The sequence below is a fragment of the Glutamicibacter sp. NPDC087831 genome (genome assembly GCF_044742845.1).
Taxonomy (GTDB): Bacteria; Actinomycetota; Actinomycetes; order Actinomycetales; family Micrococcaceae; genus Glutamicibacter.
Genome location: NZ_JBIUVH010000005.1, coordinates 1 through 228019, shown reverse-complemented (window position 1 = coordinate 228019; position 228019 = coordinate 1). Strand labels below are relative to the sequence as shown.

The 228019-nt window shown below is 61.8% G+C and carries 208 protein-coding genes, 2 tRNA genes, 1 other RNA gene and 1 pseudogene (1 of these 212 cut by a window edge); 71 read left to right on the top strand and 141 right to left on the bottom strand.

The window, feature by feature from the left end; genetic code table 11:
* Nucleotides 1–1403, top strand: partial view of a dihydroxy-acid dehydratase gene (gene ilvD / locus ACIOJF_RS15805; RefSeq protein WP_105661080.1) — the 3' portion only. The gene continues 517 nt to the left of window position 1, outside the view; only the last 1403 of its 1920 coding nucleotides appear in the window; its start codon lies beyond the left edge, outside the window; it ends in the stop codon at nucleotides 1401–1403.
* A gap of 167 nt (nucleotides 1404–1570) precedes the next feature.
* Here the strand turns inward: ilvD and ACIOJF_RS15800 are convergent, their stop codons facing one another.
* A complete protein-coding gene (locus ACIOJF_RS15800) occupies nucleotides 1571–9466 on the bottom strand; it encodes an LPXTG cell wall anchor domain-containing protein (RefSeq protein ID WP_402741863.1) in 7896 nt (2631 codons plus the stop codon).
* Nucleotides 9467–10301: 835 nt separating this feature from the next.
* On the opposite strand from ACIOJF_RS15800, the gene ACIOJF_RS15795 reads away from it, so the two are divergent.
* Genes ACIOJF_RS15795 through ACIOJF_RS15785 form a run of 3 tightly spaced genes read left to right on the top strand, consistent with a single transcriptional unit; the run spans nucleotide 10302 to nucleotide 13310 of the window.
* Nucleotides 10302–11381: an efflux RND transporter periplasmic adaptor subunit gene (locus tag ACIOJF_RS15795; protein ID WP_332488687.1), complete on the top strand. Its 1080-nt coding sequence runs from the start codon at nucleotides 10302–10304 to the stop codon at nucleotides 11379–11381.
* Nucleotides 11371–12078, top strand: a complete 708-nt coding sequence (locus ACIOJF_RS15790; protein ID WP_105658038.1) for an ABC transporter ATP-binding protein — start codon at nucleotides 11371–11373, stop codon at nucleotides 12076–12078. The genes ACIOJF_RS15795 and ACIOJF_RS15790 overlap by 11 nt, the downstream gene beginning before the upstream one ends.
* Nucleotides 12075–13310: an ABC transporter permease gene (locus ACIOJF_RS15785; RefSeq protein WP_402741862.1), complete on the top strand. Its 1236-nt coding sequence runs from the start codon at nucleotides 12075–12077 to the stop codon at nucleotides 13308–13310. The genes ACIOJF_RS15790 and ACIOJF_RS15785 overlap by 4 nt, the downstream gene beginning before the upstream one ends.
* Nucleotides 13311–13499: 189 nt before the next feature.
* Here the strand turns inward: ACIOJF_RS15785 and ACIOJF_RS15780 are convergent, their stop codons facing one another.
* Nucleotides 13500–15128 carry a hypothetical protein gene (locus ACIOJF_RS15780; RefSeq protein WP_402741861.1) on the bottom strand — a complete coding sequence of 543 codons (1629 nt, stop codon included), beginning with the start codon at nucleotides 15126–15128 and terminating at the stop codon, nucleotides 13500–13502.
* 547 nt (nucleotides 15129–15675) lie between these two features.
* Here ACIOJF_RS15780 and ACIOJF_RS15775 point away from each other — a divergent pair.
* The 4 genes from ACIOJF_RS15775 (at nucleotide 15676) to hpaD (ending at nucleotide 20591) form a co-directional block, all read left to right on the top strand.
* Nucleotides 15676–17199 (top strand): fumarylacetoacetate hydrolase family protein, encoded by a 1524-nt coding sequence (locus ACIOJF_RS15775; RefSeq protein WP_402741860.1) that lies wholly within the window; start codon nucleotides 15676–15678, stop codon nucleotides 17197–17199.
* Complete coding sequence (locus ACIOJF_RS15770; RefSeq protein WP_105658033.1) at nucleotides 17199–17858, top strand: GntR family transcriptional regulator; 660 nt, start codon at nucleotides 17199–17201, stop codon at nucleotides 17856–17858. The genes ACIOJF_RS15775 and ACIOJF_RS15770 overlap by 1 nt, the downstream gene beginning before the upstream one ends.
* Nucleotides 17859–17936: 78 nt before the next feature.
* Nucleotides 17937–19430, top strand: coding sequence for a 5-carboxymethyl-2-hydroxymuconate semialdehyde dehydrogenase (hpaE, locus tag ACIOJF_RS15765; RefSeq protein WP_105658032.1), 1494 nt, complete (start codon nucleotides 17937–17939; stop codon nucleotides 19428–19430).
* Between the two features lie 63 nt (nucleotides 19431–19493).
* Nucleotides 19494–20591, top strand: coding sequence for a 3,4-dihydroxyphenylacetate 2,3-dioxygenase (gene hpaD, locus ACIOJF_RS15760; RefSeq protein ID WP_332488693.1), 1098 nt, complete (start codon nucleotides 19494–19496; stop codon nucleotides 20589–20591).
* A 126-nt stretch (nucleotides 20592–20717) separates the two neighbouring features.
* On the opposite strand, the gene ACIOJF_RS15755 is transcribed toward hpaD, so the two are convergent.
* Nucleotides 20718–21083 (bottom strand): VOC family protein, encoded by a 366-nt coding sequence (locus ACIOJF_RS15755; protein ID WP_105658031.1) that lies wholly within the window; start codon nucleotides 21081–21083, stop codon nucleotides 20718–20720.
* A gap of 94 nt (nucleotides 21084–21177) precedes the next feature.
* On the opposite strand from ACIOJF_RS15755, the gene ACIOJF_RS15750 reads away from it, so the two are divergent.
* Complete coding sequence (locus ACIOJF_RS15750; protein WP_105658030.1) at nucleotides 21178–22173, top strand: YafY family protein; 996 nt, start codon at nucleotides 21178–21180, stop codon at nucleotides 22171–22173.
* 79 nt (nucleotides 22174–22252) lie between these two features.
* On the opposite strand, the gene ACIOJF_RS15745 is transcribed toward ACIOJF_RS15750, so the two are convergent.
* Nucleotides 22253–23566 (bottom strand): MFS transporter, encoded by a 1314-nt coding sequence (locus tag ACIOJF_RS15745; protein WP_402741859.1) that lies wholly within the window; start codon nucleotides 23564–23566, stop codon nucleotides 22253–22255.
* Between the two features lie 9 nt (nucleotides 23567–23575).
* Complete coding sequence (locus ACIOJF_RS15740) at nucleotides 23576–24991, bottom strand: M20 family metallopeptidase (RefSeq protein ID WP_402741858.1); 1416 nt, start codon at nucleotides 24989–24991, stop codon at nucleotides 23576–23578.
* Nucleotides 24992–25117: 126 nt separating this feature from the next.
* Between ACIOJF_RS15740 and ACIOJF_RS15735 the strand changes: the two genes are divergently transcribed.
* On the top strand, nucleotides 25118–26014 hold the full coding sequence (locus tag ACIOJF_RS15735; RefSeq protein WP_105658027.1) for a LysR family transcriptional regulator: 897 nt from the start codon (nucleotides 25118–25120) through the stop codon (nucleotides 26012–26014).
* Nucleotides 26015–26443: 429 nt separating this feature from the next.
* Here ACIOJF_RS15735 and ACIOJF_RS15730 read toward each other — a convergent pair whose 3' ends face one another.
* The 3 genes from ACIOJF_RS15730 to ACIOJF_RS15720 all read right to left on the bottom strand — a co-directional run bounded on the left by ACIOJF_RS15730 (nucleotide 26444) and on the right by ACIOJF_RS15720 (nucleotide 28941).
* Entirely contained in the window at nucleotides 26444–27439 is a 996-nt protein-coding gene (locus ACIOJF_RS15730; protein ID WP_402741857.1) for a permease prefix domain 1-containing protein, read from the bottom strand.
* Between the two features lies 1 nt (nucleotide 27440).
* A complete protein-coding gene (locus ACIOJF_RS15725) occupies nucleotides 27441–27770 on the bottom strand; it encodes a PadR family transcriptional regulator (RefSeq protein WP_105658025.1) in 330 nt (109 codons plus the stop codon).
* A gap of 460 nt (nucleotides 27771–28230) precedes the next feature.
* A complete protein-coding gene (locus ACIOJF_RS15720) occupies nucleotides 28231–28941 on the bottom strand; it encodes an FCD domain-containing protein (RefSeq protein ID WP_332498674.1) in 711 nt (236 codons plus the stop codon).
* 153 nt (nucleotides 28942–29094) lie between these two features.
* Between ACIOJF_RS15720 and ACIOJF_RS15715 the strand changes: the two genes are divergently transcribed.
* The 5 genes from ACIOJF_RS15715 (at nucleotide 29095) to ACIOJF_RS15695 (ending at nucleotide 34736) form a co-directional block, all read left to right on the top strand.
* Nucleotides 29095–30456 (top strand): SLC13 family permease, encoded by a 1362-nt coding sequence (locus tag ACIOJF_RS15715; protein WP_105658024.1) that lies wholly within the window; start codon nucleotides 29095–29097, stop codon nucleotides 30454–30456.
* A gap of 44 nt (nucleotides 30457–30500) precedes the next feature.
* On the top strand, nucleotides 30501–31730 hold the full coding sequence (locus ACIOJF_RS15710) for a CaiB/BaiF CoA transferase family protein (RefSeq protein ID WP_402741856.1): 1230 nt from the start codon (nucleotides 30501–30503) through the stop codon (nucleotides 31728–31730).
* On the top strand, nucleotides 31727–33235 hold the full coding sequence (locus ACIOJF_RS15705) for a carboxyl transferase domain-containing protein (RefSeq protein ID WP_402741855.1): 1509 nt from the start codon (nucleotides 31727–31729) through the stop codon (nucleotides 33233–33235). Before ACIOJF_RS15710 ends, ACIOJF_RS15705 begins: the two co-directional genes overlap by 4 nt.
* Before the next feature lie 201 nt (nucleotides 33236–33436).
* The gene (locus ACIOJF_RS15700; protein ID WP_402741854.1) at nucleotides 33437–33883 is read left to right on the top strand and encodes an HD domain-containing protein; all 447 of its coding nucleotides are present in this window, start codon (nucleotides 33437–33439) and stop codon (nucleotides 33881–33883) included.
* Nucleotides 33884–34073: 190 nt separating this feature from the next.
* Nucleotides 34074–34736, top strand: coding sequence for a phosphoribosyltransferase (locus tag ACIOJF_RS15695; RefSeq protein WP_402741853.1), 663 nt, complete (start codon nucleotides 34074–34076; stop codon nucleotides 34734–34736).
* 68 nt (nucleotides 34737–34804) lie between these two features.
* On the opposite strand, the gene ACIOJF_RS15690 is transcribed toward ACIOJF_RS15695, so the two are convergent.
* The gene (locus ACIOJF_RS15690; protein ID WP_105661068.1) at nucleotides 34805–35797 is read right to left on the bottom strand and encodes a D-isomer specific 2-hydroxyacid dehydrogenase family protein; all 993 of its coding nucleotides are present in this window, start codon (nucleotides 35795–35797) and stop codon (nucleotides 34805–34807) included.
* Between the two features lie 10 nt (nucleotides 35798–35807).
* A complete protein-coding gene (locus ACIOJF_RS15685; protein WP_105661067.1) occupies nucleotides 35808–36902 on the bottom strand; it encodes an isocitrate/isopropylmalate dehydrogenase family protein in 1095 nt (364 codons plus the stop codon).
* Between the two features lie 210 nt (nucleotides 36903–37112).
* Here ACIOJF_RS15685 and ACIOJF_RS15680 point away from each other — a divergent pair, with 210 nt between their 5' ends.
* Nucleotides 37113–37757: an IclR family transcriptional regulator gene (locus tag ACIOJF_RS15680; RefSeq protein ID WP_105661066.1), complete on the top strand. Its 645-nt coding sequence runs from the start codon at nucleotides 37113–37115 to the stop codon at nucleotides 37755–37757.
* An 81-nt stretch (nucleotides 37758–37838) separates the two neighbouring features.
* Here ACIOJF_RS15680 and ACIOJF_RS15675 read toward each other — a convergent pair whose 3' ends face one another.
* The 5 genes from ACIOJF_RS15675 to ACIOJF_RS15655 form a co-directional block, all read right to left on the bottom strand.
* Entirely contained in the window at nucleotides 37839–39242 is a 1404-nt protein-coding gene (locus tag ACIOJF_RS15675; RefSeq protein ID WP_402741852.1) for a 2-hydroxycarboxylate transporter family protein, read from the bottom strand.
* A 93-nt stretch (nucleotides 39243–39335) separates the two neighbouring features.
* A complete protein-coding gene (locus ACIOJF_RS15670; protein WP_286134517.1) occupies nucleotides 39336–40217 on the bottom strand; it encodes a hydroxymethylglutaryl-CoA lyase in 882 nt (293 codons plus the stop codon).
* The gene (locus tag ACIOJF_RS15665; RefSeq protein WP_105661063.1) at nucleotides 40214–41449 is read right to left on the bottom strand and encodes a CaiB/BaiF CoA-transferase family protein; all 1236 of its coding nucleotides are present in this window, start codon (nucleotides 41447–41449) and stop codon (nucleotides 40214–40216) included. The genes ACIOJF_RS15670 and ACIOJF_RS15665 overlap by 4 nt, the downstream gene beginning before the upstream one ends.
* 310 nt (nucleotides 41450–41759) lie before the next feature.
* Nucleotides 41760–43004: an MFS transporter gene (locus ACIOJF_RS15660; protein WP_332727765.1), complete on the bottom strand. Its 1245-nt coding sequence runs from the start codon at nucleotides 43002–43004 to the stop codon at nucleotides 41760–41762.
* Between the two features lie 27 nt (nucleotides 43005–43031).
* Nucleotides 43032–43397 (bottom strand): metalloregulator ArsR/SmtB family transcription factor, encoded by a 366-nt coding sequence (locus ACIOJF_RS15655; RefSeq protein WP_105658020.1) that lies wholly within the window; start codon nucleotides 43395–43397, stop codon nucleotides 43032–43034.
* An 83-nt stretch (nucleotides 43398–43480) separates the two neighbouring features.
* Between ACIOJF_RS15655 and ACIOJF_RS15650 the strand changes: the two genes are divergently transcribed.
* Nucleotides 43481–45121, top strand: coding sequence for an ABC-F family ATP-binding cassette domain-containing protein (locus tag ACIOJF_RS15650; protein WP_402741851.1), 1641 nt, complete (start codon nucleotides 43481–43483; stop codon nucleotides 45119–45121).
* Nucleotides 45122–45248: 127 nt separating this feature from the next.
* Complete coding sequence (locus ACIOJF_RS15645) at nucleotides 45249–46349, top strand: fatty acid desaturase family protein (protein WP_402741850.1); 1101 nt, start codon at nucleotides 45249–45251, stop codon at nucleotides 46347–46349.
* A gap of 22 nt (nucleotides 46350–46371) precedes the next feature.
* Here the strand turns inward: ACIOJF_RS15645 and ACIOJF_RS15640 are convergent, their stop codons facing one another.
* The 7 genes from ACIOJF_RS15640 to ACIOJF_RS15610 form a co-directional block, all read right to left on the bottom strand.
* Entirely contained in the window at nucleotides 46372–46788 is a 417-nt protein-coding gene (locus ACIOJF_RS15640) for an META domain-containing protein (RefSeq protein WP_402741849.1), read from the bottom strand.
* 45 nt (nucleotides 46789–46833) lie between these two features.
* Nucleotides 46834–48390, bottom strand: coding sequence for an MFS transporter (locus tag ACIOJF_RS15635; protein WP_332488224.1), 1557 nt, complete (start codon nucleotides 48388–48390; stop codon nucleotides 46834–46836).
* 98 nt (nucleotides 48391–48488) lie between these two features.
* A complete protein-coding gene (locus ACIOJF_RS15630) occupies nucleotides 48489–49244 on the bottom strand; it encodes a TetR/AcrR family transcriptional regulator (RefSeq protein WP_105662609.1) in 756 nt (251 codons plus the stop codon).
* 63 nt (nucleotides 49245–49307) lie between these two features.
* The gene (locus tag ACIOJF_RS15625; RefSeq protein WP_332595165.1) at nucleotides 49308–50297 is read right to left on the bottom strand and encodes a hypothetical protein; all 990 of its coding nucleotides are present in this window, start codon (nucleotides 50295–50297) and stop codon (nucleotides 49308–49310) included.
* A 101-nt stretch (nucleotides 50298–50398) separates the two neighbouring features.
* On the bottom strand, nucleotides 50399–51313 hold the full coding sequence (locus tag ACIOJF_RS15620; protein ID WP_105658448.1) for a sugar ABC transporter permease: 915 nt from the start codon (nucleotides 51311–51313) through the stop codon (nucleotides 50399–50401).
* On the bottom strand, nucleotides 51313–52908 hold the full coding sequence (locus tag ACIOJF_RS15615) for an ABC transporter permease subunit (protein WP_402741848.1): 1596 nt from the start codon (nucleotides 52906–52908) through the stop codon (nucleotides 51313–51315). Before ACIOJF_RS15615 ends, ACIOJF_RS15620 begins: the two co-directional genes overlap by 1 nt.
* A 116-nt stretch (nucleotides 52909–53024) precedes the next feature.
* Nucleotides 53025–54293 carry a maltose ABC transporter substrate-binding protein gene (locus ACIOJF_RS15610; RefSeq protein ID WP_105658446.1) on the bottom strand — a complete coding sequence of 423 codons (1269 nt, stop codon included), beginning with the start codon at nucleotides 54291–54293 and terminating at the stop codon, nucleotides 53025–53027.
* A gap of 268 nt (nucleotides 54294–54561) precedes the next feature.
* Here ACIOJF_RS15610 and ACIOJF_RS15605 point away from each other — a divergent pair, with 268 nt between their 5' ends.
* Nucleotides 54562–56250, top strand: a complete 1689-nt coding sequence (locus ACIOJF_RS15605) for an alpha-amylase family glycosyl hydrolase (RefSeq protein ID WP_402735739.1) — start codon at nucleotides 54562–54564, stop codon at nucleotides 56248–56250.
* A gap of 112 nt (nucleotides 56251–56362) precedes the next feature.
* On the top strand, nucleotides 56363–57370 hold the full coding sequence (locus ACIOJF_RS15600; RefSeq protein ID WP_105658460.1) for a LacI family DNA-binding transcriptional regulator: 1008 nt from the start codon (nucleotides 56363–56365) through the stop codon (nucleotides 57368–57370).
* A 197-nt stretch (nucleotides 57371–57567) separates the two neighbouring features.
* On the opposite strand, the gene ACIOJF_RS15595 is transcribed toward ACIOJF_RS15600, so the two are convergent.
* The gene (locus ACIOJF_RS15595) at nucleotides 57568–58908 is read right to left on the bottom strand and encodes an MFS transporter (RefSeq protein ID WP_105658444.1); all 1341 of its coding nucleotides are present in this window, start codon (nucleotides 58906–58908) and stop codon (nucleotides 57568–57570) included.
* A 266-nt stretch (nucleotides 58909–59174) separates the two neighbouring features.
* Between ACIOJF_RS15595 and ACIOJF_RS15590 the strand changes: the two genes are divergently transcribed.
* Nucleotides 59175–59870, top strand: a complete 696-nt coding sequence (locus ACIOJF_RS15590; RefSeq protein WP_105658443.1) for an IclR family transcriptional regulator — start codon at nucleotides 59175–59177, stop codon at nucleotides 59868–59870.
* Nucleotides 59871–59985: 115 nt separating this feature from the next.
* Here ACIOJF_RS15590 and ACIOJF_RS15585 read toward each other — a convergent pair whose 3' ends face one another.
* From ACIOJF_RS15585 to ACIOJF_RS15575, 3 genes are all read right to left on the bottom strand, one after another.
* Nucleotides 59986–61260 (bottom strand): MFS transporter, encoded by a 1275-nt coding sequence (locus ACIOJF_RS15585; RefSeq protein ID WP_105662606.1) that lies wholly within the window; start codon nucleotides 61258–61260, stop codon nucleotides 59986–59988.
* Nucleotides 61261–61373: 113 nt separating this feature from the next.
* Nucleotides 61374–64466, bottom strand: a complete 3093-nt coding sequence (locus tag ACIOJF_RS15580) for an AAA family ATPase (protein ID WP_402741847.1) — start codon at nucleotides 64464–64466, stop codon at nucleotides 61374–61376.
* Complete coding sequence (locus tag ACIOJF_RS15575) at nucleotides 64463–65629, bottom strand: exonuclease SbcCD subunit D (protein ID WP_332498733.1); 1167 nt, start codon at nucleotides 65627–65629, stop codon at nucleotides 64463–64465. Before ACIOJF_RS15575 ends, ACIOJF_RS15580 begins: the two co-directional genes overlap by 4 nt.
* A gap of 51 nt (nucleotides 65630–65680) precedes the next feature.
* Here ACIOJF_RS15575 and ACIOJF_RS15570 point away from each other — a divergent pair, with 51 nt between their 5' ends.
* Nucleotides 65681–66619 carry a hypothetical protein gene (locus ACIOJF_RS15570; protein ID WP_105658439.1) on the top strand — a complete coding sequence of 313 codons (939 nt, stop codon included), beginning with the start codon at nucleotides 65681–65683 and terminating at the stop codon, nucleotides 66617–66619.
* Nucleotides 66620–66696: 77 nt separating this feature from the next.
* Here the strand turns inward: ACIOJF_RS15570 and ACIOJF_RS15565 are convergent, their stop codons facing one another.
* The 5 genes from ACIOJF_RS15565 to ACIOJF_RS15545 form a co-directional block, all read right to left on the bottom strand.
* Nucleotides 66697–67698 (bottom strand): exonuclease domain-containing protein, encoded by a 1002-nt coding sequence (locus ACIOJF_RS15565; protein ID WP_105658459.1) that lies wholly within the window; start codon nucleotides 67696–67698, stop codon nucleotides 66697–66699.
* 227 nt (nucleotides 67699–67925) lie between these two features.
* On the bottom strand, nucleotides 67926–68423 hold the full coding sequence (locus ACIOJF_RS15560; RefSeq protein WP_105658438.1) for an SRPBCC domain-containing protein: 498 nt from the start codon (nucleotides 68421–68423) through the stop codon (nucleotides 67926–67928).
* A gap of 189 nt (nucleotides 68424–68612) precedes the next feature.
* The gene (locus tag ACIOJF_RS15555) at nucleotides 68613–69308 is read right to left on the bottom strand and encodes a hypothetical protein (RefSeq protein WP_105658437.1); all 696 of its coding nucleotides are present in this window, start codon (nucleotides 69306–69308) and stop codon (nucleotides 68613–68615) included.
* Entirely contained in the window at nucleotides 69305–70222 is a 918-nt protein-coding gene (locus ACIOJF_RS15550; RefSeq protein WP_105658436.1) for an ABC transporter ATP-binding protein, read from the bottom strand. Before ACIOJF_RS15550 ends, ACIOJF_RS15555 begins: the two co-directional genes overlap by 4 nt.
* 29 nt (nucleotides 70223–70251) lie before the next feature.
* Nucleotides 70252–70611 (bottom strand): GntR family transcriptional regulator, encoded by a 360-nt coding sequence (locus ACIOJF_RS15545; protein WP_181148913.1) that lies wholly within the window; start codon nucleotides 70609–70611, stop codon nucleotides 70252–70254.
* A 383-nt stretch (nucleotides 70612–70994) separates the two neighbouring features.
* Between ACIOJF_RS15545 and ACIOJF_RS15540 the strand changes: the two genes are divergently transcribed.
* Complete coding sequence (locus tag ACIOJF_RS15540) at nucleotides 70995–72122, top strand: HNH endonuclease (RefSeq protein ID WP_402741846.1); 1128 nt, start codon at nucleotides 70995–70997, stop codon at nucleotides 72120–72122.
* 66 nt (nucleotides 72123–72188) lie between these two features.
* On the opposite strand, the gene rdgB is transcribed toward ACIOJF_RS15540, so the two are convergent.
* The 3 genes from rdgB to ACIOJF_RS15525 form a co-directional block, all read right to left on the bottom strand.
* On the bottom strand, nucleotides 72189–72821 hold the full coding sequence (rdgB, locus tag ACIOJF_RS15535) for an RdgB/HAM1 family non-canonical purine NTP pyrophosphatase (RefSeq protein ID WP_105658434.1): 633 nt from the start codon (nucleotides 72819–72821) through the stop codon (nucleotides 72189–72191).
* The gene (rph, locus tag ACIOJF_RS15530; RefSeq protein ID WP_388025335.1) at nucleotides 72818–73552 is read right to left on the bottom strand and encodes a ribonuclease PH; all 735 of its coding nucleotides are present in this window, start codon (nucleotides 73550–73552) and stop codon (nucleotides 72818–72820) included. Before rph ends, rdgB begins: the two co-directional genes overlap by 4 nt.
* Before the next feature lie 89 nt (nucleotides 73553–73641).
* Entirely contained in the window at nucleotides 73642–74298 is a 657-nt protein-coding gene (locus ACIOJF_RS15525) for a helix-turn-helix transcriptional regulator (RefSeq protein WP_402741845.1), read from the bottom strand.
* Between the two features lie 88 nt (nucleotides 74299–74386).
* Here ACIOJF_RS15525 and ACIOJF_RS15520 point away from each other — a divergent pair, with 88 nt between their 5' ends.
* Nucleotides 74387–74851 carry a hypothetical protein gene (locus ACIOJF_RS15520; protein ID WP_332488193.1) on the top strand — a complete coding sequence of 155 codons (465 nt, stop codon included), beginning with the start codon at nucleotides 74387–74389 and terminating at the stop codon, nucleotides 74849–74851.
* 228 nt (nucleotides 74852–75079) lie between these two features.
* Here the strand turns inward: ACIOJF_RS15520 and ACIOJF_RS15515 are convergent.
* The 4 genes and pseudogenes from ACIOJF_RS15515 to clpS all read right to left on the bottom strand — a co-directional run.
* A pseudogene (locus tag ACIOJF_RS15515) lies at nucleotides 75080–75874 on the bottom strand (MBL fold metallo-hydrolase); the annotation flags it as partial.
* Complete coding sequence (gene murI / locus ACIOJF_RS15510) at nucleotides 75871–76794, bottom strand: glutamate racemase (RefSeq protein ID WP_105662596.1); 924 nt, start codon at nucleotides 76792–76794, stop codon at nucleotides 75871–75873. The pseudogene ACIOJF_RS15515 and the gene murI, both read right to left, overlap by 4 nt.
* Before the next feature lie 3 nt (nucleotides 76795–76797).
* The gene (locus tag ACIOJF_RS15505) at nucleotides 76798–77376 is read right to left on the bottom strand and encodes a DUF2017 domain-containing protein (RefSeq protein WP_105662595.1); all 579 of its coding nucleotides are present in this window, start codon (nucleotides 77374–77376) and stop codon (nucleotides 76798–76800) included.
* 2 nt (nucleotides 77377–77378) lie between these two features.
* The gene (clpS, locus tag ACIOJF_RS15500; RefSeq protein WP_105658428.1) at nucleotides 77379–77663 is read right to left on the bottom strand and encodes an ATP-dependent Clp protease adapter ClpS; all 285 of its coding nucleotides are present in this window, start codon (nucleotides 77661–77663) and stop codon (nucleotides 77379–77381) included.
* 142 nt (nucleotides 77664–77805) lie between these two features.
* On the opposite strand from clpS, the gene ACIOJF_RS15495 reads away from it, so the two are divergent.
* Nucleotides 77806–79104: a nicotinate phosphoribosyltransferase gene (locus tag ACIOJF_RS15495; protein WP_105662594.1), complete on the top strand. Its 1299-nt coding sequence runs from the start codon at nucleotides 77806–77808 to the stop codon at nucleotides 79102–79104.
* Between the two features lie 104 nt (nucleotides 79105–79208).
* On the top strand, nucleotides 79209–79802 hold the full coding sequence (locus ACIOJF_RS15490) for an isochorismatase family protein (RefSeq protein WP_105658426.1): 594 nt from the start codon (nucleotides 79209–79211) through the stop codon (nucleotides 79800–79802).
* A gap of 78 nt (nucleotides 79803–79880) precedes the next feature.
* Here ACIOJF_RS15490 and ACIOJF_RS15485 read toward each other — a convergent pair whose 3' ends face one another.
* The 6 genes from ACIOJF_RS15485 to ACIOJF_RS15460 all read right to left on the bottom strand — a co-directional run bounded on the left by ACIOJF_RS15485 (nucleotide 79881) and on the right by ACIOJF_RS15460 (nucleotide 87312).
* A complete protein-coding gene (locus tag ACIOJF_RS15485; RefSeq protein ID WP_402741844.1) occupies nucleotides 79881–81647 on the bottom strand; it encodes a DEAD/DEAH box helicase in 1767 nt (588 codons plus the stop codon).
* 55 nt (nucleotides 81648–81702) lie between these two features.
* Nucleotides 81703–81954, bottom strand: coding sequence for a DUF3039 domain-containing protein (locus tag ACIOJF_RS15480; protein ID WP_105658424.1), 252 nt, complete (start codon nucleotides 81952–81954; stop codon nucleotides 81703–81705).
* A 301-nt stretch (nucleotides 81955–82255) separates the two neighbouring features.
* Nucleotides 82256–83821 carry a transporter gene (locus ACIOJF_RS15475; RefSeq protein ID WP_105658423.1) on the bottom strand — a complete coding sequence of 522 codons (1566 nt, stop codon included), beginning with the start codon at nucleotides 83819–83821 and terminating at the stop codon, nucleotides 82256–82258.
* Complete coding sequence (locus tag ACIOJF_RS15470) at nucleotides 83803–84561, bottom strand: ABC transporter ATP-binding protein (protein WP_105658422.1); 759 nt, start codon at nucleotides 84559–84561, stop codon at nucleotides 83803–83805. The genes ACIOJF_RS15475 and ACIOJF_RS15470 overlap by 19 nt, the downstream gene beginning before the upstream one ends.
* 139 nt (nucleotides 84562–84700) lie before the next feature.
* Nucleotides 84701–85612: a co-chaperone YbbN gene (locus tag ACIOJF_RS15465; RefSeq protein WP_105662593.1), complete on the bottom strand. Its 912-nt coding sequence runs from the start codon at nucleotides 85610–85612 to the stop codon at nucleotides 84701–84703.
* A 5-nt stretch (nucleotides 85613–85617) separates the two neighbouring features.
* Nucleotides 85618–87312 (bottom strand): hypothetical protein, encoded by a 1695-nt coding sequence (locus ACIOJF_RS15460; protein ID WP_402741843.1) that lies wholly within the window; start codon nucleotides 87310–87312, stop codon nucleotides 85618–85620.
* A 161-nt stretch (nucleotides 87313–87473) separates the two neighbouring features.
* Between ACIOJF_RS15460 and ACIOJF_RS15455 the strand changes: the two genes are divergently transcribed.
* Nucleotides 87474–88841, top strand: a complete 1368-nt coding sequence (locus ACIOJF_RS15455) for an AI-2E family transporter (protein ID WP_402741842.1) — start codon at nucleotides 87474–87476, stop codon at nucleotides 88839–88841.
* 24 nt (nucleotides 88842–88865) lie between these two features.
* On the opposite strand, the gene ACIOJF_RS15450 is transcribed toward ACIOJF_RS15455, so the two are convergent.
* Complete coding sequence (locus tag ACIOJF_RS15450) at nucleotides 88866–89237, bottom strand: hypothetical protein (RefSeq protein WP_105658418.1); 372 nt, start codon at nucleotides 89235–89237, stop codon at nucleotides 88866–88868.
* Nucleotides 89238–89296: 59 nt separating this feature from the next.
* Here ACIOJF_RS15450 and nucS point away from each other — a divergent pair, with 59 nt between their 5' ends.
* From nucS to nagA, 3 genes are all read left to right on the top strand, one after another.
* Nucleotides 89297–89992 carry an endonuclease NucS gene (nucS, locus tag ACIOJF_RS15445; RefSeq protein ID WP_105662590.1) on the top strand — a complete coding sequence of 232 codons (696 nt, stop codon included), beginning with the start codon at nucleotides 89297–89299 and terminating at the stop codon, nucleotides 89990–89992.
* A 176-nt stretch (nucleotides 89993–90168) separates the two neighbouring features.
* Nucleotides 90169–90915 carry a DUF4126 domain-containing protein gene (locus ACIOJF_RS15440; RefSeq protein ID WP_402741841.1) on the top strand — a complete coding sequence of 249 codons (747 nt, stop codon included), beginning with the start codon at nucleotides 90169–90171 and terminating at the stop codon, nucleotides 90913–90915.
* 129 nt (nucleotides 90916–91044) lie between these two features.
* Nucleotides 91045–92253 carry an N-acetylglucosamine-6-phosphate deacetylase gene (gene nagA / locus ACIOJF_RS15435; protein ID WP_402741840.1) on the top strand — a complete coding sequence of 403 codons (1209 nt, stop codon included), beginning with the start codon at nucleotides 91045–91047 and terminating at the stop codon, nucleotides 92251–92253.
* A gap of 23 nt (nucleotides 92254–92276) precedes the next feature.
* Here nagA and ACIOJF_RS15430 read toward each other — a convergent pair whose 3' ends face one another.
* Nucleotides 92277–93263, bottom strand: coding sequence for an NAD-dependent epimerase/dehydratase family protein (locus ACIOJF_RS15430; protein WP_402741839.1), 987 nt, complete (start codon nucleotides 93261–93263; stop codon nucleotides 92277–92279).
* Between ACIOJF_RS15430 and ACIOJF_RS15425 the strand changes: the two genes are divergently transcribed.
* The gene (locus ACIOJF_RS15425) at nucleotides 93262–93399 is read left to right on the top strand and encodes a hypothetical protein (protein WP_181148912.1); all 138 of its coding nucleotides are present in this window, start codon (nucleotides 93262–93264) and stop codon (nucleotides 93397–93399) included. The genes ACIOJF_RS15430 and ACIOJF_RS15425 overlap by 2 nt on opposite strands.
* A 130-nt stretch (nucleotides 93400–93529) precedes the next feature.
* Here the strand turns inward: ACIOJF_RS15425 and ACIOJF_RS15420 are convergent, their stop codons facing one another.
* The 20 genes from ACIOJF_RS15420 to argS all read right to left on the bottom strand — a co-directional run bounded on the left by ACIOJF_RS15420 (nucleotide 93530) and on the right by argS (nucleotide 114984).
* Nucleotides 93530–93958 carry a DUF2550 domain-containing protein gene (locus ACIOJF_RS15420; RefSeq protein ID WP_105658413.1) on the bottom strand — a complete coding sequence of 143 codons (429 nt, stop codon included), beginning with the start codon at nucleotides 93956–93958 and terminating at the stop codon, nucleotides 93530–93532.
* A gap of 8 nt (nucleotides 93959–93966) precedes the next feature.
* Nucleotides 93967–94236, bottom strand: coding sequence for a F0F1 ATP synthase subunit epsilon (locus tag ACIOJF_RS15415; RefSeq protein WP_038990466.1), 270 nt, complete (start codon nucleotides 94234–94236; stop codon nucleotides 93967–93969).
* A gap of 2 nt (nucleotides 94237–94238) precedes the next feature.
* Complete coding sequence (atpD, locus tag ACIOJF_RS15410; RefSeq protein WP_105658412.1) at nucleotides 94239–95684, bottom strand: F0F1 ATP synthase subunit beta; 1446 nt, start codon at nucleotides 95682–95684, stop codon at nucleotides 94239–94241.
* A gap of 35 nt (nucleotides 95685–95719) precedes the next feature.
* Nucleotides 95720–96613: a F0F1 ATP synthase subunit gamma gene (locus ACIOJF_RS15405; protein ID WP_013348625.1), complete on the bottom strand. Its 894-nt coding sequence runs from the start codon at nucleotides 96611–96613 to the stop codon at nucleotides 95720–95722.
* A gap of 75 nt (nucleotides 96614–96688) precedes the next feature.
* Nucleotides 96689–98326, bottom strand: a complete 1638-nt coding sequence (atpA, locus tag ACIOJF_RS15400) for a F0F1 ATP synthase subunit alpha (RefSeq protein ID WP_013348624.1) — start codon at nucleotides 98324–98326, stop codon at nucleotides 96689–96691.
* 126 nt (nucleotides 98327–98452) lie between these two features.
* Entirely contained in the window at nucleotides 98453–99265 is an 813-nt protein-coding gene (locus tag ACIOJF_RS15395; protein WP_402741838.1) for a F0F1 ATP synthase subunit delta, read from the bottom strand.
* Nucleotides 99265–99819: a F0F1 ATP synthase subunit B gene (locus ACIOJF_RS15390; protein WP_013348622.1), complete on the bottom strand. Its 555-nt coding sequence runs from the start codon at nucleotides 99817–99819 to the stop codon at nucleotides 99265–99267. Before ACIOJF_RS15390 ends, ACIOJF_RS15395 begins: the two co-directional genes overlap by 1 nt.
* A gap of 80 nt (nucleotides 99820–99899) precedes the next feature.
* A complete protein-coding gene (locus ACIOJF_RS15385) occupies nucleotides 99900–100112 on the bottom strand; it encodes an ATP synthase subunit C (RefSeq protein ID WP_013348621.1) in 213 nt (70 codons plus the stop codon).
* A gap of 107 nt (nucleotides 100113–100219) precedes the next feature.
* Entirely contained in the window at nucleotides 100220–101011 is a 792-nt protein-coding gene (gene atpB, locus ACIOJF_RS15380) for a F0F1 ATP synthase subunit A (protein ID WP_105658410.1), read from the bottom strand.
* A gap of 285 nt (nucleotides 101012–101296) precedes the next feature.
* Nucleotides 101297–101653 (bottom strand): hypothetical protein, encoded by a 357-nt coding sequence (locus ACIOJF_RS15375; protein ID WP_146112315.1) that lies wholly within the window; start codon nucleotides 101651–101653, stop codon nucleotides 101297–101299.
* 247 nt (nucleotides 101654–101900) lie between these two features.
* Nucleotides 101901–103022, bottom strand: coding sequence for an MraY family glycosyltransferase (locus ACIOJF_RS15370; RefSeq protein WP_332488148.1), 1122 nt, complete (start codon nucleotides 103020–103022; stop codon nucleotides 101901–101903).
* Entirely contained in the window at nucleotides 103019–103702 is a 684-nt protein-coding gene (locus tag ACIOJF_RS15365; protein ID WP_402741837.1) for an L-threonylcarbamoyladenylate synthase, read from the bottom strand. Before ACIOJF_RS15365 ends, ACIOJF_RS15370 begins: the two co-directional genes overlap by 4 nt.
* Before the next feature lie 34 nt (nucleotides 103703–103736).
* Nucleotides 103737–104594, bottom strand: coding sequence for a peptide chain release factor N(5)-glutamine methyltransferase (gene prmC / locus ACIOJF_RS15360; RefSeq protein ID WP_105658406.1), 858 nt, complete (start codon nucleotides 104592–104594; stop codon nucleotides 103737–103739).
* A 7-nt stretch (nucleotides 104595–104601) separates the two neighbouring features.
* Complete coding sequence (gene prfA / locus ACIOJF_RS15355) at nucleotides 104602–105675, bottom strand: peptide chain release factor 1 (RefSeq protein ID WP_105658405.1); 1074 nt, start codon at nucleotides 105673–105675, stop codon at nucleotides 104602–104604.
* A gap of 188 nt (nucleotides 105676–105863) precedes the next feature.
* A complete protein-coding gene (rho, locus tag ACIOJF_RS15350; protein WP_402697268.1) occupies nucleotides 105864–108125 on the bottom strand; it encodes a transcription termination factor Rho in 2262 nt (753 codons plus the stop codon).
* 335 nt (nucleotides 108126–108460) lie between these two features.
* Nucleotides 108461–109393: a homoserine kinase gene (gene thrB / locus ACIOJF_RS15345; protein WP_105658403.1), complete on the bottom strand. Its 933-nt coding sequence runs from the start codon at nucleotides 109391–109393 to the stop codon at nucleotides 108461–108463.
* A gap of 130 nt (nucleotides 109394–109523) precedes the next feature.
* A complete protein-coding gene (gene thrC / locus ACIOJF_RS15340; protein WP_105658402.1) occupies nucleotides 109524–110624 on the bottom strand; it encodes a threonine synthase in 1101 nt (366 codons plus the stop codon).
* Between the two features lies 1 nt (nucleotide 110625).
* Nucleotides 110626–111912 (bottom strand): homoserine dehydrogenase, encoded by a 1287-nt coding sequence (locus ACIOJF_RS15335; protein WP_105658401.1) that lies wholly within the window; start codon nucleotides 111910–111912, stop codon nucleotides 110626–110628.
* Nucleotides 111913–113334, bottom strand: coding sequence for a diaminopimelate decarboxylase (lysA, locus tag ACIOJF_RS15330; RefSeq protein ID WP_105658400.1), 1422 nt, complete (start codon nucleotides 113332–113334; stop codon nucleotides 111913–111915).
* 6 nt (nucleotides 113335–113340) lie between these two features.
* The gene (gene argS, locus ACIOJF_RS15325; RefSeq protein ID WP_105658399.1) at nucleotides 113341–114984 is read right to left on the bottom strand and encodes an arginine--tRNA ligase; all 1644 of its coding nucleotides are present in this window, start codon (nucleotides 114982–114984) and stop codon (nucleotides 113341–113343) included.
* 166 nt (nucleotides 114985–115150) lie between these two features.
* Here argS and ACIOJF_RS15320 point away from each other — a divergent pair.
* The 4 genes from ACIOJF_RS15320 to ACIOJF_RS15305 all read left to right on the top strand — a co-directional run bounded on the left by ACIOJF_RS15320 (nucleotide 115151) and on the right by ACIOJF_RS15305 (nucleotide 117955).
* Nucleotides 115151–115226 (top strand) — tRNA-Arg (locus ACIOJF_RS15320).
* Nucleotides 115227–115407: 181 nt separating this feature from the next.
* Entirely contained in the window at nucleotides 115408–116244 is an 837-nt protein-coding gene (locus ACIOJF_RS15315) for an SDR family NAD(P)-dependent oxidoreductase (protein WP_105658398.1), read from the top strand.
* Between the two features lie 276 nt (nucleotides 116245–116520).
* Nucleotides 116521–117003 (top strand): hypothetical protein, encoded by a 483-nt coding sequence (locus ACIOJF_RS15310; RefSeq protein WP_146112314.1) that lies wholly within the window; start codon nucleotides 116521–116523, stop codon nucleotides 117001–117003.
* Between the two features lie 826 nt (nucleotides 117004–117829).
* A complete protein-coding gene (locus ACIOJF_RS15305) occupies nucleotides 117830–117955 on the top strand; it encodes a hypothetical protein (protein ID WP_286134315.1) in 126 nt (41 codons plus the stop codon).
* Between the two features lie 262 nt (nucleotides 117956–118217).
* On the opposite strand, the gene ACIOJF_RS15300 is transcribed toward ACIOJF_RS15305, so the two are convergent.
* The 3 genes from ACIOJF_RS15300 to ACIOJF_RS15290 form a co-directional block, all read right to left on the bottom strand.
* Nucleotides 118218–119009 (bottom strand): ABC transporter ATP-binding protein, encoded by a 792-nt coding sequence (locus tag ACIOJF_RS15300; protein WP_105658397.1) that lies wholly within the window; start codon nucleotides 119007–119009, stop codon nucleotides 118218–118220.
* On the bottom strand, nucleotides 119002–119919 hold the full coding sequence (locus ACIOJF_RS15295; RefSeq protein WP_105658396.1) for an ABC transporter permease: 918 nt from the start codon (nucleotides 119917–119919) through the stop codon (nucleotides 119002–119004). The genes ACIOJF_RS15300 and ACIOJF_RS15295 overlap by 8 nt, the downstream gene beginning before the upstream one ends.
* 99 nt (nucleotides 119920–120018) lie before the next feature.
* The gene (locus ACIOJF_RS15290) at nucleotides 120019–121014 is read right to left on the bottom strand and encodes an ABC transporter substrate-binding protein (protein ID WP_105658395.1); all 996 of its coding nucleotides are present in this window, start codon (nucleotides 121012–121014) and stop codon (nucleotides 120019–120021) included.
* Nucleotides 121015–121412: 398 nt separating this feature from the next.
* Between ACIOJF_RS15290 and hrpA the strand changes: the two genes are divergently transcribed.
* Nucleotides 121413–125372, top strand: coding sequence for an ATP-dependent RNA helicase HrpA (hrpA, locus tag ACIOJF_RS15285; RefSeq protein ID WP_105658394.1), 3960 nt, complete (start codon nucleotides 121413–121415; stop codon nucleotides 125370–125372).
* Here hrpA and ACIOJF_RS15280 read toward each other — a convergent pair.
* Together ACIOJF_RS15280 and ACIOJF_RS15275 are read right to left on the bottom strand one after the other, a co-directional pair.
* Complete coding sequence (locus ACIOJF_RS15280) at nucleotides 125367–125690, bottom strand: branched-chain amino acid transporter permease (RefSeq protein ID WP_105658393.1); 324 nt, start codon at nucleotides 125688–125690, stop codon at nucleotides 125367–125369. The two genes, hrpA and ACIOJF_RS15280, sit on opposite strands and share 6 nt — an antisense overlap.
* Nucleotides 125680–126456: an AzlC family ABC transporter permease gene (locus ACIOJF_RS15275; protein WP_105658392.1), complete on the bottom strand. Its 777-nt coding sequence runs from the start codon at nucleotides 126454–126456 to the stop codon at nucleotides 125680–125682. The genes ACIOJF_RS15280 and ACIOJF_RS15275 overlap by 11 nt, the downstream gene beginning before the upstream one ends.
* Before the next feature lie 81 nt (nucleotides 126457–126537).
* Between ACIOJF_RS15275 and ACIOJF_RS15270 the strand changes: the two genes are divergently transcribed.
* A complete protein-coding gene (locus ACIOJF_RS15270) occupies nucleotides 126538–126972 on the top strand; it encodes an Lrp/AsnC family transcriptional regulator (protein ID WP_105658391.1) in 435 nt (144 codons plus the stop codon).
* On the opposite strand, the gene ACIOJF_RS15265 is transcribed toward ACIOJF_RS15270, so the two are convergent.
* The 4 genes from ACIOJF_RS15265 to ACIOJF_RS15250 are packed head-to-tail and all read right to left on the bottom strand — an operon-like array spanning nucleotide 126969 to nucleotide 129348.
* A complete protein-coding gene (locus ACIOJF_RS15265; protein WP_105658390.1) occupies nucleotides 126969–127349 on the bottom strand; it encodes a hypothetical protein in 381 nt (126 codons plus the stop codon). The two genes, ACIOJF_RS15270 and ACIOJF_RS15265, sit on opposite strands and share 4 nt — an antisense overlap.
* Nucleotides 127350–127352: 3 nt before the next feature.
* Nucleotides 127353–127781, bottom strand: coding sequence for an HIT family protein (locus ACIOJF_RS15260; RefSeq protein ID WP_105658389.1), 429 nt, complete (start codon nucleotides 127779–127781; stop codon nucleotides 127353–127355).
* A 29-nt stretch (nucleotides 127782–127810) separates the two neighbouring features.
* A complete protein-coding gene (locus ACIOJF_RS15255; RefSeq protein WP_105658388.1) occupies nucleotides 127811–128647 on the bottom strand; it encodes a sulfurtransferase in 837 nt (278 codons plus the stop codon).
* Nucleotides 128644–129348 (bottom strand): MBL fold metallo-hydrolase, encoded by a 705-nt coding sequence (locus ACIOJF_RS15250; RefSeq protein ID WP_402741836.1) that lies wholly within the window; start codon nucleotides 129346–129348, stop codon nucleotides 128644–128646. The genes ACIOJF_RS15255 and ACIOJF_RS15250 overlap by 4 nt, the downstream gene beginning before the upstream one ends.
* A gap of 152 nt (nucleotides 129349–129500) precedes the next feature.
* On the opposite strand from ACIOJF_RS15250, the gene ACIOJF_RS15245 reads away from it, so the two are divergent.
* The gene (locus ACIOJF_RS15245) at nucleotides 129501–129926 is read left to right on the top strand and encodes a Fur family transcriptional regulator (protein WP_105658386.1); all 426 of its coding nucleotides are present in this window, start codon (nucleotides 129501–129503) and stop codon (nucleotides 129924–129926) included.
* Nucleotides 129927–130040: 114 nt separating this feature from the next.
* Complete coding sequence (locus tag ACIOJF_RS15240) at nucleotides 130041–131501, top strand: HNH endonuclease (protein WP_402741835.1); 1461 nt, start codon at nucleotides 130041–130043, stop codon at nucleotides 131499–131501.
* Between the two features lie 45 nt (nucleotides 131502–131546).
* Here the strand turns inward: ACIOJF_RS15240 and ACIOJF_RS15235 are convergent, their stop codons facing one another.
* The 5 genes from ACIOJF_RS15235 to ACIOJF_RS15215 all read right to left on the bottom strand — a co-directional run bounded on the left by ACIOJF_RS15235 (nucleotide 131547) and on the right by ACIOJF_RS15215 (nucleotide 136468).
* Nucleotides 131547–132176 carry a maleylpyruvate isomerase family mycothiol-dependent enzyme gene (locus tag ACIOJF_RS15235; protein WP_105658384.1) on the bottom strand — a complete coding sequence of 210 codons (630 nt, stop codon included), beginning with the start codon at nucleotides 132174–132176 and terminating at the stop codon, nucleotides 131547–131549.
* A gap of 78 nt (nucleotides 132177–132254) precedes the next feature.
* Nucleotides 132255–133112 (bottom strand): metal ABC transporter permease, encoded by an 858-nt coding sequence (locus ACIOJF_RS15230; RefSeq protein WP_105658383.1) that lies wholly within the window; start codon nucleotides 133110–133112, stop codon nucleotides 132255–132257.
* 9 nt (nucleotides 133113–133121) lie between these two features.
* Nucleotides 133122–133955: a metal ABC transporter ATP-binding protein gene (locus ACIOJF_RS15225; RefSeq protein ID WP_105662569.1), complete on the bottom strand. Its 834-nt coding sequence runs from the start codon at nucleotides 133953–133955 to the stop codon at nucleotides 133122–133124.
* A 130-nt stretch (nucleotides 133956–134085) separates the two neighbouring features.
* Nucleotides 134086–135159, bottom strand: a complete 1074-nt coding sequence (locus tag ACIOJF_RS15220) for a hemolysin family protein (protein ID WP_166650811.1) — start codon at nucleotides 135157–135159, stop codon at nucleotides 134086–134088.
* Complete coding sequence (locus ACIOJF_RS15215; protein WP_105658381.1) at nucleotides 135152–136468, bottom strand: hemolysin family protein; 1317 nt, start codon at nucleotides 136466–136468, stop codon at nucleotides 135152–135154. The genes ACIOJF_RS15220 and ACIOJF_RS15215 overlap by 8 nt, the downstream gene beginning before the upstream one ends.
* Nucleotides 136469–136897: 429 nt before the next feature.
* On the opposite strand from ACIOJF_RS15215, the gene ACIOJF_RS15210 reads away from it, so the two are divergent.
* From ACIOJF_RS15210 to ACIOJF_RS15200, 3 genes are all read left to right on the top strand, one after another.
* On the top strand, nucleotides 136898–140656 hold the full coding sequence (locus ACIOJF_RS15210) for a multifunctional oxoglutarate decarboxylase/oxoglutarate dehydrogenase thiamine pyrophosphate-binding subunit/dihydrolipoyllysine-residue succinyltransferase subunit (protein WP_105658380.1): 3759 nt from the start codon (nucleotides 136898–136900) through the stop codon (nucleotides 140654–140656).
* Between the two features lie 215 nt (nucleotides 140657–140871).
* Entirely contained in the window at nucleotides 140872–141477 is a 606-nt protein-coding gene (locus ACIOJF_RS15205) for a GDSL-type esterase/lipase family protein (protein WP_105662568.1), read from the top strand.
* Between the two features lie 98 nt (nucleotides 141478–141575).
* Nucleotides 141576–141650: a 50S ribosomal protein bL37 gene (locus tag ACIOJF_RS15200; protein ID WP_369299107.1), complete on the top strand. Its 75-nt coding sequence runs from the start codon at nucleotides 141576–141578 to the stop codon at nucleotides 141648–141650.
* A 73-nt stretch (nucleotides 141651–141723) separates the two neighbouring features.
* Here ACIOJF_RS15200 and rsrA read toward each other — a convergent pair whose 3' ends face one another.
* Nucleotides 141724–141984, bottom strand: a complete 261-nt coding sequence (gene rsrA / locus ACIOJF_RS15195; RefSeq protein WP_105658379.1) for a mycothiol system anti-sigma-R factor — start codon at nucleotides 141982–141984, stop codon at nucleotides 141724–141726.
* 1 nt (nucleotide 141985) lies between these two features.
* Nucleotides 141986–142639 carry a sigma-70 family RNA polymerase sigma factor gene (locus ACIOJF_RS15190; protein WP_166650812.1) on the bottom strand — a complete coding sequence of 218 codons (654 nt, stop codon included), beginning with the start codon at nucleotides 142637–142639 and terminating at the stop codon, nucleotides 141986–141988.
* A gap of 295 nt (nucleotides 142640–142934) precedes the next feature.
* Between ACIOJF_RS15190 and aroA the strand changes: the two genes are divergently transcribed.
* The 7 genes from aroA to crcB all read left to right on the top strand — a co-directional run bounded on the left by aroA (nucleotide 142935) and on the right by crcB (nucleotide 148205).
* Entirely contained in the window at nucleotides 142935–144251 is a 1317-nt protein-coding gene (aroA, locus tag ACIOJF_RS15185; protein WP_105658378.1) for a 3-phosphoshikimate 1-carboxyvinyltransferase, read from the top strand.
* Complete coding sequence (locus tag ACIOJF_RS15180) at nucleotides 144251–145342, top strand: ribosome small subunit-dependent GTPase A (RefSeq protein ID WP_105658377.1); 1092 nt, start codon at nucleotides 144251–144253, stop codon at nucleotides 145340–145342. The genes aroA and ACIOJF_RS15180 overlap by 1 nt, the downstream gene beginning before the upstream one ends.
* Before the next feature lie 14 nt (nucleotides 145343–145356).
* The gene (locus ACIOJF_RS15175; protein WP_105658376.1) at nucleotides 145357–146163 is read left to right on the top strand and encodes an inositol monophosphatase family protein; all 807 of its coding nucleotides are present in this window, start codon (nucleotides 145357–145359) and stop codon (nucleotides 146161–146163) included.
* 14 nt (nucleotides 146164–146177) lie between these two features.
* A complete protein-coding gene (locus tag ACIOJF_RS15170; protein WP_105658375.1) occupies nucleotides 146178–146807 on the top strand; it encodes a metal-dependent transcriptional regulator in 630 nt (209 codons plus the stop codon).
* A 74-nt stretch (nucleotides 146808–146881) separates the two neighbouring features.
* A complete protein-coding gene (locus ACIOJF_RS15165) occupies nucleotides 146882–147367 on the top strand; it encodes a universal stress protein (protein WP_166650813.1) in 486 nt (161 codons plus the stop codon).
* Nucleotides 147364–147825: a CrcB family protein gene (locus ACIOJF_RS15160; RefSeq protein WP_105658373.1), complete on the top strand. Its 462-nt coding sequence runs from the start codon at nucleotides 147364–147366 to the stop codon at nucleotides 147823–147825. The genes ACIOJF_RS15165 and ACIOJF_RS15160 overlap by 4 nt, the downstream gene beginning before the upstream one ends.
* A complete protein-coding gene (gene crcB, locus ACIOJF_RS15155; RefSeq protein WP_105658372.1) occupies nucleotides 147825–148205 on the top strand; it encodes a fluoride efflux transporter CrcB in 381 nt (126 codons plus the stop codon). Before ACIOJF_RS15160 ends, crcB begins: the two co-directional genes overlap by 1 nt.
* Nucleotides 148206–148252: 47 nt before the next feature.
* Here the strand turns inward: crcB and ACIOJF_RS15150 are convergent, their stop codons facing one another.
* The 11 genes from ACIOJF_RS15150 to ACIOJF_RS15100 form a co-directional block, all read right to left on the bottom strand.
* Entirely contained in the window at nucleotides 148253–148726 is a 474-nt protein-coding gene (locus ACIOJF_RS15150) for a DUF2568 domain-containing protein (RefSeq protein WP_166650814.1), read from the bottom strand.
* A 177-nt stretch (nucleotides 148727–148903) separates the two neighbouring features.
* Nucleotides 148904–149272: a transfer-messenger RNA gene (gene ssrA, locus ACIOJF_RS15145) on the bottom strand.
* A 113-nt stretch (nucleotides 149273–149385) separates the two neighbouring features.
* Entirely contained in the window at nucleotides 149386–149865 is a 480-nt protein-coding gene (smpB, locus tag ACIOJF_RS15140; protein WP_105658370.1) for an SsrA-binding protein SmpB, read from the bottom strand.
* A 54-nt stretch (nucleotides 149866–149919) separates the two neighbouring features.
* A complete protein-coding gene (locus ACIOJF_RS15135) occupies nucleotides 149920–151383 on the bottom strand; it encodes a M23 family metallopeptidase (protein ID WP_105658369.1) in 1464 nt (487 codons plus the stop codon).
* Nucleotides 151384–151436: 53 nt separating this feature from the next.
* Nucleotides 151437–152351: a permease-like cell division protein FtsX gene (gene ftsX / locus ACIOJF_RS15130; protein ID WP_105658368.1), complete on the bottom strand. Its 915-nt coding sequence runs from the start codon at nucleotides 152349–152351 to the stop codon at nucleotides 151437–151439.
* Complete coding sequence (gene ftsE / locus ACIOJF_RS15125; RefSeq protein ID WP_105658367.1) at nucleotides 152348–153145, bottom strand: cell division ATP-binding protein FtsE; 798 nt, start codon at nucleotides 153143–153145, stop codon at nucleotides 152348–152350. The genes ftsX and ftsE overlap by 4 nt, the downstream gene beginning before the upstream one ends.
* Nucleotides 153146–153425: 280 nt before the next feature.
* Nucleotides 153426–154541, bottom strand: coding sequence for a peptide chain release factor 2 (gene prfB / locus ACIOJF_RS15120; RefSeq protein WP_105658366.1), 1116 nt, complete (start codon nucleotides 154539–154541; stop codon nucleotides 153426–153428).
* 391 nt (nucleotides 154542–154932) lie between these two features.
* Entirely contained in the window at nucleotides 154933–155388 is a 456-nt protein-coding gene (locus tag ACIOJF_RS15115) for a hypothetical protein (RefSeq protein WP_105658365.1), read from the bottom strand.
* Complete coding sequence (locus ACIOJF_RS15110) at nucleotides 155381–155827, bottom strand: hypothetical protein (RefSeq protein WP_105658364.1); 447 nt, start codon at nucleotides 155825–155827, stop codon at nucleotides 155381–155383. The genes ACIOJF_RS15115 and ACIOJF_RS15110 overlap by 8 nt, the downstream gene beginning before the upstream one ends.
* A complete protein-coding gene (locus ACIOJF_RS15105) occupies nucleotides 155820–156239 on the bottom strand; it encodes a TadE family protein (RefSeq protein ID WP_105658363.1) in 420 nt (139 codons plus the stop codon). The genes ACIOJF_RS15110 and ACIOJF_RS15105 overlap by 8 nt, the downstream gene beginning before the upstream one ends.
* Nucleotides 156240–156245: 6 nt before the next feature.
* Nucleotides 156246–156461, bottom strand: coding sequence for a hypothetical protein (locus ACIOJF_RS15100; protein WP_286134310.1), 216 nt, complete (start codon nucleotides 156459–156461; stop codon nucleotides 156246–156248).
* Between the two features lie 259 nt (nucleotides 156462–156720).
* On the opposite strand from ACIOJF_RS15100, the gene ACIOJF_RS15095 reads away from it, so the two are divergent.
* The gene (locus ACIOJF_RS15095; protein WP_402741834.1) at nucleotides 156721–157152 is read left to right on the top strand and encodes a hypothetical protein; all 432 of its coding nucleotides are present in this window, start codon (nucleotides 156721–156723) and stop codon (nucleotides 157150–157152) included.
* Between the two features lie 506 nt (nucleotides 157153–157658).
* On the opposite strand, the gene ACIOJF_RS15090 is transcribed toward ACIOJF_RS15095, so the two are convergent.
* Both ACIOJF_RS15090 and ACIOJF_RS15085 read right to left on the bottom strand, forming a co-directional pair.
* Nucleotides 157659–157817 carry a hypothetical protein gene (locus ACIOJF_RS15090; RefSeq protein ID WP_402741833.1) on the bottom strand — a complete coding sequence of 53 codons (159 nt, stop codon included), beginning with the start codon at nucleotides 157815–157817 and terminating at the stop codon, nucleotides 157659–157661.
* A 26-nt stretch (nucleotides 157818–157843) separates the two neighbouring features.
* Nucleotides 157844–158635 carry a GAF domain-containing protein gene (locus ACIOJF_RS15085; RefSeq protein WP_402741832.1) on the bottom strand — a complete coding sequence of 264 codons (792 nt, stop codon included), beginning with the start codon at nucleotides 158633–158635 and terminating at the stop codon, nucleotides 157844–157846.
* Between the two features lie 258 nt (nucleotides 158636–158893).
* Here ACIOJF_RS15085 and ACIOJF_RS15080 point away from each other — a divergent pair, with 258 nt between their 5' ends.
* The gene (locus ACIOJF_RS15080; RefSeq protein WP_402741831.1) at nucleotides 158894–159325 is read left to right on the top strand and encodes a hypothetical protein; all 432 of its coding nucleotides are present in this window, start codon (nucleotides 158894–158896) and stop codon (nucleotides 159323–159325) included.
* A gap of 478 nt (nucleotides 159326–159803) precedes the next feature.
* On the opposite strand, the gene ACIOJF_RS15075 is transcribed toward ACIOJF_RS15080, so the two are convergent.
* The 13 genes from ACIOJF_RS15075 to ACIOJF_RS15015 form a co-directional block, all read right to left on the bottom strand.
* The gene (locus ACIOJF_RS15075) at nucleotides 159804–160574 is read right to left on the bottom strand and encodes a hypothetical protein (protein WP_402741830.1); all 771 of its coding nucleotides are present in this window, start codon (nucleotides 160572–160574) and stop codon (nucleotides 159804–159806) included.
* Between the two features lie 243 nt (nucleotides 160575–160817).
* Nucleotides 160818–160979: a hypothetical protein gene (locus tag ACIOJF_RS15070; protein ID WP_402741829.1), complete on the bottom strand. Its 162-nt coding sequence runs from the start codon at nucleotides 160977–160979 to the stop codon at nucleotides 160818–160820.
* A 493-nt stretch (nucleotides 160980–161472) separates the two neighbouring features.
* Complete coding sequence (locus tag ACIOJF_RS15065) at nucleotides 161473–161613, bottom strand: hypothetical protein (protein WP_402741828.1); 141 nt, start codon at nucleotides 161611–161613, stop codon at nucleotides 161473–161475.
* Nucleotides 161614–161816: 203 nt separating this feature from the next.
* Nucleotides 161817–163211: a phage/plasmid primase, P4 family gene (locus ACIOJF_RS15060; RefSeq protein WP_402741827.1), complete on the bottom strand. Its 1395-nt coding sequence runs from the start codon at nucleotides 163209–163211 to the stop codon at nucleotides 161817–161819.
* Nucleotides 163208–163489: a hypothetical protein gene (locus tag ACIOJF_RS15055; RefSeq protein WP_402741826.1), complete on the bottom strand. Its 282-nt coding sequence runs from the start codon at nucleotides 163487–163489 to the stop codon at nucleotides 163208–163210. The genes ACIOJF_RS15060 and ACIOJF_RS15055 overlap by 4 nt, the downstream gene beginning before the upstream one ends.
* Nucleotides 163482–163763, bottom strand: coding sequence for a hypothetical protein (locus ACIOJF_RS15050; protein ID WP_402741825.1), 282 nt, complete (start codon nucleotides 163761–163763; stop codon nucleotides 163482–163484). Before ACIOJF_RS15050 ends, ACIOJF_RS15055 begins: the two co-directional genes overlap by 8 nt.
* On the bottom strand, nucleotides 163763–164149 hold the full coding sequence (locus ACIOJF_RS15045; protein WP_402741824.1) for a hypothetical protein: 387 nt from the start codon (nucleotides 164147–164149) through the stop codon (nucleotides 163763–163765). The genes ACIOJF_RS15050 and ACIOJF_RS15045 overlap by 1 nt, the downstream gene beginning before the upstream one ends.
* Entirely contained in the window at nucleotides 164146–164358 is a 213-nt protein-coding gene (locus tag ACIOJF_RS15040) for a hypothetical protein (protein ID WP_402741823.1), read from the bottom strand. Before ACIOJF_RS15040 ends, ACIOJF_RS15045 begins: the two co-directional genes overlap by 4 nt.
* Before the next feature lie 198 nt (nucleotides 164359–164556).
* Entirely contained in the window at nucleotides 164557–164952 is a 396-nt protein-coding gene (locus ACIOJF_RS15035) for a hypothetical protein (protein WP_402741822.1), read from the bottom strand.
* Nucleotides 164953–164954: 2 nt separating this feature from the next.
* The gene (locus ACIOJF_RS15030) at nucleotides 164955–166343 is read right to left on the bottom strand and encodes a recombinase family protein (RefSeq protein ID WP_402741821.1); all 1389 of its coding nucleotides are present in this window, start codon (nucleotides 166341–166343) and stop codon (nucleotides 164955–164957) included.
* Entirely contained in the window at nucleotides 166300–167232 is a 933-nt protein-coding gene (locus ACIOJF_RS15025; protein ID WP_402741820.1) for a type II secretion system F family protein, read from the bottom strand. Before ACIOJF_RS15025 ends, ACIOJF_RS15030 begins: the two co-directional genes overlap by 44 nt.
* On the bottom strand, nucleotides 167229–168080 hold the full coding sequence (locus ACIOJF_RS15020; protein WP_105662565.1) for a type II secretion system F family protein: 852 nt from the start codon (nucleotides 168078–168080) through the stop codon (nucleotides 167229–167231). Before ACIOJF_RS15020 ends, ACIOJF_RS15025 begins: the two co-directional genes overlap by 4 nt.
* 2 nt (nucleotides 168081–168082) lie before the next feature.
* Nucleotides 168083–169303, bottom strand: coding sequence for a CpaF family protein (locus tag ACIOJF_RS15015; RefSeq protein ID WP_105662564.1), 1221 nt, complete (start codon nucleotides 169301–169303; stop codon nucleotides 168083–168085).
* 249 nt (nucleotides 169304–169552) lie between these two features.
* Between ACIOJF_RS15015 and ACIOJF_RS15010 the strand changes: the two genes are divergently transcribed.
* The 3 genes from ACIOJF_RS15010 (at nucleotide 169553) to ACIOJF_RS15000 (ending at nucleotide 176668) form a co-directional block, all read left to right on the top strand.
* Nucleotides 169553–173362 carry an FtsK/SpoIIIE domain-containing protein gene (locus ACIOJF_RS15010; protein WP_181149084.1) on the top strand — a complete coding sequence of 1270 codons (3810 nt, stop codon included), beginning with the start codon at nucleotides 169553–169555 and terminating at the stop codon, nucleotides 173360–173362.
* A 638-nt stretch (nucleotides 173363–174000) separates the two neighbouring features.
* Nucleotides 174001–174249, top strand: coding sequence for a WhiB family transcriptional regulator (locus tag ACIOJF_RS15005; RefSeq protein WP_013348560.1), 249 nt, complete (start codon nucleotides 174001–174003; stop codon nucleotides 174247–174249).
* Between the two features lie 202 nt (nucleotides 174250–174451).
* A complete protein-coding gene (locus ACIOJF_RS15000; protein ID WP_105659068.1) occupies nucleotides 174452–176668 on the top strand; it encodes a Stk1 family PASTA domain-containing Ser/Thr kinase in 2217 nt (738 codons plus the stop codon).
* Between the two features lie 71 nt (nucleotides 176669–176739).
* On the opposite strand, the gene ACIOJF_RS14995 is transcribed toward ACIOJF_RS15000, so the two are convergent.
* Together ACIOJF_RS14995 and ACIOJF_RS14990 are read right to left on the bottom strand one after the other, a co-directional pair.
* Nucleotides 176740–178143, bottom strand: a complete 1404-nt coding sequence (locus tag ACIOJF_RS14995; RefSeq protein WP_105659067.1) for a class II 3-deoxy-7-phosphoheptulonate synthase — start codon at nucleotides 178141–178143, stop codon at nucleotides 176740–176742.
* 71 nt (nucleotides 178144–178214) lie between these two features.
* Entirely contained in the window at nucleotides 178215–178886 is a 672-nt protein-coding gene (locus ACIOJF_RS14990; protein ID WP_105659066.1) for a 1-acyl-sn-glycerol-3-phosphate acyltransferase, read from the bottom strand.
* Between the two features lie 135 nt (nucleotides 178887–179021).
* On the opposite strand from ACIOJF_RS14990, the gene ACIOJF_RS14985 reads away from it, so the two are divergent.
* The 3 genes from ACIOJF_RS14985 (at nucleotide 179022) to ACIOJF_RS14975 (ending at nucleotide 182151) form a co-directional block, all read left to right on the top strand.
* Entirely contained in the window at nucleotides 179022–179795 is a 774-nt protein-coding gene (locus ACIOJF_RS14985; protein WP_402741819.1) for an alpha/beta hydrolase, read from the top strand.
* Complete coding sequence (locus tag ACIOJF_RS14980) at nucleotides 179792–180226, top strand: hypothetical protein (RefSeq protein WP_402741818.1); 435 nt, start codon at nucleotides 179792–179794, stop codon at nucleotides 180224–180226. The genes ACIOJF_RS14985 and ACIOJF_RS14980 overlap by 4 nt, the downstream gene beginning before the upstream one ends.
* 113 nt (nucleotides 180227–180339) lie before the next feature.
* Entirely contained in the window at nucleotides 180340–182151 is a 1812-nt protein-coding gene (locus ACIOJF_RS14975; RefSeq protein WP_105659063.1) for a long-chain fatty acid--CoA ligase, read from the top strand.
* Here the strand turns inward: ACIOJF_RS14975 and ACIOJF_RS14970 are convergent.
* Nucleotides 182124–182666 carry a hypothetical protein gene (locus ACIOJF_RS14970; RefSeq protein WP_105662560.1) on the bottom strand — a complete coding sequence of 181 codons (543 nt, stop codon included), beginning with the start codon at nucleotides 182664–182666 and terminating at the stop codon, nucleotides 182124–182126. The genes ACIOJF_RS14975 and ACIOJF_RS14970 overlap by 28 nt on opposite strands.
* A gap of 98 nt (nucleotides 182667–182764) precedes the next feature.
* Nucleotides 182765–186217 carry a pyruvate carboxylase gene (locus ACIOJF_RS14965; RefSeq protein ID WP_105662559.1) on the bottom strand — a complete coding sequence of 1151 codons (3453 nt, stop codon included), beginning with the start codon at nucleotides 186215–186217 and terminating at the stop codon, nucleotides 182765–182767.
* A 351-nt stretch (nucleotides 186218–186568) separates the two neighbouring features.
* On the opposite strand from ACIOJF_RS14965, the gene ACIOJF_RS14960 reads away from it, so the two are divergent.
* Entirely contained in the window at nucleotides 186569–187384 is an 816-nt protein-coding gene (locus ACIOJF_RS14960) for a ParA family protein (RefSeq protein WP_105659072.1), read from the top strand.
* 93 nt (nucleotides 187385–187477) lie between these two features.
* Here the strand turns inward: ACIOJF_RS14960 and ACIOJF_RS14955 are convergent, their stop codons facing one another.
* The 4 genes from ACIOJF_RS14955 to ACIOJF_RS14940 all read right to left on the bottom strand — a co-directional run bounded on the left by ACIOJF_RS14955 (nucleotide 187478) and on the right by ACIOJF_RS14940 (nucleotide 190119).
* Nucleotides 187478–188071, bottom strand: coding sequence for a MerR family transcriptional regulator (locus ACIOJF_RS14955; RefSeq protein WP_105659060.1), 594 nt, complete (start codon nucleotides 188069–188071; stop codon nucleotides 187478–187480).
* 242 nt (nucleotides 188072–188313) lie between these two features.
* Nucleotides 188314–188796 (bottom strand): bifunctional nuclease family protein, encoded by a 483-nt coding sequence (locus tag ACIOJF_RS14950; protein WP_105662558.1) that lies wholly within the window; start codon nucleotides 188794–188796, stop codon nucleotides 188314–188316.
* Between the two features lie 40 nt (nucleotides 188797–188836).
* Complete coding sequence (locus ACIOJF_RS14945) at nucleotides 188837–189592, bottom strand: MerR family transcriptional regulator (RefSeq protein WP_286134412.1); 756 nt, start codon at nucleotides 189590–189592, stop codon at nucleotides 188837–188839.
* A gap of 74 nt (nucleotides 189593–189666) precedes the next feature.
* Entirely contained in the window at nucleotides 189667–190119 is a 453-nt protein-coding gene (locus tag ACIOJF_RS14940) for an FHA domain-containing protein (RefSeq protein WP_105659058.1), read from the bottom strand.
* 267 nt (nucleotides 190120–190386) lie between these two features.
* Between ACIOJF_RS14940 and ACIOJF_RS14935 the strand changes: the two genes are divergently transcribed.
* A complete protein-coding gene (locus ACIOJF_RS14935) occupies nucleotides 190387–190749 on the top strand; it encodes a DUF488 domain-containing protein (protein WP_105659057.1) in 363 nt (120 codons plus the stop codon).
* Nucleotides 190750–190985: 236 nt separating this feature from the next.
* Here the strand turns inward: ACIOJF_RS14935 and ACIOJF_RS14930 are convergent, their stop codons facing one another.
* Nucleotides 190986–192875, bottom strand: coding sequence for an FAD-binding monooxygenase (locus ACIOJF_RS14930; protein WP_105659056.1), 1890 nt, complete (start codon nucleotides 192873–192875; stop codon nucleotides 190986–190988).
* A gap of 286 nt (nucleotides 192876–193161) precedes the next feature.
* Here ACIOJF_RS14930 and ACIOJF_RS14925 point away from each other — a divergent pair, with 286 nt between their 5' ends.
* Nucleotides 193162–193887: a hypothetical protein gene (locus tag ACIOJF_RS14925; RefSeq protein ID WP_402741817.1), complete on the top strand. Its 726-nt coding sequence runs from the start codon at nucleotides 193162–193164 to the stop codon at nucleotides 193885–193887.
* Here ACIOJF_RS14925 and abc-f read toward each other — a convergent pair.
* The 10 genes from abc-f to ACIOJF_RS14875 all read right to left on the bottom strand — a co-directional run bounded on the left by abc-f (nucleotide 193880) and on the right by ACIOJF_RS14875 (nucleotide 203885).
* Nucleotides 193880–195586 (bottom strand): ribosomal protection-like ABC-F family protein, encoded by a 1707-nt coding sequence (abc-f, locus tag ACIOJF_RS14920; protein ID WP_402741816.1) that lies wholly within the window; start codon nucleotides 195584–195586, stop codon nucleotides 193880–193882. The genes ACIOJF_RS14925 and abc-f overlap by 8 nt on opposite strands.
* A gap of 209 nt (nucleotides 195587–195795) precedes the next feature.
* Entirely contained in the window at nucleotides 195796–196638 is an 843-nt protein-coding gene (locus ACIOJF_RS14915) for a PhzF family phenazine biosynthesis protein (RefSeq protein ID WP_105659052.1), read from the bottom strand.
* 100 nt (nucleotides 196639–196738) lie between these two features.
* Nucleotides 196739–196812 (bottom strand) — tRNA-Pro (locus ACIOJF_RS14910).
* Between the two features lie 101 nt (nucleotides 196813–196913).
* Nucleotides 196914–198446: a ribosome biogenesis GTPase Der gene (der, locus tag ACIOJF_RS14905; RefSeq protein ID WP_402741815.1), complete on the bottom strand. Its 1533-nt coding sequence runs from the start codon at nucleotides 198444–198446 to the stop codon at nucleotides 196914–196916.
* Between the two features lie 65 nt (nucleotides 198447–198511).
* Nucleotides 198512–199207 (bottom strand): (d)CMP kinase, encoded by a 696-nt coding sequence (gene cmk / locus ACIOJF_RS14900; protein ID WP_105659050.1) that lies wholly within the window; start codon nucleotides 199205–199207, stop codon nucleotides 198512–198514.
* The gene (locus ACIOJF_RS14895) at nucleotides 199189–200289 is read right to left on the bottom strand and encodes a prephenate dehydrogenase (protein WP_105659049.1); all 1101 of its coding nucleotides are present in this window, start codon (nucleotides 200287–200289) and stop codon (nucleotides 199189–199191) included. Before ACIOJF_RS14895 ends, cmk begins: the two co-directional genes overlap by 19 nt.
* Before the next feature lie 3 nt (nucleotides 200290–200292).
* Nucleotides 200293–201402 carry a pseudouridine synthase gene (locus tag ACIOJF_RS14890; RefSeq protein ID WP_105659048.1) on the bottom strand — a complete coding sequence of 370 codons (1110 nt, stop codon included), beginning with the start codon at nucleotides 201400–201402 and terminating at the stop codon, nucleotides 200293–200295.
* Between the two features lie 101 nt (nucleotides 201403–201503).
* A complete protein-coding gene (gene scpB, locus ACIOJF_RS14885) occupies nucleotides 201504–202094 on the bottom strand; it encodes an SMC-Scp complex subunit ScpB (RefSeq protein ID WP_105659047.1) in 591 nt (196 codons plus the stop codon).
* The gene (locus ACIOJF_RS14880; protein ID WP_105659046.1) at nucleotides 202087–202989 is read right to left on the bottom strand and encodes a ScpA family protein; all 903 of its coding nucleotides are present in this window, start codon (nucleotides 202987–202989) and stop codon (nucleotides 202087–202089) included. The genes scpB and ACIOJF_RS14880 overlap by 8 nt, the downstream gene beginning before the upstream one ends.
* Nucleotides 202989–203885 (bottom strand): ParA family protein, encoded by an 897-nt coding sequence (locus ACIOJF_RS14875; protein ID WP_013348536.1) that lies wholly within the window; start codon nucleotides 203883–203885, stop codon nucleotides 202989–202991. The genes ACIOJF_RS14880 and ACIOJF_RS14875 overlap by 1 nt, the downstream gene beginning before the upstream one ends.
* Nucleotides 203886–204071: 186 nt before the next feature.
* On the opposite strand from ACIOJF_RS14875, the gene ACIOJF_RS14870 reads away from it, so the two are divergent.
* The 3 genes from ACIOJF_RS14870 (at nucleotide 204072) to ACIOJF_RS14860 (ending at nucleotide 205087) form a co-directional block, all read left to right on the top strand.
* Nucleotides 204072–204452, top strand: coding sequence for a hypothetical protein (locus tag ACIOJF_RS14870; protein WP_332728413.1), 381 nt, complete (start codon nucleotides 204072–204074; stop codon nucleotides 204450–204452).
* A gap of 44 nt (nucleotides 204453–204496) precedes the next feature.
* Nucleotides 204497–204667 carry a maleylpyruvate isomerase N-terminal domain-containing protein gene (locus ACIOJF_RS14865; RefSeq protein WP_400290988.1) on the top strand — a complete coding sequence of 57 codons (171 nt, stop codon included), beginning with the start codon at nucleotides 204497–204499 and terminating at the stop codon, nucleotides 204665–204667.
* Nucleotides 204668–204736: 69 nt separating this feature from the next.
* Nucleotides 204737–205087: a VOC family protein gene (locus ACIOJF_RS14860; RefSeq protein ID WP_105659044.1), complete on the top strand. Its 351-nt coding sequence runs from the start codon at nucleotides 204737–204739 to the stop codon at nucleotides 205085–205087.
* Between the two features lie 16 nt (nucleotides 205088–205103).
* Here the strand turns inward: ACIOJF_RS14860 and ACIOJF_RS14855 are convergent, their stop codons facing one another.
* The 3 genes from ACIOJF_RS14855 to ACIOJF_RS14845 all read right to left on the bottom strand — a co-directional run bounded on the left by ACIOJF_RS14855 (nucleotide 205104) and on the right by ACIOJF_RS14845 (nucleotide 207582).
* Nucleotides 205104–205547 carry a cytidine deaminase gene (locus ACIOJF_RS14855; RefSeq protein WP_332595002.1) on the bottom strand — a complete coding sequence of 148 codons (444 nt, stop codon included), beginning with the start codon at nucleotides 205545–205547 and terminating at the stop codon, nucleotides 205104–205106.
* 9 nt (nucleotides 205548–205556) lie between these two features.
* Nucleotides 205557–206168 carry a GDSL-type esterase/lipase family protein gene (locus tag ACIOJF_RS14850; RefSeq protein WP_402741814.1) on the bottom strand — a complete coding sequence of 204 codons (612 nt, stop codon included), beginning with the start codon at nucleotides 206166–206168 and terminating at the stop codon, nucleotides 205557–205559.
* Between the two features lie 115 nt (nucleotides 206169–206283).
* Entirely contained in the window at nucleotides 206284–207582 is a 1299-nt protein-coding gene (locus ACIOJF_RS14845) for a cation:dicarboxylate symporter family transporter (protein ID WP_105659041.1), read from the bottom strand.
* Between the two features lie 167 nt (nucleotides 207583–207749).
* On the opposite strand from ACIOJF_RS14845, the gene ACIOJF_RS14840 reads away from it, so the two are divergent.
* A complete protein-coding gene (locus ACIOJF_RS14840; RefSeq protein ID WP_402741813.1) occupies nucleotides 207750–209456 on the top strand; it encodes an ATP-binding protein in 1707 nt (568 codons plus the stop codon).
* A 14-nt stretch (nucleotides 209457–209470) separates the two neighbouring features.
* Nucleotides 209471–210220, top strand: coding sequence for a response regulator (locus tag ACIOJF_RS14835; RefSeq protein WP_332503127.1), 750 nt, complete (start codon nucleotides 209471–209473; stop codon nucleotides 210218–210220).
* Nucleotides 210221–210233: 13 nt separating this feature from the next.
* Here ACIOJF_RS14835 and ACIOJF_RS14830 read toward each other — a convergent pair whose 3' ends face one another.
* Nucleotides 210234–212150, bottom strand: coding sequence for an AMP-binding protein (locus ACIOJF_RS14830; RefSeq protein ID WP_402741812.1), 1917 nt, complete (start codon nucleotides 212148–212150; stop codon nucleotides 210234–210236).
* A 187-nt stretch (nucleotides 212151–212337) separates the two neighbouring features.
* On the opposite strand from ACIOJF_RS14830, the gene ACIOJF_RS14825 reads away from it, so the two are divergent.
* The 6 genes from ACIOJF_RS14825 to ACIOJF_RS14800 all read left to right on the top strand — a co-directional run bounded on the left by ACIOJF_RS14825 (nucleotide 212338) and on the right by ACIOJF_RS14800 (nucleotide 217559).
* The gene (locus tag ACIOJF_RS14825) at nucleotides 212338–212991 is read left to right on the top strand and encodes a GntR family transcriptional regulator (RefSeq protein WP_105659037.1); all 654 of its coding nucleotides are present in this window, start codon (nucleotides 212338–212340) and stop codon (nucleotides 212989–212991) included.
* Nucleotides 212988–214505, top strand: a complete 1518-nt coding sequence (locus ACIOJF_RS14820) for an MmgE/PrpD family protein (RefSeq protein ID WP_105662545.1) — start codon at nucleotides 212988–212990, stop codon at nucleotides 214503–214505. The genes ACIOJF_RS14825 and ACIOJF_RS14820 overlap by 4 nt, the downstream gene beginning before the upstream one ends.
* 1 nt (nucleotide 214506) lies before the next feature.
* On the top strand, nucleotides 214507–215436 hold the full coding sequence (gene prpB / locus ACIOJF_RS14815) for a methylisocitrate lyase (RefSeq protein WP_402741811.1): 930 nt from the start codon (nucleotides 214507–214509) through the stop codon (nucleotides 215434–215436).
* A 95-nt stretch (nucleotides 215437–215531) separates the two neighbouring features.
* A complete protein-coding gene (locus ACIOJF_RS14810) occupies nucleotides 215532–216671 on the top strand; it encodes a bifunctional 2-methylcitrate synthase/citrate synthase (RefSeq protein ID WP_105659034.1) in 1140 nt (379 codons plus the stop codon).
* A gap of 178 nt (nucleotides 216672–216849) precedes the next feature.
* Entirely contained in the window at nucleotides 216850–217347 is a 498-nt protein-coding gene (locus tag ACIOJF_RS14805) for a DUF2975 domain-containing protein (protein WP_105662543.1), read from the top strand.
* Nucleotides 217347–217559, top strand: coding sequence for a helix-turn-helix transcriptional regulator (locus tag ACIOJF_RS14800; protein WP_105659032.1), 213 nt, complete (start codon nucleotides 217347–217349; stop codon nucleotides 217557–217559). The genes ACIOJF_RS14805 and ACIOJF_RS14800 overlap by 1 nt, the downstream gene beginning before the upstream one ends.
* Before the next feature lie 14 nt (nucleotides 217560–217573).
* Here ACIOJF_RS14800 and ACIOJF_RS14795 read toward each other — a convergent pair whose 3' ends face one another.
* The 10 genes from ACIOJF_RS14795 to ACIOJF_RS14750 all read right to left on the bottom strand — a co-directional run.
* Nucleotides 217574–218080: an 8-oxo-dGTP diphosphatase gene (locus ACIOJF_RS14795; protein WP_388025414.1), complete on the bottom strand. Its 507-nt coding sequence runs from the start codon at nucleotides 218078–218080 to the stop codon at nucleotides 217574–217576.
* Nucleotides 218080–219003: a site-specific tyrosine recombinase XerD gene (gene xerD, locus ACIOJF_RS14790; protein WP_402741810.1), complete on the bottom strand. Its 924-nt coding sequence runs from the start codon at nucleotides 219001–219003 to the stop codon at nucleotides 218080–218082. Before xerD ends, ACIOJF_RS14795 begins: the two co-directional genes overlap by 1 nt.
* On the bottom strand, nucleotides 219000–219644 hold the full coding sequence (locus ACIOJF_RS14785; protein WP_400343239.1) for an NUDIX domain-containing protein: 645 nt from the start codon (nucleotides 219642–219644) through the stop codon (nucleotides 219000–219002). The genes xerD and ACIOJF_RS14785 overlap by 4 nt, the downstream gene beginning before the upstream one ends.
* A 120-nt stretch (nucleotides 219645–219764) precedes the next feature.
* Nucleotides 219765–221444 carry a CTP synthase gene (locus ACIOJF_RS14780; protein ID WP_105659028.1) on the bottom strand — a complete coding sequence of 560 codons (1680 nt, stop codon included), beginning with the start codon at nucleotides 221442–221444 and terminating at the stop codon, nucleotides 219765–219767.
* A gap of 107 nt (nucleotides 221445–221551) precedes the next feature.
* Nucleotides 221552–223306, bottom strand: a complete 1755-nt coding sequence (gene recN, locus ACIOJF_RS14775; RefSeq protein ID WP_402741809.1) for a DNA repair protein RecN — start codon at nucleotides 223304–223306, stop codon at nucleotides 221552–221554.
* 117 nt (nucleotides 223307–223423) lie between these two features.
* Nucleotides 223424–224449: an NAD kinase gene (locus ACIOJF_RS14770; RefSeq protein ID WP_105659026.1), complete on the bottom strand. Its 1026-nt coding sequence runs from the start codon at nucleotides 224447–224449 to the stop codon at nucleotides 223424–223426.
* A gap of 74 nt (nucleotides 224450–224523) precedes the next feature.
* A complete protein-coding gene (locus ACIOJF_RS14765) occupies nucleotides 224524–225312 on the bottom strand; it encodes a TlyA family RNA methyltransferase (protein WP_105659025.1) in 789 nt (262 codons plus the stop codon).
* Nucleotides 225309–225482, bottom strand: coding sequence for a hypothetical protein (locus tag ACIOJF_RS14760; protein ID WP_388063492.1), 174 nt, complete (start codon nucleotides 225480–225482; stop codon nucleotides 225309–225311). The genes ACIOJF_RS14765 and ACIOJF_RS14760 overlap by 4 nt, the downstream gene beginning before the upstream one ends.
* Before the next feature lie 2 nt (nucleotides 225483–225484).
* A complete protein-coding gene (locus tag ACIOJF_RS14755) occupies nucleotides 225485–226492 on the bottom strand; it encodes an HAD-IIA family hydrolase (protein ID WP_105659024.1) in 1008 nt (335 codons plus the stop codon).
* A gap of 48 nt (nucleotides 226493–226540) precedes the next feature.
* On the bottom strand, nucleotides 226541–228019 hold a 1479-nt coding region (locus ACIOJF_RS14750), incomplete at its 5' end, for a hypothetical protein (RefSeq protein ID WP_402741808.1).

Below are 228019 nucleotides of genomic sequence, written 5' to 3'. Positions count from 1 at the left end.
CCGTGAACGAGAACGTATCGGATGCAGACCTGCTGCGCATCGAAGAGTCGGCCTGCCCAACCTGCGGCTCCTGCTCGGGCATGTTCACCGCCAACTCGATGAACTGCCTGACCGAGGCCATGGGCTTGTCCCTGCCGGGCAACGGCTCCACCCTGGCTACCCACACGGCCCGCAAGGACCTGTATGAAAACGCCGGCAAGCTGGTAGTCGATATCGCCAACCGCTACTACGGCGAAGACGACGAGACGGTCCTGCCACGCAGCATCGCCACCAAGAAGGCCTTCGGCAACGCCATGGCGCTGGATATCGCCATGGGCGGTTCCACCAACACCATCTTGCACCTGCTGGCCGCCGCCCGCGAGGCCGGCGTGGAATTCGGCCTCGATGAGATCGATGAAGTGTCCCGCCGTGTCCCGTGCCTGGCCAAGGTTGCACCCAACGCTGCCGGCAACGGCACCATCTACTACATGGAAGATGTCCACCGTGCCGGTGGCATCCCCGCAATCCTCGGCGAGCTGCGCCGCGGCGGCCTGCTGGATGAAACCGTGCACACGGTTCACTCGGCAACCCTGGGCGAATGGCTCGATGACTGGGATATCCGCAGCGGCAAGGCCAAGGAGGAATCCTTCGACCTGTGGCACGCGGCCCCGGGCGGCGTGCGCTCCTCCACCGCCTTCTCGCAGTCCGAGCGGTGGGCGGCGCTGGACACCGATGATGCAGAAGGCTGCATCCACTCGGTTGAGAATGCCTACTCCAAGGACGGCGGCCTGGCCGTACTGCGCGGCAATATCGCCGTGGACGGTGCAGTGGTCAAGACCGCTGGCGTTGACCCTTCGATCTGGACCTTCTCCGGCCCGGCAGTGGTCTGCGAATCGCAGGATGAAGCCGTGGAGAAGATCCTGAACAAGCAGGTGAAGGAAGGCGACGTAGTAGTCATCCGCTACGAAGGTCCCAAGGGCGGGCCGGGCATGCAGGAAATGCTCTACCCCACCTCGTTCCTCAAGGGCCGCGGCCTGGGCAAGGCCTGCGCACTGATCACCGATGGCCGCTTCTCCGGTGGCACCTCGGGCCTGTCCATCGGGCACGTCTCCCCCGAGGCCGCGTCCGGTGGCATGATCGCCCTGGTGGAAGATGGCGATACCATCTCCATCGATATCCCGACCCGCGAGCTGACCCTGAACGTCTCTGACGAGGTCTTGGCACAACGCCGCGAGCGCTTGATCGCTACCACCGGCTACCGCCCGAAGAGCCGCGAGCGCGTGGTCTCCCCTGCGTTGCGTGCCTACGCCGCCATGGCGTTGTCCGCTGACAAGGGTGCAGTCCGCGACGTGGATCGCGTAGAGCGTGCCATGCGCGAAGCCGATGAGCGTGAAGCCGCAGCCCAAAGCGCGGCCCAAATCTAGCCAGAAGGCTTGACCATGGCAACAGGCCCGGACCACTTATGCGAATAAGCGGACCGGGCCTGTTCTGTTTCCAAGGCACTAGCCCCGAAGCAGCAGGGATTGTTCCCCGCATGCCGAATGCCGGCGCTGCCTCAAAAGGCAAGACCGGCATCCAGCTGGCGCGCGGACTATGGGTTCCGGCGACGGTACCGAAGCAGGATCAATGCTCCGGCGATAATCACCATCCCTGCAGCCCCTGCCAGCCACAACGAGCCCTGGTCAAGGCCGGTTGCCGCAAGCGGTGCTGGCGGGGCAGGTGGTGCTGCCGGCGCTGGCGGAGCCGGCGGAACCGGTGGTGCCGGTGGCGCTGCCTGCGGAGCCTCGGAGCAAACTTCCACATCCGCCGAATCCGAATTGTTCCCATCCTCGCCGGACTTCTCCGGTATCGAGGCCGTATTCGTCATCGTCTGGCACGTGCCGGCTACGCCGTCCAAGACCAGTTCGTACGTGAACTTCTTGCTCTGCTCTTCGGCCTTGACCGTGCCCAGTTCCCGCGGCTGGCCGGGATTGGTGTAGTCATCGAAGACCGTCACCATTTCATCGGTGGCCGTTGCCGCCTCGAATTCCAGCGGAGCCTTGGCACGGACCGTGCGGGTTGTCCCTTCCACGTCGGTCCAGCTGGCGTTCACCGTGTTCTCGTGGCCGGTGTAGTCGGCCTCGGCAACAGGTGTTTCGAAGGTGCAGCTGTACTTCACGGTGCTGGTTTCCCCGGCCGCAAGCTCCAGCTTCCCCTCCACCAATCCTTCGATGGAGCAGCTGGCCCCGTCGATGGATAGCTTGTCTTCCAGGAGCACTTGCGTGTCCTTGAAGTCATTCGGATTGGCCACGGTGATCTCACCGGTGACGGTGAAGTCCTGGTCTTCGTAATCCTCCAGCATCGCCTGGACCGTGTACTTGGCCGTGGCCTGCCCGTCCGGGTCAACCTCGAACTTCGTTTCCTTCGCGTCCTTGCGGGTCGACCAGTCGTAGTCCCTGACGTACTGGGCGTCGGCGCTCTTGGCGATCATCAGGCCCTGCTCGATGCACAGTTGCAGGTCCACCGAGGATTCGTCCTTGCCGTTGCCGTCGGTACTCTCATGGACTGCCGCTGTATTGGTGTATACCGTGCAGGTTCCCGCTTCGGGTTCCAGCACCTGTTCGTATTCGAACTGCATGGGAGCTTGCGGGACATGGACTACCCCGAGCACCTTCGGTTCGGCGCCAGGATCCATCATGTCGTCGGTGACTCTCACCGATTCGTCCGTGACTGCATCGATCTGGAAATCAACCGGTGCTTCGGCACGCACTTCGCGGTCATCGAAGGAGGCAATCACCGTATTGACTGCTCCTTCGAAGGCATCGGTGGTGAGCCAGCTAGCGAGGTCGCATTCATACCGGGCCCCCAAGTTCTCCCCGGCATCGAGCACGACCTGCAATCCAGCGGCCGCTTCATCGGCATCTTCCAGATCGATCCGGCAGCTGGTGCCAGCGGTATCGATCCGGTCTTCCAAGGTGGCGGTGATGGAACCGAAATCATTCGGGTTCTGCACCATCACTTCACCGGCCAGCCGCAAGTTCTGCTCAACGGCTGCGGTGTTGCGAGCCTGAACCCAGTAGTGCGCGGTGAAGGTTCCATCCTCGTTCGCGGTGAGCTTGCTCTGGTCGATCCGCTTTTCTACCTCCCATTCGTAATCCAGGTCCACCAGCCCCTGCGCGGTCTTCTGCAGGCCCAGGGCCTTCTGTCCGCAGAGGGTGACGGTGGTCGAATCCTCGGCCCCGGTCTGCTGGATCACCGCGGTGTTGGTGAACTCGTTGCAGGTGCCGGCCTGGGCCTGGTGGCGCAGGGTGTAGTCGAAGTCGACCGGGGTGCCTTCGGCATTCCAGATCGCTTCGCCCAGCACTACCGGCGACTCGGGATTGGTCTTGTCATCGATGACGGTGACCTGCTGATCGGTTTCAGCATCCAGCAGGTAGTCCACCGGTGCGGTTGACGTGGCCACCGAACCCTCGCCCCAGGTTGCGGTAACCGTGTTGCTGCCGTGCAGCTGGGCGGGGGTACCCGAGCAGCTGTATGGCAGTTGCACCGTGGCTCCGGCTCCGTCGCTGCCCACCGGGACCGCGACTTGAAGACCCTCGGTTTGCGGATCGGCGTCCTCGGCGTCGATGGTGCACGTGACCCCTTCAATGCTGATCTCGTCGGTGATGGTGGCTACCGTCGAGGCTGCTTCGAAGTGGTTCGGATTCACCAGGATGATCATGCCGTTCACTTCATGGCCCGAATCCTCCGAACCGTCCGGAATGGCCGAAACGGTGTAGGAGAAGTCGGCGGTGCCGTCCTCGGCGACAGTGACCTCGGTGCGGTCTACCTTCTTCTCAAGATCCCAAAGGTAGGTCCGATCGAAGCTGGCCCCGGCATCCTTGGCAATCATCAGATCGAGCAAGCCGCAGAGCTGCACGGTCGCCTCATCCCTCGGATCCTCCCCCGCCTGGATATCAACCCATGCGGTGTTCGTGTAGCTCATGCATTCACCGGCGGGAGCATCATGTTCCAGCTGGTACTCGATGAGCACCGGCGAATCATCAATGTCCACGGTGCGCATCAGCACCGGCTCTTGTGGATTCGACTGGTCATCCCAGATCTCGACCTCCCGATCGATTTGGGAGTCAATGGCGAATTCGATTGGCACCTGCGCGCTCGATGCCCGGTCATCGCCCCAGCTGACCATGGCGGTGTTGGTGCCGCCGCTGTAGGAACCGGCATCGACTCCCGCGGATACATCGCAGCTGTAGCCGACGGTGATCATCCCGTTGGCCGGGATGCTCACCAGCGATTCCGAAGTGGTGCAGGTGATCGATTCCAGATCGACAACGTCCTGGATCCTGGCGTCAATGCCCGTGTACTGGTTCGGGTTGGTGATGGTGATCTGGCCTTCCAGCACCCATCCCGAATCCTCGTACCCGGTGTTCTCCACCTTGATCACGTAGTCCACCGGTTCGCTGGCCGCACCGTTGGTGGTGATCTGCTGGTCCTGGCCTTCGGCCAGCGACTTCTCGATCTGCCATTGGTAGGTGCGGTCGTACTCGGCTTCGACGGTCTTGCTGATCTCCAAGGCCGCCTCGCGGCAGGCTTCGGCGAGCGCATTGTCCGTCGCGGTGAATCCGTCATCGCCGGTGAGCGTGGCGACGTTCTCGAATACCTGGCAGGTGCCTGCCTGGTCCACGGTCCACGTCACCGAGTAGTCCCGGCTTTGCGGCCCATCGGCCACATCCACTGTCCACGCCGGATCGAACTCATGAGCGCTGTCCGTGATGGTCACCGTGTCGTTCAGCGGCGTCTGGGTCCAGTCGGCTTCCGAGATCTGTACGGTATCCGAGTCCTGGCCGTTGACCGTGCTCAGCGCCTGGGCATCCCAATCCACGGTGGCGGTGTTGCTGCCGTTGTACTCCGGCTGGGATTCGAAGGTGCACGAGTAGGTCATCACCCATTCGGCTCCTGCGGGGATCACCGTTTGGAAGCCGGCTTGCCCGGCGGACATGTCCGCCACCGCTTCGCCCTGCACCCCGGTGATCGTGCAGCTCACGTCCCCGCCGACATCGGCGAAGTCCTGCACCGTGATCGGCGCGTCTTGCCAGTCGTTCGGGTTGGCGAGCGTGATTTCTCCGCTCATCGCCCAATTGCCATCCTCGTGGCCTTCGGGGGTCACGGTGATCCGGTAGTTCGCGGTGGCTTCACCGGTATTGGGGTTGGCTGCCAGCGGTTGCCCGGAGAGCAGTTCCTTGTCCAGCGACCACAGGTAGGAGCGGTCGAAGGAGGTCACGACGTTCTTGGCGATATCCAGATCGGCGCCGGCGCACACCGTGGCGCTGGCCGAAGCCGTGTTCTCTTCGCCCTCGCCGGTGGCCTCATCGAGCACCGCGGTGTTGGTGTACTCGGTGCAGGTTCCTGCCACGCCATCCAGTTCCACGTCGTACTCGAAGGTCTTCGGCGATTCCTGGGCCTTGGCGGTGCCAAGGACCGTTACCTGTCCTTCAACGGTCTGGTCATCGGTGATGGCGACTTCGCCGTCGGTCAGCAGGGCCTGCTCGAACCCGAAATCGACGTCCGTTTCAGCCTGGCGTTCCTGGCCCCAGGCCACGGTTGCGGTGTTCGTGTACTGGGCGGTGATGTCGGTGTCCGCCGGGACCTGGCAGTTGTAGCCCAGGGTGGTGCTTTCCCCGTCACCGAGCACGAGCTGGAAACCGCCGGCGGTTTCATCCGCATCGGTGCCCTCGATGGTGCAGCTGGCCGACGGGATGGAGAGCACATCGGTGACCGTGGCCGCCAGGTCCCCGACTTGCGTGTTCGGGTTGCTGATGGTGATGGTTCCGGACACCTGCTTCGCGCTGTCCTGCGCTTCGCCGGCGGTGGCCACTACCGTGTAGTGCGCGGTGATCGTGCCGTTGCCGGCGACCGTGAATTCGCTATGGTCAACCTGCTTGTGAAGCGACCAGTCGTAGTCGCGTGCGTAGCTGGCGTCCACGTCCTTGGTGATAACCAGATTCTTCTGGTCGCAGATGCCCACGTCCTGCGAGTCCTCGATGTCCTCGCCGGCCAGATCCACCCACGCGGTATTCGTGAAGACCAGGCATTCATCGCGCGGCACTTCGTAGGTGATCTCGTAGCTGAATCTCTGCGGGGCGTCGGCGTAGTGGACCGTGCCCAGCAGTACCGGGTCCCCGGAAGGATCAGCCTGGTCATCCCAGACGCCAACGGAATCATCGGTGCTCTCATCCAGGGTGAAGTCGATGGGTACCGGCTGGCTCTCAGCCTGCAGCCCATCACCCCAGGTGACCACCGCCGTGTTGGTGTGGCCGGTGTAATCGGCTTCCGCCACGGCCGATGCATCGCAGTTGTAGTCCACGGTGATCGAGCCGATGCGCGGCACCACCTGCTGCATGCCTTCCATCCCCGGATTCGAGTCCTCGGCCACGGTGTTGCAGGCGGCCGAGAGGGTATTCTCGTCGCTGATCGTCACTTCGAGGTCTTCGAATTCGTTGGGATTGGCCACGGTAATGGATCCGGAAAGCTGCTGCCCGGAATCCTCGTAGCCGGTGTTGTCCACCAGCACCGTGTAGTGAACGGTAGCGGTTCCGTCTTCCTCGACCACGGCATCTGGCGACTGGCCCTCGGCCAGCTGCTTGTCGATGCTCCACAAGTAGGTGCGGTCATAGGAGGCCGTCACGTCCTTGGTGACGGTCAGCCCTGCCTGGCGGCACGCTTCGACCTGGGCGTCATCGCTCTTGACCAGCTGGTTGCTGCCGGTGATCGTGGCGGTGTTCATGAAGCTCTGGCACGTGCCGGCCTCGTCCACGGTCCAGGTGTATTCATAGGTCCGAGTCTGCGGGCCATCGGAGTAATTGATGGTCCAGGCCGGATCGAACTCATGCAGCGGGTCGGTCACGGTCACCGTCTGGTTCAGTGGTGTCTGCGTCCAGTCGCCTGCATCCACCGGTACAACTTCGGTGGCGCTGCCCGAAGCGGTGGAGGCCGCGCTGGAGGACCACGTCACTTCGGCGGTGTTGCTGCCCTCGTAGTTCGGCTGCGATCCGAAGGTGCAGCTGTAGCTGAAGGTCAGCGTTTGGGAGGCATCCAGTGTTGCCTGGAAGTCCGGTGCCACCGGATCGGCGTCCAGCGTGTCCGGTTCGCCGGCAATGCCGACCACCTGGCAGGTTGCGTCCCCGCCCACATCGACCTGGTCGGTGACGGTCACGTCAATGGCTTGCCAGTCATTGGGGTTGGATACCGTGATGGTTCCGCTCATGGCCCAGTCGCTGTCCGAATAGCTTTCGGGAGTGACAGTGACGGAGTATTGCGCGGTGAATTCGCCGGTTTCCGGATCCGCGGTGAATGGCTGCTCGCCTACTGCGTCCTTGGCGATGCTCCAGTCGTAGCTGCGGTTGAAACTGGACACGACCAGTTTCTCGATAGCCAGGTCCTGGCCGATGCAGACTTCCACGGTGGCATTGTCCGTCAGCGTTTCACCGTCGTCTGCGGCGAGGCTGGCGATGTTCTGGTAGTCGGTGCATTCTCCGAGCACGCCGTCCCACTCGATGGTGTACGCGAAGGACTTCGGGCTTTCCCCGGCTGTAACGGTGTTACCGCCGGCGATGCCCGAAAGGTCGATTTCGCTATCGGTAACGGTGACTTCATCGTCGGTCACCGTTGGCGAGACGGACGCGAAATCGTAGTCGGCCGAGGCGCTGGCTTGGCCATCGGTGCCATAGTAGGCCTCCGGGTCCCAGGTTGCACTGACCGTGTTGGTGCCGGCGCTGGCGGCACTGGTTCCCTCGGGCAGGTCGCATTCATAGGTGAAGGAATTCTCGCCGGGCTGGATGGTCACCGGATTGGCGATCGGCGATCCGCCAGCGGAGATGACGCAATTGGCTCCATCAAGCTGGTCGGCCAGCGTGATCCCGGATATCTCCGTGTCATTCGGGTTCATCACGGTAATGGTGCCGGAGAGCTGGAAGTTGCTGTCCTGGGCCTCGCTGGCGGTGGCGACCACGTTGTAGTCGACGTCCACTCCGGTGGCCGTGGCCTTCACTGTGGCTTGCTGGCCCTCGGCCAGCGACTTGTCCAGATCCCAGTCGTAGTCGCGGTCATAGGATGCCTGCACATCCTTGTGGACCGTGAGCTCGTCGTAGGTGGTCTTCGTGTTGGTGAAGGTACAGGTGACTTCATCGTTGTCGCCCAGGTTGAAAGTGATGGCCGAACCGCTGCGGATAGCGGCGGCGCCGGTGCAGGCGATCGAGGAAAGATTCCAGCCAGCTGGCAAGTCCTCTTCGGTGACGGTGATCGTAGCTGGCGCCACGGTGTAGGTGACGCTCTGCGGCAAGCTCGCGCCGGTATCGGAATCGGCACTGTCATCGAGGTTGAATGATGTCGAGTCGCCGAAGCGGTCCTCGGCGAGGGTGAAGTCGAAATCCGTGCCGTCGGCAGGAACCGCGTCCTTGATGACGGTTACGGAACCGGCTTGGACCGCACCGGCCTGGATCTGGTTGTCGCGTTGTCCAATGGACTTGCAGTTCAACGACGAGATCAGGACGTGGTACGGCGAACCGTTGATTGAGGAAGCACCGGTGCCCGGGCCGTGATCCAGCTCCGAGGCGATATGCGCATCGAAGTAGAGGGTGACGCTTGACTCGTCGCCTTCTTCTCCGTCGACCATCAATGTGATGAAGACGGTGTCGACGCGGTCGTTCCCGGCGCCTTCATCGACAGTCCAGCCGGTGATGTTCGCGCCGTCCACTGTCTCGTTGAGCAAATAGTCATAGGCCCATTTGCCGGCCTTCTTGACCTGGTAATTGATGACCAGCTCGTTTTCGCCTGCGGGCAATGTCATTTCCAAGCGCTGGTGAACCACACCGCCCTCATAGAGCCCGTCGTGGACATTGCCGTTGGCGAAGGCGGGCATCTCATCGGACTTCTGCATGAAGGTGTCGACCGAGCCGTCTCCTTCGTTGTACTCGCAAATCCGCGGAGCACCTGACTCAAGGGCAGCGGCCGTGATCGGCTCGCGGGCCGCTGTCGAGGACCCGGTAGAATCTTCCGATTCCGAAACTTCGGCCTTCGGCTGCGCAAGTTCCGGTGAAGCCTTGTCCACTGGCTTCTTCTCTGTCTTGGGCGCAGCTGATTCCACAGGTTGCGCTTCGGGTGCCGGCTGCGTGGTTTCCACAGCTTTTGGCTTTTCTGGCTTCTGAGTTGCCGGTGCCGGTGCAGGGGCGGACTCGGGTTCGGCCGCTGCTTCTTCCTCTGGCGCCGAGGTCTTGGCGCTGTCTACTGCTTCAGCAGCTGGCTGTTCTTCCCCCGTGTCAGCCGTGGACGATTCGTCGGCTTCGGCCTTGGTTTCCTCCGCCGAGCCGGTGGCCAGGACCGATTCAGAGTTCTCCGGTTCAGTCCCCTGCTGTGTGGCCTCGACTTCTTCCCCAACAGAAGTTTCGGCAGCAACTGCCATGCCCGGAATGGTCATGACAAAGCACAAGGAAATCGACGAAATTATCGCCAAGAATCCTTTTAATAATCTGTTTAAAGCTGTTTTACGGCGCAAATTTGGCACAAGAGTGCCACGCCTTTGATGCCTAGACATTTCTCCCCCATACAAGAATGTCCTGAGTGGATCGCGCGGCGTGCAGGAGCGATCCACCCGAAAAAGAGCGAGCTATAGTAAGGCTTTGACCTCAGATAATGAAAGCCTGGCCCATGATTCAGCCACCCCATGTGGCTCAACTGCTCAGGATAAGTTCCCCAATGCATCTAAAGATGCGAAATGAATGCGAGTGTTTCAATTCGTCTTTAAATCCCCCAATTCAAGACAACGATATGCCGACATCCTACGCCGGCATTCGGCTTTGTGCCAGCAAATGGAAGGAAATAAATTTGGCTGAAAATGAAGCGATCGGTGCACTTCTTTGCCCATGGATTAAACGTGCTTGTCACCTGCCAAATTCACGATTCAGGCCCTAGCGGACAGCAATGAAGGTCGATGCTCTGCGACAGCGGCTTTGGCACCCCCGCTCGCCCGCGGCACCCGAAAGGCTTGGCAGAAACCGGCCTGGAACAATCCTGCCGACCCCGGGGCCAGTACAGAAGCAATGGCACTACGCCTCGGGAGCTCCACATCCACCGAAGAGCTCCGCGGCATCGAGCCCCGGAGACTGCCCCGCTTCACCCCGGGACGTCGAGAAGATTCACTACGACCTTCAACTACTAATTTGAGTACCCGGTCTGACCTGCAAAGTAAAAATAAATCTCAATCTGATAAAGGTTGCGTGTTTTCTCCGTTTGAGCTTGGTAGTTGCTGAACACTTTGGTAATCATTGAATGGTGAAAAGAGCAACCCTATGAGCCAACGACGCGCGTTCCGTCGCATATTCCTTCCCGCTGCATGGCTAGTTATCGGCGCCTTGATCGCCGTCAGCCTCGTGAAACTCGCGTTTGCCGGCGGCACTGCCAGCGCCGACGATGACCTGTTCCCCACCGGAGAGATCCCGGCAGAGACCATCTTTGCTGAGAAAGCCACGGTAGAGAACAAGCTGTCCATTCCCGGAACCATTAAGCTCACCGAATCGAAAGAGCTGAATGCGCCCGTGGACGGCGTTGTCAATTGGGCTTTCGTCAAGCCAGGCGACAATGTCTCCCTCGGTGATCGAATCTTCCAGGTCCGCGCCGAATCCCAGCCAGAGAGCGTTGAGGCCAACGACTCGGATAGTGAAGGTTCACAAGACGAGCAGCAACCGCAGGAAGCTGCGCCAGTGGTGAAGTACCACGACGTCTACGCAACGGCCACAGGCAAGGTCGGCGCTTTCCAGATCGAGGTTGGCGATGACGTCACCAAGGGCACAGGACTCGGCGCGATCCAGCCCCAAGAATTCTTGGCCGCCGGTTCGATCGATCCGCTGGACCGCTACCGGTTGCTCGATGAAAGCCTCGAAGCAACGATCACCATTGACGGCGGACCGGAGCCATTCACCTGCAAGGACCTGTCTGTCGGTGACAGCGCTTCGAAGAAAACCAGCGCCGGCTCCGCAGACCAGGACATGGAATCGCAGATGGATCCAATGGCATCCGGAGAATCCACGGAGAGCTCTTCGGGCAGCGAGATTTCTTGTGCCGTACCTGCAGACATCGTGGTTTTCGACGGCCTGAGCATGAACATGGAAATTGATGCAGGCACCGCCGAGGACGTATTGACCGTACCGGTATCGGCTGTTCGCGGCCTGGTTGGCCAGGGTGCGGTGTGGCGGCTGGATGAAAACGGCAAGGAAATCCGCACCGAGGTAGAGCTTGGCGTGACCGACGGAAAGGTCATCGAGGTGATTTCAGGACTGAAGGATGAGACGGAAATTCTCCGCTTCGTCCCAGGATCCACCCCGGCACCTGAAGAAATGATGGATATGGAGTCCTACTCAGATGAGTGGTGAGCCATTGCTGAAGCTCGAGAATGTCACGCGCAGCGTCCTGCTGCCCGATGACAGCGAGCTGCATATCCTCAACGGGATTGATCTCACGGTGTCCGAAGGCGATCACATAGCCATTGTCGGCCGTTCGGGTACGGGCAAGTCCACGCTGCTGAATATCCTTGGCCTGCTTGATCGGCCCACCAACGGTAGCCTGCTGTGGCGAGGCAAGGATGCGACCCGGCTGAGCGCCAAACAGGCGGCCCATGCACGCGGGCGCGACCTCGGTTTCGTTTTCCAGCAGTTCAACCTCCTGCCAGGACGCACTGCCCTGGAAAATGTCATGGCTCCACTGATGTACGCCGGTGGACGCGACTTCTGGAATCGGCGCAAGCTAGCAACCGAGTCCTTGGAGCGCGTGGGACTGGGCAAACGCTTGGATTCAATGCCCCAGACCCTCTCCGGTGGTGAGCAGCAACGTGTGGCCATCGCTCGCGCGCTGGTCCGCCGGCCACGAGTCGTACTGGCCGATGAGCCCACCGGTGCCTTGGATGTCACTACCGGACGTGCGGTGATGGATCTCTTGGATTCCGCCACGGTTGATTCCGGCGCTGCCCTGATCACCATCACGCACGACAGCAATGTTGCGGCCTTGGCCCGAGAACAGCTGCAGTTGGATGGCGGGCGGCTGCATCCGCTCAGTGAGGTGGCGGCAAGATGAAATCCTTAACTCGCTTAGGAACCGGTTTTGTTGCTGCGCTGCTGGAGGCATGGCAGGAACTGCGTATTCACAAGTTGCGCGTCTTGCTCTCCTTGGTTGGTGTCACCATTGCGGTGGCCTCGTTGACTACGGCATTGGCCGGAGCTGGCATGGCGCGTCAGATGATGACCGAAAGCCTTGAAAGCGAGGGTCGGCCAGCAATGATTGTTGTCTACGCCTACGACCCGAACTCGGATGCTGGTCCTGCGGGCAACGACCAAATCGATGAGGCCTTTCAAAAGACCAGTGACCGGTTCAAGGTCGAGTACACCACCATGATGGGACGCAGCTACGACCAGAAGGCTTCAGCCCAAGGGCTGAGCCTTGATGCCGAGATCATGGTGGTTGATCCCGACTACGCTCCAATGCACCGGTTAGTTGTTACTGACGGCCGCTGGCTGGAAGCCGAAGATGCACAGAATCTTGCCCCAGCGGCGGTGGTTGACCACACCTTCATCAAAGAATTGGGACTGGAAGACCAGCGACTGCCTTTAACCGTGGATTTGATGAGCAATGGGAACACCGTCTCAGTTACGGTCATCGGAACCACCAAAGCATCTAGCTACGGCATGGGCGGCAAGCTGTGGATGCTGCCGGCCACCTATGAGCACTGGTTCGGCATGCAAGCTCCGCTCAATGAGGTCAGCTACAAGCTGTGGGTGCCCATCGAGGGATCCGAAGAGCTGGCCATGCACTTCGGCCAGCAAATGCAGGCAGAACTTCCTGGTCTCACAGTTGATGCGCACCGCGAAGATTATCTGATGTGGGGTGCTGATGAGAGCTTGAAGATGTTGACCATGGTGGTTGCCGGGATCGCAATCATCATCTTGCTGCTTGGTTCCCTGAGTCTGCTCAATGTTGCCATGGTGACCATGAAGCAGCGTATCCGCGAAGTGGGTATCCGACGCAGCTTCGGTGCAACAACCGGACGCGTATTCTTCTCGGTGATGATGGAAAGCGTCGTGGCCACGGCCGTAGCAGGTGGCATTGGCGTGCTCATCTCCGTTGCCTTGGTCTCCAACGAGAATCTGCTGAATATGGTGATGGCTACCGAGCTGGATCAAATGCCGGCATTCCCTATCGGTGCGGCCCTACTTGGCATGGGAGTTTCCATCGCCGTAGGCGCACTGACCGGTGTGCTTCCCGCGCTGGTGGCAGCCCGAGTCAAGATTGTGGATGCTATTCGCGTCTAATATGCAGATGCCGCTAAGGCGCTGGAACGGAATCATGACTTCCGTTCCAGCGCCTTCTGCGTACCCCTGGTGAGTCGGCTGATTAACTGCGGTAGCCGAGGACCGTTGAGAAAGCCTCCGTCGCCGAGGTCTCAAACCAAGAGGTTCTTCTCCAGCTCAGTGGCCGCGAACTGTGTTGAGCTGATCTGTTTATCCCTTGTTCACGGCAGGGAGGGATTCGTCGCTGCGCGATGCGCCTCCGGACGCGCGTTTTCTATCCTTCTTCCTCTTTCCATCTTCCGTCTTCATCCAAGCAATCAGCCCGATAGTAGTGACAGCAGCGATGCCGATCCAAATAGTTCCCCAAAGTGTGGATAACTGGATCCCCAGACCTCCGGTAACGGTGAAAATCAGTGTGGCCGGCAGGAATATAAACGCAAAAATATTCACTCGGTGACTGAACTTCTCACGCTTAACCGCCTCTTCGCGCAGTTGTTCGGCTCGTTCGCGATTCACCTGCTCTTCTTCGGCGCGCTGGTTGGCTTCCAGATAATCCATGATGGATTTCTGCTCGATCAGTGAATGCTTGATTCTTTCTTCCAGCATGCGCACGTTCTGCATGGCTTGCAGCACCCGAGTTGCAGATTCACGTCCAGGTATCTCCTGCAACCAGCGCTTACCGTGGAACTCGATAAACCTTTTTTGAATGTCCTTGTATCGCTTAAGCGAAGCAGCGGAATCCTCAAGGTTTCCGGTTGCCGCTAGATTGGCCAGGTGTCCGGCGCGCTGGGTCAAGAATTCATCTTGCTGCATCGTCAAGACCGCCAAATCGACGAAGACTGAATGCGCTAAGGCCACCGTATGCCCAGTCTCTGCGATCCAGTGTTCAGGATCGCCATCCGGACGGGACTGGGCAACAATCCCCATCCCCCGATCACTGCACCAACCAATTGACGGGCCAAGGGAGACTTGGGCTTTGCTGACTCCGAGGTCGGACCAGTCGCTCAAAGTTGGCTTAGGCGTGGCGGTTTGAGCAATGCTCAGTGCATGCGCCCAGCGCACTGCAGGGTTGTCCATCGCGCTCGGTCCGTGCCAGTGTTTTTGGCACTGAGGAATCTTGTCTTGCGGAATAAAAGTGGAGATCGTATAGATGTTCCCCCATGGATCCTGCTTGTCTTTTGATTGCACAGCGCCGCCATTATTCAGTTCTACTGCCAAGCCTGCTGAACGCAAGGCGTTGTTTACACCCGCTCGCAAGTCCTTGCCATTGATGTTTGTGCCCGGCAGTAGCCCAGCACGAGTCGGCCGGTGCAGCGCAGAGGTCACCCAACCGGGGGTTTGCAATGCCTCTTTCGAAAGCTTCAGGTGCAAGGCGACGTATTCAGCGTTGCCGGCTCCTGTTTCCGCCTCACTACGAGAACGTGAAATTCCAGCGATCCGGATACCGGCGCCGGTCAGCTTGCTGATTACCTTCTGGTTGTCGAAAGCAAACGTTGGAGCACCCGATAGTGCTTGCTTCGCGTCGGCAGTCATGGCCAGGAAATGAGGTCCGACCGAAGTCTTGTCGAACCAGCTTTTTGATGCTTTATGCAGATTTCCCGCGTCGTTTTGGAGAAACTCAGAGGTTTCGCTTTGCAGATCTTTGCAGAACATCTTCCACGTGATATCCGCGGCATTCGACGGGACCCACCACAAGTTTCCATCAGGTTCCGTGATCGAAGATGCCGGAACTCTGGCGACCAACGCCACGGATCCCCACATCCAGCTATTTGCGTGGACCTCGGTGGGGTGCGACGGCAGCGTCGAATCAATCACGCCTGTGTTTTGACCTGAAGACATCTTTTTCCTTGCGCTCTCATCTCAGCGAGTTTCGGATATTAAATACACTCCCCATAAATACAGGCTATCTACAATTACCCGGCATGCAGGAGGAAGCAACGGAATATTTCTCGTGAACAATCCATGACTCCACTTGCCCTCACCCTCAGTGAAATGGCCTATTTCCACGATCGGCAAAAGAGCGCCTGCCGTAGCTCGGCTTCGGTTCGCGAGCGAGCTTGCCACTGCCGCCCAGCTGGCAAGAGGATAGCGCCGGTCGGGCATCCTTTGCCGACTACAGGGCAACGATGGCCATGCAAGGAATCCGGCATCAGATCGACTGGCTAGCCAGAATTCCAGCTATCGATTGTGTGCTGCAGTACATCCGCTCCGGCACCCCGCAATTGCCCATTTCGAAGCATTCCCGCTCCCGGAGAATTCCGCGTGATCCTGCGGATTCCCAGGCCTGCACGGTAATCATTTCCAAAGATTTCCAAAGCGCGCTTGACACCGTTTGAGATTGAGAGCACACTGATCGTATACGATTTGATGTACGAGATGATGTTCGATGAAAGCAGGCCGATCAACGGTGAGCAATATTGTCCCAGTAACCGAAGAGACCTTCGCGCAGGCAGGCAAGATCCTGGCCGTACACCTTAGCTACTCCTCGCGTGCAGCGCAGCGCGGACGCACCCCGAAGTTCCCCAGCTACTTCATGAAGGCCACCAGCTCGCTGGCCGCCAGCGGTTCCACCGTGGAACGCCCAGCTGGCACCGAGCTGCTCGCCTTCGAGGGCGAGATCGCACTGATCATCGGCAAGACCGCTCGCCGCGTCTCGGTAGACGAAGCCTGGGGCTACGTCGGGCAGGTCACCGCATCGAACGACCTCGGCGTGCACGACATGAAGTACGCGGACAAGGGCTCGAACATCCGCTCCAAGTCCGGCGACGGCTACACCCCGGTGGGTCCCAACGCCCTGGATGCTGCCACCTTGGATCCTGCCAAGCTGCGCGTGCAGACCTGGGTCAACGGCAAGCTCGCCCAGGACGCCGACACCTCCGAGCTGCTCTTCTCCTTCGCAACCATCATCGCCGACCTGTCCCAGCAGATGACCCTGCAGCCAGGTGACATGATCCTCACCGGCACCCCGGCCGGCTCCACCGTCTTCTTCCCCGGCGACGTTGTCGAGGTCGAGGTCACCGATCTGGTCTCCGGCGCCACGACCGGCAAGCTGGAGACCACCGCCGTCGAGGGCACTGCGGCCTTCGCTGCTTTCGGCAACCAGCCAAAGGTCACCGACAAGGACAAGGAAGATGCCTACGGCGATCGCGAGACCGCCGGCATGGTCCCGATCATCACCGGCAAGGACGTGCTGACCGACAAGGTCCGCGAGCAGCTGGCTTCGGTGGCTACCGCCACCTTGTCCGCCACCTTGCGCAAGCGCGGCCTGAACAACGTGAACATCGAAGTCCCCGGTGCCACCAAGGGCATGCAGCGCGTGATCGGCACCGCCCGCACCCTGCGCTACATCCCCAACCGCGAGGACCTGTTCAAGGCCCACGGCGGCGGCTACAACATGCAGAAGCAGTCCATCGACTCGCTCAATGACGGCGAGATCCTGGTCATGGAAGCCCGCGGCGAGACCGGCTCGGCCACCCTGGGCGACATCCTGGCCCTGCGCTCCCAGCAGCTCGGCGCCGCCGGCATCATCTCCGATGGCGGCGTACGGGACCTGGACGCCGTGTCCAACCTGCAGATCCCGGTCTTCTACAACGGCGCCCACCCAGCGGTTCTCGGCCGCAAGCACGTGGCCTGGGACAAGGACATCACCGTGGCCTGCGGCGGCGTATCGGTGCAGCCAGGAGATGTGATCGTGGCCGACTCCGATGGCATCGTGGTCATCCCGCCAGCAATGGTGGCCGAGGTGGCCGCTGAAGCCGCGGTGACCGAATCCAATGACGAATTCATCTTCGCCATGGTCCAGCGCGGCCACGGCATCGAGGGCCTGTTCCCGATGAATGATGCGTGGAAGAGCAAGTACAACGCCTGGAAGGACGCAGGCAGCCCGGATCTGGACTCATGGTCGCTGTAATGACCGCCTCCAAGTCCGAAGCCGCCTACCAGCTGGTTTCCGAGCGCATCGTCAACGGGGCATACTCCCCCGGCTACCGGCTGGTGCTGGGCACCATTGCCGATGAGCTGGGCTGCTCCGTGGTTCCGGTGCGCGAGGCGATCCGCCGGCTGGAGGCCGAGGGCCTGGTGCACTTCACCCGCAACGTCGGGGCGACGGTGGCCCACGTGGATTCCACCCTGTACCTGCACACCATGCAGACCCTGATGGTCATCGAGCCGGCCGCTACCGCGCTGGCTGCCGATGCCATGGATGCCGCCTGGCTTGCCAAGGCACGGGCGCTGAACGAGAACATGCGCCAGTGCCTGGAGGATTTCGATCCGGTGGCCTTCACCCGGATGAATACCGAATTCCACCAGCTGCTCTACGGCCAGTGCCCCAATCCGCACATCCTGGACCTGGTCCAGCGCGGATGGCGCCGGCTGGCGGCCATGCGGGCCAGCAGCTTCACCCACATTCCCAACCGGGCTCGCGCTTCGGTTCAGGAGCATGAGGCGCTGCTGGATCTGATCGGCAACCATGCCACCCCGGCGCAGATCGAAGCTGCCTGCCGGGACCACCGCTCGAATACGCTCAACGCCTATTTGAAAGCGGCCGGCATGGCACCTAGCGCCATCTAGCCAGCAGCACCGAGAACTTTCATAGATTTGCCACAACCCATCCGGTGAAAACACCGGCACAGCACGAAAGGAACTGCCATGAGCAAGCACTTCGTACCGGAAAACCTTCCGACCCACCTGCAGCACTACATCAACGGCGAATTCGTTGACTCCATCGGCGGAGCCACCTTCGACGTGCAGGAACCGGTAAGCAACACCAACTACGCCACCGTGGCTTCGGCACAGCCCGAAGACGTGGACCTGGCAGTTGCCGCCGCCAACAAGGCCTTCAAGGAAGGCCCTTGGGCCAAGATGCTGCCACGCGAGCGTTCCCGCGTGCTGCACAAGATCGCTGACATCGTCGAATCCCGCGACGAAGAGCTCTCGCTGCTCGAGTCCTACGACTCCGGCCTGCCGATCACCCAGGCCAAGGGCCAGGCCCGCCGCGCCGCGGAGAACTTCCGCTTCTTCGCCGACCTGATCGTCGCACAGGTGGATAACTCCTTCCGCGTCCCGGGACGCCAGATGAACTACGTGAACCGCAAGCCCATTGGCGTCGCCGCGCTGATCACCCCGTGGAACGTTCCATTCATGCAGGAATCCTGGAAGCTGGCTCCGGCCATCGCCACCGGCAACTCGGTGGTCCTCAAGCCTGCCAGCTACACCCCGCTCTCCGCTGGCCTGTGGCCAGAAATCTTCCGCGAAGCCGGCCTGCCAGAGGGCGTCTTCAACCTGATCTTCGGTTCCGGCGGCGTGGCCGGCGACTACCTGGTCAAGCACCCGGATGTGCCGCTGGTGTCCTTCACCGGCGACTCCTCCACCGGCGCCACCATCTCCACCGCGGCTGCGCCATTTTTCAAGGGCCTGTCCCTGGAGCTGGGCGGAAAGTCCCCTGCAGTGGTCTTCGCCGACGCTGATCTGGAAGCCGCCCTGGACGCCACCGTCTTCGGCGTGTTCTCGCTGAACGGCGAGCGTTGCACCGCCGGTTCCCGCGTGTTGGTCCAGCGCGATATCTACGATGATTTCGTAGCCAAGTTCGCAGAACGCGCCAAGAACATCCGCGTTGGCCTGCCGAGTGACCCGAAGACCGAAGTCGGTGCACTGGTGCACCCTAACCACTTCGAGAAGGTCATGGGCTACATCGAGATCGGCAAGACCGAAGGCCGCTTGCTGGCCGGCGGCGGCCGCGCCGAAGGCTTCGAAGAGGGCAACTACGTTGCTCCGACCGTCTTCGCCGATGTTGCCCCGGATGCGCAGATCTTCCAGGACGAGATCTTCGGCCCGGTTGTTGCCATCACCCCGTTCGACACCGACGAGGAAGCACTGGAATTGGCCAACAACACCAAGTACGGCCTGGCAGCCTACGTGTGGACCAGCAACTTGAAGCGCGCGCACAACTTCGCGCACCAGATCGATTCGGGCATGGTGTGGCTGAACTCCAACAACGTCCGCGACCTGCGCACCCCATTCGGCGGCGTGAAGGCTTCGGGCCTGGGCCGCGAAGGCGGCTACCGCTCGGTGGACTTCTACACCACCCAGCAGTCCATCCAGATCACCCTGAACGAAGCGCACTCCCCTAAGTTCGGCGTCTAGGAAGCACGCGCTTCCCGCCCCTAGTTTTTCTTGCTTGCAAAGGAGCAAATCATGAGCAAAGAGATCGCAAACCCGATCCCAACCCCTTCGGTTCCAGCACCGGATATCCTGCGCTGCGCCTACGCTGAACTGGTCGTCACCGACCTGGAGCGCTCGCGCAAGTTCTATGTGGACGTACTGGGCCTGCACGTGTCCTACGAAGACGAGAACCAGATCTACCTGCGTTCCTTCGAGGAATTCATCCACCACAACCTGGTGCTGACCAAGGGTCCGGTCGCCGCACTGAAGGCCATGGCTTTCCGCGTGCGTTCCACCGAAGAGGTCGACAAGGCCGAGGCCTACTACAAGGAATTGGGCTGCCGCACCGAGCGCCGCAAGGAAGGCTTCGTCAAGGGCATCGGCGACGCCGTGCGCGTTGAGGATCCACTGGGCTTCCCATACGAGTTCTTCTTCGAGACCACCCACGTAGAGCGCCTGCACATGCGCTACGACCTGTACTCGGCCGGCGAACTTGTCCGCCTGGACCACTTCAACCAGGTCACCCCGGACGTGCCACGCGGCCGCAAGTACCTCGAGGACCTGGGCTTCCGCGTCACCGAGGACATCCAGGACGACGAAGGCACCACCTACGCAGCCTGGATGCACCGCAAGGGCACCGTGCACGACACCGCTTTGACCGGCGGCAACGGCCCGCGCCTGCACCACGTGGCCTTCTCCACCCACGAGAAGCACAACATCATCCAGATCTGCGACAAGATGGGCGCACTGCGCATCTCAGACCGCATCGAGCGCGGCCCCGGCCGCCACGGCGTCTCCAACGCGTTCTACCTGTACATCCTGGATCCAGATGACCACCGCATCGAGATCTACACCCAGGATTACTACACCGGCGATCCGGACAACCCGACCATCACCTGGAACGTGCACGACAACCAGCGCCGCGACTGGTGGGGCAACCCGGTTGTTCCATCGTGGTACACCGAAGCTTCCAAGGTCCTGGACCTGGATGGCAACGTGCAGGAAGTCATCGAGCGCACCGATGACTCCGAGCTGGAAGTCACCATTGGCGCCGACGGCTTCTCCTTCACCCGTGCCGGTGACGAAGACGGCTCGTACCATGGCCAGGCTTCCAAGGGCTTCAAGCTGGGCAACCAGCTCTAAGCCAGGCAAGCTCTTCTAGACCCAGAGCTTGGCAGCTTCCCTGAGCTGCAACACAAGAATCCCGGGACATCAGCGAATTTCTTCGCCGATGCCCCGGGATTCTGCTTTTATTGGCCACGCTAATTCCTAGTCCATCGGCGAGACCCTGATCAGGTTGCCATCTGGATCCGCGGCAACAAAGGTCCTGCCAAAGACTTCGTCGTAAGGTTCTTGCACGATGCGCACTCCCTTGGCGGACCATTGGCGGCAAGTTTCGTCAACGTCACCGCCGGAGCCGGGGACCATCAAACCCACCTCGCTGGTGCGCGGGGTTTCCGGGACCGCATCTTCATTCTTGCCGGACCACACAGCGAAGCTCACCTGCTCGCTGAGGGCGAATGCCACATAGCGCGGCGAGACGAAGACGGGATCCATATCGAACAAATCGCCATAGAATTCGGCAGCTTTCCGGGCATCCTTGACATAAACGAGGAACAGGTTCGGGCGGGGCATCGGGGACTCCTGGGATCAATGAATTAGTGGACATTAGCAGTCCACCAGAAAATCACGACAGAACATGTCTTCTTTTCTGGGATACTTGGAGGTCATGAAAGCTTCCAGGCTGTTGCACCTGCTCTTGCTGTTGCAGACTCGTCAGCGCATCAGCTCCTCGGAACTGTCCCAGACGCTGGAGGTCTCGCGACGGACCATCCTGCGCGATGTCGAAGCGCTGTCCATGGCTGGCGTCCCTGTCTACGCCGAGCGCGGGCGCCACGGAGGAATCGCCTTGCTGCCGGGCTCCCGATTGAATCTGGCCCATCTGGAGCCGCCGGAGCTGGAAGCCTTGTCCGTGGCGGGGCTCGATGAACGGCATTTGGAACTTCTGGGCTTGCGGGACGCACATGCTACGGCGGCGCGCAAGGTCGCGCTGAAGCAGGACGCAGCTCCAGCGGCCCATCCCCGGGCTACGTTGGCCGATATTGTCATGGTGGATAGTTCTGCCTGGCTGTCGGGCCGGAGCCTGCTGGTCGATATCGCGGATCTGGCAACCGCGTTGCGGCTTCGGCGCCAGCTGCGCATCAAGTATCGGCGCAGTACCGAGGCGCACCCAGCGTTCCTGCTCGTGGATCCCTATGGACTCGTGGCCAAGTCCGGTCGCTGGTATCTCGTCGCCGAACAGCAAGGTGAGCAGCGGCTGTTCTCGTTGGAGCGGCTCTACTCATTCGAAATCCTGCAGGCGCCGGCAAACTTGCAGGTCGATGCCACCCTGCGCACGGTGTGGCTCTCGCTCAAGGAACGCACAGAGGCACCCGGGGACGTGATGATCACGGCCCGCCTGCGTGCAACTCGACTGGATTTGGCCCGGCGAATCTTGGGCGAGCGTCTCCGGGACGTGGACGCAGCCGAAGGAGGGTGGTACCCGATCACTATCGTGTTCCGGCAAATCCAAGACGTGCGCCAACTGCTCCAATTTGCCGACCATATCCACGTAACTGGTCCCCCAGCGGCACGTGACATGATTCGCGCGCTGGCCACCGATCTGGTTTCGCGCCATCAGGATCCATCCGCCGCACCGGTGCCCCGAGAGCCGGATCGCTCGTGATCGTCGCGAGCGCGCAAAGGCCGGCAACCGCTGCGGTTGCCGGCCTTGTGCTTCCTGCGCTGCTTCACCAGTGGCGGGGTCAGCGCACCGCCCGGAAACGGAAGGCGGAGCCCAGCGCCGCGATGCTCACGATGGCCAGCACCGCCAGGTAGTAGCCCGGGGCAATCGGCTGGCCAGTGGCCTGGATCAGGAAGGCGCAAATCATCGGGGTGAATCCGCCGAAAATCGCCACAGAGGTGTTGTAGCTGAAGGACAGGCCCGTGGCCCGCGACGAATCGCTGAAGACATCAGCCATCACCGACGGCAGCGCACCGAAGTACAAAGCCTTGAGCAATCCCAGGATGACCATTACGACCGCGAGGACCAGGAAGGTCTTGCCCGCAATCAACCAGAGGAACAGCGGGATGGTCAGCAGCATGATCGCCAGGGCGGCGGGAATCATGATGCGCAATCGTCCGAAGCGGTCCGAAAGGTGGCCCACCACTGGCGTGGCGAAGGTCAAGATCGCCCCGGAGATAATCAGCGAGGAGAAGGAAACGGTAGGGCTCATGCCCAATTGGCTGATGCCGAAAGTCGGCATGTACTGCAGCACGAAGTTCAGCGCTGTCGAAATAGCCAGCGCTCCGCCGGCGATGAACACCGAGGCCTTGTTCGAGCGGAACAGCTCGCGCACCGGGGCATGCACCGCGTTCTTGGCGCTGTGCCGATCCCCCGGGGCCGCTTCGGGCAGCGGCGCTTCATCGACGTGGCGACGGATCCACCAGCCGGCAGGGCCCACCAGCAGACCGATGAAGAACGGTATGCGCCAGGCCCAGTCGTTCATCTGCTCCGTCGTGAAGATACTGGTCAAAGCGACCACCGTGATGGCAGCCATCATCGCGCCCAGGCCTTGGCTTGCGAACTGGAAGCTGCCCAGGAATCCCTTGCGCCCCTTGTCCTGCGCCAAGAGGTACGAGGTGGCGGCACCGAACTCGCCACCGGCGGAGAAGCCCTGGATGAGCCGCCCCAGGATGAGCCCCAGCGGAGCGAAGATGCCGATGGTGTCGTAGCCCGGCAGCAGTGCAATGATCGCCGTACCCACTACCATCAGCCTGATAGTGAGGATCAACCCCTTTTTCAAGCCCTTGCGGTCCGCATAGGATCCGAGTACAAGTCCACCTAGAGGGCGGATCAGGTAGGAGATACCGAAGACCGCAAAAGCCTGGATGACCTCTACGGCCGGATTTTCCGAGGGGAAGAAGTTGTGGCCGATATAGATTGCCAACAGCGCATAGATGGCCATGTCGTACCACTCCAGCGCATTGCCAATGGTGGCTGCGGCGATACCGCGAGCGGTGGACTGGCGTCGGGCCGGCGCTGTCTGGTCTTTAACTGGTAATTGCTGATTTTCCATGCTGGAGTCCTAGATCTTCTCGCTGCTAGCCGCTACCGTGCGCGGCAAGGTCGTGTTCGTTGCCAGGTCATGGAAGAGCCCGCACATCATTTTCAGTCCTTGGCGCAGCACCGGCTCCAGGGCGTGCTCGTTGGGCCCGTGCTGCTGGCACCCCGGATAGGAATGCGGGACCCACAAGGTCGGCAGGCCAAGCGTCGATTCGAAGACCGCATTGGGCAGCGAACCGCCGATATTGGGCAAGACCACCGCGGGCACGCCGGTGCTCCGCTGGATGGACTCGCTGGCCCAGCGCACCCAAGGGTTGTCGGGGTTGGTCCTGCTGGCCGGGAAGCACTGTCCCATGGCCAGCTGCACCATCGGGTAGCCGGCCTCGTCCAGTGCCCGCCGGATCGCCGCTTCCAGCCCCGCCAGATCCGTTCCAACGACGAAGCGCAGTTGCAGGACCGCCCGGGCCTCACCCGGGATGGCATTGACCGGCCGGGCGACGTCGGCCGATTGCAGCGCGATCACCTCCAGGGTATTCCAGGCGTAGAGCCGTTCTGCCGCGCTCAGCCTGGTGTCGCCCCAGCCGTCGGCCAATTGCGGGTTCTGCGCTCCTCCGCCCACCTGCACCGATTGGAGCGCTTGGCGCACCGAGTCGGGCAGTTCGTCGGGAAGCAGCCCTGGTACTTGGATACGCCCATGCCCATCGACCAGTGCACCGATCGCGCCAGCCAACGTGGTTGCGGGGTTGCGCAGCAGGCCGCCCCAATTCCCTGAATGATAGCCGCCCGCGCGCAGCGGAATGCTGAGTTCGAAGGTCGCCCCACCCCGTGCGCCAAGGAATATCGTGGGTTCCTGGGCTGACAATCTGGGGCCGTCCGAGGCGATGAAGAGATCTGCGGCGAGTTCTTCGCGGTGCGCCGCGGCGTATTCATCCAGCTGCGGGGACCCGATTTCCTCGCCGGCTTCGAACAGGAAGACCGCGTTGAATCCCAATTCCCCGCGCTGGGCCAGCAGCATCTCGAAGGCCTTGAGGTTCACCAGGTGCTGGCCCTTGTTATCCGCCGCGCCGCGTCCGTACCAGCGCTCGCCCTGGGCATCCAGCACGAAAGGATCGCGCCCCTGCTCCCATTGCCCCGCTTGGCCGTCAACCACATCGGCATGCCCGTAGCACAGCACCGTAGTGTAATCCCGATGTTCTGTGCGAACCGCGCGCAGGAAAGAATTGCCCGATCCCCGCCAGTCCAGATCAAGCCGCACAGTAAAGCCCATGCTTTCGAGCCTCGATCGTAAGTTCTTATCCAGATATGAGTTCGTTGCAACCCTCTGGCTGGGGTCGGTGCTGACCGTCGGGCAGGCAACCAGCTCGGACAAGTCCTCGAACAGCTCCCCCGAGTCGACATACTTGTCCGCAGCTACTAGCAAATCTTCTCTATTTGTCATGATTTCTCCCCGCTCGGCGTGTTGTACTGTAGATCACATTAGGAGATGGGCGCGACGGGAACCAGTGCCGTTTCGTGCATCAGGTTTGAGTTAAATGCAAAATGCTGATCGAACGGGAACAAGAGAATGCAAACATTGCCAACGGCGCTGCGCTACTTCCATGAGGTGGCTAGCACGGGATCTATTTCCGATGCCGCCGAATCGCAACATGTTTCCGCGTCGGCGATCAGCCGGCAGATCAGCCAGCTCGAACGCCACGTCGGCGCGGCAATTTTCCGCCGCCATGCCCGCGGCATGGAATTGACCGATGCCGGGGTGCTGCTGCTGGCCCATACCCGCCGCATGCTCTCCGAAGGCGAGCAACTGGCTCAGGATCTGAGCGAGCTCTCCTCGGGGGCTTCACGAGTCATCGAGGTGGCCAGCTCGGAAGGACTTGCTGCCTCGGTGACTCCTCGCGCCGTCTCCGCGTTCTGCAAGGAACATCCCGAGGTGACGGTTCACCTGAGCGTCTTGCCCTCGGCCGAGGCCACCAGGCAGGTTATCGAAGGCACTGCGGATCTCGCGACGATCTTTGCCCTGGGCCCGCAGCGCCATGTAACCGTCGAGCATTCCTGCCCAGCTCCGGCTTATGCCGTGGTTTGCGCCGACCACCCCCTGGCTGAGCGGACGCAGCTGTCGCTGGCCGAGCTCTGCGAGTACCCGATGTCCATGCCGGCCAAGGGCATCACCCAGCGCGAGCTTTTTGACATCGCCACCTCCATGGCCGGACTCACGCCGAAGATCGCGCTAACTACCGATCACATCAATCCGGCCATGGAGTTCGCGCGTTCCGGCGCGGGGGTGACCTTGCTCAGCCGCTTCGCTCGTCGCGATGGGCTGAGCCAAGGGCTGAGGTTCATCCCGATTGACCATCCGGCTCTGGCCGAACGCAGCGCACAGATCCTCACCATGCCGCGACGCCGGCAACCAGCCTTGGTCAGTGCGCTGATCCAGCAGATCACGGCCCTGATGCAGGAATACTGATCAGGGAAGAACGCGGCCTCGCCGCAGGGGCCGGCATGGGATTCTACTGGCCGAACAGCGGCCCCAGCTAATGGGTGGCGGTGCGGCACGGAGGCAGTCGCATGTACCGTGATGGCCCCTCCGAGGGATCGCTGATTGCCGGAGGCTTCGCTCGTCGGGTGCACCCGGGATTCGAACGGCGAGTATTTGCGCAGGCGGAGCCGAGCGAGCGCCGGAAGCGTTCGGAGCAGTCGTGGTTGACGGCGCTCTTCCTGATCGTGATGACGTGCTTTCCTAGGTGCCTTTCGAGCAACTGTCGGCCCAATTGATGGAGGGGCTTCCGTGCCGGAACACAAGCCGGGGGCAGTGACCCGCGAGCTCGTATCATTGCCGGCAGGCAGCTCAGCGCTGGACACGGTGGCACGGACTCCCACCTGCCATTCAGCGCGTTCAGCCCCGGGCTGTGCCCCGTTCCCGCACAGCCTTGCGCCAGCCGTCAACGATATCCCAGCCAATGCCGGCCGCGATTCCGCACCCGAGCAGCACGGCGAGAATGCGGAAGATACCGCCATTGCCAGCGGCCTGCGCGTTGCCGGCGGCGAACCCGTCGCTTCCGGCAACCGCAACGAACGAGAGGAACTCCGGGTTGACGAGCTCGCCGCGCAGCAGCAGGATCAGCGCCCAGGCCGCGAAGGCCAAGGCGAGCACGGTGTTCAGCACCGCCATGGCAGTTGTCCAACGACGCAGGCGGAACAGCGCGACGGCGAAGACGGCCTCGAGGATGATCAGTGCGAACAGGACGCCGATCCACCACGGCCACAGCCCCGGGCTGAGGATCGGGATCGGTTCACCGCCTGTGGGGAAGAATCCTCGGACCAGATCCCACACCACCGCGCCGGCGGCGATGCCCAGGAATACCAGCGACGCGATCAACTCGCTGCGGCCCGCGCCATCCTCGGGAATTTCCGGCAGATGGTCAACATCCCACTTCACGCCAGTGTCCGCGCCAGTGCGCTCGAGCACGACGAACACGAGCGTGGTCCAGAAGCCCACGTGCACGATGACCTGCAGCCCGACGGAAAGCGACTGGACGATGCTTTCGCCCACGTCCTGTCCAGAGACCAGCAAACCCAGCGCCATTGCCCCTGCCACGCAGAGCGGCACGATCCACAGCAGCAGTTTCAGCAGGTGCCACCAAGCCAGATAGTACTTCGGCCCGATCAGGTGCAGCGGCCGGTCTGCGTAGCCGGCGGCGAGGATGCCGGGGTCGCCGAGTTCGGCCAGGACGCGGCGTTCCGCCTGCTGCGCGGCTTCGCCTTGGGCTACGCGCGCCTCGATGGCGTCGGCAATGGAGGCTTCGAGTTCGGCGCGGATGTCGTTCCGCATCCCGGGCTCGAGGCTGCGGATCGTGGCCGAGATGTAGCGTTCGGTCAATGTGGCAGTCATGTCAGTGCTCCTCTTCGGTGAGCGAGGCGATCGCCGTTGCCAGTGATCGCCATTCCGTGGTCAACGTGTCGGCAAGGCGGATACCGTCAGGCGAGGTTCGGTAGAACTTGCGTGGCCTGGCCTCCTCGGTGTTCCACTCGCTGGTGAGGTAACCCTGCTTCTCCAGGCGCCGCAGCAGCGGATACAAGGTGTTGGCATCGGTGGAGAAACCGTGGTCGTCGAGCTGCTCCAGCAGGCTGTAGCCATACCCGGCACTGCGCAGCAGCTGCAGGCAGGCAAGCACAACGGTGCCGCGTCGCAGCTCTTGCAGTTGGGTGTCGAACTCTTCCATGCCGCTCACATTACCGTGCGTCACACACTATCGTCAATCACACATTACTGTCACAAGGTGAGAGCGGGTGTTCAATACTATTCGTTGCAGAACTGGGCATCGCAGCCGGAAGTGAGCGGGGCGCTGAGGCGGGACAAGCAAACCAGCAAGTAACGCATCGCGTAGCGGCAGGACTGGCGACTGGACTGGAGTGCCAAGATCTGTTGAATTCCAGCGCAGCGTGGTCCATAGATCGGCAGTGGCCGCGCTTTTCCAGCCCATCGCCCATCGCCTTTTGATAACTGCGAACTTTCCGCAACAGGCCAACCTCCGGCCACGGAGGCCTTCCGCGCACTGCGCGCGGGAGAATAGCAAAAGCTAGCGGCCGGCAGCACCTCGAGCCGCCCGGACATCGAAGAAAACGGCTCCGGCGGAAAAGTGCCAGCCACGCCCGGCAGCAACTGGCTGAACGGCTTTGCGGCTACCTGCCGTCCCTAAGCAGGGCCACGTCGGAGACCATTTCTATATGCTCGCCCATCGCGGCGGCGGCACCCGTGGCATCGCCGCGGCGAATCGCATCGGCGATTTTCAGGTGCGACTCCAGCGAGCGCTCCGGGCGTCCTGGCTGCCCCAACGATTCGATGCGGGTTTCGAGCACCATCTCGGCGATAAACGTCATGAGTTTTTGCAAAACCGCTGATTTAGCTGCAGCGGTAATTGCCTCGTGGAAAAGCTCATCACCGCGCTCGCCACGGCCGCCCTCGCCAATTTCCGCGGCCATCACCTCCAGCGCGTGATCGATTTTGCGCAGGTCCGCCTCGGTGCGGCGTGCGGCAGCCAGCGCGGCCAGCTTGACCTCCAAGGTACTGCGCGCCTCGACGATATCAGGCAACCGGCTCTTGTGCTCGCGCAGTTCGCGCAGCACCGTGGCGACGCTCGGACGGTGCACGAGCACCGCGCCGGTTCCATGCTGCACGTCGATGACCCCGAGTACTTCCAGCGCCACCAGGGCCTGGGCCAGGGTCGCTCGCGAGACGCCGAGCTGTTCTGCCAGCTCGCGCTCGGCCGGCAGATGGTCGCCGGGCCCCAACTGCTCTGCTTCGACGAAAGCCAGGATCTGCTGCATCAACTGCTCATAGAGCCGAGGACGCTGCACCTTCGCGAACGCCCTGGCCTTCTTGGCTTCAGCCACAACCACTCCCCACCTGAAAATGTGTTCTTCCTCAAACTTACACCGAAAATTACCTTGACAAGACACCGGGAGTCTAGGAGGCTAGGCCAGTGAGCCAGTGACACCCGTCACAGCAAAACCACTCAGTGCAAAGCCTCCCGAAAAGGATTACCCATGTCTGTCGCACTCGTCTCCATCATCGTCTTGGCGGTGATGTTCATAATTGCCACGATGTTCCCGATCAACATGGGAGCCCTGGCCTTCGTTGGCGCCTTCCTGCTCGGCACGATATTCCTCGGCATGGATGCCAAGGACATTCTCGCCAGCTTCCCCGGAGGACTGTTCTTGACCCTGGTCGGGGTCACCTACCTCTTCGCCATAGCCCAGAACAATGGCACCATCGACATCCTGGTTGACCGGGCGGTGAAACTTGTCGACAACCGGATCTCGCTGATCCCCTGGGTCATGTTCGCCATCACCGCAGCCATTACCGCCATTGGCGCCCTGGGCCCGGCAGCGGTGGCGATCATCGCCCCGATCGGCCTGCGCTTCGCCCAGAAATACGAGATCAACCCGCTCATGATGGGCATGCTGATCGTGCACGGCGCGCAAGCCGGCGGCTTCTCCCCGATCGCCGTCTACGGCGTGATCGTCAATGGGCTGATCCAGGAAGCCGGGTTCGCCTTCAGCCCCACCGCCCTGTTCCTCACCAGCTTCGCCTTCAACCTGGTGATCGCCATCGTGCTGTTCCTGGTCCTGGGCGGGCGCAAACTGGCTGGCCAGCGGGCCAGCGCCATCGCCGAACGCGTTGCCGAGGCCCGCCTGTCGGTCTCCGTGGGCTCGCAGGCAGCCGATGTCGATTTCAAGGGAAGCGGCTCGGGAACCTACGGTCCCCGCGATCCTGCCGGCGACGGCGCCGCGCCGCATGCCCCGGGCCAGCGCTTCGGCCAGGCAATGACCATCCTCGGCCTGGTCGCCCTGGCCGTGATCGCATTGGGCTTCAAGGTCGACGTCGGCTTCGTTTCGATCACCATCGCTGTCGTCCTGGCCTTGGTCAACCCCGCTGCCCAGAAGGGGGCGGTCAACAAGATCAGCTGGTCCACGGTCCTGCTCATCTGCGGCATGCTCACTTTCGTCGGAGTCCTGGAGGAAGCCGGCACCATCGAATACGCTTCGAACGCCGTGGCGACCCTGGGAGCACCGCTGCTTGCGGGCTTGCTCATCTGCTACATCGGCGCCGTTGTCTCGGCTTTCGCATCATCCACTGCCATCCTGGCCGCGCTCATCCCGCTGGCGATCCCGTTCCTGGGCTCGGGCTCGATCAGCGCTACCGGATTGATCTGCGCGCTGGCCATCGCCTCTACCATCGTGGATGTCTCGCCCTTCTCCACCAACGGCGCCCTGGTCCTTGCCAACGCCCCGGAAGGCACCGACAAGGACCGCTTCTACAAGCAGGTCCTGGGCTACGGCGGCATCATCGTCCTGGCCGGCCCTGTCCTGGCCTGGGCGCTGCTGGTCTTGCCCGGCTGGCTGTAGGCACCAGCGGAACCGCCAATCTTTCCACTCCTAGGAGGTATCTCTTGAGCTCGATTACAGTCCAACCCGAAGAAACCCTGGCCACCGGCACCGGCCCCCTGAGCGGCTACGTGGTCCTTGACCTGACCCGTGCACTGGCCGGGCCTCACGCCGGAATGATGATGGGCGACCTGGGTGCCAAGGTCATCAAGATCGAAGCGATGGGCACCGGGGACGACACCCGCGGCTGGGGCCCACCCTTCGTCGGGCCGGAAGACAACCGGCAGGCCACCTACTTCCTGTCATGCAATCGCAACAAGCAGTCTGTTGCGCTGAACCTGAAGGATTCCGCGCACCAAGCCAAGCTGGCCGACCTGGTCAGGAACTCGGATGTGCTCATGGAGAACTTCCGCACCGGCGTGCTGGACCGGCTCGGCTTCAGCGTCGAGGTGCTCCATGAATTGAATCCGCGGCTGGTGATCCTGTCCATTACCGGCTTCGGGCACGACGGCCCCGAATCCCACCGCAGCGGCTACGACCAGATCCTGCAGGGCGAGGCCGGGCTGATGTCCATTACCGGCTCCGGCCCGGAGGATCCGCAGAAAGTCGGGGTGCCCATCGCGGATCTGCTCTCGGGGATGTATGGAGCGTACGGGGCGCTGGCAGCGCTGCTGGAACGCGAAAGGACCGGTCGCGGCCAAGTGGTCCGCACCTCCCTGCTGGCCTCGATCATCGGGGTCCATGCCTTCCAGGGCACCCGGCAGACCGTGGCCGGGGAGAATCCCCAAGCCATCGGCAACCACCATCCCTCCATTGCACCCTACGGCCTGTATTCCTGTGCCGATGGGAAAGTGCAGATCAGCATCGGCAGCGAAAAGCTCTGGCAGGCCTTCGCCTCCCGGTTCGGCTTGCCCGCCGGGGATCCCCGCTTTGCCAGCAACTCCCAGCGCGTGGAGAACCGCGCGGCGCTCAATGAGCTGATCGAACGGGCTTTTAGCGCATACGATGCGGCGCAGCTGCTCAACTCCCTTGACGCAGCCGGCATTCCAGCGGGAAAGGTGCGCTCCATCGAGGAGGTCTATGACTGGGACCAGGTCCACTCCCAAGGGCTCGTCGTGGAGGTGGAGCACGAAGTGCTGGGCAGGGTCAGCCTGCCCGGCCCTCCCCTGCGTTTCTTCGATGCCGCCACCAGCAAGGAGACCACCCGCAAGGCGCATACCGCTCCGCCCCTGCTCAATGCTGATGCAGCGGACGTGGACCGCTGGCTCGAAGAGCAGAAGGAAGACCAGTCATGAGCACCAGAACCCAACGGATTGACGCGTCGGCGCTACTGTCCATCGTCTTGGATGAAGACTCCTTCGAGTCCTGGGACAGCCAGCCGCAGCAGCCCGAGCTCAGCGAATCCTATGCGGCCGACCTCGATGCCGCCCGCGCAAAAAGCGGCACCGATGAATCGGTGCTCACGGGCAAGGGGCTGATCCAGGGCCGCGAAGTGGCGGTGATCGTCTCGGAATTCAACTTCCTGGCCGGTTCCATCGGGCAGGCTGCCGTGAAGCGCATTGTCGCGGCCATCGAGCGCGCAACGGCGGCCGGACTGCCGCTGCTGGCGGGGCCCGCTTCCGGGGGCACCCGCATGCAGGAAGGCACCTTGGCCTTCCTGGGGATGGTCGCCATCACCGATGCGGTCCGCCGGCACAAGGCGGCAGGACTTCCCTATCTGGTCTACCTGCGCCATCCCACCACCGGCGGTGTCATGGCCTCCTGGGGCTCTTTGGGGCACATCACCGTTGCCGAGCCAGGGGCGCTGCTGGGTTTCCTGGGTCCACGGGTCTACCAGGCACTCTACGGACAGGACTTCCCGGAGGGCGTCCAGGTCTCGGAGAACCTGTTCCGCAAGGGCTTGATCGACGCGGTTGTCCCGCCGCAGGACCTTCCGCAGCTAGTGGACCGGGCACTGCAGATCCTGCAGCCGGTACGAGATTCCGGCGCTTTCCCTGCACCGGTGGGCAGCATCTCGTGCAGTGCGGACGAGGACGCCTGGCGCTCTGTGCAAGCCAGCCGGAACCCGCGCCGACCGGACACCCGGATGCTGCTGGCCTCAGCTGACGACGCGCTGCCCTTGAACGGAACCGGACAGGGAGAGAAAGACCCCGGGCTGATACTGGCGTTGGCGCGGTTCGCAGGACAGCGCTGGGTGGTGCTCGGCCAGCAGCGGCCGCGGCACCCGGACACGGCCAGCCTCGGGCCCGCCTCGCTGCGCGAGGCCCGCCGCGGGATGCAACTGGCCCAGGAACTCGGCCTGCCGTTGGTCACCATCATCGACACCACCGGCGCCGAGCTCTCGATACAGGCAGAGGAAGGCGGGTTGGCCGGAGAGATTGCCCGCTCGCTCAGCGAATTGATCGGCTTGCGGTCCCCCTCGGTGTCGGTGCTCCTCGGCCAGGGTACCGGCGGCGCCGCACTGGCGCTGCTGCCGGCGGACCGGACCATCGCAGCCCGCAATTCCTGGCTCTCGCCGTTGCCGCCCGAAGGCGCCAGCGCCATCATGCACCGCAGTACCAGCCATGCCCCGGATATGGCCCGCCAGCAGAAGATCGGCGTTGCTTCGCTGTGCGCCTTTGGCCTGGTGGACCACGTGGTGGACGAGTTCGACGACGCTGCCACCCGGCCGCGCGAGTTCTGCCAGGAACTCGGAACGGCTATTGCTGCGGAGATCTCCTTGGCCCTTGCCATTCCCGAGGCAGATCGGTTGGAGCGCCGGCAGAAAAAGTTCCAGAACTTGGGACGAGCCTCCAGCTAGTTCCGCACTGGGACACCGGGCCGGTCCGGCAACGGCTGCTGGACCGGCCATTGGCATGCCTGCCACCGCCACTGCCGTCTCGCCGGGCCGGCCGGCTGCACTCTGCAGGCACGTGGAAGTTCAAGGATCAGGCTTCCTGCCCAAATGCCGGCCGCCATGCGTAGAGTGGGACTCGACAGGAACTACCCAGCGAGGCGGACTATGCGCGAGCACAAATCGATGATCGATACGGCCAAGGACATCGCGTCCGGCGCCCACGAAGGACAGGTCGACAAGCTCGGCGCCGCGTCTATCGGGCATCCGGCACGAGTGGCCGGGCACGCCCGCGACCTCGGCGGTTCGCCAGAAGCCATCGCGGCCGCCTGGTTGCATGATGTGATCGAGGATTGCGACGTGAGCGCGGCGGACCTGCGTGCCGCAGGCCTTCCCGACACGGTCATCGTGGCGGTGGAATTGCTGAGCAAGCGGCCCGGGCAGAGCCTGGAAGAATATTGCGCCGGAGTGCGCGGCAATGCGCTGGCCTTGCTGGTCAAGCAGGCGGACCTAGCCGATAACACCGACCCGGAACGCACAAGCCAGCTGGATCAGGCTACCCGGCAGCGGCTGGCCGAGAAATACCAGCGCACACGGTCCCTCCTGGGTCTCTAGCAAGGCACCGAGTCCTGGGTTCACCCCGGGTCTGCCCGGAAATAGCTCCTTGCCAAGATCCCCGCCACGCACGGCCAGCACTTCTTCGCCGGCATCCGGTGGCGGCACCTGATCACCGCGCAGAACTCGGAATGCTGGATATTTCCCGCAGCCCCCTTGCAATCGGGCGCCATTGGGCAAGACTTGGACTATGGCAACAGGCAGAAGCACAGTGTTCGAAAACCGCAGCCATGCCGGCGCCGCGCTGGGCATGAAGCTGTCCACCCTGCTGCCCGCCGGCGAATACACCGTGCTGGGTTTGCTGCGCGGCGGAGTGCCCATCGCCCATGAAGTGGCCAAGGCCCTCGGGGCCACACTGGGCGCGGTGGCAGTGCGCAAGCTCGGGGTGCCGCGCAATCCCGAACTGGCATTCGGCGCCATTGCCCGGTACGGGATTAGCAGCGCTCGCCACATCAACGAGGCGATCTACCGCCGGGCTCTGCAGTATTTCGGCAAGGACGAACTCGAATCCCTGGAACGCGGCACCGGTGCCGACCTGCTGGCTCTGGCCAGCACCTTCAAGGACTACTGCCCCGATCTGGCCGAGCGCGACCTGCTGCTTTGCGATGACGGAATGGCCACGGGCGCCACGATGAAGGCCGCGCTGGATCTTATCCAGGACCTGGATCCCGCCTCCATCACGCTGGCAGTTCCGGTGGCTTCGCCTGGAACGGCTGCCGAATTGGCACCCCGGGTCAATGGCATCTGCCAACTGCTCACCCCGGAAAATTTCACTGCCGTCGGAGCCTTCTACGAGGACTTCGGGCTAGTGGGCCAGGACCAGGTCCTGGAAATGCTGCGCTCCGCGCGGTGAGGTCCCAGGACCTAGTCAGCCAAACCGGTCTTCCTGTTCAGGATAGACAGGCCTGGCCAACCGGCGGATCAACCTACGGCACCGCTTATCGGGACGCGCCTGGTTTCGGTGACGACCCCAAGAGGAACTTCTGAGCGCAAAACGGCATCGATGTTGTCCCAAACTGTGGCCAGCCTCCGCTGCACATTCTCCCAGCCCACCCCCGCCATATGGGGCGTGCAGATCACCGAGTCCAGGCTCAATAGCTCGCTGCCCAGTTCCAGCGGCTCCAGTTCGAAGACATCCAGCCCGGCACCGGCAATGCTCCCGGTGCGCAAGGCGTCAATCAATGCCTCTTCATCGATGACCTCGCCGCGACCGACATTGACCAGCACGGCGGACGCCTTCATCATGGCCAGTTCCTCGCGTCCAATGAGCTTGCCGGTCCCCTGATTCAGCGGAAGGCTTACGCAGACAACATCGGATTCGCGCATCAAAGTCTCCAATGACACCGCCCGTGCCGAGATCAGCTCGGACACTGTCAGCGGGATCTGGGCAGTGTCGTAGTAGACGACGTTGGCACCGAAGCCATGGTGCACCACCTTGCCAACCCAACGCCCAATATTTCCCAGGCCTACGATTCCCACGGTCTTGCCATACAGTTCCGCATAGGAGGCTTCATCCAGGTCCTGGCGCCATTTGCCCTCGCGCAAAAGCTGCATCGAGGACGGAATACGGCGCAACAAGTTAAGGATCAGGCTCACCGCGTGCTCGGCCACCGAGATCGAATGGGTTTTCATTTGCGCCACGGGAATGCCCAGGTCGTTGAGCACCCCCAACGGCAGCTGGCCGTAACCCGAGCTCATGTACTGGATGAACTTCGCGCGGGTGGCTGCACGGAAGACTTCTTCGGGGACCTCGATGCCCGAAATGATGAAGTCTGCGTCAGCTGCCTCGGCTACCAGCTCCTCCACGCTGGTGCCAGCTGGCAATACCACCAGCTCGAACCCTTCGGGAGTCGATGCTTTCAGGCCGTCGATGTAGTCATTTAATGGGTTGATGAATAGGACTTTCCAGGTCATGATTATCCTTTCAGGATCCGGCCGGGATACTTGCGGAGGCTTGCAGGGCGCGGAGTACCGCGTCGGTCACTTCCCCGGTGCTGGCATTCCCGCCCAGATCGGCCGAGCGCGGACCGGTGGCGAGCACCTCTTGGACAGCGGAGTTAATGCTGCGTGCAGCGCAGACGAGCGCTTCATCCTCGCGTTTTTCTCCCAGCCAGTCGAGCATCATGGCGGCAGAGAGGATCATTGCTGTGGGATTGGCCTTGCCAGTGCCGGCGATATCCGGCGCGCTGCCATGCGACGGCTGGAAGACCCCGTGGGTCCGGCTCACATCAGCCGAAGGTGCCACGCCCAGTCCGCCAACTAGACCGGCGGCAATTTCCGAAGTGATGTCGCCGAAAATGTTCTCGCTGACGATCACGTCAAACCGCCCCGGATCAGTCACCATGTACATCGAACCGGCGTCAATATAGTACTTGCTGCTATCGATGTCGGTATTCTTCGCTGCGACTTCGTCGAAGACCTTTTCCATCAGCACGTTGCTGCGCAGGGCATTGGACTTATGCAGCAGGGTCACCCGGCCGGGGGTACCGCGCTTGCGGCGGGACCGGGCCTGGTCGAAGGCCTCAGCAAAGAGCGTTTCACAGGTCGCCCGCGTGATGGTCATCCGGTCGGTGGCTTCCACATCGCTGGGTTCATGCTTGTCGTGCAGACCTGCGAACATGCCCTCGGAGGTCTCACGGATCACCAGCATGTCTATGTTCTCAGCCCGTACCGCGTTCGGAACACCCTTGAAGAGCTTGACCGGACGCAGGCTGGCGAACAGCTTGTAGTGGGCGCGCATCTCGACCTGCGCTCCAAGTTCCAGGCCTTCTTCGTCTCGCACGTCGGGCAGCCCCATGGCCCCGAAGAGCACTGCGTCGCTCTTTCCAATCTCGTCCATGTCGGCAGCGGTGATCTTGCGCCCGGTGCGCCGGTACAGGTCAGCTGAGAAATCGTAGGTGACGTAGTCAAGGGTGAACCCGAACTGCTCCTGGACCTCTCCGAGCAACTTCAGCGCCGAGTCGACGACTTCCGGCCCGATCCCGTCACCGGGAATGACCGTAATCCTGTAATTGGCCATGACAACCTCCTGATATTCCTATGTAGTGGGATTCAATTGCTATTCAGCGGGAATACAATATCAGTACGTATCGAGGATCACTAGACCCCGGGGCAGTATTCATTACTGGCCAGCGAAATCCACTTCCCATACAGTAGGAATCACTGATTCAATCCCCGAGCACCGACCACGCCACCGCCCGTTTACCCGTTACCCTGAAAGGCCCGCTCCATGACTGAACCCACGACCAATCGGCAGCTGGAACGCATCTGCCAGCTCCTCGACGCGCTCGAATTCGGTGATGCAACGGCCAGCGAGCTGGCCCGCCAAACCGGACTGTCCACTTCCACCGCCCACCGGCTGGCACTGAGCCTAGTCGAGTACGACTTCCTCAAGCGCGAGCCGTCGGGCAACTACAGCCTGGGGAGGCGGTTCGTGCGCAGCCGGCTTGAACTGGTCGGACTCGGACACCTCACCGAACTGCGCGATGCGACCGGTGAGACGGCGCAACTATGGATTCGCCGCGGCGATCATCGGGTTTGCATCAGCTCCGTGGATTCCCGGCACGAATTGAAGGCGACCTTGCCCCCAGGAGCAAGCCTCGCCCTGCCGCATGGTTCCAGCGGACGGCTGCTGGCCTTCGACCAGGAGGCCATGGCCTCGATCGAAAGCCACGGCTGGGTGGAATCCGTGGGGCTGCGCACTCCCGGGCTGGGATCGGTGAGCGCACCGGTACTCCAGAGTGATCACATCATTGCTTCGATCTGCCTGGCCATGCCGCTCTCGCGATGCGAAGTCTCCCCCGGCACCGATCACGGCCAGCTGGTAGCGGGCACCGCAGCGAGGATCTCCGCGGCCTTCAGCGACCAGAGGTAGCGCCACCCCGGCAATCACCAAAAGGATCCGGCCCCGCCATCGATGCGTGGACCGGATCCTTGGCGAGCACGCCGCGGTTCGCTAGCCCATGAATGGCACCAGCAGTGTAGTCAAGAAGAGCACGAAGGCCCCTCCGATGCGGTTGGAAAGGGCCGCGAACGGCATCAGGTGCATGCGCTCCGACGCGCTGAGTACCGACACGTCGCCCGAACCGCCGGTGTCGGCCATGACCAGGCCCGGGGTGATGGCCGCTTCGACGAAGTTGAACTTCAGCAGCCAGCCCACAATTCCGGCGCTCAGTCCGGCGATCAGCACGGTAATGACCACCAGCACGATGAACATCGGGTCGCCCAGCGAAGCCAAGACCTCGTTGATGTCGATGTAGGAAATGCTCACGCCCACCAGCAGCGCCGGGACCAGCACCGAGGTGATCATCTCGCCCCAGTCGGTGGTGGCTTCCTCGATATCCTTGGGCAGCAACCCGAAGATCTTCAGCGCGGCCACGACGATGATCATCCAGGCGTAGGGATGCAGGAATGCGAAGAACCCGCCGAGCAGTTCCCCCAGCACGTAGAGCCCTGCCGTCAGCACCAGTCCCTTGCCCAAGGTGAGGAAACTCGCCATGGTGCGCTTGGGCGGGTTGGACAGCTCCTTGCTGGTTCCCTTCACGCGCATCAGGTCGCCGTTGCCGCTGAAGCCGATAAACAGCTGCTTGCGCTTGCCCAGTCCGTTGAGGATTCCGGCGAAGAGGATGCAGAAGACATTGGCGACGACCACAGCCGACATCAGGTCGCCCATGAATGCCGAGGAATCCTGCCCGGTCTGGGCGCCGTACATTTCGCTCATCGGCACCGCCCCCAGGCCCAGGCCGCCAGCCATGATCGGGGCCGCTACGGTGAGCATCGCGTTCCAGAAACCGAATCCTGCTACGGCTCCGATCAGTCCGATTGCAGCAAAGGAGATCAGGATGCAGGAAACCAGCGGGATCGCGAAGCGCGGACCTGCCTTGAGCAGCAGGGCGCGCGGCGCGCCGAGGATCGAGCCGGCGATCACCGCAGCCACGAAGAAGTCAAGGAACCCGTGGGTGGTGATGAAGTCAGTGACCACGGTAATGATCGCCTCCGGCATGAACCCGTAGAACATCACCAGCGCCGGGACGAAGGTGCACAGGATCGTCGGCAGCCCGAAGTCACGGACTATCGGGAACAGGTTGCCGAACCAGATCAGCAGGCCGCCCAGCAGCATCGCGACGGCGAAGCCTGGCAACATGCCGCCGGGAAGCTTGCCGGTCACGGCTGCGATGAGCACTACTGCGGCCATGGTCAGGTAAAGCCAGATCGGCAGGCCCGAGATGGCGAAGTGCCGGGGGTTGGCGTGGTGGGCGCCCTTGGGCAGCTGGGCCTTTTCGTTCAGCCGCCGCAGAAGGTCTTGGTCTTCATTCTGGATGGAACGCGGAAGCTGGGCTTCCTGGTTGGTCTTTGACATCGTATTCTCCCGATGTTTCGTGGCTTGCAAGGCTACCGGCGTCTTTGCGCGGAAGGCCGTTGCATGGCCAGCCGTGAAGGCAGGCCTGGTTGCCTAGTGGATGGAGAGGGAATCTGTTTGGACAGGTGGTGCGTTGGAGATCGTTGCGCGGGCCAGATCGGTGGCCTTTGCGAGCCCTGAAGGATCAATTCCTGTGATGTGCCCTTCGGCGTGCAGAAAATCCACGAGCTCTTCTGTGGACAGGTTTCCTGCCGCGCCCGGAGCGAATGGGCAGCCCCCATAGCCGCCCAGTGCGGCATCGAAGCGGGTAATGCCCGCATCGATGGCCAATTTCACCGTGTCCAGGGCCAGGCCGTGGGCATTGTGCAGGTGCAACGAGTAGGCCAGGTCGGGTTCAGCGTCCTGGATGTGCTTCACGCTGTCGATCAGGCGTTGCGGTGGCGTGGTTCCGAGGGTGTCAGCCAGCCCGATGTCCGTGATGCCCATGGACTTGAAGGCGCGTACCAGTTGCAGGAGACGAGAGGGGTCGATCTCGCCCTCGTAGGGGCAGGTGAAGGCGGTGGAGATCCCGGCGTGGAATCCGGTTTCCGGGTGGGCTGCGACATCGCCCGCGAGCGAGGCCAGTGACTTCTCGATGCCAGCACCGGCGTTGGCATTGCTGTGCGCCTGGCTGGCCGACGCCACCACCTGGACTTCGCGCGCTCCGGCAGCTGCCGCCCGGGCGATGCCCTGGCCGTTCAGGGCCAGGACCGTGAAACGCACCCTGGATTCCATGGACAGCGCGGACAACACGTCGCTGGCGTCGGCCATTTGCGGCACGCGCTTCGGGTTGACGAATGACGCGATCTCCATGCGCTCGACACCTGCGTCCATGGTGGCTCGGGCGATCTTCACCTTGTCGGCCGTGGAAACGATGACCGGTTCGTCCTGCAATCCGTCACGCAAGAACACGTCGGTGATTTCGATCCGCATCATTTCACCGCCTTGTTGCCCATGGCCCGGATCTGCCCTTCATCGAAGCCAGCCAGGTCCTTGAGGACTTCCTCTGTATGCTCCCCCAGGTCCGGGCCGACCCACTTGACCTCGCCCTGGTGGCCGGGAATCCTTGGCACCACGCCCGGGAAGCGGATCAGTTCGGGCTCCTGGTCGACCTTCACTTCGTGGGTCTCGATCATGCCGCGGGCAAGGTAGTGCTCGTCCTGGGCGATGGAGGCAGCGTCGTAGACCGGAGCCGCCGGAACCCCGGCCGCATCCAACGCGTCGAGCACCTGCGGCAGCGGCAGGGATCCGGTGAATGCCTCGATGGCTCCGTTGAGCTCTGCCTCGCGGGAACCGCGAGCCTCGGTGGTTAAAAGGGACTGGTCGTTGGCCAGGTCCTCGCGCCCGACAGCGCGCATCAACCTGGTGAATACCGAGTTGGAGTTCCCTCCGATAACCACCTCCAGGCCATCCTGGCAAGTATAGGAGCCGGTAGGCACCACTCCTGGAAGCCGGCCGCCGGTACGCTCGCGGACCATGCCGTAGGCATCGTAGTCCGGGACCAGTGATTCGAGCAGCGAGAAGACACCTTCGTACAGTGCCACATCGACGACGTTCTGCTCCTGGTTGCTCCCTCCCTTGGCCTTGTTGAGCATCAGCATCAAGGCGCCGATGACTCCGTAGAGACCTGCGACGGTATCACCCAAGGAGGCGGCGGCCCGTCCTGCGGGACGGTCGGGTTCGCCGGTGATGTAGCGCAATCCGGCAAATGATTCAGCAGAACTGCCGAATCCGGCGCGGTCCTTATAGGGTCCAGTCTGACCGTAGCCCGAGATACGCACGATCACCAGTTCAGGGTTGATTACACTGAGCACCTCAGGGCCAAGCCCCCACTTTTCCAAAGTGCCAGGACGGAAATTCTCGATCAGCACATCTGTGGTCCTGATGATTTCCTTAATTGCCCTCGCACCTAGCTCGCTGCGCAAATCGAGCTCGACAGATTTCTTGTTGCGCGCGATAGTGCGGAAGAGCATGGAGGTTTCACCGCGGGCCTTACGCCAGTCGCGCAGTTCATCTCCCCCATCAGGTCGCTCGATCTTGATTACTTCAGCGCCGAAATCGCCAAAGATCCGGGCAGCGAAGGGAGCAGCAATGAAGTTTCCAAGTTCCAGCACGCGCACGCCTGCTAACGGAAGGTTGTTCTCGCCGAGGTTCAGCTGATCGTCCATCAGAATGACCCCTTTTCATGTTAATCTGAAGGTAAGTGTTCCCACTGAATGGGATCGGAATCCCTTTCAGCGGTAAGACTGTAGCAAGTGAGCCACAACACAGCAAGAACTTTTTGAAATAAGTGGATTCATCTCACCGTCCCGCGAGACACGGCAACCATCCTGTCATCGGCGCCCGTGCCTCGCCAGCTAGTAATTGGCCGACCGGCGGTGGCAGGATGAGCGCACCGCTCCGCCGCTGCACGGTACTTGGAACACGATCCACCGGCCTGTTGCCGTGCAGCCGCGCATAAATCCCGAAGACGACAGCTCAAGAATTGGCGTTGGGTATCGGATCAGCCTGGTGCGCCGAAACCGTTTCCGGGCGCCACGAGGCAAATGCCAGCACCGTACCGACCACTCCGATGCCGACCAGGACCAGAGCCGCACCCCACAGGCGGATCGAAGCGCCCAGGGCGCCGGCCACCGGATAGGTCAGCAAGAAGCATGCATGGGACAAGGAAAATTGCGCGGCAAAAACACCGGGGCGGTTTTGCTCGGTGCTGTTGCGGCGCAGCAGCCTCGACGAGGGCGTGAGGATAGTTGCGGTCGCCGCACCCAGGGCCAGCCACAGGCCAAGGAGCCCGGCCCATTGGCCAGAACCCTCGCCCCAGCCGATCACAGCGGCACCGACGAACAGCAGCAGCGGCACCATCACGGCGCCTGCGAGCATCACGCTGCGGTCTTCGAATCGCTCCAGCAACCCCGGCATGCCCAGTGCCACCGCCATCGAACCTGCACCGTATGCTCCGAGCAGCAGCGCCACATCCACCTGCGAACGGCCCAGATCCCCCTTCACCAGCACCACTGTGTTGACGATGACCATGGCGGAGATCGCGGCGACCACCAGATTCAGCGCCATCAGGCTGCGCAGTTCCGGTGCCGCCCAGAATGCCCGGGTTCCCCCGGTGAGGCGATGGAAGAAGAGCGACTTCTGGGGCGGCGGGATCGCCGGGAAGCGCGTCGCGGCAACAAGCAGAGCAGACGCGGCAAAGCCGAGCACGGTCCCGGCGAAGAGGTTGTGGTAGCTGGTGACGGTCAGCAGCGCGGCCGCCAGCATCGGGCTGGCCAACGACTCCATGTCATAGGCCAGCCGCGACAGCGACAAGGCCCGGGTGTAATCCCGCTCATCGGGCAGGATCGAGGGAATGACCGCTTGGAACGCGGGGGTGAAGGTCGCCGATGCTGATTGCAGTACGAAAATCAGCACATAGATCTGCCACGCTTCGCTGGCGAATGGGAGGCAGAGCGCCACTAGTCCACGAATGATGTTGGACCCGATGAGCACGGGTTTGCGCGGAATATGGGAAACCAGGGCATTGGCCACAGGAGCAACGGCCACATAGGCGACCATCTTCACAGTCAAAGCCAGCCCAAGCACTAATCCCGCGTTGCTGCCGGCAATATCGAAAGCCAGCAGGCCCAGGGCAACGGTAAGCAGGCCCGTGCCCAGCAGCGCAATCATCTGGGCGCTGAAAAGCTTGGCGTACGCCTGGTCCCTGAGTACTGCGAGCATCTTTGCCGACTCCCGTATCTTTTGCCGCTAGCCTTGCGGGGCTTCGTGGTGCAGCGGCAGCTGGCCGTTGGATACCGAATGCTCCGCCTGCTTGATCGCTTCGCTGACCAGGCGCGCCGGGTGCTCATCGGTGAGGCTGTACAGGACCTTGGTTCCGTCCTGGCGCGTGGTCACCATGCGCGCCATGCGCAAACGGGCCAGGTGCTGGGATACCCCCGAAGGGCTCTTCTCGACCAGTTCCGCGAGCGCGTTGACCGAGAGCTCACCGGCACGGCGCAGATGCAGCACAATCCGGATCCGGGTGGCATCGGACAGCAAGCCGAAGACTTCCGCGGCCAGCTCCACGAAATCCGAGGAAGGATCCGGAGCATAAATCTTATTATCTGCATGCATGCTAATAGACTAATACTCTCGCCCGGTATTGCCTAGGGCACACCGGAAATATTCCGCGTCCGACTGGAACTAGAATTGGAGCCATGACTGCAACGCTCGTGGCCAAGGACCTGACTGGCGGCCACGCCCACCGAACCCTCTTCTCGAATCTGAACTTCACCGCCGCACCCGGTGATGTCTACGGCGTAGTGGGTGCCAACGGCGCTGGCAAGTCCACATTGCTCTCGCTGCTTGCCGGGGCCGCGGCCCCGCAGGCCGGAACGGTGAGCACCGCCCCGGATTCTGCGTTCATCGGCTGGATGCCCCAGGAACACGAGCGCATTCCAGGTGAAACCATCACCGCGTATTTGGCCCGCCGCACCGGTTGCGCCGCCGCCACCACCGCCATGGAATCCACCGCCGAAGAACTTGGCAGCGGCAAGCCCGGTGCGGACGACGCCTACACCGTTGCATTCGACCACTGGATGGCCTGTGGCGCCATGGATCTGGAAGACCGCATCCCCGAGGTGCTGGCCAAGCTCGGTTTCACCCTCCCGGTAGAAACCGAGATGACTGCCCTGTCCGGCGGCCAGGTAGCCCGCGTGGCTCTAGCAGCCCTGCTGCTCTCCCGCTTCGATGTGGTGCTGCTCGATGAACCGACCAATGATCTCGATCTCGAGGGCCTGGAGCATTTGGAGCATTTCATCAATTCCCTGCGCGCGCCGGTGATCCTGGTATCGCATGACCGCGAGTTCCTCTCCCGCTGCACCACCGGCATCATCGAATTGGACCTGGCCCAGAACCAGGTAGCCACCTATGAAGGCGGCTACGACTCGTACCTTGCCGAACGGGCCATCAACCGCACCCATGCCCGTGAGGCCTACGAGCAGTTCGAGAACCAAAAAGCGGATTTGGTCTCCCGCGCCCGCACCCAGCGCGAATGGTCCTCGCAAGGCGTGCGCAACGCCATGCGCAAGGCGCCGGACAATGACAAGATCCGCCGCCGGGCCAACTCCGAGTCCTCGGAAAAGCAGGCCGCCAAGGTGCGCCAGATGGAATCGCGCATCGCCCGGCTCGACGAAGTGGCCGAACCGCGCAAGGAATGGGTCCTGCAGTTCTCCATCGCCGCGGCTGAGCGCGGGTCCTCGGTGATGTGCACGCTCAACGAGGCCTCGGTATCCCACGGGGACTACGCTTTCGGACCGGTTTCGGTGCAGGTCAACGCCGGGGACCGAATTGGCATCACCGGCCCGAACGGAGCAGGCAAGTCGACCTTGCTGAACCTGCTGCTGGGCAAGCTGGCCCCGCACAGCGGCTCGGCATCCCTGGGCAGTTCGGTGAATATCGGAGAAATCGACCAGGCGCGCACCCAGCTGCCCGGCGACCTGCCACTGGGCGAAGCCTTCGAATTGGAAGTGCCCGAGTACTCCGCCGCGGAGGTGCGCACCCTGCTTGCCAAGTTCGGCTTGAAGGCCGACCAGTCCTCGGCCCTGGTGGATTCGCTCTCCCCCGGCGAGCGAACCCGCGCATCCATGGCGCTGCTCCAGGCCCGCGGGGTGAACCTGCTGGTGCTCGATGAGCCGACCAACCACCTGGACGTACCGGCCATCGAACAGCTCGAAGAAGCCCTGGAAGCGTACACCGGAGCACTGCTGCTGGTCACCCATGATCGGCGCTTGCTGGAGAATGTGCGACTGGACGCCCGATGGGAAGTTGCACAGGGTCAACTAACGGCCCATTTCTAGGGCCTCACTTGGGCACTTATTGCACTGGCAAGTTCACAGCTATCCAACGTAGGATTGGCACTATGGGAGCCGAGTTTTTCAGTTCTTTCGACTGCGAGGTCGACGCCTAGTACCCAAGGATATTTTCTTGAGCAGCACTGCAACACTCCATCCCCAAGGGCCAACGGTCAAGCCGGGCGACCCCAAGAGCTTCTTCCACGTCAAGAAGCTGGTCACTGAAGCTGGACTGGTCGGCCGCCGCCGCGGGCACTATCTCGGGTTGGGCATCGTGCTGACGGTGCTGCTAGCCGGTACCGTTACCGGTTTCATCCTCCTGGGCGACAGCTGGTTCCAGTTGCTGATGGCCACAGCCTTGGGCCTGCTGCTCACCCAATTCGCGTTCCTGGCGCACGAGGCGGCACACCGCCAGATCCTGGCTTCGCACAAGCGCAATGACAAGCTGGGCCAGTTCCTGGCCAATATCGTCGTGGGCATCAGCTACCAGTGGTGGATGAACAAGCACAACAAGCACCACGCCACCCCCAATACCGTGGGCAAGGATCCGGACATCGAGTGGGACACCATCTCCTTCCAGACCGAGGACGCCAAGCGCCAGCGCGGCCTGCTCAAGTGGATCACCAACCGCCAGGGCTACCTGTTCTTCCCGCTGCTCACCCTTGAGGGCTTGAATCTGCATATGCATTCGATCAAGTACCTCTTCAAGGCCGGCCGGGTCAAGAACCGCAAGCGCGAGATGACCGGCATTGCACTGCGCATCGCCATCTACCTGGCGATCGTGTTCTACTTCCTGCCAGTGGGCATGGCTTTCGCCTTCCTCGGCGTGCAGCTGGCAGTCTTCGGCGTCTACATGGGTGCCTCCTTCGCCCCGAACCACAAGGGCATGCCGATGGTTCCCCAGGACGCCCGCATCGACTTCTTCTCCCGCCAGGTACTGACCGGACGCAATGTCATGGCCAAGTCCAGCTGGGGAAACCGCGTGCTCTCCCACGTCTACGGCGGATTGAACTACCAGGTAGAGCACCACCTGTTCCCGTCCATGCCGCGCGCCAACCTGGCCGGCGTCTCGCGCATCGTGCGCCAGTACTGCGACGAGCACCAGGTGCCATACACCGTGGCCAGTGTCCGCGAATCCTACGCACAGGTGATCACCTACCTGAACAAGGTCGGGCTATCGGCCCGGGATCCTTTCGAGTGCCCAATGATCTCCGGTTACCGCGTCAGCGCATAGTTCAGGCTGAAGCAGCAAAGAGCTAGGATCCCTTGCCACCAAAGGCAAGGGTTCCTAGCTCTTTCCCGTCTGCGTCAAGGACAAGCATCTTTTCGCCGTCCTCCAGCTTGGCGGAGGCAGCGCGCGAGAGCCAGTCATCCACGCCTTCGCAGAACATCTTGGTCGAAGCCAGCGCGGCGAATTCCAGGTCTTCGGATGCACTCCAGGTACCGGCGAGGCGGTTGCAGCCATCGCTGCCGGTGATCTTGCCGTCTTCGGCAAGCTCCAGCCACGGCTGGCCTTGCTCATTGCTGCCCCACAAGCCGACCGGATCCTGGAGTATCACGCTGGTCTCGCTTTCAGTTGGCTGGCTGGCGCCCGGCTCGCCCGGGGTCGCCCCGCAGGCGGCAACACCGAAAGCCAAAGACAGTGCCGCGGTGCGCAGGAAGAATCGCTTCATATCCCCCAGCCTAGGTCTTAGGCCCACCCGCTGGCCAGTACCGGATTACGGCTGGGAGTCTACTGGCTGGGTAGGCTCCTTCGGCCCGACAACCTCGATTGCCCCGGTCACCGTACGCTGCACGCCGGTGCTGACGGGAACGACTTCTTCGGCAACTGGCTTGCTGCGGGCAGCATGGCTATGGCGCAGATCAAGGATACCGACCAGCAAGGTGGCCAGGACCAAGAGGGAAATGGCAGCGAATGAGAGCGCCATGGCGATCGAATACCCGGCTACGTGGTTCATGCCGTAGAAGACAGCGGTAATCACCGCAATGCCCACCGCAGTGCCCACGCGCTGGGAAGTCTGCATCAAGCCGCCGGCACTGCCGGAGTTGGCCACGGGAACTTCCATGAGGGTCAGCGCCTGGTTAGGCGAAATAATGAAGCCCTGGGCTACGCCGATGAAGGCCAGCGAAAGCAGCATCCACCAGATGTTCAGCAGCCCGCGATCCTCCAGGACCACCACGGCAATGGTGGCCAGCAGGCCGAACAGGGCGCTGAGAATGCCGCCGATGACCATTTTTCGCCCCACGGTCATGACATAGCGTCCGGCGATGTCGGAGCTGAAGGCGGAGAGCAGGGCCGCGGGAAGGCAGATCAGCCCTGCCTGCAGGGCACTGAAACCCTGGGATTGCTGGACGTAAATGGCCACCAGCACCCAGACGCTGGAAACACCCATGAAGTACAGGCCCGCAATGAGCGTGCCGTTGGTGAAGCTGCGGATCTTGAACAGGGCCAATTCCACCATTGGTTCGCGCCCGAGCTTCTTGTACTTCTTCTCCCACCAGACCCAGAGCACCATGACCAGCACTGCCAAGGCCAGCAGCGACCAGAGCCATGGGGTTTCGCGGCCCTGGACGAATGGCAGGAGCAGGGCGAAAATGCCAACCGCCAGCAGGAGGCCGCCAACCGGGTCCAGATCCACCTTGCCCGCTGGCTTGTTGAACAGCGGCTTAGGCAGCCACAGCAGCGCCAGGACAATAGCCAGCACGCCGACCGGGACGTTGATCAAGAAGGTGGCGCGCCAGCCGGCGTCTTCGCCAAACCAGTTGATCAGCAATCCGCCCAGCACCGGCCCAATAGCTACCGAGAAGCCGACGGCGGTGCCCAGCAGCCCGTAGGCCCGGCCGCGGGCCGCGCCACGGAAGTGCTGCTGGATCATGCCCATCACTTGGGGGTTGAGCAGGCCTGAGCCAACGCCCATGATGAAGCGGGCAATGTTCAATACCAGTGGATCCGCGGCCAGCCCTGCGAGGATGCTGGCGGCTGTGAAGATCGCCAAACCCGCCACGAACATCACGCCACGGCCCAGCAGGTCGCCGGCGCGTCCGGCAGCAACCAGCACCACGCCGAAGGTCAGCGCATATCCGGCCAATACCCACTGCAGGTCCGCTTCGGTGGCGTGCAGGGTGGAACCGATGGCAGGAAGAACCACGTTGACGATGCTGACCGAAACCAGCGACATGAACATCGCTGCCAGCAGCACGCCCAGCAATCGCCATCGTGCTCCGGCCGAGAGTTCTTCAGCAACTGGTACCGGATGCGGCTTGCTCTGGGACATGGGCCAACTTTCAAACGAATTCCAGGCCGCACAATCCTGCGGTCCTTCAACCTACAGCGTTGGCCAGCTGGCTAATATTCCCTGTCGAGGTGCTTATTTCACTCTTTGTGGTCTTCGGCGGCCCGGTTGAGCTCGAGCATCTGCGCAATAGCCAGCAACCGCAACTCGACGACTTCCCCGAAAAGGTCATCGCTGTCCTGCTGCGGCAGCTCGAGCGCTTGGCGTGCCAGCGGTGTCGGAACTTCCGGGTAGGCGTCAAGCAATTGGACCGGCACCAGCGAGCTCACGTAGTCCGGGCTGTCCTTCGAGCGGCGGTCATAGTAGTAATCCACATGCATCACGAAACCCAGGACATCCCGTTCCAGGGCGCGGACCATGGCCACTGCCTGCTTGAGCGTCAGCCCGATATCCACGAAGAAGGCGAGGATCCGTTCCATCAATTCATTGCGGAACGGGCCGGGCTCCACCTTGAGCTTTTCGTCGAGCGTCAATTGCGAGGCCCGGGGGTAGGCCCGGTAGGCCCGGCGCGTCGCGTTGTACGCTTCGGTCACCCCGAGCTTCCAGTCGTTGCAGTCGAACTCGATCAGCGGATTGATCGAGATGAAGCGCCCCACCGCCAGGTTGATGACTTCTTGGCGATCCGCCACGTAGTTGTACAACGCCCGCGGGGTGACATTGAATTCGGCCGCAAGACGGTGCATGGTCAGCGCGTCGTAGCCCTCGGCACCGGCGATTTCCAGAGCCTTCTGGGCCAGCTGCTCTTTGCTCAGGGACTGGAATTCAGAGTCCTTGCGCGGGCGTCCGCGACCACGTTTTGTCGGTTCAGGAGAGGAATTTTCCTTATTCTCGGCCATGTCACGAGGATATACGCATTTTCTCTGTAAATTCCCATTAAGCGCCTACAAGTATTGAAACTCCTAAAACAGGGCCAGCAATTTCCTGGCTCGTTCGTGCCACATGCCGGCAGCTAGCGCGAGATGTCCTACGGCGAAGCTCATGCCGCCAGCCAGCCACGGCCAGGCCAGGACCGCCCCGTAGGTTCCTGGCAGCGCAGCGACGAATCCAGCGGCCATCACCAGCAGGCCGGCTGCGACCAGCGCAATATGAGCCAGCTTCCAGCGGAAGGGCAACAGCATCGCCAGCACGGCCAGCAGCGCGGCCGGAGCCAGGATCAGCCATGGCGCAGCGCTGAAGCTGGCCAGGCCTTGGTAGCTGGCATACCCCAGGACCAGGATCAGCAGCACCGCCGCGCACACCAGCCAGCCGGGCCCGGGGCTTGCCATGGAACCGCGCATCATCAGCAGCGGGGTGAAAACCTGTGCCCAGAGCAGCACGGTCACCGGAATGAAGAAGAGCGAGAGCTGTCCGCCACCGGCCGCGCAGATAACGGTCATGATCACAGCCCCGAGGATGTGGATGGTGGTGCCGGCACTATTGGGCAGCCACAAGGGAACCAGGCTGAGGATGACCGGAATGAACGCCAGCCAAATCAGCTGGGATCCGATCAGCAATTCGAGTTGCCCCAGCAGCCCGCCAACTCCCCCGGCAACAAAGCCGAAGCTCTGTTCGTTGGCCAAGGCGGCTTGCGGCGGGGCGAAAAGCACCACCATCAGGGTCAGCAGTGCGAGAGCGAAAATTGGCCACGCCAGAATACGCGTCAAGAAGTACTTGCCGCTGCCCACTTCCAGGGCTTCGGGCTCATGGCGTTCGAATTTGAGCGCGCGCGAGGCAGGCTCGCCGAGCAAGCGGATCAAATCGCTCTTGCGGCGTCCGCCGCCAGGCAGGCGGAGAATCTCCTGCTTGGTGGTTTCAATGACTTCGTTGCGTTCTTGCAAAGACAAGAAATCCAGCGCACGGCGAAGTTGCTCCAAGTAGTTGCGGGCGGCGCGCGGCAAGTAGGGCTTCATGCCTTTTACTCTACGTGCTCCGGCCCATGGGCTGACGCAGGCAAAATGGGGCAACGCCAGTGGCGTTGCCCCATCTGCCCGAAGCGGTCAGTTGCTGCGGGCTACTTGCCTGCGCCGGCGGTCAGGCCGCCGACAATGTACTTCTGCAAGAACAGGAACAATGCCATCACCGGGATCGCTGCCAGTACCGCACCGGCAGCGAAGACCGACCAGTTGGAGGTGAATTCCTCCGAGACGTAGGAGTACAGTCCCACAGCCAGCGTCTGGTTCTCCGGGGAGACCAGGATGACCGAGGCGATCACGAAGTCCGAGGTGCTGGAAATGAAGGACAGCAGGCCCACGACGGCCAGGATCGGTGCCACCAGGCGCAGGATCATGGTGAAGAAGATGCGGGCATGGCCAGCACCATCGATCTTCGCCGCTTCATCGATTTCCACCGGAATGGTGTTGAAGAAGCCGTACATCAGATAGGTGTTCACACCCAGTGCCCCGCCCAGGTACACCATGATCAATGCGATCTGGTTATCGATGCCCAAGACCGGGAAGACATCTCCCAGCGAGGTGAGCAGGATGAAGATCGCCACTACGGCCAGCAGCTGCGGGAAGATCTGCACAATCAGCAAGCTGACCAGGCCCACGCGGCGGCCGGTGAAGCGCATCCGCGAGAAGCTGTAGGCAGCCAAGGCGCCGAGGAACACCGAAGCGGCCGCCGTGGTCAGGCCGATCACCAAGGTGTTGATGAACCAGGCGCCGAAGGGACGCTGCTGATTCTGGAACAGCTCCACATAGCTGTTGAAGCCGATGGTGGTGAACAATCCATTGGAAGACAGCAGGGTTCCATTGGGGTTCAGCGAGGCCGAGAGCACGTAGAGCAGCGGGAAGGCCGCATAGATGCACAGGGCCACGCCGATCAGGTGGCGCCAGCCGGTGGAGGCGAACCATTTGCCCAGGCCCTGGCGCCCCGCGCGTCCCTTGGGTGCGCCGGCTACCGGCCTGCCGGTGATTTCGGTGCTCATTAGTTCAGCTCCTCCAGTGCCTTGGTCTGCTTGAAACTGATAATCGAGATGATCGCGACGATCACGAAAATGATGATGGAGAAGGCGCTGGCCAGCCCATAGTCGCGCTGGGAGCCAACGAAGGCCACCTTGTAGACCATGGAGATCAGGATGTCGGTGGATCCCACGTTCAGTCCTGCATCCTGCATGCGCGGCCCGCCTTCGGTGAGCATGTAGATCACGTTGAAGTTGTTGAAGTTGAAGGCGAAGGAGCTGATCAGCAGCGGAGCCACCGAGACCAGCAGCAGCGGCAGCTTGATCAACCGGAAGATCTGGAACGGCTTCGCCCCGTCGATGGTGGCCGCTTCGGAGAGTTCATTCGGAATGGACTGCAGCGCCCCGGTGCAGACCAGGAACATGTACGGGAATCCGAGCCACAGATTCACCCAGAGCACGGAGAACTTCGCCAGCCACGGGTCGGTCAGCCAAGGGATCTGCGCTCCGCCCAGGAGCACCTGGTTGACGAACCCGAAGTCGCGGTTGAGCATGCCGGCCCAGACCAGCCCGCCCAGGAACGCAGGGAATGCGTAAGGCAGGATCGAGATGACGCGGTAGACCTTCCGCCCCTTCATGCGCATGTCGTTGAAGACAATCGCCAGGAACAGCCCGAGGAAGAAGGTGGTCGCCACCGACAGGAAGGCGAAGGCGAAGGTCCACACGGTGACAGAGAACAGGGCGTTGCGGATCGAGGAATCGGTGACCGCACGGGTGAAGTTCTCGAAGCCCACGTTGATGGACCAGCCGGGCATCAGCTGCGAGCCGTCTTGCGCGGTATACGCGCCCACGCCGGTGTCCCGGTACACCACGCCGGTCTGCTGATCGGTCATGGTGTCCGCGGCTTCATCATGCTTGATGGAGGAAGTGTACTGGTAGGCGGTGCGGCCATCGCTGGTGCGCACGGTGCCATCTGCCGGGTTCTCGGTGAATGGAACGGCCAGCGAGGTGACCTCCTGCTGGCGGCCCAGCAAATCGGCGAAAGCCAGTTCGGAGTAGTCCCCCAGGCCAGCGGGGTCTACCGGGGCGAAAGGATCATCCGCATCGCCGAGCAGCTGCTGGCCATCACGCTCAATGAGCATCGCCAGCCCGTCTTGCCCCTCGAGGATGGACACCGGGTAGCCGGCTGATCCCTCGACGCGGTTCTGGTTGGATTGCAGCAGCGCGCTGATCGCGTCATCCTTATCCGAGTTGTGCCCCGAACCGTAGTTGGTGAAGGCGATATACCCGGTGTAGCCGATCACGAAGACCTGGAAGATCAGCAGGAAGATGGTGCCCGGCAGCAGGTACTTTGCCGGCAGCCATCCGCGCTTGAAGTAGACCACGTTGATCAGCACGGTAATGGCCGCGATCACCGCGGCGATCGCCCAGGCTTCGCGCCCCAGTGCGGTGAAGACCGCGAAGAGCGCGGTCGCATCGACGATCGCCACCAGGGTGATCTTGGCGAGCATGGCGCCAGTGGAGGTACTGGTGGCGTTGGCGAAGCGCCTGGCTGCCGGTGACAGCTTGGGCTTCGTCTCCTCGGTGCCGGGTTGCGGCCCTTGGCGGGCGGTCTTTGTCATCTTCCAGATGTCCCTGTCGATCAAGTGCAGTTAGCGCTGGTGAATTGCAGGCGCTGGGGCCCGGAGGAGTTCCTCCCGGCCCCAGCGCCCATCGTTGTGCCTGGTGGCAGGCGTTCCTACTTCGAGATGGCCTTTTCGATGTCCGAGGTCATCTGCTTCCAGCGCTTGGCCGGATCAGCCTTGCCGGTGATGATCTCGGCCTCGGCTACGCCCCAGAACTCCCATACGGCAGCCATTTCCGGGATGTTCGGCATTGGCACGCCGTTGGCGCCGACCTCGCCGAAGGCAGCGATGGTTTCATCGGCCTTGGCCGCTTCGAATGCCGCCTTGTTTGCCGGCGGGCGGTTGCCTACCTCGTACAGTTCGGTCTGGACTTCTTCGGTGCCGATGTAGTTGGTCAGGAATTCGGTAGCGGCCAGCAGGTTCTCGGTCTTCGCGGAAACGAAGAAACCCTGCACGGCGACGAATGGCTGGGCCTGCTCGCCACCGGCCGATGGAATCGGGTCGATTTCCAGGTTGATTTCAGCTTCTTCTACTGCTTCCACGTTCCATGGACCGGTCAGGAAGAATGGCGAGTCGCCGGAGACGAACTTCTCCTTGGCAATGTCCCCGTCGAGGCTGGTCTTCAGGTTGCCTTCTTCGCCCTCTTCAGCCAGCCACTTGGCGAATTCGATGCCGCCCTCGTTGCCGATCTGCAGATCTGCCGGGTCATAGGCGCCCGTATCATCGGTGCCGAACACCGGTGCGCCGAAGGAGGTCTGGAACGGGTAGGCGTGGAATGGATCGCCGACATCAGAGACCTGGACCAGGAATGGGAATTCGGTGCCGGCCTTCTCGCCGGCGGCAATCATGTCATCGAAGCTCTTTGGAGCTTCCTTGACCAGATCCGCATTGCGCAGCAGGGCCAGGTTCTCGGTGGCGTAGGGAACGCCGTAGGTGTTGCCCTCGTAGCTCATGGCGTTGACCGCGACGTCCTGGAACTCGCCGGCCTTGTCGCCCAGCTCAACTGGCTGGACTACGCCGTTGTTGACCAGGTTGCCCAACCAGTCGTGGGCGCCGATGGTGATATCCGGGCCCTTGCCGGTTGGAACCTGGCGCAGGAAGTCTTCCTGGATCTTGGAGAAGTCCTTGATCACGAGGTCCACCTTGACCCCGGACTGCTTCTCGAAGTCAGCTGCTGCATCCTTGAGCACTGGCTCGCGGTTGGCGTCGACCCAGACGGTCAGCTTGCCGCCGGAGGCAGCTGCCGGCGAGGATTGCGCCGCTGCGGGGCTGGAGGAAACTGCTGGCGTGTTGGAGCCAGACCCGCCGCAGGCGGTGAGCGAGAGTGCGGCAATGGCCGTCAGTGCTCCGCCGAGAAGCCAAGGGTGCTTATTCACCTTCATGGGATGTCCTTTCGTGACAACTGTGTCATCAGGGACCGGGTCGGCCGCGATTTCCGCTGGGCCTGCCGGTCGGGTCTTTAGTGGTGCGAGTAACACATTGATTGTAAGCGTTTACAGCGTGGCACAGATCATGAAAATTGACAACAACGCCGATAAAAATCAGTTTTTATCGGCCGAGGCTCGAATTCAGACCTCACCATGGAACGAAGGCTTTGAAGCATAATTGCAAGCGTTTACAAACTGTGGTGAATCATTTATCGTTACCGTCATGACTTCAATTCGTTCAGTAGCTGATTCCCTTGTGCAATCCGAAGACTCGCAGTGGTGGCGCTCCTCGGTGATCTACCAGATCTACCCGCGCTCCTTCGCCGATTCCAATGGCGATGGGATGGGTGATCTGCGCGGAATTACCGAACGCCTGGAAAGCATCGCGCAGCTTTCGGTCGACGCGATTTGGCTTTCGCCATTCTTCACTTCCCCGCAAAAGGACGCCGGATACGACGTGTCGGACTACTGCGATGTGGATCCGCTGTTTGGAACCCTGGAGGACTACGACGCGATGGTGGCCAAGGCCCACGCATTGGGCCTGCGCGTCATCATCGATCTGGTTCCGAACCACTGCTCGGACCAGCACCCGTGGTTCCAGGAAGCACTCAAGGCCGCGCCCGGCTCCCCCGAACGCGACCGCTTCATCTTCAAGGACACCCCGGCAACCGGGCTCCCGAATAATTGGGATTCAGTCTTCGGCGGCCCCATGTGGACCGAAACCACGAATCCTGATGGCAGCGCCGGCCAGTCCTACCTGCATATCTTCGACTCCTCGCAGCCGGACTTCAACTGGCACAACGAGGAAGTGCGCGCGATGTTCCGCGACGTCCTGCGCTTCTGGCTGGACCGGGGCACCGACGGCTTCCGCGTTGACGTGGCCCACGGGCTGATCAAGGCCGAGGGCTTGCCGGACTTCACCCCGGACCCATCCGGTGCCTCCATGGGCGGCACCGACGAACTGGCTCCGTGGTGGGGCCAGGATGGCGTGCATGAGATCTACCGCGACTGGCGCAAGGTCATGGACGAGTACGACGGCGAGCGCGTGCTGTGCGCCGAGGCTTGGGTCAATCCCCTGTCGCTGATGGCCAAGTGGGTGCGCGAGGACGAGATGCACCAGGCTTTCAACTTCCCTTATCTCTCTTGCGACTTCGATGCCCAGCAGATCCGCGAGACCATCGACCAGTCTCTGGAGGAGTTCGGCAAGGTCGGCGCCCCGAGCACCTGGGTGCTCTCCAACCATGACGTGGTGCGCCATGCGACCCGCTTGGCGCTGACCGATGAGAACCCGCAGGGCGAGGGCATCGGCCTGAACACCCCGAACCTGCCGGAGGCTGCCGTGGGATTGCGTCGCGCTCGTGCTTCCAGCGCGTTGATGCTGGCCCTGCCAGGTGGCGCCTACATCTACCAGGGCGAAGAGCTGGGCCTGCCAGAAGCCGTTGAACTGCCAGATGAGGCGCGCCAGGATCCTACCTGGTTGCGCACCAATGGCGAGCGCTACGGGCGTGACGGCTGCCGGGTGCCCTTGCCCTGGGAAAGCGGCAAGCCCGCTTTCGGCTTCAGCGCCACCGGTGAAAGCTGGCTGCCGCAGCCGGCAGGCTGGGACTCCTACGCCCGCGATGCGCAGGTCGATGACCAGTCCTCCACGCTGAACCTGTACCGCCGCCTGTTGCAGCTGCGCCAGGATCATGCACTGGGCACCGGCACCCTGGATTGGGTCGAAGGCACCGGAGATGATGTTCTGGCTTTCGCCAACGGCACTGTGCTGGTCGTGGCCAACTACGCTGCAACTGCACAGCCTTTGCCTGCCGGTGCGCAGGGCGCCACCGAACTGGTGCGCAGCCAAAGCGAGATTTCGGCGGAATCGGGAATGATTCCGGGCGAAACCACGCTCTGGTTCCAGTTGCCGTAGCCGGCAATCTGCTGACCGGCTGCAGCCGCACCGGGTAATGTTGGGCAGGAGCCATGGCCAGGGGAAGGAATTTCCCCTAGCCACGGCTGTGCCTATGAAGGAAGGAAGAGAAGTGGCCGGGATCAAAGACGTCGCACAAGCCGCTGGCGTATCCATTGCCACCGTCTCGCGCGCATTATCTGGCCGGGGTTCTGTCTCCGCGTCCGCGCAGGAGGCTGTGCAGCGCGCCGCCACCGAGCTGGGCTATGTGGTCTCATCTTCCGCGTCCGGGCTGGCCTCGGGACGCACCCGCAACATCGGCGTGCTCGTTCCGGTGATCAACCACTGGTTCTATGCCTGCGTGCTGGAAGGCATTTCCAGCCGCTTGATGGACGAGGGCTATGACACCACCCTCTATCAGCTGACCAAGGACCGCACCCAGCGCGAGAAGATCTTCTCCGATTTCCTGCTGCGCCAGCGCGTGGATGCGGTGATCGCGGTCAACGTCGAGTTGGCTGGGGACGAGGTCCAGGCGCTGCTGGCCATGGACAAGCCCCTGGTTGGCGTGGGAGGACCGCTTCCCGGTGTGCCGACCCTGCACGTGAATGACGAAGCGATTTCTGCCCTCGCGACCGGGCACCTCATCTCCCTGGGCCATGAACGCATTGGCTTCATCGGCGGCAACGCGGAAACCGATGTGGATTTCATGGTGCCCACCCACCGCCGCACCGGCTACGAGCGGGCGCTGGCCGAGGCTGGACTTGAACTGGATGAGTCGCTGTTCGCCAGCGCGGACTTCTCCATGGCCCAGGGCTACGCGGTGGCCAAGCAGCTGCTGGGCAACCCGGCATCCCGACCGACGGCAGTGTTCGCAGCCAGTGATGAAATGGCCATTGGCGCGATCCTGGCCGCCCGCGATCTCGGTTTGCAGCTGCCCCATGACCTGTCGGTCATCGGCGTGGACAATCACGACCTGGCCGAGCTCTTCGGCTTGACCACCGTCGAGCAGCGTCCGCATGAGCAGGGGCAGCTGGCGGTCGCCATGCTGCTGCGTGCTATCCGTGGCCAGGAACCGGCGCAGGCCCACGAGTTGGGCCATCGGCTGATCGTACGTTCCTCCACCACCCGCCCCGCCCAGTAACCTGGCCAGGCAGTCGGGTCCCGCATGCCGGCGGCCTAGGCGCAATGGATGGCGGTGGCCGGACGTCGGCCGTGCAGCAAACTGCCCGCTGCATCCGCCTGCTGATCGCCAAACCACCGGTCGCCAGACGCGCAAATGCCCGCGCGGGCCAGGATCGCTTGATCCCTTGCCTGCGCGGGCATTATGCTGCCGCGAAACTAGTGCGCCACGCGCGAGTCGGCCTGTTCGCCCTCGATTTCTTCCACGTGCAGGTTGCGTCCACGGGTCTCGCCCACCCAGAGCACCGCTGCCACGGAAATGATGGTCAGCACCATGATGTAGATGGCAATCGAGATCGAAGAGCCTGTGGTCTCCAACAGGATCTGCGCCACGGTGGCCGCGAAGGCGCCGCCCAGAATGGCGCCAATGGCGTAGCCAATGGAGATGCCCGAGTAGCGGATCTGCGCCGGGAACATCTCCGCGTACATCGCCGACTGCGGGCCGTAGGACAAGCCCAGGCCAACGGTCAGCACGAAGATCGCAATGGTGTACAGCACGATGTTTCCGGTGTCGACCATCAGGAACATCGGGATCATCCAGATGAACACCAGCGCGTAGCCGATCACGAAGGTATTGCGGCGCCCGATCTTGTCCGAGAGCCAGCCGCCGACCAGGGTGAAGATCAGCCAGCCCACCGAACCGATGGTAGTAGCCAGGAGGATCGGTGCCACCGGCATCTCGAGGACCTTGGTGGTGTAGGAAATGAAGAACGCGATCACCAGGTAGCCGGCGGCGTTGTTCGAGATGAAGATCAGCGCGGCCTGCAGGACCTGCTTGGAATGGCTGGTCATCAGCTCGCGCAGCGGGGTGTGCTCGGAAGCCTTGCGCTGGGCGAGCTGCTTGAAGACCGGGGATTCCTCAACCGCACGGCGGATCATGTAGCCCACGAAGATCAGCGCAATGGAGAGCAGGAACGGAATGCGCCAGCCCCATGCGGCGAACTCTTCCGGGCTCATCGCAACGCGCAGGATGTAGAGCAGGCCGGTAGCCAGGATCATGCCGATGGGCACGCCGATCTGCGGGTAGGCGCCGAAGTAGCCGCGGCGATCCTTCGGTGCGTGCTCTACCGCCATCAAGGCTGCACCGCCCCATTCGCCACCGGCCGAGAAGCCCTGGACCACGCGCAGGAGCACCAGCAGGATTGGCGCGGCCACGCCGATGGACGCGTAGGTTGGCAGCAGGCCAATGGCCGCGGTGGCAACGCCCATGAGGATCAGGGTGAGCACCAGGATGCGCTTGCGTCCGTAGCGGTCGCCCAGGTGGCCGGCAACCACTGCGCCCAGGGGACGGAAGAAGAAGGAGATGCCAATCATTGCGAAAGAAAGGATCTGCGCGACACCCGGATTCGACTGCCCCAGGGGCTCGAGGAACAACGGGGTCAGCAGGGTCGCGGTGAGCTGGGCGAAAATGAAGAAGTCGTACCACTCAATGGTGGTGCCCACCAGGGTGCCGGCAAGAACCCGGCGCTCCTCCTGGGTGCGAGTGACAGTCGATGACATGAGTTGGCCTTTTGCGAGTTGTTTACCGACCGTTCGGACGGTTTATGTCGCACACCATCATATGCCCACAGTGAAGCAGATCACAAGATCTATCCAAATCGTGACCAGCTCCAGCCAGGCACCCTCTCCCGCAACGGGCTGGGAATTCGGTGTTCTAATAGAGAACGACTAAAATCGGATATAGATCACCGACCGCTTGGTCCCCAGATTCACTACGAAGGCCCTCGACGACGTTCCAGCAGCGCCGCACGCCAGATTGAAGAGCAATGCCTACCTCCCAGACGCTTTCGCGTGGAATCCGCGTCCTTGAAATCGTCGCCAATTCCCCGGTCAACCTTTCCATCGCGGAAATCGCCGCGAAACTGGAAGTCCACCGCTCCATTGCCTACCGCATCATCCGCACCCTGGAGCAGCATCACCTGCTCAACCGCGACGAGGCCGGGCACATCCGTTCCGCTTCCGGCTTGGCCGTGCTCGCCCGCTCGGTCCAGCGCGACCTGCAGGCGGCCGCCACCCCGGAACTCACCGCGCTGGCCAACGAGCTGTCGATGACTGCTTTCGTAGCCGTCTGGGAACACGACCTGTGCACCACCTTGCAGTCGGTCTCCCCGTTGAACTCCCAGCGCGCGATCGTCCATCGCCCGGGCTCGGTGCACGGCATGGATGTGGGAGCAGCCGGCATCGCGATCCAGTCGCGCTATGCCAAGGCCGAGTGGGATGCCCTGGACACGGGCATCGAGTACCGCGAAGCTGCCGTCGCGGCCCGGATTGACGGCTATGCCACCAGCGAGAATGAAGTCATCCAGGGCGTGACGTCCATTGCCGTTCCGATCCAGCATTCCGGGCAAACCCCGGCGGCCTTGGCCGTCGTCTTCGCCGCCAGCACGGTCGGCGGGTACGAGCGCATGATCGAGGAACTCAAGCACGCAGCGGCGCGCATCAGCGAAAAGCTCGCGCACTAGCAATTCCCGGCGGGGAAAGAAGCATCCCGTTGCCCTTCGCCTGCTGGGCGAGGTGCAACGGGATGCTTCTTATCCAGCTTTGCTGGCCGGCCGCAAGATGCGCAGAGTTCTTGCCCTAGCGGACGCGGGCCAGCGTCGGGGACTTCGCGACAACGATCTTCATCGCCACAGCGGCCAGGAAGATCACCAGTGCGCCACCGGTGGAGACCCAGAAGGCGCCGAGGTAGCCCAGGGTCTCGGCGAAGACGCCGGCCAAGCCGTTTCCGATCGCGGTTCCCACAACAATGCCGGCAGAGAGCATGGTCATCACGGTGGACAGGCGCTGCGGCGGAGCGACTTCGCCGCCCAGGGTCATGACCGTGACGATCACCGGCCCTACCGCAAATCCTGCGATGAACAGGGCAACCAGCATCAGCGGGACATTGCCGGCCACGTGCAGGCCGAAGCTGAGCACGGTCAGTGCTGCGCCGCACAGGATCCAGCGGTTGATCTGCTTGAAGGCCTGCGGCCAAGCGGCCACGGAGATCGCGGCAATCGCGCTGGAGAAGCCCATGGCGCCATAGAGCAGGCCGCCGGAGTTGGAATCGCCCTGCGCCCCGGCAAAGGCCAGGGTACCGGCCGCCGAGGAACCGAAGACCGTGCCCAGCGCCATCATGCCCAGGACCAGGGCACCGATCGCGGCAACCTGCGCGCCGCTGATCGAGACCTTGGGAGTGTGCTCGGCGGTTCTCGCCGGCTTCACCGCATTGCCGGTACGGTGCGAGGCGAACACCGGCACCAGCACCAGGGTCAGCAGGGCGGCAAGGTAGAGCGGCAGCACCGGATCCACCAGGGAGGCCAGCAGGCCCACGGCAACCGGGCCGAAGACGAAGCCCAGTTCATCGAACATGGACTCCAGGCTCAGTGCCGCCGAAAGGACCTTGTGGTTCTTCTTCTGCTGGCGGGTGATTGCAATCCAGCGGACGCGGGACATCGGGCCGACCTGCGGGCCGGTAGCACCGGCGGCCAGGCACATGATCGAGAGCAAGGCCGCGGACATGTCCGGTCCCGAATCGGCAAACAGCGTCAGGGCAACCAGCAGGATGGTGTGGATGACCGCGACAGTGGTCAATACCGGGCGCTGGCCCACCCGGTCAGCCAGATAGCCGATGCTCGGACCGCCAATGGCGGACCCCAGGCCAACCATGGCCGCGGCCAAGCCGCCCATGGCATATGAGCCGGTGGTAGCAGTTACCAGGGTCATGGACCCGATGGTGAGCATCGCCAGCGGGAGGCGTGCAAGGAAAGTAAGCGGCAGGAAGGGTGCTCCCACCAAAGGAACTAACGCGGAGTATCCGGACATCTTCTCGGATTCCTCACTGTTTTCCTTCGACAAAGTAGGCTGAGTCAACAAAACTCCATGACGAAGCGTGCGTCGTCCCACACCCCCCGACGCACAAAATTTCCCAGGCATGCCTGATGGCACTACTTTCAAGATAGCTACTGCCCTGGGGCAAGTCCAATCTATCCAGCCAAGATCACAGTGCCATCGCGTTCAATGGTGGAACCGTGCTGGGTCTTGCTGACCGAAATCCGATTGGTGATGCGCTGCTTCATTTCTGCCACGTGGGAGACCAAGCCGATGGTGCGGCCCCCGGCACGCAAGTTTTCCAGCGCCTGCATGACTTCTTCCAGCGTCTCGGCATCCAGCGAACCGAAGCCTTCATCGACGAAGAGCGTCTGCATGTCCACTGCCCCGGAATGGTGCGAAATGACATCCGCCAGGCCCAGTGCCAGGGCCAGCGAGGCCATGAAGGTCTCGCCTCCGGAGAGCGTCTGGGTCTCCCGGCGCTTCCCGGTCCACGAATCGAGCACCTGCAGCCCCAACCCGGACTTCGAATTGCCCTGCTTGGAATCATCATGGTGCAGCGAGTAGCGGCCGCCGGACATCATGCCCAGGCGCTGCGTTGCGGCGATGGCCACTTCCTCCAGCCGGGCAGCGAGCACATAGGTGCTCAGCGTCATCTTGTAGAGGTTCTCTCCCCCGCCACGAATCACTTCAGCCAATCCGCGCAGCCGGCGGTAGGCTTCGATGACCGGGCCTGCCTCGGTCCGCTGGCGTTCAAGATCAGTGGCTGCTTGCTCGTGGCGAGCGAGCTGGGTCTGCGCCAGCACTTCTTGTTCCCGCGCCGCTTCGAAGCGTTCTTCGGCAAGGGAAGAGAGCAGCTTCGCTTCGGCAATCCCTTCTTCGCTTGGCCCTTCAAGGCCCTGCGCGGATAATTCCTGGGCCTTGCGGCAGTCCTGCGACGCTTCAAGCGTGGCAATGGCACTGGCCAGATCGGCATCGGCACGCTGCAGCTGGCGCAGGCGCTCGCGTTCGGCGCTGTCCAGCAAGGCGGCCTCGAAGGCAGCCGGATTCTCGAAACCGGCGGCCGTGCGCTGGCTATTCCAGGTGGCCTCGGCCTTCTCCAGCGCCTCGCCGGCCTCAAGGAAACGGCGCAGGTGCCGCACCGCACTGGCCAAGCCCTGGGACGTGGCGGACAGCTGCGCCACAAGTTCGGCCAGGTTCTCCCGGCCTTGGCGCAGCTGCTCCAGCTTGGCATCGAGTTCTGCCAGCTGGGTTTGCAGGGACTGCGCCCGCTGCTTCGCGGTGACGTGCTCGAGTACGGCCTGGGATGCCCGCGCGTTCTGCTGCTCGGTACGTTGGCGCACCGCGTCCAGCCTTGCCACGCGGGCAGCGATTTCTCCTTGCTGCTTCTGCTCCCGTTCCAGCCCGGCCTGCGCCGTGGCAAGCTCCGTCCGCAGGTCCGCGACCGGGGCATCGCCCGCGGCTTCCTGCGCGGCCTGGAACTTGGCCACCAGGGTGTCGCGCGCCTGCGCGGCCCGTTGACCGGCAGCTCTTGCCGCAACCACCGCGGTTTCCAGCGTCTGGATCTGCTCATCGTCGATCAGCGGCGCATCGGCATCCGCCCGGGCCGGGGCGGGATGCTCTTGCGCACCGCAGACCAGGCACGGTTGCCCGTCTTCCAGCGCGGCAGCCAATCGCAAAGCGCTCTGGGCCAGCTGCTCGGTACGCAGGTCAAGCAAGGTATTGGCTACGCCTACAATCTCCAGCTCTTGTGCGCTGGACTGCTCCCGTGCGGACAGCGCCTGCTTCTCCAGGGTGTCGCGCTCGGTGGCATGCTGGATCCTGGTCTCCAGACCCTTCACCTGTTCCTTGGCCTGCTGGACCTTGCTGCCGGCGGCTACCTGGTCGAGGTCCGCGGCTTCCAGCGCAGCACGTTCGGCCTTGAGCAAGGCAACTTCGGCTTCGGCCTGGGCACGGGTCTCTTCCTGCGCAGCGGCCAGTTCGGCGGCCTTGCATGCCTGGCCGGCCAGGACGCCGCGGCGCTTTTCATCGTCCAGGCCCGCCTTGGCCACCGCTAGTTCTTCGGCCGCTTGCTGCGCCGGCAGGCGCAGCTGCTCCAGACCGGCAGCGTCGGCACTGGGGTCCAGTCCCTGTTCGGTTTCAAGCCACAGCTTGCTGTCCAGCCAGGTGCCCTTGGCCTGCTCCTGGGCGACGGATGCCTCCTGGAGCTGGGCCTGGTAGGCACGCACCGCACCGGCCTTGGCATCGCTGTCCAAACGCGCGGCAGCCGCTGTTGCCGCTTCATGGTTCTGGGCATAGCCGGCCTGCATGCCGCGCAGCTCGGCCAGGCGCGCAAAGATCCGGCGGCGTTCCTCCAGGGCCTGCGCCTGCTCGCGGGTGCGGGTCATCTCGGTGCGCAGTTTGGCCGCTTCGAGGGCCGAGTCCCGGTGAACCGCCGCGATCCGGCGGTGATAGCCGGCGAACTGCTCGGCACTGCTCAGGTCCACCCCCGCGGCCTGTCCAGCGCCATCGGCGTCGGCGTTCGCTTCGCCGTCGGCCTCGGCGGGCTCATCGCTGGCTTCGCGGCCGGCGAGGAACGCCCGGGCAGCGGAATGGATGGCCTCTTCGCTGGCGCTCAGGCGTGCTTCCAGGCTCTCGGTTTTCTTGCGCTCTTCGGCCAGCCGAGCGGCGAATTCATCCTCGATCCGCGCATAGCCGCTGGTATCGAAGAGATTCGCCAGGAGATCTTCGCGGTCCTTGGCCTTGGCCCGCAGGAAGTCCGCAAAGCCGCCCTGCGGCAGCATGACTACCTTGGTGAACTGCTCGCGGTCCAGACCCAGCAGGCTGCCCAGGACGTGGCCCACCTCGTCGTTGCGGGTGGACAGTTCCTTCCAGCCCGAACCGGTGAACTCGCGCAGGAAGCTGGCGGCCTTCTGCTCGGTGGTCTTGTTCTTGCCGCGCTTGGACGGGCGCATCCAGGCCGGCGAACGGGTGACCTCGAAGCGCCGGTCGCCGATGGTCAGCTCGCAGACCACTTCCGGAGCCAAACCGGCCGGGGCATGGTCCGAACGGATCTGCCGGCTGCCGGCGCGGCTTCCGGGCAACGCACCGTACAGGGCGTAGCAGATCGCATCCAGGATGCTGGACTTGCCGGCACCGGTGGGGCCATCAAGCAGGAACAGTCCGCCTTCGGCCAATTCATCGAAGTCGATCTCTTCGGTGCCTGCGAAGGGCCCGAACGCCTGGATCTGGAGTTTGTGGATTCTCACTGGCTGGCCTGTGCCTCTCGGGTGGCTTGGATGACGGCGCCGATGACTTCCCGTTCCAGTTCATCGGCCGCGCGTTCGCGGACATGTTCCATGAAGTCCCCCACCACTTGTTCGGTGCTGGCGGCCTTGGCCATGCGCTCGGCATAGCTCGCCGGCTTGGCATCCCCGCCGGCGTGTTCGGGGGCGAAATTCAGCACCACAGTGTCGGGGAAACGGGTTCGAATCGTTGCCATCGCGTCGGCGGGGCGTTCGCTATCGGTCAGCGTGACCTGGCACCATGCATCGGCGGCGGATTCCAGTTCCGGATCCGCCAGGAGCTCAGCGAGCTTGCCCTTGAGGATGGCCAATTTCTTCGGCACCGGAAGCAGGACTTCCTGCACGGACTCTATGCCCCGGGCGTTGGTGTCGATCAGCCATACGCCCTTGCGCTGCGTTGCCTCGGAGAAGGAGTATGCCAGCGGAGAGCCCGAATAGCGCACGTGCTCCTTGACCTTCTGCCGTCCATGCAGGTGCCCCAGCGCCGAGTAGTCGAAGCGCTCGAAAAGCTCTGCCGGAACCACGTCGAGGTTGCCGGTGCTCAGCTCGCGTTCGGAGTCGCTGCCGTAGCCGCCGGCGGCGAACAGGTGGGCCATCGCGATGGAAACTACCGGTTTTTCCCCTGCCCGCAGTTGCGCAAGATCTTCTTCGATCTGCGCGATGGCCGCACGGACCACCGCTTCGTGGCTGGCCTTTTCCACGCCCAGGCGTTCCATCACCATGCGCGGTTCCAGGTACGGGATGCCGTAGATGGCCACCCGGTGATCGCCGGCATCGTGGATAACCGGCAGCAGCATGCGCTGGAGGTCGGCGATGATGTGCACCCCGGCGCTGTCCAGGAGCTCTGCGCCGAAGCCCAGACGGGAGGCCGAGTCGTGGTTGCCGCTGGTGACCACGACGGCGGCCCCGGTGGCGCGCAGCTCGCGCAGCACCCAGTTGCACAACTGGACGGCATCCACATGCGGCAGCGCGCGGTCGTAGATGTCACCGGAAATCAGCACCGCATCAACCTGCTGATTAATCGTGATATCGATGATTTCCTGCAGCACTGCGCGCTGCGCTTCGATCAGGGAGGCCCCGTGGAAGGTCCGTCCCAAATGCCAGTCCGAGGTGTGAAGCAATCGCATGTGTCCAACCTTATGCAATGCCGCGGACAACTTGGACATTAGAATGGTGATGTGAATGAAACCGGTGAAACTGCACTCCTGCCAGAGAACTACTCAGACAAGGTGTTTGCGATCCTCCTCGGCCTAGCCGATGGCGCAACCCACGCCCGTGACGAAATTGACCCCGGGGCCACCGAAATCCTCCCGCTCTACCTGGCCGACGGCCTGCTGGAAGCGCTGGAATGGGCCAACGACGGTGTCGCCAGCGACGAAGCGGCCTGCATGTGGCTTGCGGCCCTGCGCGGCTACAGCAAGATCGCCGGCTCCTTCCCGGAACGCGCCCCGCAACCGCTGGGCCGCTGGATCGACAAGGAATTCGCCAACGTCGAGATCTTCGAGAAGATCCTGGACGGCGATCCGCAGAACCTCGCCGGCCTGGACAGCCCCGACATGGGACAGCCGGGGCGTCCCACCGGCGCTGGCGCCGACTCCACCGGCGTGCTGCCGCGTGCCGCGATTGCCGCGCTGCTGGCTCGGGTCCCTGTGGGCACCACCGAGACCCTGGCCCGTTCGGCCGCCTTCCTGACCCACGACGACCAGGCGGCCAAGACCGCCATTGCCGCGGCGAAGATCATCCGCTCGGCCATGGAACGCTCCGAGGCCGCCACCGGCGAATGGGCCGAGCTGCTCGTTGGCCTGCAGGGCCCGTCGGCCGATGCGCTGCGCGAGGTGGCCACCAGGATCGCCGAGAACATCTCGCTGTCCCCCGAAGAGGCCTACGCGGCGTACTTCGGCGAGCATGCCGCCGAGCAAGACGCGGAATCGGACATCGAGGCCGCCCCGGCGGCAACCGCCGAAGAAGAAGCCAGCCGAGATCCCGAGGTCGACGCCTACGCTGTAGCGCTGCTGGCTGCCATCTACGGCACCGAAGCCGTCGGCGAGCGCCCCGCGAGCGCACTGGATGACATCATCTCCGAGCTGCATGACCGCTGGATGGCGCTGCTGGTCTAGGAACCGCGCCCAGGACCAAGTGGCAGAAGCCCGGCCGGCACAGATTCGATCTGTGCCGGCCGGGCTTCTGCGGTTTGCTAGGCGGTCAGGCCGAACCCGCCAACCATCTGCATGAACTCGCCTTCGGAGATGATGCTGACCCGCTGGCCCTTTTCGCGCAGCCGGAGTACGTGCTTGGCCTTGTTGGTCAGCCGCCCGTTGGCCAGATCCTCCGGGACGAAGCCGTCTCCGACGACCAGCGCCGTGGTGGCGCGGGTGACCCGCGAGGCGGTCTGCGCGCCGTGTTCGGCGGCCAGTTCCTTGGCCTTGGGGCGCGGCATGGACAGGTTGCCGGTGAACACCATGATCTGGCCGAACAGCGGATGGCTGGGATCCGCGTTGTCGCTCGGCTTCGGGTTCGGCCCTTCCTGCGGCCAGTTGTTGAAGGAATCCTGCGGCGGCAACGGGTTGCCTGCAGCCAGCCAGCCTTGGGCGTCGCGGGTGGCGCGGGACAGTTCGTGGCCTGGCTGCCACGGCTGGGTCAGGCTCAGCCGGACGCCATAGTGGTCTGCCGTCTCCAATACGGACTGCTGTCCGCTGCGCCCGGCGATATCGATCATTGCCCAGGCACAGGCCACAGCGTCAGCCAGGGCCTCGTGGTGGTTTTCGATAGGGTGCCCGGCTTCTTCGGCAACGAACGGCAGCGAGTAGCTGGGCAGATCGTAGGCCTTGCGGGAGAGCTTGACGGTGCACAGGTGCGCAATTTCCGGTACCGGCAGTTCGCCGGCTTCGCACGCCGCGCGGATCACTCCGGAATCGAACGAAGAATTGTGGGCCACCAGCACGTCGGATCCGATGAATTCCAGCAGTTCCGGAATCCTGTCGGTCACCCGTGGCGCGGCGCTCACCATGTCGGGGGTGATGTGGTGGATCGAGACGTTGCGCGGGTCGAAGTGGTCGAAGCCTGCCGGCGGCTGCATGAGCCACTGTTCGGTTTCGACGATTTGCCCGGAGCGTACCTTGACCAGGCCCACCGAACAGGCGGAGCCGATAAAACCGTTTGCTGTCTCAAAATCTACTGCTGTGAAGTCCAATGCCACGCCCAATAGCTTACTCGCTTAATCGCTGGCACCGGCATGCGTGACATTCGCGCACCGTGCACCGCGCGGTGACCGCCGGGCGATAACGGGCCAATAATTCACTGCAACCCGATTTTGACCTGTATCGATCAAGTTATCGGCGGGCTGGCTGGCTTGGGCGCAAGGCAGGGCATCTCACAATCATCAGCCGGCCGCATTGAGCGAGTCGAACCCTGCACGCAGGGAACTCAGCGCCCGAACAGCTCCTCGTAATGCTCGCTGAGCGCCGGATAGTAATCGGCTTCGAAGTCCACGCTGTCGGCATCGGCTCCGTTCACCACGGCTGCCAGGCGGTCCAGGTAGTAGTCCCAGCCCGGCCCGACGGAGCCGGCGAGCTGCGGGTCTAGGCCCGGCATCCGGAAGACCAGGGAACTGCCCTCGCCGCAGGACTGCACCGCGAGCTCCAGCCGCCAGGCCGAGGGGCCTGTTCCAAGTTGCACCTGCAGGTGGTGCATGCGCGGATCGCAACGCAGGATTTCGACTCGTTCGGTGGGTGAACCGTCCTCGAGCAGCATCACCACGTCCACCGCGCCGCGCTCCGGGTCCCCGTGCCATGGGCCATACCAGAGCGCCAAGCACTGGGAGTCTGCCAGATAGCGCCAGATCCTGCTCGGGGATTGGGTGAACTCGCGGCGCAATTCCAGCGCTCCGTCTGCGGTTCGAATTCCGGTCGGCGAGGCGCTCATGATTTCTCTCCTGGGTTGCTCCCCTGCCGCCGCGGCACGGGCGGCTCCAGCGCCTTCACCGGCAGTCATTGAAGAATAGCAAATCGCGGTCCCGGGCCGCTGGGCGCCTTCTTGCAAAAGCAGGCACCGGTTCCCTTCCCCCAAGGGAAAGGGAACCGGTGCCCATATGCCCTGCATTTCGGACCCGGGCTAGGCGGTTGCCTTGCGCAAGGTGAGATAGGATCCTCCTGCCATCAGCAGGGCCACCAGGCCGCCCCACAGCGTGATCCCCGCGGCGGTCCAGGTCAAGGCCCAGCTCCAGAACTGGTCCCAGTAATTGCCGAAGGTGAACAGGGCGATGATTCCCAGCACCACCACACCCAGCAGGGTGAAGAAAACCACCATGCCCGTGGTGCGCCACCTCATGTAGATGGTCGCTATCAGGAAGCCGACCATGAACAGCAGCACCATCAGCACGAAGTAGAACAGGATCTGGACCAGCCAGTTGTTATCCGCAATCCATTGCAGGGCGAAGAACTGGCCGCCCATGCCCCAACCACCGGTGGCGACTTCCAGCAATCCAATCAGGTAGTAGAACACCGACAGAACCAGTGCGCAGACGGAGAACAGTGCCACGGTTCCCAGATAGAAGGTACGCCGCGAAATGCTCATGGCCATGGAGAACGGGAAAGTCAGCGTCAGCGCCTGGATGCCCAGGGCCAAGAAGTACCACATCGGCGCTTGGGCGCCACCGCTGTACAGCCCTTCGTCGCTGCCGTTGCGCCGGACCAGCCACCAGATGGCCAGTGTGAAGAGGAACGATCCACCCAGGATTATCAGCGGGATTCCAATGAAAGTGGCTTTGTTGATCAGTTGCATGCGGGCGACTTTGATGATGCGGTTCATTTTCTTGCCTCCGTCCGTTCGTCGATCCCTGTTTCGGTGGTGCTGCTCAAGGCGCTGCGGACTACCAGTTGCTGCAGCGACACCGGACTCAGGTCCAGGCCCATGAGCTTCGCTTGTTCGCGCTGCTCCGAATCCAGCTTGGCCTTGATGGTGACGCTGGCCAGGGCGCCGAGTGCATCACGATGGATTATCTGCGCGGAGCCGATGAATTCCTGGACCTTGGCGTCCTCGCCAGTTACCGTTACCGCTGTGCCGCGCAGCTCTTCGGCATCCGAGTCGATGACGATTCGCCCCTTGTCGATCACGATGACGTGTTCGAGCAGGTTGGCGACTTCATCGATCAGGTGGCTGGAGAGCACGATGGTGCGTGGATATTCCGCGAAGTCTTCGACGAGGCGGTCATAGAAGATCTGCCGCGCTACCGCGTCCAGGCCGAGGTAGGGTTCGTCGAAGAACGTGATGTCCGCCCGCGAGGCCATGCCGATGATCACGCCCACCGCGGACAGCTGCCCGCGGGAGAGCTTCTTGATCCTGCGCCTGGTCGGCAGTGCGAACGCCTCGACGAGATCCTTGGCCAGTTCCTCATCCCAGTTCTCGAAGAACAGGGCTGCGGATTTGAAGGCCTGGTGGACCTTGAAGTCATCGGGGTACTTCTGGGATTCGCGGATGAAGCAGATGCGCGAGAGCGTCGGATCATGCTCGAAGGGGGCGTGGCCGAAGATTTCGGCGGTGCCTTGGTCCGCATAGTTCTGCCCGGTCAGGATGGACATGAGCGTGGTCTTGCCGGCCCCGTTTCGTCCAAGCAGCCCGTAGATACGGTCGGGTTCCAGTTCCAGGCTGACGTTGTCGAGCGCTCGCACGTCCTTGTAGGTCTTGCTCAGCTCGCGTGTGGCGATTGCTGTCGTTCGTGGCATGTCGTTCCTCCCTGCCTAGTAGAGATGTTTCAAGAATCCGAACCGGTCTTGATCATGGCGACCAGCTCATCCAGGCCAATGCCCAGCTTGGAGGCTTCTGCGGTCAATGGGGTGATGAATTGCTGTTGGAATTTCTCGCGGCGCTGTTCTCGCAGCCGCCGCGGTGCACCTTCGGTGACGAACATGCCGATCCCCCGCTTCTTGTAGAGCAGTCCGTCTTCCACGAGCCGGTTGATTCCCTTGGCTGCTGTGGCCGGATTGATCCGGTAGAACGCTGCGAATTCATTGGTTGATGGAACTTGCGCTTCTTCTGCAAGAACACCAGAGATGATGTCGTTCTCAATCAGCTCAGCAATCTGCAAGAAGATCGGTTTTGAATCATCAATCATGCTGGCTCCTCTCCGTGCTCATTTCCACTAGGTTAGTTAGTGGGTTAGTTACTCATGTAACTAACCATAGAACCTAGTTCGGTTCTGTGCAATAGCGGGGCGGCAAAATATCCACGGAAAATCCGGTACCCCAAACTGTCCCCCTCGCTATCTATGCTGGGAACTGTCGACGGGGCTGCCTGGAACGGGCACCGGCGATGGTGCGTTCACCGTGGTGAGCACGGAAATGGAGCTGCAGACCGAGACAACGCATGGCGCAACCCGAAACCGGGAAGGGCTGGCGATGGCTACGAATAATTTGCAGTATCTGGCCCAGGAAAATAGTGATCGCACGCTGGGCAATGACCGCAATCCACGGATTGCAGGCCTTTATGGGAGGGACCATGCAAGAACTTTTCAATCGCCTTGAGGCTCCGGATCCGCTTCTCGGAGCATTGGATCGCCAGATCCTGCTCGGGCTGTACACGGTGCTTTTCCCCGAATCCACCGGTGAAGAAATGGCCCGCGCTACCCGGCGCGAGCTGATCGCCAGAATCCAGGACTCGCGCGCTGGCACCATGCAGCGTCCCGGCCGCAATATCCTGGACTACCCCTTGCGCCGCCCGAACCAAGCGGCATTGAATCGCGCACTGCTCACCGGCACGAAGGGCCAGCCGGTATATTGGTGCCGCCAGGCAAATGCACTGGCTTCCGCGGCGGCCCTGGGGCAGGAGAACGAGTCATTCCGCTGGAATTTGGAGGACCCCCTGCGGGCAGGCGATCTCGTCCTGACGGCATTGGAGGGCACTCCAGCGTTGATTGCCAGCCTTGAAATCACCGAAGCCGATGAGGCGGAGCGGCTCACCTTCACCAATTTGGCGACCTTCACCAACCCGATCTCCGTGGCTGAGCTCGAGTCCATGATCGGCGCAGAACTTCCAGGACGCTCGCAGTATTTGGCAGATTCCCTTGCCCAGAAGCTTCTGGGCAGCATCGGGGATCTTCTCGAACGCCCCCGCCCGATATTCGTCACCGCCGGACCTTGCACTCCCTCGCAGCCTGCGAAGGCCAATGAGGTGCTCGGCGTTGTGGCCATCCTCCAGAAGGCTTCACCGTATGAACCGCTTGCTTGCGAAATCTGCGATCGGGATATTTCTGCCAGGCCCGAGGTCCATCTGCCGCAGAGCCATCACAACGGCCTGCGTTGGGAGATCCAGGACCATGCCGATGAGGTGGTGCTGCTTTGCCGTGGCTGCCACGACATGGCCCACCAGCCAACCCTGGAACAGCTTCGGAAGTTCGCGAAGCCTGCCTGCCCGGAATGCGGGGAACGCAATCCGCTGAAGATCATCTGGGGAATGCCAAGCTTCATGCCCGATGACGACGAGTACGTCACCGCTGGCTGCATGATGCCTGTGGGGCCTCCCGCACAGTGGCAGTGCCGCGCATGCGAAACCCAATACCTGGTGACCGAGTTCGACGAGCGGCCCTATCTGGCCCTGGCACGGTTCGGCGAGAACTTCCCGCACTAGCGCAAGAACGCCAGCAAATCCGTTTCAGGATTTGCTGGCGTTCTTGTTCTATCCGGGATTTGGAGGCTACTTGGCCAAGGCCTTGGTGACCTCGTCGATGATGCTGGGCAGCAACGCGGCGAAGGCGCGAGCCCGATGCGAGATCGCGTTCTTCTCCTCCGGAGTGTGCTGGGCCATGGACTTGCCGGCGCCGGCCGGTTCGAAGATCGGATCATAGCCGAAACCATGCTCGCCGGCACGCTCGGTGCGCAGCACGCCTTCGACCTTGCCCAGTTCCACGTGCTCGGCACCCTCTGGGGTAGCCAGTGCCGCGGCGCAGACGAACTGCGCTGCGCGGTGCTCGGCTGCAATATCGCCGAGCTGGCCGAGCAGCAGATCGATATTCGCTTCGTCATTGCCGTGCACCCCGGACCATCGCGCCGAGAAGATTCCCGGCGCTCCCCCGAGCACATCCACGCTCAAGCCGGAATCATCGGCCAGCGCCACCAGGCCGGTGGATGCCGAGATCTCGCGGGCCTTTTTCAGCGCATTGCCCTGGAAGGTGACCTGGTCTTCAACCGGATCGGCAGCCCCAGCGGTGGCGGCGTCGATGACCTGGCTGTCAACATCCAAGCCCGGCACCTGCCCGCGCAGCAATTCGCGCAATTCGCGCAGCTTGCCCTGGTTGCGCGAGGCAAGCACCAGTACCGGCTTGCTCATTTGGTGCTGCTCAGGGTTTCACGCTGGATCTCGGCCAGCTCGTTGGTTCCGCCAAGGGCCAGGTCCAGCAGGGCATCCAGCTCCTCGCGCTTGAATGGAACCCCTTCGGCGGTGCCCTGGACCTCGACGAAGTCGCCGGATCCGGTGACCACGACGTTCATGTCGGTCTCGGCGCGAACATCTTCCTCGTAGGGCAGGTCCAGCATCGGGGTGCCATCGATGATGCCCACCGAGATCGCGGCGACCGAGTCGGTGAGCACCTTGGCGTTGGCCTTCACGATGCCCTGCGAACGGGCCCAGGAAATTGCTTCTGCCAGTGCCACGTAGGCACCGGTGATGGCGGCAGTGCGGGTGCCGCCGTCGGCCTGCAGGACGTCGCAGTCCAGCACGATGGTGTTTTCGCCCAGGGCCTTGGTGTCCACGACGGCACGCAGCGAGCGGCCGATCAGGCGGGAAATCTCATGGGTGCGGCCCGAGAGCTTGCCCCGGACCGATTCGCGGGAGTTGCGGGTGTTGGTAGCACGTGGGAGCATCGCGTATTCAGCGGTGACCCAGCCGGTGCCTTCGCCCTTGAGCCAGCGTGGCACGCCCTCGGTGAAGGACGCGGTGCACAGCACGCGGGTGTCGCCGAATTCGATCAGCGCCGAGCCTTCGGCCTGAGCGGACCAGCCACGGGTGATGGTAATGTCTCGAAGTTGCGCGGCTCCTCGGCCGTCAGCGCGTAAAGTCATGCTTCCATCCTAACCACGCGCACCGCTCGATCTGTACGGGTGAACCCGCGAGTTACGGTGAAATGCACCTCGTGGCGTATCCTTGGCAGCTATTGAGAATGCACCACAACGCAGCATCGCCCCGGACGCGGGCTCAGCTCGGCCCGGCTGCAATCCAACTGGCACCCCTCCAAGACGCCTGAAACCAGTTCATAGTTCATGGAGCAGACCAGTTCGGTCTGCTGCTGCGCGACCAGATGGAAGGGGCAGTTCCCCATGGAGATCTCTCCTCGCTCGTCTGTTTCAGGCGCATAGCCCAGCTCGTCCAGCAGCGGCACGAGCCCGTCACCGGCCTGCCCCAGGTTCTGCCCCTCGCCACGTGCCGCCTGACGCAGCGCCTGGAGCACAACCCCCGAGGCATCGGCACTGGCCGCGTTGGCCAGCAAGCTGCCCAAGAGGCGGTAATTGCGCGCTGGCAAGCTCACGGAGACTTCCTCTTGGGCGAGCGCGTAAAGTTTCGCGGTGCGCCCGGCCCCCGGACCGTTTTTGCCCTCCGGCCGCGCGAAAGTCACCGCCAGCATTCCTGCGCTTGCCAGCCGGTCCAGATGGTAGGCGGCCAGGGTCCGGCTGATTCCTGCGGCCTTGGATGCCGCGTCGCGTCCTGCCGGTTGCGGGCTTTGCGAAATGAATTCGAACAGTCGCCGCCGAACCGGATCGTTGAGCGATTTGAGGACCGCATCTTGTTGCAAGCTCAGTTTTGTCGACATGCCAGAATTCTATCAACAATGGATATTGACAAATAGGCCCGAGAGGCGAATTCTGGGTATACGTTCAAACCTTTGGAGGGTGATCGCCATGAGCGCCTCATGGAGCGAGAAGCATCCGGTCTCGCACATACGGGCAACAACAGCTGCACGAGTCAACACCGACCCGTCGTTGAGCGCATTCTGGATCCTGCGCATTGGATTTGTCGTCCTGCCCCTGCTGATGGGACTGGACAAGTTCGCGAACGTCATGACCTACTGGCCGGAATACCTGGCCCCGTGGATCATTGCCATCGTGCCGTTCTCCGCGCAAACCGCCATGCATTTCGTTGGCGTGGTGGAACTGGTTGCCGCCGCATCGATGATCATCAAGCCGCGCTACGCGAGCTATGTGCTGTCACTGTGGCTGCTGGGCATCATCGTCAATCTGGTCTCGATGGGCGTCTTCCTCGATGTCGCCCTGCGCGACGTGGGACTGCTGGTCGCCGCATTGGCCCTGACCCGACTGGCCAGCAAATACGACAAGCCCTGGGGTGCCAAGCACGGCGCCGGCTAGGCTGCTTCCGGGAACGCGAAAAGCACCGGCGCAGAGGATATTTCTTCCTGTCCGCCAGTGCTTTTCTCCGGTTCCGCGTGCCTACTTCTTGCGTTTGAGCAAGGGGAACTTGCGGGTCTTCTCGTACTTGATGGTCGGCATGGTGCCTGTACGGGTCTTCAGGTAGTCGGTACCGCGCTCCCCCTTGAACAGGGCCGGGTCCTTGTCTTCCTTCAGGCTGCCGGAGTACACGCCGTAAGTCACCCCGGAAACGGCAACAGCGATCCCGCCGTCGTAGGTTTCCTTGGCTTCTTCGACTACCTTGTTGATGTCGGTCCATACCGGAATGTGCGTCAGCAGCATGCGCTCGGCACCGGCCGCGGTCGCCATTTCGCCAGCACGCTTGCCCGTCAGGTGCACGCCGTCGATATGGTCATCGCGGCCCTCTTCGAAGGCCGCTTCGCACAGGAACATGTCAGCGCCGCGGGCTGCCTCAACCAGGCCATCGCAGCTGTCGGTGTCCCCGGAATAGGTCAGCACGCTGGTCAGCAACTCGCCATCGGGGCCCGGCTCATGCGCTTCCACGCGCAGCGCATAGGCTTCCTTGATCGGGTGGCGCACCGGGTAGGGAGTGATGGTGAAGGGACCGATGTTCACCGGCTGCAAGGATTTCCAGACCTGGAAGTCGTAGTCCTTGGCCATGGTGTCGCCATCGGGCAGGGAGTAGGCCGTTTCAATGCGTTCGGCAGTATCTTCCGGACCGTGCACCAGCATCCGGTCCCGGCCCCAGCCCGTCGGGTCCCAGCGAATCGCCACATGCAAACCGCAAAGGTCCATGCAGTGATCGGGATGCAGATGGGAAATCATGATCCCGTCAATGTCTTTTAAATCGGTGTAACGCTGAAGCACGCCCAACGCGCCGGAGCCCAGATCCAGCAGGATCTTCCAGTCGCGCGTGCCATCAAAGGCCGACACCAGGTAGCAGGAAGCGGGCGATCCCGGCCCTGGGAATGACCCGGTGCATCCAATGATGGTCAGCTTCATTCGTTACTCGCTTTCGACGCGGCAATCATCTGCGGGGTAATCCGCGAAATAGCTCCGGTCGGATAGTGGGCGGCTACATGGTCCACGTGGCGCACCTGCAGCACCTCGGGTCCGAGGAATCGGCGAGCCAGTACACCAAAGCTATCAGCGTTGCCTGTGGCTAGGAACTCATGACGCGCCGCGGCGCCGTCGTTGCGCACCAGGGCATGGCGGGTCAACGCCCGGAAAACGTCCTTTGCCGTTTCCTCGGCACTCGAAACCAAGCTGACCGAATCCCCCATGACATAGGAGATCACGCCGGTCAGCAACGGATAGTGCGTGCATCCCAGAACCAGGGTGTCTACATCGGCGGCCTGCAGCGGCGCCAGGTATTCCTGCGCGATCTCCAGCAGCTCGGCACCGGCGGTAATGCCGGACTCCACGAACTCCACGAAGCGCGGGCAGGCCACGGTGGAGACCTGCAAGTTCGGCGCGGCCGCAAAGGCGTCCTCGTAGGCGCGTGAACCAACAGTCGCCTGGGTGCCGATGATGCCGATCTTGCCATTCTTCGTGCCGGCTACCGCACGGCGCACCGCCGGCTGGATGACCTCGACGACCGGGATGCCATAGCGCGCGGTATAGCGCTCGCGAGCATCGCGCAGCACTGCGGCAGAGGCCGAATTGCAGGCAATCACCAGCAGCTTCACGCCACCATCTACCAGCTCATCCATCACCCCCAGCGCATTGGCCCGAACCTGGGCAATGGGCAGCGGGCCATAGGGAGAGTTGGCGGTATCCCCCACGTAGATCAGCGATTCGCCCGGCAGCTGGTCAATGATCGCGCGGGCCACGGTCAGCCCGCCAACGCCCGAGTCGAAAATGCCGATGGGGGTATTGGCCTCCGGGGCCGAGACCTGCCCGGTAGCAAAGTAGGAATTCATGGATTAGAACTCCGCATCCATCAGTGCAGCCATCAGGGTATCGAGGACCCATGAAATCAGGTTGTACACCAAGGACATGTATTCGTCCGGGGTGTTCACCTCGGATGCATCGAGCACCTCTGCGACCCGGGCCGAATCCTCTTCACTGCGGATTTCCAGGCGCTCTGCGAGCACCAGGCGCACGTCGTTCAGCGCTTGGGCAAAACGCGTCGCGGTGTCCTTGTCCAAGACCAGCTTTTCGGTGTCCAGCAGCATCTGGGCCTCGCGCAGGCGGCCAACCTTTTGCGCGATCAGGTCGGCTTCGGTCAGCCGGCGATGCTCCGCGGCGGCCACTGCGTCATCGCTGGCATCCGGCAGCAGCCTGGCCAGCGCTGGATCGGAAACCGGCGGCAGGTCCATGGACTCGGGCCGCATGCCGGTCAGGGCGTAAAGCGGATCAACATCTTCGGGCAGCTGGTGCAGCTGCGCACGCTCCTCGAGCATTCCAATGACATCGCCGAAGAGTTCGCGGATCAGTTTTCGTTCTGCGGAGTGCAGTGTTCCGGTAATGCCCTTGGAACCGTTCTTGAAGGCCTTCGCCACGTTCAGGCTCCCTGGGTCATCGTTGCGTTCAGGCCGAATCCGTGCATTGCCTGCACATCGGATTCGATAGCTTCGCGGCTGCCGCTGCGCACCGTGCAGAAGCCGTCATGGTGCACCTGCAGCATGAGCTTCTCGGCTTTTTCCGCGCTGAAACCAAAGTAGGAACGGAACACGTAGGATACGTAGCTCATCAAGTTCACTGGATCATTCCACACGACCAAGCGCCAGGGCTTGTCTTGGGATACCAGGGTTTCAAATTCGGAAAGTACATCGGGCATTGCGGTCATGGCTTCCATTTTACGCTTGGAAGCTGAACGCAACACCGGACACGGCAAATATCACCTTGAGCGTGAGCCGTTATACAGTAAAACCGGTCTGCTTTCCCAAGCAGCACCGTATAAGGCCTTTTCCGATCATCAGGAGCGTCACATGCGCACCAGTCTCTTCACCGACCACTATGAGCTGACCATGCTCCAAGCAGCGCTGGGATCCGGTGCAGCTCACCGCCCGTCTGTCTTCGAGGCATTCGCTCGCCGCTTGCCCGAGGGCCGGCGCTATGGCGTGGTCGCAGGTACTGGTCGCGTGCTCGAAGGGTTGGCAAACTTCCGCTTCGATGACGAACAGCTGCGTTTCCTCAGCGACAACAAGGTAGTCAACGCGGAAACCATCAAGTACCTGGAGAACTTCCGCTTCACCGGCAGCATCTCCGGCTACGCCGAGGGCGAGTTGTACTTCCCGAATTCGCCGCTGCTGACCGTGGAGTCGACTTTCGCTGAAGCCTGCGTTATCGAGACTTTCCTGCTCTCGGTCATGAACCATGATTCGGCCATCGCTTCGGCGGCATCGCGAATGATCGCCTCGGCCGGCGAACGCCCATGTATCGAGATGGGCTCGCGCCGCACCCATGAGGAATCAGCAGTGGCTGCCGCGCGGGCCGCCATGATTGCCGGATTCACTTCAACGTCCAATTTGGAAGCCGGTGCCCGCTATGGCTTGAAGACCGTTGGCACTTCGGCCCACTCGTTCACCCTGCTTCACGACACCGAGCGCGCCGCCTTCGAAGCGCAGGTTGCCTCGCTGGGCAAGGACACCATCTTGCTGGTGGATACCTACGACGTGGAGAAGGGCGTACGCACCGCGGTTGAAGTTGCGGGTCCGGAACTAGGCGGAGTCCGGCTGGACTCGGGCGACCTGGTGCAGCAGGCAGGCTGGGTTCGCGAGCTGCTTGATGACCTGGGCAACTGGAACACCAAGATCACCGTGACCTCGGACCTCGACGAGTACGCGATCGCCGCCCTGGCCAGCGCCCCGGTTGACGCCTATGGCGTCGGCACGGCATTGGTCACCGGCTCCGGCCATCCGACCGCGTCGATGGTTTACAAGCTGGTTGCCCGCCAAGACGATTCGGGGCAATGGATTCCGGTCGCCAAGGCCGCGGCGAACAAGGCCAGCGTGGGCGGGCGCAAGTACGCGGTGCGCCAGCTCAATGAACGCAACCGCGCTGTCGCTGAAATCGTCTCCACTTCCGAGTACACCACCGGCGGCCCCGAGCGGGATCTGGTGGTCCCGTTGGTGCGCCATGGCGAGATCGATCAGGCGTACGTGGGTGCAGCTGGCGTCAAGCTCGCCACCGAGCGCCACTTCGCATCGGTCCAGGAACTGCCAGGCGTGGCACGCAAGATGCAGCGTGGCGAACCGGTCATCCCGACCGTCATGATCCAGGACTAGTCGAACACACGAAAATCCCAGCTGCGGGACGTAGGATCCAGATTCAAGGATCCTGCGGTCCGCAGTTTTCCAATCTCTACACTTCCCCCAGCCAGGAGGCAGCGATGAGCAGAGCCCTGTTGATCATTGATGTCCAACCCGACTTCTGCGAAGGCGGAGCCCTGGCCGTGACCGGCGGCAACGCCGTCGCAACGGCCATTGCCGCGGATATTGCCGAACGCCGCGATGCCTACTCGGCAATCGTCACCACCCAGGATTGGCATATCGAGCCCGGGAATCATTTCTCGGAAACCCCCGACTTCATTGATTCCTGGCCGGTGCACTGTGTCGCCGGAACATCTGGCGCCGCCCTGCATCCGCAGCTCGCCGAGGTGCCCCTGGATGCGCACTTCGCCAAGGGGCGCTTCACCGCAGCCTATTCGGGTTTCGAAGCCAGAGTGCTGGATCCATCGGCTGACCAGGCTGATGAAAGCGGAGAACTGCTAGGTCCATGGCTCAAGGCCAGAGGAATTGACTCTGTAGATGTCGTAGGGCTCGCCGCGGATCATTGCGTAAAGGCGACCGCCTTCGATGCAGCTGAAGCAGGATTCACCACGACCATCATTTCTCCGCTGACCGCAGCAGTCTCGCCGGAGAATCTGCCGGCGATACGCGAGGAACTGAGGGCAGCCGGGGTAACGGTGATTTCGCTGGGTTGATGATCCCCCGGAAAGCAGAAACGGCTTTGCTCCTGACCGAATTTTCCGGTCAGGGGCAAAGCCGTTCTCTCGTGGAACCTATTTTCGCCCGACGAACCAGTCCTGCAGCTTGTCAATGCGCGCCTGCAGCTGGTCAGCAGTAGCCTGCGGCACGGCAGGCCCGCCGCAGACGCTGCGCAGCTTGTTGTGGATCTGCCCGTGCGGGGTGCCGGTGCGGGCGGCCCATGCCGAGACGTTCTTCGACAGCTTGGTGCGCAGCTCCATCATGCGGCGGTGGTCCGAGACCGGCTCGAGCTTGGTGCCGCCCTTGGAAATCTGCTTGTTCTGCTGCTTGCGCAGCAGCTCGGAAACCTGTTCGGTATCCAGCAGGCCCGGGATCCCCAGGAAGCCGAGTTCTTCTTCACTGCCGATGTCGGCGCCGGTACCGAATTCGCCGCCGTCGAAGAGCACGCGGTCAAAGGAGGCCTGCGAGTTCAGCGCCTCGAACTTGTTGCGCGTCAGCTCGTCGCTGGCCTTGTCTTCCTTGTTCGCCGCTTCCAGCAGCGAATCGTCCAGCCCGTCTTCGTCCTTGGAACCTTCACGGTCCAAGGCGTGGTCGCGTTCGACTTCCATCTCGTTGGCCAAGGCCATCAGGATCGGCACCGAGGGCAGGAAGACCGAAGCCACCTCGCCGCGCTTGCGGCTACGCACGAAGCGGCCGACCGCCTGGGCGAAGAACAACGGAGTGGAGGTGGACGTCGCATAAACGCCCACGCAGAGACGCGGAACGTCCACGCCTTCGGACACCATGCGCACCGCAACCATCCAGCGCGCGTCGGATTCGGAGAAATCGTCGATCTTCTGCGATGCCTTGGGGTCATCGGAAAGAATGGTGGTGACCTTCTCGCCACAGATCGCTTCGAGCTGGGCCGCGTAGCCGCGCGCGTCCTCGTGGTCCGTGGCGATGATCAGGCCGCCGGCGTCCTTCACGGTGCGGCGGACCTCCGAGAGCCGCCGGTCAGCGGCCTGCAGCACCGACGGGATCCAGTCGCCGTGCGGATCCAGCGCGGTACGCCAGGCATGGGCGGTGACATCCTTGGTGAAGCCTTCGCCGAGGTTTGCTTCCATCTCCTCGCCGCCGGAGGTACGCCAGCGCATATTGCCCGAATAGGCCATGAACAGCACCGGACGGACCACGTGGTCGGCCAGGGCGCTGCCGTAGCCGTAGGTGTAGTCCGCCTTGGAACGGCGAATGCCATCGCCCTCGTCCACATACTGCACGAAAGGAATCGGGGCCGCATCGGAACGGAATGGGGTACCGGTCAGGGCAAGCCGCCGGGTAGCCGGTTCGAATGCTTCACGAATGCCATCGCCCCAGGACAGGGCATCGCCGGCGTGGTGGACCTCATCCATGATCACCAGGGTGCGGGCATCTTCAGTTTTCGCGCGGTGCACCGCGGGCTTCAGCGAGACCTGGGCATAGGTCACCACCACGCCCATGTAGTGCGAGCCGTGCCGGCCGTCGGAGTTCTTGTAGTTCGGGTCCAGTGAGATGCCCACACGCGCCGCCGCATCCGCCCACTGCTTTTTCAGGTGGTCGGTGGGCGCGACAACGATCATGCGGTTGATCTTGCCCGAGTCGATCAGGACTTTGGCCAAGCGCAGCGCGAAGGTGGTCTTACCTGCGCCAGGGGTCGCCACCGCCATGAAGTCCTTGGGCTCCGTATCGAAGTACAGAGCCAAGGCCTCGGCCTGCCAGGCACGCAGCTTCGGCCCAGTTCCCCAAGCCGCACGTTCCGGATACGCTACCGGCAGCTTGTCTTCTAGTGGAAGCTTGTCGCCAAAATCAAAGAGTGTCTCGGTCATTTACCTTTTCCCGGCCGCGTGCATTGTGTGAAGTAGTGCTAGTTCATTCGCAGCACTACCCCATCATGGAGTCGTAGACTTCCTTGCACTCGGGGCATACCGGGAACTTCTGCGGATCTCGGCCTGGCGTCCAGACCTTGCCGCACAGAGCGATCACTGGGTCGCCGGTCATTGCCGACTCCATGATCTTTTCCTTCTGCACGTAGTGAGCAAAACGCTCATGATCTCCGGCCTCGACACTCTGGGTTGTCTCGGTACGTTCAATCGTGGCAGTGCCACCGCGGGTTTCTTCAGACTGTTCCACCATGCCTCCAAGTCTAATACGGATTGCCACTGCTGTCCGCGTGGCAAGCATGGGAGCTTGTCCACATTGACTTTGCCGCGCTGCACTAGGCCGCCCCATCGATTTCTTCCTCGCTGCAAGTCAACAACCATTTTTCAATGTTCTTGCGATGCGTTGCGGTGCCGTTGGAAGTCGATATTGCGCCAATTGGGCGCGACCCGATCAATATCCTGTGAACCTCCTTGCACCCAAGGCAGGCAAACGGCCGCCTAGCGGAAAACAGCGTCCCGCTAGACGGCCGGAGGCAGCAATTCGGCTGCTGCGCCTACTTATTGAGGATGACCGACTGCATCAGCTCAGGAGTGCGCTTTTCGTACCATTTGCCACCGAGGGCAATGCCGCCGAGCATCAGCCCGATACCCACGGCCAGGCCCGCGCCCAAGGTGATGAAGCCGAAGGACTGCGACTGCTTCACCCAGCCGATGATGTAGGGAATGAGAACCGGGATCAGCAGGAGGCCCATGGCAAGCATGATTCCCAGCTGGGTCAGCGCAATGCGCATGCCATTGCCCGGAGGGGTCTTCATCGGGTTATCACCCGGCAGCGGCACCGAATAGGTGTAGCGGGCCGAGGACACCGACGCGACGCCCAACGCGATGAGCAGCCCCGCCAGTGACAGGCCCAGGTCTCCCGGGATGCGCCACAGCGCACCGGAGATGAGGCCCGGCAAAATGGCCGCCGCCAGGACCGGAACGATGGCAATCAGGAAACAGGACAGCACTCGCCCTGCCCGATCAGCACGTCCGGAAATACCGGTCAGCGCGTGCAGCGCAAAGGCGGTGTTGTCATAGGAAATGTCGGCCGAGATGGAGAAGCCCATCAAGATGCCGATCAACGGGCCCAGCAGGAACATCATCACGTAGCTGCCGGTCTGGTTGCCGGTGAACCAGAAGAGCAACGGCAGCATCGGCACAATGAGCACGCCAATAGCATAGCGCGGATCCTTGAACCAGTAGGTCAGTGCGCGGGCAGCCACTGCGCCCGTTGGCGTGGCCGGCATCAACTTGAAGAAGCCCAGCCCCTTGGCCGTGGCAGCGCGCTGCTCTGGCGGCGGGGTCACCGTGGCTTTGGCGGTAGCTCGAGCCAGCAGCAGGTAGAGTCCGCCAAGATAGAGCAAGCCCAGCGCCAGATGGATCGCCATCTGGCCGTAGTGCGCCGAGGCAAAAGCCCCGGGAATCGCGGCAAAGGCACCCAACGGGGTGTAGCCCAAGACCGAGGCAATCGGCTGGATCCAGTCGCTCATGCTCTGCGCGGCAGCCAATGCCGAGGTCACGATCGGCCCCAAGGCGATGAGCACCACGAACAGCAGCACGAAGGTCAATTCACGGAATCGGCGCTTGGCCCGCAGTGCGGTCGCCATGATCACCAGATACTGGCAAAGAAGAATCGCCATCACCGCGGTCGCCACCGCTGCCAGCAGGGCCAGCATGAGCGCGCCCGCATCGAAGCGCCACATCAGCGAGGCGCCGAGCAGGCCCGCAATGGTCAGCACCGCGGGAATCGAGATGAAGCCAGCCAGCACCAGCGCTGGCCCCAAGGTCTTTTCCGGAATCCCGAAGTGGACAAAGCGTGAAGGTTCCAGGGTGAGGTCAACACCGGTCAGCAGCGGCGGGATGATGGCCCAGCCCAGCACCACGGCCGAGCCGATCAGGGTGAAGATTTCGCTCTGGAAAGGAATATCGCCGGCGGTAAACCACATGGCCAAGGTCAGCATGGTGATCATGCCCAGTGCGTACAGGCCACCGATAATGACGCCGATGAGCTGGCCGACGGAGCGCTTGAAGCCGTTGGCGAGCAAGCGCAGTTTCAGGCTTAGGACGTGCGCAACCATGACAGCCCCTCATTATTGGCGCGGCCGCCCACCAGATCGACGAAGCGATCTTCCAGGCTCATGCCGCCGCGGACTTCATCCACGGTGCCCTGCGCCTTGAGCATGCCATCGGAAATGACCGCGACATGCGTGCACATGCGCTGGACGAGGTCCATCACATGCGAGGAAACGATGACGGTGCCGCCGAATTCAACGTAGTTATTCAGGATGTCGCGGATATTCGCCGCAGATACCGGGTCCACCGCCTCGAACGGCTCGTCCAGAACCAAGAGCTTTGGCGAGTGGATCATCGCGGTAGCCAAGGAAATCTTCTTGGTCATGCCGGCCGAGTAGTCCACCACCAGCTTGTCGCCGTCATCGAGCAAATCCATCACGCGCAGCAGGTCTTCGGTACGCTGGGCAACTTCTGCGCGTTCCATGCCGCGCAGCAATCCCGAGTAGGTCACCAGCTGGCGGCCGGTCAGCCGGTCAAACTGGCGCACGCCATCAGCCAGGACTCCCAAGGTGGCCTTGGCCGCTTGCGGATCAGCCCAGATATCCACGCCGTTGACCAGCGCTTGGCCTGAATCCGGGCGCAGCAATCCAGTGGCCATGGAAAGCATGGTGGTCTTGCCGGCACCATTGGGTCCGACAAGACCGTAGAAGGAACCCGCAGGAACTTGCAGGCTGACGTTGTTCACGGCAATCTTGGCGCCGAATTGCTTGGCAAGACCCCGAATGTCCAGTGCGATCTGATTCATAGCTTAAGGCTAGCAATGCCCCTAGTCAGAACGCATCATCCTTTGGAGTTAAACCCAGGTATAAGACAACCGCCGCGACCCAGGGAAAAACCCTGGGTCGCGGCGGTTGAACTGCTTGGTCCAGTCCCTGGACGTCAGCCTAGAAGAGTACGCGTGCCAGCTTCTGCCGCGAGGCAGCTACGCGTGGATCGCTGTTGCCGATCACCGCATAGAGCTCAATCAGGCGACGGCGGACCCGCTCGCGGTCTTCATCAGCCAGGCGGGAGATCAGCGAAACCAGTCGGGCGAAGGCATCTTCGACATGCCCGCCCACCACGTCCAGATCTGCTACATCCAGCTGGGCTGCGATGTCTTCAGGGTTCTGCGCGGCTTGCTCGCGGGACTTGTTCAGATCCAGGTTGTGCGTACGCGAGAGCAGTCGAACCTGGTACACGCCGATCTGCGCGTCCTTGTCGTTCGGCTTCTCGTTCAACGCTTCCAGGTAGGCGGCCTCGGCGGCGGCGTAGTCCCCGGCATCGATGGCGTCCACGGCCTTCTGGTGCAGCGGCGGCAGCTCTGGTTCAGGTTCGCCGGCCTGCCCGGAGAATGCCGGGGCGGTACCGCTCATGCCCTGCTGGACTGCGAGCTGTTCAAGCTGTGCGAAAACCTGGACAATCTGCTGTTCCTCGGCAGGACCCTGGAACAGCGGCACTGGCTGGCCCTTGATCAGCGCCACCACCATCGGGATCTGCTGGGCCTGGAAGGCCTGGGCGATCTGCGGGTAGGTTTCCGCATCCACCAGGCCGAGGATGAATTTGCCGCCCTTGGCATCCACCAGCTTGCGCAGCGTCGCATCCAGGTCTGCCGAGACCTGCACGCGAGGCGAGCCGAGGGAAACGATGGCAGGTACCTGCTGGGACATGCCGACGAACTGCTGGAACGCAGCCTCATCCAGATTGGTGGTCCAGCTTGCCGGACCAGCCGGCATGCTGCCGGTAGCTTCCGGGCCTTGGCTGGCCAGGGCGGAGAGATCTACCGCACCGCGGGTTGAGGGAATGTTCTGATCAGTCATGGGGGTTAGTCAACTTCCTTCACATCGAGCAGGATCTGGCTTGCAGAGATCAGCTGGATCTTGTCCTTGGAACCGTCGGCTGGCAGGTAGAACATCACCGGTTCGGCGTAGGTGCTTTCCACGTCGCCGTTCGAGGAGCTGGATCCCAGCAGCTGTTCGGTCAGCTTGTCGGTGCTCTTGAGCGGGTCAGCGTCTTCGGTGCGCACGAAGAGCGCCTTGTTGTTCAGCTTGCCGGTAACAATCGCTCCGCCATCCGGGGTGGAAACCACCTTGGTGTCGCCCTTGGTGACCGTGCGGTTGTACTTGACGTCCGCCTCGTTGGCTTCCTTGGACTCATCCTTCTGGGCTGCGTGCACCGCCTTGATGAAGTCCGATTCGGCAAACTTGTCCTTGTCCTTGGCATTGCCATCGGTCAGCACTTTGCCCAGTGCTTCCAGGGCCTTCTCCGGGGTCATCTGCAGGCCCTCGGCGTTGGCAGCAAGCTGCTTGGTCGACGGGTCGCCAACGGCGATGCCCGGGAAGGTGGAGTTCGGCAGCATCTGGCCGGCGAAGACCACCTTGAAGTTATCGCGGGCGTTGGCCTGCACCAGGGTCAGCGCCTGCGGCAGGGTGTCGGCATCATTGTTCTTCGCGGTCACCACGGAGATTACGCGGGGGAACTTGGCTTCATTCGCATTCGGCACAGCGGCCGAGCGGATGACCTGGGTATTGAGCGCCAGCGGCTTGTCTACCTCGAACTTCTCCTTGAGCATGTCGTAGCGCTTATCGCGCAGGTACTTGAACGCACCGGCGGTGCGTGGTTCCAGGGCCTTGGCGTCGCTCTTCTCATCGGCCTTGGCTACCTGCTTCTGGGCATCAGCCAGAACGCGCTTGAGCTGCTCTTCGGTGATGACCGGGAAGCTGGATACTTCTTCAACCGAGGAAGAGGCGGACTCGGAGCCCTTGGCATCATCGGACGCCTTGGCGTCCTGCGACTTCTGCTCGGATTCCGAAGGCTTGGCGCTGGACTCGTCGCTTGGCGCCATGGGCAGAGAAACACCGGAGATCGCCAGGGCCACCACGGCCACGGCGGCGACCGAGTGCTGGGTGTTCGCCCCGCTCTTCGGCTTGCCCGGGCGCATGACCAGCAGGGCCAGTCCGAAGACCAGCAGCAGCGAGCCGGCAATGATCAGCGGCAGGGCAAATGGCATGGCGTCGTCGTTCGCGTAGGTTACCGAGATATCCACCGGAGCGGCATCCTTTCCGCCTGCGGCCAGCAGCAGGGACCAGTCGCCGGAATCCGGAGCGGTCCAGCGGTAGGTCATGGTCCGATCCGCGGTCTGCGAGTCGAAGAAGATGTCATCACCGGCGGGATTAGGCGCATCGGCCTTGCCCTTGGCGTGCTCGGCGATCATCTTGTGGTTTTCGGTGTCGATGCCGGTGACCGATACATGCGATGCATCGCCGATCCACGCCTCGACGTCATAGTCGCGGCCCAAGGAAGCAGTGAATTCACCCTTCGACTTGATCACCAGTTCCACCGGGTCCAGCTTGGGGTCGTTGACCGAGGATTCAATCAAGGTCAGCGGTGCCTCATCAGCTAGTTGCGGCATGCTCGCGGTCACCGTTTCGGGCGGGGCCCAAAAGGTCTTCTGTCCGATGCCGACTACCAGGGCCGCGGCCCCCAGCAGCATCGCGATCACGGAGATTACTTTTCGCACAAGTTCACCTATTCGCCTACGTCTCACAGCTGTTCTTTGACAAGTCTAACGAGTTGCGGCCGATCATGGTTCCGATCCTCGCCTGTGAACTGGCTCAACAACGCAACAGCACGGTGTCTTGAACCACTTAACAGTGGCCGATGCGCGATATGCTCTGACCCATGGAGCCTGATCAGCCGCACCCGCATCGCGATAAGCACGTACCCGAGCAGCGTTCCGACGCGTCGGATCGCTCTTCCGGGCCGGCAACCTCCGGCCCGGAATCCACAGCGCATTCCCAGCCTCATGAGGGCAATTCCCAACCGGAATCACCTGCGGCCGCCAGCGCGCAGGCCCGTTATCCGGGCGCTGCGCCGACGGGCGCTAATCCGTCCCGCGAGGGCTGGTCCAAGAAGATCGCCGAACGCGTGGGCAAGATGCTCAACACCCCGCAGCGCAGTGCGGCCCTGGGCGAGGAACCGGAGCATCCGCTGGATGGCTCGCCGGAACCGATTCCGGCGCTGCACCCTATTTCCATGGGCTTCTTGGGCACCATTGGCGTGGGCATCGCCCTGGGCGGCTACTACCTGCTGACCAACGTCGGTTCGCTGATGACCTGGATTGCCATTGCGCTGTTCATCGCCTTGGGCCTTGATCCGATTGTGCGCTTCATGATGCGCAAGGGAATGACCCGTCCGCTGGCCGTGGCCGCGACCATGGTCAGCTTGCTGGCGATCTTCGGCGGCTTCATGGCCTTGATCATCCCTACCCTGGTCAACCAGATCACCGCCTTCATCACGCGGGCGCCTGAAATCGTGGATGATTTCCTCAATAGCGATTGGGTCCGGGAAATCGACCGGCAATACGCGGTTTCCCAGCGCATCACTACCGAGGTCGACCGTTTCTTTGGCGATTCGGGCGCGGTGACCAATGTGTTCGGCGGCGTCCTGGGCGTATCGCAGACCGTCGCCCAGTCCATGTTCGGCGTGCTGATCGTGCTGGTGCTGGCCATCTACTTCCTGGCTTCGCTGCCAGGGATGATGGGCTTCTCGCTGCGCCTGGCCCCGCGCTCCAAACGCGACCGCGTGGCCGAATTGACCGTGCGCATTACCCGCTCCGTGGGCAATTACGTGATGGGCCAAGCCACCGTGGCCATACTGAACTGCCTGGTGGCGCTGGTGCTGATGAGCATCCTGGGCGTTCCGTTCACCGCGCTGCTCACCTTGCTGGTGGCGATGCTGGCCTTCATCCCATTGGTCGGCGGGGTGATCGCCGGCGTGCTGGTTACCTTGGTGACATTGTCACTGGGCTGGCAGACCGCCCTGATCTACGCGGTGTGCTACTTCGGCTACCTGCAGGTCGAGGCGTATTTCGTTTCGCCGCGCATCATGCGCCGTGCGGTGGCAGTGCCCGGCGCGGTCGCGGTGATCTCGGTGATTGCCGGCGGCACCCTGGCCGGGGTCACCGGTGCGCTCATGGCCATCCCGGTGGCAGCCAGCGCCATGATCCTGCTGCGCGAAGTCTTCATCGCCCGGCAGGACCGCCGTTAGCACCTGCCCCTCCAGGCAGCTGGCCTAGTAGCGGTAGGAACGGGTTTCCCAGCAGTGCGGATGCCAGTGGCGGCGCGCGTTGGCCGCGGCGTCATCGCCCGACCAGTGGTCCGCGCGCCAGGCGACAACATGGGCAACTCCAACTCCGATGGAACGGTGGCACCCCGGGCAGGAATAGGGCTTGTTGGCGTTCATCGGCGCAATCTTGCGCACATGCCATTGGCCGTCGGGGGCATCCTGGCGCAGCACCACGCCGAAGCGGGCACGCTGCATCCACTCTTCCTGGCCCGAACCGTAGCCCTGCTCTTCATCCCCGGAACCGTAGCCGGAGCCGGAGTTCCGGCCTTGGGCGGGTCGGGAATTCTTGGAGCGGCGCGGGCGGTTGGAACGTGGCATGTCTTTAATCATGCCGTATCTCCCGGCACAAGTCGCAACCAGCTAGTAAAGTGTGTGGGGTGCGTTTAGTGGTAGCGAAGTGTTCAGTTGATTACGAGGGCCGTCTTCGAGCCCACCTTCCGTTGGCGACCCGCTTGATCATGGTCAAGGCCGACGGCTCGGTACTCATCCACTCGGACGGCGGCAGCTACAAGCCGCTGAATTGGATGAATCCGCCGTTGATCCTGCGTGAGGCAGATCCCGATGAGGACGCCGCTGCATTGGGTGCCACCGCTACCTGGACCGTGTCCAGTGCGAAGACCGATGACAAGCTGACCATCCACTTCCATAGCTTCGAGCACGACTCGGCCCACATCCTGGGCACCGATCCGGGGCTGATCAAGGATGGCGTCGAAGCCGACCTGCAGCGCCTGCTGGCCGAGCAGATCGAGTTGCTCGGCGCTGGCCACCAGTTGGTCCGCCGTGAATACATGACCGCCATCGGTCCGGTGGATATCCTGGCCCGTGATGCCAAGGGCGCCACGGTTGCCGTGGAGCTCAAGCGCCGTGGCGATATCGACGGAGTGGAACAGCTGACCCGCTACCTGGAGCTTCTGAACCGCGATCCCCTGCTCAAGCCGGTTACCGGCATTTTCGCCGCGCAGCAGATCAAACCGCAGGCCCGCACCTTGGCCGAAGACCGCGGCATCCGCTGCCTCACCTTGGATTACGACGCAATGCGCGGGGTCGACGACTCGGCAGGGCGCCTCTTCTAGGGTTGCGGGTCCTCCCCGAGCTGCCTGGGCCTGGCGCATCCGCCGCCGGCCGGATGCTGCTGCCTGGCAGCCTTAGCTTGGCCCTGCAGAAAACTGCACCCCGACTGCTAGTCTGTTCTCCTCTACCAAAAGCGCTCGGTGCCGCACGGCCCGGGCCGCCAGGCTCGGGAGGTCCATTGGATCCGCTGACAGCTTCGCTCATGGCCATTGGCAGCGGTTCCGCTGCGGGCCTGCGGCCGTATTTCACAGTATTGGCCCTGGGCATCGCGGGACTCGTGATCCCCGATACCGCACCTGACATGATCGCTTCTGCGGCACGGCAAATTCCTGAAAGCATCACCAATCCTTGGGTCCTGGCGATCTGTGCCGTACTTGCCATCGGCGAGGCCGGCCTGGATAAGATCCCCTTCCTCAATCTGTCCATGGAAACCATCTCGGTGTGGCTGCGGCCTGTTTTCGGCGCCCTGGTTGGCATCGGCCTTGGCGCCAATTCGGGAGTCGAGGTTGCCGTCCTCACCGGCCTGCTCGGCGCGGGCTCCGCGCTGTCGGTGAGCCTGGGCAAATCGTCGATGACCGCGGCGACCAATGCCGTGCCCGAACCCATCACCCAATGGGTGCGCAGCCTGGCAGAAGATCTTGGCGCGCTGGTCCTCGTCTTCGCAGCTGTACTGGTTCCCGTGTTGGCTGCCGTGCTCGGACTCGTTGCCATTGCCATCGGCTTCTTCCTCTACCGCATGTTCCGCAGGGTCTACCGGTCAATGAAGAACCGGGTCGGCAGCATCAGGCAGAACCGGGCCGCCGCGCACTCCGCGCGCGAAGCGCAGCTGGCCTCCGGCGCGAAGACCAGCACGCTGCAGGCCCTGCAGGCCCTGGCCACCGGCAACGCGCCGGCTTCCGAAGATCCTACGGGCAAGGGCAGCTAGCGCCTCGCCGTGGCCAGGAGCCCGGCGCACTGGGGCCGTTGCGTTCCCGATTCGCTAAATGCCAAGTCCGCTGAGAAAATAATCCGTCGAGTCGGTGACTGGACGCGTTCTCTCTTCTAAGCTGGGAACATGACTACGACGCGCTACGCCCTTCATGCCACCCTGATTTCCGATGGCCTCAAGGTCACCGATGGCGTGCTCGCCGTGGATGGCGACCGCATCCGCTTTGCCGGCAACCGCGATGACTTCGACGCGCTGGCCGATGCTGCCGACTACCCGGTACGCGAGGTAGCCCCCGGATCCATCATCATCCCGGGCCTGATCGACCTGCATTGCCATGGCGCCCTCGGCGCGGACTTCTCGGCACCGGATCATTCGAGCGTCACCGAAGCGGTGGAGTACCTGCACCGCTCGGGCACCACTACCCTGCTCGCGTCGCTGGTCACCGCAGAGCCCTCGTCCATGATCGAGGCCGCCGAGCTGCTCGCCGAGCTGGCGGAGGCCGGCAAGATTGCGGGCATCCATGCCGAAGGCCCGTTCCTCTCCGTAGACCGCTGCGGCGCCCAGGACCCACGCTTCCTGCAGGATCCGGATCCGGAATTCGTCAGCGAGCTGGTGGCTGCCAGCCGCGGCCAGCTGCGCACCATGACCTACGCTCCGGAATTGGCCGGCAGCGAGGAACTCGTTGAGCAGCTGGTCTCCCACGGCGTGGTCCCGTCGCTGGGGCACACCGATGCCAGCGCCCAGATCACCGCGGATTCCCTGCGCTTTGCCCGCGAACAGCTGCGCAGCGCCGGGGTGGACGGCTTCACCGAACGCCCTACGGTCACCCACCTGTTCAACGGCATGCCTTCGCTGCACCACCGCGAACCCGGTCCGGTGGCCGCCTGCCTGGAAGAGGCGGTGAACCGCAATGCGTTCGTGGAGCTGATCGCCGACGGGGTGCACCTGTCCCCCGATACCGTGCGCCTGGTCTTCCGCTTGGTCGGTGCGGAGAACATCTTGCTGGTCAGCGATTCCATGGCGGCCACCGGCTTGGCCGATGGGCAGTACACCCTCGGCCCGCAGGATGTGAATGTGGCCCTGGGCCAGGCACGGCTGGCCAGCGACAATTCCCTGGCCGGCGGCACCTGCACGCTGCTGGAAATCGTGCAGCGCGCCGTGCAGGCCGGGGTCTCACTGGTCCAGGCGGTCAACTCGGCTACGTCCATCCCCGCCTCGCTGATCGGCCTGGCCGACGAAGTCGGTTCCCTGCACTACGGCTTCGCCGCCGATGCACTGATCCTGGATGCCAACCTGCAGCTGGTCCAGACGATCCGCAACGGGGAATACCTCTAGCCCACCGAAAATCCCGGACTGCGCTAGCCCTGCCGGATCCGCCCGAGCTGGCCGAGCAGCTCAAGCTCCTCGGCCCGGCCGAGGCCAGCACGCCGGGACCGGTCCAGTCCGCGAGCCCGTTCATCGGCCAGCACGTCGCCAAGCAAGTCCTCCAGGTCCCGCTCCGGGCCACCGGCCAAGGCGTACCGCTGGTTGCTGCGCTGGGCGAAGCCGTGGTCCTCCAGCGCAAGCCACAGCGGCAGCGAACGCGCCCCGGCCCAGTAATTGACCTGGCGTTCGCGCAGCCATGCGTCCTGGGCGGTGACCAGTTCCCCGCTGAATCCCGCAATCCGTGCGGCCGTACTGAGGAACTGGGCGAAGCCATGGGATGTTCCGGCCACGTTGAAGGTTCCGGTCAGCGAACGCGCAGCGGCGTCGATGATCCACGCAACGGCATCGCGCACGTCGATGACCTGCACATGGCGGCCCGCGGTTGGCGGGATGAGGACCTGGCCGGCACCGGCCAAGGCCAGGCGCGAAACCCAGTAGGAAAAGCGGTCGCTGGGATCGCCAGGTCCGGCAAGCAGCCCCGGACGGGCAATGAGCAACCGGTCGGCAACCATCGCTGTGCTGGCCCGTTCGGCAAGGACCTTTGCATGCCCGTAGTCGCCGGGATCGGACGGATCATGCAGTTGCGCGTCTTCGCCGGCACCGGGCAGCTGCGAGCTGGCATACACCGAGATGGAGGAAACCAGGGTCCAGTGCCGCGCAGTCGCGGCCAGGGCCGCCAGCGCTTCGTGCACCCATTGCGGCTCATAGGACAGCTCGATGACCGAGTCGAATTCGATGCCCTGCACGGCTTCATAGGCCCCGGGCTGGCTCCGGTCGGCACGCACCAGCTGCGCGCCCTGGGCAACCTCGCCGGAATTGCCGCGCGCCAAGCAGGTGACTTCGTGGCCACTGCGGATCAGCTGCCGCGCCAGCTCGCGGCCGAGCCACGCGGTGCCGCCAAGGATCAAGGTTCGTTTCATGGGAACAGTCAACTACGTCCTGCGCCACGCGCCCAGGCATTTCGCACTCAGCGCAGTTCCTGCCGGCCGTTTCCGGATCGGTGGCTGCGGTGCCCGGGATCCGGAGGTGCTCCCCCAAGCCGCCACGCGCAGCTGAGCAGTGCGCCGAGCACGCAGGCGATCCGCAGCGGCCCCCCAGCCTGCCAACGCAGCCTGCCAGCATTGCCCGGCCAGGGAACGCGAAAACCGCCGTTGCATCTGCAACGGCGGTTTTGCTTTACCAAGTTCTAGATCTGCCAGCTCCCGGCGATCGGCCCGGCTTCGAGCCAGGCCGAGAAGCCGGTGTAGTCGCGGTAGTCCATGGCCAGCAGCAGCTCATCACCGCTGCGCACCAGCATCACGATGATGAATCCTGGCGGGATCCGCGAGGTTTCCTCATCGGTGGGCTGGCGTGTCCCGGTGATATCCAGGCCACGGCGCTCGATCACGAAGCTCGGGACCGGGGAGACAGAGAAAAACCGCAACAGGTCCACATGCGCTCCGCCGTAGCGGCCGATGACCATCATCCATTTGCCCGAAGGCGCCAGGATGGATGCATCGAAGGTGCCCAGCGTGCGCCGCAATTGGATGCGGCGCACGGCCATGGCCCCGAAGAACATGGCGATGCCGATCAGGATCAGCAACGCGATCAGAACTGGTGCGGTTATCTCAAACAATTCATCGCCTACGCTGCGGTACCAAGCACAGCGTTGTCAGCAACGATCACTACGCGATCCGAATCAACAGAGAAGAAGCCTCCGTCGATCTGGACCGAGAAGCGGGACTCGGAAACCGGTTCGATTTCCAGGTCCCCAGCGGCAAGCACGGACAGCATCGGAACGTGACCGGGCAGAACACCGATCTCGCCGTCCACCGAACGAGCCTTGACCAGCTTCGCAGCGCCCGACCACACGAAGTGGTCAGCCGCGACGATTTCGACCTGAAGCTCAGCCATAATTAGCTGGCCTTCTGGATTTCGGCCCACTGGCGCTCGACGTCGTCAAGACCGCCGATGTTGAAGAACGCCTGCTCTGCAATGTGGTCCAATTCGCCATCGCAAATGGCCTTGAAGCCTTCGATGGTGTCCTTGATCGATACGGTCGAGCCCTCGACACCGGTGAACTGCTTTGCGGTGTAGGTGTTCTGCGAGAGGAACTGCTGGATACGGCGTGCACGGGCAACGACGATCTTGTCCTCTTCGCCCAGCTCGTCGATACCGAGGATCGCGATGATGTCCTGCAGTTCCTTGTTCTTCTGCAGAATGGCCTTCACGCGGATGGCTACATCGTAGTGATCCTGGCCAATGTACTGCGGATCCAGGATTCGCGAGGTCGAGGTCAGCGGGTCGATCGCCGGGTACAGGCCGCGCGACGCGATTTCACGCGACAGCTCGGTGGTTGCATCCAAGTGGGCGAAGGTTGCTGCTGGAGCCGGGTCGGTGTAGTCATCGGCCGGGACGTAGACAGCCTGCATCGAGGTGATCGAGCGGCCCTTCGTCGAGGTGATGCGTTCCTGCAGCAGACCCATTTCATCGGCCAAGTTCGGCTGGTAGCCCACGGCGGAAGGCATGCGGCCCAGCAGGGTCGACACCTCGGAACCGGCCTGGGTGAAGCGGAAGATGTTGTCGATGAACAGCAGCACATCCTGGTTCTGGACATCGCGGAAGTATTCCGCCATGGTCAGAGCCGACAGAGCCACGCGCAAACGGGTTCCAGGTGGCTCATCCATCTGGCCGAACACCAGTGCGGTGTCCTTCAGGACGTTTGCCTCGTCCATTTCGACCCAGAGGTCGTTGCCTTCACGGGTGCGCTCGCCAACACCGGCGAATACCGAGGTACCACCGAAGTTACGTGCAACACGGGTGATCATTTCCTGGATCAGCACGGTCTTGCCAACGCCGGCGCCGCCGAACAGGCCGATCTTGCCGCCCTTGATGTACGGGGTCAGGAGGTCGATCGACTTGATGCCGGTTTCCAGCATTTCGGTCGAGCCCTCGAGCTCCGAGAACTTCGGAGGCTGGCGGTGGATTGGCCAACGCTCGGTGACCTGGATCTCCGAGTTGTCAACGTCCAGGGCGTCGCCCAGAACGTTGAAGATGTGGCCCTTGACGCCGTCGCCGACTGGGACGGAGATGGCAGCGCCGGTATCGGTCACCGAAGCACCGCGGACCAGGCCGTCGGTGGCCTGCAGCGATACTGCGCGGACCAGGCCCTCACCGAGGTGCTGGCTGGTCTCGAAGGTGATCTTCTTGGTTTCGCCGTTGAGGTTCAGCTCAGCGGTCAGTGCGTTGTAGATAGCAGGCAGTGCGTCGGCTGGGAACTCGACGTCCACGACCGGGCCAGTCACGCGCGCGATGCGACCGATGGCCCCTGCGGTAACCTGCTCGTTGAGTTGGGCAGTCATCTTTCTCACTTCTTGTCTGGTCGGAGTATCGGTAATTAGCTGTTCAGCGCGTCGGCGCCGGCGATAATTTCCGAAAGCTCCTGGGTGATTTCAGCCTGACGGGCATTGTTGAGCAATCGGGTGTACTTCTTGATCAGTTCACCAGCGTTATCGCCTGCGGCCTTCATAGCGCGCTGACGTGCAGCGAGCTCGGAAGCTGCGGACTGCAACTGGCAGTTGAACAGTCGAGAATCGATGTAGCGCGGGAGCAGTGAATCAAGCACTTCTTCCGGCGATGGCTCAAACTCGTACAGTGGCAATAGCTCGTCGGTTGGAGTCTCGGATTCATCCTCGACAACCTCCAACGGCAACAGACGGATGACCGTCGGTTCCTGCGTGACCATCGACTTGAACTGGGTGTAGACGACGTGGATTTCATCCACGCCACCCTGCTCGAAGTCGGTGTCGAAGTCCTCAAGGAGAACGTCGCGCAGCTCGCGTGCGGTTTCGAAACGCGGGGAATCAGTTTCCCCGGTCCACACTCGTGCGTACTCGCGTGAACGGAAATCAAAGTAAGCCTGGGCCTTGCGGCCGACCAAGTAGGTCTTGACTTCCTTGCCTTCTTCACGCAGGAGTTCCACGAGGTGCTCTGCCTGCTTCAGAACGCTGGCGGAGTAGGACCCGGCAAGTCCTCGGTCCGAAGTCATCACCAAGACCGCGGCGCGGCGAACCTGCGCCGGCTCGGTGGTCAGTGGATGCTCGACATCGGCCTGGGACGCGACGGCGGTTACTGCACGGGTAATCGCATTGGCATACGGCAACGAGGCCGAGACACGCGTACGTGCCTTACCAATGCGGGATGCAGCGATCAGTTCCATCGCCTTGAAGATCTTACGCATCGACTTGGTCGATCCGATCTTCTGGCGGTAGACCCGAATCTGGGCTCCCATGTGTGTCCTTTCCTTATCCCCTACTTCGGGAGGGCGGCGCCGTTACCGGCGCCGCTCCCCCTCGTAAGGAAATTGTCAGCGCTTCTGCTTGACGATCTGTTCCTGGTCAACGGACTCGGAATCGAGAGCGTCGTGCTCTTCGTGTCCGGCGGCGACAAGCTTGTCGTCACCTTCGCCGAAGAAGCCGGCCTTGAAGTCCGCAACAGCGGTCTTCATGGCTTCCAGAGTCTCGTTCTCCAGCTTGCCGGTCTGGCCGATCACGGTCAGCACGTCGGTGCGGTGGCGCAGGTAGTCGATGAACTCGCCCTCGAAGCGGCGTACATCCTCAACCGGGACATCGTCCAGGTAACCGTTGGTGCCGGCCCAGATCGAAACGACCTGGTCTTCGACTGGGTATGGGGTGTACTGGCCCTGCTTGAGCAGTTCCATCAGGCGTGCACCACGGGTCAGCTGCTGCTTGGAAGCAGCATCCAGGTCCGAAGCGAACATCGCGAATGCCTGCATGTCGCGGTACTGAGCCAATTCAAGCTTCAAAGTACCGGAGACCTTCTTCATGGCCTTGACCTGAGCCGAGCCGCCAACGCGGGATACGGAGATACCCACGTCGACTGCTGGACGCTGGTTGGCGTTGAACAGGTCCGACTGCAAGAAGATCTGGCCGTCGGTGATCGAGATGACGTTGGTCGGGATGAACGCGCCCACGTCGTTGGCCTTGGTTTCGATGATTGGCAGACCAGTCATCGAACCTGCACCCAACTCGTCCGACAGCTTGGCGCAACGCTCAAGCAGGCGGGAGTGCAGGTAGAAGACGTCACCTGGGTAAGCTTCGCGTCCTGGCGGACGGCGCAGCAGCAGGGACACGGCACGGTAGGCTTCAGCCTGCTTCGACAGATCATCAAAGACGATCAGAACGTGCTTGCCACCGTACATCCAGTGCTGGCCGATGGCCGAGCCTGCGTATGGTGCCAAGTACTTGAAGCCTGCTGGGTCAGATGCGGGGGAAGCCACGATGGTGGTGTATTCCAGTGCACCCTGCTCTTCGAGGGTCTGGCGTACGGCAGCGATGGTCGATGCCTTCTGGCCAATTGCCACGTAGACGCAGCGAACCTGCTTGGTCTGGTCGCCGGATTCCCAGTTGGCGCGCTGGTTCAGAATGGTGTCAACCGCGATAGCGGTCTTACCGGTCTGGCGGTCACCAATGATCAGCTGACGCTGGCCACGGCCGATCGGGATCATGGCGTCGATAGCCTTCAGACCGGTCTGCATTGGCTCGTGCACGCTCTTGCGCTGGGTAACGCCTGGTGCCTGAAGCTCCAGGGCGCGGCGGCCCTCGGAAGCGATTGGGCCCAGATTGTCCAGTGGCTCGCCCAATGGGTCAACCACGCGGCCGAGGTAGCCGTCGCCAACTGGAACCGAAAGGATCTCGCCGGTGCGCTCGACCTTCTGGCCAGCTTCGATGCCGGTGAAGTCACCAAGCACAACGACACCGATTTCGCGGGTATCGAGGTTCTGGGCAAGGCCCAGGGTGCCATCTTCGAACTTCAGCAACTCGTTTGCCATGACGGAAGGAAGGCCTTCCACTCTGGCGATGCCGTCGCTCGCGGCGACGACGCGTCCCACCTCGGTGCGCTCTGCCTTACCCGGTTCGTAGGAAGATGCGAACTCGTTTAGGGCATTACGGACGTCGTTGGCATTGATGGTCAAATCGGCCATCTGCAGTCCCTGCTCTCCTAAATTGTGATCCGGTTCTAAAACACCGAATCGAATGTGAATGAAGTCTGTTGTGGTCCTGGCAGCTAGGAACACCAGGTAAAGGATTGCTCCTTCGCCTAATGAGTCCTAGCTGGCCAAGGCCCGGCGCAAATCTGCCACGCGCGATGCCACGGAAGCGTCGACAACTTCGTCGCCAACCTTGACTACCAGTCCACCGACCAGCGATGGGTCGATAGTGGCGTTGAGCTTGAGCTGACGACCGTAAAGCTTGTTCAGGCTGGTCTCCAGGCGCGAAAGCTGAGTCGCCGAAAGCTCTACAGAGCTGGTCACCGAAGCGATCCAGCGCTGCTGGCGCTTGGCCACGAGCTCCACGAAGCGTTCCAGCAAAGCTGCTGGCTTCAAACCACGAGGGTTCGAAACTGCCTGCGAGATCAATACCTGAGAGGTCTGCGACGCGTTAGGCACGAGCTTCAGCGCGAGAGCGCGCTTTGCCTCGACTGGGGCCTGTGCATCATCCAACGCACGCTGCAGTTCGTGGTTGCCACGAACTACCTCGATGAAGGAGAACAGATCCTGCTCCAGCTTGTTCAGCCCCGAAGCGCCGTCCTGCTGCTCAGCCACTGCGGTAACCGCAGTGACAGCCAGCGTTTCGAGCGCATCGCTAATGTCGCGTTCCGAGCTCCAACGGGTAGAAGCCAGCTGGGCAACGGTGTCCTCAGCGTCAGCCGAGACCTTTCCGTGCAGCAGCTGGGCCAAGAGGCCTGCCTTTTCGGCAGCATCACGGGCTGGGTCAGTCATTGCGCGGCGGAGACCGGCATTTGCATCCAGTACTTCCAGGACCGCGAACAGTTCCTTAGGCAGCTCAATAGATGCCAGTGCCAGCTTGGGTTCCAGGAACGCCAAAGCCTTTGCCAGTGACTCGCTCGATACACTTGCCATTAGTTCGATGCACCTGCGTTCTGCTGAGCTTCCAAATCGGTCAGGAACTTGTCAACCACGCGCTGGGCACGGGCATCGTCCTGCAGAGCTTCGTCAACAACCTTGCTTGCAAGCTCGGTAGCCAATGCGCCCACGTCGGTGCGGAGCGAAGCCAGAGCGGATACGCGCTCAGCTTCGATCTGGCGGTGCGACTGCTCGGTGATACGAGCTGCCTCATCGGTTGCCTTGGTCTTCAGATCCGCAAGGATCTGAGCACCTTCGCTACGAGCTTCCTCACGGATGCGGTTTGCTTCGGTGCGTGCTTCCAGAAGCTGGGCCTTGTACTGTGCCAAGGTCTCCTCTGCTTCCTTCTGCGCTGCTTCAGCCTTCTCAAGGCCACCTTCGATCGCGGTGACGCGATCTTCATAGGACTGCTCGAACTTTGGAGCAATTACCTTGATGACGATGAACAGAAGGACCGCGAAACCAACACCCGTGACGAGAATTTCCCACGGGTTCGGCAACAGCGGGTTGACCGATTCGCTCGCAGCGAGGATGAAATCAGTGCTGTTCATTCTCACTATTCCTTATCTACTAGTTTCCGCTTGTGTGTACGCCTCGCGATAGTGGCGAGGCCACTACAGTTGCGAAAAGACTAGGCGCCGATGACGAAGGCGAAGACCAGGCCCAGGATGGCCAGTGCTTCAGCAAGTGCGAAGCCAAGCATGGCGATTGGCTGCAGGATGCGCTGAGCCTCAGGCTGACGTGCAACACCGTTGATGTAGGCAGCGAAGATCAAGCCAACGCCGATAGCCGAACCGATAGCAGCCAGGCCGTAGCCGATCATATTCAGGGAGCCGTGCAACATGTGATTATGTTCCTTTCAAGATACCGAGCTTTTGCCGGTAGGTTGTGAGGTATTCCTTGAGCGACTCAAGGAAGATCTTTATGGGTTGGAAGAAAAGAAGTGTTGGCCTAGTGGGCGTCGGCTTCGATTGCACCCTGGAGGTAGATCGCGGTCAGCAGGGCGAAAACAAACGCCTGCAGGACCATGATCAGCAGTTCCAGGAAGTACATGGCGACCGAGCCAACGATGACCAGGATGCCAAGGCCGTTCATGGCCAGGGAGTCCTGGACAACGATCAGGTGACGAGCGCCGGCAGCTGCCAGCATCACGATCATGTGACCGGCCAGCATCGTTGCCATCAAACGCAGCGAGTGCGTCAGCGGGCGAACGATGAAGTTAGAAATGATTTCCAACGGAATCATCAGTGGCATGATCCAGCCCGGAACACCGGACGGGACGACGGCCAACTTGAAGTAGCGGATACCGTGGTTCTTCAGGCCTACAGCAATCCAGGTGCCGTAGATGATGATAGCCATCGCGTATGCAGAACCAGCGTGTGAGAACGATGGAAGCTGCAGGAACGGAATCGCGCCGAAGAGGTTGTTCAGCAGTACGAAGAAGAAGGTCGCGAACAGCAGAGGAATCCAAGGACGGAAGTTCTTCTCGCCGATGATGTCGCGGCCAATTCCGTTACGTACAAACGCGTAACCGGACTCAGCGATGTACTGCATCTTGCCTGGAACCAGCTTCGGGTTCTTGATGGCCACGGTGAAGAACCAAGAGATAAGCACGATCGACAAAACGATCATGAGCATCTGCTTGCCGAAACCCGTGCCGTACTCAGCCATCCACGGGAAAAGATCCGGGAGGTGGGTATCGGAAACGGATGGCGGTACGAAGCCGCCTTCTTCTGAGGCCATTGGGAGCGCAAACGCGAACAACGCGCTGTCCTCTCTGCAGTAACGGTCACGGGCAAAAGGCGGTGACTGGCGGTAACTGCCTCTCACCGTGTGAAGAAAAGATCAAACGGGGATCCCATCATGGCCCATGCCAGAAGCATCAACCCTGATGAAGGTCCATCTGCGGGTTACCCCGCGGATGCATATTGCGTATTCCGCCCGCAGTTGAGCGGACGGCCAAAAATGACCCGAAGTAAGCTTATCAAACTCACAGCACCCCACCGACACAAAGTCGCGCGGAATACTCTATTCCTCGTTGTAGATAGCCAGGCGCGCCTTCATGAAAGCACGCACCTCGCCAACCTGCCAGGCAACAAGGGAGATAGCTGCTGCAAGAACGAATCCCTGGCGATTAACCCAATCGGGCAACCCCAGGTTCAACAACACGAAGGCGATGCCAAAAACCTTGATGACAAAGACACCCAAGAACGCGGGCATGGCCCACGAGTGGCGAATTCGCCCTGCAGCTTCGGCAATGAGAATGCCAATCGCGAAAAAGCCAATCACAATCCCGGCAGCCAGCGCGCCAGAAAGCGCGTAGCGAAGATCGGCAACCAACCATGAAATCAGGAAAAATATGGCGGTAGCGATCAGCGAATACACCAGTGACAAGCCAAGAATCGGCAACCAGATGGATTTCGGGGCTGACGAAGCACTGACGCGGGCAGAACCAGAATTCACGTCCGCAACCTTTCTTCGTCAACACCGAGGAACCATCGTGCACCCATCGATGCTGATGAAACTTGAAACTTCCACCTATTCCCTAAAGAACAGATGAAAGAAGATCCAGATTGAATTCTACACGAGATAGAAACAGATTGCTTGTGCGTTACCCTGCTATTTGATCGGGCTAGGCTTTGCCCATGCGCTTGCGTAAGGCCTCGACCCGCTTGATCACCAGGGGGCGCCACGTTGCAACCGCTGCCACTAGGAACAACAGCAAGGCCATCGGGACCACCAGAATGACCGGGATGAAGGCGATGGAAACCACTGAGACGGCAATCACGGCGGCCCACAGGTAGAGCAGAACTACCGATTGGCGCACCGAGTGGCCCTGGGCCAGCATCCGGTGGTGGATGTGCTTGGCGTCCGGGGAAAAGGGTGAGCGTTTGTTGGCTAGCCGGCGGAAGACCGAGAGTACAAGGTCCAGTACTGGTAGGAAGACGATCACCATCGGCAGCAGCATCGGCATGTAGGCCGGGATGTTGCGGAAGCGCCGGGCCTCCAGGCCCTGCACATCACCGGTCACCGCCACCGCGGCCACCGAGAGGATCATGCCGATGGCGAGAACGCCGGTCTCCCCCATGAAGATATTCGCCGGGTTGAAGTTGTGCGGCAAGAAGCCCAGGCAGGCACCGAGCAGCAAGGCGCAGAGCAAGGCCCCGATGTTCGCGTAGTCATCGGCGCTCACGTGCGTGGCCAGTACATAGGAGTACACGAAGAAGGTCGCCGCGCCAATGGCGGCCAGGCCCGCGGCCAAGCCATCCAATCCATCGGAGAAGTTGATCGCGTTCATGGTCAGCACGATCAGGAAAATGGTCACTGAAATCTGCATCCATTGCTCATCGATCTGCCACGAACCCACGGGCAGGGACTGGATGACGATTCCGTTGGTGGCGACCAGCCAGCCGATCAGGATCTGGCCGGCGAGCTTCAGCCACCACTTCAGGTCGAACATGTCATCGGCCAGGCCCATGAGCACGATGACGCCCAGGGCGTAGGCGATTCCGCGGATGGCGTCGTCATTGCCGAAGACCCCGCGGAAGAAGTGGAAGTTGCTGGCCAGCCATAGCCCTGCGGCGAAAGCGGCGATAATCGCCAGGCCGCCGAACTTCACGATCGGTTTTTCGTGCTGGTCGCGTTCGCGCACCAGCTGGTTGCCGGTGAAACGGTGGCCAAGGGTGCGGATGATCGGGGTGAGCAGGAACGAAACCGTAAAGCTGAATGCTATGAGCAGTACGTATGTTCTCATGCGCCGGTTTCCGGTGCGTCCTGTCCCAAATCGAGAAGGCCAGGGACGACCACGCGCAATTCCTCAATGGAAATCGCGCCCGAGCGAACCACCCGCAGGTTCTGGCCGGTGCAATCGATGATGGTCGATGGCAGGACCTCTTCCCCGGCCTCGCCGCGCGGGCCGCCGTCGAGGTAGACATCCACCGACTCCCCGAGCTGAGCGAAAGCCTGCTCGACATCCAGCGCCGCCGCGTTGCCGGTGCGGTTGGCCGAGGACACGGCCAACGGGCCGGTCTGGCCCAGGAGTTCCAGGGCGGTGTCGTCGTTGGGCACGCGCAGCGCCACGGTGCCGCGGGTCTCCCCCAGATCCCAGGTCAGCGAAGGCTGGGCCTGCAGGATCAGGGTCAGTCCGCCTGGCCAGAACGCTTCGGCCAGCTTGCGCGCGGCCTCGGGGATGTCCCTGGCCAATCCGTCCATGGTGGAACTCTGGGCGATCAGCACTGGCGGGGGCATGGTGCGGTTGCGGCCTTTGGCGGCCAGCAGCATCGCCACGCCCTGGGCGCTGAATGCATCGGCGCCGATCCCGTAGACGGTATCTGTAGGCAAGACGATGCAGCGCTTGTCCGCCAGCGCGGCCTTGGCTGCGGCGATGCCTTCAGCGTGTTCCTGCTCGTTGCTTACCGAAAATGTTGTGCTCACGGGATCATTCTTTCATGCACTGGGTGTGGTTTGGTTATTGCGGCGCGTAGCCGGATGTGGCGCGGGCGCGCCCGGTCAAATCTTCATGGCCAGCTACCTGCGTGAATCCGGCCGCGCGCAGCATGGCTGCCGCGGTTTCGTGCTGCACTTCGGCGTGTTCCATCACGTAGTAGCCGCCGGGACGCAAGAGCTTCATGGCTTGGGCGGTAATGGCTCGCGGAATGTCCAGTCCGTCCTCCCCGAGCCCGTACAACGCCATTTCCGGGTCGTGCTCGCGCACTTCCACTTCGCGCGGCACCGCGTTGGGCGGAATATACGGCGGATTGGAGATCACCAGGTCCATGGTGCCTTCCAGCTCCCCGGGAACTTGCGTGGCATCCTGGTGCAGCACGGTGACCCGGTGCGGCTCGCAGTTGGCCCGGGTGTAGCCGATGGCATCCTCCGAGAGCTCCACGGCCCAGACGCTGGCTGCTGGCACTTCGCTGGCCACGGACGCTGCAATGGCGCCGGAGCCTGAGCACAAATCAATGCACCGCGGGGTGCCGATGCCTTGGCCGGCCAGGAAATCAAGGCCGAGCTGCACCACGGTTTCGGTTTCCGGGCGCGGGGTGAATACTCCCGGTCCCACCTTCAGCTCCAGGTAGCGGAAGTACGCCACGCCAGTCAGGTGCTGCAGCGGGATGCGGGTGCGCCGGGCGGCCACCAGGGCGGTGAATTGCTCCCGGGATCCAGGGTCGAGGCCCTCGCCACGCAGTTCGCGCAGCTTCAGTTCCGAGCGGTCGATGCCCAGCACGTGGCACAGCAGCAGGTCGACGTCGACGCCGGGGCTTGGCACCCCGGCGTCGGCCAGCGCCGCAATCGCCTGGCGGCGTACGGCAGTGAGTTCTTCCAAGGCGTCGTTACTCGCCCAGCGCTGCCAAGCGCTCTTCCTCGTCCATCTGGATGCAGGATTCAACCACCGGCTGCAGGTCCCCGTCCATCACGGCGTCAAGGTTGTAGGCCTTGTAGCCGGTGCGGTGGTCGGCAATGCGGTTTTCCGGGTAGTTGTAGGTGCGGATGCGCTCGGAGCGGTCCATGGTGCGGATCTGGCTTGCACGCTGGGCCGAGTTCTCCTTGTCGATGATCTCCTGCTGGTGGGCCAGCAGGCGCGAACGCAGCACGCGCATCGCGGCTTCGCGGTTCTGGATCTGCGACTTCTCGTTCTGCATGGCCACCACGATGCCGGTGGGCAGGTGGGTAATGCGCACCGCGGAGTCGGTGGTGTTCACCGACTGGCCGCCGGGGCCCGAGGAACGGTAGACATCGATCTTCAGGTCGTTCTGGTGGATGTCGACTTCTTCGGGCTCGTCCACCTCGGGCAGGACCAGCACGCCGGCAGCCGAGGTGTGGATGCGGCCCTGGGATTCGGTGACCGGCACGCGCTGCACGCGGTGCACGCCGCCTTCGAACTTCAGCTGGGCGTAGACGCCTTCGGCCGGGTCATTCGATTTGCCCTTGATGGCAACCTGGGCGTCCTTGTAGCCGCCGAGGTCGGACTCGTTGAAGGAGATCATCTCCACCTTCCAGCCCTTGTGCTCGGCGAAACGGGTGTACATGCGCAGCAGGTCGGCTGCGAACAGCGCTGCTTCGTCGCCGCCCTCGCCGCCCTTGACTTCGAGGATCACGTCGCGGCCGTCGTTCTCGTCGCGCGGGATCAGCAGGCGGCGCAGCTTCTCCTCGAGCTCTGGTAGGGCGGCGGTGAGGGTTTCCACCTCTTCTGCGAAGTCCGGATCCTCGTCAGCCATTTCCTTGGCTGCTTCCAGGTCCTCGGTGGCGGCGTGCCACTTGTTGTAGGCCTCGACGATGCCGTTCAGCTGTGCCGAGCGGCGGCCGAGCTTGCGGGCCAGCGCCTGGTCGGCGTACACCGCTGGATCCGAGAGCTGCGCCTGGATTGCGGCATGCTCTTCTAGTAGCGACTTGACGGACTCGAACATGGTGGGTGTGCTTCCTTGTTGGCGTTTTCCGCGCAGTGCCGCCGGCTATTGCGGCTGGGGCACTGCTGGAATTCAATTCTAAACGCTGCGCCGGCCGGGGCCGGCGTGCGAGGTGTCACTACGCGCCGATGGCGTCCAGCCAGCTGCCGGTGCGGCAAGCTGGCTGGACGCCATGGCGGTGGGTGGTGCTAATCCTTGTTTGGAGTGGTCTTGTTGACCAGCATCAAGAATTCCGCGTTCGATCCGGTTTCGCGGATCTTCCCGGTGAGCACTTCCAGTGCCTGCTGCGGATCGATGCCCGAGAGCATGCGGCGCAGGCGCCACATGATGCGCACCTCTTCGGCACTCATCAGCTGCTCTTCGCGGCGGGTCGAGGAAGCGTTGACATCCACTGCCGGGAAGATGCGCTTCTCGGCCAGCTGGCGCGAAAGGCGCAGCTCCATGTTGCCGGTGCCCTTGAATTCCTCGAAGATGACCTCGTCCATCTTGGAACCGGTCTCCACCAGGGCGGTAGCCAGGATGGTCAGCGAGCCGCCATTCTCGATGTTGCGGGCTGCACCGAAGAAGCGCTTCGGCGGGTACAGCGCTGCCGAGTCGACGCCGCCGGAGAGGATGCGGCCCGAGGCCGGAGCGGCCAGGTTGTAGGCACGGCCCAGGCGGGTCATCGAGTCCAGCAGGACCACGACATCCATGCCCATTTCCACCAGGCGCTTGGCGCGCTCGATGGCCAGCTCGGCCACGGTGGTGTGGTCATCGGCCGGGCGGTCGAAGGTCGAGGCGATGACCTCGCCCTTCACGGTGCGCTGCATGTCGGTGACTTCTTCGGGACGCTCATCAACGAGCACCATCATCAGGTGCACTTCCGGGTTGTTGATGGTGATCGCGTTGGCAATGGCCTGCAGGATCAAGGTCTTGCCGGCCTTCGGAGGCGAAACGATCAGGCCGCGCTGGCCCTTGCCGATTGGCGCGACCAGGTCGATGACGCGCGGGCCGACCAGCTTCGGATCGGTTTCCAGGCGCAGGCGCTCGGTCGGGTACAGCGGGACGAGCTTGTTGAACTCGACGCGTTCGCGGTTGTCCTCTGGCTTCTTGCCGTTGACCGAAGTCAGCTGCACCAGGGCGTTGAACTTCTGGCGGGGGTTCGGGGTCTCGCCCTCGCGTGGCTGGCGGATCGCGCCAACGATGGCGTCGCCCTTGCGCAGGTTGTACTTCTTGACCTGGCCCAGGGTGACGTAGACGTCGTTCGGGCCGGGCAGGTAGCCGGAGGTGCGCACGAAGGCGTAGTTCTCCAGCACGTCCAGGATGCCGGCGATCGGCAATACGACGTCGTCCTCGCTCAGCTGCGGCTCGTCGTCATCACGGCGGTTGCGGCGGTTGCGGTTGTTGCGATCGTTGCGGTCGTTGTTGCGATCGTTGCGATCATTGTTGCGCTCGCGGCGGTTGCTGCGGTCATTGCGATCGTTGCGATCATTGTTGCGCTCACGGCGCTCGCGGCGGTCATTGCGGTCGCCACGCTCGGAACGGTCCTCGATGTTCTCCGAGTCGTTCGAGTCGTTGTTGCGCTCGTTGCGATCATTGCGATCGTTGTTGCGCTCAGCACGATCGTTGTTGCGCTCATTGCGGTCGTTGTTGCGCTCGTTGCGGTCGTTGTTGCGCTCGTTGCGGCGGTTGTTGCGCTCGCGGCGCTCTTCGCGGCGGTCGGTGCGCTCTTCAGCGTTCTCCGACTCGGCAACTTCGGTGCGCTCGGTGCGCTCGGTGTTGCGATCGCGGCGGTTGCCACGCTCACGGCGGTTGCCGCGCTCGCGGCGCTCTTCGCGTGCTTCGCCGTTGCTCTCGGCGTTCTCCGCCGGTGCCTCGGCCTGCTCGGCTGCCTGCTCTGCTGGCTGGTCAACCGGCTTGTTGTTCCGCGAGTTGCGGCGCTGGCGTGGAGCCTTGGACTCCTCGGCTGCTGCCTGGTTCTCGGCTGGAGCCTCAGTAGCGGCTTCGTTGGCTTCGGCAGGAGCCGCAACCTTGCCCGAGTCGGTCACACGGCGCGAGGTGCGGCGTGCGCGAGCTGGCTTTTCAGCCGGAGCTTCAGCAGCCGCGCCGGCCTCTGGTGCGCTCTCGGTCTCAGCCTGCGCCTGGGCCGCGGCCTTTGGCGCACGACGTGCACGGGTCTTGGTTTCCTTGGCCTGCTCAGCTGGAGCTTCAGCCTTCGCTGCGGGAGCTTCGGTCTTGGCAGACTTCGCTTCCTGTGCGGCCTTGGCGTCCTTGGCGGCAACGGAGCCACCGCGCTGGTGGTCGCCGATGGCCTTGACCAGATCAGCCTTGCGCATCCGCGAACCGCCGGTGATACCCAGCTGCGAAGCCAACTGCTGGAGCTGGGTCATTTTCAAAGAGGCCAGTCCGGCGCTCTTGTTTTCGGAAGTCTTGGTGTCCACGCCTTCGTTGAGGCTCGTGGTTTCGGTCACGAAAGTTCCTTCTGACTCGTAGGATGGGCCGCTTCAAGGCAGGCCCACTATGCCGTAAATGATGTTCAGCAGCCGAAGATTTCGTGGCTACTTCACTTTCTCCCCGCAAGATGGCCCAGAATTCGAGGCAAAACTGCAGTGGATTAGAGAGACTGACATCTCCTAGGCACGATGACGTACCTGAATGCGGGATATCAAAGTTGCTGCGAACTGCAGGAAGATCCGGGACGGCTGGACGGATGAAATGGGGTTCGAGAACCGAATTTATCCGCATCAACACTGGCCACAAAGGATTCGGACCGGGCTACTGCCCAGCTATCCGGCCTGCCATGGTGTTACAGCACTTCTACTGTAACACCGTTGGCGGCCAGCTTGGGAACTTCAGCACGCCATGACACTGGAGATCCTGCAGAGAATTCATCGATGGCCGCTTGCACGGCAGCGACCTGTTCATCGCAGGCCACCAGGGTCAACACGGTCGGTCCGGCACCGGAAACCACTGCGGCCAGTCCTGCGCCGCGCAGCTTGGCAATCAGCGCCGCGCTTTCGGGCATGGCCGCGGCGCGATAGTCCTGGTGCAGGTAGTCCTTGGTGCCGCCCAGCAGCTGGCGCGGATCGTTGCTCAGCGCATGGATCAGCAGCGCGGCGCTCGCGCTGTTCGCCGCGGCTACCGCGTGGTCGACCTGTGCAGGCAGCGCGCCGCGCGCGACCTCGGTGGACAAGCCGTTGGACGGGATCGCCAGCACTGCGCGCAGGTCCGGGTGCAGGGGCACCTGCACCGAGCTGAAGCTGCCGGCGGCATCGGTGGCAGAGATGCTCAGCCCGCCAAAGACCGCCGGAGCCACATTGTCCGGGTGCCCTTCCCACGCTGCAGCCGCCTGGAAGATCCGCTCGGTCCCGCCACGAGCTGGGGCTGGAAGCAGCGCATCGGCGGCGGCGTAGGCCGCGACAATCGCCGCGGCCGAGGATCCCATGCCGCGCGCGTGCGGGATGTTGTTGTGCGCGACCAGCTGGACGCCAACCGGTTCAAAACCGGCGTCTTTCCAGTAGCGGTGCATTTCCTTGATGATCAGATGCGACTCATCGCGTGGCAGCTCCTGCGCCCCATCGCCGAAAATCTCGACACTGCTGGACCGCGCGGTGCGCACTTCGAGGCGGTCGCGGTATTCCAGGGCCAGGCCCAGCGAATCGAAGCCAGGACCGAGGTTGGCTGAGGTGGCCGGCGGGGAAACGATCAACTTCTGGCCCAGGGCGATCTGCTGCGTCATGGTTCCTTCAAGAATTCGGTGCGATAGGTATCAGGTGCGCAACGGCCCGCCGCGATTGGCTCCCCCGGTCCGGGAGAGCCAATGACGCGGCGGGCCGTCGTGCTGCCGGCGGCTGGCCGGCGAAAAGCTGCTAGGCCAGGCCCAGCGCGCCGGCGACCTCGACCACGTCGAAGGCCACCTTCTTCGGCGCAACTTCCGAGCCGTCGGCCTGCTTCAGGGCCCAGTCCGGGTCCTTCAGGCCGTGGCCGGTCACGGTGATCACGATCTTCTTGCCGGTCGGCGCAGTGCCGGCGGCGTGGTGCTTGAGCAGGCCGGCCACGCCGGCTGCCGAAGCTGGCTCCACGAAGACGCCTTCGCGGCTGGAAAGCCAGCGATGGGCTTCGAGGATCTGCTCGTCGGTGACCGAGTCGATCTGCCCGCCGGACTCGTCGCGGGCGGCTTCGGCCTGTTCCCAGGATGCCGGATTGCCGATGCGGATGGCGGTGGCGATGGTATCCGGTTCGGTGATCGGGTGGCCGGCCACGATCGGGGCGGCCCCGGCGGCCTGGAAGCCCCACATGACCGGGTTCTTGGTGGACACCGGCTGCAGTTCCTTGCCGGCTTCGTTGGTCCACTTGGAGGAATACTCCTTGTACCCCTTCCAGTACGCGGTGATGTTCCCCGCGTTGCCTACCGGCAGCAGGTGGTAATCCGGGGCGTCGCCCAGGAAGTCGACGACCTCGAAGGCGCCGGTCTTCTGGCCCTGGATGCGGGCCGGGTTCACCGAATTCACCAGGAACACCGGGTAGTTCTCGCTGAGCTTGCGCGCCACTTCCAGGCAGTTATCGAAGTTGCCGTCGATCTGGATGATGTCCGCACCGTGGGCGATCGCCTGGGACATCTTGCCCATGGAGATCTTGCCATCGGGCACCAGCACCGCGCACTTCAGCCCTGCCTGGGTAGCGTAGGCGGCGGCCGAAGCGGAGGTGTTGCCGGTGGAGGCGCACACCACGGCCTTGGCGCCGGCAGCCACCGCGGCGGTCATCGCCATGGTCATGCCGCGGTCCTTGAAGGAACCGGTCGGGTTCATGCCCTCGACCTTCAGGTACACCTCGTTGCCGGTCTGCGCCGACAGCGCCGGGGCGTAGACCAGCGGGGTGCCGCCCTCGCCCAGGGTGATGACCTTGGTGTTTTCGTCTACTGGCAGGCGATCGGCATATTCGCGGATCACTCCGCGCCACTGGTGAGCCACGTTAGTTTCCTTCAACTCGCATAACGGATAGAACAGAGTGCACCGCGTCCAGCGCGGTCAGCGCCTCGACGGTGCTGGCCAGGGCCGCTTCGGTGCCCTGGTGGGTCAGGATGCGCAGCTGCGCGCCCGCTTCGGCGTCCACCTGCTGGCTCATCGACTCGATGGAGACCCCGTGCTCGCCGAAGACGGTGGCGATGGCGGCCAGCACGCCGGACTGGTCCTTGACCGACAGGCCAATCCAGTAGCGGGTGTCGATGGCCTCGAAGTCCAGCATCCGTGGCGCCTGGTTAACCGAGCCGTTGGGCAGCGGGGCTCCGGCAGCGATCTGGCGGGCCACGGCAACGACGTCGCCCATGACCGCCGACGCGGTCGGGTTGCCACCGGCTCCAGCCCCGTAGAACATCAGGTCGCCGGCGTTCTGCGCTTCGACGAACACGGCGTTGAACGCGCCATGCACGGTAGCCAGCGGGTGGCTGCGGCGCACCAGGGCCGGGTAGACGCGCACCGAAATCCCGGCTTCGGCCTGCTCGGCGATGGCCAGCAGCTTGATCACGTAGCCGGCGGCGGCCGCGGCCGCGACATCGGCGGCGCTGACTTCGGTGATGCCCTGGGTCCAGACCTGGTCCGAGGACACGGTGGTGTGGAAGGCCAGCGAGGCCAGGATCGCGGCCTTCGCGGCGGCATCGTGCCCGCCCACGTCGGCGGTTGGATCGGCTTCCGCATAGCCCAGCGCCTGGGCTTCGGCCAGCACGTCGTCGAACGCGGCACCGGTGGTGTCCATGGCGTCGAGGATGAAGTTGGTGGTGCCGTTGACGATGCCCATCACCTTGGTGATGTGGTCCCCGGCCAGCGAGTCCGCAATCGGGCGCAGGATCGGGATGGCCCCGGCCACCGCGGCCTCGTAGCGCAGCTGGGCGCCGTTGTCGGCAGCGATCGCGTTCAGTTCGGCGCCCTTGAGCGCAATCAGCGCCTTGTTGCCGGTGATGACGCTGGCACCCTTGGCAAGGGCGGCGGCGATGTATTCGCCGGCCGGCTCCATGCCGCCGAGCAGTTCGATGACCACATCGGCCTGGGCGATCAGCCCGTGGGCGTCGGTGGTGAAAAGCTCCTGGGGCAGCACTGCATCGCGCTTGGCATCCGGGTTGCGCACGGCAATGCCGATCAGCTGCAGGCCGGCGCCGGAGCGGGCAGCCAGTTCGTTTGCATCTTCCAGCAGGATCCGGGCCACTTGGGCTCCGACGGTGCCGCAACCCAGCAGGGCTACCTTCAGGTTCTTTTCGCCGCTCAATTAAACTCCCATGTCACGGGCCAACAAGTCTGTTTCCGTTTCCCTGCGCACGATCAGACGGGCTTGGCCATCGCGTACCGCTACCACCGCGGGGCGGGTGAGGTAGTTGTAGTTGCTCGACAGCGCCCAGCAGTAGGCGCCGGTGGCCGGAACGGCGATCAAATCGCCGGCCGCCACGTCATCGGGCAGGTAAACGTCCTTCACGACTATGTCACCTGACTCGCAATGTTTCCCAACTACACGAGAAATAATTGCGTCGTTTTGCGTCATACGGCTAGCCAGCACGGCGGTATATTGCGCGTCGTAGAGCACCGGGCGCGGGTTGTCGCTCATCCCGCCGTCCACTGAAATGTAGCGGCGCGGGTGCAGCGCCCCTGAGCCGTCTTCCACCTGGACGTCCTTGCGCACGCCAGCCTCGTAGAGGGTGAAGGTGCTCGGGCCGGCGATGGCGCGGCCCGGCTCGATGGAAATGCGCGGGCATTCCAGCTCGAGTTCGGCGCAGGTCGCCGAGACCACTTCGGCCATCTGCCCGGCCAGCTTGGCCGGGGTGGAGGGGTGGTCCTCGGAGGTGTAGGCAATGCCGTAGCCGCCGCCCAGATCCAGCTCGGGCAGGGAAACACCATGGATCGAGCGGATCTTGGCCAGCAGGCCGAGCATGGTGCGGGCGACCATTGCGAAGCCCTCGGCCTCGAAGATCTGCGAACCGATGTGGGCGTGCAGGCCCAGCAGGTTGATGTTCTGCGCCTCGATCGCCTGGGCGACCGCACGCAGCGCAGGAGAAGTGCCGGAGGCATCGTCCAGGATGGACAGCCCGAACTTCTGGTCCTCGTGCGCGGTGGCGATGGCCTCATGGGTGGAGGCGTGCACGCCGGGGGTAATGCGCAGCATGACCTGCGCGCTCTGGCCCATGGCGTCGGCGATCGAAATCACCCGGTCAAGCTCGTCCAGCGAGTCGATGACCAGGCGCCCGACGCCCATTTCGATGGCGCGGGTGATCTCGGCTGCCGACTTGTTGTTCCCGTGCAGCGAGAGGTTGGCAGCGGGCACCTTGGCGGCGTTGGCCACGGCCAGTTCGCCCCCGGAGCAGGTATCCAGGCGCAGGCCCTCGTCGGTCACCCAGCGGGCCACCTCGGTGCACAAGAATGCCTTGCCGGCGTAGTAGACGTCGACTCCCCCGCACAGCTGCCTGAACGCGTCGTCGAAGGCGGTCTTGAAACCCCGGGCGCGGGCGCGGAAGTCGTTCTCATCGAGCACGAACAGCGGGGTGCCGAACTCGGCGGCCAGCTGGGAGACGGGAAGGCCCTGGATGGACAGTTCGCCGCCAGCCTCGCGGGAAACCCCCGAAGCCCACTCGATCTGTCGAAGTGCGTTGATGTTTTCCGGGAATTGCAGCCATTGCGGGGCTAGCGGCGATACGGCCATAAGGTCTTACATCCTCTCTGGGGCGGAAACGCCCAGCAGTTCCAATCCATTTGCCAAAACGGTGGTGGCGGCGTCGTTCAGCCACAGCCGGGTGCCGTGCACCGGCGCGACCGCTTCGCCTTCGCCCACCGGGGTGATGCGGGTTGCGGCGTACCACGAGTGGTAGGCGCCGGCGACCTGCTCCAGGTAACGGGCAATGCGGTGCGGTTCGCGGAATTCCGCGGCACCGGCAACCACCGACGGGAACTGGCCGAGCACGGCCAGCAGCTCGTTTTCGGTCGGGTCGGTCAGCAGCGCGGCATCGAAGCCGTCACGGGTCACGCCCTTGGCGGCGGCATTGCGGGCCGCGGCGCACGAACGGGCATGGGCGTACTGGACGTAGAACACCGGGTTGTCATTGGTGTTCTTCTTCAGCTGCTCGGGGTCCAGCGCGATCGGCGAATCAGCCGGGAAACGGGCCAGCGAGTAGCGCAGCGCGTCGGCGCCGATCCAGTTAATCAAATCGCGCAGCTCGATGATGTTGCCCGCGCGCTTGGACAGCTTGGCTCCGTTGACGGAGATCAGCTGGCCGATCAGCACCTCGATGTTCTTGTCCTTGTCATCTCCCGCGCAGGCGGCGATCGCCTTCAGGCGGTTGACGTAGCCGTGATGGTCGGCGCCCAGCAGGTAGATCTTCTCTTCGAAGCCGCGGTCCTTCTTGGACAGGTAGTAGGCGGCATCGGCGGCGAAGTAGGTCGGCTCGCCGTTGGCGCGGATCAGCACGCGGTCCTTGTCATCGCCGAAGTCGGTAGTGCGCAGCCAAACCGCGCCCTCCAGATCGAAGATGTGGCCCTGTTCGCGCAGGCGGGCCACGGCGTCAGCCACCGCACCGCCCTCATGCAAGGTGGTTTCGGAGAAGAACACGTCGAAGCTGACGCCGAAGTCGGCCAGGGTGGACTTGATGTCTTCGAGCTGCGCCTTGTAGGCGGCGTCGCGCAGGGCAGGAATTGCTTCTGCTTCGTCCAGCTCGCGCAGCTGCGGGGCTTGGGCCAGGACGGCGTCGCCCAGTTCCTTGATGTATTCGCCCGGGTAGCCGCCCTCTGGCACTGGCAGGCCGTGGATGCGGTTGTACACCGAACGGGCGAAGACGTTCATCTGGTTGCCGGCATCGTTGATGTAGTACTCGCTGGTCACCGAAGCGCCCGAAGCGCGCAGCACGCGGGAGATGGCATCTCCCAGCGCGGCCCAGCGGGTGTGGCCGATGTGCAGCGGGCCGGTGGGGTTCGCGGAAACGAATTCCATGTTGACCACGTGGCCGGCCAGGGCCTCGTTGCTGCCGTAGGCGGAACCCGCCTCGACGATGGTGCGGGCCAGCTCGCCGGCAGCGCCGGCTTCGAGGGTGATGTTCAGGAAGCCGGGACCTGCGATGTCCACGGCGCCGACTCCTGGGACCGAAGCAAGTCGGGTGGCCAGGATCTGGGCGAAGTCGCGCGGGGCCATGCCGGCCTTCTTGCCCAGCTGCAGCGCGATGTTGGTTGCCCAGTCGCCGTGTTCACGGCTTTTCGGGCGGTCCACGCGTACGGTCTCTGGCACCTCGACGGAGATTTCGCCGGCGGCTACGGCTTCGGTGAGGCATGCGGATATTGCTGCGGAGAGTTCTTCAGGAGTCACCGTTCAAGAATACCGGCAATTGCCGTGCTTCTTCAGCATTCATGACTTGCATCGACTGTGAGACTGGCCCGACCCGGTGACTTTTGCAACACATGCGTGCCAAGGTGCTGGAATTGCGCAGATCAAGTGACGACCTGATAGTATTTTTCCTGTTGCCCAGCAACACGCCTCTGTAGCTCAGTGGATAGAGCGTCTGCCTCCGGAGCAGAAGGCCGAAGGTTCGATTCCTTTCAGGGGCACCACCTAAATTGCAGGTCCTGGTTACCAGGGCCTGCTTTTTTTCGCTCTTCTTCTCACGCCGCAGCTCGCGCGAGGCCGCGAACAATCTCCTGTCAGCATTTTCTGGCAGCTTCCCCGTCGCCACAACCTTTAGCTTCGGCTAGGCCCTAAACTCGGATAAACCAACAAGCGCTTAAGGGCACCATGAAAAAAACCATTCTCATTACCGGAGCCAGCGACGGGATCGGGGCCGCATCGGCCCGAGAACTGTCACGACAGGGGCACCAGATTGTCGTTGTCGGTCGGTCGCAAACCAAAACCCAGGCCATCGCCCATGAGCTAGGCGCCAGCTATTTCGTGGCAGACTTCAGCCAGCTCGCACAGGTACGCGGCCTGGCCACGCAGTTGCTCCAGAAGTATCCCCGAATTGATGTGCTGGCTAATAATGCCGGCGGGATCAAGGCAGAGCGCGAACTGACCGTGGATGGATTCGAAAAGACTTTCCAAGTCAATCATCTAGCGCCCTTCCTGCTCACGAATCTGTTGTTGCAACGACTAATCGATTCGGGTGCCACGGTCATTCAGACCGCCAGCATGGCTGCGCGTCTCATGGCCAAATTCGACATTGCGGACCTACAGGGCGAAAACAGCTACTCACCGAGGGCCGCCTACGGCAATGCAAAGTTGGCGAACATTCTGTTCACCTCGGAATTACAGCGGCGCTTTGGCGGTTCCGGGATTAACGCCGTGGCGTTCCACCCCGGGATCGTTGGCACCAGTTTCGCCTCGGACTCCAAGGGGTTATTGAAGTTCCTTTACCACGGTCCGCTTAGGCGCTTCTTCACGGTCGACTCGACCAAGGGTACCGACCAGCTCGTCTGGCTTGCGGAGGCGAAGCCTGGCGTGCAATTCGAACCGGGCGCCTACTACGAGTCGGGAAAGATCGCATCGAAGGTCAACCCGCTGATCCATGATGAGGTACTAGCGAAGCAACTCTGGGACCGCTCGGCGACCTTGCTTCAAATCCAGAACTGCACATAGGGGATCTCGGAGTCGACCCGACCGGCCTATTCGGGAACTACTGCCGGCATGGACCGGGCTCGTCACCAATCCGAGATGGCGATACCCGCATCAAATTGCCCGCGGCCGCTAACTGCCCACCGCTTGATGGAAAGAGCGATACTCCATCCACTCGACACTGAATTCGCATCGCTGCCATTCAAGAGTTCCTCGGCAAACTACCCGAGCGAAAACGCGGGAAATCGAAGTACTCTCATGAACTCTTGATTTTATCCCGCTAAAAGATAATCTTGACACATGACGAAACGTCTCTTTGGAATCATTTCACTTGCTTCTGTGATTGCTTTGGCACTGTCTTCATGCAGCCCTTCGACTTCCCCTGAGACAGCGCTTGGAGAGATTCCTTCGTCAGATACGTCGGGCAGCACCTCGGAATCGCCAGATCCCCTAAAGAAGCATGCCGAATTCCTCGCCCAGAGCGAAGACTCCTTCAAGATTCTCAATGAAACTCATTCCGTGGGCTCGACCACTCTGCGCCTCGGGGATCTTCCCGGAGGATTTGATTCAGTTGGCTTCATAATTTCATGTGATGCAACGTCCCCTTGGGAGATTATCCTGCTAGGTGGATCAAAAACCGGTGCGAGTGGTTGCGATTCGAATTCAGAAATATATACGAGCCTTTCTACCCCGGCACATCAAATCAACACCAATGAGGTACAGCTCGAATTCAAAGTGCCGGTGGGAGTCTGGGTCACTGTTTATGCCACGAATGAAGAATAAACAGGCGTTTCCGATGTTTCATTTGGACACTAGGCGAAAAGCCTAAAGACATCGCGCGGCAGCTGACTGTCCGCGCTAATGATTCGGCGAAAGCCTAACCGGCATTGCCGAGAGGGAACCAAAGCTCCACTTAGAGCAATAGCCGGGGAAATTTCGCTTTGTATCGCGCTTACGAGATACCCGGATGCCAAGAATCCTGAATCACTAGAATTGCAAAGCTTAGGGATCAACCGTGGATGACTGGGATGCCGGATGCTCGGGCGCAGCAGGATACAGTTCCTCCGGTAGCCCTATAGTGAATCCTTCCTCACGGATACTATGGCCACCGACCCACAGTGAGTGCCGAGCATACTGGTTACCGTCAGTCAGGTGAACGGATACTGCGCTTCCAAACTGCTCTCCAACCACGACCGACACATTTTCAGGTGTAATGCCGTGGTTCTCTAGAATCTGCCGAGTCTGGCTGACCATCTCGTCATCCAAGTTTCCTCCTGGAAATGGCGAAGTAACCCGGCAAACTCCAGTGCGATCGCCAGCATACGCAGCAACTACCAATTCCGTGCCCGCCTGCTCTAACGAGCTGACGGGTTTGCGGCCATCGCAGGTTTCATCGGAGTATTTCCCAGTCAAAGAGCAACCCGACAGCAATCCAGTGATGAGAGCCAGACCGACGACTCCTGTCGCTGCAGCTATGTACGCGCTACGGGTTCTCAATAGTCCACCATTCGTTTCGCAGAAGGTGTTAATCCTAGGCAGGTTTATAGCAATGCATCTTTAACTGCATGAATATTTCTCAAATTCATATTGAGTATCGAAGATCAGCTGCATGAGTAAACCCATTAATGCCACCTACGATGCCAGAGCTGCGGCCGCGCATGTCGCGCTCTCTCATGAGCTAGCAGTTGAAACGGCAGAAATCGAGTCTTCTAGCATGCCGTACCTCGTGAACTAGGATCTTGACAGCGCAGGCAGGCCGACAGGTGTAGAACTGATCCATCCTGCTGGTCACTGCCCCAGCCATGTCCAGTCTGCTTATCGCCAGCAATGCACGTGCCGAGGGGGCTCTATCGCCGTTGCGGGTACCAATGGACAGGACAGCAAGTCATCGACCGGAGCTCGGGACGCGTCGAGCACCGCCTGCGCAAACCGCTGCCTTAAACCCGACAGGCCCCGCACCCATCGGGTGCGGAGCCTGCACGGATACTGGCCAGCTGCTACTGCAGCATGGTCTTGTCATCGAGCTGTGCGCCCTTGATCTTGCTGAATTCCTCCAGCAGGCCCTTGACGGTCATATTGGACTTCTCTTCCTGGTCCAGGTCCAGGATGATCTGCCCATCGTGCATCATGATCAGCCGGGTGCCCAGCTGCAAGGCCTGTTCCATATTGTGCGTCACCATCAACGTGGTCAACTGGTGGCGTTCGACAATTTCCTTGGTCAGGCGCGAGACCAGCGCGGCACGCTGCGGATCCAGGGCCGCGGTGTGCTCATCGAGCAGCAGGATCTTGGGCTTGGAGAATGTGGCCATCAGCAAGCTCAGCGCCTGGCGCTGGCCGCCCGAGAGCAGGCCCACCTTGGTCTTCAAGCGGCCTTCCAAACCGAGTTCCAAGCTCTTGAGCTCCTCGACGAACAGCTCGCGCCGCTTGGTGCCTACGCCCAGGCCCAGGCCGCGGAAACGGCCGCGGGCGTAGGCCAGAGCCATGTTCTCCTCGATGGACATGGTCGGCGCAGTGCCGGCCATCGGGTCCTGGAATACCCGGCCGATGTACTTGGCGCGGGTGTAGTCGGCCATCCTGGTGACGTTCTTCCCCGCGATGGACACCGAACCGGCATCGGGCTGCAGCTTGCCTGCAACCATATTCAGCACGGTGGACTTGCCGGCGCCGTTGGAGCCGATGACGGTGACGAATTCACCGTCCGACAGGTTCAGGTTGATGTTGCGCAGCGCCTTGCGCTCGTTGACAGTTCCCGGGAAGAACGTGCGCGACAGGTTCTTGATTTCAAGCATTGGTGCGAACCTCTTCCTTGGTTTCAACTGCTGCTGGGGTGCGCTTGAAGTTCTTGATGATCTTCTGGAAGCCCTTCCACTTCGGCAGCAGCAGGGCGACGACGACGAGGACCGCGGAGATCAGCTTCATGTCGTTGACCTCCAGGCCTGCCGACAGGGCCATCTGGATCACCAGGCGGTAGATCACTGCGCCGAAGACCACCGCGATGGCGGCCAGCCAGATGTAGCGCTGGGTGAAGATCGCCTGGCCGACGATGACCGAGGCCAGGCCGATCAGGATCAGGCCGATGCCCATGCCGATATCGGCGAAGCCCTGGTACTGGGCGATGACCGCACCGGACAGCGCCACCAGGCCGTTGGACAGCGCCAGGCCCAGGATCTTCTGGTTGTCGGTGCTCACGCCGAAGGAACGGATCATTTCCTGGTTGTCGCCGGTGGCCCGCATGGCCATGCCCAGCTCGGTGTGCAGGAACCAGACGATCGCTGCCACGAAGACCAGGCAGACGGCAAAGAGGATGGCCACCGACGCCCATGAGCCGAGCAGGCCCGAGACGCGCATCGGGCTGATCAGGGTCTCCTCCCCCAGCAAGGGGGTGTTGGCCTTGCCCATGATGCGCAGGTTGATCGAGTACAGCGCGATCATGGTCAGGATGCCGGCGAGCAGGCCGTCGATCTTGCCCTTGGTATGCAGCAGGCCGGTAATGACACCGGCAACCATGCCGGCGAAGAAGGCCAGCACGGTGGCCAGCCAGGGATTCATCCCGTTCACGATGCCCACCGAGGCGACGGCGGCACCGGTGGTGAAGCTGCCGTCGACAGTCAGGTCGGGAAAGTCCAGGATACGGAAGGTCAGGTACACCCCGAGCGCCATGATGGCGTAAATCAGGCCGAGTTCAACCGCTGTGATCATGTGTGGATCCTTGAGTTGTAAGTTTTGCAGGTAATCACGACGAAAGGCGAGGCACCAGGTTATGCGCCTCGCCTTGCGTCGGTAAGTTGTTGCCGGGGCTTAGTAGACCTCTACGGCTTCGGACTTCATCTCGTCGGTGAATTCGATGCCTGCCTTCTTGGCGGCATCTTCATTCAGGTAGAGATCGACCTCGGAGATGGTCTCCACCGGCAGGGTTGCCGGCTCGGCCTCGCCCTTGAGCAGCTTCACGGCCATGGCAGCGGTCTGCGCGCCCAGCTTCTCGTAGTTGATGCCGTAGGTTGCGGTAGCACCGCGCTTGACGGACTCGCCGTCAGCCGAAATGACCGGCACGCCGTTCTTCTCGGCAACCTGCAGCAGGCCTTCCAGGGCAGAAACGACAGCGTTGTCAGTCGGAACGTAGTACGCGTCGACATCCAGCGAGCTGGCGGCCTGCTGGACTTCGCTGGACGCCGAGACAGCGGCTTCTTCAATGGTCAAGCCCAGGCCCTTGGCTGCTTCCTTGGCCATCTTCACCTGGACTGCGGAGTTGGCTTCACCCGAGGAGTAGACAATGCCGACCTTCTTGGCATCGGGCACCAGGTCCTTGAGCAACTGCAGCTGCTCGTCGACCGGGTTCATGTCCGACGTGCCGGTGACATTCGCGCCCGGAGCTTCATTGGAGGCGACCAGCTTGGCATCAACCGGGTCGGTCACAGCGGAGAAGAGCACCGGAACCTTGGTAATCGCCTGCGCCGCAGCCTGGGCCGATGGGGTAGCAATTGCCAACACCAGGTCGATATCCGAATCAGCGGCGAGCTTGCCGGCAATCGAGGTGTTGGTAGCCTGATCGGTTTCGGCGTTGTTCTCGTCGTAGCTGATCTTCTCGCCGGTGTAGCCGGCTTCTTCCATGCCTGCCTTGAAGCCGGTGACCACTGCGTCCAGCGAAGGGTGCGAGACGAACTGGGAGATGCCGATCTTGACGGCCTCGTCGCCGCCCTCCGCGGTGCCCTGCTCGCCACTGCCGCCGCAGGCGGTCAGGGCCAGTGCGCCAGCTGCTGCGATGGCAGCGAATTTCATGGCGGTGAAGCTCTTCATTGAAGTTCCTTTCAAAGTTCCCTTGCGAGTGATTCCCACCGATAGCGCGGAAGCCTGGTTATGAAGCGCAACTGGTGCGCAGCATGCGGGAACCGTCCAGGCATCACATCGATGATTACCCCCGATCTTACATGTGAACGACCTCACCTTGCCTACAATCAAGGTCGATTCCTAGACGTTTGCATCTTGATACGGATTCTTGTGGACACAAATGCTCCGCCGGGAAGCAGAATCTGGAAGTTTTGTATTTACCGGCCCGAACTTGTCGACAATTGCTTGGACAATCTGAAAATTTGACTCATGGAGCAATGCGTCCGGGAGCACATTTCCTGCCCCGAATCGGGCTTCGGCCCGGCGGCCACCACGAAAATGCGTGGCGCGAATAGAATGGGAACATCATGGCGCTCAGCATTACGTATCCCGAAGCCCTTCCCGTTTCAGCCCGCCGCGAGGACATCCTCGCCGCGGTCCGCGAAAACCAGGTCGTGGTAATCGCCGGCGAAACCGGTTCGGGCAAGACCACCCAGCTTCCCAAGATGCTCATCGAGCTCGGCCTGGCCGAGAAGGGCATGATCGGGCACACCCAGCCGCGCCGCCTGGCCGCGCGCACCGTGGCCGAGCGCATCGCCGAGGAAATGGGCACCGAAATCGGCGAGGAAGTCGGCTTCCACGTGCGCTTCACCGGCGAGGTTTCGCGCAAGACCAAGCTGAAGGTGATGACCGACGGCATCCTGCTAGCCGAGATCAAGCGCGACAAGCTGCTCAAGAAATACTCGGCGATCATCATCGACGAGGCCCACGAGCGCAGCCTGAACATCGATTTCCTGCTGGGCTACCTCAAGCAGATCATGCCCAAGCGCCCCGAGCTGAAGATCATCATCACCTCCGCCACCATCGACCCGCAGCGCTTCGCCGAGCACTTCGGCAAGCCGCTGCCCGGCGGCGGCGTCGAGCCTGCCCCGATCCTGGAGGTTTCCGGGCGCACCTTCCCCGTCGAATTGCGCTACCGCCCGCTGCAGGCCGAGCTCGATGTCGACGCGGACGAGGCCGCGGAGAACACGCTGGAGGAAGAACGCGACCCACTGGATGCGGTCACCGACGCGGTCAAGGAACTGAGCGGCGAAGCGCCCGGGGACATCCTGATCTTCTTCTCCGGCGAGCGCGAAATCCGCGACGCGGCCGAAGCCTTGCGCGCCATGGTCACCGCCAATAAGCGCCTGCCGCGCTATGAGGTGCTCCCGCTGTTCGCCCGGCTGTCGCTGGCCGAGCAGCACCGGGTCTTCCACCCCGGTGGCGCCCCGCGCATCATCCTGGCCACCAACGTCGCCGAGACCTCGCTGACGGTGCCGGGCATCAAGTACGTGATCGATACCGGCACCGCCCGCATTTCGCGCTACTCGCACCGCACCAAGGTGCAGCGCCTGCCCATCGAGCGCGTCTCCCAGGCCAGCGCCAACCAGCGTTCGGGACGTTGCGGCCGCGTGTCGGAGGGCATCGCCATCCGCTTGTACTCGGAGCCCGACTACGAGGCGCGTCCCGAATTCACCGACCCGGAAATCCTGCGCACCAACCTGGCCAGCGTGATCCTGCAGATGATCTCCATGGGCGTGGTCGCTTCGGCCGCCGAGGTTGCCAGCTTCCCGTTCGTCCAGCCGCCCGAAGCCAAGTCCATCACCGATGGCGTGAACCTGCTGCGCGAGCTCGGTGCACTGGAGCAGGACAAGGCCGCGAAGCTGACCGAAACCGGCAGGGCGCTGGCGGTGCTGCCGCTGGATGTGCGCCTGGGCCGGATGATCGTCGAGTCCGCACAACGCGGGGTCGCCAAGGAAGTGATGGTGCTGGCTGCCGGGCTGAGCATCCAGGATCCGCGCGAGCGTCCCAGCGAGGAAACCGGGCAGCGTGATCGTGCGGTGGAGCTGCATAAGCGCTTCGCCGATGACAAGTCCGACTTCATTGCATTGCTGAATTTGTGGGCCTACCTGCAGGAGCAGCAGAAGGACCTGTCCTCCTCCGCTTTCCGCCGGCTGTGCAAGAACGAGTTCATCAACTACCTGCGCGTGCGCGAGTGGCAGGACCTGTTCACCCAGCTGCGCCAGCTGGCCAAGCCGCTGGGCATCACCATGGCGGCCGCCCCGATCGACCCGGCGGCCAATGAGGACCAGGTGCACAAGTCGCTGCTGTCGGGCCTGCTGGGGCACATCGGGCTCTACGATGAGCGCAAGCGCGACTACCTGGGCGCGCGCGGCACCCGTTTTGCGATCTTCCCCGGCTCGGGCCTGTTCAAGAAGTCCCCGACCTGGGTGATGTCCGCCGAGCTGGTGGAAACCTCGCGGCTGTGGGCCCGCACCAACGCGGCCATCTCCCCCGAATGGGTGGAAGAGCTGGCTCCGCACCTGCTCAAGCGCACCCACTCCGAGCCGCACTGGTCCAAGCGCACCGGTTCGGTCATGGGCTACGAGAAGGTCACGCTTTTCGGCCTGCCGATCATCCCGCGCCGCCAGTTCCACTACTGGCGGGTGGATAAGGACCTGGCTCGCGAGCTGTTCATCCGCCACGCGCTGGTGGAGGGCGATTGGCGCACCCACCATAAGTTCTTCGCCAAGAACCGGGCGCTGCTCGAAGAAGTCGAAGAGCTCGAAACCCGCATGCGCCGCCATGACCTGCGCATTTCCGATGAGGACCTGTTCGCCTTCTACGATGCCCGGGTGAGCGCCGAGGTCTACTCGGAGCGCCACTTCGACCGCTGGTGGAAGAAGGCCCGCGCCACCGATCCCTCGCTGCTGGACTTCGACCCCGAGGCGCTGCTGGCCGAGTCCGATGCGGTTGACGAGGCCGCGTTCCCCACCACCTGGCAGCTGGGCAGCATCCACTTGCCGCTGTCCTACGAGTACAACCCGGCGGCCGCCCCGGGAGAAGGCGATGGCGTGTCGCTCACCGTCCCGGTGGTGTTCTTGAACCAGCTGGATCCCGCGCGCTTCGCCTGGCTGATTCCGGGGTTGCGCCACGAGCTGCTCACCGCGCTGATCCGTTCGATGCCCAAGGCCATCCGCAAGAACTTCGTGCCTGCCCCGGATGTGGCGGCCAAGGCGCTGGCCATGCTGGAGGCGGACTTCGATCCGGCGGCCGATGACCTGGCCGATTCCCTGGCCTTGGTGCTGCGCCGGCTGCGCGGCATGGTCGTCGAGCCTTCGGTCTTCGACTTCTCGACCCTGCCTGCGCATCTGCGCTTCGGCTTCACCGTCACCGATGCTTCGGGGAAGGTGCTGGGCAGCGGCGATGACCTGGCCGCGTTGCAGTACAAGTTCGCCGCGGCCAACCGCGCCGCGCTGGCCAGCGGGGTCAACTCCCCCGGTGTCGCCACCGGCAAGCCGGGCATGCCTGGCAAGCCTGCGGCCGCGTCGAAGGCGCAGTCCAAGAAGAAGGGCGCCGCGGCCACCGCAGCGGCGGCCACCGGCGCCTGGGACCAGAAGTCGCTGGATCATTGGCCGCAGCTGGAATCATCAGGCGAAACCCTGGGCGATACGCTGCCTGCCAAGGTCACCACCACGGTGATGGGCCAGCAGATCACCGCCTATCCGGGGCTGATGGACACCGGCGAAAAGGTCGACCTGAGTGTTTTCCGCACCCAGGCCGAGCGCGATGCGGCGCACCGCACCGGTGTCATCCGGTTGCTGATGCTGCGCTTGCCGCCTGCCGGGAAGTTCGTGATTTCGCACCTGAAGAACGCTGAGAAGCTGGTGTTCACGCAGAACCCGCACGGGTCCATCGAGAAGCTGATTGCCGATTGCACCATGGCCGCGGTAGACCAGCTGGTGCCCGAGAAGCTGCCGATGAACCGCGCCGAATTCGAGGCGCTGTTCGAGACGGTGCGCGCCGAGCAGATCGACACGGTCTTCACGATTACCGCGATCGTGGCGAAGGTCTTCGGCTCCTCGACCCGGATCAACAAGGATCTGAAGAGCACCAACTCCCTGGCGATGTTCGCGGCAGTCACCGATATCCGCTCCCAGCTCGAGCAGCTGATCTATCCGGGCTTCATCGCGGCCACCGGGGCAGCGAACCTGATGCGCCTGCCGCGCTATGTGCAGGGCATCGAGAAGCGCTTGGAGAAGCTGCGCGCAGGTGCTGTCACCCGTGATTCCCAGGCCCTGGTCGTGATCCAGAAGCTGGAAGACGAATACGATACCGCCCTGGATCGGGTTCCGCCCGGAGCCCGGGTGCCGGCGGACTTGGCCCAGGTGAAGTGGATGCTGGAGGAAATGCGCATTTCGCTGTTCGCCCAGGAGCTGGGCACCGCCTATTCGGTCAGCGAAAAGCGCATCCGCAAGGCGATCAAGGATTCGCTGGCGCAGCTATAGCGGCCAGCTGAGGATCCCAACGTAGACGGCGGTGCCGCCCAGCACGCTGAGCACCGCATTGGACTTGAGCAGGTGCAGCACCACGGTGGCCGCCAGGGCGGTGGCCACCGGCCACGCCACGGCCGGATCCGCAATGCCGGCAGGCACCGTGGAAGCAACCAGCACCACCATGATTCCCAAGGGCATGCGCAGCGCCAGGTAGTTGATGAACGCGTTGCTGCGCAATTTGGCGATGAAGGCGAAGGGCAAGGCACGCAGCCCGAAGGTCACTGCGGTGCTCAACGCGATGGCCGAGAAGAGGTAGAGGCTATCGGGCATCGGCTGCTTCTCCCGCCTGCTGCCCGCCGGCCTGCTGAGCGGTGCCGGTGCGCCGGCGCAGCAGGTAGGCCGCCGCAAGTCCGGCAAGGAAAATCGCCATGGCTACCACCATCATGCTCTGCGGTGCGATCCAGCTGGCCGCCACGGCGCTGATCAGCGCCAGCATGGACAGCGGCACACTGCGGTAGGCCTTGAACGCTTCGATCGCCAGCACGGCAAACAATGCGGTCACCGCGAATTCCAGGCCCCTGATGGATTCGGGGATCATTGCGCCCAGCAGCGATCCGCCCAGCACGCTGGTGGTCCAGCTTGCATGGAACAGGCTCTGGATGGCCAGGATCCGCGTCGAGGAATAGTCCTTCCGCTCGGCCTGCAGGGTCAGCGCATAGGCCTCATCGGTCAGTGCAAACATGCTGTAGAACTTCGCCCCCTGGCCCTTGACCCGGTGCAGCGGGAAAGAGATCGCATAGAATACGTGGCGGAAATTGACTACCAGCGTGGTCAGGGCGATATGGGACAGCGGCGCCACGGCGGCAAGCAGCCCGATCAAGAGGAATTCCAGGGAACCGGCGAACACCAGCCCGGCAAGCAAGGGAGCTGACCACCAGGGCAATCCCGAGCGCACCAGCAGCACGCCCAGGGCCAGGCCCAATGGCATGACCGCCAGACTGGCGGGAAGCACATTTTTCGCGCCCAGCCTGATCTGCTGCCATCGGCCCTCGTCGGACAAAGGCCGGGAACCTTTAATTGCCAGTTTTTCGCTCATGAAGCAATATTAGGAAATTCCAAGCCAAATATGGTTGCTGATTCTAGCTAACTGACGGGTTGGATCGGCAATAATAGATGCATGGATGATCTTGACCGCGCAATTATTGCCGAACTGGAAAATGACGGCCGCATCAGCAACCTCGAGCTCTCGCGCAGGGTGGGCCTGACCCCCGCTCCCTGCCTGCGCCGCGTCCAGCGCCTGGAGGCCGAGGGAATCATCCATGGCTACAAGGCGATCGTCAATCCCAAGGCCTATGGCAGGGGCTTCGAGGTCACCGTGGCCATTGACGTCGAAATGAACAACGAGCACAGCCTCGACGAATTCGAGAAGGCGGTGGACACCGTTGCCGGCGTCACCGAAATACGCCGCCTCTACGGCCAGCCCGACTACTTCCTGCGCATCCAGGTGGCCGATGCCGAGGCCTACGACCGGGACCTGATTCCCAAGCTGACCGCGCTGCCGGCGGTCCGCCGCGTCACCTCCCACATGACCATGCGCCGGGTGAAGGGCTAGGGCACTGCGGGCGTGGCGATCACCTGCGCGTCATCTTCGTAGATGATGGTGCCCGGAGCACTGCTTTCCAGCTTCTCCCAGCCGATCCGGTGCGCGTCGAGCAACCGCAAATACGGCTCGACGCGCTCCAGCAGGTGCTGCGCGCTGCCCTTGAACCACGCCACGGCCCCGGGGTTGATCGCATGATCGTAGATTGCCCGATGGGTGCGGCTCGGGTTCGGATAGGCAGCGTCGTACCAGTCGTTGCCCGCACGCCAGATGGCGTGTTCGGCGGCGCTCAGCTTCCCGCCGTGGCCTAGGGAATTGGCCAGCGCGAAAATCCCCAGGTGCACGCCGCGGTGATTGGGCTCGGTGCCCTGGTAGCGGATGAATTGCACCGGCTAGGCCTCGGGCACGAATTCCCCGTGGCCATCTTCGCGCAGGCCCGCGCGAAGCGCTTGCGCGTTCTTGTCCATGGCCGCCGGATCCGGGTTATCGGCCGCATTGGACAGGTCGAAGTCCGCCAGCGAGTTGGTCGGCCAGACATGCACATGCAGGTGCGGCACCTCGAATCCGGCGATCATCAGGCCCGCGCGCTGCGCGGAGAACACGCGCTTCTGGGTGCGCCCGATCTTGGCCGCGACCAGGGTCAGGTGCGCAACCAGCTCGTCGGAGGCATCGGTGAACTCGTCGATTTCCTCGCGCGGAACCACCAGTGCGTGCCCGTCGGAGAGCGGCCCGATGGACAAGAACGCCACGCAGGTTTCGTCCTCCCACACGAAGCGGCCCGGGATCTGCCCGTTGATGATCTTGGTGAACAGCGTACTCATTGCTGCCTTTCTTGCTCGATGGCTGAATTCTAGTGGCGGTGCTTCTCGTCGCTCGTAGCGACCGGCGCATCCGGGTAGGAGCAGTATTCGGACCAGCTGCCGGGGAAGAGCCCCAGCGGGATCCCGGCACTTGCCGCGGCCAATACCTGGTGCGCCGCGGTGATCCCCGAACCGCAGTAGGCGGCCGATCCCGGCCTGTGGGCACCCAGCGTCACGAAGCTGGAATGCAGCACCTCCGGCGCCCGGAAACGCATCTGCGCGTCGAGGTTGTCGGTGGTGGGACGGTTCAGCGCACCGGGAATATGCCCGGCCACCGGGTCGATGGGCTCCTCGATGCCCAGGTAGCGCGCGGTGGCCCGCGAGTCGATCAGGGTGCCGGGCAAGGTGTCCAGCTCCTCGTACTCCACCACCGGCATCCGGCCCCACGACAGCGAAACGCTGCCCTTGGCGGCCTGCTCGTAGCCCAGCGCCAGCTCTCCGCCGGCGTCCGTCCAGGCCCCGAGCCCGCCGTCGAGCACCTGCACGCGGTCGAATCCGGCATGGCGCAGCAGCCACCAGGCCCGGGCCGCGGCGAGGGCTCCGGAGTTGTCGTACGCCACCACGTGACTCTGGGCGTTGATGCCCCAGCCGCGCGCGGCCTGCTCGAAGTCCGCCGGCAAAGGCAGCGGGTGGCGGCCGGTATGCTCGCCCGGCGCACCGGAAAGCTCTTTTTCCAGGTCAGCGAACACCGCGCCGGGGATATGCCCGGCAGCGTAGCTCTGCGCCCCGTCGTCGCGGCCCAGGACCCACCGCACATCGAGCAGCACCGGCTGGCCCCCGGCGTCCAGGATTTCGCGAAGCTGCGCGGCGCTTATCAAGGGGTTCATTCGTTGGTGCCTCCCAGCAACTCGTCGAGATGATGTTCGATTCCAGGTTCCAAGCGCACATAGCTGCATCCTGCCCGCTGGGCGATCGCGCCGAGCTGGCGATCGAAAAGCCCCAGTCCGTTGGCGTTGAGCAGCCCGTCGTGGATCGGCATCCAGCACCTAGCATCCACGGCCACCGCGAAGTCGGCGGCCTCGGCCATCTTGCCCCACGGGGCCATCACCGGCAACAGCAGCACATCCGGCTGTGCCCCCACCGGCACCTGGTAGCTGTCGCCCGGGTGGAAGACCTCCAGCTGGCCTACCGCGCGGTCCCCCAGGAGGTAGCCCACGTTGGCAACCAGCGCAATGGAATGGTGGATGGTGGCGTGGGTGCCGCCGAAAGTCCGTACGCGAATGCCGCCGACGATGAAGTCGGCCCCGGCTCGCACCGTCACCACCTGGGATTGGGCCGCTGGCGGCAGCTGGTCGCGCATCGCCTGCGCCAGCGCGGCCGGCGCGTAGAGCTCCAGGATGGAATTCGCCTCCAGCGCGGCGGCAATGGCCGGCTGGTCGGCATGGTCAGCATGCTCATGGGTGACCAGCACGGCATTGATGCCGTCGAACGCGTCGTCAAGCTGCGAAAATCCGCCCGGATCCAGCAAGACCTTGCCGTCGATCGTGCTCGCTTCCAAGCAGGAATGGCCCCTAAGTTTGATGCGCATATCCTTAGCGTAGGCTCAGCGCCCCGCCCATGCCAGAGCCAGACACGCATTGCAACGCAAAGTTGGCTAAAATTGAGGGAAACCGCAGGTGATTGGCCCAGTTCGCTGGCTCATCGCCGGTCCGCAACAAACTCAAGGAATGGTGCACGTCGATGTCCCAGCCAGAAACCCGGGTCACCAAGCAGCGCCTGGCCGTCACCGAGGCACTGGGCGAGGTCGATGATTTCGCCACCGCCCAGCAGCTGCATCGCTGGCTGCAGGATTCGGAGAAGAAGGTTTCGCTGGCCACCGTGTACCGCCTGCTGCAGTCCATGGCCGACGATGGCCTGGTCGATGTGCTGCGCAGCGGAGATGGCGAAGCCCGCTTCCGCCAGTGCGTCACCGAGGTCCACCACCATCATCTGGTCTGCCGCGTTTGCTCCAAGACCGTCGAGGTACTTGCCCCTTCCGTCGAGCGCTGGGCCGCTCGGGTTGCCGCGGAGCACGACTTCTCCGATCCCGAGCACACCGTGGAAATCTACGGCCTCTGCGCCGACTGCCGTGCCAAAGCCAAGGCTGGCGCCCCCGCTGCCTCGTAGCCCTTTCCGCTACCTGGACCTGGGTCCAGCGGACTGTTCGGCGCCCCAAGAGTTCGGTAATCCCCAGCTGAATTATTCGAAGACATATTCGAACAATGGGCGTATACTAGTACTATGCTCGAAGCAAAGGCGCACGTAAACAGCCTAGCCCGCCCAGCAGATCAGCCGGATTTCGAATCCCACCTGATCCAGCTGCAGAACGACCTGTCATGGTTCCATGACCACGGCGGCAAGGCCGCGTGCGCCCGGGTTATCGAATCCGTCGAAGGACTGGTCTCATCCTTGCGCTATCAGCAAGCCGGCCTGGCTCACCAGTTGGAGAAGGAAGTCCTGCGCGAGAATGAAGAGCGCGGCACCAACATCGATGACCAGGTCCGCGGAGCGGCCAGCCGCGTTGCCATCGCCCGCAAGCAGACTCAACGCGGTTCCAGGAACTACCTGGCCAATTGCCGCATCCTCTTCGAGGACACCCCGAATATCGCTGCCGCATTCTCCCGTGGTGAATTCACCGAAGCGCAGATCAACGCAATGCTCACCCCGCTGCAGGAAGTCCGGCCATTGCGCCGCACCGAGTTCGATGCGATCTACGGGCAGAATCCAGACATGTTCGAATCCATGGGCCCCAAGCGCATCAAGGAAACGGTCACCAGCTTCACGATCAAGTACGCATCGGACCGGGAAGACAAGAAGCTGAAGGAAGCCAACCAGCAACGCTACGTTCGCTTCCGCACCGATCGGGAAGCAGGGTGCGTCTTCCTCCAGGCCCGTCTGCCTATCGTTGGCGGAACCGGATTGCAGATGACGCTGCGAAACCAGTCATGCAGGATCAAGCGCAAGGGCGATGCCCGCACCCGCTCCCAGATCCAGGCCGATCTGCTGGCCCGCTACATGTTCTTCGATGAAAACAATGAGCAGAAGATCAACGTCCAGCTCGGACTGGTCATGACCGATAGAGCGCTGTTCATGGGTGATCGCGAACCGGCCCACTTGGAAGGCTACGGCTTCATCCCCGCGCAGACTGCGCGGGAACTCATTGGCGGCCACCAGATTCCCAACGAGCTGACCTTCGCGGAAATGGAGGCCGAACTCACCCCCGAGAATATTGAGCGGATCGAAGTGATGACGGAGATAACTCGTCTCTACACCGCTCCCGGGGACCAGGAACTGATCGCGATGGATTCCAAAGCCCGGATCTTCCCGGATAAGCTCAAGAGGTTCATCGGGATTCGCGATCGGCATTGCCGAACGCCCTTCTGCGACGGGCTGGTCGAAGAAACAGACCACGTGCTCCAGTATGCACGTGGCGGCAAGACGACCGTGGCCAACGCCTCGGGCCGTTGCGCGACCTGCAACAAGGCAAAGCAGGCCGACGGCTGGTACGAGTACACCGCTTTCCGCGATCGGCACTCGATGATGATCTGTCCGGGCTCGGCGATGTCCTATCGATCCACTGCGCCACCGGCAACTGGATTCATGCACAAGCCATTCCCGCAACTAATGCGCGACTCGAAATGGTTCGCTGATTTCAAGGAACGGCTCACCAGGCCCGACGGACCAGGAACTACTGAAACCTAGGCAGCGGCGCGCGTTCTGCCGCGCGGCCCCTCCCTATTCTGCAATTTACCGCACGAGGGCCAGCCCCGGACCCGTCAGGCCCACAGCGTGCTTGCCTCGGCCTGAAACCAGCATCAGCAGTTCAAGGCGCGGTCCTGCGATCTGCGGGCCGATGCCCAGCCGGAAGTCTTCGTCTTCGCTGCACAGCTGGACCCTGCTCGCTAATTCCTTGGCACCCCCGACACCCTGCGGGGTCGCTGCCTGGTATTTGATTGCTGGCTCCAGGGATTCTGCAGGATAGTCCCGTTTCAGGCCCACGGCACGACGGATGTCTTCCCCATGGGCGATTTCCTCCACCAACCTGCTGGCAAGCGGAACCGGTGGAGTGGCCCGCAAAGCCGCGACCTCGACGAGCCTGCGCAATGTCCCATCGGGAGTCGCGGCCTTCTCGGCGGCCACGCCATTGTCGTTCTGGCGGTCCAAGCTGAATCCGGCCTTGGCCATCCCGGCAAGCAGGCGGAAGAAAGTCGCACGCGCGTTATCTGCCAAATGAGCAGCCACGTCATGGACGCTCCACCCATCGCACAGGGAGGGAACTTCCCACTGATCCGGATCCAAAGTTCCCAGATCGTCGATCAGGGCCAGGCGTTCGGCATGCACCAATGGCCAGATCTCACTGGCTGGAATTTTGCTCATGCTCCAGCTTGGAGGTTCGGCTGCTTGCTAGTCAACCGGGCCCGGAACCAGCGGGGGCGCGCTGGCCGAATGCAGCTCCTAGACTTGGTGGCGGCGAGGGGAACGCACCGCTTCGATTCCGCGGCAGACCACATAGATCACGAACGAAATCGTGGTCACATATGGACTGATCGGCAAGGAACCAGCCAGGGCAAGAAGGATGCCGCCCACGACAGCCAGTTCCGCGAACACGATGGAGAGCACGACGGTGATGACCGGATTGGAGCTCACGCGCATGGCGGCTGCGGCGGGCGTGATCAGCAGCGCCAGCACCAGCAAGGCACCGACCACTTGAATCGTCACCGCTACAGCCAGCGCCAGGATCATCATGAAGACGATGGACAGGCCAGCAGTGCGCACGCCCCGGGCATTGGCAACCACCGGGTCCACCGAAGCGAAGGTCAGCGGACGCCAAATAACCAGCAGCGCGATCACTACCACCGCCGAAAGGACCAGCATTCCTGTCAATTGCACGTCATCCACGGCCACGATCTGGCCGGTCAGCAGGCCAAACTTATTGGCGCTTCGCCCTTCATACAGCGACAGGAACAAGATGCCCAGGCCAAGGCCGAAAGGCATCAGCACGCCGGTGATGGAATTCCGGTCCCTCGCCCGGGTTCCGAGAATGCCAAGGATCAGCGCCGCGATCATGGACCCGAACACCGAGCCAGTCACCACGTCGGCTCCGATGAGCAAGGCGAAGGCCGCCCCCGCAAAGGACAGCTCAGCGATGCCGTGCACGGCGAAAGCCATGTCCCGCATCATGATGAAGATGCCGATCAGACCGCCAACCACGCCCAGGACTGCACCGGCAATCAGGGAATTGGTCACCAGCGGAAGCAGCAGTCCGTAATCCTGGAAGTTGAACGCCTTCTCGATGAGATCCGAAAAGTCCATGTCCTGCTCCTACTTTCCGGTCTCTAGATCGATTTCTTCAACGTGGTCGTGCCCATCGGCTGGCAATGCCCGATTGCCATCGCCCGAGACCACCACGATGCGGCCATTGACCCGCAGCACCTCGACCGGAGCACCGTAAAGTTCGGTGAGCACCGCAGACTGCATGACTTCATCCACGCTGCCCAGATGGAAGCGGCCTTCGGCCAGGTACAGGACGCGGTCGACATAGGGCAGGATCGGGTTGATCTCGTGCGTCACGAAGACTACCGCGCTGCCGCGCTCTGCGGCCTGGCGGTGTATCACTTCGCTGATCGCCTGCTGGTGATTGAGGTCCAGGGAGAGCAGCGGCTCGTCGCATAGCAGGACCCGGGGATCGCTGGCCAAAGCCTGCGCTGCGCGCAGGCGCTGCTGCTCGCCTCCGGAAAGGTCGGACACCGCACGGTTGGCGTAGGCGGTAGCGCCGACCAGTTCCAGCAGTTCGTCGACCTTGTTGCGCACGGCCCTGCGGGCCACGCGAATCCCGGGCCGGGTTCCATCCAGTCCCAGTGCGACCAGGTCGCGAGCGCGCAGGGGAACGTTGTCCCCGAAGGGGCGCTGCTGCGGGATCAACCCCACGGCAGCCGACCCCCGGCGCACGGCCTCCCCGGCGATCGAGACCCTGCCTCGATTGAGCGCGGTGGTGCCGAGCATCGTGTTGATGAAGCTGGTCTTGCCCGAGCCGTTGGGCCCTAGAACTGCAAGGAACTCCCCCGCCGCTATGGATAGGTTGAGTTCATCCCAGAGCACGCGGGAGCCATAGGCAAGGCGCGCGTCTTCAAACCTGACGATGGGGGTCTCTGTCATTGACTGCTTTCTGGATTGCGCTGGCTGAGGATGGGCCGGCAACGAAAAACTGCGGCACCCGCAATGGGTGCCGCAGTCAATCGTATCAGTTGCGAGTCATTCGCAATATGCACTCAGGGGTGAGCTTGAGCTAATTTGCCCGTTTTTCGCTGCGAGGCGGGTTGACGCGTTTTCGCGTGGTATCGGTGATTTCACCGACCAGCACCTCGATCACGTCCTCCAGGAAGAGCACGCCGAGCGTTGCCCCCGACTCGTCGACAACCGCCGAAAGGTGGTTGCCTTCCTGCCGCATCGCTTCCAGGGCGGCCTCGATTTCGGTGTCCTGCTCCAACCGGCCCAGCGGGTGCAATGGCAAATCAAGCAGTGGCTGCGTGGAGTGGGCATCATCGATGAGCATCACGTCCTTCACATGCCAGTAGCCCACCGGAACCTCGTTCTTGGTGATCACCATGCGCGAGAATCCGGTCTTGCCGACCTTCTTCTCGAAAGCGCGCGCGGTCGTCTGCCCGTATTCCAAGGTGAACAGGTCATCCAGCGGAACCATGCAGCTGCGCGCGGTAACCGAGGAGAATTCCAGCGCTTTGGTCAAGCGTGCGGCATCGTCCTCATCCAGCGCGCCTTCCTCGGATGAAGCATCGATGATCGATCGGACTTCAGCGGCGGTATACGAGCTGGCCACCTCATCCTTCGGTTCGATACCGAAGGCGTGCAGCACCAGGTTCGCCACGCCATTGAGCGACGCCGTAATCGGCTTGAGCACCTTGGACAGGCCGACCAGTGGCATGGCCAGCAGCAGCACGGCCTTGTCCGCAACGGAAACCGAAATGTTCTTCGGCACCATTTCGCCGAAGGTCACGTGCAGGAAGGTCACCAGGATCAAGGCAATCAGGAACGCTACGGTGTCCGCAGCTGATTCGGCCATGCCGATCATGGTCAGCGGTTCGGCCAGCAGGTGGTGGATCGCCGGCTCCGAAATATTCAGGATCAGCAGCGAGCAAACGGTAATGCCCAACTGGCACACCGCGAGCATGATCGAAACATGCTCCATGGCGTACAGCGCGATCTTTGCCCGCTTATTGCCCTCGTCGGCCAAGGGTTCAATCTGCGAACGACGCGCACTCATCACCGCGAATTCGCCGGCAACGAAGAAGGCATTGCCAGCCAGCAAGACAATCAGCCAGACCAGGCCCATGAAGTCATTCATTGCCATCCTCCTGCACTGCTGGTTCGAAACGAACCTGCGAGATGCGGCGGCCATCGAGCTCGGTCACCGTGAAGGTGCCGTGCTCGGTGGCGACGCGGTCATTGAGTTCAGCCAAGCGGCCCAGTTCGGCGAGCATGAAGCCGCCGATGGTTTCGTAGGTCGACTCTTCCGGGATGACGTCCGTATCGAAGTTCTCGTTGATCTGGTCCGGGCGGTACATGCCCGGGAACAGCCAGTTGCCGTCGGGCTGGGTGACTGCTTCCTCCTCGTCCTCGTCGTGCTCATCGGAAACTTCGCCGACGATTTCTTCGACCAGGTCTTCAAGGGTCACCAGTCCAGCGGTTCCACCGTATTCGTCCATCACGATCGCGACCTGGAACTCGGCGGCGCGCAACTGCTCAAGCAGCACATCGAGGTGAATGGTTTCCGGAACGTACAGCGCGTCGCGGGCGAACTCGCCGACCTGCAGCGCTGCGCGGCGTTCGCGGGGCACCGAGACAATTGCCTTGACGTGGCAGATGCCTTGGATTTCATCGGTGGAGCCGGTGGTGACCGGGAAACGCGAGAATCCGGTGTCCGCGCTGACCTCGATCAGCTCGGAAAGTGCCGCCTCGGAATCAATGGTGGACATCGAGGTTCGCGGGGTCATCACGTCGGCGGCGGTGCGCTCGGAGAATTCAATGGTGGATTCCACGAAGCGAGCGGTCTGCACATCCAAGGTGCCCAGCTGAGCCGAACGGCGGACCAGCGATGCCAGTTCCTGCGAGGAGCGGGCCGCGGAGATTTCTTCCTTGGCTTCGAGTCCGAAGAACTTGCGCAGTACCGCATTCGAGAAGCCGTTGAGCACGATGATGGCCGGCTTGAAGATGGCGGTGAAAACCAGCTGCGGGCGGGCCAGCAGCTTGCCAACCTTCATCGCCTGGGCAATTGCCATGTTCTTCGGGACCAGTTCGCCGATCAGCATCGAAAGCAAGGTGGCAACGACCATCGAGATCACCACGGCAATGGCCAGCGAGCTTGCGGCCGGGATGCCGAATTGTTCCATCAACGGCTCGAGCAGCGCGCTCATTGCGGGTTCAAGCACGTAGCCGGTCAGCAGCGTGGTCAGCGTAATGCCCAGCTGGCAGCTGGACAGCTGGGTAGAGAGGGAGGTGAGGCACTGCAGCAGCGGCTTAGCGCCACGCTCGCCGTCATTTACGGCACGCTGCACGGTGCTTTTATCCAGGGCGACCAGGGAGAATTCCACGGCCACGAAGAAGCCGGTGCCGAGAATCAGCAGCAGGCCGAAAAGTATTGAGAGCCATTCCATAGGCGTTTACCGCCGCCTATTCACTGGCGTGCGAAGTTCAGTTCCAGTGCCGACAGGGCGGCAACTAGAAGGCTCCAAAAGGGAGGCGGAACTTCCTGAACATGGACTGTTGTGGCCGGCACTGCGCCCTTGGGCGGCACACCGGCTTGGAGAGTGGGATTCCATAGTGCGAATTAGTCTATCGAACGAAGGGCCATTGCGCACCACTTCGACACATGCTCGCCCAGCGGTGCTTTGGATACGCTGAACGGCATGTTAGGCGCAACACTTTCGTGACATTACATACGTGCCGTGGCCAAGTGGGCGGAAAAGTCACTAGACTGGTGCGCAGGTCTAGAAATCTTGTGGGCCGCAGTGGTCGTATCACGTCCTCGAAAGACCACCGGCTCAAGCTAGAACAACGTAGAAATCAGGGAAGAGGCGTTGCACGTGCCAGAGCAAGCACACCACCGACTTACTGAAGAGTTTGGTGGAAACGAGTGGCTAGTAGACGAGCTGTTCGAACAGTATCTCGTCGACAAGAACTCGGTAGATAAGAAATGGTGGGATATTTTCGAATCTCTCGCCGCCGAAAAGAAGGCACCAGCAGCACCGGCAGCGCAGCCGGCGCCAGCAGCGGCAGCACCTGCCGCAGCATCTGCAGCCAACGGGCAGGGCGCGCCACGCGCCGCAGCCCAGGCCCGTGCCTCCGAACCAGCACCGGCTGCCAAGGCAGCACCAGCTCCGGCCGCTGAAGCCAAGAAGGCCGAGCCAGCACCGAAGACTGCGCCGATCCCGGCACAGGCTCCGAAGGCTACGCCGTCCACCGAACTTTTCGGTGAGGAAAAGCGCACCCCGCTGCGTGGACCAATGAAGGCCATCGCAACCAACATGGATGCCTCCCTCACCGTGCCTACGGCCACCACCGTGCGTGCCGTACCGGCGAAGGTGATGATCGACAACCGCATTGTCATCAACAACCACCTCAAGCGCGCTCGCGGCGGCAAGATCTCCTTCACCCACCTGATCGGCTTCGCCGTGATCCGTGCGCTGAAGCAGATCCCGTCGATGAACGTCACCTACGACGTGATCGACAAGAAGCCAACTGCGATCCAGCCAGCCCACGTGAACTTCGGCATCGCGATCGACATGCCGAAGCCGGATGGCACCCGCATGCTGGCCGTGCCGAACATCAAGGCTGCCGAGACCCTGAGCTTCAACGAGTTCTGGGCCACCTACGAAGACCTGATCAAGCGCGCCCGCGGCAACAAGCTGACCGCTGACGACTACGCAGGCACCACCGTTTCGCTGACCAACCCAGGCGGCATCGGCACCGTTCACTCGGTTCCACGCCTGTCCAAGGGCCAGGCCGCGATCATCGGCGTTGGCGCACTGGAATACCCGGCAGAGTACCGCGGCTCCTCGGAGAAGACCGTGGCCGCCCTGGGTATCGGCAAGCACATCACCCTGACCTCCACCTACGACCACCGCGTCATCCAGGGTGCAGGTTCGGGCGAATTCCTGAAGCTGGTCGAGTCGCTGCTGCTGGGCGAGCAGGGTTTCTACGACGAGATCTTCGAGCAGCTGCGCATCCCTTACGAGCCGGTTCGCTGGGCCGTTGACAACCAGGTCGACATCGACCTGCAGGTCAACAAGGTTGCCCGCATCCAGCACCTGATCAACTCCTACCGCGTGCGCGGCCACCTGATGGCCGATACCAACCCGCTGGAGTACGTCCAGCGCAAGCACCCGGACCTGGACATCAATTCCTACGGCCTGACCCTGTGGGATCTGGACCGCGAATGGCTGGCCGGCGGCCTGGGTGGCAAGGACCGCGGCCTGCTGCGCGACATCCTCGGCGTGCTGCGCGATGCCTACTGCCGCACCATCGGCACCGAGTACATGCACCTGCAGAACCCCGAAGAGCGCGAATGGTTCCAGGCCAAGCTGGAGTCCGGCTACGCCAAGCCAAGCCGCGAAGAGCAGCTGCGCATCCTGTCGAAGCTGAACTCCGCCGAGGCTTTCGAGACCTTCCTGCAGACCAAGTTCGTCGGCCAGAAGCGCTTCTCGCTGGAAGGCGGCGAATCGCTGATTCCACTGCTGGATGCGATCATCTCCGACGCAGCCGACGAGCAGCTGGACGAGGTCGCGATCGGCATGGCCCACCGCGGCCGCCTGAATGTGCTGACCAACATCGCCGGCAAGACCTACGCACAGGTCTTCCGCGAATTCGAAGGCACCGCAACCCCGGGCTCGGTCCAGGGTTCGGGCGATGTGAAGTACCACCTGGGCACCGAGGGTTCGTACACCTCGGATGCGGGCAACCAGACCAAGATCTACCTGGCTGCCAACCCATCGCACCTGGAAGCAGTCGATCCAGTGCTCGAGGGCATCACCCGCGCCAAGCTGGACCGCCTGAACCAGAAGAACACCGTGCTGCCGATCCTGGTCCACGGCGATGCGGCATTCGCCGGCCAGGGCGTGGTCTCCGAGGTACTGGCCATGAGCCAGCTGCCCGGCTACAAGACCGGCGGCACTGTCCACGTGATCGTGAACAACCAGATCGGCTTCACCACCGCGCCGAGCTCCTCGCGCTCCTCGGTGTACGCAACCGACGTTGCACGCACCGTGCAGGCTCCGATCTTCCACGTCAACGGGGATGACCCGGAGGCAGTGGTGCACGTGGGCCAGCTGGCCTTCGAGTACCGCCAGAAGTTCGGCAAGGACGTCGTCATCGACCTGGTGTGCTACCGCCGCCGCGGCCACAACGAGGGCGATGACCCTTCGATGACCCAGCCGATCATGTACAACCTGATCGAAGCCAAGCGCTCGACCCGCAAGCTGTACACCGAGGCCCTGGTGGGCCGCGGGGACATCACGCAGGAAGAAGCCGAGAACGTGCTGGCCGAGTACAAGGAGAACCTGGAGCGCATCTTCGCCGAGACGCATGCGGCCCAGACTTCGCCGATCCCGATCATCACCCCGGGCTCGACCATCAACGACCTGGAGAAGCCATTCGCCCAGGCTGCCGACGAGAACACCGTCGACGGCGCACGCGGCTCGGCCATCACCGCCCAGACGCTGGCGAAGATTGGTGCCGCCCACCTGGATATCCCGGCCGGCTTCACCATGCACACCAAGCTGAAGTCGCTGCTCGAGCGCCGCGAGAAGATGTCCCGCGAAGGCGGCATCGACTGGGGCTTCGCAGAACTGGCAGCCCTGGGCACCTTGACCATGGAAGGCGTGCCGGTCCGCCTGGCAGGCCAGGACTCGCGCCGCGGCACCTTCGTGCAGCGCCACGCAGTCTTCCACGACCGCGAGAACGACACCGAGTGGTACCCGCTGCACCACCTGGCCGAAGACCAGGCACCGCTGTGGATCTACGACTCCCTGCTCTCCGAATACGCCGCGCTCGGCTTCGAGTACGGCTACTCGGTAGAACGCCCGGATGCACTGGTCATGTGGGAAGCGCAGTTCGGCGACTTCGTCAATGGCGCGCAGACCGTGATCGACGAGTTCATCTCCTCCGCAGAGCAGAAGTGGTCGCAGTCCTCCTCGCTGGTCATGCTACTGCCGCACGGCTACGAAGGCCAGGGCCCGGATCACTCCTCGGCCCGCATCGAGCGCTTCTTGCAGCTGTGCGCCGAGAACAACATGGTCGTTGCCCAGCCTTCCACCGGTGCAAACCACTTCCACCTGCTGCGCCGCCAGGCCTACGCCCGTCCGCGCAAGCCGCTGATCGTCTTCACCCCGAAGCAGCTGCTTCGCCTGAAGGCCGCGGCCAGCTCGGTAGAGGACTTCACCACCGGAGGCTTCCGCGAGGTCATCGGCGATGCGTCGATCACCGATGCGAACGCCGTGGACAAGGTGCTGCTGTGCTCGGGCCGCGTCTACTACGATCTGCTGGCCGCTCGCACCAAGGCGAACGACACCAAGACCGCGCTGGTACGCGTCGAGCAGCTCTACCCGGCTCCGGCCGAGCAGATCGCTGCCGAACTGGCCAAGTACCCGAACGCCGAGGTGGCTTGGGTCCAGGACGAGCCTGCGAACCAGGGTCCATGGCCGTTCTTCGGCTTGTACGTTGCACCGGCACTGGAGCAGAAGATCACCTTGATCTCCCGCCCGGCATCGGCTGCGACCTCCGCTGGCAATGCAAAGCGCCACGACGCAGAAAACGCAGTGCTGATCCAGCAGGCCTTCGCCCGCTAGACCGCATCGCCTGAACGCTGCTGGCCAACTGTTGCCGGCGAACTATCCGGGGGTTCCACCTCGGAGGTTCGCCGGCAACAGCGCTTTAACCCCGGCGCTGGTTTTTCGCAGGGAATTGTGGGGTTTAACCAATGACCGCCTCCCCCGATGCCAGCGTTCCGACTGCTAAGGTGGGGAGCGATTCATCATTTTTGAGCCAACGAAAGGTCGCCCAGTTGGAGTTACGCACAATCCGAATTACCGCAATCGGAGATGAGCTACTGGCCGGACATGGCGACCCGCGGGGCCTGGGCTGGTTCGGCCGCGTCATGGCCCGCACCCAGGATCCGGCCCTGCGCCTGCAGTCCTTCGTCCTGGCTTCCCCGGCCGAGGGATCCGAAGCGCTGGCCGAACGCTGGCTGGGGGAAGCCTCCCGCCGATTCAGCGACCAATACGAAAACCGCCTGGTCATCGCGCTCTCGGACCGCGACGTCGATCTGGATGTCACCACCGCGCGCAGCCGGCTGAACCTGGCCAACATCCTGGATTCGGCCTCGCAGATGAACATCAAGGCCTTGCTGGTCGGCCCGGCCCCGGGCCTGGATGATGCGCGCAACCAGCGCGTGGCAGAACTGAACCGCGTCTACTCGGATGTGGCGCTGCGCCGCAACCACCACTACGTCGATACCTTCACGCCCCTGCGTTCCCATGCCCAGTGGCGTGCCGATCTGAACGCTTCCGGCGGGGTGCCCGGCCAGGCAGGCTACGGGCTGATGGCCTGGCTGGTGCTGCACCGCGGCTGGTATTCCTGGCTGGAGTTGCCTGAGCCAGGCGAGGGCTAGGGACCGCCGGTCCGTTAGGAAAATGGGCCGGAAGTGTGAAAGACTATGAGCCGGCCCGAATTTTCGGGAAGCAATATTGTTCCCTCTAAGGAGTCACCATGTCGAAGCGCGCTCGTAAGCGTCGCGATCGCAAGCGTGGCGGTGCCAACCACGGCAAGCGCCCAAACAGCTAAGCGAAGCGAACAAAAAAAGAACCCCGTACCCTTCGAGACCAACTCGGAAGATACGGGGTTTCTCTTTGCCGTGCTAGTGGCCTGATTCCACGCGGATCTGGGAGATCCGCGCGATGATGCTGGCCTTCAAGGTCTGCGGGGCATGCTCCTGGCAGCTGCGGCGCACCACCGAGCGGATGATGCACTCCAGATCGTACTGCTCGGTGCATTCCGGGCAGCCATCCAGGTGGGACTTGACCTCCTTGAGGTCATCGAGCGTCAGCGCTCCGTCGAGGTACTCGTAGATGCGGACGATGCGGTCATCGGCGCAATCACCCATTGAATTGCAATCCATCTTATTTCGCTCCTCGGTCAGCCTTGGCGGCACTCTTGCTCTGGGTGCCGGTGGCGATCCCACGATCTGCTGCGTAATCGGCCAGCAGTTCCCTCAAGTTCTTGCGTCCGCGATGCAACCGGGACATCACGGTGCCGATCGGCACGCCCAGGATCTCGCTGGCTTCCTTGTAGCTGAAGCCCTCGACATCCACGAAGTAGACGGCCATGCGGAAATCCTCGCCGATCGACTGCAGCGCGGCTTTCACATCCGAATCCGGAAGGTGGTCCAGCGCCTCGGCCTCGGCCGAGCGCAAGCCGGTCGGCGAATGCTCCATGGCCTGGGCCATCTGCCAATCCTCGACCGTATCGGTGGAAGTGCGCAGCGGCTCGCGTTGGCGCTTGCGGTACAAATTGATGTACGTGTTGGTCAGGATGCGGTACAGCCAGGCCTTCAGGTTGGTGCCCGGCTTGTACTGGTGGAAGGCGGAATAGGCCTTGGTGTAGGCCTCCTGCACCAAATCCTCGGCATCCGACGGGTTGCGCGCCATGCGCAGGGCAGCCGAATAGAGCTGGTCCACGTACTGCATCGCGTCACGCTCGAAGCGTTCGCGGCGCTGCTGCTCGGACTCGGAGGCCACATCGGGCAAATTCTCGTCCACACTCTTGTTGTTCATCACTGCCGAGTCTACGCGTTCGAACGGCTTTATGCGCGTGCCAGCGCGGGCCCGGGCCGGCCGCGGTTGCTCGGCGACGGCGCAAGCGGTGCCGCCGGCGTTTGAAGTGTCCTGTCGTATCGTCACAGTAGGTATAACCAGCGGAGCTAAAGCCTTATTCCCGCACCGATCTCGGCTAGAATTAGGCAGTGGGCGCACAGTACTTGCGGTACTGCCAGCGGCCCCGAATTGAAGCCTCGAGCCTAAGGATCTACCAATCAGCACTGCAAGCGCCCCCGGGAGCCCCCTCGATCAGCTGCACGACGCAGAAAAGAACTGGTGGGCAGCGCCCTATGCCGCCGCCGGACTGGATGCAACCGTCCCGGTGCCAGCTTCGAAGTCGCTGACCAACCGGTATCTGATCCTTGCGGCCCTGGCCTCCTCGCCATCCACGATCCACAACACGCTGATCAGCCGCGACACCGAGCTGATGCTCAGCGCCCTGGCCGGATTCGGGGTCGGGATCAAGCGCACCGAGCAGGCCGACGGCTCCACCACCGTGGACATCACCCCGGGCCAGCTGGCCGCCGGACCGCTGGCGATCGACTGCGGCTTGGCGGGCACGGTGATGCGCTTCGTTCCCCCATTGGCTGCCGTCGCCGGCGCCAAGGTGGCCTTCGACGGCGACGCCGCGGCCCGCGTGCGGCCCATGGCCCCGGTACTGGACGCGCTGGCAGCCTTGGGCGCCCGCATCGACTACGCCGGGAGCACCGGCATGCTGCCCTTCACCATTGATGCCAGCGAGCTGAAGCAGGATGCCGAAGTGGTCATCGACGCGTCGGGCAGCTCCCAGTTCATCTCCGCGCTGCTGCTGGTTGGCCAGGCACTGCCCGGCGGGCTGAAGCTGCGCGCCGCGCCGGGGCCTATCGCTTCCCCGGACCACATCGCGATGACCGTCCAGACCCTGCGCGATTTGGGCGTAGAGGTAAGCGTCGATGCCGACGCGCGCGGCTGGAGCATCGCCCCGGGCCAGCTGGCGGGCTTCACCGTCACCGTGGAACCGGACCTGTCCAACGCCGGACCGTTCCTGGCCGCCGCGCTGGCGAGCCATGGCACCGTGCGCGTGCCCTTCTGGCCTGCCAGGACCACCCAGGTCGGCGGCAAGTGGGTAGAAATACTGGCCGCGATGGGAGCGGAAGTCAGCCACGGCGGCGACGGCGTGCTCACCGTGCGCGGAACCGGAGTCATCCGCGGCATCGACTACGCCGATGCCTCCGAGCTGGCCCCTACCCTGGCAGCACTGTGCGTGCTGGCCGATTCGCCGAGCAAGCTGACCGGCATCGGGCACCTGCGCGGCCATGAAACCGATCGGCTGGCCGCGCTGGAAACCGAATTGTCCAAGGTGGGCGCCAGAATCACCGCCACCGCGGACGCGCTGGAAATCGTTCCCGGAGCCCTGCAGGCAGCGGATATCGATTCCTACGAGGACCATCGCATGGCGACCGCCGGTGCCCTGCTGGGCCTGGCCATCGACGGGGTGCGCGTGGAAAACATCGCCACCACCGCCAAGACCATGCCGGATTTCCCGCAGCTATGGTCCCGCATGGCGGCTACCGCAAAGGGCCAGGGCTAATGCGCTACTCCGACTACGACGAATCCTCGGTCCGCGTCCGCCCCAACAAGAAGGGCAGCCGTCCGCGCACCAAGGACCGCCCGGCCTATGAACAGGCGGTCATCGGCCGCATCATCACCGTGGACCGCGGCCGCTACACCGCAATCCTGGATGAGGACACCGCCACGGAGCGCATCGTCATCGCCGCCCGGGCCCGCGAGCTGCGCCGCCAGGCGATCGTGCCCGGGGACCTGGTGGGACTGGTGGGCGACACCTCCGGAAAGCCCGATACCCTGGCCCGGCTGATCCGCATCGAAGAGCGCACCACGCTGCTGCGCCGCAGCGCCGACGACACCGACGCCACCGAGCGCGTGGTCGTCGCCAATGTCGACAAGCTGGTCATCGTCGTGGCCGCCGCCAATCCCGAGCCGCGCACCGGCTTCGTGGACCGCGCGCTGGTCGCCGCCTTCGACGCCGGCATCCAGCCGGTGCTGTGCGTGACCAAGGCGGATGTGAAGGATCCGGCCGACTTCCTCAAGCACTACGAGGGACTGGAGTTCCCCGTGGTCATCTCCCGCACCACCACTGCCGACGCCTCCGGCGTGGACGCGCGCGGCGCCGACGGTTCCAGCGCCCGGCTGGATGCCGGCGCGCTGGCCGAACTCGAAGAGATCCTCTCCGGCTGCGTCTCGGTAGTGCTGGGCCACTCCGGAGTAGGTAAGTCCACCCTGGTCAACGCCCTGACCGGTTCGACCCGCGCCACCGGGCACGTCAACGCGGTCACCGGCCGCGGACGCCATACCTCGTCCAACGCCCTGGCACTGCGCCTGGGCGACACCCCTGGATCCTGGCTGATCGACACCCCCGGCATCCGTTCTTTCGGGCTGGGACTGGTAGACCGGGACAATATCCTGGCCGCCTTCGAGGACCTGGCAGAAATCGCCACCGGCTGCCCGCGCGGTTGCACCCATGCCGCCGGCGAGGCGGGCTGCGCGCTGGAAGCTTGGGCCGAAAATGCCGAAGGCACCCAGGCCGCTGACCGGTTGGCCTCCTACCGCCGGCTGGTCACCACCGAGGAAACCACGCACGAAAAGGAGCTCGGCGCGCTCTAGGCGCCCGCAACACCATGGCTGAATACACCCTGCAGCAAGATCTCGACTTCGCCCTGGCTCTGGCCGGGAAGGTCGACGCCTTCACCCTGGCCCGCTACGGCGCCAACGACCTGGTGGTCGAATCCAAGCCGGACATGACCCCGGTCTCCGACGCCGACCGCGGCGCCGAGCAGCTGATCCTGGCCGAGCTGGCCGCCCACCGCCCCGATGATTCGGTGCTCGGCGAAGAATTCGGCGTGCACGGAACCGGCTCCCGGCGCTGGGTCATCGACCCGATCGACGGCACCAAGAACTTCGTGCGCCGCGTACCCGTCTGGGCCACGCTGATCGCGCTGGAGATCGACGGCGAACCGGTGCTGGGAGTCATCTCCGCCCCGGCCATGACCCGCCGCTGGCATGCCGCGAGCGGCCTGGGCGCGTACGTCACCGAACCGGGTGCCACCGCCGGTACCACCGCCACCCGCCAGATCAAGGTCTCCTCGGTGAGCGAGCTGTCTGACTCCTCGCTGGCCTACGCCTCGCTGAACGGCTGGAAGGAGGCCGGCAAGCTCGAGGGCTTCCTGGAACTGCTGGATACCGCGTGGCGCACCCGCGGCTACGGGGATTTCCTGTCCTACGCGCTGCTGGCCGAAGGCGCGGTCGATGCGGCCTTCGAACCCGAACTGGAGCTCTACGACATGGCCGCCCTGGTGCCGGTGGTACGCGAAGCCGGGGGCCGCTTCACCTCGGTGGCCGGAGAAGAGGGCTGCCATGGCGGCAACGCCCTGGCCACCAACGGCAAGCTGCACGAGGCGATCCTTCCCTACCTGAACCGCAGCTAGGCAGCGCGAGGACGATGGCAACTGCACGACGCGGGCCGGCCGGGCTGACCACCAGCGAAGAGGACTACCTCAAGGCGGTGTACCTGCTCACCGAATGGGAAGACACCGAAGTGGGCACCGGCGCGCTGGCCGACCAGCTGGGCTTGTCCCCTGCCTCGGCCACCGCCATGGTGCAGAAGCTCGCAGCCAAGCACCTGGTCCATCACGTGCCGCGCGGGGCCATTACGCTCAGCGGCACCGGCCGGCGCGAGGCCTTGCGCATGGTGCGCCGCCACCGCCTGCTGGAAACATTCCTGCGTGATGAGCTGGGCTACGGCTGGGATGAGGTGCATGACGAGGCCGAGGCCCTGGAGCACACCGTCACCGACCGCTTCATCAACGCCCTGGAAGCCCGGCTGGGCCACCCGCGCCACGATCCGCATGGCGACGCGATTCCCAGCGCGGAAGGGGAACTGCCGGTCTCCGGGGCCATCCGGCTTGACCGCTTCTCCGGTGCCCGGGCCGTCATCGACCGGATCAGCGATGAAGATCCCCAGTTCCTGCGTCGTGCCGCCGCCCAGGGGCTGGTTCCCGGGGCGGTCATCGAGCTGCCGCATCAGCTGGATTTCATTGAGGCTTCGCTGATCTGGGTGCGCAAAGCCTAGCTGATTGCCGGCTGTGCAAGAATTAAAAGCAGCGACGCGCTGCACGGTGCGCCCCACTGCCAAAGGGAGGGCCATTGGAGACACGACCGATCATCCTGGGCATCCCGGATCGCCTCGATCCCCACGTTCTGGACGCAGCCGCAGACCTCGCAGGCGCGCTCGGAGCGCGGTTGCTTTGCGTCCACGTGGATCCCACCCGCTATCCGCTCGAAGAGCTTCCCGATGGCACCATCCGCAGCGCACCGCTGGATCCCGAATCCGGGGACGAAGCAATTGAGCGCTTCCCGGCACGGCTTCTGCAGCAGCTCGAAGCCCAGCTCGGCGGATCGGGACTGGAATGGCAGGCGCATGCCGCGGCCGGTGGCCCCGGTCAGCAGCTGTCGCATCTTGCCCTGCAGCATGATGCGGCGCTGATTGTGCTCGGGGTTCGGGAGCGTTCCATGGCCAACACTATTGGGGAACTGCTCAACGGTTCGGTAGCGGTGCATCTGACCCATCGACAGCGCCATCCGGTGCTCCTCGTCCCGCCACGCCGCGCAGAACAGATTCGCAATTCATGACCCGTCCGCCAACACCCATGGCCCAGCGCCCCGCGCAGGGTTCCTTCCTCAACCCGCGTTTCCTGCTGCTGGTATTCCTTGGCGGCGCTGCCGGTACTGCCTGCCGGCAAGGCCTGGGCCTGCTGCTGCCAGATCCCGGCGGTTTCCCGATCGCGATTTTCCTAGCCAACATGCTGGGGGCGTTCCTGCTCGGCCTGCTGCTCGAGGCGCTTTCGCATCCCGGCCTCGACGAGGGCAAGCGTCACCGGCTGCGGCTGCTGCTGGGCACCGGTTTCCTGGGCGGCTTCACGACCTACAGCGCGCTGGCCACCGGCAGCATGCAGATGTTCGCATCCGGCGCAGCGCTCCATGCCCTGGGTTACGCACTGTTCACGGTGTTCTTCGGTGCATTGGCAACCTGGTGCGGAATCGCCGCCGGTGCTAGGCGCATGGCCCGGAAATCGGGAGGGCTTCACTAGTGCTCTCCCCCGGCTTATTTCTTATCGTTGCGCTCTGCGGCGGCCTTGGCGCCTGCCTGCGTTTCGTGGTCGATGCCCTGATCAAGCGGTGGCTTCCGGCCCCGCTGCCCTGGGGCACGATCCTGGTCAATCTCTCCGGCTCCTTCGCGCTGGGTGCGCTGACCGGGCTGATGGCCCAGCAGTTGTTGTCGGCGCAATGGCTTGCGGCCATAGGTTCAGGATTGCTCGGCGGCTACACGACGTTTTCGGCGGCCAGTTTCGAAACTGTCCGGCTGCTCCAGGCCGGCCGCCTCGCAGCCAGCCTGGCCAATGCATTGGGGACCCTCGCTGGAGCGGTGCTCGCGGCATTGCTCGGCTACCACGTCGCTGGGCTCTTCTAGCCGCAAACGAAAAATGCCAAGCCTTTCGGCTTGGCATTCCATCAGTTCTAGCGTGCTGCCCGGCGTCCCTTGGGAGCACCCGCTCGTGCCCGGCTCGGAACTTGCTTCGGTGGCTGCTTGGTTCGATCGTGCGGGACCACGTATCCGCCGGTGGCGATGACCAGAATGGCGCTGATACCGGTCAACGCAAGCATTCCGATGGCCCAAATCTGCGATTGATCGTAGAAGGAATGGTCGACGCTCAGCCACAGCACGTAGGCTCCGATGAGGTAAATGATATGGACCAGGAGCAGACGGGTTCGCAGCCTCAACTTGATGACGGCTTTCGGCGAGAAGAAAATCGACCAGAGGATCAGCAGCGGGACAACTACTACAAGGATTGCTGGAATTGTCGGCCATGGGATGAAAGCGATAGCGGCTAGTGCCGCGGCGAAAAGCAATCCTACTTCCAAGAGGAAGGCAACTGCCGCATAGCTTGCTGAAAGGAAAGGCGATACCCGCTGGGAACTGTTTTTACCCATCGACTTCAATCTCACTCCGTTTCTGCACACGCTGTCGTTTCGAAAGCCTTGGACTTTCATTTCAAGTCTATGTGTAAATTCTCCATCCCGCGAACAGGCTCGCGATGTGACTGCGGACTCCGAAACAAACAAAAAGCTCCGGAGCCAGACCTATGGGCCTGGCTCCGGAGCTGGATATTGTGGAGATGGGGAGAATTGAACTCCCGTCCGATGTGGTGTTGCCAGGTCTTCTCCGGGCGCAGTTTGCTGCGGATTTTCTCTGCCCCAACCATCACGCAAACATGTGGTTGATCCGGGCACAGTTGCCTAAATGTGTATCCAGAAGCGGCAACATCCGCTGGATACATTGGCTATCTAAATGACGTTAGGAACAGGGGCGATAGCGTCCCCTGGCTAACGGACCGTCTGGCTGCTTAGGCAGCGAGAGCGAAGTCAGTGCGCTTTGATTCGGCACTTATTGGTTTGCAAAGGGCGTTTACGAGATAACTTTGCGTCCTCGGCCCGCTTCATCTGTCGCGACTCACACCGTCGAAACCGATCATCCCCGTATTTTGTTGTCAGTCCCGGTCTCCCGGGTACAACCACACCCTAGGGCGTGTCTACCAATCATAGCGCACTGCCCGGGTTTCCCCCAATGCGAAATGCGCCACAAGCTAACCTTATGCGTTTCCGCGGTTGCGTTCGCGCATGGCACGCAACGCCTCGCGATTATCCTGCTTTTCCCTCAAGGTCTGGCGCTTGTCGTATTCGCGCTTACCGCGGGCAACGCCGATCTCCAGCTTCGCCCGACCGGATTTGAAGTACAAGCTCAGCGGGACGACGGTCAGGCCGGCTTCACTGATTTTGCGTTCGATCTTGAGCAGTTCCTGGCGGTGCAGCAAGAGCTTGCGGCGACGACGGGCCGCGTGATTGGTCCACGATCCATTGAGGTACTCGGGGATGTAGACGTTCTCGATGTACAGCTCGCCACGGTAGAACTGGCCGAAACCGTCAACCAGCGAGGCCTTGCCTTCGCGAAGCGACTTCACCTCAGTACCCGTGAGCACCATGCCAGCTTCGAAGGTGTCGAGTATTTCGAAATCGTGGCGCGCCTTGCGGTTGCTCGCGATTACTCGATCTTCTTGATTCTTCTTAGCCACGTTACTCCTTGCATGTCGCGGGCGGATTCCCGCGCACAGATTACAAGTCTAGCGCTAGAGAAGTCCCAAGGGGTTCACATGTGAACCATTGATGATCGTTTCGAAGTGCAGATGGCAGCCGGTCGAATTGCCGGTGGTGCCAACGTAGCCTATAACCTGGCCCTGCTTCACATGCTGGCCGACGCTTACCGCGATGCGGGACATGTGGTGATAGTTGGTGGCCAGGGCCTTGCCCTTGATGACGCCGTGAGAAACGGTGACCTTGTTACCCGAGGATCCGCCCCAACCGGCCATCCACACTTCACCGGAGGCAGCAGCCGTGATTGGCGAGCCGCACTGGCCGCCGAATCCCCAGTCAATGCCTGCGTGGACATAGCCGCCACGGCCGCCATAGTCGATTGTTCCAGCTGGAGTCGGGCGCCACCCGAAGGTTGAGGTCAATCGGTTACTGGTAGTGGGCTTAACCAAACCCCAGCTGCTTGGCTCGGCATATGTCGGTGCCTTTGGCTCGGATTTGGGTGCTACATAGGCCTTCTTCTTGTAGGCCTTTTTCTCTGCGCGAGCTTCTGCTGCCTTGCGCTCCTGCTCAGCTTCGTAGGCCGCCTTTTCCTCGGCGATGCGCTTTCGCTCGGCTTCTGCTTCGCGGCGCGCTTTTTCTTCTGCCTTGCGCTTGCGTTCGGCAGCTTCCCTGATCAAGCGCTCCTGGCGTTCCTTGATCTGCTGGTTGACCGCGGCGTATTCCTTCTGCTGCGATTGCAGTTTCGCCTGGATACGCGGCTTCTGCGCTTCAAGTTCAGCACTGAGTTCTTCGGTGCTGGCAACCAGCGCATCCAGTTCGTTCTTGGCGTTCTGCGCAGCATCTCGCGCCGCCTGCTCCTGCGCCAAGGCTTCCTCAGCCTGGGCTTTCAGGGAGGAAATTTCCTTTTCAACAGCAACCAGGCGAAGCTTGTTGCTTTCATTGCTGGCTTGTTCCTGGGCCAGGTCATTGTATGCGGCATTCTGGGATTCCATGGCGCGGTTGGCCATGTCCAGGCCATCGGCCATCTTGGTCGCCGAATCCATGTTGAGGATCATGTCCAGCCCGCCAGAAACGCCGCCGCGCTTATAAGCTTCAGAAGCGATCTGCGCCATCGCATCTTGAGCGTCGGAAAGCTTAGCCGCGTTTTCCTCGATCTGCTTAGCCACTTCATCACGAGTCGCTTGCGCGCTGATTAAGCGGTTGTTGAGATCGGAAAGGGTGGCCTGTGCATTGGCTACGCGGCTTTGCGCGTCAGCCAATGCCTGCTGGGCTACAGGAACCTGTGCTTGCTGGTCACGCAATTTCCTGTCGGTTTCTTGAATGTCGGCATCCAAGAATTCCATGTCGTTCTCGAGGGTATCGATGTTCTTTTCGACTTGAGCTTTCTTGTCGTCCAGTTCATCGGCGGCTACCAGCCCTGCGGGCAGCGTGAGCGCGAGAGCCATTGCTCCACCGATGGAGGCGCGTAAGAATTTACGTCGCACTGCGTTCGACAGCATAAAGCTCCTTTTAGAAATTGCGTACTTCAGTTCAAGCCTAGATAACGTTTCAGCTAAACCTTCAGGTAACGCTTCAACGTTACCACTGATGAAATTGTGGCCAAAACGATACCAATAATCAAGAGTATCGGAGCAACTAGCCATATTTCGCTGGTGGAGATGAACGCTACACCGACGTTTTCATTGGCCAACTTATCCTCGACGAGGAACTTCAGCAGCAACCACAAGGTGCCAGAAGCCAGCAATCCACCAATCAGCGACGCGATGACTCCTTCGATAATGAACGGCAGCTGAATCGTTGCTTTCGATGCACCAACCAGTCGCATGATCGTTGTTTCGAGTCGCCGGTGCATGGCTGAGAGCTGGATAGTCGTACCGGTCAGCAGCACCGCGCAAACAATCATCACGATTGCAACGACAGCAGCGGCGGCGGATGCCACGCGCACCAACTGGAAGACCTTTTCAAGCAGTTCCCGTTGGTCAATGACCGAGTCAACGCCTTGTACCGTGGAGAACGCTTCGTTGATCACCGGATACTTCTCCGGATCTACCAGTGCGACGCGGAATGATTCGGGCAGCTGCTCAGCAGTGACCTGGTCAACCAATGCCGAGTTCTCGTATTGGTCGAGGAAGTTTTCGTATGCCTGGTCCTTCGACTCGTAGGCGAATTCCTTGATATACGGCGCAAGCTGCTCTGATTTGAGCATCTCTTCAATGCTCTGGCGCTGCTCTTCGGAAACCGCGCTACCAGCGCAGTTGGGCGAAGTGCTCGTGTCATCACAGAGGTACACCGCAACTTCCATGCGGTCGTACCAGTAGCCCTTCATCTGGTTGATCTGGAGCTGCAGTAATACCGAGGCACCGACGAAGGTCAACGATACGAAAGTCACCAGCACCACAGAGACGACCATGACGACATTCTGCCGCAGGCCCTTCGCCGCTTCGCGGAGAATAAATCCTAGTCTCACTGGTCCTCGTCTTTCTTGTCCTCAGCAACCTGTGACTCTTCGTCGTACTCCACGGCGGAATCGCCGACGAGCAGTTCGCGCGAACCGTCCTGGTTCACCACGGTGGTCATCGGGGCGTACTGTCCATCAATTTCATCGCGGATGACCTGCCCGCGACTCAGTTCAATAACGCGGTGGCGGTATTCGCTCACCAGTTCATGTGCGTGCGTAGCCATCAGGACAGTCGTACCGTTCTGGTTAATGCGGTTGAGCACGTTCATGACTTCGATGCTGTTCTTCCGGTCGAGGTTACCCGTAGGCTCATCGGCAAGCAGGATCGAGGGCCTGTTCACAATGGCGCGGGCAATGCCGACGCGTTGCTGCTCGCCACCGGAAAGTTCAGTTGGCTTGCGACGCGCCTTATCTTCAAGGCCGACCATTTTAAGTGCATCTGGCACACGCTCGCGGATCTGGGCCCGTGAAGCTCCAATGACCTCCATGGCGAACGCGACGTTGTCGAAGACCGTGCGCTCGCGCAGCAGGCGGAAGTCCTGGAAAACGAAACCGATGTCACGGCGCAGCTTAGGCACACGGCGGCTCGGAATGCGGTTGAGGTTCTGTCCCGCCACGTAGACGGATCCGTCGGTGGAGCGCTTTTCGCGCAGCACCAAGCTGAGGAAGGTCGACTTACCCGAACCGGATTCGCCAACCAAGAAGGCGAACTCGCCACGGTCTATCTCGATGTTTATATCGTCCAAAGCTGCATTCTGCTGCTTTGGCTCGTAAACCATCGAGACGTTTTCGAATTTAATCATGTCTTCAATCGCTAGTCTTCGTCGGGGCGCGACCCACGAATACCAATCTCGAGATCAAACGTCTTTTGGTGCGCCAGTCTTCCAAACACTATCGGTGCCAGGTAGCTAACCAGCCGAAATATAAGGTGTGTTGCGAGATTCATGCCGTACATACAGCTAACGCAGAATGCCCAGCTTAGGCATGACTAGCTGGAATTAGCGAAACGGAGTTCGTAACGGTGATGATACTTACACCCTCTGTGGCAAAAGCGTTTAGACCAGCTGGAATTCGCGATTTCGCTTACTTACTAGGGCGACGCTGTCCTGCACGCCAGCGGATGCCTGCATCAATGAAATCGTCAATTTCACCATCAAGTACTGCCTGGGTATTGCCGACTTCATGTTCGGTACGCAGGTCCTTGACCATTTGGTACGGATTAAGCACATAGGATCGCATCTGATCGCCCCAAGATGCCTTCACATCTCCGGCGAATTCCTTCTTCTGGGCGTCTTCTTGTTCCTTCTTCAGAAGCAGCAACCGCGATTGCAGAACTCGAAGTGCGGCAGCACGGTTCTGGATCTGCGACTTTTCGTTCTGCATCGAGACGACAACTCCGGTAGGAATATGCGTCATGCGTACTGCAGAGTCGGTGGTGTTAACGCTCTGTCCGCCAGGGCCAGAGGAACGGAAGACGTCCACGCGGATTTCAGATTCAGGGATTTCGATGGTGTCAGTCTGCTCAATCAGCGGCACGACCTCCACTGCGGCAAACGACGTCTGGCGACGTCCCTGATTATCGAATGGTGAAATACGAACCAGACGGTGCGTGCCGGCTTCTACCGAGAGTGTGCCGAAGGCATACGGTGCGTCGATTTCGAAGGTTGCCGATTTAAGGCCGGCCTCCTCGGCATACGAGGTATCCATAACGGTGGCCTTGTAACCACGGCGTTCAGCCCAGCGCAGGTACATGCGCAAAAGCATCTCTGCGAAATCGGCGGCATCAACGCCGCCGGCACCGGAGCGAATCGTGACAACCGCTCCGCGAGCATCGAATTCACCGTTGAGAAGGGTAACAATTTCGAGTTCGGCAAGGGACTTCTGGACGCTGACGAGCTCTCTATCCGCTTCGTGCAACGTATCATCGTCGTCTTCAAGTTCAGCAAGCTCAACCAAGACTTCCAAATCGTCGATGCGGGTCTTCAGCCGGGTCAGCCGTTCCAGCTCAGACTGGCGATGCGATAGCTTGCTGGTAACGATCTGCGCGGCGGCCGGATCATCCCAGAGGTTCGGAACGCCAGCTTCCTCCGAGAGGACTGCGATGTCAGCTTTGATCTGCTCGACATCGCTCACGTCTTCAATTGCGGAGAATGTAGAACGCAGTGAGCGGATTTCAGCGGAGAAGTCAGTTTTTGCCATGGTCCTCTAAGACTACGTCATTTAGCCATTGATCAATGAGTCCGGTGCTATCGCCGAAAAGAAGTTCCAATCGAGGTTTTCACTGAAAATCGCGCTGTGGAACCCCTAGCCAACTTGCAAGGCTTGCATCCACGGGTCGATCGGGAATCCGGCCAGTCAGTTCTCGAACAGTATTTCTGAACTGGGATTTGGAGGTGGGGTCCGCAAGCTTCCAAAGAAGCCCGAACTACCGCAAAAATGATGGATCCGGTTGCGCTGGATCCATCCTTCTTGGATTCCGCTCCTGGGGCATGCAGCAGCGTTGCTCGCTGACACGTTCTTTCTCTTGCTTCCCAGTACTTGTGCATTTCCCGCTTCCCTGGAACATCCATGCTGCTCTGCGCGGAGGTGTTCACCTGCTCAGTACAGTTCTTGCTGATGAATCTACAGATATTGGTACTCCGTCTGGAACGATCCACCCCACTATCGGCGGTTGCGCCGAGCCCTGCAGCACGAGATTCGCGCCTTGCCCATCAGGCGTGATCTGCACCCGGCCAATGCGTAAATTGTCGACGCGGCCGGCCGCACCCACATCCGAAAGGTACTGTTGCACGGCTTGTTGCACGCGCTGCTGGTCCAACTGAATCCTCGGGTCGCCATTGTCCGCAACAAATTCGAATTCATCCACGGCAGCCACGACCGCCCCGTCGGCAATTGACAACAGCTGACGCGCTTTGAGGTTGACTGCGCTGACTGCTAGCACCACTGAAATAGTCAGCAAAGTGATGGCGCACAAGCCGATTGCCAGCACTAAGGATTGTCCATCCTCGTCCCGTGGATTCAGGGCAGCGCGTTTTGTCCTAGCCAAAGCGATCAGTCCTTTGCGAGGCTGAAGAATCCACGGTGAAAGCAGATACCTCTGCCCAGTCGGAAACGAAAGGAAGGGGAACATCCAACGCTACCGTCACAGTGACGACACTGCCCGGACTCAAGCATTCCTTGTCGCAACTAATCGATGTGCGAGCGTCGGCATATCCAAAGTTGTTCATGGTTCTTCGTACGACTGCGTGCGCATCTGACCTTGCCTGGGCGGGGTTATCGGCGGCGGCGAAAACCTTCGCTGCATGATCAGCAGCTCCAACCACGGCATAGCTACCGCCTTGCAGCTGTCCGACGGCCAGAATCAGGTACACCATGGGAATCAGCAAGACAGTTGAAGCAAAAATAAACTCCACTATCGCGCTGCCGCGATCTTCGGCCCGGATTCTCTTGTGCATCGCGGCAGCGAGATACTTGGCTCTACCCATAACGCACAGCTTCTCCCTGAACCTGCAAATCCCACCCGTTGGGCAAGAACCCGATTAAGGGCACCCTCGTGTTAACCGATACGGTTACCAACTGGCTATCACCAACGCGGGTTGTGCTCACAGCAATGTCACGGGCAAATCCGCCATGCAAGCTTTCGGTGATCAACATCCGAGTTCTGCTTCGAGCGTCGGATACTGACCGATTGGCCAAAGCACCGTAATGGGCGCCGTTCGATGCTGCGTCAATCAGGGTGTTGCGCACATGCAGTACCAACGCGAGTTGGATGAGCGTCATTGCGATGACCACAAGCAACGTTGTGACCATGACAAATTCGGCTACAGCAGACCCGTTCTCGCAATCTACAAGTTCCGCAGATTCCGAATTTCCAGGAGACCCCGCACTCGACCACATGCGCGGTTATCCCAATCCGGAAACTCGATCGATCGCTTGGTTGAACAGGTCCTGCAGCCTAGGCCCTGCAATGGCCAGCAAGGCGGCAACCAGCAACGCGGACATGAGTGTAATCATGACCCATCCGGGCACGTCGCCTCTGCTATCCCTGAGTTTCGGGGAAACCTTACGAAAGAGTAGTTCACCGGTTGCAGTGATTTGCAATACCAGTTTGAGCATCATTTCTTGTATGTGATTCATGACGGCCCTTCTAACTTGCTAAAGGATTTCAAAGTGGGAGATTCAAGCTTTTCTATGCTCCGATCAATAACTCATCTCCAATAACGCCAGACCGGGGAATACGGCGAAAACGATCGTGAGAGGAAGAATTCCGAACACGACCGGGCCGCAAATATAGATAAGACTTCTCTACGTAAGGAAAAACCCCCGCGATGCGCAAACATCCGGGGGCTTGGCTCAAACCTAGTAGTGAGGTTCGAACATGAATAAGCATACATTTAACCCAAGCGTCCAGCACCCTGCTGGCTTCACTGTCAAGACTGAAGACGGCATCAACGGCCAAGAATTCTTCTACTGCGAAGGCCCAAAGGCAAGTGCCGGACAGATCACCGTCGAAAGCTTCTGGAATAAGCCAGGCGGCATCGATTTACACTTCACTAACGACCGCCACATGGACAACGGGATCTTCAATATGGAAGAACTCGCGACCCTAACCGGCCTGATCGAAGAAGTGACCACCAAGATCAACTACGCCGCCGCACAGGACTTCTTCGAGAACCATCCTCAGTACTTGGAAACGACTCTCGGAGTCTGCGATCTCGCGGCCTTGGCAGATGCAAACCACCTCAACGCACCCGAAGCATTCCAGGCTTACATGGACCTGTACAACAAGCGCGGTGGGAACGATGCCTAAGACCATCCAGAGCATCGTGCGCAGCATCTTCTACTGCTCCGGCTTCATCCTCCTGGTGACTCTCCCACAGCTCCTAGCGCTGTCGATGGGTGCGCCTGTCTACATCTAGTCACTGAGTCTCACACAAGGCCTTCTACGGGCTTGTGTGGGGCTGAATGCCTAGTTGTGTTCAGGTCGCTTTTACAGCTCTCAGACCGTAACCGAGAGTACCGAGGATACCCATATTTAGCAGCCGTCTCGGGGTTGCACCGGCGCGTAAAGGCCTAACGCATATGCCGGGTTGCACTAGCTCGCACTGTAAAACAGTGTGGGCTATTTGTGCTGGAAGGATTCAGACAATGGGCGGTGGAATCGGGAATTTTGGGGCAGGGGATAAAGGCAAGCTCGCCCTTGGGTGTCCGCTAGCGCGAAGCGCCAAGTACCGGTTGAGTACTTACTCTCATTAGTAAGGATCTGTAAAAAGAAATAATGCCCCGCTAGTAACGATTGCGGGGCATTATCTAAGTTCATGCTGTTTTGAACAACGAAAATTTCTTTACTCGGTCACGTTCACGCTGGACACGTTCAGCCCGGACAGTTGTGAGAGCATTCTCAAACCGTTCCACTTTTTTCGGAGAAATTTTCGCAGAGCGTGGCTTGCGGCCGACGAGTTCAATTTTTCCCATTGGTGACTCCTTCCAATGAAAATATTCTAGCTTAGGTTTCGAGTAGTTCTAGTAGCTTCACTGAAATAGATGCTTAGTGTCGCTGCTAAAAGCGACACTGTCGAACCGTCTCTAGAGTCTAAGTCACCAACCTTAGGTGCGTCCAGAGTTAGCATTCCATACCCTGAGTCCCCGACTCTAATTGGCGCTGATATGTAGGTTTTATAACCTTTTCCACTCCCTTCCCAAGAAGACGGTGCCTCTGAGAGGTCAGCGACGAATTCGAAATTTTCAGTCATGGCGAGAACTTTGAAAGCTTGATCACCACGGGTAGTTCCACGAACGAAGGGCTGCGGCTTCTGATTACGTCCTGCACGAGCCAAGACAGTCATTTTCTTACCGTCGTCACTTACCTGATATACAGCTGCTCTAACGTTTGGCACCAGAGAATATGCAGCTATTAAGTCCTTGGTCACTATTTGAGCGGCTCCTTTGAGGGCGACTACTCGCTGATTAGACCTCGAAGTTGAAAGCTGACACGCTTCTTCAAGCAGTGGAGGAATAGCTTGATCCATTACGCGTTCGCGGGCAGCAGTTGCGTCCTCATCCAAATCGTTCTTGCGATCCCAATAAGCAGTTGCAGATGGAGGTAAAGCGCTAAGTAAAGCGGTAATTGCCGCAGGAATGAAAAACCAAAAACTTTGATCGGCCTTAGAAAGCAGATAACCGCTGCCAATCCCGCTTAGAGTCGCTACGGCAACAGAATAAGCGGGGTACGAAGAACACCAGTACGAGAACCAGTTCCAGCTCGCGACCATAGGATTTATAGGGATCTTCACCTCGGATACATTACCTGAAATGGCCCGCCTAGTGCCTATCCGTTCATGAATATGAATGGAAACCCCGAATCAATCCCGTAAATCCGTAGAATTTTTAGAACATACAGTACTCCTCGCGGTTCTCTAGGCTTCGCACTTCTTGCAACTCCCGGCAAAAAGCTTTCCGACAAATTTGTCTAATAGGTACTGGCCCAGCGAGTACCCTTCCGCTCAAATCCGACCTACCATCAAGTGTCAGTTGCCGATATGGTGCAACTTATGGAAACGCTCACAAAGCAACAGCAATACAGAACAGTCTCAGCTGGCTTCGCTCTCGGCCTCATTATGAACGACCTCCGCCAAATCCCAAACGACAAGGTGAAAGTTGAACTGTCATTCGTTTCCGCATGGCGCAAATGGTCGCACCGGGAAACACTGCCCGCAGCAGACAAGAGCATCGCCGGCCAGCGGAAAGACTGGGACGTAATCCGCATAATGACAGATCTAGACAAAGACAAGACACGGCCCTACGTGCCCTTCCACTGGGATGAATACGCTCTTGGCGGCCCGACTGTTGTAGTACGTGAGACAGCAGATTTTGATCCCACCGCCAACGACGATCTACAGCACTACGCGGGCAACATACATGACGAAATCCCAGCCGAAGCCTGGGCAGAACTCGCAGCAGCATTCCACGCCAAGCTCCACTAGCCAGAAATACGAATAGCCCCCTCAAACCCGTAGGTCTGAGGGGGGCTAAAACGTGCCAAATTCATCGAATCCGTCGCGCCGGACGTCAGCCGGAATCCAAAAATACAAGATTACGAAAAACCGCCAAAATTGCCTAAAATCAGTCAAAAAAGGCTCAAAAACAGGCCCAAAACACCCCTTTTTGCCCCCTTTTCGCATGATCCGCGGAAAACCATCTGTGGAAACAGCTGAAAATATATCGCGGGGCCCGGGGGGGGGGCGAAAGTTGCGGGCGAAGGGACCGCCTCCCCCCCTGGGTGCAACGAAATACGTGCTTTTCCTTCGTTTCGACTCTGCTCCCGCGAAAAAAAACTTAAGGGAGGGATCGTGCCGACCGGGGTGTGATCGTGTGGGGGCTAGGGACGGGTGGGCCCCTGGGGTCTGCGTTCGCGGTCCGTTGCTTTGTGCTTGGGACCGCGAACGTCTTTGCCTGTGTTTCTTAGTGTTGGAAGCCGTTAGTGATCTTCGATGCTTCTCGTCGTGCTTTGGCTTCTCGCACTGCAGCAACGCGTCCTCGTACCTGCTCGTTGCTGGTTGCTAGGTCTACCTTGATGCCCATCTCTAGCATGTCCCACACGCCAGTGTTGCCACCTGTGCTGCGCCGTCCGCCGAGTGCGAGGCCGTGGCGATCATGGTCGTTGAGGGTTGGCTCCGCGTATGTCTGGATTGGTGCGGTGATTCCAAGCGGTCCTTCGAGCGCCTGCATCAGCGCTCCCCAATTCTGAATGATCGCGCTGGTTATATCGTGTGCTGCTCGTGCCCTGAGTCGGGTTGGCCAGTTGCGTTCGTGGGCTGGGAAGTATGCTGTCTGATCCCAGATTGGTTCGTTGCCTAGGATCTTGTGGGCTTCTTGTAGTTCCTTGGCTGCTGTGTCGAACTTTGCTTTCATCTCTTTGATGAGCTTGGGCGCTTGAGTCTTGATGTTGTTGACTCGTCGGGCGGATTCTTCTTGTTCCTGGTGCAGTCGGATGGTTAGGGTGTGTTCGGCAATCCCACGTTGGATAATTGCCTTTTTGATCTTGGGGTCTTCGGCAGGGTCTTTTCCTGCTTTCAATGCTTTGGAGATGAGCGCGCTAACTTCGGCTGGGGTGATCTGCTCGGGTAGTGCGATTTCTCGTGGGACATAGACGGTGTAGCTTTCGAGTCCCATTGCTTTGATGGCGCGTTCGGTGTTGTTGGCGAACATGTTGTTGTTTTCGGTGGTAGACATGTGTTTGTTGTCCTTTTCGTTAGAAGCGGCGTAGGTGTGGTGCGGAAATGTGGTCTAGTAGGCGCAGCATTTCGGGGCTGTGTCCTGCTGGCTTTGCCGGTTGTTTGCCTTGGCTGGGGATGACTGGGGCGCTTGGCTGTATGTTGTCTTGCGCTAGGGCTTCGGCGGTGGCCTGTTGCTCCTGGCGTTGTTGGGCGGCTTGCGCGTCTGTCATCCATTGGTCGAGCATTGACCTGTAGTCAGTCATTGGTTGTTTTCCTCGGTTTCCATCCAGTGAATCCAGCGCCGAAAGTGGGCGATCTGTTTTCCTTCGCGAGTGACTTTGAGTGCCCCGGCGCTGGTGTCTACTTCTTTGGCGGTGCCTGGAACGGTGAATGTTCCTTCGGCGGTTACTACCTTGATCATGTTGGTCCCTTTTCCGTTTAGTCTGCGATGGTCGCTGGGAGTGGTGTCTCTGGTGTGCCTGTTGCGTCGGTGAGCGTTTGGCTGGTGTGTACTGGCGAGAGTCCGCAGTGCGTCTGCCGTTGCGCTGGTGGCCCTGTGGTGGGCTCTGGGAGCTTGTCCGCAGCATCTACGATGTCGTTGGCGAGGGCGTAGGCTTCGGATTTGGTGAGGTGCGCTGAGATGCCGCCTCTGCCTCCGAGTGCGATGCCTGGGAACTGCTTACCGGTGCTTAGATCTGTCCACGTCTTATTCCAGATTTTCCCGATGTAGGGGCGTATCATTCAGTTTTCCTCCGTGCAGTCGTGTTGGATCATTCTTTGCTCGGCTGCTTCAGCCCGGTTTTTCCAGTAGGCAACCTGTGTTTCAAGGTGTCGGCATTGATCCCACAGGAACGTGCTTTGCGGTAGCTCGTTCCATGCTCTGAGCGTCTTTGGGCTGTATTCGTAGGCCATTGCTAATCGGTGCTTTCTAGGTGGTCTGAAAGGTTCCACAGGTCTGTGTGGATCTGGTCGTTGGTGATGCCGTTTGCTATGTGTGCTGCGGCGTTGCGTAGCAGTAGGATGACGGCTGTTCGGTCGTAAGGGTCGATGCTCATTTGGAATGCTTTCGGGTATGGCAAAGGGCGAACGGTGAGCCGGTGAATGGCTCCTCGTTCGCCCTCTGGGATATGGGTGTTTTGATGTTCAGGGGCACTTAGGGGCACATGTTCCCAGTCATTTCTTAGAATCGTTTTCCGTGAGAATCACTGGGAGTAAGTGACCCTATCTGCCCCTTTCTGCCCCAATTCGTTTATAACCACTAGTCAAGAGGCATTTGCTCATTTTTGAGTCCTGCCCCTTTCCAGATGCGCTCACCATTGCTTTTGCCCTCTGTGATGCCTGGGATCTTTGCGACGCGGGGCGTAAATGCCTTGGCGGTGAGTTGTTCCCCGCCGTTATCTCGCGCCCATGCCAGATACGCGTGATGCAGTTCAGTGCGGGTCACTCTGGCATTCGCAACCAATACGCATTCTTCGGAGATGAACTGTTTCACGTCGTCATTTTCAGCCCGATAGCTTTCGGTGCTGGCCATAACCTTTGCGGGGGCGTTTAGTCCCTCCGTCTGGTAAGCGAATAGGCCGGCAACTGCCCATGCGATCACGGCATCAGCTGCAAGTTTGAGATCCTCCTTTAGGTTTGGATCTTCGCGTCCAACGAATGAAACATCGAACGGGACTACTCGCATTCGTGCCCATACCGCGTCCGCAGTTGGGTCTACCTTTGGCAGGTCGTTCGTGAGCATGAAGAATGAATGCGACGGTTCGAATTCCACCGGGTTTTGACCCATAAGTTTTGCTTCGATTGAATCGCCTCCGGTGAGTTGCTTCATGGTGGACTCTGCAAGCTGTGCACCCTTTTCCAGCTCGCTCATGATCGCGAAGCGTGAGCCTCGTAAGCGCATGAGTGATGCTTTCTCACCTGCTGAGCTGCCCCCGTAGCGACTTGCAACAAGCATTGAGTTAGATGCCGTGATTGCGTAGTCTCCTAGTGCGTAGCGTACTGTTTCGGCTATTACGCCCTTGCCGTTGCGCCCTCCACCTGTTGCCACGACTAGAACGTGATCGAGCACCGTGCCAATGAGCGCTGAGCCGATAAACCGTTGCAAGAATTCCTGGATCTCCATGTCTGGAAGTGAAGAATTTAGGAAGTCCGTCCAACGGTTACTGCAAGCGCTCGTTGAGAACGCCGCTCGCGCTACCTTAGTGATTCTGTCAGCGGGGTTGTGTGGCCTGAGTTCGAATGTTCGCAGGTCGAGGGTTCCGTTTTGCATGTTCAGCAAATAAGGGTCGTTGTCCATGTCTGCTGCGTCTGCGTCGAGTTGTCTGGATGCGAGATCTAAAACGCCGTTTGATCCGTTTGCCGTGTTGGCTGCTCTCAGGTCTGAGAGTAGTGCTGAGTCTGAGAGCGCGTCTGGTGTGGTGCAAAGCGTTAGCAGTTCGGTTAGTACCTTGTGCGCCCGCTTACCGCGTGAGTCCATTGCCCAGCGTGCGCCGTCCCAGTAATGCCAACCGAGGCCGTCCACGTAGAGACAGCGCCCGTTTGCGTAATGTGCAAAGCGTGCAGCAATGCGCTGGTGTGAACGTAAGCCCTTGTCGTTCCATTCGATCGGTTGAGGATCAAAGGTGTCTGCTTGGAAGTAAGCGGGAACGGTCATCGCAGTTCACCCCTTTTCATTTGTTCGCGTGCTGCCACTACGTCCACGCTGTTACGTGCGGACTTGGCAAAGTTTCGGTGGATCTCGTCGCCGGCCTCCATTGCGTAGAACAGGCGTGCTGCGTGCTCTGCGTGGCTCTCGGCGCTCTCGTCTGCGTCTGCCCAGCCTTGTTTGTAGCCGTGCTCCTTGCCCAGCATGTAGGCCTGTAGTAGCTCTGGTGAGCGGCCTATGCGCCGGGCTAGGTCGGTTGCTTCGAGGTAGGTCATGCCGTTAGTCATCGAGCACCCCGTTTACCGGGGATAGTTCACACAGCACGATTGAAGCGTCTAGGCCGTTCATTCGTGCGCGAGCAATTGCCCGGTTGGCTGCTGGCAAATTCAGGTAGCAGCGTTTGCGATAACGTGGCTCAATGTCGGTTCCCCTGATCTGGACTACCGCCACATAAACACCGTGCACTAACCCGGCATGTTCAGGTAGAATAGGAGTAACGTCATTTTGTTTTGGAGATTGTCCCTGGTTCGCAGCTAGGGGCTTTTTCATGTCCTGAGTCATTAGCGGTTTGCACCTGCCTTTGACTTCGCTTGCTCCAAAGCAACTAGGCGCATCACAGCTTCATGACGTGCAGCCACAACCTCGCGGTGACGCTCTACGGTGCGTTCAGTGAGCAGTTCAGGCGTAGGTTCGATCCGGTGGATTGCTTCGAACCATCCAGGGGGAAGCACAGCCTTTGCGATGTTCACATGCTTGCTCTGGCTCACCATTTTGCGCAGGTGCGTGGCCATACGGCGCGACATGCGACGCTTACGATTCGCAGGATTGATTGAGTCGTAAAGAAAATACTCTTCGATCTCGGCGCGGGTAATCCCTGCTTCAATCTTGTTTGGTTCCTTTGGCGATTGAGGTGTAATCGCAGGACGGGTTGCGGTGGTGGCAATCAAGCTGCATCACCGCCGTATGGGCGAAGCATCGAGGCAATGCGTGATGCTTGTTCATCGGTGAGCGGTGGGGCGGTTGCTACGACTCGGGCAACGTATTCTTCGAGCTTGGCCGCCTTTAGATTCTGGCGGGCTTCAATTAGTTCGGGGTCGGTGGCTTCTCTAACTCGTGAGAGTGAAGCAACCTTGGCGCGATCACGGGTCCAGGACAAAAGAAAATCCCTCCGGGTATGACAAATAATCTGTCATCCGGGGGGATGGTGGCTGTTCTGTAAGCCTTGACGCCCTTGCGTCCGTTCGTTGCCGCCGTGACCTTTGGCCAGCTAAGGGGATTCTGTTCATCCGGTCAACCGAATAAATCGGTATGGCACTAGTTTAATCTAGCTTCGTCTATTAGGTCAAGCTAGTTGCTACTGAGTGTTTTCGAGTCCATCACGGAAGGCAGATAACCCAATAGTCTGGATGCCCAGCTCACGCATTTTAGATAGGGCTGGGTACAGCTTTTCGTGTCGGACTGGCACACGAAAGCCACATTTCAAGCAACGCAAATTCCAAGACTCGCGCCGTTCGCCCGACTGCTGCTTCTCGCGTGAGAATCTTTCATTGCCGTAGAGCGCCTGGGCCGCATCGTGATGAGCTTGCTCCCGCTTAAGACGCTTGGATCGGTTGCTGTCAGTCCAGCCTAGACCTAATTCGCTTTCCCTGCCATCCCGATAGTAGAACCCTTGCACTACGGGGTTAGGTCGCCGTGCGCCGTGCTTCGTTGAGCCACTATCGCAGAAAACAATAATCTCGTTGCTAAACATGCCTAGGCCTTCCATTCAATTTTGATTAGTTCGGGGTTGAACTTTCCACCGGCGCCCGCTGGCATGATCATTACGGTCATTAGTTCCTGGATAACTTGGCGTCGGATTTCCAGCGGCGCATTTTCCCAGCGCTCCGCAGCGTTCGCACCAATAAGCCCAATGATCGGGTTTGACCCTTGCAAGTGGCCGATACGCTTTTTCGTGTCTTCCATATCGGGAATAAGCTTCGAATTGATCCGCTTCAACTGTTCGCCTGTAATCGTTCCATCGGCAAACTGATCCGCAGCAATGTCTAGCCGTGCTTTCAGGCCGTCTAGGCGCTCTCGTAGGCGTGGCAGTTCGCCTGAAGTGTCCTTGGCTAGCGCTACGAGTAGCTTGGGGTCTTTCAGCCGGCCTAAGACTGCACCGGTGACTATCTGATCTATAGGCTCACTCTTACGACGCACCTTGAAACATTCCTTGCAGTCGTACTGCGCAGGAACTTTCTTGCCCCGGTACTCTGTCGCCTTGGAATAGCGCATCTTGCCACCACAAAGCCCACACTGAGCAATTGCACTGAGCAACTGGCGCGGGGTGCGTCCGTAGGCGTGTTTGATCCGCTCGGGGTCAGTGAGCCGTGCGCAAACCTGATTGTAAAGATCTTCGCTCATGATCGGGTCAGCGTTAGCCTTGCCCACAATTACGCCTTTGTGTTGGCGCATACCAATGTTTACGGGGCGCAAAAACATTTGACGCAATGAGGTTGTTGCCCATTTGTCTGTTTTCGCTGCGGGAATCCCTCGGCGCATGAAGTCCTGGCAGATGCTACGCAATGACTCGCCTGATGCGTAGCGCTCTGCTGCTTCATTGAGCACGTCGGCCTGTTCGCGGTTTGCGATGTCCCACTTAGTGCCGTCTTCGCGGGTGATCCGTTCAAACCCATAGGGCGCGTAGCTGTGTGGTTTACCTGATAGGGCGCGTTGCTGGAATGCACGCTGTAGCCGGCGTGACATTTGCTCTGCCTCGTGCCGCGCTACGTTGCCTTTGATGCGAGCGGTTAGCTTGCCCTGTGGGGTCGATAGGTCAATCTCTCCCCCAACGTTGGCCATGCTGAGATTCATCTTGTCGGCCAAGTCGATAATGTCTTCTAGCTCGCGTGGTGTGCGTGTGAGGCGGTCAATGTCCCAAACAACCATTGCATTGATGTGACCCTGTGCCACGTCTGAAAGCATCCTCTGGTATTCAGGGCGTACCTTTGAACGTGTGGCGCTAACGTCGTTGTCCTGGTAGATCTCCACGATCTCCCAGTTACGGCGCTTAGCTTCTTTGGTGCAATCTTCGATCTGCCGTTGCACGCCTAAGGTTGTTTCAAATGGATCGTGTGAGATCCTCGCATAAATACCGGCTCGCATAGTAATAGTCTAGCCGTATCTTGACAGGTACCAGCATGGAAATCTCGCGTTTTCCTGCAACTTCCATAAGTTCTCGTTTGGACGCATCGCGGACATCTTGTGCTTGGTCTCTGAGCACTTGAGCCAATGGTGTGCCTCGCTCTGTTGCAACAACGATTGCATCGACAAATCGCGTCATGGCTCCAACTTGCATCCGGTCGGACATATTCTGCATCGCTTGGACCATCGGTGTGCCTGCGTGAATGTCGTTCAAAGTCTTGGTGAATTCGTCACCGATCACCCCGTGGCAGATTCGTGAAATTCTTTCGATGGCCCCGGTGGTTGATTCGCCTGCGCCGACAGTTAGCGCCAGCACTTCGGCCACGGTTGGAAACTGAGTCAATATTTTCCTGGCCCGCCGATGGATCTGTTCGCCAAGCCACCAACCACGCAATGCATAGCCAACAATCCCGAAACCAATAACGACTAGCACCGATAGGATCAAAGAGACATGATACTGAACGGCGGCAAAGGCCATGAGCGCAGATCCTGCTACTAGCCCTGCCAGAGCATAAACAATTTCTTGAGACCGGTAGTCAATTACGCTCATGTCCAATCCGGCAGCGTTCAGACGCTTCCGAAGAGTACTTGCCGAAGGACTGTGTAGGCTAGCCAGCTTCTTGATTTGCAGCAACATGGGGGCAGCGAGTTGGCCTAAAGCCGAGTGCCCGGAGTCAGAGTGCCATGAGTCTTCCAGCATGCGTGAGCTTCGAACGCCAACGCGAACATGGGGCGCAATACGATCAGCGAAGGCCATTCTTCGCCAGCCCGGCAGGTTCACAAAGACCAGCCAAAGGCCTATGCCAAGTCCCAAACCGCAAAGCGCCGCCCACGGTGTATAGCTGTTCATGCCAGGACTCGTTCTTCTACTGGCAAGGTGCCCAGCCGGAGCATGATTCGATAGCAAACGAGGGAAACCAGCATGCCCAGGCATAGCACTATCACTCCCCCGAACGTCATATATGCATCCTTCGCAGCTTCCTGGGTGCCCAAGACCAACAGCAAGATCCATGGCGCGGCGACTGCCAAACGCGCTGCCGAGACAATCCATGATTGGCGGGCAGCGAGTTCCCCTCGTGTTCTCACGTCATCGCGCAAGAATGCCGACAAAGTTGTGAGCGTATGCCCCAAGTCGGTGCCCCCGACTTCACGCGTAATCCGCAATGTCGTGAGAATCTTGTCGGCTACCGGGTCTGCCAAGCGTTCGCCCAGCTGGTCCAGCGCCACGGAGAAGTTCGCTGTGGCTCGATAGTCCAATGCGAAATCCCGAAATAGCGGACGCAATACCTGCGGGCCGACGACAGCCAATTGGCTCAATGCTTCGGGAAGAGATAGGCCCGCCCGGATGGCACTTCGCAAGTGATCAACCACCTCTGGCCATTGTTCTTGCAATGCTGTGCGGCGCTTGGTGGCTTGATGGCGCAGGTAGACCCATGGTGCGAATGAACCGAAGATGCTAAACACCAAGGCGAAGAGCCACGAAGCGGTGAGTCCTAACGTCACCAACGCGGAAGTCAGCCCGCAGACCAGGCAAATCACGATGAATTTTGCCGGAGCCAGATTGCTCATTCCTGCATGCAAAAGAGCATTCTTGATGGCCGAGCTACGTTTGGGCGATTTTGCCCACGGGGCGAAGAGCAACCAGTCAACCATGAGGGCAATGCCTAGCCCGCCAAGGAGAGCAAAGAAAGCAACCACCGCTACACCGCCATCAATTCGGCAATATTGATTCCAGCGACATCAAACTTTTCATGGGACCAATCGGCTCCCCGAGCCGGCAGCAGGCGATCGGCTTGCCGCTCGAAAAGCGTCGAGGACTCAATTTGCCCTTCCTCCACGCGGTTGCGCACGCTGAGAATCTCGTTGACATAGCGATGGCCCTGTGGACTCCGCACGCAATGAACCACAAGGTCAATGCATGCAGCCACGGTCTTGATGGTGAAGTCGCTGGTGATATTTGGTCCTGCAAGCAACGGCAAAGTGCAAATTTTTGTGATAGCGTCGCGGGCAGAATTCGCATGCAAGGTACATAGCCCCGCGATTCCCGAGTTCAGGGCAATGAGCATATCCAAGGACTCTGCTTCGCGGACCTCGCCGATAATGATCCGTTCCGGGCGCATGCGCAAGGCCTCCTTGACCAGCCGGCGCATCGTGATTTCACCGGTGCCTTCAAGATTGGCGAGGCGAGTTTGCATGGCAACGACATCTCTTAGTGAAAGATTCAGCTCAAAGATTTCCTCGATGGTGATAATGCGTTCCCTGGGGCCGATCGCTGATGCCAGACAGTTGAGCATTGTCGTTTTGCCGGCTTGTGTAGGGCCAGTAACGATGACATTCAGACCGGCACTGATCGCCGTAGAAAGGAACCTCGCTGCTTGTTCGCTCAAGGCTCCCAGCTCAACTAGATCTTCAAGTTTTCCCGCGCGAGCAATGAACTTACGAATGTTGATGGCCCAATGCTCATGGGTGATGTCTGGAATCACGACGTGAAGACGAGACCCATCAGGCAATTGGCAGTCGACGAATGGCTGGGAAAGGTCCAGACGCCTGCCCGACGTTTTGAGCATGCGTTCTACTAGAGCCGCGATTTCTGCCGATTCCATGCGTATGTGGGTCAGTTCGCTTTGGCCACCTCTGGCGCAAAATACTTGATGTGGAGAATTTACCCAGATCTCTTCAACAGAAGGATCATCCAATAAGGGTTGCAGCGCTCCGAACCCGGCCACATTATCGAATACTGAACGTTGGGCGGCCTCTAGCGATCCAAGTGAAGGCACGGCGCCAAGCAATGCGCGTTCGTCGTAGTCGCGAATGACCTCTTCAATAAGTGATCGGATCATCGCTGGCTGCTTTGCCGGGTCCAATCCACGCCGGCGAACCAGCTCGCGTACTTCGTCTTCGACAATGGACAGCGCATCCACGACTGACTCCTTTGGCTTCCCTACTGGAGGATCCCGATCTCGGGGACTATCGGCGAGCGCGTCGTCGGTGCAGCATACCTATTCGTATGACAAGGGATGCTATCTGCAGCAGAGACCGCTTTCAAGAGGTTCCCGAAGTTGTGGATAGTTCTTGGTACTTTCTCCACACCAAGATTCTTATCTTCCAGCGCCGCCCTCAATGCTGGTTTAGATGGGAACGACAACATTCCATTACATTCAGGAGACCTCATGGTCCGCTATGAATTACTTCTGATTTCCCGAAAATTCCAGCATCCGCGGCAATTCGAACTTGTCATGTCCGGACGAATATCGGGCGAGCAGCTCGCCGCACTGCTGCAGCAGCATTTCCCGGGACAACGATGGTATTCGGGAATAACGCGGATAGAAGAGTTGGGGATCCTGCATGCGTCTGAACGTCTTCTGCTCAATGAATTGCCCCAACCTGTTCGCGCCACAAGCACCACAGCTTCGTGCCTCAAGTTATATGTAGTTCGCGGCCCCGACGCTGGTGCCTGGATTCCGCTCACAAAGGGAGAACATGTCATCGGCAGAACCGCCCCATTATGGTTAGAAGATCCGCTGGTGTCCCGGGTTCACGCGAAGTTATTCGTGACAACCCGGAGCTTGCGCCTGGTAGCCTGCTCTGAGCAGCAACTTGCCATGCCAGATGGCAGCCGCTGCGAGTCCGTGGAATTGGAACACGGATCGCGCTTCTTTCTGGGCAACACTGAATTCGCTGTCGGCGATCCATTAACCGCCCAATCCGGTCAATTGGTAACCCCCGAACAATTGGAAATCCAAGTACCTTCCAAGCCCGAGCTGTCCCGCTTAATTGCTCTGGTCCTCGCAGCATTCGTTCCGATCATCTCCGGCGTCTTGCTTGCCTTGGTTACCGGTTCGATGCTCTTTCTGATCTTGAGTGGCGTTTCGGCCCTTATGGGTATGGTGCCTGCCGGTCAACTGTTCGTGGAGCGTCGCGAATGGAAAAGGGAAATGGAAGTGCAACGAGCTTCCGCCATTATCGCGAGAAGTAAATATTCTCCGGCTCTCGGAGAATCGTTCGTAGCCGGACTGGATTCCGCTTCTTTGGGACTGTCGCATGCCCGGATACCACCACTGGTTTGGGGCGAGGGACTGTGGTCTCCGCAGGACACCTCTCGTTCTGATCCCACGGGGATCCGCAAAGTATTTCGTAGCCTCAGGAAGACGAAGTCGGACGCGCCCTGGTTCGGTCCAGTATTTTTCCCGAGTACCCCGAGCGTCTGGCAGCTGAATTCTGCACAAGGGCAAAGCGCTGGGGCTATTCTGGCCGCAGTACTTGCACGCTATCTCCCGGCCATACATTCCGGCCAGATACGGCTCGTGCTCGATCCCAGTGTCAGGTGTCTTCCGGCGTCGCTGCTTTTGGTGAGCAACGTTTCCGTGGCCCACCTGTCGATTCCCGAAGAATCGAGCTTCACCAGGAAAGAGGAAACCAACCTGGCGACGTTGTACGTCACTGCCCAGGAACCTCAACCTATTTCCGGCGCCCTGGTGCTGGGCGTTTCACCGGTGCTGGCCGAATCCGTGGAGAATTGGATTGTTCCAAGCCCCGTGTCCTCGCGTTTGCCCGACGAACGCTTAGTGCTGCAGAACCTAAGCACGCTGAGCCTTTCGCGGTTCGACAGGATGGTGCAGCAGTATGTGCAGCTGCAAAAGCAGGCAATAACCAAGAACGCAGAATCCATTGCATCCCCGTCACTAGCCGTACGGGCACATCTGGGCCTCGATGAACAGCAAGAGGACGTGTTCCTTGATCTTCATGAGGATGGTCCGCATGTACTGATTTGCGGCACTACAGGGTCAGGCAAGTCAGAAGCGCTCAGGCGCCTGATTGCTGATTTTGCCCGGAACTACCCGCCGACTCAGCTTGCCTTCGCACTTATTGATTTCAAGGGTGGAGCTGGACTAGGCGTCTATGCAGGTTTGCCCCATGTCCAGCTCTTCGCAAGCGACCTCGATGAGGCAGCGGCTCAGCGCACGTTGGAACAACTAGAACATGAGGTGCGGCGGCGCGAGGAGCTTCTGGCAGCACAAGGCTGCAGCGACATTGCGGAATATCAAGATCTCGACGAATCAGGCCCGATTCTGCCTCGCTTGCTGGTAGTCATTGACGAATTCCGTGTTTTCGTCGAAACGCTTCCTCAAGCCAGCGCCAGAATTGATCGTTTAGCTGCGGTGGGTCGAGCTCTAGGAATCCATCTGATTCTCAGCACGCAGCGTCCGGCTGGCGCTTTGACGGGACAAACCAAGGCGAACTTAAACACGACAATCGCATTGAGGGTAAACGACCCGGGTGAGTCCGTGGAACTGGTGGGCTCCACCGAGGCGTCCAAACTCCTCCACCCCGGACAGGCGATCATCAAGGGCGCTTCCAAGCCCACTAGGAACATGCAATTCCAGCTGGCCATCGAGCCGCCACTGCACGGCGAACTATTCGAGCGGAATCGTCAAGATCTCAGCCTTCGTCCGTTGTGCCGATTCGAAAAGAGCATCGCGTCAGTCGCTGGAGATCGCTTGCAAAACCATGCAGCAGAACTTTCCTCACAGTGGTCCACTTCGGAGCTCCCGGTATCTGGTTTTGCTCCAGCGTTGCCTCGGCCAGCAGAACCAACGCACTCGCCAGATACGTGGGATGGGAAGGAACGAGGAACGATTTACTGCGGCGTTGCAGATAATCTGCATTTGGCCCGGCTTGAACCTTTGATTCTTGACCCTGCCCGTTCACGATCAACATTGATCTGCGGCTTGCCAGAAGCCGGTGCCCGAACCCTGTTCGCTTCCCTCGCCCGTTCGCCCAGAAAAATACTTTGCTTCGGTCCGTCGCCGATCCCGGATGCCACTGAAAACGTCAAGGTTGTCACGGGTGAGGATCCCTATGGCTTTTTCGATGCTGTCGACTTCCTGGAATCCATGCCCAGTGATCCAGCATTGATCATTCTCGTTCATTCACTGGCCCAGTTGCAGTCCAATATCCACCCGCAACATTTCCAACGCCTGGACGAAGCACTCGGTACGCTATTGCGTTTCGGCGGCCCGCAATCGCCTATGGTGATTTGTTCAGTTGACCGCGACCAAAACGCGTTGAAGTCCACCGGTCTTTGTACAGAGCAATGGTTCTTCCCATTCAACGCTACCGAGTCATTAAAGATGATGTGGCCCAAGATCCCGGCCTGTTCGCTTTTGCCGGGTCGAGGGGTCAAGCTGAGTTCGGGGCATCCTCCGCAGGTCTTCCAACTCACCGAAGTTCAATTAGCTGAAATCCCGGGAAGCACCTGGCCCGAAGTGCCTTCGGCTTGGCAGATGCCTTCAGGTTCTGCCCTTCAACCGGCAAACTTTCTGGGATACTCGCCCTTCGATGGTGAGGCGGTCCCTCGACCAGCAGGTCCGATGGTTGTTGTGCTGTGCCCCGATACGCAACAGCGCCGGCAGCTGACTGCCGTACTCGCTGTGCGTTGGAACTCCCCGCATATTTGCGGCCTACCGGACTTTGAACGGTTCGTACGTTCTCTCGAGGACGGCTCGTACCGTGTTCGGCAGGACTTGCTTTGCCTCTTCCTCGAAACCACCAATGACTCTCGGTTGCCACCGCTCTTGAACGCTCTGAATTCGAGGGGAATCGGTGTCGCGCTATTCGTTCCGCCGTCCAGCAGGATGGCCTTCGACCTGGGATTGAGCGCCAACGGGTTCGATGATCGCCAGGTAGTCGCTGTCGAAGCCCATCATCCGCAAGATCTTCAACCGATGAATTGGCAGCCAATCCATCAGGTGCCTCATCAAGGAGCCAAAGACTATTGGTGCGCGGTCATCTCCAAACGAGGCAAACCGCGGATGATTCATATTCCGTACGAATTATCTGCTGGCAATTCAGCGGTTTGGCCGGTCTCCGAGGAATGCGGTGGTCTTCGGCGCGAAGAGCATCACCACAGTGGTTCCGGCGACCACGATGGAAAGTACCGCCGCGGCCGTCACCATCGGGATATTGGAGCTCAGGAATGAAACAGAGAGGATGAGCTGGAATAGTTGCCAAACGACAATCGGAGCACGAGTGAACGCTTTTCCCTTGAAGAAGTTGACAGCTACCGAGCCTTGCCAAACGGCAAGAAGCAAGCACAGGGTCAGCATGAATAACTGCCCGCCCATATTGACTGTTCCGTTGGTGTCGAGGTTCAACATGTAGCTGATGGCGTACGCCAGAACAGCCAGGGCCTCAATTAGGACAAGCGCGGCAACCACGAAAACACTGGTTGGGCGGGACGAGATTGCATTTTCGTTGCTCACATCAACAATTTTCGTTGACCTTCTGCAGGAACTCAAACCGCAACAAATGACTTTTGCTGTTGCTCGCGCCACACCTCTGATAACTAGCGGATCCTAGTGCCAAATGCCATGTGAGAAAGCACTCAGGCATTCAGCAACATTTCGCTACCGTGACTCTTGTTTACTTCCGCGTTACATGAAAACCTTATGTGGTCGGTTAAACGAAGTGCCCGAATGGACTTCTCCGACCTTTCGAGACGCCAGATGTTAACCGCTAGGCAACCAGGATTTCATTTCACTCCTAGTTATTTTTTGCCTGTGTGTTGATTGTCGTTGGTGTTTCACACCCTCTCAGATTTCAAGGAGCATCAATAAGCATGGATTGGCGTAGCCGCGCGGCGTGTCTGGAAAAGGACCCGGAACTGTTTTTCCCAGTGGGAAACACCGGTCCGGCCCTGTTGCAGATCGAAGAGGCCAAGAGCGTCTGCCGTCGATGTGAAGTAACCGAAACCTGCCTGCAGTGGGCTATTGAGTCCGGCCAGGATGCAGGCGTCTGGGGTGGCATGAGCGAAGATGAGCGTCGTGCCTTGAAGCGTCGTGCAGCACGAGCTCGCCGCGCTTCCTAATTAAGCTGCGCTCGAGGTAATTCTCGCAACCCGAGACGCTATACGAAATCCGCCAGAGGTAAACACCACTGGCGGATTTCGAGTTTAAGCGACAAATTGTCAGCTCAGCTAGGTACATTAAAAGTAGTATTCATGTTCGAAAGGATCCGTTAGTGACTCTGGCCCGCTTCGCGTGCACCGTTCAGGCAGGTGCGACCGCAAAATGAGCCCGGCCCTGACCGACCCCAACCTGGGCAAGACGCTGGATGGTCGATACCGACTGGACCATCTGCTTGCCCTGGGTGGCATGTCACGCATCTACCGCAGCATGGACAAGCGCCTGCATCGAGCGGTTGTCGTGAAGATCCTGAACGACAACTTCTCCAGCGAGCATACAGTGCGTGAGCGATTCGAATCCGAAGCTGTCATCGCTGCGAATATCACTCATCCGAATGTGGTCTCCATCCGCGATCACAACGTGAGCGATAATCTGGTGTACCTCGTGATGGAGTATGTTCGAGGACGGAACCTCGAACAGGTCATTGAAGAACGCGGCCGCTTTACTCCGCGTCAGGCGCTAAGCGTCCTTGAACAAATTTGCCACGGTCTCAGCGCCGCGCACAGCGAGGGAATCATCCACCGGGATATGAAACCGGCAAATGTGCTGCTCTCCGATACCGGCGAAGTGAAAGTTACCGACTTCGGCTTGGCCCGTGCTGCCAGCGCCCATACCCAGTCAGCCACGCTCGTCGCCACGCTGTCCCATGTCTCCCCCGAACTAGTTTCAGGGGCACCAGCCGATTCGCGCAGCGACATCTACGCACTGGGCATCATGATCTACCAGATGCTGACTGGACAAGCACCGTATACCGAGACCAATGCCGCTGCATTAATGAAGCATCATCTGGACTCCCCCATGCCCATGCCCTCGGACTTGGTTCCGGGATTGGCCGAAGATCTCGATGAGTTGGTTCGATGGTGCACCGAGAAGGATCCAGAGAAGCGCCCGCAAGATGCTTCGCTGCTGCTGGAGGAGATCATCCAGATCCGCTCAACGCTCAACGATGCGCAACTGGACCTGGGCGCCGAGGACCTCGGCGGGATTGAAGATCTCACCCCGCAAACTATGGCGCAGATGCCCACTACGCTGCAGCAGCGTCTTGATGCGATGCAACGCGAGCGCGAAGATGAGCGTGAACAGCTATGGCTGAAGCGGAATACTGCTCAGCACGAGGACAGCTACGTTATCGATGATGCCCCCGCCGATCCTGACCAGACAACCGTCATTGCCGCGGTTGACGCCACCGAAGTCTTGGATCTTCGCGATGCGCAAGCCACACTGGCCCAGCCTCGTCCCACTGATCTTGCCGCTGATTCTGGCATAGCCGCAACGTCGGTGTACACCCGCGGCCGCGATCTGGAACCGGCCCACGAGAATGACGCCGATTCCGAAGCACCGCTGTCGGTACGTGGCCAAAAGCGTGCGCAGAAGCAGGCTGCAAGAAAGTGGCGCAAGGAAGCACAGGTACCCACCCACCGGTTGCGTCAGCCTCGCTCGGGTACGCAGAAGTTCGTCATCACCGTGATGTGGATCCTCATCGTGGCTCTGGTCGCAGGTGCCGGATGGTTCTTCGGCCGCGGCCCCGGAACCGTCATCCGCATCCCGTCATTGACCGGCATGCTTCAATCGCAGGCAGTCGCGCAAATGGATGGCCAAGGTGTTCCAGTTCGGGTAGGCACGACCTACAACGATGAGATTGCCATCGGCAGGGTGGTCGACTCGCAGCCGGGGACCGGCGAGAACATCATGAAGTTCCAGGGAATCGATCTGATCGTTTCGCAAGGCCCTCAGCTTTTTGCAGTTCCGGATTTCACCGGGAAAACCCTGGATCAGGCCACCAAGTTGCTCGATGAAATCGGTTTCGAAGATGTCCAGGAAGCCGAGGCCTACTCGGAATCGGTGACGAAGGGCGAGATTATCAGTTCCTCCCCTGCCGCCGGCAAGAAATTGCCGCGGAAGAACATCATCACCCTCACTGTTTCCAAGGGACATGCTCCGGTTCCTGTTCCTGCGGTCATTGGTCTTGGCAAGGATGCGGCCAAGGAAAAGCTTGAGTCCATGGGCTTGAAGCTGGAAACCGGTGAATCCGTCCATTCCACGACGACCGAAAAAGGCCTAGTCGCCGTCCAGGACCCGGCCCAGGGCACCGTTGCGTACGGCAGCACCGTGACAGTGAATCTCTCGGAAGGACCAGAATACGTCCAGATCCCATCCGTGCTCGGCATGGGCGTCGAGGAAGCACTCTCTGCACTGGAAGCCGCCGGCTTTTCCGTGAAGACGCACAATGTCTTTGGCGGTTTCAGCCAGACAGTTCGCATGCAGTCTCCATTGCACCAGCAAGCCGTGCGCGGCAGCGAGATCAGCATCTACGCCTTCTGAGGCCTGCGCCGTTCCCCAGGCATAAAAATAATCCGGTTCCCGCTGTCGGGAACCGGATTATTCTCTAGCTGCTAGCGGTTTCGGCTGCGGCTCTGCAGTGCCGAGGAGACCAGGAAGGCCATCTCCAGGGACTGGCGGTGGTTCAGGCGCGGGTCGCACAGCGACTCGTACAGCGAGTCGAAGTCTTCCTCGCGGATCGGATCCGCTCCGCCGAGGCACTCAGCCACATCGTCGCCGGTCATCTCCACATGCAGGCCGCCTGGGAAGGTGCCCAGCGCGTCGTGCACTTCGAAGAAGCCGCGGACTTCGTCCATGACATCTTCGAAGTTGCGGGTCTTGTAGCCGTTCTGGCTGGTGACCGTGTTGCCGTGCATTGGGTCCGTAACCCACAGCACCTGGGCGCCGGAGGCCGTGACCTTTTCGATCAGGTTTGGCAGCTTCTCGCGGATGTTCTTCGCACCCATGCGGGTGATGAAGGTCAGGCGTCCTGGTTCGCGGTTCGGATCGAGCTTTTCGATCAGCGCGAGGACATCTTCCGGATCCGAGTTCGGGCCCAGCTTCACGCCGATTGGGTTGCGCACGCGCGAGAGGAAGTCCACATGTGCGTGGTCCAGCTGACGGGTTCGTTCACCGATCCACAGGAAGTGGCCGGAGGTGTCGTACGGCAGGCCGGTCCGCGAATCGGTACGCGTCAACGCACGCTCGTAGTCCAGCAGCAGTGCTTCATGGGAGGCGAAGAACTCGGTGCGCTTGAGCGCCTCGAAGTCTGCACCGCAGGCATCCATGAAGCGGATGGCCGAGTCGATCTCGCCGGCCAGCTGCTCGTAGGCGGAGTGCGCCGGGTTGGCCATGAATCCGCTGTTCCACGAGTGCACGCTGCGCAGGTCTGCGAAGCCGCCCTGGGTGAACGCGCGGATCAGGTTCAGCGTGGCCGATGAGGTGTTGTAGGCCTGCACCATGCGCTTCGGATCGTGGGCACGGGAATCGGGTGTGAAGTCGAAGCCGTTGACGATGTCGCCGCGGAATGCCGGCAAAGTAACACCATCTCGGGTTTCGTCATTCGAGGAGCGCGGCTTGGCGAACTGGCCAGCCATGCGTCCCATCTTGATTACCGGCATCGATGCGCCATAGGTCAGCACCACAGCCATCTGCAAGATGGTGCGAACTCGCGAGGAGATCTTGTCGGCGGTTGCATCGGCAAAGGTTTCGGCGCAGTCGCCGCCCTGCAGCAAGAAGGCCTTGCCCTGGGCTGCTGCGGCCAAGCGTTCGCGCAGTACGTCGACTTCGCCGGCAAATACCAGTGGCGGACGCGAACCCAATTCGTTGATGGAGGACTGATAGTCCTTGTGCTCACGCCAAGTCGGCTGCTGGGCAATTGGCAATTCACGCCACAAATCTAGTTGCGGATCGGTGGCGGGGCCGGCTACGGAGGAGCCTGGCAATGGGGTTCGGTTTTCTTCGCTCACCTTGCCCATTCTACGTGGCATCAGCTCAAAGGACCGCGATGAATGTAACAAGTCGCCGTAACACTGCGCATAGCGGCCTGCTACTTCTTTGGTTTGCGTGGAGCATAGATGTCGACGTAGCTCTGACCTGACAGGACATTGATTGCCTTGCGGATCTCGTCGGCGCAAGCGCGAAGCGTTTCAGGATTCGCGGACCTGCCGTTCAGGTGCTCGAAGGTCAGCGGCTTGCCGATCTTGATCCCGATCCGGCCCGGATGCGGCAGGCTTTGGCCGATGGGCTGGACCTTGTCGGTGCCAATCATTGCAATTGGTATCACCGGGGCACCGGTTTCCAGGGCGAGCTTTGCGACGCCGAGCTTGGCCCGGTACAACCGTCCATCCGGTGAACGGGTGCCTTCCGGATAGATGCCCAGCACCTGGCCCTGCGCCAGTGCGTTCTTGGCACTGGCCAGCGAAGCAGCCGATTTCTGCCCGCCTGAACGGTCCATGGGCAGCTGGTTGATATTGCGGAAGAACCACGCGGTGATCCGGCCCTTGATGCCCTTGCCGTTGAAGTACTCGTCCTTGGCCAGGAAGATCACGGTACGATCCAGCGCCGCTGGGAGGAACACCGAGTCGCTCACCGACAGGTGGTTGGAAGCCAAGATCGCCGCACCGGTTTCAGGCACATTGCCGATGCCCTGGATCTTGACGCGGAAGAAAATTCGTATTAGCGGCCGGACAGCGAAACGCTTGAGGAAGTCGTACAGCACAGCGGGAAAATTCCTTCTTCTAGTTGACCAGCTACGCGGGAAGAGAAACCGCGACCTTACTGGTCGAAGCGCACTCCGCACCCTTCAATTGTGCACTACGCTCGAAGGTGAAGGCAGAAATCCGGAGGGTTCACGATGAAACTTGATGCAGGCAATACTCCGCTGGACGAGCGCAAACGTCCATGTGCAGTACTTATGATCCACGGTTTTACCGGCTCCGCTGTTTCCATGCAGCCATGGGCGGATTCCTTGGAGCAGGCCGGATTCGACACGGACATTCCCGTTTTGCCCGGGCACGGAACGCAATGGCAGGACATGGTCGGTCGAGGTTATGGCCAGTGGATCCACGCTACCGAAGCGGCTTTTGACAGGCTCGCGCGCACGCACGAGCAGGTATTCGCCGCTGGCCTTTCCATGGGTGGCGCCCTGGCCCTGCATCTGGCGACCCGCCGCAATGTAGCCGGTGTTTCGCTGGTCAATCCGGGCCTGGTCGTGGACTCCCCCTTGTCCCCCTATACTCCTTGGCTCAAGCATGTAGTGCGCAGCGTTGCCCCTATCAGCAATGACATCGCCAAGCGCGGTGTCGATGAAGGGGCCTACCCGCGCACCCCGGTAGCAGCCGTAGCCGAACTCCGTTCGCTCTTTGCCCAGACCCGCCGGCGCTTGGAACTGGTGAACGCCCCGGTGCAGCTCTTCCGTTCCACCGTCGACAACGTAGTCTCAGAGCAGTCGGTGCGCGAGCTGGTCGAGGGCCTGAACTCAGGCACCCTGGCCGAGCACCACATGCTCTTGCACTCCAAGCACGTAGCCACACTGGACTACGATGCGGAGCAGATTTTCCACGAATCCGCTCGCTTCTTCGCGCAGCTGGCCGCCACGGAACAGAAGCGCAAGGAGGAGCGCGCATGAATCCGGAAGATGCCCATCCTTCAAACCAGAATGATCCGCAGTGGGATGAGCTAGTCGAGAATTTCCGTCAGCTTGATGCCTCGGCACCCCGCGAACCCAGCGCCGACGAGCGCGCGGCGAGACTGGAGAAGCTCTTCAACACCGGGCCTGCCGCGGTTCGCGGACCGCGCGACTATGTTGCTGAGCAGACCCCGGAAGAGTTCGTTCCAGAAGAACCCGCCGCGCTGGGTTCGGGTGATCCGATGCTGAACCTCGCCTGGGTTGGCGCCGCTGGCGGTCCGCTTGGGTTGCTGCTGTGCGTGGTGTTTTTCCGATCAGCTCCGGTGTTCATCTATTTCGGACTGACACTCGCCGCCCTGCTCGGAATCGCCTACTTGCTCAAACGTCTTCCCACTGAACGCGATCCGGGAGATGATGGGGCTCAAGTATAGAAAACGGCTTTGAGTACACCACACGGTAGGTTACTCTATAGTAATAAAGATGTGATGCGGGTTACCCGCTATTGCTAATGGGGTCCCACAGAGTTTCAGGAGTTGAAGACCAGATGCGCGAATACAGCTCGCCAATTCGCATTCATTCGCCACAGCAGTCGAATATTACAGATCTGCTATTACGCCACGCGAATTCAGCGGCCAACCCGGCATTGTTCTCAAAGCCGGGAACCGACGGAACGTGGAATGATGTCACGGCATCGCAGTTCGCTGCCGACGCCCGGGCCATTGCGAAGGGGTTCATCGCCAATGGCATCGAAGCTGGCGACCGCATCGCGTTGATGGCCAAGACCCGCTACGAGTGGACGCTGGTTGACTTCGCCATCTGGTTCGCTGGCTGTGTCACTGTCCCCGTCTATGAAACTTCCTCCCCTAGCCAGGTTGCCTGGATCGTTTCCGATTCCGGTGCCAAGGCCGTCGTCGTTGAGGCCGCCGCCCAGGAAGCCGTGGTGCGCCGCGCCGCCCATCAGGAACAGCTCGACGGACTGGATCACGTCTGGCAGTTCGATGGCGGGCTGGAACAGCTCTCCGAAGATGGCCGGAACGTCGATGACCAGTTGCTCGAAGCCCGCCGTTCGGGCGCAGCATTGGATGACATCGCCACGATCATCTACACCTCGGGCACCACCGGCCGTCCCAAGGGCTGCGAGCTGACCCACGGCAACTTCGTGGAGCTGGCGGAGAACGCTGTGGCTACCTTGCCCGGCGCCGTTTACCCGGGCGCATCGACCATCATGTTCCTGCCGCTGGCTCACGTTTTCGCCCGCTTCATCTCGGTAGTCAACATTGCCGCTGGTTGCCGCACCGGGCACACCCCCGATGTCAAGCACCTGCTCGAGGACCTCCAGTCCTTCAAGCCGAACTTCATCCTCGCTGTGCCGCGCGTCTTCGAGAAGGTCTACAACTCGGCCATGCTCAAGGCTGAAGATAGCGGCAAGGGCAAGATCTTCCACGCCGGCGTTGACGTTGCAGTGGCATACTCCCGCGCCAAGCAGGAGGGCAAGGTACCGCTCGTGCTGAACCTGAAGCACAAGCTCTTCGACGCCCTGCTCTACCAGAAACTGCGCACCGCGATGGGTGGCAACATCCGCCATGCGGTCTCCGGCGGAGGTCCGCTGGGCGAGCGCCTCGGCCACTTCTTCAACGGCATCGGGGTCACCATTCTGGAAGGCTACGGCCTGACTGAAACCACCGCACCGATCACGGTGAACACCCTGGACCGGATCAAGATCGGCACCGTAGGCAAGCCGCTGCCGGGCAACGCCGTGCGCATCGCCGCGGACGGAGAGATCCTCACCAAGGGCATTTGCGTGATGCGCGGCTACCGCAACCGTCCAGAGCTGCAGGATGAGACCTTCACCGATGGCTGGTTCCGCACCGGGGATATCGGCGAACTCGACGCCGACGGATTCCTGAGAATCACCGGGCGCAAGAAGGAAATCATCGTCACCGCCAGCGGCAAGAACGTGGTTCCTGCGCTGCTTGAGGACCAGATCCGCGCCGACGCGCTGGTTTCCCAGTGCGTGGTCATCGGCGAGGGCCGCTCGTTCATTGCGGCCCTGGTGACCTTGGATCCAGAAGCCCTGCCAGGTTGGCTGGCCCGTCACCAGATGGACCAGAACCTGTCGCTGGACGAGCTATCGACCCATCCAAAGGTGCTCGAAACCGTGCAGGCGGTCATCGACAAGGCCAACACCTCGGTATCCAAGGCCGAGGCGATCAAGTCCTTCCGCGTTGTGCCTGCTGACTTCACCGAGGAAACCGGTCATTTGACTCCCTCGATGAAGATCAAGCGTGCAGTAGTGCTCAAGGACTACGAAGCCGTGATCGAAGGCATCTACTCGGCGCCCAAGCCGACAGCATAGTCCAGCACTGCATTAGCCAGCTCCCACGATTCGCGAGCTGAGGCGGCCCAAGGCAACTTGAGGCCGCTTTGCTGTGTTCGGGCATAGTAGCTGCGCGGCAATACCACGCGGCTGAATGCCTGGGTGGCGTGATTCTGGTGCTCGTGGCCAAGCACCGCGTAGATCAGGTTCCCAGCCAGGTCCTTGCGGCCATTGGCCAGCAGCCATTCGACCAATTCCATGAGCCGGTCTTCCGAGTCGGCACTGGTATCGCCCACAACCACCAACACGTTGGTGCCGGTGAATTTACCGTCCATCACCGATTGCACGCGCTGCGGTCCGGCCGTGGCCACCTGGGCCTTGCAATCCAATTCGCCGAATTGTTCGGCCAGGTGCTCTGCGATTTCGCAGAACGGAAGATGCGTGTCGAGGGTGAAGACCAGTACCGTGATCGGCTGGCCCTTGGATCCCAGCTCGGCAACCTGCTGCCTCAGCCGGGCGGGCACAGCCCCGGGCGTCATCTTGCTTGGGCGCATCACAGCTCCTTCTGCTTTGTGGTTCGCACGATTAGTTGGCAGAGCGCAGGGGCCCGCAACCTTGGTCACGAGCCCCCGTGCTCTGGGTACTGCGGATGCTACTTGGGTTCGATCACCAGCAGCAGATCGCCACCCTGTACCTGGCTGGTGCCATTCAGGGTTACCTGGCTGACCACGCCGCCCGCGTTGGCGGTGATGCCAGCTTCCATCTTCATTGCTTCGATGGTGGCCACGGACTGGCCGGCCTCGATCAGGTCGCCGACCTTGACGTTCACAGTCACCGCTCCCGCGAAGGGTGCAGCGACGTGGCCGTTGTTGTTCGGATCGGCCTTCGGCGCGGACTTCACGGTGGATTCTACCGATTCGTCGCGGACCTTGAGCTGGCGGGACTGGCCGTTGAGGTTGACCACGACGGTGCGCAGGCCCTTCTCATCGGCTTCCGATACCGATACCAGCCTGACCAGCAATCGAACACCGGTACCCAGCGAAATGACATGCTCAAAGCCGGGAACCAGGCCGTAGAGGTAGTCGCGGGTGTGCAGGACGGACAAATCGCCGTAGTTCTCCACCGACTTCTCGAAGTCACGGGTTGGGCCAGCGAAGAGCAACCGGTTCAGGGTACCGCGAATCGTCTGCGAATCCGCCTGCAGCGCTGTCAGGTCCTCTGCCGAGAGGTCCTCGACATGGGCCTTGACATTGCGTCCCTGCAACGCCTTGGTGCGGAACGGTTCCGGCCAACCGCCTGGAGGGTTGCCCAGCTCGCCCGAGAGGAACTGGATGACCGAATCCGGGATGTCGTAGTTCTGCGGGTTCGCTTCGAAGTCCGCGGCTGGGACTCCGGAACCCACCAGCTGCAAGGCCAGGTCGCCGACGACCTTGGACGATGGAGTCACCTTGACCACATTGCCGAGCATGTCATTGACCGAGGCGTACATCGACTCGATCGCTTCGAAACGCTCGCCCAGGCCCAATGCAATGGCCTGCTGGCGCAGGTTCGAAAGCTGGCCGCCCGGAATCTCGTGCTGGTAGACACGGCCGGTTGGCGCTGGCAGTCCGGATTCGAATGGCTTGTACATGGCGCGCACTGCTTCCCAGTACGGTTCCAGCGACGCCACGGCATCCAGTGACAGGCCGGGATCACGCTCGGTGAACTCCAGCGCTGCGACCAGTGCAGAGGCCGATGGCTGCGAGGTGGTGCCCGCCATGGCCGCGCTGGCCACGTCGACGGCGTCCACACCGGCGTCGATGGCAGCCATCAACGTCGCCAGCTGCCCGCCGGAGGTGTCGTGGGTGTGCAGGTGCACCGGAAGAGCGAAGCGTTCGCGCAGGGCCGTGACCAGCTTGGTTGCTGCCGCTGGGCGCAGCAGGCCGGCCATGTCCTTGATTGCGAGGATATGCGCGCCAGCGTCGACGATCTGCTGTGCCAGCTCCAGGTAGTAGTCCAGGGTGTACAGCTTCTCGTTGGCATCCAGCAGGTTGCCGGTGTAGCACAGGGCCACTTCGGCGACTGCGGTGCCGGTGTCGCGTACCGCCTTGATGGCCGGAGCCATCTGCGAAACATCGTTCAGCGCATCGAAGATGCGGAAGATGTCGATGCCTGCGGACGCGGCTTCCTTCACGAAAGCGTCGGTGACCTCGGTTGGGTATGGAGTGTAGCCCACGGTATTGCGGCCGCGCAGCAGCATCTGCAACGGGATGTTCGGCAGCTCCGCACGCAGCAGCTCCAGGCGCTTCCAGGGATCTTCGCCCAGGAATCGCAGGGACACATCGTAGGTGGCACCGCCCCAGACTTCCATGGAGAACAGCTGCGGGACGTTGTGCGCGTAGGCCGGTGCTGCCGCGAGCAGGTCGCGGGTGCGGACGCGGGTGGCCAGCAGCGACTGGTGCGCATCGCGGAAGGTGGTATCGGTGATGCCCACCGCTTTCGACTCGCGCAGGGCCTTGGCGAATCCTTCCGGACCGAGATCCAGCAGCTTCTGGCGCCAGCCATCGGCCGGCACGGCGGACTTGGAGGGGCCATCGAATGGCGAACGCTCTGGCTCGTCGGTCTTGTCACCCGGGAAAGCAGGAAGCTTCTTGCGCGGGTCGATTCCCTCGACACGGCTGCCATTTGGCTGGTTCACCGTGACATGGGCCAGGAAGTTCAGCGCCTTGGTACCGCGGTCCTGGGATTCATTGCCGGTGAGCAGATCCGGGCGGGAGTCGATGAAGTCGGTAGCGACATCACCGGCCAGGAACTGCGGATCACTGAGCACATTCTGGATGAACGGGATGTTGGTGGCCACACCGCGCACGCGGAACTCGGCCAGCGCACGGCGGGCGCGAGCCACAGCCGTCTGGTAGTCACGGCCACGGCAAGTGAGCTTGACCAGCATCGAGTCGAAGTGCGGGGACACCTCGGCGCCGGTGTAGATCGTGCCGCCATCCAGACGGACACCCGAGCCGCCGGCGGAGCGGTAGACGGTAATGGTTCCAACATCCGGACGGAAGCCATTGGCTGGATCTTCGGTGGTGATGCGGGACTGCAAGGCCCAGCCACGCACCTGGATGGTGTCCTGGCTGATCTCCAGATCCTTCAGCGACTCGCCAGCAGCGATGCGCATCTGCGCCTGCACCAGGTCGATGTCGGTAACCTCTTCGGTCACCGTGTGCTCAACCTGGATGCGCGGGTTCATTTCAATGAATACGTGCTGCCCGGCGCGGTCGCCCACGGTATCAACGAGGAATTCGACGGTGCCTGCGTTCTGGTAGCCCAGAGTCTGCGCGAACTTCACGGCGTCCCGGAACAGCGCCTGGCGAATCGATTCATCCAGATTCGGTGCTGGAGCGATTTCGACAACCTTCTGGTGGCGGCGCTGCAGCGAGCAGTCGCGCTCATGCAGGTGGACAATGTTGCCCTGCTCGTCGGCGAGGATCTGCACCTCGATGTGGCGCGGACGCAGCACTGCTTGTTCCAGGAAAACGGTGGGGTCCCCGAAGGCGGTGCCGGCTTCGCGCATTGCCGCGCCCATCAGCTCCGGCAGGTCTTCGCGCTTGTCGACACGGCGCATGCCGCGACCGCCGCCGCCGGCTACAGCCTTGACGAAGATCGGGAAGCCGATGCGATCGGCCTCGGCAATCAGGTAATCAACATCATCGCTTGGCTCGGAGGATTCCAGTACCGGAATGCCTGCCTCGCGAGCAGCCTTCAGCGCCGCTACCTTATTGCCGGCCAGTTCAAGCACGTCCGCCTTTGGACCGATGAACTTGATGCCTGCTGCTTCGGCAGCTCGTGCGAGGTCAGGATTTTCCGAGAGGAAGCCGTAGCCCGGGTAGATTGCATCCGCGCCGGCTTCTTTGGCAACGCGGATAATCTCGTCGATATCCAGGTAGGCGCGGACCGGATGGCCCTCTTCGCCGATCTGGTAGGCCTCTGCGGCCTTCTGACGGTGGATCGAATTGCGATCCTCATGTGGGTAGACAGCAACGGTCTTTGCGCCCAGCTCGTAGCCGGCGCGGAAAGCGCGAATCGCAATCTCACCGCGGTTGGCGACCAAGATCTTTTCAAACATAGTGTCCCTACATCGAATCTGTACACGCTGGTTCAACGGCACAATCAGGACTGTTCCCCTCAGGTGCAGGCCCGCCATCCCAGCGTGTCGGGTCTCGAAAAGCAGCTAGCATTTGCCACTTCTGTGAAACACACTACACGGGGATTCTCCAGAACGTCCAAACATTTCGCCTTGTGGTCAGACCACATGAAATAATTGGATCTTTGAAGTTTTAATCACTAACTTGTGCCTAATGGCAAAAACTGACGTTGCAAAGTCGGAGAAACACGGCTCGGCACACTATGATGATGAGAGACTAAAAATTCGGTGGGACGTTTAAACTAACGAACAGTGAAAGGCGTGGTCTGGTCCGTGCACGTAGTGAGCATCAGCAGCCTCAAGGGTGGCGTAGGAAAAACCTCCGTGACACTCGGATTGGCTTCAGCAGCACTTGCCGCCGGCATTCCGACTCTCGTCATTGACCTGGATCCCCATGCGGATGCCAGCACTGGCCTTGGAGTCCGGGCTAATGGGAAGCAGCCAATTGGGCAAATGCTCAAGAACGCTCGTCGCGCCCGTCTGCAAGATCAGGTTGTCGCCAGCGCTTGGCAGTCCAAGGCAGCAGAGAAGAAATCCCGTACCCGCATTCCAGTGCTCGATGTTGCCGTTGGCGACGCATTCACCGGCATCTACGATCGACCAGATCTGCGGACCCGCGACCTACGCCGCCTCTCCCAGCTTCTGAGCCGCACCAGCGGTTACCAGTTGGTTCTCATCGACTGCCCGCCATCGCTGAACGGCTTGACCCGCATGGCATGGAGCGCGTCGGATCAGCTCGTGCTAGTGGCAGAACCCAGCTTGTTCTCCGTGGCCGGCACCGAGCGCACCCAGCGCGCATTGGAACTCTTCCGCCGTGAATTCGCTCCTTCCCTGGGACCGGTACGTGTTGTCGCCAACCGCGTCCGCAAGGACTCCGCGGAGCATACCTTCCGTTTGGGCGAAATGCGCCAGATGTTCGGCGACTCCATGGTCAAGCCCGAGATTCCCGAACACCCGGAATGGCAGCAGATCCAAGGTGCCGCGTACTCGGTGCACCAGTGGCCTTCCAAGGCTACTGCTCCGATGCTGGCGCAGTTCGACGCGTTGCTCAAGGAAGTCATGTCCGCAGCAGGCCCGAACAACACCTAGGCCCGGATACGGATAGCAGCTTAAGCAATTGACCGGATCTTCCTTCAAGGAAGATCCGGTCAATTGCTTAATCTCTTGAATTATCTGCCGGCCCTAGCCGACGTTGCGCGCCGCCTTGGCAGCCCGACGGGCAGCCAATTCATCTTCTGGCAGGGTCTGCTGCACAGAGCTCTCTGAAGGCAGCTGGGCAAGGGAACCTTCCACCTCGCGCCAAACACGGCCTACGGCGATGCCGAATACGCCCTGGCCCTTCTGGACAAGGTCAATGACCTCGTCGGCGCTGGTGCATTCGTAGACCGAAGCTCCATCGCTCATCAACGTGATCTGGGCAAGGTCCTCAACGCCGCGTTCACGCAGGTGCAAAACGGCCGAACGGATCTGCTGCAGGGATACTCCGGTGTCCAGCAGCCGCTTGACAACCTTGAGCACGAGGATATCCCGGAATGAATAAAGGCGGTGGCTGCCGGATCCCTTGGCTCCGCGCACTGCCGGCTCTACCAGGCCAGTACGTGCCCAGTAGTCGAGTTGGCGGTAGGTAATGCCGGCTGCCTTGCACACAATTGGACCGCGGTAGCCGGCATGTTCATCCAGCTCAGGCAGGTCATCGGTGAAGAGCAATCCCTGGGTGCTGGATTGCTTGTTGCCACCGTCGACCCCATAGTGAGGCCCAGTCTGGCGAGACTCCATCCAATTGCTCCTTGCGTGTCAGCACGTTCCTAAACGAGTATCCAGGGACCGAATGAGAACCGCGCAGATGCGAGTGATGACCATCAAAAAACAGCTCTTTTTAAATGTCCCTATGCAAAGACGGTACGGCGATAACGACTAATGGTCAAAGACCTTCAAGCTTAACTTTAAGGCGTGTCGCGCAGGCTTGGGGAATTACCCAATTCAAGGCCAATATTCCACTGAAACCAAACGCGCGATATCTACGAAGAAAAATCTTCTGGATCAATATTGTCCAAGAATTCACGGAATTCGCGCAACTGCTCTTCGGGTGCCTCTTCGCCGCCAGTTTCATTCTCGATGGCCACGCCAGCTTCTTCCAGGACGTGCTCGGCGCACATGATCGGGCACTGGGCGCGCACGGCAAGGGCGACGGCATCCGAGGAACGGGAATCTACGCGTTTGCCGTTGGAAAGGACAAGCTCCGCGACGAACACGGCATTGTTTACCGAGACTATTTCGATCCGCTCAAGCTTCACGTCCATGCTTTCAATGACGCTGAGCAGCAGATCATGGGTCATCGGCCGAGGCGGAGTGAGCCCTTGTTCAGACATTGCGATGGCCGAGGCTTCGGGCGCACCTATCCACAGCGGAAGGTAGAGATTACGCTCAGGGTATTTGAGCAGCAACAGCGGCTGATTCGCCGGCAATTGAATACGGATTCCGGCAAACTCCAGTTCCAGCATGCTAGCCCCTTAGAGTTGTTGTTGCCTGTTCGAATTCAGCCTAGCGATCCAGTTGGGAAATAGCACGTTGCACCAGGGCCTCGTGAATTTCCAGGCACTGGCGCGAGATTTCCTGGGCCTCTTCCGCAGCGCGGGCACGAGCGGAGACTTCAGGCTTCTTCAGTTCGTTGCCGACAATCGATTCAATCAGCGAGAACTCGCGATCAGCTGCGGTACGGAACTGCCGCAGGTGGCGAGGTTCAACGCCATGGCCCGCCAGCTGAACGGCCGATTTGGTGACCTTGATGCTGTTGGCGTCGAACAGGCCAGCAACCGGTTCGATCAAGCCGAACTTTATCAATTCGCCAACGAGCTCCTCGCTGGCACCGGTCAGCCCCTGCAGTTCAGCCAAGGACACCGAACGGGTTTTGCGCTCCACGGCCTCAGCCATGTCATCGTTGACCGCCTGTGGCGCCACCGGGGCTCCCCCAGGCAATGCTGCTGGCGCTTCACCGCGATCCACCGAGTCGAGATGGTCCTTGATGACCTTCAACGGCAGGTACTGGTCGCGCTGAACCGAAAGGATGAAACGCAAGCGGCTCACATCCGACGCGGAGTACTTTCGATATCCAGCGGAGGTACGTTGCGGGATGATCAGTCCCTTGTCTTCCAGGAAGCGGATCTTGGACGCAGTGACACGTGGGAACTCATCCTTGAGTTCCGAGAGCACCTCGCCGATATTCAGCGCGGCCTGCCGGAAGGTCTCGTGGCGTTGAGCCTCGAGACGTGGGCTGCGGGCTGCGTCAAAGATCGGCAAAGGGTCTACACCTCGGATGTATGGATATGTCGGCGTGCCAGACGCCGGCGGACAAAACCTCGAACTCTACTATTTTAAAGGTTCGGAACGCTTTGGTAGAAATTCAGGCGGAATTTGCCGATCTGAACCTGAACACCAGTGCTCAACGGGATCTCGTCGATACGGTCGCCGTTGATGTAGGTACCATTCAGCGATCCGATGTCGCTGAGCGTGAACCTCGCGTCCGTTCGGGAGAACTTGGCATGCCGACGCGAAACGGTCACATCGTCCAGGAAGATATCCGCGTTTGGATGGCGGCCTGCGATGCTCTCGTCGGTGTCCAGCAAGAAGCGTGCGCCCTTGTTTGGTCCGGAATGGGCAATCAGCAGCGCAGAACCAGCTGGCAGGGCGTTAACTGCGTTTTTCTCATCCTCACTCAGGGTGTAGATGACCGAAGGTTCAGCACCCTTGTGCACCGCAGGAAGAGCGATATTGGTCGTCTCAGAGGCAGACTCGTTGTGCGGGTCAACCGGCCGATGTTCCGACATTATGGGGTCCTCCAGAAAATTCTGTTAACAGTTCGTGCGTGACGACCTTGAGTTCTGTGTTGGCACAGTCAGTAATACCAAACTATTTACAGATTAGCCTACTCACTGCCCAACTGATAACAGAAAAGTACATATTTTCCGCTGCAAGGGATTGCCAGTGTGGCAAGATGCCAAGAGAGACGATGATGCCTTGGCAGCCCCTGCACTTCGATCCTTTCCCACAGATGGAGGCGATGCAATGAGAATTCAGGAACTTTCAGGTGAATCATGACGAAGATACTTCTCAAACGCGCGTATACCGCGCCCAGCGTCGAGGACGGCTACAGGATCCTGGTTGACAGGCTCTGGCCGCGCGGGAAGAGCAAGGCTGCCCTTCAGCTGGATCACTGGGCCAAGGCCTTGGCACCGAGCACCGGGCTTCGCAAAGGCTGGGATCACGATGCCGACCGCTTTGGCGAATTTGCGCAGCACTATCGCGCCGAGCTATATCAGAACCCCGCTGTCGATGGCTTTCTGGAAGTACTGGACCAGCATCCCGTGGTCACTTTGGTCTACGGAGCAAAAAATGAGCAGGCTAATCATGCTGTGGTGTTGCGTGACTATCTGCTCGATCAGCTCTCTGGTCCGTAGGCGGCACGAAGCACACGCCGTCGGCACACACCATATCCGAATCGACCACCTGCTGAAGGTCAAAGCTGAATTCCTGGCTCACCGTGGCACCTTTCATCGAAGTCCTGTCCCTTGGTGGTTCAACCACGTTGCGACAAAGAATATTCCGCACTTCCACGCGACGCCCTGCGCAGGGAAACCGATGGCACCGCGAGATACTCGCGGCGCCATCGGTGATGTGTGGAGCGAGGGCGCTACTAGTTCTGCTCCAGCAGGATCGGCTCGAAGAAACGGGCCAGCTCGTTGGCCGCATCCAATGGCAGGATGCTGGCAACATACATATCCGGACGGACGATCACGATCGCGCCATCGCGGGAGATCTGGCGCTCCTCGAAGATGTCCGAGCCGTCCAATGCGGTGTAGACCTTCTCGTAATCCATCAGGCCGAACACGCCGGTGTCCGGACGGAACACCTTAGGCGCGTCATTCACGTTCATCGTGGTGTAGTCCTGCTGGTAGACCACCTTGACATCGAACAGCGCGTCGGCGTCGGCACCCTTCGGCGTGAAGCGAACCAGTGGCGAGCGCTCATTCTCCAGCAGCCAACTCGACAAGGCGGCAATTTTCTGGGACTCTCCCACCGGCTGCTGATCAGCAAAGACGTAGATGCGGTAGCGGCCGTCGGCACGATGGTGGTGGCCCAGGTGCGTTGGGTTGGCATCGGCCAAGCGCATGACTTCCGAAGAGCGGAAGCGCTTGCCCACGGGGAATCCGGCGGCCAGCTCCTGGTGCTCCTTGCCGGCGACCAGCGCAGATGCCGCGTACTCGGTCATGAAGCCGGCAGGGAATTCGGCCGTGCGTACATAGAACTCGGCAACGCCTTCTTGGCCTTCAAGCTCCTTCGCAGTAGCAGCCATGATGGAGGACCACTTCTTGTCGAAGTCGATCAGGTCCTTGGCGATCACCTTGCGCTCGTCCGAGTAGGTGCGCAGCAGGCTTTCCGGAGCTTGGCCCGAGAGCACATAGCCGATCTTCCAGGCCAGGTTGAACCCGTCCTGCATGGAGACGTTCATGCCTTGGCCGGCCTTGGCCGAGTGGGTGTGGCAGGCGTCGCCGGTAATGAACACGCGCGGCTCACGGGTACCGATCTCTTCAACCGGCACATCATCGAAGCGGTCAGCCAGCCGGTGGCCTACTTCGTAGACGCTGTGCCACGCGACGTCCTTGACCTCGAGGGTATAGGGATTCAAAATCGCCTTGGCCCGCTCGATGATTTCTTCCAGCGGAGTCTCGCGAACCTTGCCGTTATCCCCTTCCGGAACTTCACCCAGGTCGACGTAGAGGCGGAAGAGCTGCCCGCCTTCGCGCGGAATCAGCAGGATCGAACCAGCCTTGGAATGGATGGCGCACTTGGTGCGCACATCCGGGAAGTTGGTCAGGCCCAGGGTGTCCATGACGCCCCAAGCGTGATTGGCCTTGTCACCGGAGAGCTTCGCGCCGATCGAGCGGCGGACATTGCTTCTGGCCCCATCGGAACCGACCACGTACTTGGCACGCACTACACGCTCAATGCCGTCATTGCTCTCGCCGCAGCCGATCAGGGTGACCTTCACCGGGTACTCTTCGCCATCTTCAACGACCAGTTCCTTGAAGTCCCACCCGTAGTCCGGGACGGTGCGAGCTGGGGAGTTCGCCGCGAAATCAGCGAAATAGTCGATAACGCGCGCCTGGTTGACCACGAGGTGCGGGAATTCGCTGACGCCGGTTGGATCATCGGCGGTGCGGTCGGTGCGGATGATCTGATCCGGGTTCTGCGGATCAGGGTTCCAGAAGGTGGTTTCCTTGATGATGTAGGCCTCGGCGGTGATGCGCTCGGCAAAACCGAAAGCCTGGAACGTCTCCACCGTGCGTGACTGGATCCCGTCGGCCTGGCCGATTTCCAGGCGGCCGGGCCGTCGGTCGATGATGCGGGTGTGCACATCAGGGAACTGGGAAAGCTGGGCGGCGGTGATGATGCCTGCGGGACCGGCACCGACGATCAGCACATCCATGACATCGGGCATCTCCATGGGACGGTTTATGCCCACGCCAGCCGCTGGCTGCACCCATGGATCGGCTGAAATGTATCCGTTGTGGTGAAACTGCACCGTTTCATCCCCCAATTCCCTGTGATGACCTCAGTCAATAAATATGATGTTCGATATTAGAACTGCATGATCTTTTATCGCACACTAATCATATACAATCTGTGAGCTCAGGCACAAGTTCACGCACGCTGCGCCGGCCACCCTAAGCCGCAGATGGGCAGAAGCCCCGGCGCAATAACCTCGCGCCGGGGCCCATCACTGATGCCAGCTGCTACCGATGCTCCCACTCGGGTCCGGCATACTCCAGCATCTGCTCTTCATTAAGTTGCGAACGCCCATAGGCTCCGTGCACCGCGTTGAACTTCCCGCCAATCTCCAAGTCGCGCGAGGACGAGATATCTCCGACCAGCCACGGCTTCCATTTGGTGGCCGACAGATAGGGGCGAATGATGCTGGCCGTGGCAGCGCAATCCGCGGCAAATGGCAGGATCGCCGGTGGTTCCCGATCCGCTCCCTCGCGAATGATGGCCAGGACCAGGCAGCACCGGTCTTGCGCGAGGCCCTGGGCCTGGCCCTACTTCACGATTCGCGCACCGAGCTAGTACCTTATCCGCTGATCGTGCCAGCCCCGAATTCGCCGCATGCCGGTCAGCAGCGCATCAAAATGCGTGATGTCCTGGTCGATCAGGCGGATGAGCAGTTGGGCGATGCCATGGCGCAGTCATTGGCCCATCGGGCCAGCCTGGTCGGCGAATTGCGGGCCTTGGGCGGTGCCGTAGCCCGGGTTCCGGCCCACGCCACCGCCTGGGGGTCGCGGCATCAAGAAGTGCTGGCAGCTACCTGGATCCACCCGTTGGGCATCGCCGAGCAGGACCAGTCGTTCGCTGCCCTGCAGGTTCTGGGCACCGGCGCGTACGGCGCCTACTCTTCGGACGTTCGCCGTTCGGCTGCCGAGCTCGCCTGGCCTGGGCAGACCGGAACCCGGCTGCGTGCCCTGTCCGAGAGAACTGACCCGCAGCACCTGTTTGATGGCGGACTGAACTTGAGAAGCCAGAACTCCAGCGCTACCTGATCAGCTCGACGCGTCCTGCTTCCACCCCGAGCCGATGCACCACCGAATGCTCGCGCATTTTCTGCTGCCAGCGCCGGTCGTGGCTGACCGTGACCACGGCGCCCGGATATTCCGCCAGCGCTGACTCCAGCGGCTCCACCAAGGCCGGTGAGAGATGGTTCGTCGGCTCGTCCAGGAACAGCATCTGCGCTTTGGTGCTGACCGCAATAGCCAGTTCCAGGCGGCGGCGCTGGCCTACCGAAAGCGCCATGGGGTGCCGCAGGAAATCCTGCGGCGAAAACAGGCCCAGCTGGGCCAGGGACGCACCGGCGTCCTGGACATACTGGCCGGTGGCCGCGGCGAAGGCTTCAACCAGGGTGCTGCCAGGAAAAATTCCGACTTCCTGGCGGAGCCAACCGCAGTGCAAGTTGGCAGCGCGCTCGATCTTCCCCTCGGCGCATTCCAGTTCTCCGGCGAGCATTTTGAGCAATGTGGATTTGCCAGCACCATTGGGGCCGGTGACTAGCCAGCGCTCGCCGAGCTTGATGTCGAAGCGTGGCGAGGACAGTTTCGGATCCGAGCCGCGCCGGGCGTTCATCACCTGCAGCAAGGTTTCGCCACCAGCCTGGTCCTGGGTGCTGCCGGGCATCAAGAAGGACAGCTCAGCAGCCGGCTCGGGTGCCCGGTGGGTTTCGAGGTCTTCGATTCGGGATTTTGCCTGGCGGATCTTGGAGGTCGACCCATGGCTGGAATCGCGGGCCCGGAAATTTCCATGTCCGAAACTGGATTTCTCCTGCTTGCGCGGAATGGCGCTGACGCGTGAAGCATACTTATCAACCAAGTTCTGTGAACGCTCAAGCTCCTGCACCCAATTTTCGTAGGCGACGCGGATCGCGATGCGCTCCTGCTCCTTGGCATGCAGATAACCGTCATAGCCATTGCCGTAATGCGCGACCGACCCGTCGGCAACCTCCACGATGGATCGGGCAAAACGCTTGAGGAACATCCGGTCATGGCTGATCAGCACCAGCGCACCGCGATGCTTATCCAGGGTGCGCTCCAGCCAGTTCATGGCCGCCTCGTCCAGGTCGTTCGTTGGTTCATCGAGCAGGAGCAATTGCGCACCCGAACACAGGACACAGGCCAGCGACAGCCGGGATCGCTGCCCACCGGAAAGTTGGGACACAAGGCGCTGGCGATCCAGATCTCCTAGGCCCAGCTGCGCCAAGGCGCTATCCAGGCGCGGAGCCAGCGAATAGCCGTCGGCCGCCTCATACAGGTCGGTAACCTGCTGCAGCTGCTTCATCAAACGTTCGGCGACAGGTTCTGGAGCATCTTCGAGCTTGGCCGAGACGACGCGCATCAAGCCTTCCAGTTCACGGAAGCGCCGATGATAGGAATCGATCACCTGTTGCACGCTCATGTTCGCAGCGAAGCTCGGGTTCTGCGCAGCGTAGGCAACGGCACCGGGCGCGTTCATCTTCCGCTGCCCGTGGTCGGGTTCGAGATTCCCTGCAATCACGCGCATCAGCGTGGATTTTCCCGAACCGTTATCGCCAAGTACTGCGATGCGGTCGGTACCGGAAATTGCAAGGTCGATGCCGGTCAGCACATCCCGTTCGCCGAAACTGACTGCGATGCCTTGCAATGAGCATACGTAGTCCGGTTCGGTTTCGCGCTCATGCTGGGAAGACTGGTGGATATTTTGGGACTGGGTCATGGGAATTTCCTGCCTAGCACCGGTTCGCCGAGTAATCAGGGCCGGTGCGGTGCTGGTGGTTGGCGGGCACCACAAAGGTGCAATGAAGATGGCGTCAGCGGAGCGAAGCTCGACACTGGTTACCGCCTAGAGGAAATGGACTCCATGAATTAACGTTCCCACCATTCAAGGCTAAGCCCAAGCCATCACAACAGGCAAGGTTTTGCGCACTACAGCTCGATGATGCCCTCAATCAGGACGTTCGCGGCCCCGCCAACCCAAAGCTGGCCGTCGGCCAAGTCCAGATGCACATGCCCATCGCGTCCGACTTTCGCACCCTGCCGGTTGACCAGTGGCGCGGTGGCGTGCCCGGCGGCCATCAGCCATTGCGTGGCCGCTCCATTCAGGCTTCCGGTGACCGGATCCTCGCGCAAGCCCCCGTTTTCAATGGCCAGAGCTCGGACTTCGAATTTTTCCGGTGCCGACGACTGCGGCAGTGCGCCGAAGACCCCGATTTTCCAGCGTCCCGGCCTATTGGGGATCCGCGGTGCGATGTCCAAAACCTGCTGCGAGTTTTCCAGCAGCACCGCGGCCCACCCCGGCCCGTTATCCGTCCACTGCGAATCCACAATCTGCTCGGGCTCAATGCCCAGGATCTGGATCATTTCCGTCAGTTCGTGCGGCGCAATTGCACCGGTTCGAACAGCCGGGGGCGAAGCAAAGGAAAGCGTTTCACCTTCGATCCTGATCGGTACCAAACCAGCTTCGCACTCGACGACCAGCTGCTTCGGATCCTGCGGCACTCCCCCGGCATGCAGCCAGGCACGCGCTGTGCCCAAGGCAGGGTGGCCGGCAAATGGGAATTCGCGTTCGCGCGCAAAGATGCGGAAACGGTAGTCGGCCCGCTCATCGCTGGCCGGCAGTACGTAGGTGACCTCGGAGAGATTGGACCAGAGCGAGTAGTCCTGCATCGACTCGGTATCCAGGCCCTGCCCGTCGAGCACCACGCCTAGCGGGTTGCCCTTGTACGGGGTGGCGCCGAAGACATCGACCTGCTGGAATCTGCGTTGCATTGGACCATCTTCCGGATCTTCGCCGTGGGTGTGGAATTCTGGGGAGGCACGGCAAAACCCCGCCGAGAGAAACTCTCGACGGGGTTTTCCGATTGGATCGTCGGGCTAACAAGATTTGAACTTGCGACCTCCTCACCCCCAGTGAGGCGCGCTACCAAGCTGCGCCATAGCCCGATGCCCTCGCAGCCGTTATCCCCAAGTCGTGAGAACCAAGGGTGCCGTCTGCGAAAAGCTCCTTTATTAGCCTACACCAAGTGAAGGGCTAAATTCGAAATTTAGCGATTGCGTCCGCGGCGCTCGCGGATTCGCATCGAAACCTCGATGGGACTTCCTTCGAAACCGAAGGTTTCGCGCAGCCGCCGGGTGATGAAGCGGCGGTAGCCTGGATCCAGGAAGCCGGTGGTGAACAGCACGAAGCGCGGCGGACGGGCCGAAGCCTGGGTGCCGAACAGGATGCGTGGCTGCTTGCCGCCGCGCACCGGGTGCGGGTGGGCTGCGACAAGTTCGCCCAGGAAGGCGTTCAGCTTGCCTGTTGGAATGCGCTTGTCCCAGGATTCCAGCGCGGTATTCAGTGCGGGAACGAGCTTGTCCTTGTGCCAGCCGGTCTTCGCCGAGATGTTCACGCGCGGTGCCCACTCGATATGGGCAAGGTCGCGCTCGATCTCCTGGTCCAGGTAGTAGCGGCGATCCTCATCCACCTCATCCCACTTGTTGTAGACGATGACCATCGCGCGGCCGGCTTCGATGGCCAGCTGGATGATGCGCACGTCCTGCTCGGAGATGGTTTCATTGGCAGCCAGCAGGATGACGGCGACTTCGGCCTTCTCCAGCGCCGTCTGGGTACGCAACGACGCGTAGTAGTCCGAGCCGACGGCCATGTGCTGGCGGCGGCGGATACCGGCGGTATCCACGAAGCGCCAGACTTGGCCGCCCAGCTCGACAAGTTCGTCCACGGGATCGCGGGTGGTGCCGGCCAGATCGTCGACAACTACGCGCTCGGAGCCGGCCACCTTGTTCAGCAGCGAGGACTTGCCCACATTCGGACGGCCGATCAGCGCAATGCGGCGCGGACCGCCCGATGGGATCATGCCGCCGAAAGCCGAATGGGCCGGCATTTTCTCCATGACAGCGTCCAGCAGGTCGGCGGTGCCGCGGCCGTGCAGGGCCGAGACTGGCCATGGCTGGCCGAATCCCAGTCCCCACAGCGCGGCGGCTTCGGCTTCCTGGTTGAAGTCGTCGACCTTGTTGGCCACTAGGAAGACCGGCTTGCCCTTCTTGCGCAGCATCTTCACCACAGCCTCGTCGGTTGCGGTCGCGCCCACGTGGGAGTCGACCACGAAGAGGATGGCGTCAGCGACGTCGGCGGCAATTTCGGCCTGGTCGGCAACCGAGGCGTGGATGCCCTTGGCATCGTGCTCCCAGCCACCGGTATCGACGATGGTGAATGGGCGTCCCACCCACTCGGCGGAATAGGACACGCGGTCGCGGGTGACGCCCGGGGTATCCTCGACTACCGCTTCGCGGCGGCCCAGGATGCGGTTGACCAAGGTGGACTTGCCGACGTTAGGTCGTCCGATAACAGCCAGGACCGGCGGAATGACAACGTCTTCATCGTCGTCATCGAAGCTATCCAGGCCTGCAAGCAGGGCGGAGTCCTCTTCGTCCAGTTCGTAGTCTTCCAGTCCGCTGAGCAGGGCCTGGGCGCGAACCGCGGCCTCTTCCTCGCTCAGTTCGGCCAGGCGCTCGGCGATATCGTCGTCTCCAACGGGGATGTATTCCTCGTCGTGGGTGGAGTTGTTCTCGCTCATGATTTTCCCTTCACAGCGATCGTAATCTTCATCGGCTCTCGCCGAGGATGGGCACCAGCTTTAGGCTAGTTTTTCGTTGCAGTGCCGACTGCGTCAAGCACTGCGTCGATGGTCTGCTCGAAATCCAGGTCCGAGGAGTCTACGGTCATGACTCCGTCGGCAGCCTGGGTGAAGTTCACCACGGTGGAGTCCTTCGCATCGCGCGCCAGCACCTGGGTAGCCAGCTGCGACTCGTTCTGCGATCCGCCCAGCTGCAGGCCGCGGCGGCGCAGGCGGGCTTCTTCCGATGCGGTCAGCAGGATGCGCGCATCGGCATCCGGGGCGACCACGGTGGTGATGTCGCGGCCTTCGGCCACGATGCGGGTGTTGGCCGCAATGATTTCCTGCTGGCGGCGGACCAGTTCGGCACGCGCGTCCAGGTTGGTGGCAACGGTGGAAACCTGCTCGGAGATGCGTGGTTCGCGGATTGCCGCGGTCACGTCTACACCGCCGATTTCAACCAGTTCAGCATCAGGATCGACCGAGATGGACAGCTTGGCATCGCGCACGGCCTGGGCAATGGCCTCGGCGTTGGACAGATCGGTGCCATCGGCGAGCACCGAGTAGGTGATCGCACGGTACATGGCGCCGGTGTCCAGGTAGGCTGCGCCCAGCTTGCGGGCGACGGCCTTGGAGACCGAGGACTTGCCGGAGCCGCTAGGGCCGTCGATGGCAATAACCAGCTTGTCGTTGTTCAAGGTGCTCACTGGGCTACCTTCCATCCGTTCTTGGTCAATACATCTATCAATTCATCGCGCCGGCCGGGCACGACCGAAACATCCACCATGCCGACCTGATGGCCCGCGGAGTGCTCCATGCGCAAATCCTCGATGTTGATCTGCGCGTCGCCGATTTCGGCCAGCAACTGGGCGATCTGCCCCGGCCGGTCATCGATCACGACGGTGACCAACGCGAACGCCTGCGGCGGTGCGCCGTGCTTGCCCGGAATCCGGGCCTTGCCGGCGTTGCCTTCGGTCATCAGCTGCGAGAGGTCCAGCAGCGCGCCGGGGCCCTGCGGGTTCTGCAGCGTGCTGATCAGCCGGTCAAGATCTTCCTTCATCCCGGTCAGGATCGGCACCAGTGCGGCGGCATTGTGCGAGAAGATCTGGATCCAGAGCTTCTCGTCGCTGGCCGCGATGCGCGTGGTGTCGCGCAGCCCGTTGCCCGCCAAGGCCAGCTGGTGGCTTTCGGCGTTCAGCAGGCGCGAGGCGATCATCGAGCTGGCCGCTTGCGGGAAGTGGCTGATCAGCGCGACGGACTCATCGTGCTCGGCCACGCTCATCCGGTACATGGTCGCACCCAGGTCGATGGCCAGGGATTCGGCGGCTTTAACCCGCGAAGCCTGCGCGCCTTCATGGGCGCAGATGACCCACGGCATGGAGGTGAACAATTCGCCACGGGCCGCGGCCGGTCCGGACTTCTCCCGGCCCGCCATCGGGTGCGTCCCCACATAGCGGGAAGTCTCAGCCTCGCCCAGCCGCTCGTCCGCCAGCACGCCGGCCAGGATCGAGCCCTTGACACTGGCGATGTCCACCACGGCCGCGTTCGGATAGGCCAGCAGCGCGTCGCCCACCAGGGCGGAGGTGACATCCGGCGGAGCACCGATCACGACCAGTTCCGGGGCGATCTGCTGGTGCTCCAGCAGCACCCCGGCGCCAATGTCCTGGGCTACTCCGGCAGCGGTCGGCGAAATATCCGACAGGTAGACGTGCACGCCCTTGGCGCGCAGGCCCAATCCCACCGAGGTGCCCAGCAAGCCGGTGCCGATGACCAGCACCGGGCCTGCAAGGTGAGAAGACGCCATGGGCTACATCCCCACCATGGCCATGAGGTGCCCGACTTCCTGGTTGCCCAGGGAGCGGATGGTGCCCTGCTTCTGGTCGCCCAGCAGCACCGGACCCACGGCAACGCGCACCAGGCGCTGGACCGGGTGGCCTACGGCGTCGAACATGCGGCGCACGATGCGGTTGCGGCCCGAGTGCAGGGTCACCTCGACCATCACGTGCTTCGGTGTGGTGGCGATGATCTTCAGGTCATCGACCTTGATCCAGCCATCTTCGAGCTTGATTCCCTCGCGCAGCTGGTTGCTTACCGCACGCGGCAGCGGGCCGGGGATCTGCACCAGGTAGGTCTTGGGGACTTCGTACTTCGGGTGCTGCAGGCGGTTGGCCAGCTCGCCGTCGTTGGTCAGGATCAAGACGCCTTCGGTCTTGTAGTCCAGTCGGCCAACGTGGAACAAGCGCAGCGAGTGGTGCTCGTTCTTGAAGTAGTCGGCGATGGTGCGGCGGCCCTCCGGGTCATCCATGGTGCACATCACGTGCTTCGGCTTGTTGAAGACGAAGTAGCGGTTTGCCTGGTTCATCTGGATGCGCATGCCATCGACGTGGATGCGGTCCTTGGCTGGATCCACGCGCGAACCCAGCTCGACGACCAGGTTGCCGTTGACCTCGACGCGGCCTTCGAGGATCATCTCCTCGCAGACGCGGCGCGAGGCCACCCCGGCGTTGGCCATGGCCTTCTGCAGGCGGATGCCGTCCTGCTGCTCGCCGTTGATCTCGCGAGCTGCCTGGCTTTCGGCACGAGCCTGGGCGCGGGCGCGCTGGGTCGGGCGCGCATAGTTGGTCGGCACGGAGTTGCCGAAGCGTTCCTTGCCGAAAGCACGCTCGGAGTTCTTGCGCGGTGCTGCGGTGTTGCGCTTGGCCGAATTCGACTTTTCCCCTGGCTTGCCCGAGGCGGACTTGCCATACGGCTTCTCGCCGAATGGCTTCTCGCCGAAGGACTTGCCACCGGTGCGGCCTGCACCGCCTGGCTTGCCGTAGGCCTTGCCGCCGGTAGTGCCGCGGCCGCCTGCTGGCTTGCCGCCGAAGTTTGAATTGTTGCCGCGATCGTTGCGGCCTGAGGATGGTCCCCTGCTCATGCTTGCCTGTGTCCCTTGCTGTTACGTGTTCGCTGCGCGAGCCCGCCAGTCTTGGGGCTTCACGCGTGGTTGGTCCGTTGTAGCTGCCGGCTGGCAGCTACCTAGTCGTCGTAGGTTGCCGAATCGAGCGATTCGAGGTCGGCCACCCCGGGAAGATACGGGGACAGCGCAGGCAACTCATCAAGCGAGCCCAGTCCCAGTCGTTCCAGGAAGTATTCGGTGGTTTGGTACAGCGTCGCTCCGCCATCCCCAACTTCCGGATACTCCGTGATCAATCCGCGGGTGAGCAGCGTGCGCACCACTGAATCGACGTTGACACCTCGAATCGCCGAAATACGTCCACGCGAGACCGGCTGTCGGTAAGCGATGACAGCCAGGGTTTCTAGGGCGGCCTGTGACAGGCGTGCTGTCTGCCCGTCGAGCACATAACTGGAGACGAAATCGGCGTAATCGGCCCGCGAATAGAAGCGCCACCCGGAGGCGACGCGACGCAGTTCAAATCCGCGCGGGCGATCCTTACTATCATACTCGGTAGCAAGGGTCTCCAAAGCGGCGGCAACCCTGGCGGTGGGGACTTCGAAGATTTCGGCCAAACGCGCCGAAGATACGGGGATATCGGCGACCATCAGCACCGCTTCAAGGCCCGATTCCAGGCCTCCTGGCAGCTGGTCAATGGGTGCAATCTCACTCATGATCCACCTCACCACCACTCCCCTCGTAGTCGTCTTGCACGGCCTGCGCATCGAAACTGGACTCCTGGACCAGCGAGATCAGCAGCGGGCCGAGCGGATCTTCCTGCGCAAAGCTAATGGCTCTCTGCCTGAACATCTCCAACAATGCCAGAAAACGCACGACCACCACCAGCTGCGCATCCGCGTCTGCCACCAGCTCGGTGAATGCCAGCGTGCCGCGGGCTTCGAGCAGGGCGGTGATCGCATCGGCTTCCTCGGCAATGGTGACGTTCGCCCCGTGCAGATGCCCGATGCCGACCTCTGTTTCCGGTTCCGGCTTCGGCGCCAGCGCCTTGGCCGCCATCGCGGCCAAGGCGTCGGGCCCGATGCTGAACACCAGTTCCGGCAGCAGGGCCGCGAACTGCGGTTCCAGCGAGACTTCGCGGGGATGGCGCGCTCCCTCGATTCCGTAGCGTTCGCCCAAGAACTCGGCGGCCTGCTTGAAGGCCTTGTACTGCAGCAGCCGCGCGAAAAGCAGGTCGCGGGCTTCGAGCAGCTCGAAGTCCTCCTCATCGGCCATTTCGCCGCGCGGCAGCAAGCGGGCCGCCTTCAAATCCAGCAGCGTGGAGGCGACCACGAGGAATTCGGTGGTTTCATCGAGCACCTTCATCCCGTCGCTCCCCTCGGCGGCACTGGTGGCTTGCAGCTCGCGCAGGTAGGCGATGAATTCGTCGGTGACCTCTGCCAACGCGACCTCGGTAATATCCAGCTCGCGTTTGGTAATCAGGTGCAGCAGCACATCGAAGGGCCCGTTGAAATTCTGCAGGGCAAGGCGAAAACCGCCAGCCGATTCCTGCTCAGCTCCTGCTGGCGTGGTGGAATCGGTGGCGGCTTCTTCGCTGAGCGTGGCGCTCATTACGGGGCACCACCACGCCAAATCAGTTCGCGGGCGAGGTTGCGGTAGGCCTCAGCGCCCGGGTGGTTGGCGGCGTAGGAAGTAATCGGTTCGGCGGCCACGTTCGCGTCGGCGAACTTGATGGTGCGCTTGATGACGGTCTCGAAGAGCTTGTCGCCGAAGGCCTCATCCAGCCGGGTGATGACCTCGCGGCTGTGCAGGGTGCGGGCGTCGTACATGGTGGCCACCACGCCGTCCAACTCCAGCACCTGGTTCAGCCGGTCCTTGACCTTGTCGATGGTTTCCATCAGCAATGCCACCGCACGCAGCGCAAAGAACTCTGCGGTCAGCGGGATGATCACGCCATGGGCGGCGGTGAGCGCGTTGATGGTCAGCAGGCCCAGCGATGGCTGGCAGTCGATGAGCACCACATCGTAGTCGTCGATGACATTGCGCAGCGCACGTTCCAGCACCTGCTCGCGGGCGACCTCGTTGACCAGCTGCACCTCGGCTGCGGACAAATCGATGTTGGCTGGCAGCAGATCGATGTTCTCGACGTCGGTCTTCACGATGGCGTCGGTGATCTTCACCTTGCGGTCCATCAGCACGTTGTAGACGGTGATGTCCATTTCATGCGGGTTGGTTCCGAAGCCGGCAGACAGCGCGCCCTGCGGGTCGAAGTCCACCAGCAGCACCTTGCGGCCGTACTCGGCGAGCGCGGCGGCGAGATTGATGGTGGAGGTGGTCTTGCCAACGCCGCCCTTCTGGTTCACCATGGCGATCACGCGTGCCGGGCCGTGCGATGGCAACGGTGCTGGCACGGGGAAATCTGTCAATGGCTTGCCAGTAGGACCCACTGGGCGAGGCTCCTTGAGCATCCCCGCTCCGCGGTGCTTGTTTCCCTGTTCCTCGCTCACGATGGGTAAACCACACTTCCCGTTCGATAAACCTGATTCTTCGAGCTGTAAGCTCTTTTCAAGGTTATCGGTCGAAGCAAAAGATCTTGGTTTTTTGGGTTCTTCCACGGCGAGCCTTTACCTTGAACCTTAGCTCTAATGTTGTATGCGAGCTGAACGCAATCTGGCATTTACGGGAAGGGCGCGATGCGCACCATTGAAAAGCTCGCCAGCTGGGCGGAAGCCGAGCCAGGCAGCAAGCAGGCAAGGGTCCGTGTGCTCCTCCAGGCCCAACTGGACGACGGGCTATTCATCGTGGTGCTCGACGACCGCGGATGGTCCAGCAGCGAAGAATGGGCGCAGGTGACGCCGGCCGGAATCCGCGAAACCGCGTTGGTTGTGGTGGGCCCGGATGAACCGGCACCGGGGTGGACACGGGCCGAGGAGCTGCATGCTTATTGGCAGTACATCCAGTCGATTCTCGCTGCGCAACAGCTGCACGCGTCGATCGACGAGCTGATGGCTCTGGATCATGAGGTCCAGTTCGGCCCGCGCCTGCAGCGCCTGCTCACCGCGGCCGGCCACTGACCTGCGTGCTTCTGGGCCGAAAACCGGAATCATCATGAACCAGGATTCCCGCGCCATGCACCGCTTGGACGGTACGCGAACTGCTTGACCACCTCTGCGATCTGGCCCTAGCCACCGGCCAGGCACTGGAGGGTGATCCTGCCGTGGAGTCCCCGGCTGGGCAGCGCCCTGGTGCCCAGCCCGATCATCCGCTGGCTATTCGGATAAGTTCTTGATCCTGGCGCATTCCGGTGGTCGAATGGTTCCACACGCGCCGGCATCCGGCGGCATAAGGGGCGAGGCAGATGTTCACGGGAATGCTCAGCAATTGCACGGTATCGAATTTGGCCCGAGCCGAGCACTGGTACGCGCGGCTCTTCAACCGGGCGCCGGACCAGCGGCCCATGGACGGGCTGCTCGAATGGCATCTGGCCCCGGGATTCGGAGTCCAGGTCTTCGCGGAGCCCGACCGTGCCGGATACAGCACGCTGGTCCTGGAAGTGGCCGACCTCGACGCGCAGGCCGCGCGCCTGCTGGATGCGGGCATCGGGCATCACGGCCCGCAGCCCGGCGGCGGAGCACGGATCGTGCAGCTGCAGGATCCCGACGGCAACCGGGTGGTGCTCGCTTCGCCCTTGCCCGGCCTCTCGCGCTGAGCCGGGCATCAGGCTCTCAGGCTTGCTCGGCCAACCAGTCGAAAGACAACGGCAGCAGCTCGCGAATGCCGATGCTGCGCGCCCCGTGCGGGGTATCGACGATGACCCGCAGCCACGGATAGCTATCAGCCATCACCTGGCGGCAGCGCCCGCACGGGCTTTTGATGCCGCGCCCCTGGTTGCCCACCGCCACCACCACCTGCGGATCCCTTGCCCCGGCCGCACGGGCCGCACCGAAGGCCACCAGCTCTGCACACGGGCCTCCGGTGAAGTGGTAGAAATTCACGCCCGCGTGCATGGCGCCGTCGGCAGCCAGCACCGCGGCACCCATGGTGTGCACCCCGTCGCCGCCATCGGGCGCGTCGGTTGCTGCCTCAATGGTCCGCCGGGCGAGTTCGACCAGTTCTTCCTCGGCGTCTGCCAGTGCACGATACTGCTGCCGGTGCGGTGTCCCGTTCATTGCTCCAGCCTAGCTGCCCAGTTCCGCAAGCCACGGGTCCCAAGCCTGGCTGGCCATCCCCGCCAGCAGGTCGTAGCCTGCTGCGCGCGGGTGCGCTCCATCATCGGCGGCCACTTGGCGGCGCCACAGCTCATGTCCCGCGAGATCCCCGAACACGCTTAGATAAGGCACATTCCTCGATGCGCACCGTGCCCGCATTTGCGCATCCAGCTCGCGCAGTTCCGCGTTCAATGCATCATCGGCGATCGGCGGCGGACCGATCATGAGAACCGGCCAATTGCGTTCCTTTGCCGCATCCAGGATGGCCTCGAGGTTCTGGATCCGTTCTCCGGCGGCCACCCGCGGCTTCGCGTCCCAGCGGATCACGTCGTTGACTCCGAAGCAGAGCACCACGCCTGGCGCGTAATCCCCTGGCGGAAAGCGTGCGGCGCATTCAGCTTCGAATCGCTGCCGGATCATGGCGCTGGTATCGCCGCGAACACCGAGGTTGTAGCCGGTGAGCCCATGGCCCCGTTCGATTCCCCGGGCGACCAGCCGCCCCGCCCATCCGCGATGGGTTTCTTCGCCGACTCCTGCGACGAAGGAATCGCCGACAAAGCACACTCGTACCGCTGAACCCATGATGCCTTTCCGCCTGCTGGCTGCTGCGCCCGGCTGGGCCCTATCTTGCCAAAGGCGCCCAGACGCAGAAAATCCGTTACCCGAACGTGTCGGATAACGGATTTCCAGCAAGGTCCTAGTGGCCTTCGACGCTGCTCTCGTCGAATGGAAGGCTGCCCGCTAGTACGGCCTTGGCCTGGTCCATGTCGATCTCCCTGGTCCACTTGCCGATCAGCAAGGTTGCCACGGCGTTGCCGGTGAAGTTGGTCAGCGCGCGGGCCTCGGACATGAACTTGTCGATGCCCACGATCACGCCCATGCCGTCCAGCAGTTCCGGGCGGTGCGACTGCAGGCCGGCTGCCAGGGTGGCCAGGCCCGCGCCGGTCACGCCGGCTGCGCCCTTGGAAGCGATGATCATGAAGACCAGCAGGCCGATCTGCTCGCTCAGGCTCATGGGCATGCCCATGGCCGTTGAGACGAAGAGTGCCGCCATGGTCAGGTAGATGGCGGTGCCATCGAGGTTGAAGGAGTAGCCGGTAGGCACGGTGATGCCCACGACGGGCTTGGACACCCCTGCGTGCTCCATCTTGGCGATCAGGCGCGGCAGTGCCGACTCGGAGGATGAGGTTGAGAAGATCAGCAGGTATTCGCGAGCCAGGTACTTCAGCAGCAGGAAGATGTTCAGGCCGGTGACCAGGCGCAACAGGGAACCGAGGACGACGACGATGAAGAGCGCGCAGGTGACGTAGAAGGCACCCATGAGGATCGCCATCGAGCCTATGGCGGCCCAGCCGGTAGCGCCGACCACTGCGGCAATGGCACCGAAGGCACCGATCGGGGCAGCCCACATGATCATCATCATCAGGCGGAAGACCACCGCCTGGATGTGCTTGACTGCGTTGAGCACAGGCTCGCCGGACTTGCCCATGGACTGCAGCGCGAAGCCGACCAGCAGGGCCAGCACCAGGGTCGGCAGCACGGGGATGTCGCCCGGAATCATTTCCAGCAGGAAGGCCACGGTGGAGTTCTCCCCGCCGCCGGATCCCGACTCGTACGGCTCGAGCTTCAGCCCCGAACCCGGGTGGATGATGTTGCCGACGACCAGGCCGATGGCCAGCGCAAAGGTGGACATGGTGATGAAGTACAGCAGCGCCAGGCCTCCGACCTTGCCGACGGTTGCCGCCTTGGCAATGGAACCAACGCCCAGGACGATGGTGCAGAAGATGACTGGACCGATCAGCATCTTGATCAGTGCGACGAATCCGGTGCCCAGGGGCTTGAGGGCCTTGCCCACCTCCGGGGCCAGCAGGCCGACCGCTGCGCCGAGCACCACGGCGGCAATCACCATGATGTACAGCCAGTGGGTCTTGTCTTTCTTCTTCGTTCCGGCCTGCGGCGAATTGCCTGCCGGCGGCATCTGGTCTGTGACAGCCATGGTAGTCCTACCCTTGTGAGCGCATGGAACCGAACCGTGCACCCTTGCACAGCCGGCATTACGTAGAATCGTTCTGTATCCATGGTGCGGCTCGAAGTGATCCGCATCTCCATTGCGTTCATATTGGTCACGCGGTGAACAGTACAAGGACCAGGCAGCACAAGGAGATGAGCGCAGTGACCGATCATTTCACCGACCTGTCGCTGGCCCGCCCCACCCGCGAGGCCGCCTCCCCCGCACCGCTCAGCCGCGACGGCTGGTCCCTGGCGGTAGTCATCTTCGCCGCCCAGATGCTGGTGGTCATCTTCGTCGTCGTGGGCCTGGCGGTCGCCACCTACCAGCACCAGGCGCAGGTGATCCAGGATGACAAGCAGGCCACGGTGGCCACGATTTCCATCACCCTGGCCAACGATCCTTTCGTGTCCCAGGCCCTGGCCGGCGATCGCCCCACCGAGCAGCTGCAGCCCTACACCGACAAGATCCTGGACCGCGGGCAAGGCGTGGATTTCATTACGATCATGACCCCCGATGCCCTGCGCGTCACCCACCCCGACGCCGAGCAGCTGGGCAAGGGATATTCGGGCAGCATCAACCAGGCACTGGCCGGCCAGACCCACAACGAGGTGGCCGCGGGCACCTTGGGCCTTTCGGTGCGCACCATCGCCCCGGTCTACCACGACGGCGAGCTGGTGGGGATGGTCTCTTCGGGCATCACGCTGGAGAGCCTGGAGTCGATCTACCGCAGCGAACTTCCGCAGATCATGACCGTTTCGGCGCTGGCCCTGCTGCTGGCGGGTTTCAGCTCATGGTCCTTCTCCCGCTACGTCAACCAGGCCACGCTCGGCTTCGGCCCGCACGGGCTGCGCCGGCTCTACGCCTTCTACTTCTCGGCCCTGCACTCGGTTCGCGAGGGCCTGGTCCTGCTGGACCGGCGGCACCGCATCGTGCTCTACAACCAGGAAGCTTCCAGATTGCTCGGCTTCCCCGAGGAAGTGCCTTCCGGCGGATTGGACCTCGACCAGGTGCAGATCCCCGAAACCCTGCGCACCCTGATGGCGACCGGACGCAGCTGCAAGGACGAAATCCATTTGGGCACCCACACCGTGCTGTCCATTTCCCAGGGCCCGGCCCGCCTGACCAACGCGCGATTGCCCCGCCGCGGCGGGCTGCCGGCCCGCTGGTTCGGTTCCCAGCCGGTGACCGGCCAGGTCATGACGCTGCGCGATTTGACCGAAGTGCAGGAACTGGCCGGCGAAGTGCAATCGCTGAAGACCTTCTCCACCGCCCTGCGAGCGCAAACCCATGAGCATGCCAACCGCCTGCACACCATTGCCACGCTGATCGAAAATGGCCAGAGCGACAAGGCGCTGGCCTTCGCGGTCGATGACCGCCAGCATTCGCAGAAGCTCACCGATGCGATCGTGCATTCCATCGACGACGTCTATCTTTCCAGCCTGCTGGTGGCCAAGGCCGCCCAAGCCCATGAGCGCGGCGTGAATCTCGATATCAACGCGCAGGGCATGATTCCGGGCAATGCCTTTGCCGCCACCGACATCGTCACCATCGTCGGCAACCTGCTGGATAACGCGCTGGATGCTTCGGCGGGCACCCAGGACGCGACGGTGTGGGTGGAAGTGGCCGCGGCCGATGACGAGCTGATCATCGCGGTGGCCGATTCCGGCCCGGGCATCGAACCCGAGTTCCTCGATCAGCTGCTGCGCTTCGGGGCCAGCACCAAGGCCGGCGGCCAGCCGCGCGGCCTGGGGCTGGCACTGGTGCAGCAGGCGGTGCTGCGGCTAGGTGGCACAATGGGTGTTGATAACGATGCCGGCGCAATCTTCACCGTCACCTTGCCCTTGAGAATCAGCGACTAGCCCAGGAGGGTACCGTGCACGAATCCCCTGCAGCCACGCCCCCGCCGGGCACCGCCTCGCACAGCTTCAAGGTGCTCGTGGTCGACGACGAGCCGCAAACTGCCGCCTCCCACGCCAAGTACGTCAACCGCGTTCCGGGATTCGCCACCGGCGCCATTGCCGCCAACGGCCAGCAGGCGCTCGGGCTCCTGGCCGCGGCCCGCGATGCCCAGGATCCCTTTGACCTGGTCCTGCTGGATATGACCCTGCCCGACCTGCACGGCATCGACGTCGCCAAGCGCATGCGCGGCCGCGGGCTGACCACCGACATCATCGCCATTACCGCGGTGCGGGATTTGGCTGTGGTGCGTTCGGCGGTAGCCACCGGAATCACCCAGTACCTGATCAAGCCCTTCACCTTCGCGGCGTTCACCGAGAAATTGGAGAACCACCGGCGGTTCATTTCCGAGATCAGCTCCACCGGCCCGGATACCAGCCAGGCCGCGCTGGATAATGCGTTCTCGGCCCTGCGCACCACCAGCGCTTCCGCGTCCCTGCCCAAGGGGCTGATTCCGGAAACGCTGGCGCAGATCACCGACCATCTGCGCAGCAAGCCCGATACCTGCCTGTCAGCGACCGAGCTCGGAGAAGAGCTGGGCATCTCCCGGGTCACCGCCCGGCGCTATCTGGAGCATCTTGCCGAGGTCAAGGCCGTGGTCAAGCAGCCCCGGCATGGCACACGAGGCCGCCCGGAATACGAATACCGGGCAGCCTCGCGCAGCTAGGCTCTGGTTTCCCCTAGGCTTCGGGACGCAGCAGCGGCACCAGCTCGTCGAGCACCGCGGTGTCCTCGATGGTCGACGGGACCGAGTATTCCTTGCCATCGGCAATCTGCCGCATGGTCTTGCGCAGGATCTTGCCCGAACGGGTTTTGGGCAGCGCCGCCACGACGGTGACTTCGCGGAAGTCGGCCACCGCACCGATATGCTGGCGCACCAGCGCGACGATTTCCTTCTTCAGCGTTTCCTCCTGGATCTGCACACCGGACTTGAGCACCACATAGCCGCTGGCCCGCTGGCCCTTGAGCGCGTCGGCCAGGCCGATCACCGCGCATTCGGCCACGGCGGGATGGCTGGCCAGCACCTGCTCCATGGCACCGGTGGACAGGCGGTGCCCGGACACGTTGATCACGTCATCGGTTCGCCCCATGACGAACAGGTAGCCGTCGTCGTCCAGGAAGCCGGAATCGCCGGTGAGGTAGCACCCCTGGATCTGCGAGAGGTAGGTGTCGATGAAGCGCTGGTCGTTGCCCCACAGGGTGGTCAAGGCGCCGGGCGGCAAGGGCAGCCGGACAACGATGTTGCCTTCCTGGTTCGCGCCGAGCTGCTCGCCCAGCGCATCGCGGATCTGCACGTCGAACCCCGGTACCGGGGTGGTCGGCGAACCGGCCTTGGCAGACAGCTCTTCCAGGCCCAGCGGGTTGGACGCGATCGGCCAGCCGGATTCGGTCTGCCACCAGTTATCCACCACGGGGATGCCCAGCAGCTTCGAGGCGAAGTGGTAGGTATCCGGATCCAGCCGCTCGCCGGCAACGAACAGCGCACGCAGCGATGACAGATCATGGCTGGCGATCATCGCGCCTTCCGGGTCGGCCTTGCGCACCGCGCGCAGCGCAGTCGGCGCGGTGAACATCGTGGTGACCTTGTGGTCCTCGATGATCCGGCCGAACGCGCCGGCATCCGGAGTGCCAATGGGCTTGCCCTCGTAGAGCACCGTGGTGGCCCCGGCGATCAGCGGCGCATAGACGATGTAGGAGTGTCCGACCACCCAGCCCACGTCGGAGGCGGTAAACATGGTGTCTCCCGGATGCACGTCGTAGACCGCGTTCATGGAGTACTGCAGGGCCGTGGCGTAGCCGCCGGTGTCGCGCACCACGCCCTTGGGGGCACCGGTGGTTCCCGAGGTGTAGAGCACGTAGAGCGGGTGGGTGGATGGCACGGAGACCGGCCCGGCCGGCGAGGCGGTCTTCGCCTGCTCTTCCCAGTCCAGCCAATTGATCTGCTGGCCGTTGACCGGCTTTGCCTGGTATTCGTCCAGGCCGTGCTCGAAGCCATCGCGGTGGGCAACGATCACGTCCCTGACCGCAGGCTCGGCCAGGCCCAGCGCTTCGGCCACTGCCGGCAGGTATTCGATGCGGCGGCTTGGCTCGATGCCGCCGGAGGCGGTAATGATCGCGACCGGGGCGCAGTCGGTGATGCGGGCCGCCAGTTCCTTGGGCGCGAAGCCGCCGAAGACCACCGAGTGGATTGCACCCAGGCGTGCGCAAGCAAGCATCGCGATGGCCGCCTGCGGGATCATCGGCAGGTAGACCAGCACGCGGTCACCGGCCTTCACGCCGCGTCCAGCCAGCACGCCGGCGAAGATTTCCACTTCGCGCAGCAGTTCGGAGTACGAGTAGGTGGTGGCGGTGCCCAGCATTGCCGAATCGTAGACCAAGGCGGTGCTCTCGCCGCGTCCGGCTTCGACGTGGCGGTCCAGCGCATTGGCCGAAAGGTTCAGCATGCCATCCGGGAACCAGCCATACAGCGGCTTGCGCGAATCATCCAGCGCAATCCGCGGCGCCTTGTCCCAGTGGATATCCCGGGCAGCTTGCAGCCAGAATGCGGCGGGGTCATTGGTGGCTTGGTCATAGGCCTGGCGGTATTCCTGCACCATGGTTCTCTCCTCCTGGCTCCGGGCATCATCATCCGGCACCTGTGTGGTGGTTGAGGTCGTCCTCTTGGCGTTAACTGTATGAGTACGATCACATCACCGCAACCACTTTGTATACAGATTTCAAAAAAATACCAAAAGAATTTGGCGCAACTCACACATTTTCGGGTTTCATGTATACACTGGAGCCATGAGAGCAAGCGACAAGGTTTACGAGAGCCTCCGCGCCGACATTGTCGAATGGCGGCTGGCTCCAGGGACCGTCCTGGCCGAAGTGGAACAGTCAGAACGCCTGGGCGTTTCCCGCACTCCGGTGCGCGAGGCCTTGGGCCGGCTGGTCGCCGACGGCTTGGCGGTTCAGCATCGCGGACGCGGCGCTGTCGTCTCCGAGGTCAGCGAAGACCATGTAGAAGACCTGTTCGTATTGCGCGTGGCATTGGAATGCGCCAGCGCACGCGAAGCTGCCAAGTCCGCGCAGCGATCGGCCTTCACGCAGCTGGCCAGCCGCTTCGAAGCAGCTCTCACGGAAGTGGAGCTTCCCGGATCGCGGGAGTCCTACTACCAGCTGGTGCAGCTGCTGGACGAGTCCATCGACGAAGCAGCTGGCAATAATTACCTGTCCAACGCCCTGCGCACATTGCGGGTGAACCTGCAACGGGTGCGGCGCATGGCCAAGGACAATCCCGAAAGGCTCAAGGCTTCCGCTTCCGAGCACGCGGCCATCGCCAGGGCAATCGCCAGCGGAAACCCAGAGGTCGCGGCCGCGGCCACCACAGTTCACCTGCACGAATCCTTCACCCACATCATGGCCCATGCGGCCGGATCAGAAAGGCAGTTACCATGATCAACCACCCCGTACGCGTATACCGCTCAGAGGAAAACCTGGCTCGCGAAGACCAGCTGGCACATAAGATCGCCACGGTTGCTGCCGATCCGGTAGAGGTCACCGCAGAAGTGGCCGGCATGATCATTAACCGCATCATCGACAATGCTTCGGTCGCGATCGCTTCGCTGAACCGCGGCCCGATCGTTGCCGCCCGCGCCCAGGCACTGTCGCACGCGCCATCCACCGGCGGTGCGGGCGCCAGCGTCTTCGGCATTTCCGAGAAGGTTTCCCCGGAATGGGCCGCGTGGGCCAACGGGGTGGCCGTGCGCGAATTGGATTACCACGACACCTTCCTGGCTGCCGAGTACTCCCACCCGGGCGATAACATCCCGCCGATCCTGGCGGTTGCCCAGCACACCGGAGCTTCGGGCAAGGACCTGATCCGCGGCATCGCCACCGGCTACGAGATCCAGGTGGACTTGGTCAAGGCCATCTGCCTGCACAAGCACAAGATCGACCACGTAGCGCACCTGGGCCCATCGGCCGCTGCCGGCATCGGCACCCTGCTGGGGCTGGATGTCGAGACCATCTTCCAGGCCGTTGGCCAGGGCCTGCACACCACCACCGCCACCCGCCAGTCGCGCAAGGGCGAAATCTCCACCTGGAAGGCCCATGCCCCGGCCTTCGCCGGCAAGATGGCCGTCGAGGCTGCCGACCGCGCGATGCGCGGCCAGACTTCCCCCGTGCCAATCTACGAAGGCGAAGACGGCGTGATCGCCTGGATGCTCGACGGCAAGGATGCCGCCTACGAGGTGCCGCTGCCAGAGGCCGGCGAAGCCAAGCGCGCCATCCTGGACACCTACACTAAGGAGCATTCGGCCGAGTACCAGGCGCAGGCCTGGATCGACCTGGCCCGCAAGCTGCATGGCGAGCACCCGGAGGCCACCGACCCGCAGAACGTCAAGTCGGTGCTGATCAAGACCAGCCACCACACGCACTACGTCATCGGCTCCGGAGCCAACGACCCGCAGAAGTACGATCCAACCGCATCGCGCGAGACCCTGGATCACTCGATCCCGTACATCTTCACCGTCGCCCTGCAGGATGGCGCATGGCACCACGTGGATTCCTACTCGCCAGAGCGTGCCGGCCGCGCCGACACCGTGGAGCTGTGGAACAAGGTGGCCACCGAAGAAGATGCCGAATGGACCCGCCGCTACCACTCGCTGGATATCGCCGAGAAGGCTTTCGGCGGCTCGGTGGAAATCACCTTGAACGATGGCACCGTGATCACCGACGAAATCGCCGTTGCGGACGCGCACCCGCTGGGCGCCCGTCCCTTCGCCCGCGAGCAGTACATCAACAAGTTCCGCACCCTGGCCACCGGCCTGGTGGACGACGCCGAGATCGACCGCTTCATCGCGGCCGCCCAGAACCTGGAAAACCTGGCCGCCGGCGAATTGGACCAGCTGAACATCGCCGCCGCAGCGGGCGTCATCGACGCCGCGGCCGCACCGAAGGGCCTGTTCTAGCATGCTGTACTCGACCAGGACCCCCGCAGAAAAGCGCCTTGCGCTGCGCGAGATGCTCACCCCGGGCGCTGCCCGCCAGTTCCCCGGAGCCTTCAACCCGCTCTCGGCCAAGCTGATCAGCGAGAAGCAGTTCGACGGAATCTACATCTCCGGCGCGGTCCTGGCCAACGACCTGGGCCTGCCGGATATCGGCCTGACTTCGCTGACCGAGGTAGCAACCCGCGCCGGGCAGATCGCGCGCATGTCGGACCTGCCGGCGATCGTGGATGCCGACACCGGATTCGGCGAGCCGATGAACGTGGCCCGCACCATCCAGGAACTCGAATACGCCGGCCTGGCCGGCTGCCACATCGAGGACCAGTTCAACCCGAAGCGCTGCGGGCACCTGGATGGCAAGAATGTGGTGGACACCGAGACCATGCTCAAGCGCATCGCCGCTGCCGCTGATGCACGCATCGATGAGAACTTCCTGATCATGGCCCGCACCGATATCCGTGCGGTCGATGGCCTGGATGCGGCGATCGACCGCGCCAAGGCGATGGTCGATGCTGGTGCCGACGCGATCTTCCCGGAGGCGATGAAAAACGTCGCCGAATTCGAGGCAGTATGCAACGCGGTAGACGTGCCAGTGCTGGCGAACATGACCGAGTTCGGCAAGTCCGAGCTGTTCAACCGCCAGGAACTGGCCGATGCAGGCGTCGCGCTGATCATCTATCCGGTCACCTTGCTGCGCAGCGCCATGGGCGCGGCTGAACGCGTACTGGATGCCATCAGCGAGGATGGCACCCAGGCCCGTGAAGTGGATAGCATGTTGACCAGGTCACGTTTGTACGAGCTCGTGGACTACGAGGCCTACAACCGCTTCGACACCGGAATCTTCAACTTCCAGGTCCCAACCCTGGACATTGATTCCAACAGCGCGAACCTCTAGGCTCGCAAGCACCTACTACCCCCTGCGCCGGCCGGCACCCGCCGGCCGGCGCGACCCAAAGCATTATTATTCTCCGGCAATGAAGAGGAGCAAGAATGACTGCCACCGAGGAAATCAAGAAGGGCCTAGCAGGCGTCGTCGTTGACTACACCGCCGTCTCCAAGGTCAATCCAGACACCAACTCGCTGCTCTACCGCGGCTACCCGGTCCAGGACCTGGCCGCGAACAAGTCCTTCGAAGAGGTCGCCTTGCTGCTCTGGACCGGCGAGCTGCCAACGCAAAGCGAACTGACCGAGTTCAGTGCTTTCGAGCGGGCCAACCGCGCGCTGGACCCGCGGGTGAAGGCCGCCATCGACCTGCTTCCAGCTGACTGCCATCCCATGGATGTGGGCCGTACCGCCGTCTCGGTAATCGGCGCCAACCACCCCGAGGCCGAGAACTCCTCCCCCGAGGCAGAGCTGCTCAAGGCCAAGGAGCTGTTCGCGGCCTTCCCGGCGGTGGTTGCCTACGACCAGCGCCGCCGCCGCGGCCAGGACGCGGTAGCTCCGCGCGGAGATCTGGATTACTCCTCGAACTTCCTGTGGATGGCCTTCGGCGAAGAAGCAGCCCCCGAGGTTGTCGACGCGTTCCGCGTATCGATGGTGCTCTATGCCGAGCACTCCTTCAATGCTTCGACCTTCACCGCCCGCGTGATCACCTCGACCCTCTCCGACCTGCACTCGGCTGTCACCGGGGCGATCGGCGCACTGAAGGGCCCCCTGCACGGCGGCGCCAACGAAGCTGTCATGCATACCTTCAACGAAATCGGCATCGACAAGGAAGAATCCCGCGAGGATGCAGCCAAGCGCGCCAAGTCGTGGATGGAAGAGGCACTGGCCGCCAAGAAGAAGGTCATGGGCTTCGGCCACCGCGTCTACAAGCACGGCGACTCCCGCGTGCCAACCATGAAGGCCGCGCTGGATCGCATGATCGAGCACTACGGCCGCCATGAGATGCTGGGCTTGTACGACGGCCTGGAGGCAGCCATGGACGAGGCCAAGTCCATCAAGCCGAACCTCGACTACCCGGCCGGCCCTACCTATCATCTGATGGGCTTCGACACCGAGATGTTCACCCCGATCTTCATCGCGGCACGCATCACCGGCTGGACCAGCCACATCTTCGAGCAGCGCGCAGCCAATGCGCTGATCCGCCCGCTTTCGGCTTATAACGGCGTGGAGCAGCGCTCGCTGTAGACGCTTCGACTCACGGCATTGGCCGCGGGTATGGCACAGCCGTGCCAGCCCGTGGCCATTGCCGTGCCAGCTGCGGAACGGCATCGGCTTGCCATCGTTGCCCAAGGTTGCAGTCCCAGGCCAATGGGCCTATCGTTTAACGATAGATGCATTCCGAAGAACGATAAGGTCTATTGCCATGGGAAAATTCAGCATTATCGGTTTGAAGGTAGTTCTGGCCGTGATCCTGGCCGGCACTCTTTTTGTGCAGCTGTTCATGATCCCGATGATCTTGATCCACGAGTCGCCGAGCAACGGCACCGACAAGTTCTTTCAAGCCTCTTTCCTCGGCTACTTGCTTCTCGCCGGGCTCATCATTGAAACCTGCGTCTACAGCGTGTGGAAACTAGCCACGAGAGTTAAACGCGGCACCGTTTTCGATCCCGCTTCCCTGGGCTATGTAACGCCGATCATCATTGCCTTCACGATCGGCGCCCTATCCACTTTTGCCCTCGGAGCGATCTTCGCCGCCAGCACGGAAATTGCACCCGGAGTCGTGCTTCTTGTTGGTGGAGCCGGGGTGCTGATGATCGGCATCAGCATCATCGTGCTCGTACTGCGGCAGTTGCTCGCACAAGCGGCGATGACCGAAGCCCAAGCCGATGCGCTCCGTACCGAACTGGGCGGCGTGATCTAATGGGAATCCGCGTAGATATAGACGTGATGCTGGCCCGCCGCAAAATGGCCGTCGGCGAGTTGGCCGAACGCATCGGCATTACCCCGGCCAACCTCGCGGTGCTCAAGAACGGGCGCGCCAAGGCCGTACGTTTCAGCACACTTGAAGCCCTCTGCCGGGAATTGGAATGCCAGCCCGGCGACCTCTTGATCTTCGAAACCGAACAGGACTAGATGCAGCTCGCTGGCTAGTCCCAGTTCTCGAAGCTGATGCTCTGCACCGAGGTGTTGTCCTGCGCCAGCACGATCTCGACGGTAAATTTCCCGCCGGCTACGAGTTGCGGCAGCCACAACGGGGAATCCTGCCACATCTGCTCCAAGGGCAAGGCCGCCGGATCGGCCCACAGCGGCTCGAGCTCCTCGGTGATGTGCAGCTGGCCCGATGCCTTCCGGGCAATGAAGGTGGCGCATTCCATGTCGGCTGCCGGCTGGGCGGGGAACCGGAAATTGACCTGCGCCGCAGGCTCCAGATCCTCCGGAGCGAGAAGCAGTCCGGTTTCCTCGGAGAATTCCCGGATGGCCGCTTGCCGCGCGATCTCTGTCTGCTCGATCTTGCCGCCGGGCAACACGATATTGCCCTTGCCGAATCCGCGACGCTTGCGTCCGAGCAACACGTGCAGCCGTCCTTCGCGCTCCTGCAGCAGCGCCACGAGGGCTACCTGCTTGGCAGAACGCACTTGGTGGCCGGCGACCACTAGTTCACCCTCGGGTGGGCCAGCTGGTAGGCCTCACGCAGCGAATCCACGGTGACCTTGGTGTAGATCTGCGTGGTGGTGACCGATGCATGTCCCAGCAGCTCCTGGACCACCCGCACATCCGCGCCGCCCTCCAGCAAATGAGTGGCGAAGGAATGGCGCAGCGTATGCGGAGAAACCTCGGTGGTAATCCCGGCGCGCTCGGCTGCCTTCGAAAGCAACAGCCACACCGATTGGCGGGAAAGCCGTCCCCCGCGCTGGTTCAGGAACAACGCTGGAGTTCCCTTGCCCTTGGCGGCTAGCCCGGGACGGGCACGCACCAGATAATCGCTCACCGCACGCTGGGCATAACCGCCGACCGGAACGACCCGCTCCTTGGATCCCTTGCCGAACAAGCGCACCACCGCATCGTCTGCAAAGTGCAGGTCATCGACGTCCAGGTCCACGACTTCGGAAATGCGCGCACCGGTGGAGTACAAGAACTCCAGGATCGCGCGATCCCTCAGCCCGGCAGGGGTTTCGATGCTCACCGATTCGAGGATCCTGGTGACCTGATCGATGGAGATCGCTTTGGGCAGGGATTGCCCGATAGCCGGAGGCTGGATCTCGCGGGCTGGGTTAGGCGCGCAAATCCCTTCGAGCTCCCAGTACTTGTGCAGTTGGCGGATGGCTACCGAATGGCGAGCGACGGAGCGGGCGCTCAACGGCTTATGCTCCTCGTCTCCGCGGGATAGTTCCTGAAGGTAGCCGCTGATGGCCAGCTCGGTAATCTGCTGCGGTTGCGCGACACCGGCTGCCTGCAGCGCTTCAACGTAGCGAAGCAGATCCCTCCGGTAGGAAGCCAGGGTATTCTCGGCCAGCCCGCGCTCGATCGCCAGATGCTGCAGGTAGCGCTTGAGCGGGGTCTCGAAGTGGCCGCTCATCCTTCGCGCAGGTATGGGTGCACATCGAATGGCTCGTTCGCATCGCGCAGGTCCAAGTACTTGCTGGTACGGGCTGCATGAGCGGCAAGGATCGCGATTGTCGCGGTGGGATTATGGATCTTGCCTGCCAGCACGGCTGCGACGGCTTCCTCCAGCGGCACCCAGGTGCTGATCATTTCAGCTTCCTCCTCGGTACGCTCATGGCGCTGATCGGCGGCAACCAGTTTCGCATCGCGCGCGAGGTAGACTCGCACTGCCTCGGCCGAGGAGCCCGGGCTCAAGAAGACATCGGTGAGGATCGACCAGTGCTCGGCGGTACGATCCGCTTCTTCCCATAATTCGCGCTTGGCAGCTTCCAAAGGTGGTTCTCCAGCCACATCGAGCAGCCCGGCAGGGATTTCCCACAGCCGCATGCCTACCGGGTGGCGGTACTGGTTGACCATCAAGATGCGTTCTTCAGCATCCATGACCAGAACGCATACAGCACCGGGGTGGTTGATGTAATCGCGTTCAATGGTCGCCCCGGATTCGGAGAGCTTCACCGTGTCATGGACGACGTCCCAGATCCGTCCCTCGTACACGGTTTCACGGTTCAGCAATTCACGTGGTGAGAATTCATCGGCTATCGGATGCAGCGGCACGAGGATCGTCCTTCGGTAGAAAAAGCTGGTCGGTATTCTCCAGCTTAAACAGCTACGCGCCGGTCAGTAACGACCGGCGCGCAGTGCCTTCAGAGTTTTACCTCCGGCAAGCTGTATTACTTATTTGCGCAGCCCCAGAGCTGCCTCGACCAGACCTGCAAACAGCGGGTGCGGGCGAGTCGGGCGGCTGGAGAGCTCAGGGTGAGCCTGCGTTGAAACGTAGTACGGGTGTACTTCCCTTGGCAGTTCAACGAACTCGACCAGGTTGCCATCTGGCGAGGTGCCAGCGAAGACCAGGCCAGCCTCTTCGAGCTGCGCGCGGTACGAGTTGTTGACCTCGTAGCGGTGGCGATGGCGCTCCGCAACCTCGGTCTTGCCGTAGGTCTCAGCCAGAACCGATCCCTCAAGCAGCTTTGCGTCGTACAGGCCCAAACGCATGGTGCCGCCCAGGTCGCCCTTGCCTTCAACGATGTCCAGCTGCTCTTCCATGGTCGCGATGACCGGGGTCGAGGTTTCAGGATCGAATTCGGTGGACGATGCATCGGTGAGGCCAGCCATGTTGCGGGCGTATTCGATGACCATCGACTGCAGTCCCAGGCACAGGCCCAGGGTTGGCAGCTTGTTTTCGCGAGCGAAGCGCAGCGCGCCTAGCTTGCCTTCCAGACCGCGGATGCCGAAGCCACCGGGGACGCAGATTGCCTCTGCACCCTCAAGCGCCTTGGCGGCCCCTGCTTCGGTAGCGCAGTCATCTGCTGGTACCCAGCGGATGTTGACCTTGGCGTTGTTTGCGAACCCGCCGGCACGCAGAGCTTCGGTGACCGACAGGTAGGCGTCGGGCAGATCGATGTACTTGCCCACCAAAGCTACGGTCAGCTCGGTTGCGGGGTTGTGCACGACTTCGAGCAAGCGATCCCATGAAGCCCAGTCGACGTCGCGGAACTTCATCTCCAAGGTCTGGACGATGTAAGCGTCCAGGCCCTGGGAGTGGATGACCTTTGGGATGTCGTAGATGCTTGGAGCATCGGCGCAGTTGATCACTGCTTCGGTGTCCACATCGCAGGTACGGCCGAGCTTGGCGCGCATTTCTGCCGGGATTGGACGGTCCGAGCGGATTACCAGCGAATCTGGCTGGATACCGATCGAACGCAAAGCGGCAACGGAGTGCTGGGTAGGCTTGGTCTTCAGTTCATGGCTTGGGCCGATGAATGGAACCAGGGAAACGTGTACGAAGAATGCGTTCTTGCGGCCGATGTCCTGGCGGACCTGGCGTGCTGCTTCGAGGAATGGCTGGGATTCGATATCGCCGACGGTGCCACCGATTTCCGTGATGATCACGTCAGGTGCCGACTTGCCGGCCCCTGGTTCGGTTGCTGCCAAGCGCATACGACGCTTGATCTCATCGGTGATGTGAGGGATGACCTGAACGGTATCGCCGAGGTATTCACCGCGACGTTCGCGTTCAAGAACGGTCGAGTAGACCTGTCCGGTGGTCACGTTGGCGGTACCCGGAAGGTTCTCATCCAGGAAACGCTCATAGTGTCCGATATCCAGATCGGTTTCTGCGCCATCGTCAGTAACGAAGACTTCACCGTGCTGGAAGGGGTTCATAGTACCTGGATCGACGTTCAGGTACGGGTCGAGCTTCTGCATGGTCACTGAGAGACCACGAGCTCGAAGTAGATGTCCAAGGCTGGATGCCGTCAATCCCTTACCCAGGGAAGAGGCCACACCGCCGGTGACGAAGATATGCTTTGTCGTTTCAGACGACCGAGAATCACGAGTTGAATTACGCTGCACCACGGGATTTCATCCTATCACCATTCCAATATTTCGCATCCTCATAAGACTCTAGTGCACCTCCGGCCAATGCCCTAGCATTGCCGTAATTCAGGGGCTCACCAAGACTTTTAGGCTTTCGCCATTTTCTTGGAGGTGAGCGATGACACTAGGTTCTGCGCTTCTTCAAGCAACTCCTCAGCATGCGCCTGCGCCGTGCCGGATTCCTCTTGGCCGGCGAGCATGCGCGCAAGTTCCTTGACGCGGGCTTCCTGATCCAAGCTGATGACATCGCTGGCAGTGTAGCCAGCTCCCGCCTTCGACTTGGCATCTGAATTCTTGATCACACGAATGTGCCGATCCGCATAGGCGGCCACCTGGGGCAGGTGGGTCACGACGATGACCTGCACATGCTTTGCCAGCATCGCCAGGCGCTCGCCAATGGCCACCGCCGCTTTGCCACCCACGCCCTGGTCCACCTCGTCAAAGACGAAGGTCGGCACCGGGTCGACCGCCGCTAGGACGACTTCAATGGCCAGCATGACGCGGGAGAGCTCGCCGCCGCTGGCACCCTTGCCCAGCGGTCGCGGCGAGGCTCCGGCATGCGGGGCCAGCAGCATGGAAATCGCGTCCTGGCCGAAGGCACCTGGTTCTTCCAGTTCCTTCACCTCGATGACGAGCTTGGCATCCGGCATCGCCAGGGCCTTGAGCTCGGCTGAAACCTGCGCGGAGAGTTTCTTGGCAGCCTTGCGGCGCGCGTCGGAGAGGTCCGAGGCCAGCGAGGCCACCTTGTGCTCCAATTCAACGACTTCTGTTTCCAGCTCCTCGATGCGCGAGTCATCCCCACCGAGTTCTTCCAGACGGGTACGGGAATCGGCAGCCCAGGCGAGCACCTGATCAATGCTCGGTGCATACTTGCGCATGAGCTTGCTCAAATCGGCACGGCGGGCTTCAATCTGCGCCAAGCGCTCCGGGCCTTCTTCATCGAGGTCGGCAACGTAGACGGCAAGATCACTGGAGAGTTCCGAGGCGAGAATGCCCAGTTCCGCTGCCCGCTCCGCGAAGGCGGCCAGCGCAGTGTCATCGTCACTGGCCTGGGCCAGCACGCCGCGGGCGGTCTCCGCCAGGGTGGTAACGCCCGGGTTCTCGAAATCCTCCGAGTCGATGACGGCTTGCGCCTGCCGGCCGGCGGTGCGCAGGGACTCGACATTGCCCAGCTTCATGGATTGCTCGCGCAAGGCTTCGTCCTCGCCCGGCTGCGGATCCAGGGAATCGATCTCGTCCAGCGCCAGGCGCAAGTTCTCTGCTTCGCGAACACGGTTGCGCGATTCGGTTTTGAGCCCCGCCAGCTCCTTGGAAGCCGATCGCCACTGGCGGTAGGCTCGCTGGTAGTTGCTTAGCGTGCGCGACAGCGAGCTGCCAGCAAAGCGGTCCAGGGCATCGCGTTGGGCTACCGGCTCTTTCAGGCGAATCTGGTCCGACTGGCCATGGACGGCCACCAGATCGTGCCCCAGCTCGGCCAGCAGGCCGACAGGGGCGCTGCGTCCGCCGATGGTGGTGCGTGAACGGCCTTGGGCCGAGAGCGAGCGTGAAAGCAGCAGTTCGCTGTTCTCCCCTGCTGGTTCGATGAATGCGCCTGCTTGGCCTGCGGCATCGAGCACATGGTGATCTGGCGGCAAGTGCACCACGGCTTCAGCCAGGGCGTGCTTGGCGCCGTTGCGCACCGCACCGGCATCGGCCCGGCGCCCGAGCAGCAGGGACAAGGCGGTGATCACCATGGTCTTGCCAGCGCCGGTTTCACCCGTGACTACCGTGAGTCCCGGACCAAGCGGAAGCGTGGCCTCGGTGATCACCCCAAGGTTGGATATCTGGATTTCCTGAATCAATGCCTGCTCCCGAATGTCGAGTTCAAGTCGTACCGTGCGCTTTTAGTATATGTGTTCTAACCCTATTTTTCGTAACTATGTTCGAGCGTGTGGAAAGTTTTTCTTCGAGGCCGCTATTCAGTCCTGGTCCTCGGGGCGTCCCACCATGGGAATGCCCGGTTCATCGCGGTAATGCGGATCGACGCTTTGCAGGCCTGGTCCGATCACCGGCAGTGCCGTAGTGGCCGGACGGCGCGCCTCTTCCTTCGCTGGTCCGCGCCAACCGGTAATGGGCAGCTCGAACTTGTTGACCAGGCGCTCGGAAAACGGCGTCGTGTTCAATCGCGCCATGTACACCGGGCGGTCGCTGCGCGTTACTTCCACACGGGCTCCCGGCGGCAGCTCGATGGTGCGCCGTCCATCGCACCAGAGCACGGCCCCGGCATCGGTGCGGGTCAGCATTTCGACGGCCATGATCGAATCCGGGGAAATGACCAAGGGCTTGGCGAACAGTGCGTGCGCGGAGATCGGCACCATGATCAGCGCCGCCACGTCCGGCCAGACCACCGGGCCGCCGGCGGAGAAGGAGTACGCGGTGGAACCGGTAGGCGTGGCCATCACGACACCATCGCAACCGAAGGTGGAGATCGGCCTGCCGTCGACCTCGATCACGACCTCGACCATGCGTTCGCGGTTGGCCTTTTCCACCGCGGCCTCGTTCAAGGCCCAGGTCTCGGCGAGGCAGACGTTGTCCAGCCAGACCTTGACCTCCATGGTCATGCGTTCTTCCACGGTGTAGGTCTCATTGACCAGTGCTTCCACGGTGGAGGCCAGTTCGCTGCGTTCAGCTTCGGCGAGGAAACCCACATGCCCGAGGTTTACCCCCACCAGCGGCATCGGGGATTCCCGCACCAATTCCGCGGCACGCAACACGGAGCCATCGCCACCGAGCACCACGCCCATGTCGACGTCCTCGATCTGGCAATCCTCGCCGAGCACCTGCACCGAAGGCACAGCCGCGCCGATCGCTTCGGTCATCGCCAGCTGGTCCTTGCCGCGCATCACCGGGATAGCTCCGGCGGCGTTGAGCAGGGCGCAGGTTTCTATGGCCGCGGTGATCGCTTCTTGGCGTCCGGTATGGGTGAAAATCAGGATTCGGCGCAAGGCGGTCGGCCCCTCTCAGCATCGCGAGGTGCAAAATGACCGTGGTTATCGACCACGGCTAAAACACGTCACTACTAAGAATAGTCAACATCCTGCCCGATGCGTGGAACATCGGCAGGCTGTGGATCCTCTCCTGCGGCAAGCCAAAGGAAGAATTCGACATTGCCGTCCTGTCCCGGCAGCGGGCTGCGTGCCAGCCCGCGCAGGTGCAGTCCCGCGGCTTGCGCGCTGGCGACCACCGCTTCAACGGAGCTGCGGCGCAGGGCGGGATCGGTGACCACGCCGGTGCGGTTCAGGTGTTCGCGCCCGACCTCGAACTGCGGCTTGACCATCAGCAGCAGGAAGCCGCCGTCCTTGGCGGCCCCGGCCAAGGCGTCGATCACCAGGCGCAGCGAAATAAAGGACAAGTCGGCTACTACGAGGTCGACTGGTCCCCCAATATCTTCGGGGGCCAGATAGCGGACGTTCAGTCCTTCGTGGACCGTGACGCGGGGGTCTTCGCGCAGCTCGTCGACCAGCTGGCCATGGCCTACATCGGCTGCGACCACAGATTTCGCACCGCGGCGCAACAGCACGTCGGTGAAGCCGCCGGTCGAGGCACCGGCGTCCAGGCAGTGCAGGCCAGCGGGGTCAATAGTCGTAAAAGCATCTAGGGCTCCGGCGAGCTTATGCCCGGCACGGGAGACGTATTCTTCGCCTTCGCTGGGCACCAGCGCCAGCTCATCGGTGGCCGAAACCTTCTTGGCGGCCTTGGTGGCGGCCTGCCCGTTCAGCAGCACCCGCTGGGCATCGATCAGCTTGGCTGCTTCGGTGCGCGAGCGCGCCAGCCCACGGGTGACAAGTTCTTGATCCAGGCGATTCACGCGCCGTGCTCCGTACGATTCAGTTCTTGCTGCAGGCCGGCGAGCAGTTGCTCATAGATTCCGGCATGCTCGGTAATGTCATGGTCGGCCAGGGAAGACAGCGCCTGCTCCACTGCTGCATCATCCGGCCCGCGAGGGCCAGGGCTCGGAAGAGGATTCTGCGGCTGCATGCTTAGCCCCGGATCTTGCGCAGGGCATCGAGCCCGCGTTCGGTAAACCGGATTTCCGGTTCTTCGTGCCCCGACTGGCGCGGATGGGCCAGCCACCAGGCATGGCAGGCGGCGCGCCAGGCATTCAGGTCCTGGTCGCTGCCCGAGACTTCGATCGCGCCGTTATCGACCTTGGCAACCGCGTCGCCGACCTGCACGCCGTAGCCCAGTACCTTGATGGTCGGGTACGGCCGGTACAGATCAGCCATCGAATTGATGAGGTAGTTGGGGCGCTGCTCGACCGGTGCGCCCAGTGCTGTGCGCGGAGTGTCCACACCGGTCAGCACCAGCGCGGTGGAGAACCCGGCACGGAAGCCGCCAAGGATGTCGGTATCCAGGCGGTCGCCGACGACCAGCGGGCGCTGGGAATCCAGTCGGTCCGCGGCCCGAGCGAACAGGTAGGATTCGGGTTTGCCCGCCACGCGTGGTTCCACGCTCGTGGCCAGTTTCACCGCATTGACCAGCGATCCGTTGCCCGGGGCCAGGCCCTCGGCGCGCGGAATCGTCAGGTCGGTGTTGGTGGCAACCCATTGGGCACCGTGATTGATCGCGTAGCTGGCCTCGGCCAGGTTCTTCCACGAGATGTCCGGGTCGAACCCCTGGATCACCGCTACGGGTTCTTCCTTATGGGATTCGACGACTTCCAACCCGCGCACGGCAATGCATTCGCGCAGGTAGGGGGAACCCACCACCAAAACCTTGGATCCCGGATTCAATTCGCGGGCCAGCATCTCCGCACCGGCGTCGGCAGAACCGAAAACCTGCTCAGCGCTGGTTTTCACGCCCAGCTGGCGCAGGTGGGCCGCGACGGACATCGGCGAACGCCCAGCATTGTTGGTAATGAACGCCAAGGTGACATTCACTTCCGCGAGGGTGTTCAGCGACTCCACGGCGTCGTCAATGGCGTTCGGGCCAGCATAGACGACGCCGTCCAAGTCGGAGAGGACGGAATCAAATCCGGAAATCAGCATTCGGTGGTGGTTCCTACTACTTGAGGTGTTTGGCTACTACGCCAAAGCTTACTTCGCCGATTCTTCTTCCACGTCAGCTTCGCCAGCTTCCGTGTCGGATTCGATGACTTCGTTCAGGTCATCTTCCTCGTCGATGCCGGTCTGCTCGGCTTCTGCCTCTTCTGCTTCTTCAGCCTCGGCGTCGGCATCTGCTTCTTCAGCCTCGGCGTCGGCATCTGCTTCTTCAGCCTCGGCGTCGGCATCTGCTTCTTCAGCTTCCGAAGGCTCGATCAGATCCTTGGCGCGTGGGGTTTCCTCTTCCTCATCCATCTCCGGAGCCAGGTCCATGATGAAGGATTCGGTTTCACGCTCGATGCCCAGGGCGCTTTCTGCAACCTCGACCTGAGCGTTCCAGCGCTTCGCGTCTTCTGCACGGCCGGCAGCCGACAGCAGATCAGCGTAGGCAGTGAACAAACGTGGGCTGAAGGAGAAGGCACGGTTGAAGTTCAGCTGTTCCAGCGACTCCAGCTCAGCCAGAGCCTTATCCAGCTTGCCCAAGTCACCATACGAACCGGCAGCAACCATCTGCATTTCAACCTTGACGGCGCTTTCCAGATTGGCGCATTCCTCGGACTGGGCGAGCTCGATTGCCTTCTCTGGGCGGCCCAGGCCACGCAGCGAGTCAGCGATCAATGGCAGGTTGTAGTCCGAACCGGAAATACGACGGTGGGTACGCAGTTCGCGCAGTGCATCGGCGTACTTGCCAGCGTGGTAGGCAGCGATGCCAACGGCCTCGCGAACCACCGCGACACGGCCGCCGCGGCGCGATGCTGCCAGGGTGTGCTCGTATGCCAGCTCTGGGTCGTCTTCCAGCAGGCGGCCAGCCATCACCAGGTGCTTTGCGACCCAGCTTGCCGAGCGCTCTTCGAGGTAACGCAGCTGGGCGCGTGCTACGCGGTCCAACTCCTTACCGGTAACATCCTCATCGATATCTGGGGACTGTTCACGATCGGCACGGTTCGAGATGCGAAGATCGCCAGGATTATGTGCGCGCGGTGCGTCACCGCGCTTATCAGCAAAGCGGTCTTCACGTGCTGGGTACTCACCCTTCGAGCGACGGTCGTCGGCACGCTTGAAGCCACCATCACGGTTGTCATCACGCTTGAAGCCACCGCCACGGTTATCGTCACGCTTGAAGCCGCCACGATCGTCATTGCGGAAACCGCCACCACGGTTGTCATCACGCTTGAAGCCACCGCCACGGTTGTCATCGCGACGCTCGCCGCGGAAACCACCACGGTCTTCATTGCGGAAACCGCCACCACGGTTGTCATCACGCTTGAAGCCGCCACGGTCATCATTGCGGAAACCGCCACCGCGGTTGTCATCACGCTTGAAGCCGCCACGATCGTCATTGCGGAAACCGCCACCGCGGTTGTCGTCACGCTTGAAGCCGCCACCGCGGTTGTCATCACGCTTGAAGCCGCCACGATCGTCATTGCGGAAACCGCCACCGCGGTTGTCGTCACGCTTGAAGCCGCCACCGCG

What these genes read in the sequence shown, in the direction of transcription:
- ACIOJF_RS15490 (WP_105658426.1), top strand. Translation starts at nt 79,209, where the DNA reads ATGAGCAGAGCCCTGTTGATCATTGATGTCCAACCCGACTTCTGCGAA.
- ACIOJF_RS15480 (WP_105658424.1), bottom strand. Translation starts at nt 81,954, where the DNA reads ATGGTGGAACAGTCTGAAGAAACCCGCGGTGGCACTGCCACGATTGAA.
- ACIOJF_RS15770 (WP_105658033.1), top strand. Translation starts at nt 17,199, where the DNA reads ATGACCGCCTCCAAGTCCGAAGCCGCCTACCAGCTGGTTTCCGAGCGC.
- ACIOJF_RS15625 (WP_332595165.1), bottom strand. Translation starts at nt 50,297, where the DNA reads ATGAAGCCCTACTTGCCGCGCGCCGCCCGCAACTACTTGGAGCAACTT.
- ACIOJF_RS15050 (WP_402741825.1), bottom strand. Translation starts at nt 163,763, where the DNA reads ATGACTCAGGACATGAAAAAGCCCCTAGCTGCGAACCAGGGACAATCT.
- abc-f (WP_402741816.1), bottom strand. Translation starts at nt 195,586, where the DNA reads ATGACCCAGTCCCAAAATATCCACCAGTCTTCCCAGCATGAGCGCGAA.
- ACIOJF_RS15245 (WP_105658386.1), top strand. Translation starts at nt 129,501, where the DNA reads ATGTCCCAGCCAGAAACCCGGGTCACCAAGCAGCGCCTGGCCGTCACC.
- scpB (WP_105659047.1), bottom strand. Translation starts at nt 202,094, where the DNA reads ATGAGTGAGATTGCACCCATTGACCAGCTGCCAGGAGGCCTGGAATCG.
- ACIOJF_RS15700 (WP_402741854.1), top strand. Translation starts at nt 33,437, where the DNA reads ATGCGCGAGCACAAATCGATGATCGATACGGCCAAGGACATCGCGTCC.
- ACIOJF_RS15615 (WP_402741848.1), bottom strand. Translation starts at nt 52,908, where the DNA reads ATGACAAAGACCGCCCGCCAAGGGCCGCAACCCGGCACCGAGGAGACG.
- murI (WP_105662596.1), bottom strand. Translation starts at nt 76,794, where the DNA reads ATGAATTCCTACTTTGCTACCGGGCAGGTCTCGGCCCCGGAGGCCAAT.
- cmk (WP_105659050.1), bottom strand. Translation starts at nt 199,207, where the DNA reads ATGGAAGGTAGCCCAGTGAGCACCTTGAACAACGACAAGCTGGTTATT.
- ACIOJF_RS14820 (WP_105662545.1), top strand. Translation starts at nt 212,988, where the DNA reads ATGATCAACCACCCCGTACGCGTATACCGCTCAGAGGAAAACCTGGCT.
- ACIOJF_RS15220 (WP_166650811.1), bottom strand. Translation starts at nt 135,159, where the DNA reads ATGAATGACTTCATGGGCCTGGTCTGGCTGATTGTCTTGCTGGCTGGC.
- ACIOJF_RS14890 (WP_105659048.1), bottom strand. Translation starts at nt 201,402, where the DNA reads ATGAGCAGGGGACCATCCTCAGGCCGCAACGATCGCGGCAACAATTCA.
- ACIOJF_RS15780 (WP_402741861.1), bottom strand. Translation starts at nt 15,128, where the DNA reads ATGTCTTCAGGTCAAAACACAGGCGTGATTGATTCGACGCTGCCGTCG.
- ACIOJF_RS15785 (WP_402741862.1), top strand. Translation starts at nt 12,075, where the DNA reads ATGAAATCCTTAACTCGCTTAGGAACCGGTTTTGTTGCTGCGCTGCTG.
- ACIOJF_RS14850 (WP_402741814.1), bottom strand. Translation starts at nt 206,168, where the DNA reads ATGGGTTCAGCGGTACGAGTGTGCTTTGTCGGCGATTCCTTCGTCGCA.
- hrpA (WP_105658394.1), top strand. Translation starts at nt 121,413, where the DNA reads ATGGCGCTCAGCATTACGTATCCCGAAGCCCTTCCCGTTTCAGCCCGC.
- ACIOJF_RS14830 (WP_402741812.1), bottom strand. Translation starts at nt 212,150, where the DNA reads ATGGTGCAGGAATACCGCCAGGCCTATGACCAAGCCACCAATGACCCC.
- ACIOJF_RS15215 (WP_105658381.1), bottom strand. Translation starts at nt 136,468, where the DNA reads ATGGAATGGCTCTCAATACTTTTCGGCCTGCTGCTGATTCTCGGCACC.
- ACIOJF_RS14965 (WP_105662559.1), bottom strand. Translation starts at nt 186,217, where the DNA reads ATGTTTGAAAAGATCTTGGTCGCCAACCGCGGTGAGATTGCGATTCGC.
- ACIOJF_RS15070 (WP_402741829.1), bottom strand. Translation starts at nt 160,979, where the DNA reads ATGATCAAGGTAGTAACCGCCGAAGGAACATTCACCGTTCCAGGCACC.
- ACIOJF_RS14975 (WP_105659063.1), top strand. Translation starts at nt 180,340, where the DNA reads ATGCGCGAATACAGCTCGCCAATTCGCATTCATTCGCCACAGCAGTCG.
- ACIOJF_RS15000 (WP_105659068.1), top strand. Translation starts at nt 174,452, where the DNA reads ATGAGCCCGGCCCTGACCGACCCCAACCTGGGCAAGACGCTGGATGGT.
- ACIOJF_RS14855 (WP_332595002.1), bottom strand. Translation starts at nt 205,547, where the DNA reads ATGAACGGGACACCGCACCGGCAGCAGTATCGTGCACTGGCAGACGCC.
- ACIOJF_RS15475 (WP_105658423.1), bottom strand. Translation starts at nt 83,821, where the DNA reads ATGGTTGCGCACGTCCTAAGCCTGAAACTGCGCTTGCTCGCCAACGGC.
- ACIOJF_RS14880 (WP_105659046.1), bottom strand. Translation starts at nt 202,989, where the DNA reads ATGAGCGCCACGCTCAGCGAAGAAGCCGCCACCGATTCCACCACGCCA.
- ACIOJF_RS15470 (WP_105658422.1), bottom strand. Translation starts at nt 84,561, where the DNA reads ATGAATCAGATCGCACTGGACATTCGGGGTCTTGCCAAGCAATTCGGC.
- ACIOJF_RS15230 (WP_105658383.1), bottom strand. Translation starts at nt 133,112, where the DNA reads ATGGACTTTTCGGATCTCATCGAGAAGGCGTTCAACTTCCAGGATTAC.
- ACIOJF_RS14800 (WP_105659032.1), top strand. Translation starts at nt 217,347, where the DNA reads ATGGGAATCCGCGTAGATATAGACGTGATGCTGGCCCGCCGCAAAATG.
- ACIOJF_RS15640 (WP_402741849.1), bottom strand. Translation starts at nt 46,788, where the DNA reads ATGAAGCGATTCTTCCTGCGCACCGCGGCACTGTCTTTGGCTTTCGGT.
- ACIOJF_RS15300 (WP_105658397.1), bottom strand. Translation starts at nt 119,009, where the DNA reads ATGCTTGAAATCAAGAACCTGTCGCGCACGTTCTTCCCGGGAACTGTC.
- ACIOJF_RS15655 (WP_105658020.1), bottom strand. Translation starts at nt 43,397, where the DNA reads ATGCATGCAGATAATAAGATTTATGCTCCGGATCCTTCCTCGGATTTC.
- ACIOJF_RS15620 (WP_105658448.1), bottom strand. Translation starts at nt 51,313, where the DNA reads ATGAGCACCGAAATCACCGGCAGGCCGGTAGCCGGCGCACCCAAGGGA.
- ACIOJF_RS14995 (WP_105659067.1), bottom strand. Translation starts at nt 178,143, where the DNA reads ATGGGCAAGGTGAGCGAAGAAAACCGAACCCCATTGCCAGGCTCCTCC.
- ACIOJF_RS15430 (WP_402741839.1), bottom strand. Translation starts at nt 93,263, where the DNA reads ATGAAACGAACCTTGATCCTTGGCGGCACCGCGTGGCTCGGCCGCGAG.
- ACIOJF_RS14860 (WP_105659044.1), top strand. Translation starts at nt 204,737, where the DNA reads ATGTTCACGGGAATGCTCAGCAATTGCACGGTATCGAATTTGGCCCGA.
- ACIOJF_RS14825 (WP_105659037.1), top strand. Translation starts at nt 212,338, where the DNA reads ATGAGAGCAAGCGACAAGGTTTACGAGAGCCTCCGCGCCGACATTGTC.
- ACIOJF_RS14755 (WP_105659024.1), bottom strand. Translation starts at nt 226,492, where the DNA reads ATGCTGATTTCCGGATTTGATTCCGTCCTCTCCGACTTGGACGGCGTC.
- ACIOJF_RS14970 (WP_105662560.1), bottom strand. Translation starts at nt 182,666, where the DNA reads ATGCGCCCAAGCAAGATGACGCCCGGGGCTGTGCCCGCCCGGCTGAGG.
- ACIOJF_RS15540 (WP_402741846.1), top strand. Translation starts at nt 70,995, where the DNA reads ATGCAAGAACTTTTCAATCGCCTTGAGGCTCCGGATCCGCTTCTCGGA.
- ACIOJF_RS15260 (WP_105658389.1), bottom strand. Translation starts at nt 127,781, where the DNA reads ATGAGTACGCTGTTCACCAAGATCATCAACGGGCAGATCCCGGGCCGC.
- ACIOJF_RS15495 (WP_105662594.1), top strand. Translation starts at nt 77,806, where the DNA reads ATGCGCACCAGTCTCTTCACCGACCACTATGAGCTGACCATGCTCCAA.
- hpaE (WP_105658032.1), top strand. Translation starts at nt 17,937, where the DNA reads ATGAGCAAGCACTTCGTACCGGAAAACCTTCCGACCCACCTGCAGCAC.
- ACIOJF_RS14805 (WP_105662543.1), top strand. Translation starts at nt 216,850, where the DNA reads ATGGGAAAATTCAGCATTATCGGTTTGAAGGTAGTTCTGGCCGTGATC.
- ACIOJF_RS15485 (WP_402741844.1), bottom strand. Translation starts at nt 81,647, where the DNA reads ATGACCGAGACACTCTTTGATTTTGGCGACAAGCTTCCACTAGAAGAC.
- ACIOJF_RS15550 (WP_105658436.1), bottom strand. Translation starts at nt 70,222, where the DNA reads ATGCCACGAACGACAGCAATCGCCACACGCGAGCTGAGCAAGACCTAC.
- ACIOJF_RS15390 (WP_013348622.1), bottom strand. Translation starts at nt 99,819, where the DNA reads ATGAACAGCACTGATTTCATCCTCGCTGCGAGCGAATCGGTCAACCCG.
- xerD (WP_402741810.1), bottom strand. Translation starts at nt 219,003, where the DNA reads ATGAGCGGCCACTTCGAGACCCCGCTCAAGCGCTACCTGCAGCATCTG.
- ACIOJF_RS15035 (WP_402741822.1), bottom strand. Translation starts at nt 164,952, where the DNA reads ATGTTTAGCAACGAGATTATTGTTTTCTGCGATAGTGGCTCAACGAAG.
- prfB (WP_105658366.1), bottom strand. Translation starts at nt 154,541, where the DNA reads ATGGCAAAAACTGACTTCTCCGCTGAAATCCGCTCACTGCGTTCTACA.
- ACIOJF_RS15405 (WP_013348625.1), bottom strand. Translation starts at nt 96,613, where the DNA reads ATGGGAGCCCAGATTCGGGTCTACCGCCAGAAGATCGGATCGACCAAG.
- ACIOJF_RS14895 (WP_105659049.1), bottom strand. Translation starts at nt 200,289, where the DNA reads ATGGCGTCTTCTCACCTTGCAGGCCCGGTGCTGGTCATCGGCACCGGC.
- ACIOJF_RS15175 (WP_105658376.1), top strand. Translation starts at nt 145,357, where the DNA reads ATGGCTGAATACACCCTGCAGCAAGATCTCGACTTCGCCCTGGCTCTG.
- ACIOJF_RS15150 (WP_166650814.1), bottom strand. Translation starts at nt 148,726, where the DNA reads ATGGGTAAAAACAGTTCCCAGCGGGTATCGCCTTTCCTTTCAGCAAGC.
- ACIOJF_RS15095 (WP_402741834.1), top strand. Translation starts at nt 156,721, where the DNA reads ATGAATAAGCATACATTTAACCCAAGCGTCCAGCACCCTGCTGGCTTC.
- ACIOJF_RS15255 (WP_105658388.1), bottom strand. Translation starts at nt 128,647, where the DNA reads ATGAACCCCTTGATAAGCGCCGCGCAGCTTCGCGAAATCCTGGACGCC.
- ACIOJF_RS15385 (WP_013348621.1), bottom strand. Translation starts at nt 100,112, where the DNA reads ATGTTGCACGGCTCCCTGAATATGATCGGCTACGGCCTGGCTGCTATC.
- ACIOJF_RS15680 (WP_105661066.1), top strand. Translation starts at nt 37,113, where the DNA reads ATGACTGAACCCACGACCAATCGGCAGCTGGAACGCATCTGCCAGCTC.
- atpA (WP_013348624.1), bottom strand. Translation starts at nt 98,326, where the DNA reads ATGGCCGATTTGACCATCAATGCCAACGACGTCCGTAATGCCCTAAAC.
- ACIOJF_RS15725 (WP_105658025.1), bottom strand. Translation starts at nt 27,770, where the DNA reads ATGGAAGAGTTCGACACCCAACTGCAAGAGCTGCGACGCGGCACCGTT.
- thrB (WP_105658403.1), bottom strand. Translation starts at nt 109,393, where the DNA reads ATGACGCAGCAGATCGCCCTGGGCCAGAAGTTGATCGTTTCCCCGCCG.
- ACIOJF_RS15755 (WP_105658031.1), bottom strand. Translation starts at nt 21,083, where the DNA reads ATGCCCCGCCCGAACCTGTTCCTCGTTTATGTCAAGGATGCCCGGAAA.
- ACIOJF_RS15465 (WP_105662593.1), bottom strand. Translation starts at nt 85,612, where the DNA reads ATGACTGATCAGAACATTCCCTCAACCCGCGGTGCGGTAGATCTCTCC.
- ACIOJF_RS15160 (WP_105658373.1), top strand. Translation starts at nt 147,364, where the DNA reads ATGACCCGTCCGCCAACACCCATGGCCCAGCGCCCCGCGCAGGGTTCC.
- der (WP_402741815.1), bottom strand. Translation starts at nt 198,446, where the DNA reads ATGAGCGAGAACAACTCCACCCACGACGAGGAATACATCCCCGTTGGA.
- ACIOJF_RS15270 (WP_105658391.1), top strand. Translation starts at nt 126,538, where the DNA reads ATGGATGATCTTGACCGCGCAATTATTGCCGAACTGGAAAATGACGGC.
- ACIOJF_RS15740 (WP_402741858.1), bottom strand. Translation starts at nt 24,991, where the DNA reads ATGACAAATAGAGAAGATTTGCTAGTAGCTGCGGACAAGTATGTCGAC.
- ACIOJF_RS15055 (WP_402741826.1), bottom strand. Translation starts at nt 163,489, where the DNA reads ATGACTAACGGCATGACCTACCTCGAAGCAACCGACCTAGCCCGGCGC.
- ACIOJF_RS15650 (WP_402741851.1), top strand. Translation starts at nt 43,481, where the DNA reads ATGACTGCAACGCTCGTGGCCAAGGACCTGACTGGCGGCCACGCCCAC.
- ACIOJF_RS15590 (WP_105658443.1), top strand. Translation starts at nt 59,175, where the DNA reads ATGCCTACCTCCCAGACGCTTTCGCGTGGAATCCGCGTCCTTGAAATC.
- ACIOJF_RS15010 (WP_181149084.1), top strand. Translation starts at nt 169,553, where the DNA reads ATGGTCCGCTATGAATTACTTCTGATTTCCCGAAAATTCCAGCATCCG.
- clpS (WP_105658428.1), bottom strand. Translation starts at nt 77,663, where the DNA reads ATGACCGCAATGCCCGATGTACTTTCCGAATTTGAAACCCTGGTATCC.
- ACIOJF_RS15450 (WP_105658418.1), bottom strand. Translation starts at nt 89,237, where the DNA reads ATGCCACGTTCCAACCGCCCGCGCCGCTCCAAGAATTCCCGACCCGCC.
- ACIOJF_RS15735 (WP_105658027.1), top strand. Translation starts at nt 25,118, where the DNA reads ATGCAAACATTGCCAACGGCGCTGCGCTACTTCCATGAGGTGGCTAGC.
- ACIOJF_RS15635 (WP_332488224.1), bottom strand. Translation starts at nt 48,390, where the DNA reads ATGTCCCAGAGCAAGCCGCATCCGGTACCAGTTGCTGAAGAACTCTCG.
- ACIOJF_RS15225 (WP_105662569.1), bottom strand. Translation starts at nt 133,955, where the DNA reads ATGACAGAGACCCCCATCGTCAGGTTTGAAGACGCGCGCCTTGCCTAT.
- rdgB (WP_105658434.1), bottom strand. Translation starts at nt 72,821, where the DNA reads ATGAGCAAGCCGGTACTGGTGCTTGCCTCGCGCAACCAGGGCAAGCTG.
- ACIOJF_RS15065 (WP_402741828.1), bottom strand. Translation starts at nt 161,613, where the DNA reads ATGAGCATCGACCCTTACGACCGAACAGCCGTCATCCTACTGCTACGC.
- ACIOJF_RS15610 (WP_105658446.1), bottom strand. Translation starts at nt 54,293, where the DNA reads ATGAAGGTGAATAAGCACCCTTGGCTTCTCGGCGGAGCACTGACGGCC.
- prpB (WP_402741811.1), top strand. Translation starts at nt 214,507, where the DNA reads ATGCTGTACTCGACCAGGACCCCCGCAGAAAAGCGCCTTGCGCTGCGC.
- ACIOJF_RS15690 (WP_105661068.1), bottom strand. Translation starts at nt 35,797, where the DNA reads ATGACCTGGAAAGTCCTATTCATCAACCCATTAAATGACTACATCGAC.
- ACIOJF_RS15750 (WP_105658030.1), top strand. Translation starts at nt 21,178, where the DNA reads ATGAAAGCTTCCAGGCTGTTGCACCTGCTCTTGCTGTTGCAGACTCGT.
- ACIOJF_RS15560 (WP_105658438.1), bottom strand. Translation starts at nt 68,423, where the DNA reads ATGAGCGCCTCGCCGACCGGAATTCGAACCGCAGACGGAGCGCTGGAA.
- ftsE (WP_105658367.1), bottom strand. Translation starts at nt 153,145, where the DNA reads ATGATTAAATTCGAAAACGTCTCGATGGTTTACGAGCCAAAGCAGCAG.
- ACIOJF_RS15370 (WP_332488148.1), bottom strand. Translation starts at nt 103,022, where the DNA reads ATGAGAACATACGTACTGCTCATAGCATTCAGCTTTACGGTTTCGTTC.
- ACIOJF_RS15135 (WP_105658369.1), bottom strand. Translation starts at nt 151,383, where the DNA reads ATGCTGTCGAACGCAGTGCGACGTAAATTCTTACGCGCCTCCATCGGT.
- ACIOJF_RS15660 (WP_332727765.1), bottom strand. Translation starts at nt 43,004, where the DNA reads ATGCTCGCAGTACTCAGGGACCAGGCGTACGCCAAGCTTTTCAGCGCC.
- ACIOJF_RS15705 (WP_402741855.1), top strand. Translation starts at nt 31,727, where the DNA reads ATGAGCACCAGAACCCAACGGATTGACGCGTCGGCGCTACTGTCCATC.
- ACIOJF_RS15730 (WP_402741857.1), bottom strand. Translation starts at nt 27,439, where the DNA reads ATGACTGCCACATTGACCGAACGCTACATCTCGGCCACGATCCGCAGC.
- ACIOJF_RS15080 (WP_402741831.1), top strand. Translation starts at nt 158,894, where the DNA reads ATGGAAACGCTCACAAAGCAACAGCAATACAGAACAGTCTCAGCTGGC.
- rph (WP_388025335.1), bottom strand. Translation starts at nt 73,552, where the DNA reads ATGACTTTACGCGCTGACGGCCGAGGAGCCGCGCAACTTCGAGACATT.
- ACIOJF_RS15275 (WP_105658392.1), bottom strand. Translation starts at nt 126,456, where the DNA reads ATGAGCGAAAAACTGGCAATTAAAGGTTCCCGGCCTTTGTCCGACGAG.
- ACIOJF_RS15790 (WP_105658038.1), top strand. Translation starts at nt 11,371, where the DNA reads ATGAGTGGTGAGCCATTGCTGAAGCTCGAGAATGTCACGCGCAGCGTC.
- ACIOJF_RS15605 (WP_402735739.1), top strand. Translation starts at nt 54,562, where the DNA reads ATGACTTCAATTCGTTCAGTAGCTGATTCCCTTGTGCAATCCGAAGAC.
- ACIOJF_RS15455 (WP_402741842.1), top strand. Translation starts at nt 87,474, where the DNA reads ATGGAGCCTGATCAGCCGCACCCGCATCGCGATAAGCACGTACCCGAG.
- ACIOJF_RS15525 (WP_402741845.1), bottom strand. Translation starts at nt 74,298, where the DNA reads ATGTCGACAAAACTGAGCTTGCAACAAGATGCGGTCCTCAAATCGCTC.
- ACIOJF_RS15315 (WP_105658398.1), top strand. Translation starts at nt 115,408, where the DNA reads ATGAAAAAAACCATTCTCATTACCGGAGCCAGCGACGGGATCGGGGCC.
- ACIOJF_RS15005 (WP_013348560.1), top strand. Translation starts at nt 174,001, where the DNA reads ATGGATTGGCGTAGCCGCGCGGCGTGTCTGGAAAAGGACCCGGAACTG.
- ACIOJF_RS15025 (WP_402741820.1), bottom strand. Translation starts at nt 167,232, where the DNA reads ATGAACAGCTATACACCGTGGGCGGCGCTTTGCGGTTTGGGACTTGGC.
- nagA (WP_402741840.1), top strand. Translation starts at nt 91,045, where the DNA reads ATGACTACGACGCGCTACGCCCTTCATGCCACCCTGATTTCCGATGGC.
- ACIOJF_RS15190 (WP_166650812.1), bottom strand. Translation starts at nt 142,639, where the DNA reads ATGAACAACAAGAGTGTGGACGAGAATTTGCCCGATGTGGCCTCCGAG.
- ACIOJF_RS15090 (WP_402741833.1), bottom strand. Translation starts at nt 157,817, where the DNA reads ATGGGAAAAATTGAACTCGTCGGCCGCAAGCCACGCTCTGCGAAAATT.
- ACIOJF_RS14845 (WP_105659041.1), bottom strand. Translation starts at nt 207,582, where the DNA reads ATGGCTGTCACAGACCAGATGCCGCCGGCAGGCAATTCGCCGCAGGCC.
- ACIOJF_RS15715 (WP_105658024.1), top strand. Translation starts at nt 29,095, where the DNA reads ATGTCTGTCGCACTCGTCTCCATCATCGTCTTGGCGGTGATGTTCATA.
- ACIOJF_RS15170 (WP_105658375.1), top strand. Translation starts at nt 146,178, where the DNA reads ATGGCAACTGCACGACGCGGGCCGGCCGGGCTGACCACCAGCGAAGAG.
- ACIOJF_RS14955 (WP_105659060.1), bottom strand. Translation starts at nt 188,071, where the DNA reads ATGGAGTCTCGCCAGACTGGGCCTCACTATGGGGTCGACGGTGGCAAC.
- atpB (WP_105658410.1), bottom strand. Translation starts at nt 101,011, where the DNA reads ATGGCCTCAGAAGAAGGCGGCTTCGTACCGCCATCCGTTTCCGATACC.
- ACIOJF_RS15555 (WP_105658437.1), bottom strand. Translation starts at nt 69,308, where the DNA reads ATGAACCGCATCATCAAAGTCGCCCGCATGCAACTGATCAACAAAGCC.
- ACIOJF_RS15545 (WP_181148913.1), bottom strand. Translation starts at nt 70,611, where the DNA reads ATGATTGATGATTCAAAACCGATCTTCTTGCAGATTGCTGAGCTGATT.
- ACIOJF_RS14810 (WP_105659034.1), top strand. Translation starts at nt 215,532, where the DNA reads ATGACTGCCACCGAGGAAATCAAGAAGGGCCTAGCAGGCGTCGTCGTT.
- rsrA (WP_105658379.1), bottom strand. Translation starts at nt 141,984, where the DNA reads ATGGATTGCAATTCAATGGGTGATTGCGCCGATGACCGCATCGTCCGC.
- ACIOJF_RS14870 (WP_332728413.1), top strand. Translation starts at nt 204,072, where the DNA reads ATGCGCACCATTGAAAAGCTCGCCAGCTGGGCGGAAGCCGAGCCAGGC.
- prfA (WP_105658405.1), bottom strand. Translation starts at nt 105,675, where the DNA reads ATGTTCGAGTCCGTCAAGTCGCTACTAGAAGAGCATGCCGCAATCCAG.
- ACIOJF_RS15775 (WP_402741860.1), top strand. Translation starts at nt 15,676, where the DNA reads ATGAAAGCAGGCCGATCAACGGTGAGCAATATTGTCCCAGTAACCGAA.
- ACIOJF_RS15520 (WP_332488193.1), top strand. Translation starts at nt 74,387, where the DNA reads ATGAGCGCCTCATGGAGCGAGAAGCATCCGGTCTCGCACATACGGGCA.
- ACIOJF_RS15305 (WP_286134315.1), top strand. Translation starts at nt 117,830, where the DNA reads ATGAGTAAACCCATTAATGCCACCTACGATGCCAGAGCTGCGGCCGCG.
- ACIOJF_RS15670 (WP_286134517.1), bottom strand. Translation starts at nt 40,217, where the DNA reads ATGATGCGGATCGAAATCACCGACGTGTTCTTGCGTGACGGATTGCAG.
- ACIOJF_RS14840 (WP_402741813.1), top strand. Translation starts at nt 207,750, where the DNA reads ATGAGCGCAGTGACCGATCATTTCACCGACCTGTCGCTGGCCCGCCCC.
- ACIOJF_RS15395 (WP_402741838.1), bottom strand. Translation starts at nt 99,265, where the DNA reads ATGGCAAGTGTATCGAGCGAGTCACTGGCAAAGGCTTTGGCGTTCCTG.
- ACIOJF_RS15180 (WP_105658377.1), top strand. Translation starts at nt 144,251, where the DNA reads ATGCGCTACTCCGACTACGACGAATCCTCGGTCCGCGTCCGCCCCAAC.
- ACIOJF_RS15100 (WP_286134310.1), bottom strand. Translation starts at nt 156,461, where the DNA reads ATGATGCTCAAACTGGTATTGCAAATCACTGCAACCGGTGAACTACTC.
- ACIOJF_RS14760 (WP_388063492.1), bottom strand. Translation starts at nt 225,482, where the DNA reads ATGCAGCCGCAGAATCCTCTTCCGAGCCCTGGCCCTCGCGGGCCGGAT.
- ACIOJF_RS15030 (WP_402741821.1), bottom strand. Translation starts at nt 166,343, where the DNA reads ATGCGAGCCGGTATTTATGCGAGGATCTCACACGATCCATTTGAAACA.
- ACIOJF_RS15310 (WP_146112314.1), top strand. Translation starts at nt 116,521, where the DNA reads ATGACGAAACGTCTCTTTGGAATCATTTCACTTGCTTCTGTGATTGCT.
- ACIOJF_RS14950 (WP_105662558.1), bottom strand. Translation starts at nt 188,796, where the DNA reads ATGCTGGAACTGGAGTTTGCCGGAATCCGTATTCAATTGCCGGCGAAT.
- ACIOJF_RS15105 (WP_105658363.1), bottom strand. Translation starts at nt 156,239, where the DNA reads ATGTGGTCGAGTGCGGGGTCTCCTGGAAATTCGGAATCTGCGGAACTT.
- ACIOJF_RS15075 (WP_402741830.1), bottom strand. Translation starts at nt 160,574, where the DNA reads ATGTCTACCACCGAAAACAACAACATGTTCGCCAACAACACCGAACGC.
- ACIOJF_RS14935 (WP_105659057.1), top strand. Translation starts at nt 190,387, where the DNA reads ATGACGAAGATACTTCTCAAACGCGCGTATACCGCGCCCAGCGTCGAG.
- ACIOJF_RS15415 (WP_038990466.1), bottom strand. Translation starts at nt 94,236, where the DNA reads ATGGCTGAGCTTCAGGTCGAAATCGTCGCGGCTGACCACTTCGTGTGG.
- ACIOJF_RS15675 (WP_402741852.1), bottom strand. Translation starts at nt 39,242, where the DNA reads ATGTCAAAGACCAACCAGGAAGCCCAGCTTCCGCGTTCCATCCAGAAT.
- ACIOJF_RS14980 (WP_402741818.1), top strand. Translation starts at nt 179,792, where the DNA reads ATGAATCCGGAAGATGCCCATCCTTCAAACCAGAATGATCCGCAGTGG.
- ACIOJF_RS15575 (WP_332498733.1), bottom strand. Translation starts at nt 65,629, where the DNA reads ATGCGATTGCTTCACACCTCGGACTGGCATTTGGGACGGACCTTCCAC.
- ACIOJF_RS15425 (WP_181148912.1), top strand. Translation starts at nt 93,262, where the DNA reads ATGGGAACAGTCAACTACGTCCTGCGCCACGCGCCCAGGCATTTCGCA.
- ACIOJF_RS15795 (WP_332488687.1), top strand. Translation starts at nt 10,302, where the DNA reads ATGAGCCAACGACGCGCGTTCCGTCGCATATTCCTTCCCGCTGCATGG.
- ACIOJF_RS14940 (WP_105659058.1), bottom strand. Translation starts at nt 190,119, where the DNA reads ATGTCGGAACATCGGCCGGTTGACCCGCACAACGAGTCTGCCTCTGAG.
- ACIOJF_RS15250 (WP_402741836.1), bottom strand. Translation starts at nt 129,348, where the DNA reads ATGCGCATCAAACTTAGGGGCCATTCCTGCTTGGAAGCGAGCACGATC.
- ACIOJF_RS15595 (WP_105658444.1), bottom strand. Translation starts at nt 58,908, where the DNA reads ATGTCATCGACTGTCACTCGCACCCAGGAGGAGCGCCGGGTTCTTGCC.
- ACIOJF_RS15235 (WP_105658384.1), bottom strand. Translation starts at nt 132,176, where the DNA reads ATGAGCAAAATTCCAGCCAGTGAGATCTGGCCATTGGTGCATGCCGAA.
- ACIOJF_RS14985 (WP_402741819.1), top strand. Translation starts at nt 179,022, where the DNA reads ATGAAACTTGATGCAGGCAATACTCCGCTGGACGAGCGCAAACGTCCA.
- atpD (WP_105658412.1), bottom strand. Translation starts at nt 95,684, where the DNA reads ATGACTGCCCAACTCAACGAGCAGGTTACCGCAGGGGCCATCGGTCGC.
- ACIOJF_RS15685 (WP_105661067.1), bottom strand. Translation starts at nt 36,902, where the DNA reads ATGGCCAATTACAGGATTACGGTCATTCCCGGTGACGGGATCGGGCCG.
- ACIOJF_RS15280 (WP_105658393.1), bottom strand. Translation starts at nt 125,690, where the DNA reads ATGCCCGATAGCCTCTACCTCTTCTCGGCCATCGCGTTGAGCACCGCA.
- ACIOJF_RS15240 (WP_402741835.1), top strand. Translation starts at nt 130,041, where the DNA reads ATGCTCGAAGCAAAGGCGCACGTAAACAGCCTAGCCCGCCCAGCAGAT.
- ACIOJF_RS15745 (WP_402741859.1), bottom strand. Translation starts at nt 23,566, where the DNA reads ATGGAAAATCAGCAATTACCAGTTAAAGACCAGACAGCGCCGGCCCGA.
- ACIOJF_RS15295 (WP_105658396.1), bottom strand. Translation starts at nt 119,919, where the DNA reads ATGATCACAGCGGTTGAACTCGGCCTGATTTACGCCATCATGGCGCTC.
- lysA (WP_105658400.1), bottom strand. Translation starts at nt 113,334, where the DNA reads ATGGCCGTATCGCCGCTAGCCCCGCAATGGCTGCAATTCCCGGAAAAC.
- ACIOJF_RS15060 (WP_402741827.1), bottom strand. Translation starts at nt 163,211, where the DNA reads ATGACCGTTCCCGCTTACTTCCAAGCAGACACCTTTGATCCTCAACCG.
- ACIOJF_RS15665 (WP_105661063.1), bottom strand. Translation starts at nt 41,449, where the DNA reads ATGGACGATCAGCTGAACCTCGGCGAGAACAACCTTCCGTTAGCAGGC.
- ACIOJF_RS15630 (WP_105662609.1), bottom strand. Translation starts at nt 49,244, where the DNA reads ATGGCCGAGAATAAGGAAAATTCCTCTCCTGAACCGACAAAACGTGGT.
- ACIOJF_RS14915 (WP_105659052.1), bottom strand. Translation starts at nt 196,638, where the DNA reads ATGCAACGCAGATTCCAGCAGGTCGATGTCTTCGGCGCCACCCCGTAC.
- ACIOJF_RS15695 (WP_402741853.1), top strand. Translation starts at nt 34,074, where the DNA reads ATGGCAACAGGCAGAAGCACAGTGTTCGAAAACCGCAGCCATGCCGGC.
- ACIOJF_RS15110 (WP_105658364.1), bottom strand. Translation starts at nt 155,827, where the DNA reads ATGGGTAGAGCCAAGTATCTCGCTGCCGCGATGCACAAGAGAATCCGG.
- ACIOJF_RS15290 (WP_105658395.1), bottom strand. Translation starts at nt 121,014, where the DNA reads ATGAAGAGCTTCACCGCCATGAAATTCGCTGCCATCGCAGCAGCTGGC.